Source organism: Luteimonas sp. MC1828 (genome assembly GCF_016461615.1).
GTDB lineage: Bacteria > Pseudomonadota > Gammaproteobacteria > Xanthomonadales > Xanthomonadaceae > Luteimonas.
Window position 1 is genome coordinate 388,582 of record NZ_JAEMNY010000001.1, and the last position, 230,686, is coordinate 619,267.

General features: G+C 69.6%; 193 protein-coding genes, 3 tRNA genes, 1 other RNA gene and 3 pseudogenes (2 of these 200 running past the window's edge). 126 read left to right on the top strand and 74 right to left on the bottom strand.

Going from position 1 to position 230,686, the window contains the following annotated elements:
* The 6 genes from JHB91_RS01930 to JHB91_RS01955 all read left to right on the top strand — a co-directional run.
* Positions 1–719, top strand: the 3' portion of a protein-coding gene (locus tag JHB91_RS01930) for an SAM-dependent methyltransferase (protein ID WP_199372847.1). The gene continues 100 nt to the left of window position 1, outside the view; the window shows 719 of its 819 coding nt (coding positions 101–819); the start codon falls outside the window, past its left edge; its stop codon occupies positions 717–719.
* A gap of 12 nt (positions 720–731) precedes the next feature.
* Positions 732–1,010, top strand: a complete 279-nt coding sequence (locus JHB91_RS01935) for a hypothetical protein (protein ID WP_199471078.1) — start codon at positions 732–734, stop codon at positions 1,008–1,010.
* 26 nt (positions 1,011–1,036) lie between these two features.
* Positions 1,037–2,887: a GGDEF domain-containing protein gene (locus JHB91_RS01940; protein ID WP_199471080.1), complete on the top strand. Its 1,851-nt coding sequence runs from the start codon at positions 1,037–1,039 to the stop codon at positions 2,885–2,887.
* A 28-nt stretch (positions 2,888–2,915) separates the two neighbouring features.
* Positions 2,916–3,290 (top strand): DUF6164 family protein, encoded by a 375-nt coding sequence (locus JHB91_RS01945; protein WP_199372844.1) that lies wholly within the window; start codon positions 2,916–2,918, stop codon positions 3,288–3,290.
* 71 nt (positions 3,291–3,361) lie between these two features.
* Positions 3,362–4,105 carry a hypothetical protein gene (locus tag JHB91_RS01950; RefSeq protein WP_199471082.1) on the top strand — a complete coding sequence of 248 codons (744 nt, stop codon included), beginning with the start codon at positions 3,362–3,364 and terminating at the stop codon, positions 4,103–4,105.
* 77 nt (positions 4,106–4,182) lie between these two features.
* Positions 4,183–4,794: a hypothetical protein gene (locus JHB91_RS01955; RefSeq protein ID WP_199471084.1), complete on the top strand. Its 612-nt coding sequence runs from the start codon at positions 4,183–4,185 to the stop codon at positions 4,792–4,794.
* 7 nt (positions 4,795–4,801) lie between these two features.
* Here the strand turns inward: JHB91_RS01955 and JHB91_RS01960 are convergent, their stop codons facing one another.
* Positions 4,802–5,983, bottom strand: a complete 1,182-nt coding sequence (locus tag JHB91_RS01960; RefSeq protein ID WP_199471086.1) for an NAD(P)/FAD-dependent oxidoreductase — start codon at positions 5,981–5,983, stop codon at positions 4,802–4,804.
* A 121-nt stretch (positions 5,984–6,104) separates the two neighbouring features.
* On the opposite strand from JHB91_RS01960, the gene JHB91_RS01965 reads away from it, so the two are divergent.
* Both JHB91_RS01965 and JHB91_RS01970 read left to right on the top strand, forming a co-directional pair.
* Positions 6,105–6,842: a sulfurtransferase gene (locus JHB91_RS01965; protein ID WP_199471088.1), complete on the top strand. Its 738-nt coding sequence runs from the start codon at positions 6,105–6,107 to the stop codon at positions 6,840–6,842.
* The gene (locus JHB91_RS01970; protein WP_199372839.1) at positions 6,839–7,015 is read left to right on the top strand and encodes a hypothetical protein; all 177 of its coding nucleotides are present in this window, start codon (positions 6,839–6,841) and stop codon (positions 7,013–7,015) included. Before JHB91_RS01965 ends, JHB91_RS01970 begins: the two co-directional genes overlap by 4 nt.
* Before the next feature lie 61 nt (positions 7,016–7,076).
* Here the strand turns inward: JHB91_RS01970 and JHB91_RS01975 are convergent, their stop codons facing one another.
* The 3 genes from JHB91_RS01975 to JHB91_RS01985 form a co-directional block, all read right to left on the bottom strand.
* Positions 7,077–9,005, bottom strand: coding sequence for a DEAD/DEAH box helicase (locus JHB91_RS01975; protein WP_199471090.1), 1,929 nt, complete (start codon positions 9,003–9,005; stop codon positions 7,077–7,079).
* A gap of 93 nt (positions 9,006–9,098) precedes the next feature.
* Complete coding sequence (gene asd / locus JHB91_RS01980; RefSeq protein WP_199471092.1) at positions 9,099–9,944, bottom strand: archaetidylserine decarboxylase; 846 nt, start codon at positions 9,942–9,944, stop codon at positions 9,099–9,101.
* Positions 9,941–10,591 carry an SCO family protein gene (locus tag JHB91_RS01985; RefSeq protein ID WP_199471094.1) on the bottom strand — a complete coding sequence of 217 codons (651 nt, stop codon included), beginning with the start codon at positions 10,589–10,591 and terminating at the stop codon, positions 9,941–9,943. Before JHB91_RS01985 ends, asd begins: the two co-directional genes overlap by 4 nt.
* Before the next feature lie 136 nt (positions 10,592–10,727).
* Here JHB91_RS01985 and prmB point away from each other — a divergent pair, with 136 nt between their 5' ends.
* The 38 genes from prmB to pnp all read left to right on the top strand — a co-directional run bounded on the left by prmB (position 10,728) and on the right by pnp (position 50,250).
* On the top strand, positions 10,728–11,648 hold the full coding sequence (gene prmB / locus JHB91_RS01990) for a 50S ribosomal protein L3 N(5)-glutamine methyltransferase (protein WP_199471096.1): 921 nt from the start codon (positions 10,728–10,730) through the stop codon (positions 11,646–11,648).
* Positions 11,649–11,739: 91 nt separating this feature from the next.
* A complete protein-coding gene (locus JHB91_RS01995; protein ID WP_199471097.1) occupies positions 11,740–12,585 on the top strand; it encodes a methyltransferase domain-containing protein in 846 nt (281 codons plus the stop codon).
* 30 nt (positions 12,586–12,615) lie between these two features.
* Positions 12,616–13,731 (top strand): chorismate synthase, encoded by a 1,116-nt coding sequence (gene aroC / locus JHB91_RS02000; protein ID WP_199471098.1) that lies wholly within the window; start codon positions 12,616–12,618, stop codon positions 13,729–13,731.
* A complete protein-coding gene (locus JHB91_RS02005; RefSeq protein ID WP_199471099.1) occupies positions 13,724–14,737 on the top strand; it encodes a D-glycerate dehydrogenase in 1,014 nt (337 codons plus the stop codon). The genes aroC and JHB91_RS02005 overlap by 8 nt, the downstream gene beginning before the upstream one ends.
* A 44-nt stretch (positions 14,738–14,781) precedes the next feature.
* Positions 14,782–15,798: an aspartate-semialdehyde dehydrogenase gene (locus JHB91_RS02010; protein WP_199471100.1), complete on the top strand. Its 1,017-nt coding sequence runs from the start codon at positions 14,782–14,784 to the stop codon at positions 15,796–15,798.
* A 106-nt stretch (positions 15,799–15,904) separates the two neighbouring features.
* Positions 15,905–17,746 (top strand): FimV/HubP family polar landmark protein, encoded by a 1,842-nt coding sequence (locus JHB91_RS02015; protein WP_343225039.1) that lies wholly within the window; start codon positions 15,905–15,907, stop codon positions 17,744–17,746.
* 52 nt (positions 17,747–17,798) lie between these two features.
* A complete protein-coding gene (truA, locus tag JHB91_RS02020; protein WP_199372830.1) occupies positions 17,799–18,617 on the top strand; it encodes a tRNA pseudouridine(38-40) synthase TruA in 819 nt (272 codons plus the stop codon).
* A gap of 13 nt (positions 18,618–18,630) precedes the next feature.
* Positions 18,631–19,317, top strand: coding sequence for a phosphoribosylanthranilate isomerase (locus JHB91_RS02025; RefSeq protein WP_199471101.1), 687 nt, complete (start codon positions 18,631–18,633; stop codon positions 19,315–19,317).
* Positions 19,314–20,528 carry a tryptophan synthase subunit beta gene (trpB, locus tag JHB91_RS02030; protein WP_199372828.1) on the top strand — a complete coding sequence of 405 codons (1,215 nt, stop codon included), beginning with the start codon at positions 19,314–19,316 and terminating at the stop codon, positions 20,526–20,528. The genes JHB91_RS02025 and trpB overlap by 4 nt, the downstream gene beginning before the upstream one ends.
* A complete protein-coding gene (gene trpA, locus JHB91_RS02035; protein ID WP_199471102.1) occupies positions 20,525–21,370 on the top strand; it encodes a tryptophan synthase subunit alpha in 846 nt (281 codons plus the stop codon). Before trpB ends, trpA begins: the two co-directional genes overlap by 4 nt.
* Positions 21,371–21,416: 46 nt before the next feature.
* Positions 21,417–22,307: an acetyl-CoA carboxylase, carboxyltransferase subunit beta gene (accD, locus tag JHB91_RS02040; RefSeq protein ID WP_199471103.1), complete on the top strand. Its 891-nt coding sequence runs from the start codon at positions 21,417–21,419 to the stop codon at positions 22,305–22,307.
* Positions 22,304–23,704, top strand: coding sequence for a phosphoglucosamine mutase (gene glmM / locus JHB91_RS02045; protein WP_199471105.1), 1,401 nt, complete (start codon positions 22,304–22,306; stop codon positions 23,702–23,704). The genes accD and glmM overlap by 4 nt, the downstream gene beginning before the upstream one ends.
* A 75-nt stretch (positions 23,705–23,779) precedes the next feature.
* Complete coding sequence (locus JHB91_RS02050; RefSeq protein ID WP_199471107.1) at positions 23,780–24,733, top strand: isopenicillin N synthase family oxygenase; 954 nt, start codon at positions 23,780–23,782, stop codon at positions 24,731–24,733.
* Positions 24,734–24,798: 65 nt separating this feature from the next.
* Positions 24,799–25,551, top strand: coding sequence for a triose-phosphate isomerase (tpiA, locus tag JHB91_RS02055; RefSeq protein WP_199471109.1), 753 nt, complete (start codon positions 24,799–24,801; stop codon positions 25,549–25,551).
* 24 nt (positions 25,552–25,575) lie between these two features.
* On the top strand, positions 25,576–26,022 hold the full coding sequence (secG, locus tag JHB91_RS02060) for a preprotein translocase subunit SecG (RefSeq protein WP_199372823.1): 447 nt from the start codon (positions 25,576–25,578) through the stop codon (positions 26,020–26,022).
* 63 nt (positions 26,023–26,085) lie between these two features.
* Positions 26,086–26,170, top strand: a tRNA-Leu gene (locus JHB91_RS02065).
* Between the two features lie 93 nt (positions 26,171–26,263).
* Positions 26,264–26,620: an NADH-quinone oxidoreductase subunit A gene (locus JHB91_RS02070; protein WP_199372822.1), complete on the top strand. Its 357-nt coding sequence runs from the start codon at positions 26,264–26,266 to the stop codon at positions 26,618–26,620.
* The gene (locus JHB91_RS02075) at positions 26,611–27,198 is read left to right on the top strand and encodes an NADH-quinone oxidoreductase subunit B (protein ID WP_199372821.1); all 588 of its coding nucleotides are present in this window, start codon (positions 26,611–26,613) and stop codon (positions 27,196–27,198) included. Before JHB91_RS02070 ends, JHB91_RS02075 begins: the two co-directional genes overlap by 10 nt.
* Positions 27,191–27,973, top strand: a complete 783-nt coding sequence (locus tag JHB91_RS02080; protein WP_199471111.1) for an NADH-quinone oxidoreductase subunit C — start codon at positions 27,191–27,193, stop codon at positions 27,971–27,973. The genes JHB91_RS02075 and JHB91_RS02080 overlap by 8 nt, the downstream gene beginning before the upstream one ends.
* A complete protein-coding gene (locus JHB91_RS02085) occupies positions 27,970–29,280 on the top strand; it encodes an NADH-quinone oxidoreductase subunit D (protein ID WP_199471113.1) in 1,311 nt (436 codons plus the stop codon). The genes JHB91_RS02080 and JHB91_RS02085 overlap by 4 nt, the downstream gene beginning before the upstream one ends.
* The gene (gene nuoE, locus JHB91_RS02090) at positions 29,277–29,804 is read left to right on the top strand and encodes an NADH-quinone oxidoreductase subunit NuoE (protein ID WP_199471115.1); all 528 of its coding nucleotides are present in this window, start codon (positions 29,277–29,279) and stop codon (positions 29,802–29,804) included. The genes JHB91_RS02085 and nuoE overlap by 4 nt, the downstream gene beginning before the upstream one ends.
* A 14-nt stretch (positions 29,805–29,818) precedes the next feature.
* Positions 29,819–31,186 (top strand): NADH-quinone oxidoreductase subunit NuoF, encoded by a 1,368-nt coding sequence (gene nuoF / locus JHB91_RS02095; RefSeq protein WP_199472622.1) that lies wholly within the window; start codon positions 29,819–29,821, stop codon positions 31,184–31,186.
* Entirely contained in the window at positions 31,183–33,429 is a 2,247-nt protein-coding gene (gene nuoG, locus JHB91_RS02100) for an NADH-quinone oxidoreductase subunit NuoG (protein WP_199471117.1), read from the top strand. Before nuoF ends, nuoG begins: the two co-directional genes overlap by 4 nt.
* Positions 33,426–34,526: an NADH-quinone oxidoreductase subunit NuoH gene (gene nuoH / locus JHB91_RS02105; RefSeq protein ID WP_199372816.1), complete on the top strand. Its 1,101-nt coding sequence runs from the start codon at positions 33,426–33,428 to the stop codon at positions 34,524–34,526. The genes nuoG and nuoH overlap by 4 nt, the downstream gene beginning before the upstream one ends.
* A complete protein-coding gene (gene nuoI / locus JHB91_RS02110; RefSeq protein ID WP_199372815.1) occupies positions 34,526–35,014 on the top strand; it encodes an NADH-quinone oxidoreductase subunit NuoI in 489 nt (162 codons plus the stop codon). Before nuoH ends, nuoI begins: the two co-directional genes overlap by 1 nt.
* Positions 35,015–35,017: 3 nt before the next feature.
* Positions 35,018–35,668, top strand: a complete 651-nt coding sequence (locus tag JHB91_RS02115) for an NADH-quinone oxidoreductase subunit J (RefSeq protein WP_199471119.1) — start codon at positions 35,018–35,020, stop codon at positions 35,666–35,668.
* Positions 35,669–35,676: 8 nt separating this feature from the next.
* A complete protein-coding gene (gene nuoK / locus JHB91_RS02120) occupies positions 35,677–35,991 on the top strand; it encodes an NADH-quinone oxidoreductase subunit NuoK (RefSeq protein ID WP_199373235.1) in 315 nt (104 codons plus the stop codon).
* Between the two features lie 3 nt (positions 35,992–35,994).
* Entirely contained in the window at positions 35,995–38,079 is a 2,085-nt protein-coding gene (gene nuoL / locus JHB91_RS02125; RefSeq protein ID WP_199471121.1) for an NADH-quinone oxidoreductase subunit L, read from the top strand.
* A gap of 13 nt (positions 38,080–38,092) precedes the next feature.
* Positions 38,093–39,604: an NADH-quinone oxidoreductase subunit M gene (locus JHB91_RS02130; protein ID WP_199372812.1), complete on the top strand. Its 1,512-nt coding sequence runs from the start codon at positions 38,093–38,095 to the stop codon at positions 39,602–39,604.
* A gap of 28 nt (positions 39,605–39,632) precedes the next feature.
* Positions 39,633–41,090, top strand: a complete 1,458-nt coding sequence (gene nuoN / locus JHB91_RS02135; RefSeq protein WP_199471123.1) for an NADH-quinone oxidoreductase subunit NuoN — start codon at positions 39,633–39,635, stop codon at positions 41,088–41,090.
* A 62-nt stretch (positions 41,091–41,152) separates the two neighbouring features.
* A tRNA-Met gene (locus JHB91_RS02140) sits at positions 41,153–41,229 on the top strand.
* Positions 41,230–41,411: 182 nt separating this feature from the next.
* Entirely contained in the window at positions 41,412–42,011 is a 600-nt protein-coding gene (gene rimP, locus JHB91_RS02145) for a ribosome maturation factor RimP (protein WP_199471124.1), read from the top strand.
* A 7-nt stretch (positions 42,012–42,018) separates the two neighbouring features.
* Positions 42,019–43,530: a transcription termination factor NusA gene (gene nusA, locus JHB91_RS02150; protein WP_199372809.1), complete on the top strand. Its 1,512-nt coding sequence runs from the start codon at positions 42,019–42,021 to the stop codon at positions 43,528–43,530.
* A 94-nt stretch (positions 43,531–43,624) separates the two neighbouring features.
* On the top strand, positions 43,625–46,201 hold the full coding sequence (gene infB / locus JHB91_RS02155) for a translation initiation factor IF-2 (protein ID WP_199372808.1): 2,577 nt from the start codon (positions 43,625–43,627) through the stop codon (positions 46,199–46,201).
* A complete protein-coding gene (gene rbfA, locus JHB91_RS02160) occupies positions 46,198–46,584 on the top strand; it encodes a 30S ribosome-binding factor RbfA (RefSeq protein WP_199372807.1) in 387 nt (128 codons plus the stop codon). The genes infB and rbfA overlap by 4 nt, the downstream gene beginning before the upstream one ends.
* 9 nt (positions 46,585–46,593) lie before the next feature.
* On the top strand, positions 46,594–47,577 hold the full coding sequence (gene truB / locus JHB91_RS02165; protein WP_199471125.1) for a tRNA pseudouridine(55) synthase TruB: 984 nt from the start codon (positions 46,594–46,596) through the stop codon (positions 47,575–47,577).
* Between the two features lie 178 nt (positions 47,578–47,755).
* Complete coding sequence (rpsO, locus tag JHB91_RS02170; protein WP_199372805.1) at positions 47,756–48,016, top strand: 30S ribosomal protein S15; 261 nt, start codon at positions 47,756–47,758, stop codon at positions 48,014–48,016.
* 125 nt (positions 48,017–48,141) lie between these two features.
* Entirely contained in the window at positions 48,142–50,250 is a 2,109-nt protein-coding gene (gene pnp, locus JHB91_RS02175; protein WP_199471126.1) for a polyribonucleotide nucleotidyltransferase, read from the top strand.
* A gap of 522 nt (positions 50,251–50,772) precedes the next feature.
* Here pnp and JHB91_RS02180 read toward each other — a convergent pair.
* The 3 genes from JHB91_RS02180 to JHB91_RS02190 form a co-directional block, all read right to left on the bottom strand.
* Positions 50,773–52,311, bottom strand: coding sequence for a DUF1501 domain-containing protein (locus JHB91_RS02180; protein WP_199472623.1), 1,539 nt, complete (start codon positions 52,309–52,311; stop codon positions 50,773–50,775).
* 10 nt (positions 52,312–52,321) lie between these two features.
* Positions 52,322–54,061: a DUF1800 domain-containing protein gene (locus JHB91_RS02185; RefSeq protein ID WP_199471127.1), complete on the bottom strand. Its 1,740-nt coding sequence runs from the start codon at positions 54,059–54,061 to the stop codon at positions 52,322–52,324.
* A gap of 127 nt (positions 54,062–54,188) precedes the next feature.
* Positions 54,189–55,592: a GntP family permease gene (locus tag JHB91_RS02190; RefSeq protein WP_199372801.1), complete on the bottom strand. Its 1,404-nt coding sequence runs from the start codon at positions 55,590–55,592 to the stop codon at positions 54,189–54,191.
* A gap of 173 nt (positions 55,593–55,765) precedes the next feature.
* On the opposite strand from JHB91_RS02190, the gene JHB91_RS02195 reads away from it, so the two are divergent.
* The 3 genes from JHB91_RS02195 to JHB91_RS02205 all read left to right on the top strand — a co-directional run bounded on the left by JHB91_RS02195 (position 55,766) and on the right by JHB91_RS02205 (position 62,075).
* Positions 55,766–57,982, top strand: coding sequence for a TonB-dependent receptor (locus tag JHB91_RS02195; protein WP_199471128.1), 2,217 nt, complete (start codon positions 55,766–55,768; stop codon positions 57,980–57,982).
* Positions 57,983–58,132: 150 nt separating this feature from the next.
* Complete coding sequence (locus JHB91_RS02200) at positions 58,133–61,513, top strand: PAS-domain containing protein (protein WP_199471131.1); 3,381 nt, start codon at positions 58,133–58,135, stop codon at positions 61,511–61,513.
* A gap of 73 nt (positions 61,514–61,586) precedes the next feature.
* A complete protein-coding gene (locus JHB91_RS02205; RefSeq protein ID WP_199471133.1) occupies positions 61,587–62,075 on the top strand; it encodes an 8-oxo-dGTP diphosphatase in 489 nt (162 codons plus the stop codon).
* An 18-nt stretch (positions 62,076–62,093) separates the two neighbouring features.
* On the opposite strand, the gene JHB91_RS02210 is transcribed toward JHB91_RS02205, so the two are convergent.
* Together JHB91_RS02210 and JHB91_RS02215 are read right to left on the bottom strand one after the other, a co-directional pair.
* The gene (locus tag JHB91_RS02210; protein WP_199471135.1) at positions 62,094–62,765 is read right to left on the bottom strand and encodes a response regulator transcription factor; all 672 of its coding nucleotides are present in this window, start codon (positions 62,763–62,765) and stop codon (positions 62,094–62,096) included.
* Positions 62,766–62,794: 29 nt separating this feature from the next.
* Positions 62,795–63,598 (bottom strand): 3-hydroxybutyrate dehydrogenase, encoded by an 804-nt coding sequence (locus JHB91_RS02215; RefSeq protein WP_199471137.1) that lies wholly within the window; start codon positions 63,596–63,598, stop codon positions 62,795–62,797.
* Between the two features lie 138 nt (positions 63,599–63,736).
* Between JHB91_RS02215 and JHB91_RS02220 the strand changes: the two genes are divergently transcribed.
* The 6 genes from JHB91_RS02220 (at position 63,737) to JHB91_RS02245 (ending at position 69,538) form a co-directional block, all read left to right on the top strand.
* Positions 63,737–65,608, top strand: coding sequence for a 3-hydroxybutyrate oligomer hydrolase family protein (locus JHB91_RS02220; RefSeq protein WP_343225040.1), 1,872 nt, complete (start codon positions 63,737–63,739; stop codon positions 65,606–65,608).
* 66 nt (positions 65,609–65,674) lie between these two features.
* Positions 65,675–66,307, top strand: a complete 633-nt coding sequence (locus tag JHB91_RS02225) for a phosphatidylcholine/phosphatidylserine synthase (protein ID WP_199372795.1) — start codon at positions 65,675–65,677, stop codon at positions 66,305–66,307.
* Positions 66,308–66,365: 58 nt separating this feature from the next.
* Positions 66,366–67,808, top strand: coding sequence for a class III poly(R)-hydroxyalkanoic acid synthase subunit PhaE (phaE, locus tag JHB91_RS02230; RefSeq protein WP_199471138.1), 1,443 nt, complete (start codon positions 66,366–66,368; stop codon positions 67,806–67,808).
* Position 67,809: 1 nt separating this feature from the next.
* On the top strand, positions 67,810–68,874 hold the full coding sequence (locus tag JHB91_RS02235) for a class III poly(R)-hydroxyalkanoic acid synthase subunit PhaC (RefSeq protein ID WP_199471139.1): 1,065 nt from the start codon (positions 67,810–67,812) through the stop codon (positions 68,872–68,874).
* A complete protein-coding gene (locus tag JHB91_RS02240; RefSeq protein ID WP_199372792.1) occupies positions 68,871–69,068 on the top strand; it encodes a PspC domain-containing protein in 198 nt (65 codons plus the stop codon). Before JHB91_RS02235 ends, JHB91_RS02240 begins: the two co-directional genes overlap by 4 nt.
* 2 nt (positions 69,069–69,070) lie before the next feature.
* Complete coding sequence (locus tag JHB91_RS02245) at positions 69,071–69,538, top strand: hypothetical protein (RefSeq protein ID WP_234446931.1); 468 nt, start codon at positions 69,071–69,073, stop codon at positions 69,536–69,538.
* Between the two features lie 126 nt (positions 69,539–69,664).
* On the opposite strand, the gene JHB91_RS02250 is transcribed toward JHB91_RS02245, so the two are convergent.
* Positions 69,665–70,990, bottom strand: a complete 1,326-nt coding sequence (locus tag JHB91_RS02250) for an alpha/beta hydrolase (RefSeq protein WP_199471140.1) — start codon at positions 70,988–70,990, stop codon at positions 69,665–69,667.
* Between the two features lie 166 nt (positions 70,991–71,156).
* Between JHB91_RS02250 and JHB91_RS02255 the strand changes: the two genes are divergently transcribed.
* Positions 71,157–71,564, top strand: a complete 408-nt coding sequence (locus JHB91_RS02255; RefSeq protein WP_199471141.1) for a hypothetical protein — start codon at positions 71,157–71,159, stop codon at positions 71,562–71,564.
* 18 nt (positions 71,565–71,582) lie between these two features.
* On the opposite strand, the gene JHB91_RS02260 is transcribed toward JHB91_RS02255, so the two are convergent.
* From JHB91_RS02260 to JHB91_RS02330, 15 genes and pseudogenes are all read right to left on the bottom strand, one after another.
* Complete coding sequence (locus JHB91_RS02260; RefSeq protein ID WP_199471142.1) at positions 71,583–72,383, bottom strand: NRDE family protein; 801 nt, start codon at positions 72,381–72,383, stop codon at positions 71,583–71,585.
* Positions 72,384–72,438: 55 nt separating this feature from the next.
* On the bottom strand, positions 72,439–72,654 hold the full coding sequence (locus tag JHB91_RS02265; protein ID WP_199372787.1) for a hypothetical protein: 216 nt from the start codon (positions 72,652–72,654) through the stop codon (positions 72,439–72,441).
* A 195-nt stretch (positions 72,655–72,849) separates the two neighbouring features.
* Positions 72,850–72,936: transfer RNA gene (locus JHB91_RS02270), tRNA-Leu, on the bottom strand.
* Between the two features lie 57 nt (positions 72,937–72,993).
* Positions 72,994–73,602, bottom strand: coding sequence for a cysteine dioxygenase family protein (locus JHB91_RS02275; RefSeq protein ID WP_199471143.1), 609 nt, complete (start codon positions 73,600–73,602; stop codon positions 72,994–72,996).
* A 70-nt stretch (positions 73,603–73,672) separates the two neighbouring features.
* A complete protein-coding gene (locus JHB91_RS02280; RefSeq protein WP_199471145.1) occupies positions 73,673–74,788 on the bottom strand; it encodes a homoserine O-acetyltransferase in 1,116 nt (371 codons plus the stop codon).
* Positions 74,789–74,839: 51 nt separating this feature from the next.
* A complete protein-coding gene (locus JHB91_RS02285; protein ID WP_199471147.1) occupies positions 74,840–75,925 on the bottom strand; it encodes a tetratricopeptide repeat protein in 1,086 nt (361 codons plus the stop codon).
* Complete coding sequence (locus tag JHB91_RS02290; RefSeq protein WP_199471150.1) at positions 75,925–76,383, bottom strand: cytochrome c-type biogenesis protein; 459 nt, start codon at positions 76,381–76,383, stop codon at positions 75,925–75,927. The genes JHB91_RS02285 and JHB91_RS02290 overlap by 1 nt, the downstream gene beginning before the upstream one ends.
* Positions 76,383–76,958, bottom strand: coding sequence for a DsbE family thiol:disulfide interchange protein (locus tag JHB91_RS02295; RefSeq protein ID WP_199372782.1), 576 nt, complete (start codon positions 76,956–76,958; stop codon positions 76,383–76,385). Before JHB91_RS02295 ends, JHB91_RS02290 begins: the two co-directional genes overlap by 1 nt.
* Positions 76,955–78,877, bottom strand: a complete 1,923-nt coding sequence (locus JHB91_RS02300) for a heme lyase CcmF/NrfE family subunit (protein ID WP_199471153.1) — start codon at positions 78,875–78,877, stop codon at positions 76,955–76,957. Before JHB91_RS02300 ends, JHB91_RS02295 begins: the two co-directional genes overlap by 4 nt.
* Positions 78,878–79,366 carry a cytochrome c maturation protein CcmE gene (ccmE, locus tag JHB91_RS02305; RefSeq protein WP_199372780.1) on the bottom strand — a complete coding sequence of 163 codons (489 nt, stop codon included), beginning with the start codon at positions 79,364–79,366 and terminating at the stop codon, positions 78,878–78,880.
* Between the two features lie 96 nt (positions 79,367–79,462).
* A pseudogene (locus JHB91_RS14080) lies at positions 79,463–79,519 on the bottom strand (hypothetical protein); the annotation flags it as partial.
* Between the two features lie 10 nt (positions 79,520–79,529).
* Positions 79,530–80,279, bottom strand: coding sequence for a heme ABC transporter permease (locus JHB91_RS02315; protein WP_199373233.1), 750 nt, complete (start codon positions 80,277–80,279; stop codon positions 79,530–79,532).
* A gap of 139 nt (positions 80,280–80,418) precedes the next feature.
* A complete protein-coding gene (gene ccmB, locus JHB91_RS02320; RefSeq protein ID WP_199372778.1) occupies positions 80,419–81,087 on the bottom strand; it encodes a heme exporter protein CcmB in 669 nt (222 codons plus the stop codon).
* The gene (ccmA, locus tag JHB91_RS02325) at positions 81,087–81,734 is read right to left on the bottom strand and encodes a heme ABC exporter ATP-binding protein CcmA (RefSeq protein ID WP_199471156.1); all 648 of its coding nucleotides are present in this window, start codon (positions 81,732–81,734) and stop codon (positions 81,087–81,089) included. The genes ccmB and ccmA overlap by 1 nt, the downstream gene beginning before the upstream one ends.
* A gap of 36 nt (positions 81,735–81,770) precedes the next feature.
* The gene (locus JHB91_RS02330) at positions 81,771–82,235 is read right to left on the bottom strand and encodes a DUF3293 domain-containing protein (protein ID WP_199471159.1); all 465 of its coding nucleotides are present in this window, start codon (positions 82,233–82,235) and stop codon (positions 81,771–81,773) included.
* Positions 82,236–82,331: 96 nt separating this feature from the next.
* Between JHB91_RS02330 and JHB91_RS02335 the strand changes: the two genes are divergently transcribed.
* The 3 genes from JHB91_RS02335 to JHB91_RS02345 are packed head-to-tail and all read left to right on the top strand — an operon-like array spanning position 82,332 to position 84,668.
* Positions 82,332–83,477, top strand: a complete 1,146-nt coding sequence (locus JHB91_RS02335) for a pyridoxal phosphate-dependent aminotransferase (RefSeq protein WP_199471162.1) — start codon at positions 82,332–82,334, stop codon at positions 83,475–83,477.
* A gap of 45 nt (positions 83,478–83,522) precedes the next feature.
* Entirely contained in the window at positions 83,523–84,320 is a 798-nt protein-coding gene (locus tag JHB91_RS02340) for an amidohydrolase (RefSeq protein ID WP_199471165.1), read from the top strand.
* Positions 84,321–84,380: 60 nt separating this feature from the next.
* Positions 84,381–84,668, top strand: coding sequence for a DUF3247 family protein (locus JHB91_RS02345; protein ID WP_199372773.1), 288 nt, complete (start codon positions 84,381–84,383; stop codon positions 84,666–84,668).
* A 45-nt stretch (positions 84,669–84,713) separates the two neighbouring features.
* Here JHB91_RS02345 and JHB91_RS02350 read toward each other — a convergent pair whose 3' ends face one another.
* The 3 genes and pseudogenes from JHB91_RS02350 to JHB91_RS02360 all read right to left on the bottom strand — a co-directional run bounded on the left by JHB91_RS02350 (position 84,714) and on the right by JHB91_RS02360 (position 88,094).
* The gene (locus JHB91_RS02350) at positions 84,714–86,324 is read right to left on the bottom strand and encodes a pseudouridine synthase (RefSeq protein WP_199471167.1); all 1,611 of its coding nucleotides are present in this window, start codon (positions 86,322–86,324) and stop codon (positions 84,714–84,716) included.
* 217 nt (positions 86,325–86,541) lie between these two features.
* Positions 86,542–87,123: pseudogene (gene scpB, locus JHB91_RS02355) on the bottom strand (SMC-Scp complex subunit ScpB); the annotation flags it as partial.
* A 26-nt stretch (positions 87,124–87,149) separates the two neighbouring features.
* Positions 87,150–88,094: a ScpA family protein gene (locus JHB91_RS02360; RefSeq protein WP_199471174.1), complete on the bottom strand. Its 945-nt coding sequence runs from the start codon at positions 88,092–88,094 to the stop codon at positions 87,150–87,152.
* 350 nt (positions 88,095–88,444) lie between these two features.
* On the opposite strand from JHB91_RS02360, the gene JHB91_RS02365 reads away from it, so the two are divergent.
* The 11 genes from JHB91_RS02365 (at position 88,445) to JHB91_RS02415 (ending at position 104,635) form a co-directional block, all read left to right on the top strand.
* Positions 88,445–88,744: a YciI family protein gene (locus tag JHB91_RS02365; RefSeq protein WP_199472625.1), complete on the top strand. Its 300-nt coding sequence runs from the start codon at positions 88,445–88,447 to the stop codon at positions 88,742–88,744.
* Between the two features lie 125 nt (positions 88,745–88,869).
* Positions 88,870–89,907: a LacI family DNA-binding transcriptional regulator gene (locus JHB91_RS02370; RefSeq protein ID WP_199471176.1), complete on the top strand. Its 1,038-nt coding sequence runs from the start codon at positions 88,870–88,872 to the stop codon at positions 89,905–89,907.
* A gap of 114 nt (positions 89,908–90,021) precedes the next feature.
* The gene (locus JHB91_RS02375; protein WP_199471179.1) at positions 90,022–92,967 is read left to right on the top strand and encodes a TonB-dependent receptor; all 2,946 of its coding nucleotides are present in this window, start codon (positions 90,022–90,024) and stop codon (positions 92,965–92,967) included.
* A 55-nt stretch (positions 92,968–93,022) separates the two neighbouring features.
* Positions 93,023–94,633: a glucoamylase family protein gene (locus JHB91_RS02380; RefSeq protein ID WP_199471183.1), complete on the top strand. Its 1,611-nt coding sequence runs from the start codon at positions 93,023–93,025 to the stop codon at positions 94,631–94,633.
* 6 nt (positions 94,634–94,639) lie between these two features.
* Positions 94,640–95,938 carry a sugar ABC transporter substrate-binding protein gene (locus tag JHB91_RS02385; protein ID WP_199471186.1) on the top strand — a complete coding sequence of 433 codons (1,299 nt, stop codon included), beginning with the start codon at positions 94,640–94,642 and terminating at the stop codon, positions 95,936–95,938.
* Positions 95,935–96,816, top strand: a complete 882-nt coding sequence (locus JHB91_RS02390) for a sugar ABC transporter permease (RefSeq protein ID WP_199471188.1) — start codon at positions 95,935–95,937, stop codon at positions 96,814–96,816. Before JHB91_RS02385 ends, JHB91_RS02390 begins: the two co-directional genes overlap by 4 nt.
* Positions 96,813–97,649, top strand: a complete 837-nt coding sequence (locus JHB91_RS02395) for a carbohydrate ABC transporter permease (RefSeq protein WP_199471190.1) — start codon at positions 96,813–96,815, stop codon at positions 97,647–97,649. The genes JHB91_RS02390 and JHB91_RS02395 overlap by 4 nt, the downstream gene beginning before the upstream one ends.
* Before the next feature lie 50 nt (positions 97,650–97,699).
* Positions 97,700–100,804: a discoidin domain-containing protein gene (locus tag JHB91_RS02400; RefSeq protein ID WP_199472626.1), complete on the top strand. Its 3,105-nt coding sequence runs from the start codon at positions 97,700–97,702 to the stop codon at positions 100,802–100,804.
* A gap of 163 nt (positions 100,805–100,967) precedes the next feature.
* On the top strand, positions 100,968–101,711 hold the full coding sequence (locus tag JHB91_RS02405; RefSeq protein WP_199471193.1) for an N-formylglutamate amidohydrolase: 744 nt from the start codon (positions 100,968–100,970) through the stop codon (positions 101,709–101,711).
* Positions 101,704–103,581 (top strand): flavohemoglobin expression-modulating QEGLA motif protein, encoded by a 1,878-nt coding sequence (locus JHB91_RS02410; protein WP_199471196.1) that lies wholly within the window; start codon positions 101,704–101,706, stop codon positions 103,579–103,581. The genes JHB91_RS02405 and JHB91_RS02410 overlap by 8 nt, the downstream gene beginning before the upstream one ends.
* Before the next feature lie 4 nt (positions 103,582–103,585).
* The gene (locus tag JHB91_RS02415) at positions 103,586–104,635 is read left to right on the top strand and encodes a glutathione synthetase (RefSeq protein WP_199471199.1); all 1,050 of its coding nucleotides are present in this window, start codon (positions 103,586–103,588) and stop codon (positions 104,633–104,635) included.
* Between the two features lie 27 nt (positions 104,636–104,662).
* Here the strand turns inward: JHB91_RS02415 and pgl are convergent, their stop codons facing one another.
* Both pgl and JHB91_RS02425 read right to left on the bottom strand, forming a co-directional pair.
* The gene (gene pgl / locus JHB91_RS02420; RefSeq protein ID WP_343225041.1) at positions 104,663–105,406 is read right to left on the bottom strand and encodes a 6-phosphogluconolactonase; all 744 of its coding nucleotides are present in this window, start codon (positions 105,404–105,406) and stop codon (positions 104,663–104,665) included.
* A 109-nt stretch (positions 105,407–105,515) separates the two neighbouring features.
* A complete protein-coding gene (locus JHB91_RS02425; RefSeq protein WP_199471202.1) occupies positions 105,516–106,895 on the bottom strand; it encodes a GH1 family beta-glucosidase in 1,380 nt (459 codons plus the stop codon).
* A gap of 136 nt (positions 106,896–107,031) precedes the next feature.
* Between JHB91_RS02425 and ugpC the strand changes: the two genes are divergently transcribed.
* Complete coding sequence (gene ugpC, locus JHB91_RS02430; protein WP_199471205.1) at positions 107,032–108,144, top strand: sn-glycerol-3-phosphate ABC transporter ATP-binding protein UgpC; 1,113 nt, start codon at positions 107,032–107,034, stop codon at positions 108,142–108,144.
* 116 nt (positions 108,145–108,260) lie between these two features.
* On the opposite strand, the gene JHB91_RS02435 is transcribed toward ugpC, so the two are convergent.
* Positions 108,261–109,163, bottom strand: a complete 903-nt coding sequence (locus tag JHB91_RS02435; protein ID WP_199471208.1) for a DNA ligase — start codon at positions 109,161–109,163, stop codon at positions 108,261–108,263.
* 211 nt (positions 109,164–109,374) lie between these two features.
* Here JHB91_RS02435 and smc point away from each other — a divergent pair, with 211 nt between their 5' ends.
* From smc to pbpC, 8 genes are all read left to right on the top strand, one after another.
* Positions 109,375–112,878 (top strand): chromosome segregation protein SMC, encoded by a 3,504-nt coding sequence (gene smc / locus JHB91_RS02440; protein ID WP_199471210.1) that lies wholly within the window; start codon positions 109,375–109,377, stop codon positions 112,876–112,878.
* A 19-nt stretch (positions 112,879–112,897) separates the two neighbouring features.
* Entirely contained in the window at positions 112,898–113,644 is a 747-nt protein-coding gene (gene zipA / locus JHB91_RS02445; RefSeq protein WP_199471214.1) for a cell division protein ZipA, read from the top strand.
* Positions 113,645–113,687: 43 nt separating this feature from the next.
* Positions 113,688–116,042, top strand: coding sequence for an NAD-dependent DNA ligase LigA (gene ligA, locus JHB91_RS02450; RefSeq protein ID WP_199471217.1), 2,355 nt, complete (start codon positions 113,688–113,690; stop codon positions 116,040–116,042).
* Positions 116,039–116,992 carry an EF-P lysine aminoacylase EpmA gene (epmA, locus tag JHB91_RS02455; protein ID WP_199471220.1) on the top strand — a complete coding sequence of 318 codons (954 nt, stop codon included), beginning with the start codon at positions 116,039–116,041 and terminating at the stop codon, positions 116,990–116,992. Before ligA ends, epmA begins: the two co-directional genes overlap by 4 nt.
* A gap of 29 nt (positions 116,993–117,021) precedes the next feature.
* Positions 117,022–118,080 carry an S-methyl-5-thioribose-1-phosphate isomerase gene (mtnA, locus tag JHB91_RS02460; protein ID WP_199471223.1) on the top strand — a complete coding sequence of 353 codons (1,059 nt, stop codon included), beginning with the start codon at positions 117,022–117,024 and terminating at the stop codon, positions 118,078–118,080.
* 526 nt (positions 118,081–118,606) lie between these two features.
* Positions 118,607–121,339, top strand: coding sequence for a DNA gyrase subunit A (gene gyrA / locus JHB91_RS02465; RefSeq protein WP_199471226.1), 2,733 nt, complete (start codon positions 118,607–118,609; stop codon positions 121,337–121,339).
* 117 nt (positions 121,340–121,456) lie between these two features.
* Positions 121,457–126,394: an alpha-2-macroglobulin gene (locus JHB91_RS02470; RefSeq protein ID WP_199471230.1), complete on the top strand. Its 4,938-nt coding sequence runs from the start codon at positions 121,457–121,459 to the stop codon at positions 126,392–126,394.
* A gap of 55 nt (positions 126,395–126,449) precedes the next feature.
* Positions 126,450–128,810 (top strand): penicillin-binding protein 1C, encoded by a 2,361-nt coding sequence (gene pbpC, locus JHB91_RS02475; RefSeq protein ID WP_233398501.1) that lies wholly within the window; start codon positions 126,450–126,452, stop codon positions 128,808–128,810.
* A 2-nt stretch (positions 128,811–128,812) separates the two neighbouring features.
* On the opposite strand, the gene JHB91_RS02480 is transcribed toward pbpC, so the two are convergent.
* Entirely contained in the window at positions 128,813–129,292 is a 480-nt protein-coding gene (locus JHB91_RS02480; RefSeq protein ID WP_199372750.1) for a peroxiredoxin, read from the bottom strand.
* Between the two features lie 128 nt (positions 129,293–129,420).
* Here JHB91_RS02480 and JHB91_RS02485 point away from each other — a divergent pair, with 128 nt between their 5' ends.
* The gene (locus JHB91_RS02485; RefSeq protein ID WP_199372749.1) at positions 129,421–130,308 is read left to right on the top strand and encodes a DnaJ C-terminal domain-containing protein; all 888 of its coding nucleotides are present in this window, start codon (positions 129,421–129,423) and stop codon (positions 130,306–130,308) included.
* A 31-nt stretch (positions 130,309–130,339) separates the two neighbouring features.
* Here JHB91_RS02485 and pilH read toward each other — a convergent pair whose 3' ends face one another.
* The 9 genes from pilH to purB all read right to left on the bottom strand — a co-directional run bounded on the left by pilH (position 130,340) and on the right by purB (position 141,841).
* Positions 130,340–130,729, bottom strand: coding sequence for a twitching motility response regulator PilH (gene pilH / locus JHB91_RS02490; RefSeq protein WP_199372748.1), 390 nt, complete (start codon positions 130,727–130,729; stop codon positions 130,340–130,342).
* A 71-nt stretch (positions 130,730–130,800) separates the two neighbouring features.
* Positions 130,801–131,793, bottom strand: a complete 993-nt coding sequence (locus JHB91_RS02495) for a YhdH/YhfP family quinone oxidoreductase (RefSeq protein WP_199471236.1) — start codon at positions 131,791–131,793, stop codon at positions 130,801–130,803.
* A gap of 10 nt (positions 131,794–131,803) precedes the next feature.
* Entirely contained in the window at positions 131,804–132,397 is a 594-nt protein-coding gene (locus tag JHB91_RS02500) for a TIGR00730 family Rossman fold protein (protein ID WP_199471239.1), read from the bottom strand.
* Positions 132,398–132,500: 103 nt separating this feature from the next.
* Complete coding sequence (lpdA, locus tag JHB91_RS02505; RefSeq protein ID WP_199471241.1) at positions 132,501–133,937, bottom strand: dihydrolipoyl dehydrogenase; 1,437 nt, start codon at positions 133,935–133,937, stop codon at positions 132,501–132,503.
* Positions 133,938–133,952: 15 nt separating this feature from the next.
* Positions 133,953–135,191, bottom strand: coding sequence for a dihydrolipoyllysine-residue succinyltransferase (gene sucB, locus JHB91_RS02510; protein WP_199471243.1), 1,239 nt, complete (start codon positions 135,189–135,191; stop codon positions 133,953–133,955).
* A gap of 43 nt (positions 135,192–135,234) precedes the next feature.
* Positions 135,235–138,102 (bottom strand): 2-oxoglutarate dehydrogenase E1 component, encoded by a 2,868-nt coding sequence (locus JHB91_RS02515; protein ID WP_199471245.1) that lies wholly within the window; start codon positions 138,100–138,102, stop codon positions 135,235–135,237.
* Positions 138,103–138,294: 192 nt separating this feature from the next.
* On the bottom strand, positions 138,295–139,206 hold the full coding sequence (locus tag JHB91_RS02520) for a GNAT family N-acetyltransferase (RefSeq protein WP_199471247.1): 912 nt from the start codon (positions 139,204–139,206) through the stop codon (positions 138,295–138,297).
* Positions 139,203–140,432: a cupin domain-containing protein gene (locus JHB91_RS02525; protein WP_199471249.1), complete on the bottom strand. Its 1,230-nt coding sequence runs from the start codon at positions 140,430–140,432 to the stop codon at positions 139,203–139,205. Before JHB91_RS02525 ends, JHB91_RS02520 begins: the two co-directional genes overlap by 4 nt.
* 38 nt (positions 140,433–140,470) lie before the next feature.
* Positions 140,471–141,841, bottom strand: a complete 1,371-nt coding sequence (purB, locus tag JHB91_RS02530; protein ID WP_199471251.1) for an adenylosuccinate lyase — start codon at positions 141,839–141,841, stop codon at positions 140,471–140,473.
* Positions 141,842–141,978: 137 nt separating this feature from the next.
* On the opposite strand from purB, the gene JHB91_RS02535 reads away from it, so the two are divergent.
* On the top strand, positions 141,979–143,373 hold the full coding sequence (locus tag JHB91_RS02535; protein ID WP_199472628.1) for a class II fumarate hydratase: 1,395 nt from the start codon (positions 141,979–141,981) through the stop codon (positions 143,371–143,373).
* A gap of 18 nt (positions 143,374–143,391) precedes the next feature.
* Here JHB91_RS02535 and JHB91_RS02540 read toward each other — a convergent pair whose 3' ends face one another.
* Genes JHB91_RS02540 through JHB91_RS02555 form a run of 4 tightly spaced genes read right to left on the bottom strand, consistent with a single transcriptional unit; the run spans position 143,392 to position 145,954 of the window.
* Positions 143,392–144,441 (bottom strand): hypothetical protein, encoded by a 1,050-nt coding sequence (locus JHB91_RS02540; RefSeq protein ID WP_233348004.1) that lies wholly within the window; start codon positions 144,439–144,441, stop codon positions 143,392–143,394.
* Positions 144,438–145,310, bottom strand: coding sequence for an ABC transporter ATP-binding protein (locus JHB91_RS02545; RefSeq protein ID WP_199372738.1), 873 nt, complete (start codon positions 145,308–145,310; stop codon positions 144,438–144,440). The genes JHB91_RS02540 and JHB91_RS02545 overlap by 4 nt, the downstream gene beginning before the upstream one ends.
* A complete protein-coding gene (locus tag JHB91_RS02550) occupies positions 145,307–145,669 on the bottom strand; it encodes a GntR family transcriptional regulator (protein ID WP_199372737.1) in 363 nt (120 codons plus the stop codon). The genes JHB91_RS02545 and JHB91_RS02550 overlap by 4 nt, the downstream gene beginning before the upstream one ends.
* Positions 145,670–145,672: 3 nt before the next feature.
* A complete protein-coding gene (locus JHB91_RS02555; RefSeq protein ID WP_199471252.1) occupies positions 145,673–145,954 on the bottom strand; it encodes a hypothetical protein in 282 nt (93 codons plus the stop codon).
* A 207-nt stretch (positions 145,955–146,161) separates the two neighbouring features.
* Between JHB91_RS02555 and JHB91_RS02560 the strand changes: the two genes are divergently transcribed.
* Genes JHB91_RS02560 through JHB91_RS02580 form a run of 5 tightly spaced genes read left to right on the top strand, consistent with a single transcriptional unit; the run spans position 146,162 to position 150,245 of the window.
* Positions 146,162–147,103: an FKBP-type peptidyl-prolyl cis-trans isomerase gene (locus JHB91_RS02560; protein ID WP_199471253.1), complete on the top strand. Its 942-nt coding sequence runs from the start codon at positions 146,162–146,164 to the stop codon at positions 147,101–147,103.
* A gap of 58 nt (positions 147,104–147,161) precedes the next feature.
* Positions 147,162–147,950 carry an FKBP-type peptidyl-prolyl cis-trans isomerase gene (locus JHB91_RS02565; protein ID WP_199471255.1) on the top strand — a complete coding sequence of 263 codons (789 nt, stop codon included), beginning with the start codon at positions 147,162–147,164 and terminating at the stop codon, positions 147,948–147,950.
* Between the two features lie 6 nt (positions 147,951–147,956).
* A complete protein-coding gene (locus JHB91_RS02570) occupies positions 147,957–149,300 on the top strand; it encodes a UDP-glucose/GDP-mannose dehydrogenase family protein (protein WP_199471256.1) in 1,344 nt (447 codons plus the stop codon).
* A 3-nt stretch (positions 149,301–149,303) separates the two neighbouring features.
* Positions 149,304–149,519, top strand: a complete 216-nt coding sequence (locus tag JHB91_RS02575; RefSeq protein ID WP_199372732.1) for a SlyX family protein — start codon at positions 149,304–149,306, stop codon at positions 149,517–149,519.
* Positions 149,520–149,525: 6 nt separating this feature from the next.
* Positions 149,526–150,245, top strand: a complete 720-nt coding sequence (locus JHB91_RS02580) for a DUF2058 family protein (RefSeq protein ID WP_199471257.1) — start codon at positions 149,526–149,528, stop codon at positions 150,243–150,245.
* A gap of 30 nt (positions 150,246–150,275) precedes the next feature.
* Here the strand turns inward: JHB91_RS02580 and JHB91_RS02585 are convergent, their stop codons facing one another.
* The 4 genes from JHB91_RS02585 to JHB91_RS02600 are packed head-to-tail and all read right to left on the bottom strand — an operon-like array spanning position 150,276 to position 156,130.
* A complete protein-coding gene (locus tag JHB91_RS02585; protein WP_233398502.1) occupies positions 150,276–151,433 on the bottom strand; it encodes an MFS transporter in 1,158 nt (385 codons plus the stop codon).
* A gap of 10 nt (positions 151,434–151,443) precedes the next feature.
* On the bottom strand, positions 151,444–154,131 hold the full coding sequence (metH, locus tag JHB91_RS02590) for a methionine synthase (RefSeq protein WP_199471260.1): 2,688 nt from the start codon (positions 154,129–154,131) through the stop codon (positions 151,444–151,446).
* The gene (locus JHB91_RS02595; RefSeq protein WP_199471262.1) at positions 154,128–155,204 is read right to left on the bottom strand and encodes a homocysteine S-methyltransferase family protein; all 1,077 of its coding nucleotides are present in this window, start codon (positions 155,202–155,204) and stop codon (positions 154,128–154,130) included. Before JHB91_RS02595 ends, metH begins: the two co-directional genes overlap by 4 nt.
* Positions 155,201–156,130, bottom strand: coding sequence for a metalloregulator ArsR/SmtB family transcription factor (locus tag JHB91_RS02600; protein ID WP_199372727.1), 930 nt, complete (start codon positions 156,128–156,130; stop codon positions 155,201–155,203). The genes JHB91_RS02595 and JHB91_RS02600 overlap by 4 nt, the downstream gene beginning before the upstream one ends.
* A gap of 207 nt (positions 156,131–156,337) precedes the next feature.
* On the opposite strand from JHB91_RS02600, the gene JHB91_RS02605 reads away from it, so the two are divergent.
* The 4 genes and pseudogenes from JHB91_RS02605 to JHB91_RS02620 all read left to right on the top strand — a co-directional run bounded on the left by JHB91_RS02605 (position 156,338) and on the right by JHB91_RS02620 (position 164,396).
* Positions 156,338–157,486: an acyl-CoA dehydrogenase family protein gene (locus tag JHB91_RS02605; RefSeq protein WP_199471263.1), complete on the top strand. Its 1,149-nt coding sequence runs from the start codon at positions 156,338–156,340 to the stop codon at positions 157,484–157,486.
* A 155-nt stretch (positions 157,487–157,641) separates the two neighbouring features.
* Positions 157,642–162,549, top strand: a pseudogene (locus tag JHB91_RS02610) (NAD-glutamate dehydrogenase domain-containing protein); the annotation flags it as partial.
* 84 nt (positions 162,550–162,633) lie between these two features.
* Positions 162,634–163,419, top strand: a complete 786-nt coding sequence (locus JHB91_RS02615) for an NAD kinase (protein WP_199471267.1) — start codon at positions 162,634–162,636, stop codon at positions 163,417–163,419.
* A gap of 71 nt (positions 163,420–163,490) precedes the next feature.
* Positions 163,491–164,396: a 5'-nucleotidase gene (locus tag JHB91_RS02620; protein ID WP_199372723.1), complete on the top strand. Its 906-nt coding sequence runs from the start codon at positions 163,491–163,493 to the stop codon at positions 164,394–164,396.
* A 25-nt stretch (positions 164,397–164,421) separates the two neighbouring features.
* On the opposite strand, the gene JHB91_RS02625 is transcribed toward JHB91_RS02620, so the two are convergent.
* The 15 genes from JHB91_RS02625 to asnS form a co-directional block, all read right to left on the bottom strand.
* Complete coding sequence (locus JHB91_RS02625; protein WP_199471269.1) at positions 164,422–164,967, bottom strand: DUF2939 domain-containing protein; 546 nt, start codon at positions 164,965–164,967, stop codon at positions 164,422–164,424.
* Positions 164,968–164,969: 2 nt separating this feature from the next.
* Complete coding sequence (locus JHB91_RS02630; protein ID WP_199471271.1) at positions 164,970–165,656, bottom strand: DUF2461 domain-containing protein; 687 nt, start codon at positions 165,654–165,656, stop codon at positions 164,970–164,972.
* Positions 165,657–165,665: 9 nt separating this feature from the next.
* Positions 165,666–167,114 (bottom strand): exodeoxyribonuclease I, encoded by a 1,449-nt coding sequence (gene sbcB / locus JHB91_RS02635; protein ID WP_199471273.1) that lies wholly within the window; start codon positions 167,112–167,114, stop codon positions 165,666–165,668.
* Entirely contained in the window at positions 167,114–168,481 is a 1,368-nt protein-coding gene (locus tag JHB91_RS02640; RefSeq protein ID WP_343225042.1) for an NAD(P)/FAD-dependent oxidoreductase, read from the bottom strand. Before JHB91_RS02640 ends, sbcB begins: the two co-directional genes overlap by 1 nt.
* Positions 168,478–169,770, bottom strand: coding sequence for a kynureninase (kynU, locus tag JHB91_RS02645; RefSeq protein WP_199471276.1), 1,293 nt, complete (start codon positions 169,768–169,770; stop codon positions 168,478–168,480). Before kynU ends, JHB91_RS02640 begins: the two co-directional genes overlap by 4 nt.
* A 136-nt stretch (positions 169,771–169,906) precedes the next feature.
* A complete protein-coding gene (locus tag JHB91_RS02650; protein ID WP_199372718.1) occupies positions 169,907–170,932 on the bottom strand; it encodes an amidohydrolase family protein in 1,026 nt (341 codons plus the stop codon).
* A 10-nt stretch (positions 170,933–170,942) separates the two neighbouring features.
* Positions 170,943–171,491 carry a 3-hydroxyanthranilate 3,4-dioxygenase gene (locus tag JHB91_RS02655; RefSeq protein ID WP_199372717.1) on the bottom strand — a complete coding sequence of 183 codons (549 nt, stop codon included), beginning with the start codon at positions 171,489–171,491 and terminating at the stop codon, positions 170,943–170,945.
* Positions 171,488–171,925 (bottom strand): RidA family protein, encoded by a 438-nt coding sequence (locus tag JHB91_RS02660; protein ID WP_343225043.1) that lies wholly within the window; start codon positions 171,923–171,925, stop codon positions 171,488–171,490. Before JHB91_RS02660 ends, JHB91_RS02655 begins: the two co-directional genes overlap by 4 nt.
* A 1-nt stretch (position 171,926) precedes the next feature.
* The gene (gene can, locus JHB91_RS02665) at positions 171,927–172,589 is read right to left on the bottom strand and encodes a carbonate dehydratase (protein ID WP_199471282.1); all 663 of its coding nucleotides are present in this window, start codon (positions 172,587–172,589) and stop codon (positions 171,927–171,929) included.
* A 31-nt stretch (positions 172,590–172,620) separates the two neighbouring features.
* The gene (locus tag JHB91_RS02670; protein ID WP_199471283.1) at positions 172,621–174,045 is read right to left on the bottom strand and encodes an aldehyde dehydrogenase; all 1,425 of its coding nucleotides are present in this window, start codon (positions 174,043–174,045) and stop codon (positions 172,621–172,623) included.
* A gap of 31 nt (positions 174,046–174,076) precedes the next feature.
* On the bottom strand, positions 174,077–174,889 hold the full coding sequence (nei, locus tag JHB91_RS02675) for an endonuclease VIII (protein ID WP_199471285.1): 813 nt from the start codon (positions 174,887–174,889) through the stop codon (positions 174,077–174,079).
* A gap of 4 nt (positions 174,890–174,893) precedes the next feature.
* Positions 174,894–175,679, bottom strand: a complete 786-nt coding sequence (locus JHB91_RS02680) for an SDR family oxidoreductase (RefSeq protein WP_199372712.1) — start codon at positions 175,677–175,679, stop codon at positions 174,894–174,896.
* 37 nt (positions 175,680–175,716) lie between these two features.
* Positions 175,717–176,046, bottom strand: a complete 330-nt coding sequence (locus JHB91_RS02685; protein WP_199472630.1) for a hypothetical protein — start codon at positions 176,044–176,046, stop codon at positions 175,717–175,719.
* Between the two features lie 11 nt (positions 176,047–176,057).
* Positions 176,058–176,363 (bottom strand): hypothetical protein, encoded by a 306-nt coding sequence (locus JHB91_RS02690; RefSeq protein WP_199372711.1) that lies wholly within the window; start codon positions 176,361–176,363, stop codon positions 176,058–176,060.
* A gap of 4 nt (positions 176,364–176,367) precedes the next feature.
* Positions 176,368–177,768, bottom strand: coding sequence for an asparagine--tRNA ligase (asnS, locus tag JHB91_RS02695; protein WP_199471287.1), 1,401 nt, complete (start codon positions 177,766–177,768; stop codon positions 176,368–176,370).
* 82 nt (positions 177,769–177,850) lie between these two features.
* Between asnS and JHB91_RS02700 the strand changes: the two genes are divergently transcribed.
* The 10 genes from JHB91_RS02700 (at position 177,851) to JHB91_RS02745 (ending at position 186,853) form a co-directional block, all read left to right on the top strand.
* The gene (locus JHB91_RS02700) at positions 177,851–178,192 is read left to right on the top strand and encodes an iron-sulfur cluster assembly accessory protein (protein ID WP_199471289.1); all 342 of its coding nucleotides are present in this window, start codon (positions 177,851–177,853) and stop codon (positions 178,190–178,192) included.
* Positions 178,193–178,295: 103 nt separating this feature from the next.
* Complete coding sequence (locus JHB91_RS02705; RefSeq protein ID WP_199471291.1) at positions 178,296–180,098, top strand: DUF885 domain-containing protein; 1,803 nt, start codon at positions 178,296–178,298, stop codon at positions 180,096–180,098.
* Positions 180,099–180,292: 194 nt separating this feature from the next.
* The gene (rpsF, locus tag JHB91_RS02710) at positions 180,293–180,748 is read left to right on the top strand and encodes a 30S ribosomal protein S6 (RefSeq protein WP_182821066.1); all 456 of its coding nucleotides are present in this window, start codon (positions 180,293–180,295) and stop codon (positions 180,746–180,748) included.
* Positions 180,749–180,759: 11 nt separating this feature from the next.
* Positions 180,760–180,990, top strand: a complete 231-nt coding sequence (gene rpsR / locus JHB91_RS02715; RefSeq protein WP_199372706.1) for a 30S ribosomal protein S18 — start codon at positions 180,760–180,762, stop codon at positions 180,988–180,990.
* A gap of 103 nt (positions 180,991–181,093) precedes the next feature.
* Complete coding sequence (gene rplI, locus JHB91_RS02720; protein ID WP_199372705.1) at positions 181,094–181,546, top strand: 50S ribosomal protein L9; 453 nt, start codon at positions 181,094–181,096, stop codon at positions 181,544–181,546.
* Between the two features lie 194 nt (positions 181,547–181,740).
* On the top strand, positions 181,741–183,156 hold the full coding sequence (locus JHB91_RS02725; RefSeq protein WP_199471293.1) for a replicative DNA helicase: 1,416 nt from the start codon (positions 181,741–181,743) through the stop codon (positions 183,154–183,156).
* Positions 183,157–183,160: 4 nt separating this feature from the next.
* Positions 183,161–184,297 carry an alanine racemase gene (gene alr, locus JHB91_RS02730; RefSeq protein ID WP_199471294.1) on the top strand — a complete coding sequence of 379 codons (1,137 nt, stop codon included), beginning with the start codon at positions 183,161–183,163 and terminating at the stop codon, positions 184,295–184,297.
* 105 nt (positions 184,298–184,402) lie between these two features.
* A complete protein-coding gene (locus JHB91_RS02735; RefSeq protein ID WP_199372702.1) occupies positions 184,403–185,080 on the top strand; it encodes an OmpA family protein in 678 nt (225 codons plus the stop codon).
* 99 nt (positions 185,081–185,179) lie between these two features.
* The gene (locus JHB91_RS02740) at positions 185,180–186,016 is read left to right on the top strand and encodes a universal stress protein (protein ID WP_199372701.1); all 837 of its coding nucleotides are present in this window, start codon (positions 185,180–185,182) and stop codon (positions 186,014–186,016) included.
* A 108-nt stretch (positions 186,017–186,124) separates the two neighbouring features.
* Entirely contained in the window at positions 186,125–186,853 is a 729-nt protein-coding gene (locus tag JHB91_RS02745; protein WP_199372700.1) for a helix-turn-helix domain-containing protein, read from the top strand.
* A 27-nt stretch (positions 186,854–186,880) separates the two neighbouring features.
* Here the strand turns inward: JHB91_RS02745 and JHB91_RS02750 are convergent, their stop codons facing one another.
* From JHB91_RS02750 to ssrA, 3 genes are all read right to left on the bottom strand, one after another.
* On the bottom strand, positions 186,881–188,878 hold the full coding sequence (locus tag JHB91_RS02750) for an ATP-binding protein (protein ID WP_199471296.1): 1,998 nt from the start codon (positions 188,876–188,878) through the stop codon (positions 186,881–186,883).
* Positions 188,875–189,630, bottom strand: coding sequence for a response regulator transcription factor (locus tag JHB91_RS02755; RefSeq protein WP_199471297.1), 756 nt, complete (start codon positions 189,628–189,630; stop codon positions 188,875–188,877). Before JHB91_RS02755 ends, JHB91_RS02750 begins: the two co-directional genes overlap by 4 nt.
* A gap of 143 nt (positions 189,631–189,773) precedes the next feature.
* Positions 189,774–190,127, bottom strand: a transfer-messenger RNA (tmRNA) gene (gene ssrA / locus JHB91_RS02760).
* Between the two features lie 155 nt (positions 190,128–190,282).
* On the opposite strand from ssrA, the gene JHB91_RS02765 reads away from it, so the two are divergent.
* Positions 190,283–192,460, top strand: a complete 2,178-nt coding sequence (locus JHB91_RS02765; protein ID WP_199471298.1) for a CHASE domain-containing protein — start codon at positions 190,283–190,285, stop codon at positions 192,458–192,460.
* 5 nt (positions 192,461–192,465) lie between these two features.
* On the opposite strand, the gene smpB is transcribed toward JHB91_RS02765, so the two are convergent.
* Entirely contained in the window at positions 192,466–192,966 is a 501-nt protein-coding gene (gene smpB / locus JHB91_RS02770; RefSeq protein ID WP_199372696.1) for an SsrA-binding protein SmpB, read from the bottom strand.
* A 55-nt stretch (positions 192,967–193,021) separates the two neighbouring features.
* On the opposite strand from smpB, the gene JHB91_RS02775 reads away from it, so the two are divergent.
* Together JHB91_RS02775 and JHB91_RS02780 are read left to right on the top strand one after the other, a co-directional pair.
* Positions 193,022–193,453 (top strand): type II toxin-antitoxin system RatA family toxin, encoded by a 432-nt coding sequence (locus JHB91_RS02775; RefSeq protein ID WP_199471299.1) that lies wholly within the window; start codon positions 193,022–193,024, stop codon positions 193,451–193,453.
* 1 nt (position 193,454) lies between these two features.
* Entirely contained in the window at positions 193,455–193,709 is a 255-nt protein-coding gene (locus JHB91_RS02780; protein ID WP_199471301.1) for an RnfH family protein, read from the top strand.
* Between the two features lie 4 nt (positions 193,710–193,713).
* Here JHB91_RS02780 and bamE read toward each other — a convergent pair whose 3' ends face one another.
* Positions 193,714–194,100, bottom strand: coding sequence for an outer membrane protein assembly factor BamE (bamE, locus tag JHB91_RS02785; protein ID WP_199372693.1), 387 nt, complete (start codon positions 194,098–194,100; stop codon positions 193,714–193,716).
* Between the two features lie 104 nt (positions 194,101–194,204).
* Between bamE and fur the strand changes: the two genes are divergently transcribed.
* The gene (fur, locus tag JHB91_RS02790; RefSeq protein WP_199471302.1) at positions 194,205–194,609 is read left to right on the top strand and encodes a ferric iron uptake transcriptional regulator; all 405 of its coding nucleotides are present in this window, start codon (positions 194,205–194,207) and stop codon (positions 194,607–194,609) included.
* Between the two features lie 9 nt (positions 194,610–194,618).
* Here the strand turns inward: fur and recN are convergent, their stop codons facing one another.
* Positions 194,619–196,307 carry a DNA repair protein RecN gene (gene recN, locus JHB91_RS02795; protein WP_199471303.1) on the bottom strand — a complete coding sequence of 563 codons (1,689 nt, stop codon included), beginning with the start codon at positions 196,305–196,307 and terminating at the stop codon, positions 194,619–194,621.
* Between the two features lie 89 nt (positions 196,308–196,396).
* On the opposite strand from recN, the gene hrcA reads away from it, so the two are divergent.
* The 12 genes from hrcA to JHB91_RS02855 all read left to right on the top strand — a co-directional run bounded on the left by hrcA (position 196,397) and on the right by JHB91_RS02855 (position 211,849).
* Positions 196,397–197,479, top strand: coding sequence for a heat-inducible transcriptional repressor HrcA (gene hrcA, locus JHB91_RS02800; protein ID WP_199372690.1), 1,083 nt, complete (start codon positions 196,397–196,399; stop codon positions 197,477–197,479).
* Between the two features lie 5 nt (positions 197,480–197,484).
* Complete coding sequence (gene grpE, locus JHB91_RS02805) at positions 197,485–197,988, top strand: nucleotide exchange factor GrpE (protein ID WP_199372689.1); 504 nt, start codon at positions 197,485–197,487, stop codon at positions 197,986–197,988.
* A gap of 62 nt (positions 197,989–198,050) precedes the next feature.
* Entirely contained in the window at positions 198,051–200,009 is a 1,959-nt protein-coding gene (dnaK, locus tag JHB91_RS02810; protein WP_255527515.1) for a molecular chaperone DnaK, read from the top strand.
* Positions 200,010–200,123: 114 nt separating this feature from the next.
* Positions 200,124–201,251: a molecular chaperone DnaJ gene (dnaJ, locus tag JHB91_RS02815; RefSeq protein WP_199471309.1), complete on the top strand. Its 1,128-nt coding sequence runs from the start codon at positions 200,124–200,126 to the stop codon at positions 201,249–201,251.
* A 69-nt stretch (positions 201,252–201,320) separates the two neighbouring features.
* Positions 201,321–202,034 carry a 4-hydroxy-tetrahydrodipicolinate reductase gene (gene dapB, locus JHB91_RS02820; protein WP_199471312.1) on the top strand — a complete coding sequence of 238 codons (714 nt, stop codon included), beginning with the start codon at positions 201,321–201,323 and terminating at the stop codon, positions 202,032–202,034.
* A 145-nt stretch (positions 202,035–202,179) separates the two neighbouring features.
* Positions 202,180–203,328, top strand: coding sequence for a glutamine-hydrolyzing carbamoyl-phosphate synthase small subunit (gene carA, locus JHB91_RS02825; RefSeq protein ID WP_199471320.1), 1,149 nt, complete (start codon positions 202,180–202,182; stop codon positions 203,326–203,328).
* Positions 203,325–203,975, top strand: a complete 651-nt coding sequence (locus JHB91_RS02830; RefSeq protein ID WP_199471324.1) for a hypothetical protein — start codon at positions 203,325–203,327, stop codon at positions 203,973–203,975. Before carA ends, JHB91_RS02830 begins: the two co-directional genes overlap by 4 nt.
* 3 nt (positions 203,976–203,978) lie before the next feature.
* Positions 203,979–207,224, top strand: coding sequence for a carbamoyl-phosphate synthase large subunit (carB, locus tag JHB91_RS02835; RefSeq protein ID WP_199471327.1), 3,246 nt, complete (start codon positions 203,979–203,981; stop codon positions 207,222–207,224).
* Positions 207,225–207,232: 8 nt separating this feature from the next.
* Positions 207,233–207,694, top strand: a complete 462-nt coding sequence (greA, locus tag JHB91_RS02840; RefSeq protein WP_182823687.1) for a transcription elongation factor GreA — start codon at positions 207,233–207,235, stop codon at positions 207,692–207,694.
* A 22-nt stretch (positions 207,695–207,716) separates the two neighbouring features.
* On the top strand, positions 207,717–208,652 hold the full coding sequence (locus JHB91_RS02845) for a phosphoglycerate mutase (protein WP_199471330.1): 936 nt from the start codon (positions 207,717–207,719) through the stop codon (positions 208,650–208,652).
* 68 nt (positions 208,653–208,720) lie between these two features.
* On the top strand, positions 208,721–210,391 hold the full coding sequence (recJ, locus tag JHB91_RS02850; protein WP_199471333.1) for a single-stranded-DNA-specific exonuclease RecJ: 1,671 nt from the start codon (positions 208,721–208,723) through the stop codon (positions 210,389–210,391).
* Positions 210,392–210,499: 108 nt separating this feature from the next.
* Positions 210,500–211,849, top strand: coding sequence for a hypothetical protein (locus JHB91_RS02855; protein ID WP_199471336.1), 1,350 nt, complete (start codon positions 210,500–210,502; stop codon positions 211,847–211,849).
* Positions 211,850–211,901: 52 nt separating this feature from the next.
* Here the strand turns inward: JHB91_RS02855 and JHB91_RS02860 are convergent, their stop codons facing one another.
* A complete protein-coding gene (locus JHB91_RS02860; protein ID WP_199471339.1) occupies positions 211,902–213,113 on the bottom strand; it encodes an acyltransferase family protein in 1,212 nt (403 codons plus the stop codon).
* Between the two features lie 142 nt (positions 213,114–213,255).
* Between JHB91_RS02860 and JHB91_RS02865 the strand changes: the two genes are divergently transcribed.
* The 5 genes from JHB91_RS02865 (at position 213,256) to JHB91_RS02885 (ending at position 220,315) form a co-directional block, all read left to right on the top strand.
* Positions 213,256–214,161: a LytTR family DNA-binding domain-containing protein gene (locus JHB91_RS02865; protein WP_199471341.1), complete on the top strand. Its 906-nt coding sequence runs from the start codon at positions 213,256–213,258 to the stop codon at positions 214,159–214,161.
* A 76-nt stretch (positions 214,162–214,237) separates the two neighbouring features.
* A protein-coding gene (prfB, locus tag JHB91_RS02870) for a peptide chain release factor 2 (RefSeq protein ID WP_199372677.1) occupies positions 214,238–215,366 on the top strand; the annotation gives its coding sequence in 2 pieces (ribosomal slippage) (positions 214,238–214,312 and positions 214,314–215,366; 1,128 coding nt in all).
* 49 nt (positions 215,367–215,415) lie between these two features.
* Positions 215,416–216,942 (top strand): lysine--tRNA ligase, encoded by a 1,527-nt coding sequence (gene lysS, locus JHB91_RS02875; RefSeq protein WP_199471344.1) that lies wholly within the window; start codon positions 215,416–215,418, stop codon positions 216,940–216,942.
* Positions 216,943–217,064: 122 nt separating this feature from the next.
* Positions 217,065–218,162: a two-component system response regulator gene (locus JHB91_RS02880; RefSeq protein ID WP_343225044.1), complete on the top strand. Its 1,098-nt coding sequence runs from the start codon at positions 217,065–217,067 to the stop codon at positions 218,160–218,162.
* 5 nt (positions 218,163–218,167) lie between these two features.
* Positions 218,168–220,315 (top strand): ATP-binding protein, encoded by a 2,148-nt coding sequence (locus tag JHB91_RS02885; RefSeq protein WP_199471350.1) that lies wholly within the window; start codon positions 218,168–218,170, stop codon positions 220,313–220,315.
* A 14-nt stretch (positions 220,316–220,329) separates the two neighbouring features.
* Here JHB91_RS02885 and JHB91_RS02890 read toward each other — a convergent pair whose 3' ends face one another.
* Entirely contained in the window at positions 220,330–221,247 is a 918-nt protein-coding gene (locus tag JHB91_RS02890; protein WP_199372673.1) for a crotonase/enoyl-CoA hydratase family protein, read from the bottom strand.
* Between the two features lie 184 nt (positions 221,248–221,431).
* Positions 221,432–223,105, bottom strand: coding sequence for a long-chain fatty acid--CoA ligase (locus JHB91_RS02895; RefSeq protein ID WP_199471353.1), 1,674 nt, complete (start codon positions 223,103–223,105; stop codon positions 221,432–221,434).
* Positions 223,106–223,249: 144 nt separating this feature from the next.
* Here JHB91_RS02895 and JHB91_RS02900 point away from each other — a divergent pair, with 144 nt between their 5' ends.
* The gene (locus JHB91_RS02900) at positions 223,250–223,714 is read left to right on the top strand and encodes a nuclear transport factor 2 family protein (protein WP_199471355.1); all 465 of its coding nucleotides are present in this window, start codon (positions 223,250–223,252) and stop codon (positions 223,712–223,714) included.
* 38 nt (positions 223,715–223,752) lie between these two features.
* Here the strand turns inward: JHB91_RS02900 and acnA are convergent, their stop codons facing one another.
* Positions 223,753–226,506, bottom strand: a complete 2,754-nt coding sequence (gene acnA, locus JHB91_RS02905; protein ID WP_199471358.1) for an aconitate hydratase AcnA — start codon at positions 226,504–226,506, stop codon at positions 223,753–223,755.
* A gap of 204 nt (positions 226,507–226,710) precedes the next feature.
* Between acnA and JHB91_RS02910 the strand changes: the two genes are divergently transcribed.
* The 4 genes from JHB91_RS02910 to JHB91_RS02925 form a co-directional block, all read left to right on the top strand.
* Positions 226,711–226,968, top strand: a complete 258-nt coding sequence (locus JHB91_RS02910; protein WP_199372669.1) for an AbrB/MazE/SpoVT family DNA-binding domain-containing protein — start codon at positions 226,711–226,713, stop codon at positions 226,966–226,968.
* Positions 226,965–227,369 (top strand): type II toxin-antitoxin system VapC family toxin, encoded by a 405-nt coding sequence (locus tag JHB91_RS02915; protein ID WP_199372668.1) that lies wholly within the window; start codon positions 226,965–226,967, stop codon positions 227,367–227,369. The genes JHB91_RS02910 and JHB91_RS02915 overlap by 4 nt, the downstream gene beginning before the upstream one ends.
* A gap of 50 nt (positions 227,370–227,419) precedes the next feature.
* A complete protein-coding gene (gene acnB / locus JHB91_RS02920; RefSeq protein ID WP_199471361.1) occupies positions 227,420–230,023 on the top strand; it encodes a bifunctional aconitate hydratase 2/2-methylisocitrate dehydratase in 2,604 nt (867 codons plus the stop codon).
* Positions 230,024–230,177: 154 nt separating this feature from the next.
* Positions 230,178–230,686, top strand: partial view of a metallophosphoesterase gene (locus JHB91_RS02925; RefSeq protein WP_199471364.1) — the 5' end (the start) only. Its footprint extends 703 nt past the window's final position; only the first 509 of its 1,212 coding nucleotides appear in the window; it begins with the start codon at positions 230,178–230,180; the stop codon falls past the right edge of the window.

Below are 230,686 nucleotides of genomic sequence, written 5' to 3' on the forward strand. Positions count from 1 at the left end.
TGTTCATGGCGGTGTCCGATCCGCTGGTCGAACTCTGGCTGCAGGGCATGCACCGCGACGTGCGCAGCCTGCAGCCCTGCTACGGCGGTGGCCGTTCGCGGCGCCAGGCCTATGCGGAGATGGTCGCGCTGCTGCTGTCCGAAGTACGTGCCGGGCATCGCGTATGCGCCGCGTTCTACGGGCATCCTGGCGTGTTCGCCGTGGCGCCGCACCAGGCCATCGCCCAGGCACGTGCCGAGGGTTACGAGGCGCACATGGAGCCCGGCATCTCCGCCGAGGATTGCCTGTATGCCGATCTCGGGCTGGATCCTGGCGCGACCGGTTGCCAGCATTTCGAAGCCGGGCAGTTCCTGCAGTACCGGCGCCACGTGGACCGCGGCGCATTGCTGGTGCTCTGGCAGGTGGGCATGGCCGTTTCCGGCCCCGGAGGACGTCAACTCCCCATGGGCGCGTGGCAGCGCCTGCTCTTGCAGCGCCTGCTCCAGGACTACCCGGCGGACCATACCGTGACGCTTTACGAAGCTGCTACGCTCGCCATTGCACGGCCGCGCATCGAGGGGATGCGGCTGTCCGGCCTCGAGGGAGCGGGGCTGCGTCCGCAGACGACGCTGGTGCTGCCGCCTTGCGCGGCGCTGCAGCCCGATCGCGCGATTCTGGAAGAGATCGCCGCGAGCGAACCCGCCGAGTCACGTTGCGCCACCATCAAATCCACTGTGTGAGGGGACCCACCGATGTCGAATGCGATCCGTATCCTCGAGGCGCTGGGCGAGTGCCCGGTGGCCATGGCCGCCGATGAGCTTGCACGCGTGTCCACGTCGGGCCTCGGCGCCGCCGAGCGTGCCCTGCTGCTGTCCGGCGACGGCACGGGCCTGGCCGCCTTGCTTGGCGCCCCCGAGCACGTGATGATGCAGCTCTGGTCACCCCAGGAAGACACGCCGGCGCAGCCGCAGCGCGATCGTCCGGACGACGACGACAAGCGCGACCCCCCGGACGAGTCACCCGAAAGCTAACTCCCACATACGGGGTCGGCGCAACGATGCGCACGCAGTGGCTGATGGTCTGCCTGTTGGCGAGTCTCCTGTCGGGAGGGCTGGTGGCGAACGTCGCCCATGCCGCACCGGCGGCGACCTTCGATGCCCTGCTCGAACAGGCAGACACGCTCCGCAGCGCCAATCCGGCCAGGTTCCGCGAGCTCCTCGCCGGACTCAACGCCAATACGCCCGACGACCTGACCGTGGGGCAGGGCGAGCGCCTCGACTATCTCAACGCGTACGCGCTCGCGCTCGGCGGTCGCTACGAGGAGAGCATCGCCGCGGCGACCGCGCTGTTCGAGCGCGCGCAGGGTGCGAACATGAAGGTCCGCGCCGGCGCGCTCGTGGTCAATACGCGCGCCATCACCCGCGATTTCGCTGGCGGCCTGCGCATGCTCGGCAAGGTGCTGCCGTTCACACGCGACGACATCGACGAGGCCAATCGCGAGCACGTGTTCGGCGTGGCGGCGGTGATCCACAACCAGGCCGGGCAGTACCGGATCGGGCGCGAGTACGCCGAGCGCGTGCTGGCCGTCACCGAGGCGCCGCGCGCCCGGTGCTTTGCGGGCCAGACCCGCCTGCAGGCGATGCAGGAGTTGAAACAGGTCCCTTCCGAGGACCGCGAGTTCAACCTGCTGATCGACGGGTGCGATGCAGAGCGCGAGCCGGTGGTGGCCAACCTGGTGCGCGCCATGCTGGCGCGCAAATGGGCGGGCGAGGGGAGCCGGTCGCGGGCGGTCGCGCTCCTCGAACGTCATCTCCCCGAGGTCGAGCGCACCGGCTACCCGCCGCTGCTCGGCGAGTTCCACTCGCTGCTGGCGGAGTACAAGCTGGCCGCCGGCGACCCCGCCGGGGCCGATGCCCACGCGCTGGCCACGATCGATCGCGGCGGTGGCGATTTCACCAAGCCGCTGGTCGCTGCATACCGCATCCGCTACCTCGTGGCCGAGGCCCGCAACGACCCCGTCCAGGCGCTGGCCCACCACCGCCTCTACGCCGAAGCAGACAAGGCGCAACTCGACGAAGTGAAGGCGCGCGAGCTGGCCTATCAGATCGTCAGCCACGAGACGCTGCAGCAGACCCAGCAGATCGAGTTGCTCAACCGCCAGAACGAAGTGCTGCAGCTGCAGCAGCGCGTCCAGGAGCAGTCGGCGCAGAATTCACGCCTGCTGGTGCTGATGCTGCTGTTGTTGCTGGCCTCGATCGCGTTCTGGGCCTACAAGACCAAGCGCGTGCAGGTTTCGCTGCGGCGCCTGGCCGAAACCGATGCCCTGACCGGCATCAGCAACCGCCACCACTTCAACGAGCGCGCAGCGGCCACGCTGGCGCGCAGTGCGCGCATGGGCGAGGACGTCGCGCTGGTGATGTTCGACCTCGACCGGTTCAAGTCGATCAACGACCACTACGGGCATGGCGTCGGTGACTGGGTACTCCAGCGCGTGGTCGAGGCCTGCGCCACGTCGCGCCGCGACGTCGACTGGTTCGGGCGCCTGGGTGGCGAGGAGTTCGCGCTGCTGGTGGCCGGCGCGGACGGCGCCGAGGCGGTGCGTGTCGCAGACGAGTGCCGGCGCTGCATCGCTGCCATCGACAGCCGTGAAAGCGGGCACGCCTTCACCATCACCGCGAGCTTCGGCATCAGCACCACCGCGCTTTCCGGATACGACCTGACGCGCCTGCTGACCCACGCCGACCGCATGCTCTATCGCGCCAAGCGCGGCGGTCGCAACCGCGTCTGCCTGTACGAGATCCCCGTGCCCGCCGCGCTGCAGGTGGCCGACGCCCACCTGGCGCCAGCGCACCTGGACGCCCCCGTGTCGATGCGTGCCGGCGAGAGGCGCCGCGTGACCGCGTTCTGAGACATCCGCGCCGGGTATCCTTGCGCCCATGGCCAAGCTGCTCCTCAACATGCGGATGGTGCCCGACGACGAAGCCGACGACGTGCGCGCGTTCCTCGAGGCGCACGCGATAGCGTTCCACGAAACACTGCCCAGCCGCTGGGGGATTTCGTACGGCGGCATCTGGGTCAGCGACGACGCCGACTTTCCGAAGGCGCGACGGCTCATGGATGAATACCAGGCGCGGCGCCAGGCGCAGGCGCGGGAAGCGCGCGCGCTGGAGCTTCGCGAAGGCCGTGCGGAGACGCTCCGCGACGTCGCACGCGCCGAGCCGCTGCGCGTGCTGGTGACCGCGATCGGCATCGTCCTGTTGCTCGCGCTGGTCGCCCTGCCGGTGATGTTGCTGTGGCGCGCCTGGACGTGAGCGGCAAGGCGTCCCGGCAGCCACATTGGCCGGATCGCGCCGCCCACCAGCGCCGGCGCCGTGCCCGCAAGGTGTTCTGGGTTGTCGTGGTCCTGCTGGTGGTGCTGCCGTGGCTCGGCTACCGCAGCGTGCGCGACTGGATCGGGCCGGGAGCCGCCGATCCACCGGCTGCGCCGGTGGCATCCGTGCCCTTCGCATCACCCGTTGCCGTCGCGCCGTTTCCGGCCCCGCCGCACGCGACGGCGGACGTCGCCGCTGCCGCCGAGCCGATTGCCACGATCGGTGGTGGTGCCGGACCCGGCAACGATGGCCAGGACGTGGCGAGGCGTGCCGACCTCGATGCCGATGCGCACCGTGACGCGATCCTGGCCGACCGCGGCAGCGCGATCCGCCGCGAGGCCGCGCGGCGCGAGGTTGAAGCGATCCCCGGGGTGCGCGCGGCAGGCTGGGTGGATCGGATGAGCATGGTGGTGGTGACGTCCGGCGCCGGCATGAGCGGCTACCAGACGATTTCCGAGGCCTGTCGTCGGCTTGGCGCCCATGGTGATGTCACAGGCGTGGCGATCACCGTGCAGGACGTCGCGGCCGGCGGCCGCCGCCCGGCATCGCCACTCGCTGCCGAGTGTGCGGCCAACGTGCCGGGCGACGCGTCACTGCAGGCCGCCGGCGGCAGGGTGCTGCCGGGACGCGCCCTGCACCCGGCCGCCGTCGCGGACGCGACGGACGCGGCGGAGCTGGAACAGCGCCGCATCCGCCAGGCTGAAAGCCTGCGCATCCTCAGCGAAAGCACGCCCGCGCTGCCCGAGGCGCAATAGCGGCAGGTGCGCAACTAACGCGAGTCGAACGCCACGCGTTTATGATCGGGCGTCGCTTCCCGCTCCCTGGCATCTCCTTGAATCCACGACCGACGTTTGCCCTCACGCTGATCGCGCTCGCCCTGGTCGCCTGCGGCGGCAGCGAAGCCCCCGTCACCACCGCCGGCCAGCCCCCCGCGACCAGCGCGCCGCCGCCCGTGCCGCGCGAAGCCCTCGAGCCCGACACCGCCAACGCCACCATCGAGCGCGCCGCGCCGCCCACCCTGCGGCCCTTGGCGCTGGGCAGGTTCGAGCCCGGCAACCCGGTGGCCGAGGCCATGACCGGCGTTGTCGAGATCGAGGACGGCCGCATCACCGGGGCCAATGGCGCGAGCTTCCTCACCGAACGCGTGGCGATCGTGCGCGGCGGCGACGAGTTCGCCGCCGGCCAGCGCTATGCGGACGTGATGATGATGGACGCCGGCCAGCCCGTGGAGCTGCGCCGGGTGATCGACGAATCCCGCCCGACCACGCGGCCAGACAACGCGTTCTGCGGTCGCAACGCGACCGGCTACCTGGCGCTGGCCAGCTACATCGAGGGCGACTACCGGCTGGTCAAGCTGCTGGCGCTGGAAGGCGGCGGCATCCCGGCCGCCACCGCCACCGATACGGCGCTGTGCGCCTCCACGTTCTACCTCGCCAAGCCCTGAGGCCGGGTCAGGCGACCTCGCCGGCTGCGTGTCCTGACGCCCACGCCCACTGGAAGTTGTAGCCGCCCAGCCAGCCGGTGACGTCGACCACCTCGCCGACGAAGAACAGGCCGGGCACGGTGCGCGACATCATTGTCGATGACGACAGTCCGTCGGTGTCCACGCCGCCCAGCGTGACCTCGGCGGTGCGGTAGCCCTCGGTGCCGCTGGCGACGATCGGCCAGTGCGCCAGCGTTGCCGCCAATGTGGCCAGTTCGCGATCGCTGTACTGGCGCAGTGGCCGGCTCTCCATCCAGTGTTCGCACAACCGCTGCGCGAAGCGCCGCGGCAGGTGTTCGGACAGCAGCGTGCGCAGTTCGGTCGCCGGCCGCTCTGCGCGCGCGGTGCGGAGCAGGGCGGGTGCGTCGACTCCCGGCAGCAGGTCGATGGCCAGCGCCTCGCCGGGCTCCCAGTACGACGATACCTGCAGCATCGCCGGCCCGCTGAGGCCGCGATGGGTGACCAGCATGGCGTTGCGGAAGGCCTGTCCGCGGCTCGCTGCCTCGACCGGCAGCGACAGGCCGCTCAGGCCATCGAGGCGTTCGGCGTGCACGCCACTGAGCGTCAGCGGCACCAGGCCGGCGCGCGTGGGCAACACCGCATGGCCGAACTGGCGCGCCAGCGTGTACCCGAAGCCGCTGCCGCCAAGGCTCGGGATCGACAGCGCGCCGCTGGCCACGACCAGCGACTGCGCGGTGACCCGGCCGCGATCGGTCTCGACCACGAAGCCGTCGCCCGCGCGCTGTACGGCATGCACGTCGCAGCCCACGTCCAGCGCGACGCCTGCCTGCGCGCATTCGTCCAGCAGCATCTTCACGATGAGCTTGGAGGACTCGTCGCAGAACAGCTGGCCGAGTTCCTTCTCGTGCCAGGCGATGCCATGGCGGTCGACCAGGGCGATGAAATCCGCCGGCGTGTAGCGCGCCAGCGCCGACTTGCAGAAGTGCGGGTTGGCCGAGAGAAAATTGGCCGGGGTGGTGCCGGTGTTGGTGAAATTGCAGCGCCCGCCGCCCGACATCAGGATCTTCTTGCCGACCTTGTTGGCGCGCTCGACCACGCGCACGCGGCGGCCGCGCTGGCCGGCAGTGGCCGCGCACATCAGGCCGGCGGCGCCGGCGCCGATCACCAGCACGTCGCAGGCGTCGCTCATGCCGCGCGCAGCCGGTGAGGGTGGATGTTGTGTCGGATCGCGTCGCCGTCGACGCTGGCGCGGTGGCCCGGGAAGCTGCTCATTGCGGCAAAGGATAGCTTGGCGAACGTAGAATGCCGCGATGTATACGAGCATTGCCGCCTATCACTTCGTTGCCATCGACGATCCTTGCGTGGTCGCCGACCGCGTGCGCGCGCGCGCGATTTCCGATGGCCTGCTCGGGACCGTGCTGGTCGCGCGCGAGGGCATCAACCTGTTCCTTGCCGGCGCCGGAGGCGCGGTCGATGCCTTCCTCGCTGCTCTCCGCGAGGACCCGCGCTTCGCCGCGCTGCACGCCAAGCGCAGCCACAGCGCGGACGCGCCGTTCGCGCGCCTGAAGGTCAAGGTGAAGCCGGAGATCATCAGTTTCCGCCGCGAGGATGCCTCGCCGCTGGATGGGCGCGCGCCCTCGGTCGCGCCGCACACGCTCGCGCGCTGGCTGGATGCGGGGTGCGACGACGCCGGTCGCCGCGTGGTGTTGCTCGATACGCGCAATCGCGAAGAGGTCGGCCACGGCAGCTTCAGAGGCGCGCTCGCGCTGCCGATCGACAACTTCACCGACCTGCCGCAGGCCCTGGATGCGCATCGCGATGCGCTCGCCGACGCCACCGTGGTCGGCTTCTGCACAGGCGGCATCCGCTGCGAGAAGGCGGTGCCGTGGATGCGCGCGAACGGTTTCGCGCATGCGGTGCAGCTGGAGGGCGGGATCCTGGGGTACTTCGACGAAATCGGCGGCCACGGCTACGACGGCAACTGTTTCGTGTTCGACGCACGCATCGCGCTGGATCCTGCGCTGCGGCCCATGAAGGCCACCGCATGAGCTGGCTTGGCCTGATGGCCGTGATCATCGGCCTCTACCTGCTGTTCAAGGTGGTCGGCGTGGTGATGAAGATCGTGCTGTGGATCGTGGTGGTGGTGGCGGCGTACTGGTTCCTGGCGCCGCTGTTCGGCTGGCCGGAGCTGGCCGAAGTGATCCACGTCCTGGGCCCCTGAGCCGCCCGGCGACGCGCGGCAGGCCACGCGTCGCTGGGTGCGGGCAAACCGCCCGCCGAACTCAGCCTTCGCCGCGCGGCGGACCCTTGCGGTGCGGAGTGCGCGGCGGGAACGGCGGGCGCGGGCCACGCGCGCCGGCAGGCCGCGGACGGTCACCCGGCGGACGCGGCGAGAACGGGCGCTTGCCCGGGCGGCCTGCGTTGCCACCGGCGGAATCGGCGGGCTCGGCACGGCGGATCTTCAGCGGCTGCCCGCCCACGTACACCTTTTTCAGATGTTCCATCAGCTCGTGCGGCATGCCCTGCGGCAGGTCGACCAGGCTGTAGTCGTCGCGGATGTCGATGCGGCCGATGTAACGGCTCTCGAGGTCGGCCTCGTTGGCGATCGCGCCGACGATGTTGCCCGGCTGCACGCCATGGCTGTGGCCGACTTCGATGCGGAAGGTCTCCATGCCGACGTCCGGCGCATCGCGCGGCGGACGTGGTGCGCGGTCGAAGGATGGCGCGCCGGGCTCGCCGCCGGCGGCGGAATGCGGGGCACGCTCATGACGCGGCGCCTGCTCGCGGCCACGCGGCGCGTAGCTGTCGTCGCGCGGCGGGCGCGGGCCCTGCGAACGCTCGTGCTGCGGGCGCTCGTACTGGGCACGCTCGGGCGGGGCCACCAGCAGCAGCGGGGTGTCGCCCTGCACCATCTTGGCCAGCGCCGCGGCGATCTCCACCATCGGCACGTTGTGTTCGCTTTCGTAGCGTTCCACCAGGCCGCGGTACATCGCCAGGTCGGCGTCGGACTCCAGCGCCTCGCCGATGCGGCCGAGGAAACGCGCGACGCGCTGGTCGTTGACCATGGCCACGCTGGGCAGCTGCATCGGCTCGATCTTCTGCCGCGTGGCGCGCTCGATCGCGCCCAGCATGCCGCGCTCGCGCGGCGCCACGAACAGGATCGCCTCGCCGCTGCGCCCGGCACGGCCGGTGCGGCCGATGCGGTGCACGTAACTTTCGGTGTCGTAGGGAATGTCGTAGTTCAGCACGTGGCTGATGCGGTCGACGTCGAGCCCGCGCGCGGCGACGTCGGTCGCCACCAGGATGTCGATGCGCCCGTCCTTGAGCGACTGCACCATCTTTTCGCGCTGCTTCTGCTCCACGTCGCCGTGGATCGCGGCCGCGGACAGGCCGCGCGCCGCGAGCTTCTCGGCCAGTTCCTGGGTGCCGAGCTTGGTGCGCGCGAACACCAGCATGCCGTCGAAGGGTTCGGCTTCGAGGATGCGGGTCAGGGCGTCGAGCTTGTTGGTGCCGCTGACCATCCAGTAGCGCTGGCGGATATTGGCCGCGGTGGTGGTGGTCGCCTTGATGGCGATCTCCACCGGGTCCTTCAGGTAGGTCTGCGCGATGCGCCGGATCTGCTGCGGCATGGTGGCCGAGAACAGCGCCACCTGGCGCGTCTCCGGGGTCTTCTTCAGCACGGCCTCGACGTCGTCGATGAAGCCCATGCGCAGCATCTCGTCGGCTTCGTCCAGCACCAGGCAGCGCAGCTCGGACAGGTCCAGCGATCCACGGTTGAGGTGGTCGATGACGCGGCCGGGCGTGCCGACGATCACCTGCACGCCGCGCTTCAGCGCCGACAGCTGCGGTGCATAGCCTTGGCCGCCGTAGATCGGCAGGACCTGGAAGCCGGGCAGGTGCGCGGCGTACTTCTGGAACGCCTCGGCCACCTGGATCGCCAGTTCGCGGGTCGGCGCCAGCACCAGGACCTGCGGCTTGCGCTGCGCGGGGTCGATGCGCGCCAGCGCGGGCAGCGCGAACGCGGCGGTCTTGCCGGTGCCGGTCTGCGCCTGGCCAAGCACGTCGCGGCCGGCCAGCAGCGGCGGGATGGTGGCCGCCTGGATGGGCGAGGGCGTCTCGTAGCCGACTGCGGTCAGTGCCTGCAGCAGCGAGCCGGGCAGGCCGAGGTCGGAGAATGTGGGGGTAGCGGGGGTAGCGGCGTCGGTGCTCATCAGTCGGCCTTGGGCGGGGCCGGGACGGCCTTGCAGGGGGCGCATTCTACGCGCCCTGCAGCGAGCCTGAGTAATGCCGTCGCGAAGGAGGCTTCAGTCGAGGCGCGTCGCCAGGCGCTCGCCAAGCCGCACGGGGCCTTCCGGAACCAGCCCGGGGGCGAGTTCCGCCACGCCCGGCGGCAGCAGCACGATCACCGTGGAGCCGTAGTTGAAGCGCGCCATTTCCTCGAACCGGCGCAACTCCACCGCCTTGCCGCCGTATTCCTTGCTGGTGACGGCGTGTCCATAGGCCGGGATCTCCTCGCCGCTCCAGACGGTCTCCACGCCCGACACCAGCAGCGCGCCGACCATCACCACCGCCATCGGCCCGAAGTCGGTGTCGAAGTGGCAGACCAGGCGCTCGTTGCGCGCGAACAGGCGCGGTACGTGCGCGACCGCGGCCGGGCCGACGCTGAACAACCGGCCGGGCACGTGCACGGTGCGCATCAGGCGCCCGCTCCAGGGCATGTGCACGCGGTGGTAGTCGCGCGGCGACAGGTACACGGTGGCGAACAGGCCGTCGCGGTAGGGCGCGGCCGCCACGGCATCGCCCAGCAGCTCGGCGGCGGTGAACGACTGCCCCTTGGCCTGGAAGATGCGGCCGCCCTCGATGGCGCCGCACTGGCTGATGCGGCCATCCGCCGGCATCACCAGCGCCGCCGGGTCGGGATCGGCCACGCGCACGCCCGGGCGCAGGGCCCGCGTAAAGAATGCGTTGAAGGTCGGGTAGGCGGCCGGGTCGGACTGCGCCGCTTCACCCAGGTCGACCTTGAAGCGCTCGACCACGGTGTCGATCAGCCAGCGGCTGACGCGCGGGTGGTCGGAGTACGCCAGGCGGCGCGCCAGCGACGACGCCAGGCGGTGGGGAAGCACGTAGGTGAGCCGGGTGAAGAGGCTCATCGCGCCTGCGCGCCCGTCAGCGCGGCGAGGTCGGCGGCCACGGCGGCCGGGTCGAACGGCGGCTGCACCACGCCGGCCATGCGGCCCTCGGCGTCGAGCACGGCCATCGCCGCGGAGTGGTCGACGCTGTACTGGTCGGCCGGGGCGCCGTCGGCCGCGGGCGCCTTCATGAACACCAGCGACAGCGACCGCGCGAACGCTTCGAGTGCCGGGATATCGGCGGTCGCTGCCAGCGTATCGCGGTGGAAATGATGCGCGTACTCGCCGATCCGGTCGGGCGTGTCGCGTTCCGGGTCCACCGACACGAACAGCACCCGCGGGCGCACGCTGTCCGGCAGCACTTCCCACTCGGCCTGCGCACGCGCCAGTTCCGCGAGCGTCATCGGGCAGACGTCCGGGCAGTGGGTGAAGCCGAGGAACACCAGCGTCCAGTGGCCGTTGAGCTCGCCGGGCACCAGCTGCGTGCCGTCGGACTGCTGCAGCGCGAACGCCGGCAGCACCCGCGGCTGCGGAAACAGGCGCACGGCCTGCAGCTCGGGCCCGGCGACCGGTTTCGGCGCGCCTGCAAACCACAGCTGCGATGCGGCCAGGCCGAGACCGGCGGCCAGCGCGACGGCCAGCACGAGGAGGGTGGTGCGATTGAACATGGAGGACCGATGGTGGAAACCCGGGGGCGCCATCATAGCCGGCCCGTGGCGGAGCACCCGGGGGCCTCACCCGCGGGTGCCGCGGGAGCTTCGCCTATACTGCGAAACCGCGCCGAAAGCGCCGTGACCACGCACCATGACGACCCAACAGCTCCAGACCATCATCGACCTGATCCGCTATGGCGCCAGCCGCTTCAATGCGGCCGGGCTCACCTTCGGCCACAGCTACGACAACGCCCTCGACGAAGCCACGCACCTGACCCTGCATGCGCTGCACCTGCCGCATGACCTCAGCCCGGTGTACGGCCAGGCGCGGGTGACCGAAGCCGAGAAGGAAGACGTGCTGGAACTCTTCATCCGCCGCATCGAGGAGCGCACGCCGGTCGCCTACCTCACCGGCGAGGCCTGGTTCGCGGGGCTGAGCTTCAAGTCGGATCCGCGCGCGCTCGTGCCGCGCTCGCCGATCGCCGAGCTCATCGAAGGCGGCTTCGAGCCCTGGCTGGGCGGCCGCGATGTCCACCGTGCGCTGGACCTGTGCACCGGTTCCGGCTGCATCGCGCTGGCGATGGCGCACTACAACCCGGAATGGCATGTCGACGGCGTGGACCTGAGCGACGACGCGCTGGCGCTGGCCGCCGAGAACGAGAAGCGGCTGCTGGTGCGCAACGCGCGCTTCCTGAAATCGGACCTGTTCTCGGCGCTCCAGGGCGAACACTACGACCTGATCGTCAGCAATCCGCCGTACGTGACCAACGCCGAGACCGATGCCCTGCCGCGCGAGTACGCGCACGAGCCCGAGCTGGGCCTGCGCGCCGGCGATGACGGCCTCGACCTGGTGCTGCGCATCCTGCGCGACGCGCCGCTGCACCTTACCGACGACGGTGTGCTGGTCTGCGAGGTGGGCGAAGCCGAGCACGCGCTTACCGCACTGCTGCCGGAACTGCCGCTGATGTGGGTGGAGTTCAAGGTCGGGCAAATGGGCGTGTTCGTCGTCGAGCGCCACGATTTGGTGACCCACAATGCGCGGATCCGCGTGCTGGCCGACGCGCGTGGTTAAGATGCGCCAGCAACCCGGTTGAACCCGTGTTGCCCGCCGAGTGGGGCGATCCTGCCGACGGCCCGGGCCGAAAACGGAGCGAGCGACGCCAATGAGCCGCAACCAAGTCATCCTCTCGATGGTGGACAGGCGCGGGAATGGCCTGGAGATCGGCCCGTCGCACAGCCCGGTCGCGCCGAAGCGCGACGGGTTCAATGTCCAGGTGATCGACCACGCCGACCGTGCCGGCCTGGTCGAGAAATACCGGGCGCATGGCGTCGACCTCGACAGGATCGAAGAGGTCGACTTCGTATGGAATGGCACCAGCTACCTCGAGCTGACCGGCAAGCCGAACCACTACGACTGGATCATCGCGTCGCACGTCATCGAGCACGTGCCTGACATGGTCGGGTTCATCAGGGGCTGCGACGCGGTGCTGCGCCATGGTGGCGTGCTTGCGCTGGCTGTACCGGACAAGCGTTATTGCTTCGACCGCTTCCGTTCGATCACCGGCATCCACAGCCTGGTCGATGCGCACCTGGAGGGCAGGCGAAACCATTCCCCGGGCCGGATCGCCGATTATTTCCTCAACGTGGTGACGCTGTCGGGCGTGATCGGATGGTCGCCCGAGCAGTCGCGCCACCGGTCCATGGCGGATGTCAGCTTCGTGCACGGCCTGCAGGACGCGAAATCGGGCATGCAGGCGGTCGTGGAATCGGATGCCTACCTCGATATCCATGCCTGGTGTTTCACCCCGAGTTCGTTCCGCTTGCTGGTCGAGGACCTCTACCAGCTTGGCTTGAGCCCGCTGCGCGAGGCGCGGTTCCAGGGCACCGGCGGCAGCGAATTCTTCGTCGCGCTGTCGCGCGAGGGAACGGGGCCGGGAATCGACCGTTTCGCGCTGCTGCACGCGATCGACGAAGAGCTGGCCGATGTCAGGCTGGCGCTCGCCGGTTGAAGTCCTACCAACGCTGAGGCGCGAGGTTCCATGGCTGGCAATTCGTTTGGCGCACTGTTCCGCGTAACCACCTTCGGCGAGTCGCACGGGCCGGCGATCGGCTGCGTGGTCGATGGCTGCCCGCCCGGCATCGCGCTGGCGGCGGATGATTTCAGCGCCGACCTCGCGCGCCGTGCCACCGGGCGCACGCGCCATACCTCGGCGCGGCGCGAGGACGACGCGATCGAGATCCTGTCCGGCGTGTACGAAGGCGTCACCACCGGCACGCCGATCGCGCTGCTGGTGCGCAACACCGATGCACGCAGCAAGGACTACGAGCGCATCGCGACGCAGTTCCGGCCGGGCCACGCCGATTACACCTACTGGCAGAAGTACGGCGTCCGCGATCCACGCGGCGGCGGGCGTTCGTCGGCGCGCGAAACCACCATGCGCGTGGCCGCCGCGGTGATCGCGAAGAAGTGGCTCGCGGCGCGCCACGGCGTGCGCGTGCGCGGCTTCCTCGCGCAGATCGGCGAGGTTGTGCCGCGTGGGCACGACTGGAGCGCGGTCGACGCCAACCCCTTTTCCTGGCCCGATGCCTTGCAGGTCGGCGAGCTCGAGGCGTACATGGACGCGCTGCGCAAGTCCGGCGACTCGGTCGGCGCGCGCGTCACCGTGGTCGCCGAGGGCGTGCCGCCGGGGTGGGGCGAGCCGGTGTACGGCAAGCTGGACGCCGAACTCGCCGCGGCGATGATGTCGATCAACGCCGCCAAGGGCGTCCAGGTCGGCGCGGGCTTCGCCAGCATCGTCCAACCTGGCAGCGTGCATCGCGACGTGATGACGCCGGAGGGCTTCCTGTCCAACCACGCCGGCGGCATCCTCGGCGGCATCAGCACCGGCCAGGACGTGGTGGTCTCGGTGGCGTTCAAGCCGACCTCGAGCCTGCGCCTGCCGGTGCAGGGCGTCGATGTCGACGGCAATGCGGTCGAGGTGGTGACCACCGGCCGCCATGACCCCTGCGTCGGCATCCGCGCCGCGCCGATCTGCGAGGCGATGCTGGCGCTGGTGCTGATGGACCAGGCCCTGCGCCACCGCGCGCAGTGCGGCGACGTGGGTGCGGTGTCACCGCGCATTCCTGCCAGGGTGCCCGGCGACGGCCATGGCTGAGCCGCGCCCGAAGGTCTGGGTCTCGCAGCCGCTGTTCGACGACATCGTGGCGCAGCTGGACGCGTGGTTCGACGTCACCCGGGTGTCGGAGATCAGCGACCACGCACCTTCGGCCATCGCGGCGGCGCTCGGTGCAGTGGATGGCGCGCTGGTCACGCTCAACGACCGCATCGGCGAGGCCGAGGTGGCGGGAGCGACGCACCTGCGGGCGGTTGCCAGCGTCGGCGTGGGCTACGACAACCTGGATGTCGACGCGCTGCATGCCCGCGGCATCGTCGCCACCAATACCCCGGGCGTGCTCACCGAAACGACCGCCGATTTCGGCTTCGCGCTGATGATGGCCGCGGCCCGACGCATCACCGAGGCCGAGCACTGGCTGCGCGCCGGCCAGTGGCAGGGGTGGGGATTCCACAAGCTGCTCGGCGCCGAGATCCACGGCACCACGCTGGGCATCCTCGGGATGGGCCGGATCGGGCAGGGCATCGCCCGGCGCGCGCGCGGCTTCGGCATGCGCGTGCTCTACCACAACCGCAGCCGCTTGCCGGGCGACGTCGAGCGTGACTGCGCCGCGACATATGTCGACCGCGACACGCTGCTGGCGCGCTCCGATCACCTCGTGCTGGTGTTGCCGTACTCGGCCGCCAGCCACCACGTCATCGATGCCGACGCGCTGGCCCGAATGAAGCCTGGCGCCACGCTCACCAACATCGCTCGCGGCGGACTGATCGACGAGGACGCGCTGGCGGACGCGCTCGGCGGAGGCCGGCTGGCCGCCGCGGGGCTGGATGTGTTCGAGGGCGAGCCGGCGGTCAACCCGAGACTGCTGGCCTGCCGCAACGTGGTGCTGACCCCGCACGTCGCCAGCGCCAGCCTGGCCACGCGGCGCGCGATGGTGGCCCTGGCGGTCGAGAACCTGGTTGCCGCGCTGGGCCGGGGGCCCGACGCGGGCCGGCCGCCGACGCCGATCGCACCCCCACCGGACGCAGGCCGCCACCGACTGCGATAATCCCCGGCCCCGCGGCCCGGTCGCGGGACACACGTGGAGCGACAATGGGCAGGCAGTACAAGGTGGCAGTGGTCGGCGCGACCGGCGTCGTGGGCGAAGCGATGCTGGCTCTCCTGGCGGAGCGCGGGTTCCCGGTGGGCGAACTGGTGGCACTGGCCAGCGAACGCTCAGCGGGTGGCACGATCGATTTCGGCGACGACGAAGTGGTCATCCGCGATCTCGCGGGCTTCGATCCGGCGGGCGTGGACATCGCACTGTTCGCCGCCGGCGGCGCGGTGTCGCGCGAGTTCGCCCCGCGATTCGCCGCGGCGGGCGCGGTGGTGGTCGACAACAGCTCGGCGTTCCGCCTGGACGACGACGTGCCGCTGGTGGTCGCCGAAGTCAATCCGGAAGCGGTCAAGCAGCGCCCGCGCGGCATCATCGCCAACCCCAACTGCTCGACCATGCAGATGCTGGTGGCGCTGGCGCCGATCCATCGCAGCGTCGGCATCGAGCGCATCAACGTGGCGACCTACCAGTCGGTGTCGGGTGCGGGGCGTGGCGCACTGGAAGAGCTCGGCCGGCAGACCGCGGCGCTGCTCGGCTTCCAGGAAGCCGATCCGCAGCGCTTCCCGGTGCAGATCGCGTTCAACCTGATCCCGCACATCGACGAGTTCCTGGACAACGGCTACACCCGCGAGGAGATGAAGCTGGTCTGGGAGACGCGCAAGATCCTCGGCGACGCCTCCATCCAGGTGAACGCGACCGCGGTGCGGGTGCCGGTGTTCTACGGCCATTCCGAGGCCCTGCACATCGAGACCCGCGGGCACATCAGCGCCGCAGACGCGCGGGCGCTGCTGGAAGCCGCCCCGGGCGTGGTGGTGGTGGACGAGCGCGCGGCAGGCGGCTATCCGACGCCGGTCACGCATGCCTCCGGTCGCGACGGCGTGTTCGTCGGCCGCATCCGCGAGGACATCTCGCATCCGCGCGGGCTGGACCTGTGGGTGGTGTCGGACAACATCCGCAAGGGCGCGGCGCTGAATGCCGTGCAGATCGCCGAGCTGGTCGCATCGGAAGGGTGAGGCCGCACGTGGCCATCGTCGGCGCTGCACGGCGTTTCGAGACCACGCGCATTGCCAATCGCGCCTCCGCGCGGCTAGAGTCGACGCGGATTTGCCGGGGAAACGCGTGACCACGAAGCTGCGAACAAGAAGTCCGATCGCGTGGGCGGTGGCATTGGGGCTGGTGCTGGCGATGTTCGCCAGCCAGGCGCTGGCGCTCGGGCTCGGCCGCATCGAGGTCAAGTCGCAGCGCGACCAGCCGCTGCTCGCCGAAATCCAGGTCATCTCCAGCGACCCGGCCGAGCTTGACCGCCTTCAGGCGCGACTCGCCTCGCCCGACACCTTCGCCCGTATCGGGCTCGAACCGCCGCGGGGGGTCGTGTCCGACCTGCAGTTCGCGGTCGCGCTCGACGCCCGCGGCAATCCGGTGATCCGGGTCACCAGCCGCGCGCCGGTGACGGAGTCGCTGCTGACATTCCTGGTGGAAGTGGACTGGGGGCAGGGCCGGCTGGTCCGCGAGTACTCGGCTCTGGTCGACGCGCCAAGCACGGTCTCCGCTCCGGCACAGCCGGTAATCCAGGCGCCGAGTGCCGCGCGCACGGACACCATCGTGCGACCCGCCGAGGTGCCTGTCGCCCAGGCCGCGGAGCCTGCCGACCCAGAGCCCGCCGACACTGCACAGGTTGCCGGGGAAGAGGCGGAGCCCGCGCCCGTCGCGGCGGCACCGGCCCCCGCAACCCGGGTGGCCCGCGCCTCGGCGCAGGCATCGCCCGGCGAATACGGGCCGGTCCAGGCCGGCGAGACGCTGGGCGTGATCGCCCAGGCGCTGGTGGGTGATGGTGTCAGCCGCGAACAGGCGATCGTCGCGCTGTTCCGCGCCAATCCCGCTGCGTTCATCGGCGGGAACCTCAACCTGATCCGCAAGGGCGCCGTGCTGCGCATGCCGTCGCGCGACGAGGTCGCCGGGCAGGACATGGCGGAGGCGCGCGCGGTGCTGCGCGAGCAGGTGGCGCAATGGCGCGACATGCGTCGCCCCGCGCCGCAGCCCGTTGCCGCCGCGGCGGACGCCGCGCCCGTCGCCGCGCAGGCGCCAGGCGAAGGCGCGTCCGCGACCCGCACCGCGGCCGCTCAGGCGCCGGGTGCCAGGCTTGAAATCGTGCCGCCGGCCGCCTCGGGTGGCCAGCAGGCAGGCGTACGATCCGGCATCCAGGCCGGTGGCGAGGGCGAGATGCTGCGACAGGAACTGCAACAGGAAGTGCTCCAGGGCCGAGAGACGCTGGCCGCGCGCGAGGCCGAAGTGGCCGAACTCAAGGCACGGGTCGCCGACCTCGAGCGCCTGCAGGCGCAGCAGCAGCAGCTGATCAGCCTGAAGGACAGCGAGCTCGCGGCCGCCCAGGACCGGCTTGCCGGCTCCAACGCCGAGCCCGGCACAACCACCAGTACCGCGGTTGACGGCGCTGCGCCGGCCCAGCCCCCGCAGGGTGGCGGAATGCCCTGGGCCTGGATCGGCCTTGGCCTGCTGGCGGCGGCGGTCATCGCCTGGCTGCTGGCCCGCCGCCGGCCCGCGCCGGCGAAGCGTCCGCGCTTTGTCATGGCGCCGCCAGTTGCCTCGCCGGAACCGGTTGTCTCGCCGGAAAGCGCCGGGGCGCCAGTCGGCGCCGCACCCGCGTCGATCGTGCAGGCGGGCCGTGCCGACCGCGGGATCGAGACGGCGACCGAGGCCAGGACACCGGCCGGAGCGCCGACGTGGCACGCCGGCAGTTCCCCGGGCCCGCGCAATGATGTGGATGGCTCCCGCCCCGCGGCGTCGGAACCGTCCGCGGGCGGCGTGGAACGCCTTGAGCTGGCTCGTGCCTACCTCGATCTGGGCGACGTGGATACCGCGCGCGGCCTGCTGCGCGAGGTCGCCAGCGGCGGCGAATCCGCGCACCGCGCCGAGGCGCTGCGCCTGCTGGACGGGATCGCCTGACGCCGTCTCCGCCGCCGCGGCCTGCCGCGGCGCGGGTCGGTCACCGCACGCCATGCGCTACGCCTTGGGCATCGAATACGACGGCAGCGGGTTTTCCGGCTGGCAGCGGCTGAGCCGCGCCGGCATTGAAAGCACCCCGACCCTGCAGGGGGCGCTGGAAAAGGCACTCTCGCGGGTGGCGGACGCACCGGTCTCCACTGTCTGCGCCGGACGTACCGATGCCGGCGTGCACGCGCAATGCCAGGTGGTCCATTTCGACAGCGCTGCCGAACGCGACCCGCGCAACTGGGTGCTGGGCACCAGTGCGCTGCTGCCGCCAGCGATCTGCGTGCGCTGGTGCCGGCCGGTGGCTGACGACTTCAGCGCGCGTTTCTCGGCGCGCGCGCGGCACTACCGCTACAGCATCCTCAACCGCGCGGTGCGTCCGGCGCTGGGGCGCCAGTACCTGTCCTGGGTGCGGCGCCCGCTGGACGCCGACGCCATGCACCGCGCCGCGCAGGCGCTGGTCGGCGAGTTCGACTTTTCCGCGTTCCGAACCGTGCACTGCCAGGCCCCGCATGCGCGGCGCGATCTGCAGGCGATTCGCGTCCGGCGCGAAGGCGAGCAGGTGGTGGTGGAGGTGCGCGCCAACGCGTTCCTTCATCATATGGTGCGCAACATCGTCGGCTCGCTGCTCGAAGTCGGCCATGGCGCCCGCCCGGAGGCCTGGATCGCCGAGCTGCTGGCCGGCGCCGACCGCAGCGTCGCCGGCGCCACCGCGCCGCCCGACGGCCTGCTGTTCCTCGGCCCGCTGTACCCGGCCGAGTGCGGCCTGCCGGCCGAGGTCACGCTGCAACCCGCCCCCGAGGCGCATGCTGTCCCCCTGTATTGATAAAGCGAATGACATGTCCCGCACCCTGTACCGCACCCGCATCAAGTTCTGCGGCCTGACCCGCGCCGGCGACGTCCGCCTGGCCAGCGAGCTGGGCGTCGACGCCATCGGCTTCATGTTCGCCCACGGCAGCCCGCGCCAGCTGCACCACGCCGAGGCGCGCGCGCTGCGCCAGGCGCTGGCGCCGCTGGTGGACGCGGTCGCGGTGTTCCGCGACAACCCCGCCGACGAGGTGCGCGAGATCGTCAAGCAGGTGCGGCCGAGCCTGCTGCAGTTCCATGGCGACGAGGATGACGCGTTCTGCCGCGGCTTCGGCGTGCCTTACATCAAGGCCGTGCCGATGGGCAGCGGCGCGCCGGTCGACCCGCGCGCCATCGAGGGCGGGCATCCGGCTGCGATAGCGTTCCTGTTCGACAGCCATGGCGGCGGCCACACCGGTGGCAGCGGTCGCACCTTCGACTGGGCGCAGCTCCCGCGCATCGGCAAGCCGGCGCTGGTGTCGGGCGGGCTGCATGCGGGCAACGTATTCGACGCGATCCTCGCGACCTTGCCCTGGGGCGTGGACGCCAGCACCGGCATCGAGTCGGCGCCCGGCATCAAGGACGGCGAGCGCATGCGCGCCTTCGTCGAAGAGGTGCGCCGTGCCGACTGCCACGCGGATCCGGACAAGGACGCCGTGGCCCGGGAGGCCGCCCGATGATCGACATGCCTGACGATTTCCACGCGTTCCCGGACGCAAAGGGTCACTTCGGACGCTACGGCGGCCGCTTCGTCGCCGAGACCCTGGTCGGCCCGCTGGAGGAACTGGCCGCGGCCTACGATGCGGCACGCGTGGACCCGGCGTTCATCGCCGCGTTCGAGGACGACCTGCGCAACTACGTCGGGCGCCCCAGCCCGATCTACGAGGCCACGCGCCTGGCACGCCACGTCGGCGGCGCGCGCATCCTGCTCAAGCGCGAGGACCTGAACCACACCGGCGCGCACAAGATCAACAACACCATCGGCCAGGCGCTGCTGGCCAGCCGCATGGGCAAGACGCGGATCATCGCCGAGACCGGCGCCGGCCAGCACGGCGTCGCCAGCGCCACCGTGGCCGCGCGCCTGGGCCTGGAATGCGTGGTGTACATGGGCGCCACCGATATCGAACGCCAGAAGATCAACGTCTACCGCATGAAGCTGCTCGGCGCTTCGGTGGTACCGGTGCACAGCGGCTCGGCGACGCTCAAGGACGCGCTCAACGAGGCGATGCGCGACTGGGTGACCAACGTGCGCGACACCTTCTACATCATCGGCACCGTGGCCGGCCCGGACCCGTATCCGCGCATGGTGCGCGATTTCAACGCCGTCGTCGGTCGCGAGGCGCGCGCGCAGATGCTCGCGGGCCACGGCCGCCTGCCGGACGCGATCACCGCCTGCGTCGGCGGCGGCAGCAACGCGATCGGCATCTTCCATGAATTCCTCAACGACCGCGGCGTGCGCCTGGTCGGCGCCGAAGCGGCAGGGGACGGCATCGACACCGGCCGCCATGCCGCGTCGATCGCCGCCGGCCGCCCGGGCGTGCTGCACGGCAACCGCACCTACCTGCTGTGCGACGACGACGGCCAGGTGATCGAGACGCACTCGATCTCCGCCGGGCTCGACTATCCCGGCGTCGGGCCCGAACACGCCTTCCTTGCCGACACCGGCCGCGCGGAGTACGTGGGTGTGACCGACGACGAGGCGCTGGAAGCGTTCCACCTGCTGGCGCGCACCGAGGGCATCCTGGCCGCGCTGGAATCCAGCCACGCGGTCGCCCAGGCCATGAAGCTTGCGCGCTCAATGCCCAAGGACGCGATCGTGCTGTGCAACCTGTCCGGTCGAGGCGACAAGGACGTGCACACCATCGCCGCGCGCGAAGGAGTGGAGGTTTGAACGCCGGCCTCGTCGGCACCGCGCGCATCGACGCGCGCTTCGCGGCGCTGCGCCAGGCGGGCCGCAAGGCGTTGATCCCGTTCATCACCGCCGGCGATCCCGGCCTGGCCGACACCGTGCCGGTGATGCATGCGCTGGTTGCGGCCGGCGCCGACGTGATCGAGGTCGGCGTGCCGTTCTCCGACCCGATGGCGGATGGTCCCACCATCCAGCGCAGCTCGGAGCGCGCACTCGCGCGCGGCGCGGGCATGGCGTGGGTGCTGGAGCGGGTGCGCGAGTTCCGCGAGGTCGACACCGCGACGCCCGTGGTCCTGATGGGCTACCTCAATCCGGTCGAGGTGCGTGGCCCCGAGGTGTTTGCCGCCGCGGCGGCTGCGGCGGGCGTCGACGGCATGCTGCTGGTCGACCTGCCGCCAGAAGAGGCTGCCGACGTACGCGCCGGCTTCGCCGCGCATGGCGTGGCGCTGGTGCTGCTGGCGTCACCCACCACGGCGCCGGCGCGTGTGGAGCTGCTTTGCGCACAGGCGCAGGGCTACCTGTATTACGTCAGTTTCGCCGGCGTGACCGGCGATTCGGCGCGCCTCGATGCCGATGCCGCCTCGCGCCAGCTGCGCGCCATTCGCGCCGGAAGCACGGTGCCGGTGGTGGTGGGGTTCGGCATCCACGACGCCGACAGTGCCGTGGCCATGGGCCGCGATGCCGACGGCGTCGTGGTCGGCAGCGCACTGGTCCAGGCCATGGCCTCGGCGGGCGAGGGTCGTGGTGCCGAAGCGGCCTCCGCCTTCCTCGCGCCGCTGCGCCGGGCGCTTGACGCGGCGGGCAGCAGCGGGACGCTGCGCTAAACTCCCCGGCTTGTCGCGGCATGGCCGCAAAGGATTCGAGTAGCAAATGTCCTGGCTGAAGAAACTCACGCCCGCCCGCATCCGCACCGACAGCGGCCCGGCGCGCAAGCGCAGCGTCCCGGAGGGGCTCTGGGAAAAATGCGACAGCTGCGGCGCGGTGCTGTACCGCCCCGAACTCGAGGAGAACCTCGAGGTCTGCCCGAAATGCGCGCACCACATGGCGATCCGCGCGCGCGCGCGCCTGGCCTCGCTGCTCGATGCCGGCAGCGGCCGCGAGATCGGCGCCGCGCTCGGCCCGATCGACGTGCTGCGCTTCCGCGACCAGAAGAAATACTCCGACCGCATCAAGGCCGCGCAGAAGGCTACCGGCGAGCGCGACGCGCTGATCGCGCTGGAAGGCACGCTGAAGGGCCACCCGCTCGTCGCCAGCGCCTTCGACTTCGCCTTCATGGGCGGGTCGATGGGTTCGGTGGTCGGCGAGCGCTTCGCGCTGGCGGCCGAGCGCGCGCTGGCGATCGGCTCGCCGTTCGTGAACTTCTCCGCGAGCGGCGGCGCGCGCATGCAGGAAAGCCTGTACTCGCTGCTGCAGATGGCCAAGACCTCGGCCGCGCTCGGGCGCCTGCGCGCCGCGGGCCTGCCGTACATCTCGGTGATGACGCACCCGACCACCGGTGGCGTGTCGGCGTCGTTCGCGATGCTCGGCGACATCAACCTGGCCGAGCCGAAGGCACTGATCGGCTTCGCCGGCCCGCGCGTCATCGAACAGACGGTGCGCGAAACCCTGCCCGAAGGCTTCCAGCGCTCGGAGTTCCTGCTCGAGCACGGTGCGATCGACCAGATCTGCGACCGCCGCGAGTTGCGCGACCGGATCGCGACGCTGGTCGCGTTGATGATGCGATACCCGCAGGCAGCGGACGAGGACACCGCGACGGCATGAACACGGCGAACACACCTGTGGTGGATGGCGGCACCGCCGGCGCGAAGCGCCGCTGGTTCGGCACCGACGGCATCCGCGGCCGCGTCGGCGAGGGCCCGATCTCTGCCGATTTCGTGCTTCGCCTCGGCAATGCCTATGGCCACGCGCTGGTCGCGGCGGTCAAGGCCGGCGACGAGTGGCGCAAGCCGCTGGTGCTGATCGGCAAGGACACGCGGATCTCGAACTACATGTTCGAGGCGGCGCTGGAGGCCGGCCTGGTCGCCGCCGGCGTCGACGTGCAGCTGATGGGCCCGATGCCCACGCCGGCGGTCGCGCATCTCACGCACGCCATGCGCGCCGATGGCGGCATCGTCATCTCGGCCTCGCACAATCCGCACCACGACAACGGCATCAAGTTCTTCTCCGCGCAGGGCGAGAAGCTCGACGACGCCACCGAACTCGCCATCGAAGCCTCGCTGGAGCAGCCGTTCCGCACCGTGGCCTCGGACATGCTGGGCAAGGCGCTGCGCACCCGCGACGCCGTAGGCCGCTACCTCGAGGCCTGCAAGGGCACGGTGCCGCGCAGCTTCGACCTGGACGGCATGCGCATCGTGGTCGACTGCGCGCACGGCGCGACCTACCAGGTCGGCCCGATGGTGTTGCGCGAACTCGGTGCGCGGGTCGATGTCATCGGCGCCGAGCCCAACGGCCTGAACATCAACGACGGCGTCGGCTCCACGCATCCGCAGGCCCTGGTTGAGCGCGTGCGCGCCAGTGGCGCGGAACTCGGCATCGCCTTCGACGGTGATGGCGACCGCGTGCTGTTCGTCGACGACGCCGGCACCGTCCGCGACGGCGACGACCTGGTTTACCTGCTGGCCTGCGACTGGCAGCGGACCGGCCGCCTGCGCGGCCCGGTGGTCGGCACGCTGATGACCAACTACGCGCTGGAGCAGGCGCTGGCCGCGCGCGGCATCGCCTTCATGCGCACCAAGGTCGGTGATCGCCACGTGCACCAGGCGCTGGTGGAGCATGGCGGCATCCTCGGCGGAGAGGCTTCCGGGCACCTGATGTGCCTGGACCGCGCCACCACCGGCGACGGCATCGTCAGCGCCCTGCAGGTGCTGGAAGTGCTGGCGCGCACCGGAGTGTCGCTGCGCGAGGCGCTGCGCGACCTGCGCAAGGCGCCGCAGCACACGATCAACGTGCGTTGCGGCAACGGCACCCGGCCCGCCGAGGCGGCCAGCGTGCAGCTGGCGCTCGCCGAGGCCCAGCAGGCCGTGGCCGGGCGGGGCAGGGCGTTCCTGCGGCCTTCCGGCACCGAGCCGGTAGTGCGGGTGACCGTGGAGGCCGACGACGAGGCGCTGGTGCAGGCCACCGTCGAGCGTCTTGCCGAGGCCGTGCGCGCCGCCGCCTGAGCCGGGGACTCCGCGGCGGTATCATGTACGGCCTGCGCCCGCGATCCTGCGGGCGCGTTGCCACAGAGACCCGTCATGGCCGCGCAGATACCCACCCTCGACATCCGCCGCTTCACCCAGCCGACCAGCGCCGAAGACCGCCAGGCTTTCATCGACGAGCTCGGCGCCGCGTACCGCGAGTGGGGCTTTGCCGGCATTCGCAACCACGGCATCGGCCAGCCGCTGATCGATGACGCCTACGCCGCGTTCAAGGCGTTCTTCGCGCTGCCCGACGACGTCAAGAAGCGCTACCACGTGGCCGGCGGCGGCGGTGCCCGCGGTTACACGCCGTTCGGCGTGGAGACCGCCAAGGACTCCAAGCACTTCGACCTCAAGGAGTTCTGGCACATCGGCCGCGAGATCCCGGACGACTCGCCGTATCGCGAGGTCATGGACGCCAACGTCTGGCCGGCGGAAGTGCCTGGGTTCCGCGCCGCGGGCTACGCGCTGTACCAGGCGCTGGACGAGCTCGGCTCGCAGGTGCTGCGCGCGCTGGCGCTGCACATCGACCTGCCCGAGACCTACTTCGCCGACAAGACCGATTCCGGCAACTCGATCCTGCGGCCGATCCATTACCCGCCGATCACCGCCGACGACATCCCCAACGTGCGCGCCGGCGCGCATGGCGACATCAACCTGATCACGCTGCTGGTCGGCGCAAGCGCCGCGGGGCTCGAAGTGCTGTCGCACAACGGCGAGTGGGTGCCGTTCACCTCGGACGCCGACACCATCGTGGTCAACATCGGCGACATGCTGCAGCGCCTGACCAACCACGTGTATCCGTCGACGATCCACCGCGTGGTCAATCCGCCGGGCGAACTGGCGCGCCAGCCGCGCTACTCGGTGCCGTTCTTCCTGCACCCCAATCCGGACTTCCTGATCGACGTGCTGCCGTCGTGCGTGACCGCGGCCAATCCGAGCCGCTATCCCGAGCCGATCACCGCGCAGGGATACCTCGAGGAGCGGCTGCGCGAGATCAAGCTGAAGTAGGCGGCTACCCCTTCGGCGGCCGGACGGCCTAGAATCTCCGGCCCGTCCGTCCCCCGAGGTCCGCAATGCGCCAACGCATCGTCGCAGGCAACTGGAAGCTGCATGGCAGCCGCGATTTCGCCAGCGGGCTGGTCGCCCGCATTGCCGATGGCCTCGATGGCGCGGCGGTCGAGGTCGTGGTGCTGCCGCCGCTGCCGTACCTGGGCGGGCTGGCCACGGAGTTCGCCGGGCGCGGGCTTGCGTTCGGCGCGCAGGACGTCGGCGTCCATCCCGAGGGCGCGTACACCGGCGAGGTTTCGGCGGCGATGCTGGCGGACGTCGGCGCGCGCTACGTGCTGGTCGGCCATTCCGAGCGCCGCGAGTACCATCGCGAGGACAGTGCGCTGGTTGCCGAGAAGTTCAAGACAGCGCTGGCGGCGGGCCTGAAGCCGATCCTCTGTGTCGGTGAGTCGCTGCAGCAGCGCGAATCCGGGGCGGCCGAGGAGGCCATCGCCGCGCAGCTGCGCCCGGTGCTCGACCTGGTCGGCGCCGAAGGTTTCGCCAATGCCGTGGTCGCCTACGAGCCGGTCTGGGCGATCGGAACCGGCCTGACCGCCACGCCAGGGCAGGCGCAGGCGATCCATGCATTCATCCGTAGCGAGGTCGCCTCGCGGGATGCTAGAATTGCGAATTCCCTGCCCGTCCTTTACGGCGGCAGCGTGAAGCCCGCCAATGCCGCCGAGCTGTTCTCCCAGCCCGACGTCGATGGAGGCCTGATCGGCGGTGCATCGCTGGTCGCCACGGACTTCCTGGCCATTGTTGCAGCGGCTGCCGCGTAAGCGGCGCACAAGAGAGTCGAGAACATGCTTCCCCTCATCCTCAACGTGGTCTTCGTGCTCATCGCCATCGCGATGATCGCCCTGATCCTGATGCAGCGCGGCGCTGGCGCCCAGGCCGGCTCCGGCTTCGGCGGCGGCGCTTCGGCGACGGTGTTCGGTTCGCGCGGCGCATCCAATTTCCTGTCCAAGTCCACCAAGTGGCTGGCCATCTCCTTCTTCGCAATCACGCTGTTCATGGCGTGGCAGGCAACAAATTCGGCGCGCCAGCAGGGCGCCACGCAGGTCGACCTGGGCGTGATGTCCGAGGTTCCGGCGGCACCCGCGCCTGTCGCGGCGCCGCAGGGTGCGGTCCCGGCCGCGCCGACGACCGTTCCAGAGCAGTCTCCGGTGCCTTCGGCACCCGACGCGCAGCCTCCGGCTGATGCGCCCGCGCAGCCCGTTCCGGCGCAGGAGGGTCCGCAGGGCGGCTGATAGCGATTACAATGTCGCGGTCCCGCAGCGCTGCTGCGCGGGCGAGGCGGACACAGAAGATTTGCCCAGGTGGCGGAATTGGTAGACGCACTACCTTGAGGTGGTAGCGGCTTAGGTCGTGGGGGTTCGAGTCCCCCCTTGGGCACCACACACATCGCGAAACGCGGCCAGGCTGACTGGTCGCGCATCGCGGTAGAAAGAGCAACGGCCGCCCTCGCGGCCGGTAGCCGAGAGAACACACGTGCTGGCCGAATATCTGCCGACCCTATTGTTCCTGATCGTCGCCACGGGGATCGGCATCGCCCTGATCCTGGTCGGCAACCTCCTCGGGCCCAAGCGCCCGACAGTCGAGAAGCTCTCCGCCTACGAATGCGGCTATGCGCCCTTCGAAGACGCGCGCATGCCGTTCGACGTGCGCTACTACCTGATCGCGATCCAGTTCATCGTCTTCGATCTGGAAATCATCTTCATCGTGCCGTGGGCCACCGTGTTCCGTGAGCTCGGCGTGCTCGGCCTCATCGAGATGGGCATCTTCGTGGGCATGTTGCTGCTCGGTTTCATCTATGTCTGGAAGAAGGGAGCGCTGGAATGGGAGTGACCCGGGCGATCCGCGCGCTTGCGGACTCCGCGAGCAACCCGCTGTCGGAAGGCCGCGTCGACGACATCCTGCGTCCGGCCGGTGACAACCCGCTGCTTGAGCAGGGATTCGTCACTACCAGCTCGGACATCCTGCTCAACTGGGCGCGCACCGGCTCCATGTGGCCGGTCACGTTCGGCCTGGCCTGCTGCGCAGTCGAGATGATGCATGCAGGCGCCGCGCGCCTCGACATGGACCGCTACGGCGTGATCTTCCGCCCGTCGCCGCGCCAGTCCGACGTGATGATCGTGGCCGGCACCCTGGTCAACAAGATGGCCCCGGCGCTGCGCAAGGTCTACGACCAGATGCCCGAGCCCAAGTGGGTGATCTCGATGGGCAGCTGCGCCAATGGCGGCGGTTACTACCACTACTCGTATTCCGTGGTCCGCGGCTGCGACCGCGTGGTGCCGGTGGACATCTATGTCCCGGGCTGCCCGCCGACCGCGGAAGCGCTGGTGCACGGCATCCTGCAGCTGCAGAAGAAGATCCGCCGCTCCACGAATTTCGGCGAAAACAAGGTGGGCCAGCGCAATGGCTGAGTCCGCGACCGCGTTCGCCGCGCGCCTGCGCACGCGCTTCGCCGATGCCACGGTCCACGTTGCGCTCCCGCGTGGCGAGGTCGGCATGGTCGTCGCGCCGGCTGACTGGCACGCGAGCTGCCAGGCGCTGCGCGACGAGTTCGGCTTCGAGATGCTGATCGACCTGTGCGGCATGGACTACCTCGGCCACGGCAGCGACGAGTGGGACACCGACGTCTCCTCGGAGGGCTTCAGCCGCGGCGTGGAGGGCAAGGGGGCAGGGCGCTTCGGCTTCGGCGAGCAGCACAGCCAGCAGCTCGCGCAGCCTGACGGCGAAGGAGCAATCGCGGTTCCCGCGCAGCGTTTCGCGGTGGTCGTGCAGCTGCTGTCGATCGCCAACAACCGCCGCGTGCAGGTGAAGTGCTTCGCGGCCGACGACGCGCTGCCGGTCGTGGCTTCGGTCAACGACCTGTGGCCGGGCGTGAACTGGTTCGAGCGCGAGGCGTTCGACCTGTTCGGCATCATGTTTGCCGGGCATCCCGACCTGCGCCGCATCCTCACCGACTACGGTTTCATCGGCCACCCGTTCCGCAAGGACTTCCCGCTGATCGGCAACGTCGAAGTCCGCTACGACGCGGAGAAGCAGCGCGTGGTGTACGAGCCGGTGACCTCGGTCGAGCCCCGCGTGGGCGTGCCGCGCGTCATCCGCGACGACGCACGATATGCAACCGCCGCCGGCGAGGACCGCGACCTGAAGGTCGGCGGTGCCCGCACCGGCGCAGGAGAGGCGAAATGAGCGCGCATCCGCACGCCGCCGGCAGCGGCTTCGCCAGCAATCCGGTCGAAGCACGCCAGGAAATCCGCAACTACACGATGAACTTCGGCCCGCAGCATCCGGCCGCGCACGGCGTGCTGCGCCTGATCCTGGAGATGGACGGCGAGACCGTGGTGCGCGCCGACCCGCACGTCGGGCTGCTGCACCGTGGCACCGAAAAGCTTGCCGAGTCCAAGCCGTTCAATCATTCGATCGGCTACATGGACCGCCTCGACTACGTGTCGATGATGTGCAACGAACACGCCTACGTGCGCGCCATCGAGTCCCTGATGGGCATCGAGGCTCCCGAGCGCGCGCAGTGGATCCGCACGATGTTCGACGAGATCACGCGGATCCTGAACCACCTGATGTGGATCGGCTCCAACGGTCTCGACCTCGGCGCGATGGCGGTGATGCTGTACTCGTTCCGCGAGCGCGAAGAGCTGATGGACGTCTACGAGGCAGTCAGCGGCGCGCGCATGCACGCGGCGTATTACCGTCCTGGTGGCGTGTATCGCGACCTGCCCGATCGCATGTCGAAGTACCGCGAGTCGCCGTGGCGCAAGGGCGCGAAGCTGAAGCGCTTCAACGAGTCGCGCGAAGGCTCGATGCTCGATTTCCTCGAGGCGTTCACCCGTGAATTCCCGGGCCGCGTCGACGAGTACGAGACCCTGCTCACCGACAACCGCATCTGGAAGCAGCGCACCGTCGGCATCGGCGTGGTCAGCCCCGAGAAGGCCATGGCCTGGGGCATGACCGGCGCGATGCTTCGTGGCTCGGGCGTCGAGTGGGACCTGCGCAAGAAGCAGCCCTACGCGCGCTACGACAGGGTCGATTTCGACATCCCGGTCGGCACCAACGGCGACTGCTACGACCGCTACCTGGTGCGCGTCGCCGAGATGCGCCAGTCCAACCGCATCATCGCCCAGTGCGTGGAATGGCTGAAGGCCAACCCCGGCCCGGTGATGGTCGACAACTTCAAGGTCGCGCCTCCCTCCCGCGAGGAGATGAAGGACGACATGGAAGCCCTGATCCACCACTTCAAGCTGTTTTCCGAAGGCTATTGCGTGCCGGCCGGCGAGACCTACTGTGCGGTCGAGGCGCCCAAGGGCGAGTTCGGCTGCTACCTGGTCAGCGACGGCGCCAACAAGCCTTTCCGCGTGCACCTGCGCGCGCCCGGCTTCGCGCACCTGTCGTCGATGGACGCGGTGGTGAAGGGGCACATGCTGTCCGACGTCGTGGCGATGATCGGCACCTATGACATCGTTTTCGGGGAAGTAGACCGATGAGAGCCACCGGCAACTTCGAGAACGCGCGCAACGTCGACCCGATGGTCGCGTTGAACGACGACACGCGCGCGCACATCGACCACTGGCTGACCAAGTTCCCGGCCGACCGCAAGCGTTCGGCCGTGCTGCAGGGGCTGTTCGCGGTGCAGCAGCAGAACGGCGGGTTCCTGACCGACGAGCTGATCGCGGCCGTGGCCAAGTACCTGGACCTGCCGCCGGTGTGGGCGTACGAGGTCGCCACCTTCTATTCGATGTTCGAAACGAAGCCCGTCGGCCGCAACAACGTCGCCATCTGCACCAACATCAGCTGCTGGCTCAACGGCGCCGAAGACCTTGTCGCGCACGCCGAAAAGAAGCTCGGCTGCAAGCTCGGCGAATCGACCCCCGACGGCCGCGTCTATCTGAAGCGTGAGGAAGAGTGCGTCGCGGCATGCTGCGGCGCCCCGGTGGTCGTGATCAACGGCCATTACCACGAGAAGCTCGACGCCGCGAAGGTCGACGAGCTGCTCGACGGACTGAAGTGAGGCTGGACACCGGCATGGCGCACCACCACCACCACGTCTCCGAAGGCTACGGCCCCGTCGGCCCTGCGCCGAAGGAGCACCAGGCCGTCTACACCACGCTGCATTTCGACAAGCCGTGGTCGTACGAGAACTACCTCAAGACCGGCGGCTACAGCGCGCTGCGCCGGATCCTGGAAGAAAAGATCGAGCCGACGGCCGTCATCGAGATGGTCAAGCAGTCGGGCCTGCGCGGCCGTGGCGGCGCGGGCTTCCCGACCGGCCTGAAGTGGAGCTTCATGCCCAAGGGCAGCGGCATGCAGAAGTACATCCTCTGCAACTCCGACGAGTCGGAGCCGGGCACCTGCAAGGACCGCGACATCCTGCGCTACAACCCGCACTCGGTGATCGAGGGCATGGCGATCGCCTGCTACGCCACGGGCAGCACGGTCGGTTACAACTACCTGCGCGGCGAGTTCCACCACGAGCCCTTCGAACACCTCGAGGAAGCCACCGCCGAGGCCTATGCCAATGGCTGGCTGGGCCGCGACATCCTGGGTTCGGGCACCGACATCGAGATCCACAACGTGCTCGGCGCCGGCGCCTACATCTGCGGCGAAGAGACCGCGCTGATGGAGTCGCTGGAAGGCAAGAAGGGCCAGCCGCGGTTCAAGCCGCCGTTCCCGGCCAACTTCGGCCTGTACGGCAAGCCGACCACCATCAACAACACCGAGACCTTCGCCTCGGTGCCGGCGATCCTGCGCAACGGCCCGGAGTGGTTCGCCAACCTCGGCAAGCCCAACAACGGTGGCTGCAAGATCTTCTCGGTCTCGGGCCAGGTCACGCGCCCGGGCAACTACGAGATCCGCCTCGGTACACCCTTCAGCGAACTGCTGGAAATGGCCGGCGGCATGCACCCCGGGCGTCGCCTCAAGGCGGTGATCCCCGGTGGTTCGTCGATGCCGGTGCTGCCGGGCGACACCATGATGGGCCTCACCATGGATTACGACGCGCTGCAGAAGGCCGGTTCCGGCCTCGGCTCGGGCGCCGTGATCGTGATGGACGACACCGCCTGCATGGTCCGCGCCTGCCAGCGCATCGCGCGCTTCTATTTCCAGGAATCCTGCGGCCAGTGCACGCCCTGCCGCGAAGGCACGGGCTGGATGTACCGCATGATCACGCGCATCGTCGAGCGCCAGGGCACGCTGTCCGACCTCGAGATGCTGCGCGCCGCGGCCGGCCAGATCGAAGGCCACACCATCTGCGCCTTCGGCGAAGCGGCGGCGTGGCCGGTGCAGGGCTTCCTGCGCCATTACTGGGACGAGTTCGAGTACGCGATCGTCAACAGGCGCTTCCTGGTCGACGACCAGCGCGACGGCACCGTCGTGCAGAAGGTGGCCGCATGAGCGCCCAGCCGGTGAATCCGAACCTCGCGCCCGACCAGGTCACCGTCTTCATCGACGGCGTGGAGATGGCCGCCCCCAAGGGCTCGATGATCATCCATGCCGCCGACAAGGCCGGCATCCCGATCCCGCGGTTCTGCTACCACGACAAGCTCGCCATCGCCGCCAACTGCCGCATGTGCCTGGTCGACGTGGAGAAGATGGGCAAGCCCGCGCCTGCCTGTGCCACGCCGGTGATGGACGGCATGCGCGTGCAGACGCGCAGCGAGAAGGCGCTCAAGTCGCAGCGCAACGTGATGGAGTTCCTGCTCATCAACCACCCGCTCGACTGCCCGGTCTGCGACCAGGGCGGCGAGTGCGAGCTGCAGGACCTGTCGCTCGGCTACGGCCGTTCGGTCAGCCGCTTCAGCGAACGCAAGCGCGTGGTGGCCGACGAGGACATGGGCCCGCTGGTCGCCACCGACATGACGCGCTGCATCCAGTGCACGCGCTGCATCCGCTTCACCGCGGAAATCGCCGGCACCTACGAACTCGGCGGCATGCAGCGCGGCGAAAGCCTGCAGATCGGCACCTACGACGGCAAGCCGCTGACCACCGAGCTGTCCGGCAACGTGATCGACGTGTGCCCGGTTGGCGCGCTCACCAACAAGGTGTTCCGCTTCCGCGCGCGCCCGTGGGAGCTGATCGCACGCGAGTCGCTGGGCTACCACGACGCCCTCGGCAGCAACCTGTTCCTGCATTCGCGCCGCGGCGAGGTGATGCGCGCGGTTCCACGCGACAACGAGGCCGTCAACGAGTGCTGGATCTCGGACCGTGACCGCTACTCGCACCAGGGCCTGTACGCCGACGACCGCGCAACCCGGCCGCTGCTGCGCGTGGCGAGCAATGGCGACGACGGCGACTGGCGCGAGGCGTCGTGGGACGAGGCGCTGGCGCGTGCCGCGCAGATCCTGCGCGACAACGCCGCCGACGACCTCGGCATCCTGGTGCATCCGGCAACCTCCAACGAGGAGGGCGCGCTGCTGGCGCGACTGGCCGAGGCACTTGGCACCGGCAACCTGGACCACCGCATTTCCCAGCGCGACCTGTCCGACGCCGCCGTGGCCGAACCGTTCGCCATGCCGGTCGAGGACATCGAGCAGGCCGACGCGATCGTCATCGTCGGCAGCCACCTGCGCTTCGAGTTGCCGCTGCTGCACCAGCGCGTGCGCAAGGCCTGGGTACGCGGCGCCCGCGTGCACGTGGTCAACCCGGTCGACTTCGAGTTCGCCTTCGACATCGCGTCGAAGACGATTGTTGCGCCTTCCGGCATCGCCGCCGCGCTTGGCTCCACGGAGCTTGCCGCTGCGCTGAAGGACAGCGCGAGGGTGGTCGTCATCGTCGGCGGCGTGGCCGAGAACGGCGCGCACGCCGCGGACATCCGCGCCGCCGCCGCCGCGCTCGCCACCGCCGGCAACGCCGCGCTGTGCCGCATCCCGCAGGGCGCGAATGCGCTCGGCCTGGCGCGCAACGGCGTGCTGCCCGCGTCGCGCGACGCCAGCGCCATGCTCGCGCAGCCGCGCAGCGGCTACGTGATGTACGGCATCGAGCCGGGCCTCGACTTCGCCGACCAGGCGAGCGCGATGTCCGCACTCGGCGGCGCGCAGGTCGTGGCCTTCAGCCACTTCGCCTGCGCGTCGACGCGCCGCATTGCCGACGTGATCCTGCCGATCGGCCTGCTGCCCGAAATCGACGCCACCCTCACCAACCTCGATGGTCGCGAGCAGCGCGCCGTCGCCGCCGGCAAGTTGCCGGACGAAGCGCGCCCGGGGTGGAAGGCACTGCGTGCACTCGGTGGGCTGCTGGCGCTGCCGGGCTTCGAGTTCGTCGACCTCGCCGAGGTGCGCGCCGGCATGGCGCCGCGCGGCGTCGTGGTGTCGGCATCCGCGGCCACGGTGGGCGAGGGCGAAGGCTTCGAGCTGGCCGTGTCGAAGGCGATCTATCGCACCGACGGCGTGACGCGTCGCGCGGCCGCACTTCAGGCACATCCACTCACCGCCGGCCCGCGCATCACGCTTCACCCCGACGATGCGTCGGCGGCAGGCGTGGCCGATGGCGCGATGGCCAAGGTCTCCAACCATGCCGGCACGGCCACCCTGCAGGTGGTCGCCAGCGACCGCGTCGCGCGCGGCGCGGCGTGGATCGAATCCGGCTACGGCGCCACGGCGGCGCTCGGCGCCGGCCGCGCCAGGGTGGTGGCGGCATGAGCACGACCAATACCGCAAGCCTGGTGCTCGACGCCGTCGCGCCGTTCCGCGAGTGGCTGGATGCGCTCGGACCCATCGGCACCGTGCTCTGGCTGGTGCTGCTGATCCTGTGCATCGCCATGCCGGTGATCATCGCCGTGGCGTTCTACGTGGTCTGGGAGCGCAAGCTGATCGGCTGGATGCACATCCGCCACGGGCCGATGTATGTCGGCTGGGGCGTGCTGCAGGCGTTCGCCGACGTGTTCAAGCTGCTGTTCAAGGAAGTCATCCAGCCGACACGCGCGCATCCGGTGCTGTACGTGCTGGCGCCGATGATCACCCTGGTGCCGGCGCTGGCCGCCTGGGCGGTGGTGCCGTTCGACGCGCGGATGGTGCTGTCCAACGCCAACGCCGGCCTGCTGTACCTGCTGGCCGTGGTCTCGCTGGGCGTGTACGGCATCATCATCGCCGGCTGGGCGTCCAACTCGAAGTACGCGTTCCTGGGCGCCATGCGCGCCGCGGCGCAGATGGTGAGCTACGAGATCGCCATGGGCTTCGCGCTGGTCGGCGTGATGGTCGCCTCGGGCAGCCTAAACCTGAGCGCGATCGTGATGGCGCAGGCGGGCAACGCGGGCTTCCTGGAGTGGTTCTGGCTGCCGCTGCTGCCGCTGTTCGTCATCTACTTCATCTCCGGCGTGGCCGAGACCAACCGCTCGCCGTTCGACGTGGTGGAAGGCGAGTCCGAGATCGTCGCCGGGCACATGGTGGAGTACTCCGGTTCGGTGTTCGCGCTGTTCTTCCTGGCCGAGTACGCCAACATGATCCTGGTGAGCGTGCTCACGGCGATCTTCTTCCTCGGCGGCTGGCTGTCTCCGTTCCAGGGCTGGTTCGCCGGCGTGCCGGTGCTCGAGTGGCTGGCGGTCGACGGCTGGTGGTGGCTGATCGCCAAGGCGTTCTTCTTCGCCAGCTGCTTCGTGTGGTTCCGCGCCACGTTCCCGCGCTACCGCTATGACCAGATCATGCGCCTGGGCTGGAAGGTGTTCATCCCGCTGGCGATCGCGTGGATCGCGGTTACCGCGTTGATGGCGTATTTCGGCGTGTTCGAGGCAGGTGCGTGATGGGCAAGATCCTTTCCTGGGCGAAGAGCCTGCTGCTGCTGGAGATGCTGGCCGGCATGTGGCTGACGCTCCGGTACCTGTTCCGTCCCAAGTACACGATCATGTACCCGATGGAAAAGACGCCGCAGTCGCCGCGTTTCCGCGGCCTGCATGCGCTGCGCCGCTATCCCAACGGCGAAGAGCGCTGCATCGCCTGCAAGCTGTGCGAGGCGGTGTGCCCGGCGCTGGCGATCACCATCGATTCCGAGCAGCGCGAGGACGGCACGCGCCGGACCACGCGCTACGACATCGACCTGTTCAAGTGCATCTTCTGCGGATTCTGCGAGGAGTCCTGCCCGGTTGATTCGATCGTGGAAACGCACATCCACGAGTACCACTTCGAGAACCGTGGCGAGAACATCGTCAACAAGCAGCAGTTGCTGGCCATCGGTGACCGGCTCGAGGCCGAGATCGCCGAACGCCGCACCGCCGACGCCGGATACAGGTAAACCATGGACTTCGCCCTTCTCGCTTTCCTGGCATTCGCCGCGGTCACCGTGGTGTCGGCCGTGGCCGTGATCAGCGTCCGCAACCCGGTGCACGCCGCGCTGTTCCTGGTGCTGACCTTCTTCACCGTGGCCTGCACCTGGATCATCGCCGGCGCCGAGTTCCTGGGCGTCGCGCTGGTGCTGGTGTACGTGGGCGCGGTGATGGTGCTGTTCCTGTTCGTGGTGATGATGCTCGACATCGACGAGGAACAGATGCACCAGGGCTTCGTGCGCCACCTGCCGGTCGGCCTGCTGGTCGCGGTGGTGATGCTGGTCGAGATCCTCACCCTGATCGGCGTCAAGGCGTTCGTCGCCACCCCGTTCGCCGCGGATGCCGCCGTGGACAGCGCGGAGGTGTCCAACACCGTCTGGATCGCACGCCGCCTGTTCACCGACTTCCTGCTGCCGTTCGAGGTCGCCGCGGTGATCCTGACCGTGGCCGTGATCGCCGCGGTCACCCTGACGCTGCGCCGCCGCGAGGGGACCAAGCACCAGAATCCCGCGCAGCAGGCGCGCGTGCGTGCCGGCGATCGCCTGCGCATGGTCAAGATGTCGTCCTCGGTGCACGTGGCCGACGACACCCCGGCGCCCGACGCCGGCGGGGAGGAGAAGTAATGGAGTTCATGGGACAGGGCCTGGCCCTCGGCCACTACCTGGCGCTCGGTGCGGTGCTGTTCTGCATCAGCGTTGCCGGCATCTACCTCAACCGCAAGAACGTGATCGTGCTGCTGATGTCGCTCGAGCTGATGCTGCTCGCGGTGAACATCAATTTCGTCGCGTTCTCGCGTGAGATGAACGACGCGGCGGGGCAGGTGTTCGTGTTCTTCATCCTCACCGTGGCCGCGGCCGAGGCCGCCATCGGCCTGGCCATCCTGGTCACCCTGTTCCGCAACCGGCGCACCATCAACGTCGCCGAACTCGACACGTTGAAGGGCTGACCGATGCCTGTCACGGAAATCCTGATCTCGAAGACGGTGCTGCTGGCGATCGTGCTGGCTCCGCTGCTGGGCGCCATCCTCGCCGGCCTGTTCGGCCGCCAGGTGGGTCGCGCCGGCTCGCACACCATCACCATCCTCGGCGTCGCCGTGAGCTGCGCGCTGTCGGGCCATGTGCTCTGGCAGCTCGCGGGGCAGGGCGCCTCGCCGTTCAACGAGAACATCTACACCTGGTTCCAGGTGGCGGGCTACGAAGCGCACGTCGGCTTCATGGTCGACAAGCTGACCGCGATGATGATGGTCGTGGTGACCTTCGTGTCGCTGCTGGTGCATGTCTACACCATCGGCTACATGGCCGAGGACCCGGGCTACCAGCGCTTCTTCAGCTACATCAGCCTGTTCACGTTCTCGATGCTGACGCTGGTGATGTCGAACAACTTCTTCCAGCTGTTCTTCGGCTGGGAAGCGGTGGGCCTGGTCTCGTACCTGCTGATCGGATTCTGGTTCAAGCGCCCGTCGGCGATCTTCGCCAACATGAAGGCGTTCGTGGTCAACCGCGTCGGCGACTTCGGCTTCCTGCTCGGCATCGCCGGCGTGCTGTACTGGTTCGGTACCCTCGACTACGCCACGGTGTTCGCCAACGCCAGCGACCGCATCGGCGGTGGCCAGGTGATCGAGATCTTCGACGGCCACGCCTGGTCGGCCGCCACGGTGGTGTGCATCTGCCTGTTCGTGGGTGCGATGGGCAAGTCGGCGCAGGTGCCGCTGCACGTGTGGCTCCCGGACTCGATGGAAGGCCCGACCCCGATCTCGGCGCTGATCCACGCCGCGACCATGGTCACCGCCGGCATCTTCATGGTGGCGCGCATGTCGCCGCTGTTCGAGCTGTCGGAGACCGCGCTGCAGTTCGTGCTGTTCATCGGCGCCACCACCGCGTTCTTCACCGGCCTGATCGGCATCGTGCAGAACGACATCAAGCGCGTGATCGCATACTCCACGCTGTCGCAGCTTGGCTACATGACCGTGGCGCTGGGCGTGTCGGCGTACTCGGCGGCGGTGTTCCACCTGATGACCCACGCCTTCTTCAAGGCGCTGCTGTTCCTCGGCGCGGGCTCGGTGATCATCGCGTTGCACCATGAGCAGGACATGCGCCGCATGGGCGGCCTGCGCAAGTACATGCCGGTCACCTTCTGGACGATGCTGCTCGGCACGCTGGCCCTGATCGGCACGCCGTTCTTCAGCGGCTTCTACTCCAAGGACACCATCATCGAAGCGGCCAAGCACGCTTCGGCGAGCATGGGCTGGGTGGGCACCTACGGCTACTGGGCCGTGCTGGCCGGCGCGTTCGTGACCTCGTTCTACAGCTTCCGCCTGCTGTACCTGACGTTCTTCGGCCGCGAACGCTTCCGCGACGCGCCGGCCGACGACCACGGCCATGACGCGGCCCACCACGATGACGATCACGCGCATCACGGCCCGGTCGAACCGCGCGAATCGCCGTGGGTGGTCACGCTGCCGCTGGTGCTGCTGGCGATTCCGTCGGTGCTGATCGGCTTCTTCGCCGCGGGCCCGATGCTGTTCGGCACTGATTGGAGCGGCCACCACGAGGTGCTCCCGTTCTTCCTCGGCGCGATCGACGTCGCCGCTGCGCGCGACACGGTCGCGATGGTGGGCGAAGCGATGTGGCACGGGCCGGTGGCCTTCGCCACGCACGGCTTCATGGCGCCCGCTTTCGTGCTGACCGTGGCCGGCTTCGTGCTCGCGACCGTCATGTACTGGTGGAAGCCGGAGCTCGCGACCAGGGCGCGCCGCGTGTTCGCGCTGCCGGTCAAGGTGCTGGAGAAGAAGTACTGGGCCGACGACCTGTGGATCGGTGGCCTGGCTGGCGGCAGCGTGCTGCTGGGCGAGGCTTCCAACCTTGTCGATCGCCGCGTGATCGACGGGGCCATTGTCAACGGCTCCGCGAACAGCGTCGGCCTGGCAGCGCGCGTGCTGCGCAAGCTGCAGACCGGGCGCCTGCCCGACTATGCATTCGCGATGATCCTCGGCCTGATCGTGCTCCTGGCCGTTGTCATCCACTACTGGACCTGACGGAAGACGATACGTGTCGAACTGGCCTCTCCTCAGCATCCTCATCTGGCTGCCGATCCTCGGTGGCGCGCTGGTGCTCGCGCTCGGCAACAGCCGCGCCAACGCCGCCCGCTGGCTGTCGCTGGCGATCGCGCTGGTGGCGTTTGCCATCAGCATCCCGCTGTTCACGGGCTTCGACCCCGCCGTGGTCGGCATGCAGTTCGTCGAGGCGCGGGAGTGGATCCCCGCCTACGACATCCAGTACCACCTGGGCGGCGACGGCATCTCGGTCGCGCTGATCATCCTCACCACGCTGGTCACCGCGCTGGTGCTGGTGGGCGCGTGGACTTCGATCGACAAGCGTGTCAGCCAGTACTACGCGGCGATGCTGATCCTCGAGGGCCTGATGATCGGCGTGTTCTCGGCGGTCGACGCCATGCTCTTCTACGTGTTCTTCGAAGGCATGCTGATCCCGATGTTCATCATCATCGGCGTGTGGGGCGGGCCGCGGCGCGTGTACGCGTCGGTCAAGTTCTTCCTGTACACCTTCCTCGGCTCGGTGTTCATGCTGGTCGGGCTGATCTACCTGTACCTGAAGGCCGGCAGCTGGCAGTTGCCCGACCTGTACGCGCTTCCGCTCGATGCCACCGAGCAGGCCTGGCTGTTCTTCGCGTTCCTGATCGCGTTCGCGGTCAAGGTGCCGATGTTCCCGGTGCACACATGGCTTCCGGACGCGCACGTCGAGGCGCCAACCGGCGGCTCGGTGATCCTGGCGGCGATCATGCTGAAGATCGGCGGCTACGGCTTCCTCCGCTTCAGCCTGCCGATCGTGCCCGACGCCGGCCACGAGTGGGCCTGGCTGATGATCGCGCTGTCGCTGATCGCCGTGGTCTACGTGGGCATGGTGGCGCTGGTGCAGGACGACATGAAGAAGCTCATTGCCTATTCGTCGGTCGCGCACATGGGCTTCGTGACGCTGGGTACTTTCATCGCCTTCGCGCTGGTGCGCGATGTCGGCAACACCGATGCGGCGCGGCTCGGCCTGCAGGGTGCGATGGTGCAGATGGTGTCGCACGGGTTCATCTCGGGCGCCATGTTCAGCTGCGTCGGCGTGCTCTACGACCGCATGCACACGCGCATGATCCGCGACTACGGCGGCGTGGCCAACGTGATGCCGTGGTTCGCCGTGCTGTTCGTGTTCTTCGGCATGGCCAACGCCGGCCTGCCGGGCACGTCCGGCTTCGTCGGCGAATTCATGATCGTGCTGGCGTCGTTCCAGCACCACCCGCTGATCGCCTTCACCGCCGCGCTGACGCTCATCATCAGTGCCGGTTACACGCTGTGGCTGGTCAAGCGCGTGCTGTACGGCGAGATCGGCAATGCCCATGTCGCCGAGATGAAGGACATCAACGGCCGCGAGATCCTGGTGCTGGGCGTGTTCGCCGCCGGCGTGCTGCTCATCGGCGTGTGGCCCAAGCCCCTGATCGACCTGATGGAACCGTCCATCGCGCAACTGGCGACCATGCTCGCCAACAGCAAGCTTTGAGGAAGACCCCGCGATGATGCCTGGAGCAATGACCCCGCCCATCCGGACGCTGGCCGACATCGCGCCGCTGGCGCCCGAGTTCGTGGTGGTGCTTGGCGCGTTTGCGCTGCTGATGCTCGACCTGTTCATCGGCGAGCGCCGCCGTGTGGTGACCCACGTGCTGGCCGTGCTGGTGCTGGTGGCCGCCGCGGTGCTGGCGTTCACCGGCGTCGGCGGGCAGGGCACCGTGCTCGGCGGCATGTTCGTGCGCGACCCGGTCGCCGACGTGCTGAAGACCGTGCTGGTGCTGCTGAGTGCCGCGTCGCTGGTCTATGCCTGGTCGTTCATGCGCGAACGCGACCTCTACAAGGGCGAACTGCCGGTGCTGGTGATGTTCGCCACCGCCGGCATGATGCTGCTGGTCTCGGCCGGCAACCTGACCCTGGTCTACGTCGGCCTGGAGCTGCTGGCCCTGTGCCAGTACGCGCTGGTGGCGGTCGACCGCGACAGCCCGGTCGCGTCCGAGGCGGGCATGAAGTACTTCGTGCTCGGCGCGCTGGCATCCGGCCTGCTGCTGTACGGCATGTCGCTGGTCTACGGCGCCACCGGCACCTTGGACCTGGCGACCCTGCGCGAAACGGCGATGGGTCTCGAAGGCGGCACGGCTACCCTGCTGCTCACCGGCACCGCGTTCATGGTGGTCGGCATCTGCTTCAAGTTCGGCGCCGCGCCATTCCACATGTGGCTGCCCGACGCGTACCACGGTGCGCCCACGCCGATCACCCTGTTCATCGGCTCGGCGCCCAAGCTCGCCGTGTTCGGCATGGCCTACCGCCTGCTCGAGGACGGCCTTGGCGGCGGTGCGCTGCAGGACCAGTGGCAGCTGCTGCTGGCCGGCATCGCCGCGCTGTCGCTGGTGGTCGGCAACCTGTTCGCGATCGCGCAGGCCAACCTGAAGCGGATGCTGGCGTACTCCACCGTGTCGCACGTCGGCTTCCTGCTGCTCGGCTTCGCCGGCGGCGGGGTGGAAGGCTACGCGGCGGCGATGTTCTATGCGATCAGCTACGCGCTCATGGCGGCGGCGGCGTTTGGCGCGATCATCGTGCTGTCCAACCGCGGCTTCGAGGCCGACCGGATCGACGACTTCCGCGGCCTGAATGCGCGCAGTCCGTGGATGGCCGGGCTGGTGCTCTGCATCATGGCCTCGATGGCCGGCGTGCCGCCGTTCCTCGGGTTCTGGGCCAAGCTCGCCGTGCTGCGCGCGGCACTGCAGGGCGACCTGATGTGGCTGGCGATCGTCGGCATCGTGTTCGCGGTGGTGGGTGCGTTCTATTACCTGCGCGTCATCAAGGTCATGTACTTCGACGAGCCGGTGGGTGCCCCCTTGAAGGCCCGCGACGACGCACCGCTGCGCGCCCTGTTCGCGGTCAATGCCTTGTCGCTGCTGGCGCTGGGCGTATTCTGGAACCCGGTGATGGCCTGGTGCCAGGCGGCGTTCGCCGCCTGACCGCCCGGGAACGTCCGAGGGCTTGCATTGCCCGGGACGTTCCTTCATAATTCCGCTTCTGCTGCGGGGTGGAGCAGTCTGGCAGCTCGTCGGGCTCATAACCCGAAGGTCGCAGGTTCAAATCCTGCCCCCGCTACCAGCTTTTCGCGGTCGACGAAAAGCCTCCAAGGAGGCTTTTTTGATTACGGAGAGTTTGGGCTCGTCCGGTGCGCAATGAGGCGCGCCGGCACCGGATCCAGCAGTATCGGACAAGGGCCCATTGGGCCCTTTGTTTTTTTTTGCGCCCCCAAAGCGCGACGGCATCCGGAGGAGGAGGCAAACGTGACGGACAAATCAACCGACATCGCCAACCTGCTGTCTCCGACCGTGTCCGCGTTGGGGCTGGAACTGCTGGGCGTGGAATACCTGTCGGCGCCCGGCAGTGCCGTGGTGCGCCTTTACATCGAGCGTCCCGGCGCCGAAACGTCAGCGGAAACGCAGGGCGTGGGGATCGAGGACTGCGAGGCCGTGAGCCGCGAGGTCTCGGCCCAGCTCGACGTCGAGGATCCGATCAGCGGCAACTACACGCTTGAAGTGTCGTCGCCGGGCGTGGACCGCCTGCTGTTCAAGTCGGCACACTTCGCGCGGTTCCTGGGCGAGCAGGCCAAGGTCACCCTGCAGCTGCCGCAGGAAGGCCGTCGCCGCCTGACGGGGCGCATCGCGGCGGTGGAAGGCGAGACCATCACATTTGAAGTCGACGGCCAGCCGATCGCGGTGGCCGCCGGCAATATCGACAAGGCGCGGCTGGTACCCGACTGGGTCGCCCTCGGCTACGGGCCGGCGAAGGACGCCTCCGGGCGTGACGACCGCCCCGGCAAGGGCACGCCGCACAACAGACAAACCAACAAGCCGGCGGCCTCCAAGCCGTCCCGTGCGGAGTGATACAGAGATGAGCAAGGAACTGTTGCTGGTCGTCGACGCCGTCGCCAATGAAAAGGGCGTGCCGGAGTCGGTCATCCTTGAGGCCATCGAGGCCGCACTGGCCACCGCGGCCAAGAAGCGCTACCTCGAGCAGGACGTGCTGACGCGCGTGACGATCGATTCCAAGGACGGCAACTACGAAACGTTCCGCCGCTGGGAAGTGGTGGCCGACGACGTGGTGATGGAGTCCCCGGACCGCCAGATCCGCCTGATGGACGCGATCGACGAGGCCGAGGGCGTCGAGGTCGGCGACTACATCGAGGAGCAGATCGAGAACGTCGACTTCGGCCGCATCGCCGCCCAGGCCGCCAAGCAGGTGATCGTGCAGCGCGTGCGCGAGGCCGAGCGGCAGCAGGTCGTGGATGCCTGGAAGGACCGTGTCGGCGAGCTGGTCACCGGCGTGGTCAAGCGCGTCGAGCGCGGCAACGTCTTCGTCGACCTCGGTGGCAACGCCGAAGCCTTCATCCCCAAGGACAAGGCGATCCCGCGCGACGTCGTGCGCGCCGGCGACCGCATCCGCGGCTACCTGTACGACGTGCGCAGCGAGCCGCGCGGCCCGCAGCTGTTCATCAGCCGCGCCGCGCCCGAGTTCATGATGGAACTGTTCAAGCTCGAAGTGCCGGAAGTCGGCCAGGGCCTGGTGGAAATCAAGGCCTGCGCGCGTGATCCCGGCGACCGCGCCAAGATCGCCGTCGTGGCCTATGACACCCGCACCGATCCGATCGGCGCCTGCATCGGCATGCGCGGTTCGCGCGTGCAGGCCGTGAGCAACGAGCTCAACGGCGAGCGCGTCGACATCGTGCTGTGGTCGGACAACCCGGCGCAGTTCGTGATCAACGCCATGGCGCCGGCGGAAGTGCAGTCGATCGTGGTCGACGAGGACAAGCACTCGATGGACCTCGCCGTGGCCGAAGACCGCCTCGCGCAGGCGATCGGCAAGGGCGGCCAGAACGTGCGCCTCGCCAGCCGCCTGTCGGGCTGGCAGCTCAACGTGATGACCCAGGACCAGGTGGCCGCGAAGTCCGATGCCGAGCAGGCCACGGCGCGCGCCCTGTTCCAGGAGAAGCTCGAGGTCGACGAGGAAATCGCCACGATCCTGGTCACCGAAGGCTTCAGCACGGTCGAGGAAATCGCCTACGTGCCGGTCGGCGAGTTGCTGGCGGTGGAGGGCTTCGACGAGGACATCGTCGAGGAACTGCGCGCCCGCGCCCGCGACGCGCTGCTCAACGACGCGCTGGCCGTCGCCGAAGAGCTCGACGAGAACGCGCCGGCGGACGACCTGCTGCAGCTCGAAGGCATGGACGACGAGACCGCGTTCGCGCTCGCGTCGCACGGCGTGCGCACCAGCGAGGACCTGTCCGACCTGGCCGCCGACGAAGTGCTGGAGTTCGGCATCGAGGGCCTCGGGCTCGAGCGTGCCGCCGCCCTGATCCTCGCCGCGCGCGCCGAAGAGATCGCGCGCCTGGAAAGCGAGGGCTGACAGTCAGGGGTCCAGGCCCCCGACCAGAAAGCACCCAGAATTGATCCATCTCCATAGCGCGGCACATGCCGACGCCAAAGGAACCGGAAGCCGAATGTCGCAGCAAACCACCATCCGCAAGCTGGCCGAACTGGTGAACACGCCGGTCGAGAAATTGCTTGAGCAGCTGTCCGAAGCGGGCATGTCGTTCAGCAATCCCGACCAGGTCGTGACCAGCACCGAGAAGGTGAAGCTCCTCGGCTTCCTGCGCCGGACCCATGGCCGCACCGAAGTGGTGGCCGAGGATCCGGTCGCGCCGAAGAAGATCACCCTCAACCGCAAGAGCACGCTCACCGTGGGCGGCGGCAAGAACAAGCCGACCGTCGACGTCGTCGTGCGCAAGAAGGTCACGCTGGTGAAGCCCGGTACGGGCCCGCAGGGCATGACCGAGGACGAGGAGCGCGCCGACATCCTGCGCAAGCTCGAGGAGTCGCGCCAGCGCAACCGGGACGAGCAGGAGCGCCTGGCCGCCGACGACCGCCGTCGCGCTGAAGAGATCGAGGAGCGCAAGCGCGCTGCAGCCGATGCCGAGGCCGCGCGCCTGCGCGCCGCGGCAGCGCCGGTCGCGCCCGAGGCCGGCGACGGTGATGCCGTCCGCAAGCCCGCAGCGACCCACGGCCATGGCCATCCCAAGCCGGCCGCGCCGCGCAGCGATGACCGCGGTGCCGCCAAGCCCAAGGGCGCACGCGGTTCGCACCAGGCACCCGCCGGTGGCGAGGACGACGACAGCGCCGCGCGCTTCGCCGGCAAGATGCATCTTTCCGCCGCCGATCGTGCGCGCCGCAGCACCGCGCGCCCGAAGGCGCGCCCGCAGCGTGGCAGCAACCGCGACCAGAGCCGCACCGGCACCGGCTTCACCCGGCCGATCGCGCCGGTCGTGCGCGAAGTCGCGATCGGTGAAGCGATCACCGTCGCCGACCTCGCGCAGAAGCTGGCGATGAAGGGCGGCGAGGTGGTCAAGGCGCTGTTCAAGATGGGCGTGATGGCCACCATCACCCAGTCCATCGACCATGACACCGCGATGCTGGTGGTCGAGGAGCTCGGCCACACCGCCGTTCGCGCAGACGCCGACGACGCCGAGAGCGAGCTGCTTGCGCATGGCGAAGGCATCCAGGGCGACAAGGTGGCTCGTCCGCCGGTGGTCACCATCATGGGCCACGTCGACCACGGCAAGACCTCGCTGCTCGACTACATCCGCCGCACCAAGGTTGCCACCGGTGAAGCCGGCGGCATCACCCAGCACATTGGCGCGTACCACGTCGATACGCCGAAGGGCGTCATCAGCTTCCTCGACACGCCCGGCCACGCCGCGTTCAGTTCGATGCGTTCGCGCGGCGCCAAGCTCACCGACATCGTGGTGCTGGTGGTTGCGGCCGACGATGGCGTGATGCCGCAGACCATCGAGGCGATCCAGCACGCCAGGGCCGCCAAGGTCCCGCTGATCATCGCCATCAACAAGATCGACAAGTCCGAAGCCGACCCGCAGCGGATCAAGAACGAACTGCTGACCCACGAGATCGTGGCCGAGGAGTTCGGCGGCGACACGCAGATGGTCGAGCTGTCGGCCAAGACCGGCGACGGCGTGGACGACCTGCTGGATGCGATCGGCCTGCAGGCCGAGGTGCTCGAGCTGAGCGCGGTCGCCGACGGCCGTGCCGCGGGCGTGGTGATCGAGTCCTCGCTGGACAAGGGCCGCGGCCCGGTGGCCACGGTGCTGGTGCAGCAGGGCATGCTCAACAAGGGCGACTACCTGGTGTGCGGCATCGAGTACGGCCGCGTGCGTGCGCTGTTCAACGAGAGCGGCGTGCAGGTCGACGGCGCCGGCCCGTCCATCCCGGTGCAGGTGCTGGGCCTTTCGGGCGTGCCCGATGCCGGCGACGATTTCGTGGTGGTCGAGGACGAGCGCCTCGCCAAGGACGTGGCCCAGCAGCGCGAGACCAAGCGCCGCGAGCAGCGCCTGGTGCAGGCCGCGGGCAACCGCATGGAAGACATCATGGCGCAGATGGGCGGCGGCCAGCAGCTCGAGCTGCCGCTGGTGGTCAAGGCCGACGTGCAGGGCTCGGTGGAAGCACTGCGCCAGGCGCTCACCGCGCTCTCCAACGACGAGATCCGGGTCAACATCATCCGCTCGGGCGTGGGTGCGATCACCGAGTCCGATGCCAACTCCGCGGCCGCGTCCAAGGCCACGATCATCGGCTTCAACGTCCGCGCCGATGCGTCGGCACGCAAGCTGATCGAATCCACCGGCCTCGACCTGCGCTACTTCTCGATCATCTATGACGTGATCGACCAGGTGAAGCAGGTGGCGTCGGGCATCCTCGGCGTCGAGATCCGCGAGGACATCATCGGCACCGCCGAGGTGCGCGAGGTGTTCCGCAGCTCCAAGTTCGGCGCGGTCGCCGGCAGCATGGTCATCGAGGGCGTGGTCAAGCGCCACAAGCCGATCCGCGTGCTGCGCGACGAAACTGTCATCTTCGAGGGCGAGCTGGAATCGCTGCGCCGCTTCAAGGAGAACGTCGACGAGGTCCGCGTGCATACCGAGTGCGGCATCGGCGTGAAGGCGTACAACGACGTCAAGCCGGGCGACAAGATCGAGTGCTTCGAGCGCGTCGAGGTCCAGCGCACGCTGTGAAGAAGTCCTTCCACAGAACCGACCGCGTGTCCGCCCAGCTCCGACGCGAGCTGGGCACCCTCGTGCGCGACGCCGTCGCCGAGCACGGCCTGCCGTCGCTCAGCGTTTCCGACGTCGAGATCACCCGCGACATGGCGCATGCCAAGGTCTTCGTGACCGCGCTCGACCCCGAGCGCGCCGCCGAGGCCATGAAGGGCCTGAAGGCGGTGGCGTACGAGGTCCGCTACCGGCTCGCGCATAGCGTGAAGATGCGCCACGTGCCGGAGCTGCATTTCCATTACGACGACTCCGTCGACCGCGGCGAGCGCATCGAAAACCTCCTGCGCGAAGCGGGTGAGCTTGGCGACCTCGATGACTCCGGCGAGCCCGGCAGCGGGGACTGATCCCCCGCGATGACTGCCAAGCCACGTACGCGCTTCCGCAAGCTCGACGGCATCCTGCTGCTCGACAAGCCGCGCGGGCTGAGTTCCAACCAGGCGCTGCAGCGCGTCCGCCACATGTTCCGCGCCGAGAAGGGCGGCCATACCGGCAGCCTCGACCCGCTGGCCACCGGCCTGCTGCCGGTGTGCTTCGGCGAAGCCACCAAGATCGCCGGCGGCCTGCTCGGCGCGCGCAAGGCCTACGACGTGGTCGCACGCCTGGGCCAGGTCACCGATACCGACGACGCCGACGGCCAGCTCCTGCGCGAGCGCCCGGTGCCGCTGCTCGACGTCGCCACCCTTGATGCCGCGCTGGCGGCGTTGACCGGCCACATCCAGCAGCGGCCCCCGATCTATTCGGCGCTGAAGCGCGGCGGTGAGCCGCTTTACGCCAAGGCCAGGCGCGGGGAACTGGTGGAAGTCGAGCCGCGCCCGGTCGACGTACACGCCTTCACGTTGCTGTCCGCCGCCGATCTCCTCGACGTGCCCGGCGACGGCCGTCCGCCGCACATCCTGCGCCTGCGCGTGGAATGCGGCTCCGGCACCTACGTGCGCAGCCTGGTCCGCGACCTGGGCGAAGCGCTGGGCTGCGGCGCGCACGTGGCCGAACTGCGGCGCCTGTGGGTGGACCCGTTCCGTGACCCGCGGATGTGGACGCTCGACGATCTCGCCGCGCTGGCCGCGCGCGGCGAGCATTGCCTCGAATCCTGCCTGCTGCCCATCGAGGCAGGCATGGATGCCTGGCCGCGGGTGTCCGTCGGCGCGGCCGACGCCGCGCGCCTGTCGTACGGGCAGGGCGCGGTCGGGCCATTCAGCCCGCAGGGCGAAGTGGCGATCCATGGCCCCGACGCGCGCGTGCTCGGCCTGGGCGAAGTGGATGCCGATGGCGCGTTGCGGCCGCGCCGCATGTTCGCCTGGGCCTGTGCCCAACCGACAGGCGGTGCCGCCCAGGCCTGAGTCCGCCTTGTCCGGAGGGTGCCCGCAGGCTACAATCTTCCGGCTTTTTCGAGTCAAATCCGGCGCTTCCGCGCCGATCACGTTCCATCGCTCGCGGCGGGTCACGTGGTGCCCGTTCATGCCAACCGGCATGCAACGGCGTTCCTGCGGTCCACGCATCACCAGAAGGTTCCACAGCATGTCCATCGACACCGGCAAGATCATTGAAGACAACAAGCGCGGCGACGCCGACACCGGCTCCCCGGAAGTCCAGGTCGCCCTGCTCACCGCGCGCATCGTGCACCTGACCGAACACTTCAAGGCGCACAAGCAGGACCACCACAGCCGCCGCGGCCTGCTGATGATGGTCAACCGCCGTCGCAGCCTGCTCGACTACCTGCACCGCAAGGACAGCGCGCGTTACAAGGCGCTGATCGAGAAGCTCGGCCTGCGTCGCTGATACAACCCCACCGCGGCGCAGAAATGCGCCGCGGTTTTATTTCGGCGCGCCGGCAGTGCGCGCCACCCGGTACGGGGCAAGGGTCCCGTCCGGTTCATCGCAAGAGTCATCGAGGAATCACCAACGTGGCAAAAGTCATCAAGAGCTTCGAGTACGGCAACCGCACGGTCACCATCGAGACCGGTGAGATCGCCCGCCAGGCAGGCGGCGCGGTCATGGTCTCGTGCGAGGGCACCATGCTGCTGGTCAGCGCGGTCGCCAACAAGACCGCGCGCGAAGGGCAGGACTTCTTCCCGCTCACCGTCGACTACCAGGAGAAGTTCTACGCCGGTGGCCGCATCCCGGGTGGTTTCTTCAAGCGCGAGGGCCGTCAGACCGAGAAGGAAACGCTGATCTCGCGCCTGATCGACCGCCCGATCCGCCCGCTGTTCCCGGACGGCTTCCGCAACGAAGTGCAGATCATCGCCACGGTGATGTCGATGAACCCCGAGGTCGACGGCGACATCCTCGCCCTGATCGGTGCCTCGGCCGCGCTGTCGCTGTCGGGCGCGCCGTTCGACGGCCCGATCGGCGCCGCCAAGGTCGGCTACAAGGACGGCCAGTACCTGCTCAACCCGACCATCTCCGAGCTGAAGGATTCCGAGCTCGAGCTGGTCGTCGCCGGTACCGCCAATGCGGTGCTGATGGTCGAGTCCGAAGCCAAGGAGCTGTCGGAAGACGTGATGCTCGGCGCGGTGATGTTCGGCCACCAGCAGATGCAGGTCGCCATCGACACCATCAACGCGCTGGTCGCCGAGGCTGGGCGTCCGAAGTGGAGCTGGACCGCGCCGGCTGCGGACGAAGGCATCGTGCACGCCATCCGCACCGCGATCGGCGACCAGCTCGCCTCCGCGTTCCAGGTGCGTGACAAGCTCGAGCGCAAGGACGCCATCTCGACCGTCAAGAAGGCCATCCTGAACGCGCTTGCGCCGCATGCCGAGGCCAATGCCTGGGCGGCCGGCGACCTCCACAAGGAGTTCAGCGAGCAGGAATACCAGACCATGCGCAACTCGGTCCTCAAGACCAGGGTCCGCATCGATGGCCGCGCGCTCGACACCGTCCGCCCGATCGCCAGCCGCGTCGGCATCCTGCCGCGCGTGCACGGCTCGTCGCTGTTCACCCGTGGCGAGACCCAGGCGATCGTCGCCGTCACGCTGGGCACCGCCCGCGACGGCCAGATCATCGACGCCGTGTCCGGCGAGTACAAGGAACACTTCCTGTTCCATTACAACTTCCCTCCCTACTCGGTGGGCGAAGCCGGCCGCATGATGGGCCCGAAGCGTCGCGAGATCGGCCACGGCCGCCTTGCCAAGCGCGGCGTGCTTGCCGTGATGCCGACGATGGAAGAGTTCCCGTACACCATCCGCGTCGTGTCCGAGATCACCGAATCGAACGGCTCCTCGTCGATGGCGTCGGTCTGCGGCTCGTCGCTGGCGCTGATGGACGCGGGCGTGCCGATCAAGGCGCCGGTCGCGGGCATCGCCATGGGCCTGGTGAAGGAAGGCGACGACTATGTCGTGCTGTCCGACATCCTCGGTGACGAGGACCACCTCGGCGACATGGACTTCAAGGTTGCCGGCACCACCAACGGCATCTCGGCGCTGCAGATGGACATCAAGATCCAGGGCATCACCGAGGAGATCATGAAGGTCGCGCTGGCGCAGGCGAAGCAGGGCCGCCTCCACATCCTCAAGGAAATGGAAGCCGCGCTGACCGCGCCGCGTTCGGAACTGAGCGAGTTCGCGCCGCGCCTGATCACCATCAAGATCCACCCCGACAAGATCCGCGAAGTGATCGGCAAGGGCGGTTCGGTGATCCAGGCGATCACCAAGGAAACCGGCACGCAGATCGACATCCAGGACGACGGCACGATCACGATCGCATCGGTCGACGCCGCCGCTGGCCGCGCCGCCAAGGAGCGCATCGAGCAGATCACCTCCGACGTCGAGCCGGGCCGGATCTACGAGGGCAAGGTCGTCAAGCTGATGGACTTCGGTGCGTTCGTCACCATCTCCCCCGGCAAGGACGGCCTGGTCCACGTGTCGCAGATCTCCAACGAGCGTGTCGAGAAGGTCGGCGACGTGCTCAAGGAAGGCGACATGGTCAAGGTCAAGGTGCTGGAAGTCGACAAGCAGGGCCGCATCCGCCTGTCGATGAAGGCGGTCGAGGAAGGCGAGGGCGTGGTCGGCGAGTAAGCCGCACGCGTCACTGCCCGGTTAACTCCGGACACAAGAAGAGCGGGCTCAGGCCCGCTTTTTTTTTTCGTTAACTGGTACCGGAGAAGCGTTCCTGGGGAAAGGAACGTCTGCTTGTTCGCCGCTGTTGGCCTGGAGGCCCCGGTGGTGGCCGTGAGGCCTTCGCGGCTCATGTCCCCCGGATCCGCCTGGCAGCGGATGCCTCCTCCTTGACTTCCCCGCGAAGGCCTCCCGGCCACTCCGGGGCTCCGCGTAGCCCGCGGGTACCGAAGAGCAGCCGCCAGATCGCGAGGCGTGCCTGTGCTCTTCAAAGCACCGCGGATTTCTGCATACCGGGTGCCAAAGCCCTTGAGGGCGAAGTCAAGGAGGAGGCGATGGCCCCAAGGCCATCGCCGGGGGACATGAGTCCTCAAGGGCTTTGGTACCCGGCACTGCGCGTCAAATACGCCTCCCCTGGAATATGAGGAGAACTTGCACGTCCCGCCAACGCGCCGATCGCGGCGCGGCAGCGGGCGACGCGGGTCAGGACGCCAGGCGGGCGAGCATGCGCTGCACGCGCATCCTCGCGCGCACCGCGTTGCGACGCAGGGCGCTGAGGCCGCGTGCCAGGCGGTTTCCACCCGTGTCCACGGTGGAGCGCATCCCGCTCTGGACCGACTCGCCGTATGCCGGTTGGCGGTGGCGTACCAGCGTGCGCAGGCGCGTGCGCGAGGAGGGAGGCGTACCGTACTCGGGCGGCAGGTCGCTGCCCTGGAACAGCCCCAGCGGCACGTAGCCGGTATAGGCCGGGAACACCTGCCCGAGGCGGTTGTTGCCCATCCGCCTGATGAGCAGCTCCGACAGCACCCGGCGATAGTCGGTGGCGACCGGGATGTCGCCGAAGTAGGGCGACAGCACCTCGGGATCCAGCCCCATCCACTGGCCGTAGAAGCGACGCCCGTTGACCGGGCCGCCGAGCACCAGCATCGGGTTGCCGTAGCCGTGGTCGGTGCCGCCGCTGCCGTTCTGGCGCACCCGGCGGCCGAACTCGGACTGCACCACCACCGTCACCCGCGACGCCTCGCCCCCGGCGGCCATTTCGACGTAGAACGCGGTGAGCGCCTGCGACAGCTCGGCGATCTTGTTCTGGTAGTAGTGATAGCCGCTGCCGGCGGTGCCCTGGCCTTCGTGGGTGTCCCAACCGCCCAGGTCCACCGCCGCGTAGCGCAGGCCGACGCCGAAGCGGATCGACTGCGCCACCGTCCACAGCTGGCGCGCGAAGGTGCTGGTGGGCCAGCCGACGGGCAGGGTGGCGTTGTAGGGCTGCGCACGCACCATCCGCAGCGACTGTTCGGCAAGCGCGGCCTGGCGTTCGACCGCGCTGCGCCCGGCGAGGTATTCCGCCAGCAGGTCGTTGACGCCCAGCACCCCGGCGGCACGTCCACCACCACCCTCGCGCCACTGCCAGGGCCCGGCATTCAGTGCGAAATCGGTGGGCGCGCCCATCGACAGCGCATCGGTGCCGCCCAGCATGTTCGCGGGCTGCCGGCTGTTGACTGCGAGCATCGGCAGGGCCGCGTCGCCCGCGGCGCCCGGATCGCTGCTCCAGGCGCGCGTCAGCCAGCCGCTGCCACCGCCCTGCTGCCCGGGCGTGCCGAGGTCGCAGTACAGCTGGGCATCGAAATGGCTGCGGGTGACCGTGGTCTGCATGCCGCAGCCGTGCACGATCGCAAGCTTCGACTCGCTCCAGAGTTCGTGCAGCCCGATGGCCGACGGATGCAGGCCGAAGCCGGTTGCGGCGCCGCCGGCGAGGCTGAGCGGCAGCGCCGCGTATGGTCCGGTGGCGGCGATGGCCAGCGAGGGGCGGGCCTGCTCGTAGTGGATGCGGTCCTCGCCGGCGGTCGGCACCACCAGGTTCAGGCCGTCGATGCCGCCGCGCAGGAACACATGCACGAGGGTGTCATGCGGAGTGCCCGCGAACGCCGGACGCGAATACAGCAGCGCGGGCGCGGCGCCGGCGATGGCCGCGGTGGCGCAGCAGCCCTTGAGGAAGTCGCGGCGCGAAAGCTCGATGTCGACCATGCCTGCGTCCTCAGCGGTTGGAGAATTCTGGCGACATCAACAGCATGGACACCATGCTGCGCAGCCGGTCGTGGTTGTAATGCCCCTTCAGGTCGCTGCCGCGCCACGCGTTGTCATCGAGGATGACGGTGTTGTCGATGCCGCCGTTCTGCGCCATGAACCGGTAGAGCATCTGCAGGCGCGCCGCGGCGGGGGCATGGCCGAGGACGCGCTGGCACCAGAAGTCGACCAGCGCTCGCGGCGTCCACTGCGCGACCGCGGCGCGCGACGTCTCCACGATCGGCATCAGCCGCTGCGTGCCGTCGCTGGTTTCCGTCAGCCAGCCGAGCATCTTCCAGGTCATCGCGAAACTGTTGGCGCCGGACCAGGCCATGGCCGTGTCGGGATAGCCATTGGGCGCCGGCCAGTCGTAGGGCGAGTGGCCGGTCGCACCCAGGCGCCACATGAAATCGTTGCTGCGGTCGTGGTCGGGCCGCAGGGTCCAGTCGGCGCCCGCGGCGCGCATCGCAGCTGCGACCATTTCGGCCGGCCGGCGGCGTTTGCCGTCCCAGCCTTCGCGCGCCACTTCGGAGCGAAGGATATGGCGCAGCACCAGGCGGAGCTGATCCGGGCTCTGCCACTGCGCGCGGAAGATCGCCGCGGCGCTGTTGACCAGCGACGGCGGCGGCGTGTCGGTGGCGAAGTGCCGGATCAGCTTGCGGCAGATGAACTTCGCGACGCGTGGGTGGCTGGCGATGCGGTCAAGCACGTCACGGCCATCCTTCAGCGCGGCCTGCTCGGGCAGCAGGTACATGCCGAGCACCATCTTCGGCCCGGTGTCGTGGTCGCTGGCGTTGTAGACGAACGTGCCGTCGCCGCCGGTGCCGGTACGCACGCTCCAGCCGGTGAACGCGGCCGCCGTTTCGTACACGTCGATGTCGGTGTAGCCGATCGGGTAGGTCGGGTCCTCCGGGCACGGCGGCACCGCGGATGGATTCACGAAGCCGAGGTAGTTCTCCGCGCCAAAGGTGTGCAGCTCCAGCAGTTCGCGCGCGAAATTCTCGTTGGGGCCCGAACGCCGGTTGGTGCGGTTGTCGAGGAAGAACATCATCGCCGTGCTGCGCGCCATCGCCTCCAGCATGGCGCGGAAGTTGCCCATCGCGTGGCTGCGCATCACATCGCGGTTGTAGTGCACGTACACCGGGCCGGCGTCGTAGTCGCTGAGCATCACGTTGAAGTGGTCGTGCCAGAACGTGGTCACGCGTTCATGCAGCTGGCGGCGCGAGAACACCGCGCGCACCAGCGAGGCGCGCTGCACCTCCCACGCCGGGAGCATCCGCACCTCGTAGGCCGGCCCGCTGGCGACGTGGTCGGCCCACAGCTGGGGCAGGGTCTTGGCGAGGGTGCTGTAGCCGGCGGCGGCGAGGCGTGCATCCAGCGCCGAGTCGCTGATCGACTCCCAGGCCAGCTGCTGCTCCAGCATCGCCTCGTAGCGGGCGACATCGTTGTTGCCGAGGGCGTCGAACTCCTGCTTCGCGGTCGGCGTGATGCCGTACCCGAGGCGGTGCCATGCGCGCACCCAAGCCGGTGGACGGGCGAGCGTTTCCTGCGGAGGCCGGAAACGGGGATCAGGCGCGCCGGGCGGCGGCGGAGGCGCCGGCGGGATGTCGCGGGGCGGGCGCGTGGCCGCCTCGATCGAGTATCCGCCATGGCGCCGCGCCGGCACGTTGTCCATTGCGCGGCGGCGGCTTGCCACCTTGGTGTCGGCCATCTTGTATCCCCGGTCAGGTCGGACGCAGTCCCTCGATGACTATTGCGGATTTGCTCCGCACGGGATGTGACCCACTGCCGGGATCATGCACCAGCGCGCGGGCCCGCCCGCGCGCCGGCTCGCCGGGTCAGACCCAGCCGGTGAGATAGAACGTGGCGATGATGAAGAACACCGCCAGCGTCTTGATGATGGTGATCGCGAAGATGTCCTTGTAGGCCTGCCGGTGGGTCAGGCCGGTCACCGCGAGCAGCGTGATCACCGCGCCGTTGTGGGGCAGGGTGTCCATGCCGCCCGAGGCCATCGAGGCGACGCGGTGCAGCACCTCCATCGGGATGCCGGCGGCATTGGCGTTGGCGATGAAGCTGTCGGCCATCGCCGCGAGCGCGATCGACATGCCGCCCGACGCGGAGCCGGTGATGCCGGCCAGCGCGGTCACCGTGACCGCCTCATTGACCAGCGGATCGGGGATCGAACCGAGCGCGTTGGCCACCACCAGGAAGCCGGGCAGCGCCGCGATCACCGCGCCGAAGCCGTATTCGGACGCGGTGTTCATCGACGCCAGCAACGCGCCTCCGATCGCGGACTTCGTGCCTTCCGCGAACTGCGTGAACACCGTGCGCCAGGCGAACACCAGCACCGTGGCGATGCCGATCAGCAGCGCACCCTGCACGGCCCAGATCGCCGAGATCTTGGCGACTTCCTGGACCACCGGCGCCGGGTTGCCGACCACCGCGGGGATGAAACTGTGGCTGGCGCCGTACACGCCGGGCAGCAGCCGCGTCAGCACCAGGTTGGACACGCCCACCATCACCAGTGGCAGCAGCGCGACCAGCGGATTGGCGAGCTTGCCGCCGACGAACTCGACGGGTTCGTTGAGGAGCGTCGCCGGATCGCCGTAGCCTTCGCCCGCGCGGTGCGCCACGCGCCGCCGCCATTCCAGGTACAGCATGCCGAGGATGATGATGAACACCCCGCCCAGCGTGCCCAGCACCGGCGCGGCCCAGGTATCGGTGCCGAAGAACGCGGTCGGGATGATGTTCTGGATCTGCGGCGTGCCGGGTAGCGCGTCCATGGTGAAGGTGAACGCGCCGAGCGCGATGGTGCCGGGGATCAGGCGCTTGGGGATGTCGCTCTGGCGGAAGAGCTCGGCCGCGAACGGATACACCGCGAACACCACCACGAACAGCGACACGCCGCCGTAGGTGAGCAGCGCGCAGACGATCACGATCGACAGCATCGCCCGCTGCGCGCCGACCACGCGGATGGTCGCCGCCACGATGGATTTGGAAAAGCCCGAGATCTCGATCAGCTTGCCGAACACCGCGCCCAGCAGGAACACCGGGAAGTACAGCTTGAGGAAGCCGACCATCTTGTCCATGAACAGGCCGGTGAACATCGGCGCGACCAGCGACGGGTCGATCAGCAGCACCGCGCCCATGGCGGCGATGGGGGCGAACAGGATGACGCTGTAGCCGCGGTAGGCCACCAGCATCAGGAAACACAGTGCCGCGAGCACGATCAGGAACGACATCGACGGGTCCTTGCGATCGTGCCACGCACGATTCCACGGTCGACAGTGTCGTCAGCGCCCGGCATGGAGGCCCATTGTCCGAAGGTACGATGCCCAGTCCGCAGCGTGATCCCTAGGCTTGTCATCAAGGCGGCATTCGGCCGCACGTACATGCATATTCCTAGGGGAACACGATGAAGCGAGCCAAGATCCCGCACACCGCACTGAGCCTGGCGATCGCCCTCGGGCTCTCGTCGCCGGTGGCCTTCGCACAGGACACCGCTGCCGGTACGCCGGAGCAGCAGGCGGCCAGCAGGAGCGCCACCACGCTGGGTGGCATCACGGTGACCGCGCGCAAGCGTGAGGAAACCCTGCAGGACGTGCCGGTTGCGGTCACCGCATTCACCCCCGACGTGCTGGACAAGCTCAACATCCGGGACATCGGCGACCTCGATGCGCAGGTCCCCAACCTCACCATCTACGCAGCGCGCGGCTCGAGCAGTGCCGCGACCGCCTACATCCGCGGCGTCGGTCAGTCCGATACGTTGTGGGGCGTCGATCCGGGTGTGGGCATCTACCTCGACGACGTCTATATCGCACGTCCCCAGGGCGCGCTGCTCGACGTGTTCGACGTCGGCCGCGTCGAGGTGCTGCGCGGCCCGCAGGGCACGCTGTACGGCAAGAACACCATCGGCGGTGCGATCAGGTACATCGGCCGCGAGCTGCCGAAGGAACTCGACGGATATGCGTCGGTGACCGTGGGCAACCACAACCAGCTCGACGTCAAGGGCGGAATCGGTGGCCCCATCGGCGGCACCGAGGCGCTGCGCGCGCGCCTGTCGGTTGCGAGCATGAACCGCGACGGGTACGGCACCAATCTTCTCAATGGCCAGGACGTGAGCGACAAGGAGATCAACGCGATGCGCTTCCAGCTCGGCGCGTTCGCGAGCGAATCGTTCGACGTGCAGTTCGCGCTTGATTACCTGGATGACCAGTCCGGCGTGCGCGGCGCGAAGATGCTGGCGGTGAACAACAATCCGCTGATCCCGGTGTCCGGCGTGGCGCCGCTCGACAGCCGCTACGACATCCGCAGCGGAATGCCCAACGTCAACGACACGGAGATGAAGGGCGGCTCGGTCACGGTCAACTGGCGTCCCAACGAAGACTGGGCGGTCAAGTACATCGCTGCCAAGCGCGAGTCCGATACCGAGACCAACATCGACTTCGACACGCTGCCGGAGAAGATCGCCGACGTGAAGGCGTTCTACAGCGACGAGCAGATCAGCAACGAGCTGCAGGTGAACTACGACGCCGGTGGACGCGCCCGTGGCGTCGTGGGCCTGTATGCCTTCGACGGTGATGCCGGTGGCCAGGTGCTCAACAACTTCTTCAACCTGTCGTTCGGCGACACGCAGGGCACGGTCAACACCAAGAGCATCGCGGTTTACACCGACTGGTCGTTCGACCTGACCGAGCGCCTGAACCTCGACGTCGGCGCGCGCTACACCGACGAGGACAAGCACGCGGTCGCCTACAATATCGGTTACACCGACGCGACCTTCACCGTTCCCAGCGGCGCCGTGGCCGCCAACTTCGACAAGACGGTGAACTTCAAGAACGTGTCGCCGAAGCTGGCCCTGAGCTACGAGGTCACTCCGGACGTGATGGTCTACGGAACGGCGTCGCGCGGGTTCAAGTCGGGCGGGTTCAACATCCGCGCCAACACCACCGCCGTGCCGCGCTCGGGCGAGCCCTTCGACGACGAGAAGGTCGACAGCCTCGAAGTCGGCAGCAAGATGTCGATGCTGGACGAGCGCCTGTTCCTGAACCTGGCCTACTTCCACAACAAGTACGAGGACATCCAGCTGTCGGTGTTCACCGCGCTGCCGGGCGGGGGCTTCTTCGGTGACTTCACCAACGCGGGCAAGGGCACGGTCCAGGGCGTGGAGGTCGAGTACCAGTACCTGCCGACCGAGAACTGGGTGATCAGCGGCAACGTGGCCTGGCTGGACGCCGAGTACGACGAGTTCATCACCGGTGGCGTCAACGTCGCCGACAGCCAGCGCTTCACCAATGCACCTGAGTTCTCCGGGGCCTTCAACGTCGAGTACCGCACCGACCTTGCCAATGGCGGCAACATCTCGGCGCGCGTGGGCTACTCGTACCAGTCCGAGGTCTGGCCGACCACCGACCTGAGCCCGGTGATCAGGCAGGACGGCTACGGCCTGGTCGGCGCCGGCGTGACCTGGCGCGTCAACGACTCCTGGTCGTTCTCGCTCCAGGGCAGCAACCTGGCCGACAAGGAGTACCGCACCACCGGCTACAACCTGGTCAGCTCCGGGCTTGGCGTGTTGACCGGCTTCTACGGTCCGCCGCGCCAGTACGGCCTGACGGCGCGCTACGACTTCTGAGCCGCGCCTGCAGGATGACGACTTCGGCGACCGGGGAAACCCGGTCGCCGTTTTTCATGGCGGTGCGGCTGTCTTATGCTGCGGCGGTGAACGGAAGGCCGGCGGGCATGCGCGCGAGCAAGTGGGAACGATGATGGAGGGCCGGGAGGAATGCTGAGCGTCGGCGTGGTGGTCGCGGCCGCGACGCTCTGGCTGGTCCTGCTGTTCGGCGTGGCGGTCTATGCCGAGCGTCGCCCCGGTGCGCTCGCCCGCCACTGGCACCACGTGTATGCGCTGTCGCTGGCCGTGCACTGCACGTCCTGGACCTTCTATGGCACGGTCACCCAGGCGGCGCGCTACGGTTGGCCGCTGCCGCCGACGTTCCTGGGCGCGATCCTTTTCTATGCGCTGGCCGTGGGTTTGATGCTGCGCCTGGTTCGACTGGCGCGCGAGAGCAACGCGACGTCCATTGCCGACCTGATCGCTACCCGGCTTGGGAAGGATCCCTGGCTGGCCGCCGTGGTCACCCTGGTCGCCTTGCTGGGCATGGTGCCGTACATCGCGCTGCAGCTTAAGGCGGTAACGATGAGCTTTGACACGCTGACCCGCCACGGCGGCGCGGTCGACGTCGTTGCACCGTGGCGCGACGGTGCACTGTATGTCGCGCTTGCGATGGCGGGGTTCGCGATGGCGTTCGGCACCCGGCGCGCGAGTGCCACGGAGCACAACCGTGGCCTGGTGCTGGCGATGGCCTTCGAGTCGCTGTTCAAACTGGCCGCAATGCTGGCCCTGGGGGCGCTGGTCTGGTTCGGGCTGGGTGACTTCGACGTCGCCGCGCCGCCGTCACCGCCCGCGCCGGTAGGTGGTTTCATGCCGCTGGTACTGCTCGGCGCGCTTGCCATGTTCATCCTGCCGCATCAGTTCCACGTCGGCGTGGTCGAGTGTCGCGATGAACGTCACGTGCGCACGGCGCGCTGGCAGTTCCCGCTTTATCTGGTGCTGATCGCACTGCCGACCCTGTTGCTGGCCCGTGCCGGAACCGCGCTGCTGGGCGACAGCGTGCCCTCGGACATGTACGCGCTGGCGTTGCCGGCCGCATTGGGCCATCACGGCCTGGCGCTGTTCGCGTTCCTTGGCGGGTTGAGCGCGGCGACGGGCATGGTGGTGGTAAGCACGCTGGCGCTGAGCCTGATGATCGGCAACCACTGGTTCACGCCTGGCCTTCTGCGGGGGGCCTGGGCCGTGGGCCGCGGTGGCAGCGACGACCATCGCGGCGCACTGCTGGCGCTGCGGCGTGCCGGCATCCTGGCCGTAATGCTGCTGGCGTGGGCGTACAGCCGCGTGATCGGCGGAAGCGAGGCGCTCGCCGACGTCGGGGGTGTTTCGTTCTCGGCGCTGGCCACCCTTGCGCCGGCACTGTTCTGTGCCGTGTGGCGGACGCGCACGCCGGCATCGGCAGCAACCTGGGGCGTGGTGGCGGCCTTCCTCGTGTGGGCCTGGGTGACGCTGTCACCGATGCTGGTCGATCTTTCCGGTGGCGACGGGGCCTGGCTGGCCGATGGCCCCTGGGGCATCGCGATGCTGGCGCCAGACACATTGTTTGGCCTGACCAGCTGGAGCCGGCTCGGCCGCGCGGTGGGCGCCAGCCTGTTTGTCGGCATCGCCACCACGCTGGCGTTGGCCGCCTGGCTGTCGACTCCTGATCGCGACGTGGCGCGCGGCTCCGACCGGCGCACGTTGCGCGAGGCCGGGCGGCGCTTCCTGCCGGTGCGCACGGTGGACGACCTGCTGCGCGGCGCGCCGGGCAGCGGCGCGGTGCCGGCAATGATCGAGGCGCGCCTCGAGCGCGAGCTGGCGGCGGTGCTGGGCAGCGCCTCGGCGCGCCTGTTGCTGGATGCCGCGCGCCGGGAGGCGGGCCCCGACCTCGACACCGTCGCCGCCATCGTCGGCGAGGCCTCGCAGGACCTGCGCTTCAACCAGCGCCTCCTCGAAGCCGCCATGGAGAACATGAGCCAGGGCATCAGCGTGGTCGATCGCGAGCTGCGACTGGTGGCGTGGAACAGCCGCTACGCCGAACTGTTCGGCTACCCGTCCGGCCTGCTGCGCGTCGGCGTGCCGGTCGCCGAACTTGTCGCGCACAACCTGCGCAGCGGGCTGGTCGGCCGGGTGGGCGGGAGCGTCGAGTCCGAAGCGGGCAAGCGCCTGCGCCACATGCAGGCCGGCACGCCCTACGTCAGCGAACGGGTGTTCCCGGATGGCGGCATCGTCGAGATCCGCGGCAACCCGATGCCCGGCGGCGGATTCGTCGCCACCTTCAGCGACGTGACCGCGTTCCGGCGCACCGAAGCCGAGCTCAAGCGCAGCAACGAGACCCTGGAGCAGCGCGTCGACGAGCGCACCGCGAGCCTCGACCAGGCGCGGCGCGAGGCCGAGCGCGCCAACGAGGCCAAGAGCCGCTTCCTCACCGCGGTGGGCCACGACCTGCTGCAGCCGCTGCATGCGGCGCAGCTGTTCACCGATGCGCTGGCATCGCAGCTTGATGGTGCGCCGCGCACGTCACTCGGGCAGATCCGCGGCGCGCTCGACTCCACCACCGACCTCCTCACCGGCCTGTTCGACATGGCGCGCCTGGAGGCCGGCGGGCTGGTGGCGCAACCGCGCGCATTTCCGCTGTCCGACGTGCTCGAGCCGCTGGCCTCGGAATTCCAGGCGCTGGCCGAAGAGCGCGGCCTCGCCTTCACGCTGGTGGCGACGTCCGCCTGGACCGACAGCGACCCGCAGCTTCTGCGCCGCGTGCTGCAGAACTTCCTGGCCAATGCGGTGCGCTACGCCGACCGCGGACGCATCCTGCTCGGCGTGCGCCATGTCGGCGGCGCGTTGCGCATCGAGGTGCACGACACCGGGCCGGGTATCGCGCCTTCCCAGCAGCAGCTGATCTTCGAGGAATTCCGTCGCGGCGATGGCGTGCCCGGGCAGGGCCTGGGCCTCGGTCTTGCGATTGCCGACCGTATCGCCGGGCTGCTTGGCACGGGCATCGTGTTGCGCAGCACTGTGGGCAAGGGCACGGCGTTCTCGATCACGCTGCCGCGGGTCGCGGGCACGCCGCAGTCGGCACTGGTGCCGCGCCTGCGTCCGGGACTGGCCGCCGCGCGCGTGCTGGTGGTCGACAATGATCCGCTGGCGCTCGATGCCCTGCGCACGCTGCTTGCAGGCTGGGGCGCGGAGGTGGTCGCGGTGGCCGATGGTGCCGGCGCGGAGGCGGCGCTGGCCGCGCAGCCCGCGGCCCTGTGGCTGCTCGACTATCACCTCGACGATGGCGACACCGGCATCGACCTGCAGCTGCGCCTGGCCGCGCGGTTCGGCGCCGCGCCCTCGCTGGTGCTCAGCGCCGATGCCACCGACCTGGTGCGTCGCCAGGTGGCCGAACACGGCCTCGGGCTGCTGCAGAAGCCGGTGCGGCCGCTGGCGCTGAAGTCGATGCTCGGGAGGCTGCTGGCGATGCGCACGGCGCTGGACCGCGAGCCGGCGGTGGAAGCAACCCTGGAAGAGTGATCGCGCGGCGCGTGCGTCACGGCCCGCCGTTGGCGACGCCTTACAATTGCCGAAATTTCCGCGCGATCAAGAAATGCCCTATACCCCCATCCTCGCCACCCTCGGCTACATCCTTTCGCCCGACCGTCGCCAGGTGTTGCTGGTGCACCGCAATGCGCGCGACGACGACCAGCACCTGGGCAAGTACAACGGCCTGGGCGGCAAGCTCGAAGCCGACGAGGACGTGGTGGCCGGTATGCGCCGCGAGATCATGGAAGAGGCGGGCATCGACTGCAGCGACCTGCAGCTGCGCGGCACCATCAGCTGGCCGGGATTCGGCAAGCAGGGCGAGGACTGGTTCGGTTTCGTGTTCCTGATTACCGGATTCACCGGGACGCCCCTGGCGTCCAATCCGGAGGGCACGCTGGAGTGGGTCGATGTCGAGCGCATCCTCGAACTGCCGCTCTGGGATGGCGACCGCCAGTTCCTGCCGCTGGTGTTCGACGCCGACCCGCGCGCGTTCCACGGCGTGATGCCGTACCGCGACGGCAAGATGGTGTCGTGGGCGGTGTCGCGGATCTAGGCGGGTCGCCGCCGGCCTTCAGCCGTCGTCCTGCGCCTGGCGCGACGGGTCGCTGAGTTCCAGTTCGCGCAGGATCACGCCGGCCTGGGTGCGGTTGCGTGCGCCGAGCTTGTCGAAGATCGCTGACAGGTGCGCCTTCACCGTGCGCTCCTGCACGTCCAGGCGGTCGGCGATCTGCTTGTTGAGCAGGCCTTCGGCGACCAGCACCAGCACCCGGAACTGCTGCGGCGTGAGGCTGGCGAGGCGCGCGGCGAGATCGGCATCGCGCGGCGCGGAATGTGCGCGCGCCACCGCGCCGCGCAGCGCGGGCGGCAGCCATTCCTCGCAGGCCAGCACGGTGGCGATGGCCTCGCGCATCTCGTCCAGGCCCGCGCTCTTGGGGATGTAGCCGGCGGCGCCGTGGTCGATCGCGCGGCGCACGACGTGCGGGTCTTCGTTGGCCGACACCAGCACCACGGCGACCGCCGGGAACTGCGCGCGGATCGCCGCCAGGCCGGCGAGCCCGTGGTTGCCGGGCATGTGCAGGTCGAGCAGCACCAGGTCGATGTCGGCGCGCGCCTCGAGGGCGGCGATGGTCTCGTCGAGCGTGCCGGACTCGAGCGTCTCGATGCCGTCGGCAGCCTCGCGCGCGGCGCCGCGCAGCGCGGCGCGGAACAGCGGGTGGTCGTCGGCGATCAGCAGGGTGGGCATGGTCGTGCGCGTCCGTTGCGCTCGGCGGGCTACTGCGCCGACCAGCCGCCGTCGACCGGGAATGCGGCGCCGGTGACGTTGTGCGCCTCGCGGCGGCACAGCCAGGTGGCGAGTGCGCCGATCTCGGCGGGCAGGGTCATGCGCAGGCTCGGCTGCTTCTCCGCGAGCAGCGCGCGCACGCCGTCGTCGCGGCTGCCGCCGTCGCGGCGCGCTTCGATCTGCGGTTCGATCAGCGGCGTCTCCACCCAGCCGGGGCAGATGGCATTGACGGTCACGCCGCCGCTGTCGCGGCTGCCGGCCGCGGCATATTCAAGCGCCGCCACCTTGCCCAGGCCGAGCACGCCGTGCTTGCTCGCGACGTACGGTGCCTTGTTCACCGAACCCACCAGGCCATGCACCGACGCGACGTTGATGACCCGGCCGAAGCCGCGCGCGGCCATGCCCGGCATCGCCAGGCGCATGGTGTGGAAGGTCGCGCTGAGGTTGATGGCGATGATGTCGTCCCACTTGCCGACCGGCATTTCTGCCAGCGGCACCGCGTGCTGGATGCCGGCGTTGTTGACCAGCACGTCCAGCGGCGACCATGCGTCGATCTCCGTCATCATGGTTTCGATCGCGGCAGGGTCGCGCAGGTCGGCGTTGAAATGGCGGACGTCCGCCGCGCCGGCGTGGCGCACCGCAGCGAGTGCCGTATCCACCTGCGCCTGGTCGCCGAGGCCGTTGATCGCGACGCGTGCACCCGCGGCCGCCAGGGCCTGCGCGATGCCGAGTCCGATGCCGGAGGTGCTGCCTGTCACCAGGGCGGTGCGGCCGGAGAGGAAGGTGTCGGTCATGGGGTGGCATCGCGGAGGGGCAAGGCGGCCAAGTTAGCAAATCCGCTCCTGCCGCCGCGGCGTACAAAGGTACGATGCCGCCGGCGCGCGCGGCTGCTACGGTGCGGCATGCCCCTTTTTCCTCCAAGGATCGCGCCCGTGCGCAAGCCCATTGCTGTTTCCCGGCGCGTCGCTTCGCGCATCATCGTGTACGGCGCGGGTTCGCTCGCGCTTGCGGCGATCCTCGCCGGCTGCGCGTCCGGCGCCGGCCGCATGGCTGCCACGGAGAAGACCATGTTCGAACATCCGCGCAGCACCACGCACCGCGATGGCGACGACCTGCTCAGCGGCGGCCTCGGCCTCGACAGCCTGCGCCTGATGGTGCCGCCGGCGTTTGCCGAGGCCGCGGCCCCGACCGCCGGGGAACTGCGCCGCCGCGCGATCTGGAGCAGCTGGCGCGGCATCGCCGACCTGACGCCCACAGGCGGCTACGGCAGCCTGTACGGCAGCGTGGCCAGCGTTCCCGGCCGCGAGTTCTCGGCCTATGCGCGCGTGCCGGGCGCAGTGCACCCGCACCGCGTGCTGGTGCAGGTGCCGGACGCGTTCGACGCGGCGAAGCGCTGCGTGGTGGTGACCGCATCGTCCGGCTCGCGCGGCATCTACGGCTCGATTTCCGTAGCGGGCGCCTGGGGCCTGCCGAGGGGCTGCGCGGTGGCCTACACCGACAAGGGCGCCGGCAGCGACTACTTCGACCTCGACGCGCGCGCGGGCGCCGCGGCCGACGGCCGCGTGTCGGGCGCGGGCGAGGCCGCCGACCTGGCGTTCGTGCCGGAGGCGGCGGAAGGCGCATCCGGCGTTGCGTTCAAGCATGCGCATTCGAAGGACAACCCCGAGGCCGACTGGGGCCTGCACGTGAAGCAGGCGGCCGAGTTCGCGCTGCACGCGCTCGACGAGGCGCTGCCGGCGGCGGCACCGTTCACCTTCACCAACACGCGCGTGATCGCGGTCGGCATCTCCAACGGCGGCGGCGCCGTGCTGCGCGCGGCCGAGCTGGAAGGCGACTGGCTTGACGCGGTGGTGGCCGGCGAGCCGAGCGTCTACTCCAACGGCGCGGGCAGCCGCGCGCTCTACGACTACACGACCGAAGCCGCGCTGCTGATGCCCTGTGCCTTGCTGCACATGCAGGACCTGCCGCAGCCGCCGGTGACGGCACAGGTGGCGCCGTTCTGGACCGCACGCTGCGCATCGCTGAAGGCGGCGGGATTGGTGACGGGCGACGACACGGCCGCGCAGGCGCGATCGGCATACGACACGATGCGCAGCGCCGGCTGGACCGACGCCGCCCTGCGCGCCGGCGCGCTGTCGGCCGGCTTCGACCTGTGGCGCGCGGTGGCGGCGACCTATGCGTCCGCCTATGGCCGCCATGGCGTGGGCGAGGGCCCGTGTGGCTTCAGCTTCTCCGCGCAGGGCACGGACATGGTGTCGCGCGCCGCGACCGCCGCCGAGCGTGCGGCCTGGTGGTCGGATGCCAGCGGCATCCCGCCGGGTGCGGGCGTGGGGCTGGTCGATGCCGGCATCGCGCCGCCCGACCTGACGCTCGCAGGCCTGCAGTGCCTGCGCGCGCTGTGGACGGGTGATGGCGAAGACGCGGTCCGCGTCCGCGACGGCATTGCCGCGACGCGCGCCGCGCCGCCGCGCGCGGGGCTTCCGGTGATCGTGGTGCACGGCGCCGACGACGGCCTGATCCCGATGGCGTTCAGCAGCGCGCCCTATGTCGCCAATGCGCGCGCGGCGGGTCGCGACGTGCGCTTCTGGCAGGTGCGCAACGCGCAGCACTTCGACGCCTTCCTGATGCTGCCCGATTACGGCTCGCGCTACCTGCCGCTGCTGCCGTACGTGTATGCCGCGCTGGATCGCGTCAGCGAGCATCTCGACAGCGGCGCTGCGCTGCCCGCGGACGCCGACATCGAGACCCGCGTGCGCCCGTCGGGCACCGCGCTGGAGGCGGCGCACCTCGCGATCCCGCGCTGAGGGCCGCGCCGCGACGGCGCTGGCCGGATTTGGCATGCTGGAGGTCCCGCAGTGCACGGAACGCCCATGCCACGCCAGCGCCATTTCTCGATGCTCCGCGACTTCCATCTCGCGGACTGGTTCACCCTCGCCAACGCCATCTGCGGCACCGGCGCGATCTTCGCGGCCATGCGCTACCTACAGGAGGGCGCGGCCGAAGGCGGCATCCGCGACCTGATGCTGGGCATGGCGCTGATCCCGCTGGCGTTCGTCTTCGACGCGCTGGACGGCCGCATCGCCCGCTGGCGCAAGGTGTCGTCGACGCTCGGCCGCGAACTCGACTCGCTCGCCGACGTCATTTCGTTCGGCGTCGCGCCGGCCGCGCTCGCCTATGCCTGCGGGCTGCAGGGCGGCTGGGACTGGGTGGTGCTGAGCTGGTTCGTCGCCTGTGGCGTCAGCCGCCTGGCGCGCTACAACGTCACCGCCGAAACCCTGGCCGACGGCGGCGACAAGGTGAAATATTTCGAGGGCACGCCGATCCCGAGCAGCGTGGTGATCGTGCTGCTGCTGGCGGTGGCCGCCTGGCAGGGCGCCATTGGCGATGCGCTGTGGTTCGGAAGCGTGCAGCTCGGCCCCTGGCAGCTGCATCCGCTGGTGCTGGTGTATGCGCTGTCGGGCTCGCTGATGATCAGCAAGACGCTGCGCATTCCCAAGCCCTGATCGCGCTGGCGCGGTTGCCGGCGGTTGCTATGATCGGGCGACACGACGGAAGCGGGCGATGCCGGTGAACCAGCAGGACGATCTCGAGGCGCTGTCGCGCCGCTATTGGGCCGCATGGGGCGAGGCGCTGCGCGGCGCTGCGTCGCCCGCGGGCGGCATGCCCGGCATGTCGGATGCAGCGGGGTTGGCCGGCATGCCAGGAATGTCCGGGTTTGCGGGGATGAACGGCATGCCGGGCATGGCCGGTTTTCCGGGTCTCGGCGGCATTCCCGGCATGGGCGGCGCGCCGAATGTCCCCGGCGCGCACGGTCTGCACGAAGCGATCGACTGGTGGTCGCGCGTCGCCCATGGCGGGCGCGGCCAGGTCGACGACGCGGTCGAGCGATTCAACACGCAGGCACGGCAGTGGTATGGGCAGATGCAGCAGGTCGCCAGCCGGTTTGCCGGGCAGGATGCCAGCGCAGCCGATGTCGCGCGGGCATGGAAGGAAGCGCTGGGCGCGGCCGGTGAGAATCCGTTCCCCGAGATGCTGCGCACCATGCGCGGCCATGGCATGCAGGGCCTGGACCAGTGGGTCGAAGACGCCTCGCCGTGGCTGCATTCGATGCGCAGCGAGGCTGGCGCACTGCTGCGCATGCCCACCTTCGGTTTTGCACGCGAGCAGCAGGAGCGCCAGCAGGAGCTGCTCCGCGCGCATCTCGAATACCAGCACGCGAACGCCGCCTACAACGCGCTGATGATGAAGGCGTCCCAGGAGGCCTACGAGATCTTCGAAGCGCGGCTCGAAGCCCACCAGGAGCCGGGTCGGCAGATCCAGTCGGCGCGTGCGCTGTTCGACACCTGGATCGATGCCGCCGAGGAGGCCTATGCGCGCATCGCCCTTTCGCCCGAGTTCCGGGAGGTCTACGGCGAGATGGTGAACGCACAGATGCGCCTGCGCGCCTGCGTGCAGCGTGCTGTCGAAGACGCATGCGCCCAGGTCGGGATGCCGACGCGCAGTGAGCTCGACGGCGCGCACCGCAAGCTCGCCCAGCTCGAGCGCGAGGTCCGCAAGCTGCGTGATGCCGTGGCGCAGGGGCAGGGCGATCGCGCACCCGCGACCGCGCCACGCCCGCACGCAGGCGCGCCACTGGAACCGGCTGCCCGGCCTGTGGCGAAGGCAAGCGGGACCGCGAAGGCTGTCCGTGCGTCGAAGCGTGCGGGCACGGGCGCGGCGAAGGATGCGGCGAGCCACGTTGCCAGGAAGGCAACCCGGAAGTCGACGAAAGTTGCGAAGAGCGCGGTAAAGAAGAGCGCTCCAAAGAAGACCGTGAAGAAAGCTGTGAAGAAGTCCGCGGCGAAGCCTGCGACCGCCGGAGCGCGCGTGTCGCGCGCGGCCGCCCCCAGGGCATCGCGCTCGAAGGCGGAAGGCTTCGGCAGCATGATCGCGAATGCGATCCCGCAGGCGCCGCGGCCGTTGTCTCCACGCGGCGGCAAGTCGCCGGCCAAGAGGAAGCGCTGACATGCATGGTCCGCTCGATATCACCCCGGCCGGCCTGGCTGCCGAGTTCGCGCGCCTGCACCAGAAGCTGGGCGCGGGACTGCAGACACTGCGCAACGTCGATGACGTCGACTTCGGCGCAACGCCACGGCAGGAAGTGTGGCGCGACGGCAAGGTCGTGCTGTACCGCTTCATGGGCGCACAGGCACCGACCGCGCGGGTGCCGCTGCTGATCGCCTATGCGCTGGTCAACCGCCCGTACATGGTCGACCTGCAGGACGACAAGTCGCTGGTGCGCCAGTTGCTCGCGCGCGGCGAAGACGTCTACATCATCGACTGGGGTTATCCGGACCGTTCGGACCGGTTCCTCACCCTCGAGGACTACATCGAGCGCTTCATCGGCGGCGCGGTTGACCACCTGCGCGCCACGCACGGCCTGGATGCCATCAACCTCCTCGGCATCTGCCAGGGCGGGGCGTTCTCGCTGAGCTATGCCGCACTCAATCCCGCCAAGGTGCGCAACCTGATCACCATGGTGACGCCGGTGGATTTCCACACCGACGACAACATGCTGGGCAACTGGACGCGCGGCATCGACGTGGACCTGTTCGTCGACACGCTCGGCAACGTGCCTGCCGACATGATGAACCTGTGCTACCTGACGCTGAAGCCCTGGCGGCTGTTCGTGCAGAAGTACGTGGGCCTGGCGGACATCCTCGACGACAAGGCGGCGCTGGAGGATTTCCTGCGCATGGAGAAGTGGATCTTCGACTCGCCCGACCAGGCCGGGGAGGCGTTCCGCCAGTTCATCAAGCAGTACTACCAGGGCAACGGATTCGTCAATGGCGGCATCGTCATCGGTGACCGCGAGGTGCACCTGGGCATGGTCGAAATGCCGGTGCTCAACATCTACGCCGAGCAGGACCACCTGGTGCCTCCGTCGGCATCGCGGCCGCTGGGTGGCCTGGTCGGTACCAACGACTATTCGGAACTGTCGTTCCGCGGTGGGCATATCGGCATCTACGTCTCCGGGCGAGCCCAGAAACTGGTGCCGGACGCTATCCACGGCTGGCTGAGCGAACGATGAGCTCCCGTCCCACCCTCAGCCGTTCGCGCGACGACCGCGTGCTTGCCGGTGTCATCGGCGGCATTGCGCGCCGCTTCGGATGGAACTCGACGCTGCTGCGGGTGATCTACGTGCTGGTGTCGGCGGCGTCGATCGCGTTCCCCGGCATCCTGGTCTACCTGATCCTGTGGCTGCTGCTGCCCGAGGACGATTGAACGTGGCGCGGGCGCTGCGCCCGCTGGCGCATGCGCTCGGCATCGCGTGGGCGCTGCCGTACACGCTCGCCGGCGCCATCACGGGGCTTGCGGCACTGCCATTCGGCGCGCGCCTGTCACTGCGACCGCGCGACCTCGCACTGGTATTCGATCGCGTGCCCTGGGGTCCCGGTGGCGCGTTGACGCTCGGCAACGTCATCCTGCACACCGGCGACACGCTCGACTGCGCCTGCCACACGTACGCGCACCGCGCGGGACTGTGCGAGGAACCGTCCATCGCGCTCGCCGACCACGAGCGAGCCCACGTGCTGCAGTACATGGTGCTTGGCGTCCTGTTCCTTCCTCTGTATTTCCTGTGCGGCGGGATCAGCGTGCGCAATCGCTTCGAACGGGCGGCGGACCGCTACGCGCAGACCGGTCGCGGATGGTGGCCTTGGCCGGGCGTTCGGACCAACGGTCGACGCGATTGACGTCCGCGTAACACGCGCCGCGATACCCTGCTCGCGTCGAAGAAAAAGCGGAAGGCGCAAGCCGGACGCAATCGCTTCGGCAACGGAAGGCTCAGCCCGCCGGGGAAACCCGACAGACTGGGCCTTTCATTTTTGCGGCGTCGTGACGCCGCGGCGCGGACTGATGCGGGCTGCGGTCTGCACGTCCGGCAGCCGCAGGCCGTGGATCCATCCCGCAACCAGCGCGTGGTATCCGTCCGGGTTGCGCAGATCGACGCGCTCGCCGTCGACGTCGGTGAATTCGTAGATTCCGTGGTCGGTGCCCGGGTAGAGCACGATGTCGATCGGTCGCTGTTGTGCCTGCAGTTCCTGGAGCCGCGCGAGCGTGTTCGCCGGAGGCGCTTCTCGATCTTCGCCTGCAAGTACCCACAGCTGCGGCACGTCGAGCCCGGCCAGCACCGGCAGCGGGTCGTGGTGCCATGGCGTGCCCACGTCGCGGCCCCGCGCCATGCTGCGCACCATCCATCGCGGCAGCCAGGCCGGGATCCGCAGCAGTTCGCCGCTGAACTCGCCCTCCACGTCGTCCAGCCAGGCCTCGCCTGCGTAGCGCTCGCGCACCGCCGCCAGCTGGTCGAAGCCGCGCGTGAAGCCGGACGCCATGATCTCGCCGGTGGCGTCGGTGAGTTCGCGCGCCTTGCGCAGCACGTCGTCGCCATGACCGCGCGCGCGCAGCATGGCCATCACCTCTTCGCGGTCCTCGGCGAGCGGACTTTCGGCCAGCCCGTACAGCGCCACCACGTAGTCGGACTTGCCGCGCGATGCCGCCAGCGGCGCCACCCAGCCGGCCTGGCTGCCGCCGACGAAGCCGGCATGCGAGAACTTGCTGCCGGCCATGCGCCGCGCCTCGGCGAGCGCTGCGACCGCGTCTTCGGCCAGCAGCTCGAAGTCCTGCGTGTAGCTCCCCTGCGACGCGCCCGTGCCGCGCTTGTCGTACACGAACGTCGCCACGCCCTGCGCCGGCAGCAGGTACTGCAACGCCTGCATGTCCACCGCCGACCACGACTCCGAGCCATGCACCAGCACCGCCAGCGGCAGCGGCGAACGGGTGGGCAGGGGCAGCACGAGGCGCCCGCGCAATTCGATCCCGTTGCTGCGGAACCGGACCTCGCGAACCTCCTGCGGCATGCGCGTGGCGGTGGACCGGGGTTCGTCGCCGAACGCGACCTGCATGCGGCCCCTGCGGCAGGGCTCGAACACCGCGGTGGCGGCGACGGGGCCACCTTCGCGCCAGCCCTCCGACGCCTGCAGCATGTCGCCGAGCGCCTGGCGGCCGATGTTGAACCTGCCGGTGCGCCCGTCCATCAGGCGATAACGCAGGCCGCCTTCCACCGGTGACAGCACGAACACTGCGCCGGCGTCGTTGCGCCATGCACCGGCCTGGCAGCTGAAATCCGCAGACAGGGGTGCGGACACGGGCGCTGCCGGTTGCGGTGAGCAGGCGGCCAGCAGACAGAGCGCGGTCGCGAGAATCGCCGCGCGGTTCACGCGCATGTAGGCATTGGGCATCGGTCTTCAGTGGCGGGCAGCTGCCCGTCGTCGGGAAAGGCGCTAGTCTCTCGCGAAACCGGAGCCCAAGCACATGCGTCCAACCAGCCTGCGTGACGATGCCGCCCCCTGGTCGTTCTTCCTGCCGGTCATGCTGGCCGTAGCGGTGGGCATGCTGCTGGCCGGCGCAGTGCAGTTCGCGTTGAAGACGGTGTTCGCGCCCGGACCATCGGACATCCATGCCGCGCCTGCCGCCGTCGTGGCCAGCGGCGATCCGGATGGAGATGTCGTCGCGACGGCGGACGAAGCAGAAGCCGCGCTGGTCGCGGTCGGTGCCGCGCAGGGCGGCGACGTGGTGCTGCTGCCAGGCCCGATCACGTCGATGCGCGAAGGTTCGGATCGCGCCTGCATCAACGACACGATCGCGCTGCGTCGCCCGAATGGCTGGGAGCAGGGACTCGAGAACGACGCGCCTCTGCGCTGCAGGGCGAGTTCGCCCTGACAGCGTGCTCAGGTTCTTTCAGCGTTCCGGCACGCGCGGAATCAGCGTGATGCCGTTGCCGGCCTGCACGCCGTCAGGTCCGTAGCGACGCTCGGCGAACACGACCCGTGCTTCGCCGAACAGGACCACGCTGCTGCAGCGCGTGCCATAGCGCGGGCCGCGCACGAACGGCGGCGACAGCGCCCGCTCCAGTTCCAGGCCGACACCGGTGTCCGGCAGCGCGGCGTCCGGCGCGCGGGATTCATCGGCAAGCGCGAGGAAAAGCGGATCCAGCGACTCCGGCGATGCCAAGGGGTCTGCCAGGGCCAAGGGCGAGTCCAGCCACGCGGCCAGCGCGCGGGTGGCCAACGTGCTCTTCGGCCATGGGGCGTCGAACGCGCCATTGGACATCGCATGCACGCCCGGCGACACAGGCGCGGGCGGCTGGCGCGGCCGGTTGCTGGCGTGGATGAGCGCCTCGCCGTCGCAAAACAGCCCGTTGAACGGTCCGTAGTCGGCTCCGCCCGCCTGCGCTGTGGCGAACGCATGGGCGCTGTCGTTGCCGCGCACGAAGTCGCGCACCAGCCAGCCGCGCGAGCGCGGTGCGGGCACCGAATCGGCGTGTCCGTCGCGGACGTTGGTGACGGCGGCCAGGCGCCCATGCGCGGACACCTGCAGCCACCCGCCTCCCTGCACCAGGTCGCGGCCGCCGTAGACCGATGGCGCGTCCGGATCCATCGCCGCCGCGGCCGTCGGACGCGCGTGGAATTCGTCGCGATTGGCGGCGATGGCCAGCAGGTGGCGCGGATGATGGCGCCAGGCGAGGGCGATCAGGCACATGCCGCAATGGTAGCCGCGGCGCGGACGCGTGGCCGCGGCGTCAAGCGCGAGACGGTCAGCCGTTGGCCTGGACCATCACGGATTCACCTTCACCCAACGCCAGCGCGACGCCCGTGGGCGTGCCGGTGACGACGTAGCGGCGATAGGCATGATCGGAGGCGGCGCGGACGGCATCGTCCGGCGATGTGTGGTGGTCAAGCAGCAGGCGGTGACAGCTGACGTCCCAGCCGGCATCGTCGGCTGGCTCCACGTTGAGCAGGATCCGCGTCATGGCAGTCACCCGGAAGCGGGGAGCGGTTACCGGCCCAGCACCACGACCTGATCCTGGTCGTGGCCGATCATCCATGAATGGCGGCGTCCCCGTCCGTTGGGGCGCTGTGCTGCCGGAGCGCTCAGGTTCCCAGAACGGCTGCCGCGTTGGCATCGGCCCTTGACGGCAAATGCTGTCAGATTTTTCCTACAACGCTGGTGCCGGAAGTGGGACTCGAACCCACACGCTTTTAAGGGCGGCGGATTTTGAGTCCGCTGCGTCTACCGATTCCGCCATTCCGGCGCGGTCGCGAAGTATATCGTCCGCCGCGCGCGCTGTGAGCGTCGCGATCGCCTGCGGTCAGGCGGCGTCCGTCTGCAGGGTGTTGTCCACGCGCAAATACCACTCGCCCGACTGCGGCTCGAAACGCGAACAGCACTCCAGCGGCGCTTCGTAGATGTGCAGTGACACGGCAACGACGTCGGGGCTGGCGTTGCGGATCGTGTGGTACTCGTGCGGCGGGATCAGGCTGCCGGCGCTGCCGGGTCCCGCCTGGATGCCGCCGGCGGCGCGGAAGCGGACGCGGTCACCGTCGCGTTCGAGCAGCTCGTACTGGGTGATCTCGAGCTCGCCGTTCCACACGCCCTCCACGCACCAGCAGCCGGCGTGGTCGTGGATCGGCGTGCCCTGGCCCGGGCCCCAGGTCATCGCGACCACGCTGTAGCCGTGCTCGGCGCTGCGATACAGCTCGCGGCGCGCGTAGTGCCCGGTGATAGGTGCGTGCACGCACTCCGGCAGCCTGACTTCGGGGTCGCGGATCAGCGCGCACAGCGCGGTGCGCAGCGCGGCGGTGACCGCGTGGCAGTCACCTTGGGCAATGGCCGTATCGATGGCGGCGAGCATGCGCTCGCGGCCCGGGAACGCGACGTCCGGTTCCGGTAGTGCGATGGTGTTGGCAGTTGCAGTCATGCTGCGAGTGTACGACGCCGATCGCGAGGTCGCCGGTGCGTCTGTGTTGCAGCGCACCAACGCGGAGCGGCTACAGCGCCCCCAGGAACCCGCCGACCGCCGGCGTGAAGCGCTCGAAATCGACCAGGAACGCGTCATGGCCCTGCGGCGAGGGCAGCGCCAGGAACTCGGCCTGCACGCCGCCGGCGCGCAGGCCGTCGGCGATCTGTTCCTGCTGCTGCAGCGGGAACAGGATGTCGGTGCCCACGCCGATCGCCAACGCCCGCTCCACCTGGATCGCCGCCAGGCCCGCTTCGGTGGTGCCGGCGCAGCTCTCGCCCAGGTCGAACCAGTCCATCGAACGGCTGAGGTACAGATAGCAGTTGGGATCGAAATTGCGCACGAAGCGCCGCGCATGCGCTTCGAGGTAGCTCTCGACCTCGAACTCCAGGCCAAACGGGTCTTCGCCGTCGCGACGGTCCGAGTCGAGGCGCACGCGTCCGAAGCGTCCGTCCCACTCCAGGGCGGAACGGTAGGTGATGACGCCGAGCTTGCGCGCCATGCGCATGCCGCTTTCGGGATAGTGCGCCTCGTCGTAGTCGCCGTTGTTCCAGTTCGGGTCAAGGCGGATCGCTTCGCGTTGCAGGGAGCGGATGGCGATCGAGAACGGCAATGCGCGCGCCGCGCCCGAAATGTTGACGTGGCTGCGCGCGATGCCGGGGTGGCGCGCCAGCAGCGCCAGCGCAGACATGCCGCCCATCGAGTTGCCGATTACGCAGGCGAGTTTCGCAATGCCGAGCGCGCGCACCACGTGTGCGGCGGCGTCGGCGATGTCCTCGATCGACAGCTCCGGGAATGCAAGGCGCCAGGGCGCGCCGGTCGCGGGGTCGATCGATGCCGGGCCGCTCGAACCCTTGCAGCTGCCCAGCGTGTTGACGCACACCACGTACCAGCGGTCGGTGTCGATCGCCTTGCCCGGACCCACCATCGCTTCCCACCAGCCCGGAGAAGGGTCGGCTTCACTGGCCGCGGCATGGGCGTCCGGCGACAGTCCGGTCAGGATGAGCACGGCGTTGCCGCGCGCCGGGTCCAGCTGGCCCCAGGTCTCATAGGCGACGCGGCCCGACACCAGCGCGCCGCCGCGCTTGATGGCGAAGGGCGAAGGCAGGTCGATCCAGCGCGTGCCGGGGGGGATGAATTCGGTCATGACGGCAAGTCTAGACTGCGACGCCGCCGCGGCCGTGGCGACGGCCGCACCTCATTTCTTCGCGGCACCGATCACGAGCTCGACGGTGTCGTCCGTCGGCAGCGTGACCCGCACCTGCGCCGATTCGATGTCGTCGGCGCTGCGGTCCGCGGTGCCGCTGGCGGACAGGCGCGCGGTCACCACCACCTCGCGCAGCTGCGACAGCTTGCTGGTGGGCATGGGGCTGTCGGCGTCGTCGAGCACGATGTCGAGCGGCAGGTCCTGGATGGCGTGACGCTCGGCCGCCACCGGCATCGGCGGGCCATCCGGCGCGCGCGCCATGACGAACACCGTGGCGTCGCCGCGCAGGCGGACGCGCGCGGCGAAGTCGGGATCGAGGCTGATCTTGACGCGCAGGCCAGGCGACGCCGCTCCTGCCGTCGACGGCGCACCTGCGCTCGGCGCAGCACCGCCAGCGCTGGCGGTATCGCCCGGTGCAACACCGGCGGCCTTGCGCGCGATGTCGATCTGCGCGCGCAGGCTCAACGCGGTGGCGGCGTCGACGTCGGGCAGCAGTGCCTCCCAGGTGGCGGCGGCTTCGGCGTCCAGGCCGCGCTGGCGCTGGGCGATGCCGATGAACCAGCGCGCGCGCTGGTCGCGCGGCTGGTGGGCGACCGCGCGCTCCAGCAGCGCCAACGCGGCATCGTCGAACAGCTTGCGGGGGTGCGCTTCGGCGCGCGCCTGTGCGGCCTCCACCAGCAGGGCCGGATCATCGGGGACGAGGTCCAGCGCCTTTGCGTAGGCGGCGTTGGCGCCCTCCGCATCGCCCTGCGCCTTGAGCGAGCGCGCCAGCAGCTGCCAACCTTCGGGCTGGTCGGGATCGCGCTCGAGCGCTTCGCGAAGCTCGGCAACCGCCGCCTGGAACGCAGCCGGATCGACCGCTTCCGTGGCGCCTGCAGGTGCCGCTGCCACGCTGCGCGCCGGGGCTTCGAGCGCCGCCGGGTTGCCGAGGATCTGGTACAGCGCCAGCGCGAGCACCGGCACCACGGCCACCACGCCTGCGTACGCGCGGGGCGAGGCCCTGCGCAGCGGCAGAGCCACGAAGCCCGTCGCGACCAGCGCGACCAGCAGCAGCGTGAGCATGAACGCGATGGCCATCACCACTCCTGCCTGTCGTCATCGGGTGCGAGACGGTTCGCGCCGGCGCGCTTGCGCACCACGTGGACCAGCGCCGCTGCGCCCAGCAGCAGGACAATGCCCGGGCCGAACCACAGCAGCCAGGTGCCGCCGCCAAGCTGCGGGCGATACAGCACGAACTCGCCGTAGCGTTCGACGAGGAACGTCTTGATCTCCGCATCGCTGCGGCCCTCGCGTATCAGGTCGAAGATCTCGCGGCGCAGGTCGTGGGCGATCGCCGCGTCGGAATCGGCCAGCGACTGGTTCTGGCACATCACGCAGCGCAGCTCGGACACCAGCGCGTGGAAGCGGCGCTCCTCTTCGCGGTCGCGGAACTCCAGCGGTGCCACGTCCTGAACCACCTGCGCCATGGCCGGGGCCGGCGGCAGCAGCGCGAGCAGCAGGCACGCAAGCAACGCGAGCAGTGCGGTGCGCGCCATCATCCTTCCTTCGCCATGGCGTCCACCATCGGGGCCAGCACCTCGTCGACGATCTCGTCGGTCAGCGGGCCGACGTGCTTCCAGCGGATGATGCCCTCGGCGTCGACCAGGAACGTCTCCGGCGCGCCATAGATGCCCCACTGGATTGCCGTGCGGCCTTCGTAGTCGGCGATCACCACCCAGTAGGGGTTGCCGAACTGTTCCAGCCAGCGCAGCGCATCGGCCGGCTCGTCCTTCCAGTTGTAGCCGACGACGCGGATGCGCTTGGTCTCTGCGTACTTCGCCAGCACCGGATGCTCGTCGCGGCAGGCCGGGCACCAGCTTCCCCAGATGTTGAGCAGGTAGGGCTGGCCACGCAGGTCGGCGCTGCCGACGCGGTAGCTGGCATCGTGCAGGACCGGCAGCGAGAACTCCGGTGCCGCCCGTCCGATCAGCGGTGACGGCAATGACTCGCGGTCGGCGCGGTCGGACTGGCGGACGCCGTAATAGAGCAGCGCGACCAGGACGATGAAACCGGCCGCAATGGCGAGGGCAAGGAGGCGGCGGCCGCGGCTTGCGGGTGCGGGCGTGTTCATTGCGCCTCCCTTGGTGGCAGCTTGAAGCGCCGGTCGGTGGCGGTCACGAATCCGCCCAGCGCCATCAGCAGCGCGCCAGCCCAGATCCAGCGCACGAACGGTTTGACGTGCAGGCGCACCGCCCAGGCGTCGCCGCCCAGTGGCTCGCCAAGCGCCACGAAGACGTCGGCGCGCACGCCGGCGTGGATGCCTGCATCGGTCATCACCTGGCCACCGCTCGCGTACGCACGCTTTTCCGGATGCAGCAGCGTCAGCGGCTTGTCGTCGCGGAATACCTGCACCGTGCCACGCTCGGCCATGTAGTTGGGACCCGGCACGCGCTCCACGCCGTCGAAGCGGAACGCGTAGCGCCCGATCTCGTGTGTTTGCCCGGGCATCATCGGCAGTTCGCGCAGCACGTTCTGCGCCTCCACCAGCAGCGCGCCCATCACGAATACCGCCACCCCCAGGTGCGCCAGGGTCATGCCCAGCATCTCGGCGGTGAGGCGGCCGCCCTGTGCGCGGAAGCGCGTCCACACGAAGCGCAGCGTGCCGAACGCGACCCACGCGGCACCGCCCACGCCGGCCGCGGTCTTGGCCGCGCCCTGCGGCGCGGTGAACCAGGCGATGGCAGCGAGTGCCAACGCCAGCGCGAACCACGGCGCCAGCATCGCCAGCGGCCGCGACGGCTGCTCCTGCTGCCAACGGGTGAGTGGTCCGAACGGAATCAGCAGCACCAGCGGCGCCATGAGCACCAGGAACAGCGTGCCGAAGTAGGGCGGGCCGACCGAGATCTTGCCGAGGTCGAGCGCGTCGGCGATCAGCGGGTACAGCGTGCCGAGCAGCACCATCGCGCAGGCCGAGGCCAGCAGCAGGTTGTTGACCAGGAGCAGGGTCTCGCGCGAGCTCGCGGCGAACGGCTTGCCGTCCTGCATCTTCGGCGCGCGCAGCACGTACACCAGCAGCGCGGCGCCGATCACGACGCCCAGGAAGACCAGGATGAACAACCCCCGCGACGGGTCGGCCGCAAACGAATGCACGCTGGTCAGCACGCCCGAACGCACCAGGAACGCGCCCAGCAGAGACAGCGAGAACGCGGCGATCGCCAGCAGGATCGTCCAGCTGTTGAAGCTGCCGCGCTTCTCGCTGACCGCCTGCGAATGCAGCAGCGCCGCGCCCACAAGCCACGGCATGAAGCTCGCGTTCTCCACCGGATCCCAGAACCACCAGCCGCCCCAGCCAAGCTCGTAGTAGGCCCACCAGCTGCCCAGCGCGATGCCGAGCGTCAGGAAGCCCCAGGCGACGTTGGTCCACGGCCGCGTCCAGCGCAGCCAGCGCTTGTCGAGATCGCCCTCGAGCAGCGCGGCGATGGAGAACGCGAACGGCACCACGAAGCCGATGTAGCCGATGTAGAGCATCGGTGGATGGATGATCATCCCCGGGTCCTGCAGCAGCGGGTTGAGGTCGTGGCCTTCCAGGGCCGCCGGAAGCAGGCGTTCGAACGGGTTGGATGTGAACAGCAGGAACGACAGGAAACCCACCGCGACCAGGCCGATCACCCCGAGCGCGCGTGCGCTGAAATGCAGCGGCATGCGCCCCGAGGTCAGCGCCACAGCGGCGTTCCAGGCGGCAAGCATCAGCGACCAGAGCAGCAGCGAGCCCTCGTGTGAGCCCCACACCGCGGTGTAGCGGTAGACCATCGGCAACAGCGAGTTGGAGTTGTCGGCCACGTAGCGGACCGAGAAGTCCTGGCCGACGAACGCCGCGGTGAGCGCCGCGTATGCCGCGGCCATCAGGACGAGCTGGGCGATCGCGGCGGGGCGCGCCACCGCCATCCAGGCCGCATGCCCGCGACTGGCGCCGGCCAGCGGCAACACGCCCTGCAGCAGTGCGAACAGCAGCGCGAGGACCAGCGCGGCCTGGCCGAGCTCCGGCAACACCTAGCGTTCGCCCGGTGCCGGCGCGGCGGGCAGGGCGACGTCGTGCTTCTGGTGCGCCAGGCCCATCTTGTCGGCGACCTCCTTGGGCACGTAGGTCTCGTCGTGCTTGGCCAGCACCTGCTCGGCGACGAAGGTGCCGTCATCGCGCATGCGGCCGGTCGCCACCACCGCCTGCTTCTCACGGAACAGGTCCGGGAGGATGCCGGCGAACACCACCGGCATCTCCGCGTCGCCGTCGGTGACGCGGAAGTGCGCCTCCATCGAACCCGCCTCGCGGCGGAACGAATCGCCCGCCACCATGCCCCCGAGCCGGAAACGGGTTGCGCCCGAGGCGACTTCGGTGCCGGCGCGTCCGTCGAGGATCTCCGCTGGCGTGTACAGGTAGGCCACGTTGCGCTGCAGTGCCGCGGCGACCAGCACGGCGACCAGGCTTGCGGCCACGACCAGCGCGACCACGAACCACAGGCGCCGGCGTCGGGTGGGATTCATCGCTTCAATTCTCCAGTGGTGTCGGTGCGCCGTGGCGCCTGCCGCGCGGACTGCCGCCGCACGATGCGCAGCTGCCGCGCGATGCGCAGCCGCGGTATGACGAAATCCCAGGCCAGCATGGCCACGAACACGGCGTACGCGGCGATCACGTATTCGCGGTAGCTCATGTCCGCGCCTCCAACTGCTTGCGCACCCAGTCCTTGCCGGCTTCGCGCTGCAGGTTGTCGGCGCGCGCGCGCGCCAGCAACGAGCCGGCGAACCACAGCTTGGTGCCGACCAGCATCCAGACCAGCGGCGGCAGCATGCTCGCGTCCATCGACGATTCGCCGAACAAGCGGATGGTCTGGCCCTGGTGCAGCGAGTTCCACCACACCACCGAGTAGCGGATCACCGGCAGCATCACCACGCCGACCACGGCGAGCAGGCCGGCGGCGCGCGCCGCGGCGCGGCGGTCGTCGATGGCGTGGTACAGCCCGATCACGCCGAGGTACAGGAACAGCAGCACGAGTTCCGTCGTCAGGCGCGGGTCCCAGTCCCACCAGGTGCCCCACATCGGCTTGCCCCAGATCGAGCCGGTCAGCAGGGTCACCAGCGTGAACGCGGCGCCGACCGGCGCGCAGGCCATCGCCAGGATCTCGCAAAGCTTGATGCGCCAGACCAGCGCGATCGCTGCGTACAGCGCCATCAGCCCGAACACCGCCAGGCTCATCCAGGCCGCCGGCACGTGGATGTAGAGGATGCGGAAGCTGTCGCCCTGCTGGTAGTCCGCGGGTACCTGGAACAACGCGCCATACGCGCCGACCGCCATCACCAGCAGTCCGACGCCATACCCCCACGGCGCCCAGCGCGCTGCGAAGCGGTCGAAGTAGGGGGGCGACCCGAGCTGGTGGAACCAGCGGATCACCGGGTGCATCTGCGACATCAGGTTCTCGCCAGGCGGAGGGGGCAGGGCCCCACAGGGCAGGGAGCGTGCCGTATTGTCGGACATGTCCCGCTGGCCGGCCATTTTTTCAGGTTTCACGCGTCGGGCCAAGCACGATGGCCGGGACGGTTCAGCCCAGCGCGATGCGGATCGCCGCCGCCGCAGCCAGCGGTGCCAGCACCAGCGCCGCCACCAGGCCTGCCGCCAGCAGCAACAGCCCGCCGACCGGATCGAAGCCCTGCGCGGCCGCGGTGACCGCGCCGGCACCGAACACCAGCACCGGCACGTACAGCGGCAGCGCGAGCAGCGCGACCAGGATCCCGGAGCGGCGCATGCCGACGGTAAGCGCGGCCACCACTGCGCCGAGCAGCGCCAGCAGCGGCGTGCCCAGCGCCATCGAGACCATCAATACCGGCAGGTGCGCGCGCGGCAAGCCCATCAGTTCAGCCAGCAGCGGCATCACCACCAGCAGCGGCAGCGAGGTCGTCAGCCAGTGCGTGACCACCCGCACCAGCACCAGCCAGGCCAGCGGTACGGGCGCGAGCAGCCATTGCTCCAGCGAACCATCGTCGGCATCGCCGCGGAACAGTGTGTCCAGCGCCAGCAGCCCTGACAGCAGCACCGCCACCCACAGCGCGCCCGGCGCCACCCGCGCCAGCATCACCGGCTCGTTGCCCAGGGCGAGCGCGAACAGCACCAGCACCAGCAGCGCGAACAGCGCCGGCTGCAGGGCATCGCCGCGCCGCCGCCACAGCAGGCGCAGGTCGCGCACGACCAGCGCGCGGGCCGCCGGCCACATCACGACGGCCGCTCCAGCGTCAGCAGGCGCGTGCGCACCGGCGGTGCCGCGTAGGCGCCGTGGGTGGTGACCAGCGCCGCGCCGCCCTCGCGCAGGTGCGCCTGGACCATGCGGTTGACCAGTTCGATGCCGTCCAGGTCGAGATTGGCGTAGGGCTCGTCGAGCAGCCACAGCGGCGCCGGCGACAGCCACAGGCGCGCCAGCGACAGGCGTTTGCGCTGGCCGGCCGACAGCTGGCGGGCCAGCGCGTCCTCGTAGCCGGCAAGGCCCACGGTGGCCATCGCATCTTCGAGCGACATGCCGGGGCGCTTGCCGTGCAGGCCGCACAGGAACTCCAGGTTCTCGAGCGCGCCCAGGTCCGCCTTCTGCGCCGCGAGGTGGCCGAGGTAAGCCACCAGGCGCGCGCGCAGGGCGGGGGCCGCTGGCTGTCCCTGCAGCCGGAGCTCGCCGCCGTCGGCGTGCAGCAGGCCTGCCAGTACGCGCAGCAGGGTGGTCTTGCCGGCGCCGTTGTCGCCCTGCACCAGCAGCGCCTCGCCTGCGGCCACGTCGAAATCGACCGGCCCGAACACCGGCAGCTCGTTGCGGGCGAAGCGCAGGCCGCGCGCGGACAGCAGCGGCGTTGGTGGCGGGTCAGGGGTCTCGGGCATCGTGCGGCCGCGGCCGCGACGGCGACCAGGTGGCCGTCATTCTAGCCAGTCGACCGCTTCATCGCGCTCGAAGCCCACCGGCCGGGCCGCGTACATGCGCAGGCGCACCACGCCGCCGCGCGGCCACCACAGCGTGCCGAGCTGCTCGAAACGCCGTGCGAGCGCATCGAACTCGTTGACGGCCATGTCCATCACCAGCCACCCCGGCTCACGCCAGCTGCGGTTGACCGCGGACGCGAAGGCGGGCAGGTGCGGCGTGCCGCCGGCCAGCAGCGTGTCCTGCAGGACGGCATCCTGTTCGCGGTTGACGGCTTCCTCGCGCGGCACGGAATCCGGATCCCAGGCCGACAGGAGTCCGAAGCTCGCGGCCGCCGGGTAGGCCAGCTCGAGCGCCGGCATCGGCAGGCCGATGCGCACGTCGTGCCAGTCGCCGTCCAGCCCCCAGCGGTACTCGGCATCGAGGTAGGCATGTGCCAGCCGCGCCAGTGCTTGGGCATCCATGGGCGGCGGGGCGTGCATGCCGGAGATTTAACCTGTTGCCGCCGCTTCCGTAAACTCCATCGTTTCCCGGCGCGGTGCCGGGATGGAGGAATTGCGATGCCCGGCACCAAACTGCCCAAGGTCGGCACCACCATCTTCAGCGTGATGTCGCAGCTCGCCGCCGAGCACGGCGCGGTCAACCTGGGCCAGGGGTTCCCGGATTTCGACGTGCCCATGCGACTGGTCGATGCGCTGGACCGCGCGATGCGTGCGGGCCACAACCAGTACGCGCCGATGACCGGCATCCCGGCGCTGCGCGAGGCGATCGCCGACAAGACCGCCGCGCTGTACGGCCATCGCCCGGATCCGGACACCGAGGTCACGGTCACCAGCGGTGCCACCGAAGCGATCTTCAACGCCATCCACGCCGTGGTCCGCGCCGGCGACGAGGTGGTGGTGCTGGATCCGGCCTACGACTGCTACGAGCCGGCGATCGACCTGGCCGGCGCGCGCACGGTGCACGTGCCGCTGGACCCGGCGACGTTCGCGCCCGACTGGCAGCGCGTCCGCGACGCCATCGGCCCGCGCACGCGCATGCTGATCATCAATTCGCCGCACAACCCCTCGGGCGCGATGCTGTCGGCGGCCGACATGGACGAGGTGGCCGCGATCGTCGCCGGGACCGGCATCTGGCTGCTGTCCGACGAGGTCTACGAGCACATCGTCTTCGATGGCGCGCGCCATGAATCGGCGCTGCGCCATCCGGCGCTGCGCGAGCGTACGTTCGTGGTCTCGAGCTTCGGCAAGACCTACCACTGCACCGGCTGGAAGGTCGGCTACTGCATCGCGCCGCCCGGGCTGTCCGTCGAGTTCCGCAAGGTCCACCAGTACAACGTGTTCTGTACGTTCGCGCCGGCGCAGCACGCCTTCGCGGAGATGCTGCGCGAGGAGCCGGAGCACCATCTCGGCCTTGGCGCGTTCTACGAAGCCAAGCGCGACGCCTTCCGCGCCCGGTTGCTTGAAACGCGGCTGCTGCCGCTGCCGGTGCCGGGCGGCTACTTCCAACTGGTCGACTATTCCGGCGTCAGCGACCTCGACGATGCCGCGTTCTGCCGCTGGCTGACCGTGGAGCATGGCGTCGCGGCCATTCCGCTATCGCCGTTCTACGAGACGCCGCCGGCCGGCCAGCGCCTGGCACGGCTGTGCTTCGCCAAGAACGAGGCCACGCTGGACGCCGCGATCGAGCGGCTGCGGCTGCTCTGACCGCGGGCGATGCGCAACCGTGCCGCGACCGATTAAGATCGTGGCATGGACAATCTGCGCATCTCCCTGGTGCAGGGCGACACGCTCTGGCACGACCCCGCCGGCAACCGCGACTACTACGGTGAGCTGATCGCGCCGCTGCGCGGCACCACCGACCTGGTGCTGCTGCCGGAAACCTTCACCAGCGGCTTCAGCAACGATGCCATCGACCAGGCCGAAGGCATGGACGGGCCGACTGTCGCGTGGATGCGCCAGCACGCCAGGGCGATCGGCGCGGTCGTGACCGGCAGCGTGCAGCTGCGCGAAGGCGACCAGGTGTTCAACCGCCTGCTCTGGGTCGACCCGCGTTGCGACGTGCTGCATTACGACAAGCGCCACCTGTTCCGCTATGCCGGCGAGCACAAGCGCTACGCCGCGGGCAAGGCGCGGCTGGTTGTCGAGCTCAAGGGTTGGCGGATCAATCCGCTGGTCTGCTACGACCTGCGTTTCCCGGTGTTCGCGCGCAACCGCCAGGACGCGGACGGGCGCCCGGATTTCGACCTGCAGTTCTACATCGCCAACTGGCCGGCGGCGCGCGCCCACGCGTGGAAAACGCTGCTCCGCGCGCGCGCCATCGAGAACCTGTGCTACGTGGCCGGCCTGAACCGCGTCGGCCGCGACGGCAACGGGCTGGCATACGATGGCGACAGCGCGGTGATCGACTTCATGGGCACGGCGCTGAGCGAATGCACCGACGAGGAAGTGGTGGTCACCACGACCTTGCTGGCCGACGAGCTCGCAGCCCATCGCGCGCGGTTCCCTGCGCTGCTCGACGGCGACGCCTTCAGCCTCGACGGGATCTGATCGCGCGCCGTTGACGATCGCCGGGGCACGATGGCGTCATCACCGCGCCAGGAGCCGGCCATGGGCCAGGTCGCCCCGAGGGTACTCACCCGTAACGAGGACATCCGTGCGATCGAGGCGCGCAGCACCCTGCTGCCCGACGAGGCGATCGTGGCAGTGACCATGCGCGACGGCAGCCTGGTGCAGGGCACCGTCGCCATGCGGCCGATCGTGCAGGTGTTCATGGACACGGACGGGCACGAAGGGCTGAACGCGGTGGTCCGCATCGACGACGCGCACGATCCAACGCAGAGCCACTACCTGTGGCTGGACGCCATCAGCGCGATCCGCCAGCTCGGCACCGCCTAGGCACGGCCCCCGCGCATGCGGGGAGCCGTGCAACGCATTTCGAAGTCAGGCGCCGCGACGTCCGCCGCCGCCGCCACCGGGACCGCGCGGGCCGCGGTTGCCACCCGCCGGGCGACTGCCACCGGGGCGATTTCCGCCGGGCTTGCCTGCGCCGGGGTTGCCACCGGGACGGCCGCCGGGGCGGCCGGGGCCGGCACTGGCGCCCGGGCGCCCACCACCCGGACGCGCGCCCGCCGGGCGTGCGCCGCGCGGACGTTCCTGCGCCGCATACCCGCCGGCGTGATCGGAGGGGAACGAGGGCGCATTGCCGGGATGGCCGTACGGGCGCGCCGCACGCTGGGGCTTGCCGCCACCCGGGCCGCCGCCGGCACCGCCGGGACGCCCCTGGCCGCCGCCGGGGCGGCCCTGGCCGCCACCCGGCCCGGCCTTGCGCGCGCCATACGGCTTCGGCGCGCCCGGTCCAGCGTTGCGGTGGCCGCTCGGGCCGGTCTCGACGCCGTCGGGCACGTACCAGCTGCGGAACGCGGCGGGGTTGCCTTCCGGTAGCGCGCGCTGGTCGCGGCGCTGCTTGAGCGGGTTGTGCGACTGGCGTGCCGCCGCCTCGCCGGTGACGGTCAGGCCACCGGAGGGGCGGTGCTGGCCGCGACGGCCGCGATCCTCGCGGACGTTGTCGAAGCGACGCAGTTCGCGGCCTTCGTCGGCGGTGCTGTGGCCGCCGACGTAGCCGGCGGAACGCGGGCGGTCGCCGACGTGCACGGTAGACTTGGACGCCCTGCGCTGGCCGATCACCGGCAGCAGGGTGAGCGCCGCGGGGGCGCCGTCATCGAGCTTGAGTTCGCGGCGCAGGGCCTCGACCTTGTCGGCCGCCAGCTCCTGCGACTGCCCGCGCAGCAGCGGCTGCGGCAGCTCCACCGCGCCGTAGCGGATGCGCTTGAGGCGGCTGACCTGGCAGCCCTGCGACTCCCACAGGCGGCGCACCTCGCGATTGCGGCCTTCCTTCAGCAGCACCTGGAACCATTCGTTGGAATCGGTGCCGCCGATGCGCTTGATCTCGTCGAACTTCGCCGGACCGTCCTCGAGCGCGACACCGCGACGCAGGCGGTCGATGATCTTCTCGTCCACGCTCTCCTCGCCTTCGGGTGCGCGCACGCGGCACACGTACTCGCGCGCGACCTCGAACGACGGATGCATCATCGCGTTGGCGATCTCGCCGTCGGTGGTCAGCAGCAGCAGGCCGGTGGTGTTGATGTCGAGGCGGCCGATGGCGATCCAGCGCGCGCCCTTCAGCGTCGGCAGCGAGTCGAAGATGGTCGGGCGACCTTCGGGATCCTCGCGCGTGGTGACCTCGCCTTCGGGCTTGTTGTAGATCAGCACGCGCGCGGGTTCGGTCAGCGCGCTGGCCACGAAGCTGCGGCCGTCGAGCTCGACGCGGTCGCCGCCGCGGATGCTCATGCCGGTCTGCGCGACTTCGCCGTTCACCTTCACCAGGCCGTCCGCGATGCGCTGCTCGAGCGCGCGCCGCGAACCCAGCCCGGCCTGCGCGAGCACCTTGTGCAGGCGTTCTTCCATGCGCGGGGTGGCGGCCTCGGGGACGCCGTTGGCGTCGGTGCCGCGCTTGAGCGACAGCTTGCGGCCGCCCTTCTTGTCTTCAGTCATTCTCTGCTCCGGTGCTGTCGCCTTCTACGGCGAGGGCATCTGTGTATGCCGCGTCCTGCGGCTGGGTTGTATCGAGATCCGGCGCGGCGGTGTCCGCGGCGTCCGGGGTTGTGTGGTCTGGCGCCGTGTCCGCGGTGCCATCGGTGTCGTCCATTTCGCTGTCGTCGTCGCCGATGTCATCGAGCTCGTCGAGCCTGTCGATCGCGACACCGCCGACGGGCATCGCGCCGTCGGCCGGAACGCGGTCGAACACCAGCTGCGGTTCCAGTTCGCCGAAGTCCTTGAGTTCGGACAGCGGCGGCAGTTCGTCCAGGCGCTTCAGCCCGAAATAATCGAGGAAGCCCTTGGTGGTCCCCAGCAGCTCGGGGCGGCCCGGCACGTCGCGGTGGCCGACGACGCGGATCCATTCGCGTTCCTCGAGCGCCTTGATGATGTTGCTGCTGGTGGCCACGCCGCGCACCTGCTCGATCTCGCCGCGGGTGATCGGCTGCCGGTAGGCGATCAGCGCCAGGGTCTCCAGCGTGGCGCGCGTGTACTTCGTCTGGCGCTCGGTCCACAGCCGCGCGACCCAGGCGTGCACGTCGGCCTTCACCTGGTAGCGCCAGCCGGAGGCCACTTCGACCAGTTCCACGCCGCGCTGCGCGCATTCGGCCTGCAGCGCCTCGAGCGCCTGGGCGACGGCGTCATCGGGCGCCGGCTCGTCGAGCGGGAACAGCGCGTCGAGCTGGGCGACCGTCAGCGGCTGGCTGCTTGCGAGCAGCGCGGCTTCGACGATGCGTTTGGTCAGGTCTTGATCCATGGAGGTCCCGTGGCGGACGAGGCGCGTCAGTGCGCCGCGTCGTCGGTGGCGGTATCGCCGATGTCGTCGTCGAATTCGCTGGCGAACTCCAGCGGCGCGTCCTCGTCGCGGCCGATGGCCAGCGATTTGACGTAGATCGGCGCCAGGGGCGCCTCCTGCACGATCTCGAGCAGGCGTTCCTTGGCCAGCTCGAGGATCGACAGGAACGTGACGATGATGCCCAGCCGCCCTTCGCGCGCTTCGAACAGCTGTTCGAAGCGGTGGAAGGCGCCGTCCTCGAGACGGGTCAGCAGCTCGCCCATGCGCTGGCGGACGCTGAGCGCGTCGCGGCGGATGGCGTGCCCGGTGAACAGCTCGGCGCGCTTGAGCACGTCGTGCAGCGCCACCAGCATCTCGCGCAGGTCAACGGGCGGCGGCAGGCGTACCGAGGCGCGCTCGGGCACGTGCGCGCTGGCCACGGTGGTGTCGCGGTCGATGCGGGGCAGGGTGTCGATGTCCTCGGCGGCCTGCTTGAAGCGCTCGTATTCCTGCAGGCGGCGGACCAGGTCGGCGCGCGGATCGTCCTCAAGACCTTCCTCGCTCGGCGGCCGCGGCAGCAGCATCCGCGACTTGATCTCGGCCAGGATCGCGGCCATCACCAGGTATTCGGCGGCCAGTTCGAAACGCAGGTCCTGCATCACTCCGATGTAGGTCACGTACTGGCGGGTGATCTCCGCCACGGGGATGTCGAGGATGTCGAGGTTCTGGCGGCGGATCAGGTACAGCAGCAGGTCGAGCGGACCTTCGAACGCCTCCAGGATGACCTCGAGCGCGTCCGGCGGGATGTACAGGTCCTGAGGGATCTGCAGCACCGCCTGGCCGTGCACCACTGCCAGCGGCATCTCCTGCTGCTGCGGACGCCCGTCGCCGGCCCGCGGGGCGGGAACGTCGGCGTCTGGCACGTCGGCTGCGTTGGTGGCGGCTCGGGTCATCGGTGTTGCAGCCCCTCCGGGCCACTGGAACAAGAGGGAAGCGCACGCGGTGCGCTGCCTGGTGCCTCGGGTAAAAAGTCTTTGCGGCGGAAGCCGCGGCCTTGCTTCCGGACTCATGGCAGCTGCGCGCTACAACGCTGGGGCGTCGGCGGCGGTGGCCGGGTCGTCATCGGCGGGCCGGGAGGGGACAGGACGGGCGCGCTTGACGCCTCCGCTGTGTTCCGGCCTCGGAACTGGGCTTTAGGGTACGGGTAGCCGCGGTTGCTTGTCCAGCGCACCGATGAACCGCTTGCCGGGCGGAGCGCCGCGCTAGCATGCACGCATCCCTCTACAGCCCCGGAGCCTGGACCATGTGGTACGCCATCGAAGGGCGCGACGGGCCCGATGTCCTCGCCAAGCGCAACGCCGCGCGCGCCGACCACCTGGTGCGCCTCGAGCAGCTGCGTGACGAAGGCCGGCTGCTGCTGGCAGGTCCGTGCCCGGCGATCGATGCCGAGGATCCGGGCCCGGCCGGGTTCAGCGGCAGCATCGTGGTCGCGCGTTTCGCATCGCTGGACGAGGCGCGCGCCTGGGCGGATGCCGATCCCTATGTCGCGGCCGGCGTCTACGTCAGCGTCGAGGTCAGGCCGTTCCGCAAAGTCCTGCCTTGAGTCCGCGCGGCGTCGCACGGGCGCCGTGATCGTGCCGTTGGCTGTTGCGTTGCAGCATCGAGAGTCTTTGCCGGCGTTCCTGTAAACGCTTACATTCGCCTGCAATCCCAGCAGCACTGGATCCGATGGCCGTCACCATCAAGGATGTCGCCCGCGAGGCGGGGGTCTCGGTCGCCACGGTGTCGCGGGCGCTCAACGGGCAGCCCAACGTCACCGCCCCGGTGCGCGCGCGCGTGTTGCAGGTCGCGAATGACCTCCGCTACAGCCCGCATCACGCGGCGCGCGCGCTCAGCAGCCGGCGCAGCCACACCATCGGCGTGGTGCTGCCGGACCTGCACGGCGAATTCTTCTCCGAACTGATCCGTGGCATCGGCCAGGCGGCACGAGCCCATGGCCTGCACCTGCTGCTGTCCAGCGACCATGGCGACGCGGGCGGGCAGGGTGCGGCCCTGCTGGCCATGCGCGGCCGGGTGGATGGCGTGCTGGTGATGGCGCCAACCGACGGCGGCACCCGGTTCCTCGCCGACTACCTGGCGCCGACGCTGCCCGCCGTGCTGATCAATACCCGCGATCCCGAGGGCGCACGGCCGTGGGTGGGCGTCGACAACAATGGCGGCGCGCGCGCCATGGTCAGCCACCTTGTGGACGCCGGTCGTCGGCGCATCGCGTTCATTGCAGGACCGGTGGAAAACCACGACGCGCGTGAGCGCCTGCGCGGCTACCGCGACCAGCTCGCGGCCAGCCTTCCCGATGCCATCCCGATGGTGGTGGAGGGCGACTTCGACGAAGCCTCCGGCGCGCGCGCGGCGGCCAGCCTGCTCGCGCAAGACCCGCGACCGGATGCCGTGTTCGCGGCCAACGACGCCATGGCCATCGGATGCCTGCGCGCCTTCGTCGATGCCGGCGTGGAGGTGCCGGGCGAGATCGCGCTGGCGGGATTCGACGACATCCCGCTGGCCCGCCACGTGCACCCCGCACTCACCACCATGCGGGTAGATATCGCCGAGCTTGGGGCGTGCGCACTGCGCGTACTGTTGCAGGCACGGTCGGGGGGCGATGCTGGAGATGCCGGCGTGAAGGACGATGTGCGGCCGATCGTGCCGCAGCTCGTGGTCCGCGGGAGCAGCGTGCGTGCCGATGCCGGCGCACGCCCCCGGACCTGACCGGTGACGTCTACTCCACACGAAGCATTCCTGCCACGCCCCGCGTGGCAGCCAAAACCGGAACGACCGCCCTGGGAGGGGAGACAGATGACGCGATTCCGCACCAGTTCCAGCATGTCCCAGCGTTCGCTGCTGGCGGCCGCGCTTGCCACTGCACTGCTGCTTGGCGCGCCCGCGGCGTTCGCGCAGTCCACCGCGGCGACGATCCGCGGCCAGGTCATGCTGGATTCCGCACCCGCCGCGGACGCCGAGGTCACCGCCACCAACCTTGCCACGGGGCTGCGCCGCACGGTGCGCGCCAGCGCTGGCCGCTACAGCGTGGCCGGCCTGCCGCCGGGGGCCTATCGCGTCGACGTGACCGCCAACGGCCAGACCAGCAGCCGTGATGTGACGGTGCTGGTGGGCCAGACCGTCACGCTGGACATGGGCGTGGGCGGCATGGCGGAAACCGCACCGGCGGGTGATGCGACCAACCTGGACACGATGACCGTGACCGCGCCGATGCTGGTGGAGACCAGGACCTCCGAGGTCGCCACCTATGTCACCCAGAAACAGATCCAGGCGTTGCCGCAGGGCACGCGCAACTTCCTCGCCTTCGCCGACATCGTCCCGGGCATGCAGTTCACGCAGGGAGGCGATGGTTCCACGCGCCTGCGCTCGGGCGCCCAGGACGCCAGCGCGATCAACGTGTTCATCGACGGCGTGGGACAGAAGAACTACGTGCTGCCCGGCGGCGTGAGCGGGCAGGACTCGACGCGCGGCAACCCGTTCCCGCAGTCGGCGATCGGCGAGTACAAGGTGATCTCGTCCAACTACAAGGCCGAGTACGACCAGCTGAGCAGCGCGGCGATCACCGCGGTGACGCGCTCCGGCAGCAACGAGTTCGGCGGCAGCTTCTTCTGGGACCGGACTTCGACGGACTGGCGCTCCGCCACCGAGGGCGAAGAAGTGAGCGGCGACAAGGCCGAATTCAAGGAGGAGCAGTACGGCGCGACGTTCGAGGGCCCGATCATCCGCGACCGCCTGCAGTTCTTCCTCGCCTACGAGGCAAAGGAATACATTTCGCCGCGAACGGTGGTTCCGGGACAGGGGTTCAACAGCAGGCCCGGTGACCTGCCCGCGGAGCTGCAGCCGCTCATAGGCACTTTCAGCGCACCGTTCAAGCAGGACATGTATTTCGGCAAGCTGACCTGGACCCCGGGAGACGCGCACCTGGTCGAACTGACCGGCAAGTTCCGCGAAGAGACGGAGTTCAGCAATTTCGACGGCACCCGCACGCTGATGTACGGCAGCCGCAAGGACAACGACGACACGCGCGTCGACCTGCGCTACCAGTTCAGTGGCGAAGGCTTCCTCAACGACTTCCACATCACCTACGAAGACGCGTCCTGGCGGCCGCGCGCCGCCACCATCGCGCCGGGCTACGTGCTCACGCTCGATGATCCGGGCGAGGTGATCCTGGAGGCGGGCGGCGGGCCCGACTACCAGGACAAGGGCCAGAAGGGCTATTCGCTGCAGGACGACCTGACGTTCAGCGCGTTCGAATGGGCCGGAAGCCATACCGTCAAGATGGGCGTGAAGTACAAGGACGTGGACATCACCGCCCTCGAGCAGAACCCGTACAACGCCCAGTACTACTACGACCTCGACCAGGACCTCGCGGTGCCCTACCAGGTGCGCTTCGGTGCGCCACTGGGCGGGGTGGGCACGGGCAGCCTGACCACGTCGGGCAAGCAGTTCGGGATCTACCTGCAGGACGACTGGGAGGTCAACGACCGCCTGACGCTCAACCTCGGCCTGCGCTGGGACTACGAGACCAATCCCGCCTATACCGACTACGCCACTCCCGGCGACTTCGTCGCCGCACTGCGCGCCTGGGGCAACATCAACGCGCCGGGCTCCGGCATCGACATCGACAACTACATCAGCACGGGATCCGAGCGCGACGACTTCAAGGATGCCTGGCAGCCGCGGCTGGGCTTTTCATACGACATGAGCGGCGATGAGCGCCACGTGCTGTTCGGCGGCGCAGGGCGCTCGTACGATCGCAACCTGTTCACGCAGCTGGCGCTGGAGTCCACCAAGCACAGCTTCCCGCCGTATACCTACCGCTTCGATACGCCCGGGCATGCCTGCGACCAGGCGGCGCCGACCTGCCTGCCGTGGGATGAAAGCTTCTTCGACTCCACGGTGCTGCAGGCGCTGGTCAACGCCAATCCCAACCTCGGCGCCGAGCGCTACGTCCTGAACAACGACATCAAGACGCCGTATTCGGACCAGTTCAGCCTGGGCATGCGCAACCTTTATGGCGCATGGATCACCGAAGTCACGCTGTCGCACATCAAGAGCAACGACGGACTCGTGTTCCACCTCGGCAACCGGCGGCCGGGCGGTGATTTCTTCGCGCCCGGCACGACGTGGGGGCCGCCATGGGACGACGCGGCCTTCGGCGTTCCCGGCTACGGCCGCCTCATCATCGGCACCAACGGTCTGGAAACCCGCGCCAACAGCCTGGCGCTGAAGATCGACAAGCCCTACACGGCCGCTTCCGGCTGGGGCGTCACCGTTGCCTACACGTTCACCGATGCCGAGCAGAACGCCAATACCACCTCGGGTGGCGCGTTCGACTATCCGGACCTGTCGGGCTTCGGCTGGCTGGCCACCACCGGCGTGCCGGAGCACCGCATGGTGGCCACCGGCATCTACGACGCACCGGGGGGCATCACGCTTTCAGCCAAGCTCACCCTGGCGACGCCAAGCCCGCGCCAGGGCACCAACTGCCTGGCCGGCTGGAACGATTGCATCATCGATTACTACACGCCTGATGGCACGCTGGGCTTCAAGCAGTTCGACCTGGCCGCGTCGCGTACGTGGAAGGCCGGGGACAGCTTCAGCTTCTTCGTGCGCGGCGACCTGCTGAACGCCTTCAACTGGGTCAACTACGACGGTCGCGATGACTGGTTCGGGGCGCCGGGCGAGCCCAACCCGAATCTCGGTCGCCCCACCAGCCAGCTGCTGCCGACGCGCACCTTCAAGCTGTCGATGGGGTTCAACTGGTGAGCGGCGCCAGCGGCCGTAACCCCGTCTGCGCGGTGCGAAGGAGATCCACGGATTGATGCGGACGCAATGGCCATCGTCGTTCCGGGCGCTTTGCCTGGCGGCTTGCGGACTGCTGCTCGTCGCGTGTGGCCGCGAGCAGCAGGAGGTGGAGCCGCCGCGCCCGGGCCCCATCGAAGAAGTCGTGGTCACCGCGCCGGCGGATCCGCGCGCGGTGGGACCGCCCGAGCTGACGCCGCTGTTCGGCGACATCGAGAAGCGCACCTTCCAGTTCTTCTGGGACACCACCAACGAAGCCAACGGCATGACACCGGACCGGTTCCCGTCGCGGCCGTTCGCCAGCGTCGCGGCGATCGGTTTCGCGCTGACGGCCTATCCGGTAGGCATCGAGAACGGCTGGATCAGCCGCCAGCAGGCCGTGGACCGCACACTGCTCACTCTGCGGTTCCTGCGTGACGCGCGGCAGGGGCCGGGTGCGCGCGGCACCATCGGCCACAAGGGATTCTTCTACCATTTCCTCGACATGCAGAGCGGGCACCGGTACGAGCCGTGGGTGGAGCTCTCGAGCGTCGACACCGGGCTGATGATGATGGGCGTGCTGTTCGCGCAGAGCTATTACGATGGCGACGACGCGCGCGAACGCGAGATCCGCGAGCTCGCCGAAGCGCTGTACCTGCGTGTCGAATGGCCCTGGCTGCAGCAGCGTCCGCCATTGATCTCGATGGGCTGGTACCCGGAGCGTGGTTTCATCGAACACGACTGGACCGGTTACGACGAGGCCATGCTGGTCTATATCCTGGCGCTGGCGTCGCCCACGCACCCGGTGGAGCCGGAGGCCTGGACGCAGTGGGCGTCGACCTACGACGACAGCTGGGGCGTCTACCAGGGCCAGGAATACCTGAGCTTCGCGCCGCAGTTCGGCCACCAGTACAGCCACGTCTGGGTCGATTTCCGCGGCATCCGCGACGCCTACATGCGCGGGCGTGGCATCGACTATTTCGAGAATTCGCGTCGCGCGACCTACGCGCAGCGCTCGTACGCCATCGAGAACCCGATGGGATGGGCGGGCTACGGCGCCGACATCTGGGGCCTGACCGCCAGCGACGGCCCGCAGCGCACCGAACAGGTCTATGACGGCACCCCGCGCGAGTTCCGCCACTACTCCGCGCGCGGCGCCGGCATCGCGGTGGCCTTCGATGACGGCACCATCGCGCCCACGGCGGCGATCGGCTCGCTGCCATTCGCGCCCGAGCTGGTGATCCCGGCCACCGAGGCGCTGCACGCCAGGCATGGCGAGTACCTGTACTCCAGCTACGGGTTCCTCGACTCGTTCAATCCCAGCTTCAACTACGACGTGCCGCTCAAGACCGGGCGCATCGTGCCGGGCAAGGGTTGGGTGGCGAGCGACTACATCGGCATCGACCAGGGGCCGATCCTGCTGATGATCGCCAACTACCGCAACGGCTTCGTCTGGGAAGTCATGAAGCGCAATCCGCACATCCGCCGCGGGCTGGAGCGCGCGGGCTTCACAGGCGGCTGGCTGGGCGAGGCGCAGGCCGCGGGCGCCAGGCCGACCGGCGCAGGCGTGGAAGGAGCGACGGAAGCCGAAGGCGCCGACGCGCTCGAAGACGAAGACGAAGCCGTGCTCGAGCCGGCCACGACGCCCTGATCCGCAATGAGGGCATGGCTCAGGTGTTTCCGTCTTCTGCCAGCCCCGAGGCTCGTGGTGTTGCTGGCGGCGCTGCTCGCCGCGGGCTGCGCGCGCCAGGACGACGACGTGCTGCGCTTCTGGGCCATGGGGCGCGAGGCCGAAGTGGTCACGGAGCTCATCGCCGACTTCGAGCGTGAGCACCCGGGCATCCGCGTCGAGGTGCAGCACGTCCCGTGGTCGGCGGCGCACGAGAAGCTGCTCACCGCCTTTGCCGGCGAAGGGCTTCCGGACATCTGCCAGCTCGGCAATACCTGGATGCCCGAGTTTGCCGCGCTCGGGGTGCTGGAACCGCTGCAGGACCGCGTGGACGCTTCGGCGGTGGTGCGCGAGGACGACTACTTCCCGGGCATCTGGGGCACCAACGTCATCGACGGCACCTTGCTGGGCGTGCCCTGGTACGTGGATACGCGCCTGCTTTTCTACCGCAAGGACATCCTGCGCGCGGCGGGCGTCGACACGCTGCCCGTGAGCTGGGAGGAATGGCGCGCGGCCATGGCCGCCGTGCAGCGCGAGGTCGGGCCGGGTCGGCACGCGATCCTGATGCCGCTCAACGAGTTCGAGCCGCAGGTGTCGCTGGCCCTGCAGCAGGAGGCGCCCATGCTGCGCGACGACAACGGGCGCGGCAATTTCAGCTCGCCCGGCATCGGCCGTGCGCTTGCGTTCTATGTCGACATGTTCGGGCAGGGCTGGGCGCCGGCGGTGTCGGAAACCCAGATCTCCAACGTCTGGGACGAGTTCTTCAAGGGCAGCTTCGCGTTCTACCTGTCCGGCCCCTGGAACATCCGCGAGTTCCGCCGTCGCGAGCCGCCGGAGCTCGTGGGTCAGTGGGGCACCATGGCCCTGCCGGGTCCGGACGGCCCGGGTGCCGGCATCGCAGGTGGTACGAGCCTGGTGCTGTTCCGCGATTCGCCGCGCAAGGAAGCGGCGTGGAAACTGGTCGAGTATCTTTCCCGCCCCGACGTGCAGAAGCGCTTCCACGCGATGATCGGCAACCTGCCGCCGCGGCGCAGCACCTGGGAGGATCCGGAGTTGGCCAACGACGAACTCGCACGCGCCTTCCGCGACCAGCTGGAGCGCGTCGAGCCCACGCCGCAGGTGCTGGAATGGGAGCGCATCGCGCAGGAGCTGCGGCTGGCGACGGAGCGCGTGGTGCGCGGCCGCGAATCGCAGCCCGAGGCCATGCGCCGGCTGGACGCCAAGGTCGACGACATCCTCGCCAAGCGGCGCTCGGTGCGCGCGCGCAAGGCGGAGGCGACGCCGTGAACCGCGCCGCGCTGGCCGGGTGGCTGTTCGCGGCGCCGGCGCTGCTGGTGCTCGGCGTGTTCTTCGCGCTGCCGGTGCTGTCGGCGCTGCTGCTCAGCCTCACCGACTTCGATCTCTACGCGCTGGCCGAGCCGGGCAACCTGCGCTTCGTGGCGCTGGGCAACTACATCGACCTGCTGCAGACGCCGCTGTTCTGGAAGGCACTGTGGAACACCAGTTATTTCGTGGTGGTGGGCGTGCCGCTGTCGGTGGCGGTCTCGCTGGGCGCGGCGCTGCTGCTGAACTCCGGACTGGCGCGCGCCAAGGCGTTCTTCCGCACCGCGCTGTTCGCGCCGGTGGTGACCACGCTGGTAGCGGTGGCGGTGATCTGGCGCTACCTGTTCCATTCCAGCTACGGTCTGGTGAACTGGGCGCTGGGCCATGTCGGCATCGGACCGGTCGACTGGCTGGGCGATCCGGCCTGGGCCATGCCGACCATCATCTTGTTCGCCGTGTGGAAGAACTTCGGCTACAACATGGTGATCTTCATCGCCGGCCTGCAGGCGATCCCGGTGGACCTGTACGAGGCCGCACGCATCGACGGCGCTTCGCGCTGGCGCCAGTTCCTGCACATCACGTTCCCGATGCTTGGCCCGGTGCTGCTGGTGGTCGGGGTGATCACCGTGTCCGGCTACTTCCAGCTGTTCGCCGAGCCTTACGTGATGACCCGCGGCGACCCGCTGCAGTCGACGGTCAGCGTGCTGTATTTCATGTTCGAGGAAGGCTTCAAGTGGTGGAACCTCGGGCGCGCGTCGGCGGTGGCGTTCATGCTGTTCCTGGTGATCCTGGCCGTGACGACCTTGCTGTTGCGCATCGGGCGCAGACGGGGGCTGGTATGAGCCGCGGCGTGGGCGAAGCGCGCAGCGCAGTGCTGCTGGTGAACGGCGCGCTCGCCGTGCTGGCGGTGCTCAGCCTGGCGCCGCTGGCGTGGATGGCGTCGGTGTCGTTCATGCCGGCCGGCGAGGCCAGCGGGTTCCCGCCGCCGCTCATGCCATCGCAGGCGACGCTGGCGAACTACCACGCGCTGTTCGCGCGCACCGGCATGGCGCGCAACTTCGCCAACAGCCTGCTGGTGTCGCTGGCGATCACCCTGGGTTCGCTGCTGGTCAACACGATGGCCGGTTATGCCTTCGCCAAGCTGCGCTTCCGCGGCCGCGAGCGCATGTTCCAGGTGCTCCTGGCGGCGCTGGTGGTGCCGGCGCAGGTGGCGATGCTGCCGCTGTTCCTGCTGATGAAGGAGCTGGGCCTGGTCAACAGCTTCGGTGGGGTGATCGTGCCGGCGCTGGCCTCGGTGTTCGGCATTTTCCTGGTCAGGCAGTACGCGCGGTCGATCCCGGACGAGCTGCTTGAAGCCGCGCGCATAGACGGCGCCGGCGAGATGCGGATCTTCTTCCAGGTGGTGCTGCCGATGCTCAAGCCGGTGCTGGTGACGTTGGCCATCTTCACCTTCATGGGCTCCTGGAACGACTTCATGTGGCCGCTGATCGTGCTCACCGACCAGGCCAACTACACCCTGCCGGTGGCGCTGGCGTCGCTGTCGCGCGAGCACATCATGGACGTGGAGATGATGATGGCCGGCGCGGTGCTGACGGTGCTGCCGGTGCTGCTGCTGTTCCTGGCGCTCCAGCGGTACTACATCCAGGGCCTGCTGCTGGGCAGTGTGAAGGGGTGATCGTGGGACTGAACAGGTGGCTGTCGGGTGCGGTGCTGGCCATGGCCGGCATGGCCGCGCTGCCGGCGGTGGCGCAGGAGGTGCTGTTCACGCGCGTGCTGGACGATTTCTCCGATCCCGCCGCATGGCGCGTGGTCACCTCCAACCAGGTCACCGGCGTGATCCGCCAGGTCGACGGCGCCGACGGCGCGGCGCTGTGCCTGGACTACGACTTCAACGGCGTTTCCGGCTATGCCGGCATCCAGCGCAACCTGGCCATCACCTATCCCGGCAACTACCGCTTCGATCTGCAGCTGCGCGGCAACGCGCCGGCCAACGACCTGCAGTTCAAGCTGGTGGACGCCAGCGGCGACAACGTGTGGTGGGTGAACCAGCCGAAGTACGCGCTTCCGAAGCGCTGGACCGCGGTGCGCCACAAGGCACGCCACGTGGTGCGCGCCTGGGGGCCGGATCCCGACCCGGTGCTGCGCGCCAGCAGCCGGCTCGAGTTCACCGTGTACAACAACGTCGGCGGACGCGGCTCGGTGTGCTTCGACGCGCTCACCTTCAGCGAACTGGCACCGGTCGATGCCAGCCCGCTGTCTGTCAATGCATCGGCCACCGCGGGCGATGCCGCGGCCGCGGTCGACGGGAATAGCGAGACGGCATGGCGCGCCGCCAACGTCGCGCCGGCGGGGCAGCGGCTGGTGCTGGATCTCGGCAGCGTTCGCGAGTTCGGCGGGCTGGTGCTCGACTGGCTGCCCGGTGCGCACGCCTCGCGCTACGACGTCCAGCTGTCCGACGACGGCCTGGCCTGGCGCGACGTGCACAGCGTGACGGGCGGCAACGGCGGGCGTGACTGGATCGCGTTACCTGAGGCGGAAGCCCGCTATCTGGCGCTCGATCTCCGCGCGGGGCCAGGCGACAGCTTCGCGCTGGCCGCGGCACGGCTGCAGCCCTTGGCCTTCTCGGCCCACGCCAACGACTTCGTGAAAGCGGTGGCCGCCGACGCGCCGCGCGGCTGGTTTCCACGCGGCTTCAGCGGCGAGCAGCCGTACTGGACGATCCTGGGGACCGATGGCGGCCTGCAGCAGGGCCTGATCGGCGAAGACGGCGCGATCGAAGTGGGCAAGGGTGGTTTCAGTCTCGAGCCGTTCGTGACCGTGGACGGCAAGCTGGTGAGCTGGGCGGACGCGGCGCCGCGGCAGTCGCTGCAGGACGGCTACCTGCCGGTGCCGAGCGTCGACTGGCGGCACGGCGACATGGCGCTGCGCATCACCGCGTTCGCGCAAGGGACGCCTGCCGCGTCGCAGCTGGTGGCGCGCTACCGGCTTGCCAACAGCGGCGCCCGCGCCCGCGAATTCACCCTGGCCTTGGCCGCGCGTCCGCTGCAGGTCAATCCGCCGGCGCAGTTCCTCAACACCCTCGGCGGTGTGAGCCCGATCGATTCGATCGCCGTGGACGGCGGCACCATCAGCGTCGCCGGCGTGCCCCGCGTGTTCGCCAAGCAGGTGCCGACTGCCGCGTTCGCGACCTCGTTCGACGCCGGCATGGCCGTCGCCCATCTCGCGAGCGGCAACTTGCCCGCCACGACGCGCGTGGAGCGTGATCCCACCGGGCTGGCGTCGGCGGCGCTGGTCTACCGCATGCGCCTGGGGCCGGGCGAAGTGCGCAGCATCGAGGTGATGGTGCCGATGACCGGCGGCAGCGGACCGGCGCGGCGCTGGTGGGATGCCGACGCGCTGCAGCGCGATGTCGCCGGCGACTGGCGCGGCAAGCTCGACCAGGTGCGCCTGGACCTGCCGCCGCAGGGCCAGGTGCTGGCCGACACCCTGCGCACCGCGCTGGCCCACATGCTGGTCAGCCGCGTCGGCCCGCGCCTGCAGCCCGGCACGCGCGCCTATGCGCGCAGCTGGATCCGCGACGGCGCGATGATCGCCGAAGGGCTGCTGCGGCTGGGCCGCGATGACGCGGTACGCGAATACCTCGAGTGGTACGCGCCGCACCAGTTCGACGACGGCATGGTGCCGTGCTGCGTCGACGACCGCGGCAGCGACCCGGTGCCCGAGAACGACAGCCACGGCGAGCTGGTCTTCACCATCGCCGAGTACTGGCGCTACAGCGGCGACCGCGCGTTCCTGGAGCGCATGTGGCCGCACGTGCGTGGCGCGTTCGACTACATGGAACGCCTGCGCGCGAGCGAGCGCACCGAGGCCAACCGCGCGCGCAACCCGGCCTTCTACGGAATGATGCCGGCGTCGATCAGCCACGAAGGCTATTCGGCGAAGCCGATGCACTCGTACTGGGACAACTTCTGGGCGCTGCGCGGCTACAAGGACGCGGTGGTGGTGGCGGAGGCGCTCGGACACGTTGACGACGCGGCACGCATGGCCGCCGCGCGCGACCAGTTCCGCGACGACCTGGACGCCTCGCTGCGCGCCGCAGCCCGGCTTCACGGCATCGACTACCTGCCGGGTGCCGCCGAGCTCGGTGACTTCGATGCCACCTCGACCACCATCGCGCTTGCCCCGGGCGGCGAGCAGGGGCGCCTGCCCGCCGACCTGCTGCACAACACCTTCGAGCGCTACTGGCGCGAGTTCAGCGAGCGCCGCGACGGCACGCGCGCATGGACCGCGTATACGCCGTACGAATGGCGCAACGTCGGCGCCTTCGTGCGCCTCGGCTGGCGCGAGCGCGCGCAGGACGCGGCGCAGTGGTTCCTCGCCGACCGCGCGCCCCCGGCCTGGAACCAGTGGGCCGAGGTGGTCACGCCCACGCCGCGCACGCCGTTCTTCCTCGGCGACCTGCCGCATGCGTGGGTGGCGTCGGACTTCGTCCGCTCCGCGCTGGACATGTTCGCCTACGTGCGCGAGGTCGATGACAGCATCGTGCTGGCCGCCGGTGTGCCCGAGCACTGGCTGGCGCATGGCGTCGCCATCGATGGCTTGCGCATGCCGCAGGGCACGCTGCGCTACTCGCTGCGAGGCGATGGCGACGCGCTCGTGCTGGAGGTCGGGGAGGGTCTGGTGCCGCCGTCGGGCGGACTTGTCCTGCCCTGGCCCTATCGCGGGTCCGCGCCCGGTGCGACGACCATCAACGGCGTGCCTGCTGCCTGGCAGGGCGGCGAACTGCGCCTCGCAGAGCTGCCGGCGCGCGTCGAGGTGTCGCTGCGCTGACGGCCGCGGCCACATCCCGATCACGTCGCGGCGGATAGAACAGGCGCTGCCGCGGCTGTCGCGGCGCGCGCACCTGGAGCCCGCCCTGACCACCGTCGATCCGTCCGCGCCACAACGGCCACACGCCACCGCCTGGTGGACGCTGCAGCGCGCCGATGATCCGGTGTTCGCAACCGCCATCCACGACGGACACGCACTGCGCCCGGAAGTCGCGGACGCGATGCGGCTGCCCGACGGCGAACGCCTGCGCGAGGAAGACCCGTTCACCGGGCAGGCCATCGCCGGTGTGCCGGGCCGTGTGGTCGTGCACCGCTCGCGGTTCGAGGTCGACCTCAACCGGGCCGCCGACCAGGCCGTGTATCGCGTGCCGGAGCAATGTTGGGGCCTGCACCTGTGGGACGCACCGCCGGACGAGGCCTTCGTGCAGCATTCGCTGCGCCTGCACCACGCCTTCTATCGCACCCTCGCCACCGTGTTCGACGACCTCGTGCGCCACCACGGCCGCTTCGTGGTGTTCGACGTGCACAGCTACAACCATCGGCGCGACGGCCCGACCGCTGCGGCGACGCCGGCGGAGGATGCGCCCGAGGTCAACATCGGCACCTGGTCGATGCCGCGCGGGCGTTGGGCCGGCCTGCTCGACCCACTCATGGACACCATGCGCGCGGTCGACTTCAACGGGCGCCACGCCGACGTGCGCGAGAACATCGCCTTCCAGGGGCGTGGCGAGCTCGCGCGGTTTGTGCATGCGCGCTACCCGGAGACCGGCTGCGCGATCGCGCTGGAATTCAAGAAGACCTTCATGGACGAATGGACGGGTGTCCCGGACCCCGCGGAGCTCGCGGGCATGCGCCGCCTGGTCGATGCCGCGGCGGCCCATGCCCGCGAGTGGCTCGCGCATGCCTGAACCCGTTCGCCCCGGTCCCCGCGTGCAGAAGCCGCCGGCGCCGGACTTCGGTCTTGGCGCATGGCGCCGCGAGCTCGACGCCGGCGGTCGCGTGCACATCGACCGGCCGCTGCCGTTCCTGGTGCTCAACCGCTATCCCGACGAGGCCGCGAGCATCGCGCGCCGCCTCGCGACCATCAGCGCGGCACACCTGGTGTGGCCGGCGGGCGGGGACGCGGACGCGGGGGCCATCACGCGCCTCGATTCCGTGCTGGCCCACCAGGCGCGGGACTTTCCGAGCTACCTGCTGCTGTGGCTGCACGACCTGCCACGCGACGCTTCGATCGCCGAGGACAGCCCGCGCCTGGAGCCGTTCCGGTTCACCGTGGCCGCAAGCGGCGGCGCACCCGCCCATGCGGCCGCGCGGCGCCTGCGCGACGCGCTGGCCGGGGCGTGCATCGAGCTTCGCGAAGCGGCGATCGAGGATGCCGGCGCGCCCGACCTGCCGGCGGCGCTCGCCGCGCTGGTGGAAGGCAGCGCAGGCATCGGCGTGCTGTCGTTGGGGCTGCCGCGCATCTACCTCGCCCCGGGCAGCGATGCGGTGTACCCGCAGGTGTTCCACGAACTGGAAACGCTGGCGTTCGATGCCTTGTTGCAGGCGCTGGCCGCGTTCGTCGAAGCCGCCACGCCGGACATCCGCGTCCCGCACCGAACGCTTGGGCGGAGCCGCTTCATCAAGGCCGCGGTCGCCGTCGACCGCGACCTGGCGGCAATCAGCGCCTCGTTCGATTTCCTGCTCTCGGTGTCGCCGATCAATACGGTCGAGGCAATGGAGCGCTTCCACGCGGCCGGAAGCGACAAGGCGCCGGAGTTCCGCTACCGGCCGTTGACCGTCAGTCCGGAGCTCTCCAAGCGTGCGCTGTACTCGATCGACGTCCGTGCCGTGGAAGATCCCGTCCTGGAACAGCTGTTCCTGCAGAAGCAGCGGGAGCTCGACCAGCAGTTGACCATGCTCCAGGGCCGCAACACTCCGGCGTTCAAGTACGCCTCGGTCATCCAGTACGGTGCGGTCGAAGCGTCGCTGCTGGGCGAGGCGCGCGGGATCCTCGCGCGCGAGGACGCCGCCGCCGGCAACGAAGACACGGCCTGTGTCGATTGCCACGCCGTGCGCGAGGCGGCGGAAGCGCTGATCGCCCGCTACCGCCACAGGGCGCCGCTGTTCCAGGCCGAGGTCTGCCTGCGCGACGACATCGCCCCCGGCCTGATGGTGTCCGGGCGCTCGGTGCTGGTGTCCACCGCCACGCGGATGCGCCGCTGGCGGCTGGATGCGCTGCTGCAGCACGAGGTCGGGGTACACGTGCTCACCTGCGTCAACGGCGGCGCGCAGGGGCTGTCGATCTTCGGCAGCGGCCTGGCCGGCTACGAGGGCATCCAGGAAGGGCTCGGCGTGTTCGCGGAATACCTGGTGGGCGGCCTGGGGCGGTCGCGCCTGCGGCTGCTCGCGGCCCGTGTCGTCGTGGTCGATGCGATGCTGGACGGCGCGGAATTCGTCGACTGCGATCGCATGCTGCGCCGCGACCATGGCTTCACTCCGCGCGCCGCGTTCAACATCGTCGCCCGCGTTTTCCGTTCCGGCGGCCTCGCCAAGGATGCGATCTACCTGCGCGGGCTGAAGGAAGTCTTTGCGTGGGTTGCGGGCGGCCGGCCGCTGGACGCCTTCTGGACCGGCAAGATCGCCGCGTCCCACGTGCCGGTGGTCGACGAACTGCGTGCGCGCGGAATCCTGCGCGAGCCGGCGGTGCTGCCCGAATTCCTCTCGCGGCCGGAGGCGCGCGCGCGGCTGGCGCGCGTGCGCGGCGGCGAACCCTTCCTCGAACTTGTCCAGGCCTGAAACCATGCTGATCGCCTTCTATGTCAACGACCTCGAAATCGAGTACGCCGGCTACACCACCACCGTGCTCGCGCACGAGGCTTCGCGCCGCGGCCACCACGTCTGCTACATGACGCCTGGCGATTTCGTGCTGGGCACGGACGACCGCATGCGCGCGCACGTGCACATGGTGCCGCCGCTGAAATCCGGCAAGCGCACGCAGGAAAAGTTCTTCGCCGACCTCCAGGCGGTCACCCGCAAGAAGCTGGTCGACATCACCGACATCGACGTGCTGATGCTGCGCAGCGACCCGTCGAACGATGCGGCCACGCGCCCGTGGGCCGAGTCGGTGGGTGTCCAGTTCGGTCGCCTGGCCGCGATGCGCGGCTGCCTGGTGCTCAACGACCCGGACGCGCTGGCCAAGGCCGCCAACAAGCTGTATTTCCAGTCGTTTCCGCGCGCGGTGCGGGCCGAGACCCTGATCAGCCGCCAGGCCTCCGACATCAAGGCCTTCGCCAAGCAGCATGCCGGCAACATCGTGCTCAAGCCGCTGCAGGGCTCGGGCGGGCAGGGCGTGTTCCTGGTCGACCAGAAGTCCGGCGGCAACCTCAACCAGATGATCGAGGCGATCGGCCGCGACGGTTACATCATTGCCCAGGCGTGGGTACCGGAGGCGGAGAAGGGCGACATCCGCCTGTTCCTGATGAACGGCGTGCCGCTCGAGATCGACGGCAAGTACGCGGCGATGCGCCGCGTCGGCGCCAAGGAGGACATCCGCAGCAACATCCACGCCGGCGGCAAGGCCAAGCCGGTGCGCATCACCGAACGCGAGTTGCGCGTCGCCGAGCTGATCCGGCCGAAGCTGGTGCGCGACGGCATGTTCCTGGTCGGCATCGACATCATCGGCGACACCATCCTCGAGGTGAACGTGTTCTCGCCCGGCAACCTCGGCTCGTGCAGCGCCCTGGCCGGGGTCAACTTCGCGGACAGGATCCTGGCGTCGATCGAGCGCAAGCTGGAAGTCGCTGCCGGCTTCCCGGGGCATTTCGACAATCGCGCGCTGGCGGTGCTGTAGGCCGTCGCCGGCCGCGGCCGGCAGCGATCACGGGCTCCACAGGACGCGCAGCGGCGCGCCGGGCGTCAGGAAGGCGATGCGCACCGGGAACTCCGCGGGGTCGTCGCCGGCGAGCACGCGCTCGAGCAGCGCGCGCTTGTGCAGGCCGCGGATCAGCAGGAACCGGCTGTGGGCCGGCGCGATGCCGGCCGGCGTGAGGCTGATGCGGCGCGGCCATTGCTCGGCGCCCGGGCAGCCGCGCGCATCCACCGCGACGTAGGGGCGCGTCGAGGCGAATGCGTCGTCGAGCCCGCGCATGCCCGGGAACAGCGATGCGGTATGCCCATCGTCGCCCATGCCCAGCACGACCACGCCCGCGGCCTGTCGGGCGTGCATGTTGGCTGTGGTCACCGCCTCTTCGATGCTGCGCCCGGCACGGGTGATCGCCTCGAAGCGCGCGCGCGCGGCATGGTTGCGCAGCAGGGATTCGCGCACCAGGCGGGCGTTGCTGTCGACGTCGTCGGGGAGCAGCCAGCGTTCGTCGACAAGCGCGACATCGACGCGCTCCCACTCGATCGGTGCCCGGGACAGGGCCTCGTAAGCCGCTCCCGGGGTGTTGCCCCCTGACAGCAACAGGCGTGCGCGCGGCTGCTGCTCCAGGTCGCGCTTGAGCGCCGCCGAGACCGACACCGCGGCCGCCCACGCCCACTGCGTGGCGTCCTGGAAGGCCTCGAACTGCACGCGGCCGTCGAGCAGGGTGTCACCGACGTGCGCGGCGCCGCGTCCGGTCACGCGGCGGGCCGGCGCGCTGTGGGGTGGGCACCGGCATCGTCGTGCGGGACGGTGTATGCGTTGGCGCCGGACAGCAGGTGCGTGTCGTGCATGTCGGCGCTGTCCCGGGTCAGTAAGGCAGGGGGTCGGCGAGGGCGCGCCCGTTGCTGGCGATCACCCCGGAGTACCAGTGCGCACTGTCCTTCGGCGTGCGCTGCTGGGTGCCGTAGTCGACGTGCACGATGCCGAAGCGCTTGGAATAGCCGAGTGACCATTCCAGGTTGTCGAGCAGCGACCAGGCCATGTAGCCGCGCACGTCGACGCCCGCGGTGATGGCGTCGTGCACGGCCGTGATGTGCTTGCGCAGGTAGTCGATGCGCAGCGGGTCGCGCACGCGGCCGCCCTCGGCCACGGGCGGGTCGAAGAACGCCGCGCCGTTCTCGGTGATGTACAGCGGCAGGTCGCCGTAGGTGTCCTTGAACCACAGCAGCAGTTCGGTCAGCGCCATCGGGAACACTTCCCAGCCGGTCTCGGTATAGGTCGCGCCCGGCTGGCGCACGCCGCCGGCGCGCAGTGGGTAGCTGGCGTCGGCCCGCGTCACGCTGCGCGTGTAGTAGTTGATGCCGACGAAATCCAGCGGCTGGCGGATCAGGTCGAAGTCGACGGGGTCGATCTCCGGCCAGGCGTCGCCGAATACCTCGGCCAGCTCGGGCGGATAGCGGCCGAGCAGGGCGGGGTGCAGGTATTGCTCGTTCATGTACGCGTGGGCGCGCTTCACCGCTGCCTCGTCTTCGGCCGAGTCGCTGGCCGCATGCTTGGGCTCGATGTTCACCACCAGGCCGATCTCGTGCTTGCCCTCGGCGCGATACGCCTGCACCGCGGCGCCGTGCGCGCGCATCAGGTTGTGCGACGCGATGGGTGCCTCGTAGCGGCTGCGGTGGCCGGGCGCCAGCGCGCCGTGCAGGTAGCCACCATCGGTGATCACCCACGGCTCGTTGAGCGTCACCCACTTTTTCACCCGGCCATCGAGCGCGCGGTACAGCGTGGTGCCGTATTCGGCGAACCAGTCGGCGCAGTCGCGGTTGAGCCAGCCGCCCTTGTCGTCGAGCGCTGCCGGCAGGTCCCAGTGGAACAGCGTGAGCAGCGGCTCGATGTCATTGGCCAGCAGTTCGTCCACCAGGCGTGAGTAGAAGTCCACGCCGGCCTGGTTGACACGGCCGATGCCCTCGGGATGGATCCGCGACCACGACACGCTGAAGCGGTAGGCCTTCAGGCCGAGCTCGCGCATCAGCGCGACGTCGTCCTTCCAGCGGTTGTAGTGGTCGCAGGCGATGTCGCCGGTGTCGCCGTTCAAGGTCATGCCCGGCGTATGCGCGAAGCGCGTCCAGATGCTCGGGCCGGCGCCGTCCGCCATGGGCGATCCCTCGATCTGGTGCGCGGCGGTGGCGGCGCCCCAGAGGAAGCCCTCCGGGAAGCGCAGGTCGCGAGTCGGGGAAGCGTCGGTCGGCATCGGTGAGGGGTCCGGGAGTCGTGAAGGCTGGAAGCGGTTACATGCCAGAATAGCGGAAGCCGTCCGGCGCGTTGTCAACGCCGGTCGCGGCGCGCGGCGCTGCTTCGCGCGCATGTTTCCACGCATGGGAGATGGCATGGCGCAGGTGCGGCTCGACCACGTCCGCAAGGTCTACCCCGACGGCTTCGTCGCGGTGTCCGATGCCGGTTTCGAAGTGGCCGATGGCGAACTGCTGGTGCTGGTTGGCCCATCGGGCTGCGGCAAGTCCACCCTGCTGCGGATGATCGCCGGGCTGGAGGCGGTGAGCGGCGGCACCATCACCATCGGCGACAGGATCGTCAACGATGTCGCCCCGCGCGACCGCGACATCGCCATGGTGTTCCAGAGCTACGCGCTGTATCCGCACATGAGCGTCGCCGGCAACCTGGCGTTCGGCCTGAAGCTGCGCGGGCACGACAAGGGCACGATTGCCGCGCGCGTGGGCGAAGCCGCGCGCATGCTGGGCATCGAGGACCTGCTGGAGCGCAAGCCGGCGGCGCTGTCGGGCGGTCAGCGGCAGCGCGTTGCCCTGGGGCGTGCGCTGGTGCGCCAGCCGCAGGTCTTCCTGCTCGATGAGCCGTTGTCCAACCTCGATGCGCGGCTGCGCGCGGCGATGCGGGTGGAGATCGCGCGCCTGCATCGCAGCCTCGGCGCGACCATGGTCTACGTCACCCACGACCAGGTGGAGGCCATGACTTTGGGGCAGCGCATCGTGGTGCTTGACGGAGGCCGCATCCGCCAGATCGACACGCCGATGGCCCTCTATGAGCGGCCGGCCGACGTGTTCGTGGCGACTTTCCTGGGCAGCCCGGCGATGAACATGATCGCCGGCCGGCTCGACGCGGATCGCGCCGGCTTTGTCGCCAGCGACGGCATGCGGATTCCACTGCCGGGGTTGCATGCGTCGAGCGAATGGTCCGGACGGCCGCTTCTGCTTGGCGTGCGCCCCGAGCACCTGCTGCGTGTGGAGCGGGGCGACGCCGCGGGCGGCGCGTTCGACGCGCTGGTTGAAGTGGTGGAGCCGGTGGGCAACGAAGTCTTCGTCAATCTCCGGCTCGGCGACCACACGCTGGTGGCGCGGCTGCCGCCGGGCGCGCTGCCGCGTCCTGGTGAATCCATCTCGCTGCGCGTGGCAGTCGAACACGTGCATGTCTTCGATGGTGCCGCCGGCGGTGATGGCGCCCGGCTGGAGGCGGATGGAGGAGGCTGACCCGGTCTGGTCTGCAGACTGCGGCCTGCCGGAAGCGTGTGCGCGGTGCGGGAGTTCGAGCCTGGCGCTGCGCTGCAGTGGGCGTTGCGGCACTTGGCGCCGGGGGCGCAATGGGGTCAACGCTGCCCCGGCGCGTCCACTGGCGTGCGGATGCGCAGGAAGCGTGCGAAACGCGGTAGCCCGTTGCCGGTGTAGCCGTTGTAGCGGTAGGTGACGAGACTGCCCACGGGCGGCGGGGTGGCGCGCTCCGCATCGCTCAGGCCACTGCCCAGCCGGAAGCGTGTGCCGTCGGCCCGTTCCACCAGCAGCGCTCCCAGCATGCCGGCGTACTTGCCGTTGCCGGGCAGGTGCGCCACGACCCGGGCCTCGGCATCGTCGTGCGGCTTGAGCTTGCGCAGTCCATCGCTGCGGCCCGCCGTGTACAGCGCGGTGCCGTGGTGGAGCATCAGTCCTTCGCCGCCCGCGGCCAGCACCGCCGCCAGCCGCGCCTGCACGCCCCCGGCATCGGCCACCCGGGATTGCGCCACGGCGCGCAGCCACGGCGGCGCGCCGACGCCCGACAGCGTGCGCATGGCCGCGACGCGCGCCGCGAACGGGCCGCCGTGTTCGGGCAGGTCGAACACCAGGAAGCGGACCCCGCGCCAGGCGTCGTCGTTGCCGCTGCGGCGGAGCAGGGCGGCGACCTCGTCGAAGCGCCCGCGCCCCAACCAGAGCTCACCGTCCATGGCGTGTTGCGGCCAGCCGGCGGTGAACCAGTCGGGCGGGTCGATGGCATGCCCCGCGCGCGTCCACAGGCGGCGGCCGTCCCAGCGGCCGCGGACGCCGTCGAGCTTTTCGCTGACCCAGTAGCCGGCGACATCGCCTGGAAGAGCATCCGCAGGCGCGCCTGCCGTGGCGGCGGCGTGCATCAGGCCGGGCGGGGCAGCCAGCGCCACCGGCGCGGCAAACGTGCAGGCACAGGCCCAGGCCAGCGCGGCGGCGCGGAGGGCCGTGACGTTGGCGGGAAGGCGGCATGTCATGGCGTACCTCGTGCGTGTGGCGTCGGGCCAGCCTGCGGCGCCATCGGCGAGGCGCGTATCGGCTGCCGGCGCGGTCTGCGGTCAGGGTGTCCCGCACCGCCGGGCCGGCCATCCCGGGGCCCGACGGGGGCCGGGGCGGACTCGCGCCGCGGAGGTGCCGCTATACTCGAGTCGTTGCGGCCTGCCGCCGCCGAGGCTCCCAGACCGCCGCATGCGCCTGTCCACGATCAAGCTTTCCGGCTTCAAATCCTTCGTCGATCCCACCACGCTGCACCTGCCGACCAACATGACCGGCGTGGTCGGTCCCAACGGCTGCGGCAAGTCGAACATCATCGACGCCGTGCGCTGGGTGATGGGCGAGAGCTCGGCCAGCCGCCTGCGCGGCGACTCGCTGACCGACGTGATCTTCTCCGGTTCCACCGCCCGCAAGCCGGTCTCGCAGGCCACCGTCGAGCTGGTCTTCGACAACAGCGACCACACCATCACCGGCGAGTTCGCCGCCTTCAACGAGATCTCGGTGAAGCGCCTGGTCTCGCGCGACGGCCAGAGCAGCTATTACCTGAATGGGGCCAAGTGCCGCCGGCGCGACATCACCGACCTGTTCCTCGGCACGGGTCTCGGGCCGCGCAGCTACTCGATCATCGAGCAGGGGATGATCAGCCAGATCATCGAGGCCAAGCCCGAGGACCTGCGCGTGTACCTGGAAGAGGCCGCCGGCATCTCCAAGTACAAGGAGCGCCGCAAGGAAACCGAGACCCGCATCCGCCACACCCGCGAAAACCTGGACCGCCTCGGTGACCTGCGCGAGGAAGTCGGCAAGCAGCTTGGCCACTTGGCGCGCCAGGCGCGCCAGGCCGAGCAGTACACGGCCATCCAGGCCGAGCGCCGGATCCGCGACGCCGAGTGGAAGGCGCTGGAATACCGCGCGCTGGACGCGAAGCTGTCCCGCCTGCGCGAAGGGCTGTCGCAGGAAGAGACCCGCCTGCAGCAGCTGATCGCCGAACAGCGCGAGGCCGAGCGCGAGATCGAGACCGGGCGCGTGCGGCGCGAGGAGGCCATGGAGGCGCTCAACGCCGCGCAGGCGGCCGGCTACGAAGTCGGCGGCATGCTGGCGCGCGTCGAGCAGCAGATCGCGCACCAGCGCGAGCTGTCGCAGCGCCTGCTGCGCGCCCGCGAAGAGGCCGAGGACGCGCTGGCCGAGATCGGCCAGCACATCAGCGGCGACGAGGAGCGGCTTGCGATCCTGGCCGAGTCGGTGGCCGAGGCCGAACCCGCGCTGGAGATGCTGCGCGAGGACGACAGCGCCCGCCAGGACGCGCTGCGCGACGCCGAAGCCGCGCTGGCCGGCTGGCAGGAGCGCTGGGACGCGCACAGCCGCGGCCAGTCCGAGGCCGCGCGTGCCGGCGATGTCGAGCGCACCCGCGTTGACTACCTCGACCGCCAGTCGCTCGAAGCCGACCGTCGTCGCGAACAGCTCGCCACCGAGCGCGCCGCGCTTGATCTCGACGCGCTGGCCGAGGCGTTCGCCGCGGCCGCCGCGCAACACGAAACACAGTCCATCGCGATCGAGGCGCTGGGCGAAGGCCTGGAGGCGCGCAAGCAGGCCGCGCTCGATCTCCAGGACCAGCAGCGCGCCGGGCAGCAGGCGCTGTCGGACGTGCGCAAGGAGGCGCAGGAAGCGCGCGGCCGGCTGTCCTCGCTGGAGACCCTGCAGCACGCCGCGCTCGGCCAGGAGCAGGGCGCGGCGATGGCCTGGCTGCGCCAGCACGGCCTGGATTCCGGCACGCGCGTCGGCGAGGCGCTGCAGGTCGAGGCCGGCTGGGAGAACGCGGTCGAGGGCGCGCTCGGGCAGATGATCGAGGGCGTGCTGGTCGAGAGCCCCGAGTCGCTGGTCGAGGCGCTCGCCGATCTCGGTGACGGGCGCATCGCGCTGGTGTCGTCCGCGGCCGGCGATGCCGGGTTCGCGCCCACCTCGCTTGCCGCCCGCGTGCGCGGCCCGCTGGCGATCCGCCGGCTGTTGTCGCGCCTGCACGTGGCCGAGTCCCTGGATGAGGCGCGCGCGCTGCAGGCGCGGCTGGATCCCGCCGACTCGGTGATCACCCGCGACGGCGAACGCCTCGGCGCCGGCTGGCTGCGCGTGCTGCGCTCGGGCGCCGCGCGCCAGGGTGCGCTGCTGCGCGAGCGCGAGATCCAGGGCCTGCGGGAACGCATCGAAGAACTGCAGGCGCGCGAGGCCGAACTCGAGGCGGCGCAGGGCAGCGGCCGCGAGCGCCTGCTGGCCGCCGAACAGGCGCGCGAGGACGTGCAGCGCCAGATGTACCAGGCGCATCGCGCGGTTTCCGAGCTCGCCGGGCAGATGCAGGGCCAGCAGGGCCGCCTGGACGCCGCGCGCAACCGCATCGAGAAGATCGATATCGAACTGGCGCAGCTCGCCGAGACGCTGGCGACCAGCGGCGAACAGGCGCGCGACGCCCGTGGCCGCCTGGAAGGCGCGGTCACGCGCATGGGCGACCTGGAAACCACGCGACGCGAGCTCGACGCCGAGCGCGCCCGCCTCACCGAAGCGCGCGATGCCGCGCGCAGCGCCGCCCGCGAGTCACGCGAACAGGCCCACGCGTTGGCCCTGCAGCTGGAATCGCAGCGCACCCAGGTGACCGCGCTGCGCCAGGCGCTGTCGCGCATGGGTGGCCAGCGTGGCCAGCTCGATACCCGCCTGGGCGAGATCGCCGCGCAGCTCGCCGAAGGCGATACGCCGGTGGAAACGCTCGAGCAGCAGCGCCAGCTGGCGCTCGCCGAGCGCGTCCGCGCCGAACAGACGCTGGGGCAGGCGCGCAGGGCGCTGGAAGGCGTCGATGCCGGCCTGCGCGAATACGAACAGGTCCGCCACCAGCGCGACGAACAGGCCATCGCCCAGCGCGAAGCCATCGCACAGCGCCGGCTCGACCAGCAGGCCCTGGTGATCCACGCCGAGCAGCTGGCCGCTTCGGTGGTCGAGGCCGGCTTCGTGCTCGACGACGTGGTGGCCGGCCTTGCCGAAGACGCCGAGGTCACCGCCTGGGGCAAGCAGGTGCAGGACTTCGACAACCGCCTGCGACGCCTGGAGCCGGTCAACCTGGCCGCGATCCAGGAGCATGCCGAAGCCGCGCAGCGCAAGGAGTACCTGGACAGCCAGGACGCCGATCTCACCTCGGCGCTCGACACCCTCGAGGACGCGATCCGCAAGATCGACCGCGAGACGCGTGGTCGCTTCAAGGACACCTTCGACCGCGTCAACTCCGGGGTGCAGGAAATCTATCCGCGGCTGTTCGGTGGCGGGCACGCCTACCTCGAGCTGACCGGCGAGGACCTGCTGGACACCGGCGTCGCGATCATGGCGCGGCCCCCGGGCAAGCGCGTGTCGAACATCTCGCTGCTGTCCGGCGGCGAGAAGGCGATGACCGCGGTCGCGCTGGTGTTCGCGATCTTCCAGCTCAATCCCGCGCCGTTCTGCCTGCTCGACGAAGTCGACGCGCCGCTCGACGAAGCCAACGTCGGCCGCTTCACGGCGATGGTGTCGGAGATGAGCCAGAAGGTGCAGTTCCTGTTCGTCACCCACAACAAGGCGACCATGGAGGCCGCGACGCAGCTGTCGGGCGTTACCATGCGTGAGCCTGGTGTGAGCCGGCTGGTGTCGGTCGACCTCGCCGAGGCGGCCCGCCTGGCTGGCGCCGCCTGAACCTGTAACGGAGAGCACGATGAGCGATGTATGGCTGTTGCGTCTGGGGATCCTGGTGGCAGGCGCCCTGCTGTTCGCGGCCATGTGGTACATCGGCACGCGCCCGCGCACCGGCCAGGGCCGGCGCGTCGAGAACCGCGCGCCGCGTGACACGCGCATGGAACCCACGCTGGGCGCGCAGCTCGAGCGCGAGCTTGGCGATGGCGGGCAGGCGCCCGGCGACGCCGCCGTGCAGAGCGAGATGGAGCTGCTCGACGGCGCGGTCGGCGGCACCGCCGGCGCGACCGTCAGCGAGTACGGTCGTCGCGTCAGCGACGAGTTCGACAAGATCGTGACCCTGTACATCGCCGCGCGCGCCGGCCAGGTGCTGCGCGGCCCGGACATCGTGGTCGCGGCCGAAAAGGCCGGCCTGACCTACGGCCACATGAACGTCTTCCACCGCCTGGTCGACGGCCACCCGGAGCGTGGCCCGGTCTTCAGCGTGGCCAACATCCGCAAGCCCGGCAGCTTCGAGATGGCCGAGATCCAGGCCATGGAAACCCCGGCGATCGCGTTCTTCCTGACGCTGCCCGCGCCGCTGCGCGCGCTGGACGCCTGGGACGCGATGCTGCCCACCGCCGAGCGCATGGCCGAGCTGCTGGACGGGGTGCTGCTGGACGAACAGCGCAACGCCCTGGGACGGCAGCGCATCGCGCACCTGCGCGAGGAACTGCGCGCCTACGACCGCGAGCAGGAAGTACCGATCAGCCGCAGCCCGGGCTGGTAATCCGGGCGGAGCCGCCGCGCACGGCAAGCCTTACAATCCGTCGATGCCCGACAACGCCCCGCAGCGCGCCGCCGAACTGCGCCGACTGATCGACGACGCCAACCACCGCTACCACGTGCTCGACGATCCCGCGATCGCCGACGCCGACTACGACCGCCTGCTGCGCGAGCTGGTCGCGCTTGAAGAAGCGCATCCGCAGCTGGCCACGCCCGACTCACCGACGCGGCGGGTGGGCGACGCGCCCTCCGGCAAGTTCGCCGAGGTCCGCCACGCGGTGCCGATGCTGTCGCTGGCCAATGCGTTCAGCGACGACGAGGTGGCGGAATTCGTAGCCCGCATCGTGCGCGAGACCCGTGACCAGGACCCGGTGTTCTCGGTCGAGCCCAAGTTCGATGGACTGGCGATCAGCCTGCGCTACGAAGCGGGGCTTTTCGTGCGTGGCGCCACGCGTGGCGATGGCGCGAGCGGCGAGGACGTCACCGCCAACCTGCGCACCGTCAAGGCCGTTCCGCTGCGCCTGCGCGAGCCAGGCGGGCCGGGCCCGGGCGTGCCGGAGGTGCTCGAGGTGCGCGGCGAGATATATATGCCGCGCGCCGGTTTCGATGCCTATAACCAATGGGCGCTGGCCAACGGCGCTAAGCCGCTCGCCAATCCGCGCAACGGCGCAGCGGGTTCGCTGCGCCAGCTTGATCCCGCGGTCAGCGCGCGCCGGCCGCTGGCGTTCTTCGCCTATTCGCTGGGCGTGGTGGAAGGCGTCGAGCTGCCCGATACGCATTCGCAGGCGCTGGCCTGGCTGCGTGCGCTGGGCTTCCCGGTGTCGCCGCTGGTGGAGGTGGCGCGCGGCCTCGACGGCGTGCTGGCCTACTACCGCCGCATCGGCGAGGCGCGCGACACGCTGCCCTACGACATCGACGGCGTGGTCTACAAGCTCGACCGCAGCGACCAGCAGGAGGCGATGGGTTTCGTGTCGCGCGCGCCGCGCTGGGCGATCGCGCACAAGTTCGCGGCGCAGGAGGAATCCACGGTGGTCGAGGCCATCGAGGTCAATGTCGGACGCACGGGCGCGGTGACACCGTGGGTGCTGATGCGGCCGGTGCACGTGGGCGGCGTGACCGTCACCCGTGCCACGCTGCACAACGCCGACCAGGTCGCGCGGCTGGACGTGCGCGTGGGCGACACGGTGATCGTGCGCCGTGCCGGCGACGTGATCCCCGAGGTGCTGCGCGTGGTCGCCGAACAGCGGCCACCAGGCACCACGCCGTGGCGCATGCCCACCGCGTGCCCGGCCTGCGGATCCGAGATCGTGCGCGAAGAAGGCGAGGTGGTGGCGCGCTGCAGCGGCGAGCTGGTCTGCCCGTCACAGCGCGTGCAGGGCCTGTTCCACTTCGCCTCGCGCCGGGCGATGGACATCGACGGCCTCGGCGAGCGCTTGATCCAGGCGCTGGTGGACTTCGGCTACGGCGACAGCGTGGCCGACCTGTACCGGCTCACGGTCGAGGACTTCGTGGAGATGCGGCGCCGCGCCGACGAGCGCGATGGCACCACGCCGGAAACCGTGCGCGCCGGCAAGGTCGCCACGCGCTGGGCGGAGAACCTGGTGGCGGCGATCGACCACAGCCGCGAGACCACGCTCGAGCGTTTCCTGTTCGCGCTCGGCATCGAGCACGTCGGCGAGAGCACGGCCAAGGCGGTGGCCGCCTGGTTCGGTGATCTCGAGCGCATCCGCCGCGCGCCGTGGCCGCTGTTCAAGCGCGTGCCGGACGTGGGCGACGAGGTCGCGCGCGCGCTCGGCCATTTCCTCGACCAGCCGGGCAACCAGCAGGTCATCGACGCGCTGCTGGCGCGCGGCGTGCGCATCAGCGACGCGCATCCGCCGTCGCCGAAGCTGCGCGAGGGCCTGGACCTGGCGACGCTGCTGGCCGACATCGGCATTCCGCGGCTGACGCCGCTGCGCGCGCGCCAATTGGCGGATGCCTTCCCCGACGTGCACAGGCTGCTGGCTGTGGACCGCCACAACATGGTGATCGCGGGCCTGCCTGAAGAAGCCGCGGCTGCGTTCGCAGCCTGGCGGACGGACCTGGCGAACGTCCGGCTGCTCGAGGCCGCGGTGGCGATGCAGGCCGACCTGCTGGCGGCCATGCCCGCGGCCGATGCAGCGGCCGGTCCGCTCGACGGCGTCACCGCGGTGATCACCGGCACGCTGGAGTCGATGGGCCGCGATGAAGCCAGGTCACGGCTGGAAGCGCTGGGCGCGAAGGTGGCCGGCAGCGTGTCGAAGAAGACCGGCTTCGTGGTTGCCGGTGCCGAGGCGGGCTCCAAGCTGGCGAAGGCCGAAGAGCTGGGCGTGGAGGTCTGGGACGAAGCGCGGCTGCTGGCGTTCCTGGCGTCGCACGCATGAGCCGGCTGGATGCACTGCGCCTGCGCGCGCGCCTCAACGCGTTGCTGCGCGATTTCTTCGCGGCGCGCGGCGTGCTCGAGGTGGAGACGCCGGTGATGTCGCGCGCCGGCAATACCGATCCCAACATCGCGTCGTTCGCGCTGCAGTTCGGTGGCCGCACCGACGGCGCGCCGCGCACCCGCTGGCTGCGCACGTCGGCCGAGTACCCGATGAAGCGCCTGCTCGCCGCCGGCGTCGGTGACTGCTACGAACTCGGCCGCGTGTTCCGCGATGGCGAAGCCGGCGGCCGCCACAATCCCGAGTTCACCATGCTCGAGTGGTACCGCGTCGGCTGGATGCTCGAGCCGTTGATCGACGAGACCGCGGCGCTGGTGCAGGCGGCGCTGGCGCTGGTCGGGCGCGAGGCCACGCTGCGCAAGCTGTCGTATCGCGATGTGTACCGCGAGGCGCTCGGCCTCGACCCGATGACCGCGTCGATGGCCGAACTGCAGTCGGCGTTCGCCGGCCAGGTCGATCCCGAGGGCCTGACCCGAGACGACTGGCTCGACCTGCTGATGACGCACCACATCCAGCCGTCGTTCGCGCCCGGGCAGTTGCTGGCCATGCACGACTACCCGGCGTCGCAGTGCGCGCTGGCGAAGGTCGTGCGTCGTGACGACGTGGATGTCGCCGAGCGCTTCGAGCTGTACCTGGGCCCGCTGGAACTGGCCAACGGCTACCACGAGCTCACCGATGCCGGCGAACAGCGCGCTCGCTTCGCGCGCGACCATGCCGTGCGCGACGCCCGTGGCGCCGTGCTGCCGCCGGTCGATGAGGCGCTGCTCGGCGCGCTGGCTGACGGCCTGCCGGACTGCTCGGGCGTGGCGCTCGGCGTCGACCGCCTGCTGATGGCGATGCTCGGCAGCAATGCGATTGCCGACGTGCTGGCCTTCGATTTCGCGCACGCCTAGCGTCGCGCCGCAGCCGCTAGACTGGCCGCATGGACACCACGATCGATTACGCCCGCTACGACCGCATCCGCCCGATCCGCTGGACCGGCACCGCGCTGGACCTCCTTGACCAGCGCAAGCTGCCGCTGGTGGTCGAGTACCTGACCTGTGCAGACAGCGACGCGGTCGCCGCCGCCATCCATGCGCTCGCCGTGCGCGGCGCGCCGGCGATCGGCATCGCCGCGGCCTGGGGCGTGGTGCTCGCCGCCCGGCAGGTCGAGGCAAGCGACGGTGCCGCCGCCGCCGCCGCGCTGGCGCCGGCGATGCAGCGCCTCAACGCCGCGCGGCCGACCGCGGTCAACCTGGCGTGGGCGCTGGCGCGCATGCGCGGCGCGCTCGTGCGCGCGGGATCCGACTGGCGAGAAGTACTTGAGCATGAGGCGCGCGCCATCGAGACCGAGGACCTCGCCGCCAACCGGCGCATGGGCGCGCTGGGCGCCGCGCTCATCGCGCCCGGCAGCGGCGTGCTGACCCATTGCAACACCGGCTCGCTGGCGACCGCCGGCTTCGGCACGGCGCTGGGCGTGATCCGCGCGGGCGTCGCGCAGGGGCGCATCGAACGCGTGTTCGCCGACGAGACCCGGCCGTGGATGCAGGGCTCGCGGCTGACCGCCTGGGAGCTGCAGGAAGACGGCATCGATGCCACCCTCATTGCCGACGCGGCGGCCTCGCACCTGCTGAAGGGCGGCGAGGTCGACTGGGTCGTGGTCGGCGCCGACCGCATCTGCGCCAACGGCGATGTCGCCAACAAGATCGGCACTTACCAGCTGGCGATCTCGGCGCGCTTCCATGGCCGTAGGTTCATGGTGGTGGCGCCGGCGTCCACGGTCGACATGGCCACGCCGTCGGGCGACCGCATCGAGATCGAGGAGCGCGATCCCGAGGAACTGCTTGGCGTCGCCGGCGGTCGCGTGGCCGCCGCGGGCATCAAGGCGTGGAACCCGGTGTTCGATGTCACGCCCGCCGCGCTGATCGATGCCATCGTGACCGAGAAGGGTGTTGTCGAGCGTCCGGACGAGGCGTCGATGCGCGCCCTGTTCGGGGGCTGACGGGCAGAGCGTCTCGCGGTTCTCGGGCGCCTGTGGTGGCCGGGAGGCCTTCGCGGCTCATGTCCCCCGGCATCCGCCTGCGGCGGATACCTCCTCCTTTACTTCCCCGCGAAGGCCTCCCGGCCACTTCGGGGCTTCGCGCAAGCCGCACTGCGTGACGGCGCGCGAAGATTGCGGGCTGTGGCTGTGGCTGTGGCTGTGGCGTTGCTTTGCCCTCAAGCCAAAGCGTACTGCGGCGGACCGGGTGCCAATGCCCTCGAGGGCGAAGTCAAGGAGGAGGCAATGGCCGCGAGGCCATTGCCGGGGGACATGAGTCCTCGAGGGCATTGGTACCCGGCACCGGCGGCGCGGCACCGGCGCGCCTTTCCAACGTGCGGTGTCCTGCTGCAAGTGGTTGTTTCGGCGGGAGAAACAAGGGCAGGGCGGGGCCGGTTCGTGATACAATCCCGAGGTTCCGCGAACCGCTCGCGGAAGGCGTCGCGCGCCGTGCGCGGGGCTGGTCGGACATGCAGGGAACAACCGCCTGATGGCAGAGCTCGCGAAGGAAATCATCCCCGTCAACCTCGAGGACGAGATGCGCCGCAGTTACCTCGATTACGCCATGAGCGTGATCGTGGGGCGCGCACTCCCCGATGTCCGCGACGGCCTCAAGCCGGTACACCGCCGCGTGCTGTTCGCGATGACCGAGCTCGGCGCGCACAGCAACAAGCCGTACTTCAAGTCGGCGCGCATCGTCGGTGACGTGATCGGTAAATACCATCCGCACGGCGACCAGTCGGTGTACGACACCCTGGTGCGCATGGCGCAGCCGTTCTCGCTGCGCTACATGCTGGTCGACGGCCAGGGCAACTTCGGTTCGGTCGACGGCGATCCGGCCGCGGCGATGCGCTACACCGAAGCGCGCATGTCGCGCCTGGCGCACGAACTGATGGCCGACATCGACAAGGACACCGTCGACTTCCAGCCTAACTACGACGAGAAGGAACACGAGCCGACGGTCATGCCGACCCGGTTCCCGAACCTGCTGGTCAACGGTTCCACCGGCATCGCGGTGGGCATGGCCACCAACATCCCGCCGCACAACCTCAACGAAGTGATCAACGCGTTGATCGCGCTGATCGACGATCCGGCGATCGACATCGACGGGTTGATGGAATACATCCCCGGGCCCGATTTCCCCACCGGCGGCATCATCAACGGCGTCAGCGGCATCCACCTGGGCTACCGCACCGGTCGTGGCCGCGTGCGCATGCGCGCCAAGGCCGATATCGAGGTCGCCGACAACGGCCGCGAGGCGATCGCGGTCACCGAAATCCCGTACCAGGTCAACAAGGCGCGGCTGATCGAGAAGATCGCCGAGCTGGTCAAGGAAAAGAAGCTCGAAGGCATCAGCGAGCTGCGCGACGAGTCCGACAAGGACGGCATGCGCATCTACATCGAGATCAAGCGCGGCGAGTCGGCCGAGGTCGTGCTCAACAACCTCTACCAGCAGACCCAGATGGAGTCGGTGTTCGGCATCAACATGGTGGCGCTGGTCGACGGCCGGCCGCGGGTGCTGAACCTCAAGGACTTCCTCGAAGCGTTCGTGCGCCACCGTCGCGAGGTGGTCACCCGCCGCACCATCTTCGAACTGCGCAAGGCGCGCGCCCGCGCCCACGTGCTCGAAGGCCTGACGGTCGCGCTCGCCAACATCGACGAGATGATCGAGCTCATCAAGACGTCGGACAATCCGCAGGTCGCCAAGGAGCGCATGCTCGGGCGCGTCTGGCAGCCGGGCCTGGTGGGCACGCTGCTCGCCGCGGCGGGTGCCGAAGCCTCGCGCCCGGATGACCTGCCCAAGGGCGTGGGCCTGCTCGCGGACGGCTACCAGCTGACCGATGTCCAGGCGCAGCAGATCCTCGAGATGCGCCTGCACCGCCTGACCGGGCTGGAGCAGGAAAAGCTGACCGACGAATATCGCGTGCTGCTGGAAGCCATCCGTGGCCTGATCGAGATCCTCGAGAACCCGGACGTGTTGCTCGACGTCATCCGCACCGAGCTGCGCAACATCCAGGAAGAGTACGGCGACGCGCGCCGCAGCGAGATCCGCGCCAGCGAGGAAGACCTCGACATCCTCGACCTGATCGCCCCTGAAGAAGTGGTGGTGACGCTGTCGCGCGCCGGCTACGCCAAGCGCCAGCCGGTCAGTGCCTACCGCGCGCAGAAGCGCGGCGGACGCGGCCGCAACGCGGCGGCCACCAAGGACGAGGATTCCATCGACCAGCTGTGGCTGGTCAACACGCATGACACGCTGCTGACGTTCACCAGTGCGGGCCGCGTGTTCTGGCTGTCGGTGTACCAGCTGCCGGAAGCGGGGCCCAACGCCCGCGGCCGCCCGATCATCAACTGGATCCCGCTGGAGGAAGGCGAACGCGTGCAGGCGGTACTGCCGGTGCGCGAGTACCGCGACGACCAGTACGTGTTTTTCGCGACCCGCAACGGCACCGTCAAGAAGACCCCGCTGACCGAGTTCGCCTATCGCCTGCAGCGCGGCAAGATCGCGATCAACCTCGACGACGGCGACGCGCTGATCGGCGCCGAACTCACCGACGGCCAGCGCGACATCATGCTGTTCGCATCCAACGGCAAGACGGTGCGCTTCGACGAGGCCGCCGTGCGTTCGATGGGTCGCACCGCCACCGGCGTGCGCGGCATCCGCCTGGCGGGCGGCGAGTCGGTGGTCAGCCTGATCGTGACCGAGAGCGCCAGTGACGCCATCGAGCACGAGGGCGATGACGTCGCGGTCGCCGTCGACAGCGCGGAGGTCGTCGACAACGCGATCGTGCTCGACGACGAAGCCGATGCGTACATCCTGACCGCCACCGAGAACGGCTACGGCAAGCGCACGCGCCTCGCCGAGTACCCGCGCAAGGGCCGTGGCACGCAGGGCGTGATCGGCATCCAGACCACCGACCGCAACGGCCAGCTGGTGGCTGCCGTGCTGCTGTCGCGCGGCGACGAAGTGCTGCTGATTTCCGACGGCGGCACGTTGGTGCGCACCCGTGCGGCCGAGATCTCGGTGGTCAGCCGCAACACCCAGGGCGTGACCCTGATCCGCCTGGCCGAGGACGAGCGCCTGCAGGCGATCGAGCGCGTCGACGCCACGATCGGTGAGGACGGGGACGACCTCGGCGACGTGGCCGATGGCGGGTTGCCGGCCATCGCCGCGCCGGTCGATGACAGCGCCTCCAGCGAGGCCGCGCCGGGCGACGACGCCTGACCGCAGGCCGTGCCGCGCGACACGCGGCACGGCCATGTCGACCCTCTTCCGTGCCCCCGCGCGTTGGCGTGCGGGATGCCGGCGCTGTCTATACTGCCGGCAACTCCGGGAGGTGACATGCGCAACGGTAAGGACACCCTGCGACCGCGCCGCGGCGTGCTGCACGCGCTCGCGATCGTGGCCGCATTGGCGCTGCTGGCGCTCGGCGGCTGCAAGCGTGACGAAAGCGGACAGCTGCCGGCTCCCGGCGGCGAAGCCATCCAGGCCGAACGGGCGGAGGTCGAAGGTTTCGGCCTGGTGCGCGCATGGCCGGACCAGTCCGAAGGATCGCTGTCGCTGGCGGTGGAGTTCTCCCGGCCGCTGGTCGGCACCCAGGATTTCGATCGCCTGCTGACGTTCGCCGAGCCGGTAGCCGGCGACAGCGGCTGGAGCCTGGACGACGACGGCCGCGTGCTGCGTTTTCCGTTCGCCGAAGCCGATCGCGAATACACCTTGCGCATCTCCGGTGCGTTGACGGCCGCCGACGGCAGCACGCTCGGCCAGGACATCGAACGCAAGGTGTCCACGGGTGAACTGAAGCCGGTCGTCGGCTTCGCTTCGCAGGGCAGCGTGCTGCCGGCGCGCGAGTCGCGCGGCCTGCCTGTGGTGTCGGTGAACGTCGAGGAGGTCGACGTCGAATTCCTGCGCGTGCCGGAGGCATCGCTGCCGCGCTTCTATGCCGAATACCAGCGCGGCGGCCGCCGCAGCGGCTGGGAGCTCGACAACGACTACCGCCAGGGCAAGTCCGTCGCGAGGCTCGCCGAGCCGGTGTACGTCAACCGCTTCGTGCTGGGCGGCGAGCGCAACGAGCGACTGCTGACCTACCTGCCGATCCAGTCGATCCCCGAACTGCAGCAGCCGGGACTGTACTTCGCGGTCATGAAGAAGGCCGGCAGTTTCGGCGACATGTTCGAGACCGCGTTCTTCACCGTCAGCGACATCGGCCTGCACCTGCGTGCCTACAAGGACCAGCTGTTCGTGCACACCGCATCGCTGCAGACCGGTGCCGCGCTCGGCGGAGTGGACCTGCGCGTGCTGGGCGCGAACGGCGAGGCGGTGTTCAAGTCGACGACCGACGGCAACGGCAACGCCGTGCTCGACCACAAGCTGGTCGCGGCGCAGGTGCTGGTCGCCACCCGTGGCAAGGACGTATCGCTGCTGCCGTTCAACCAGCCCGCACTGGACCTGTCGGAGTTCGCGGTCGCCGGTCGCGGCAATGCCTGGTTCGACGTGTTCGCCTGGTCCGGCCGCGACCTGTACCGCCCGGGTGAGACCGTGCGCGTCTCGGCGCTGCTGCGCGACGCCGACGGCAAGCCCGTGCCGGCCGCGAAGGACGGCAAGGCCCAGCCGCTGTTCGCACGCCTCAAGCAGCCCGATGGCAAGACGTTCATCGAGTCGCGGCTGGAGGCCGGCGCGCAGGGCTACTACCGCTTCGAACGCGAGATCCCGGTGGAAGCCGCGACCGGGCGCTGGCAGCTGGAATTCCGCACCGATCCCGCCAGCCGCGAAGCGGTGCAGGGCATCGCGCTGCGCATCGAGGAATTCCTTCCCGAGCGCATGAAGCTCGAACTCGACAGCGCCCAGGTGCTGCTGAAGCCTGGCGAGCCGCTGCGCCTGAGCGCCAGCGGGGCCTATCTGTACGGCGCGCCGGCGGCCGGCAACCGCTTCACCGCGAAGATGTCCGTGGCCGTGGAGCAGCACCCGCTCGAAGGCCTGCCGGGTTACTTCTTCGGTGATCCCACGGTGCAGCTGCCGCGCGACGCGCGCGACGTGGTCGATGCCAGCCTCGACGCCAGGGGCGTGCTGGCGCAGGACATCGCGCTTCCCGCAGAGGTGGCCGCGACGACGCCGGTCGCGGTGGTCGTGGCCGGCAGCCTGTACGAAAGCGGCGGACGCAGCGTCAACCGCAGCCTCAAGCGCGTGCTGTGGCCCGCCGATGCGCTGGTCGGCGTGCGCCCGCTGTTCGATGACAAGGAGGGCAGTGACGCGAATGCGAGTGCGCGCTTCGAGCTGGTGCGCGTGGGTAGCGATGGCAAGCCGCGTCCTGCGAAGGGGCTCGAGCTGAGCCTGGTGCGAGAGCACCGCGACTACCACTGGAACTTCAACGACGACGGCGGCTGGAACTACGACTTCACGCGGCGCTTCGAGGTGGTGGAGAAACGCGGCATCGACGCGGGCGCGACCGCCGCGCGTTTCGATGTCCCGGTGGAGTGGGGCGAGTACCGCGTCGAGGTGCGTGACCCGGCGACCGGTCTGGTGACGCGCTATCCGTTCCGCGCCGGCTGGAGTTGGGGCGACGAGAACCGCGGTCCCGACGCGCGCCCCGACAAGGTCAAGCTCTCGCTCGACAAGACCGGCTACCGCGCAGGTGACACGCTCGAGGTCACGGTCACGCCCCCGCACGCCGGCAAGGGCCTGCTGCTGGTGGAGAGCGACCGGCTGCTGTACGTGCAGGCGATCGACGCCAGGGCCGGCAGCACGTTCCGCATTCCGGTGGGCGAGGACTGGGAGCGCCACGACGTGTACGTGACCGCGCTGGTGTTCCGCGGCGGCAGCGCGACCAGCAAGGTCACCCCGGCGCGCGCGGTGGGCGTGGCGCACGTGCCGATGGCGCGCGGCGACCGTCGCGCCGCGGTCGGCATGTCGCTGCCGGCCAAGGCCGTGCCCGGTGAGGTGTTGAAGGTCACCGTGAGCGCGCCGGCGCTGGCCGGACAGCTGGCGCATGCCACGGTGTCGGCGGTGGACGTCGGCATCCTCAACATCACCCGCTATCCGGTGCCCGACGCCAACCGCCACTTCTTCGCGCGGCGCCGGCTGGGCACCGATGCCTACGACATCTACGGCCGCGTGATCGAGAGCTTCGACGGCGGCAGTGCACGACTCCGGTTCGGCGGCGACGTGGGGCTGGCGGCCCTGCCGCAGGCGCGGCGACCGACCGCGCGGGTGCAGACCGTGGACCTGTTCTCCGGCCCGGTGCGCCTGGATGCGAAAGGAAACGCGCGCGTCGAATTCACCATGCCCGACTTCAACGGCACGCTGCGGATCTCGACGCTGGTCTATGGCGACACGCAGTACGGCAATCGCGACGCCGAACTGCTGGTACGCGCGCCGCTGGTCGCTGAAGCCGGCATGCCGCGGGTGATGGCACCGGGCGATGCCGCCACGGTGACGCTCGACCTGACCAACTTCACCGGCAAGCAGGGCACCTTCCGCGTGCGCGTGGAGGGCGAAGGCCCGCTCGATGTCGGCGACGGCACGCGCGATGTCGCGCTGGCCGCGGAGGGCAAGACCACGCTGTCGTTCCCGTTGAGCGCGCGGGACGGCCATGCCGTCGCCAGGGTGCGCGTGCGCGTCGACGGCCCGGGGGTGAAGGTCGACCGCCGCCATGACCTGCCGGTGCGCGCGCCGTGGCCGCAGGTGGTGCGGACCCGCGCCATGACCCTCGATCCGCTGGCGCCGGTGGTGCTGGGCACCGACCTTGCCGAAGGGCTTCTTCCTGGCTCGGTGCAGGCGCGCTTCGGCGTCGGCGCGCTGCCGCCGATTCCGTTCGCCAGCGCCCTGCAGGGCGCGCTCGACTATCCCTACGGCTGCGCCGAGCAGACCACCAGCAAGGGCTACGCGGCCCTGGTGCTCGATGCCTCGACCGCCGCGACCTACGGCATGACCCCGCTGCCCGCCAACGACCGCACCAGGCGCATGGAAGGCGCGCTCGGCAGGCTTGCGGCGCTGCAGTCATCCTCGGGGCACTTCTCGATGTGGGGCGGTGCCGACGGCACCGATGCGATGCTCACCCCGTACGCGGCGGAGTTCATGCTCGATGCGCGCGAGGCCGGCTTCGACGTGCCCGAGGCAATGCTGCAGAAGGCGCTGTCGCGCCTGTCCGAGGATCTGTTGTCCGACGGCCAGCAGTTCTACGGACGCGACAACCGCGAGCACCTGCGCTTCGCCTACAAGGCGCACGCCGGCTACGTGCTTGCGCGCGTCAGCCGCGCGCCACTGGGCACGCTGCGCGCGATGTACGACAACGAGCGCAAGGTATTGCGTGGGCCGATGCCGCTGGCGCACCTCGGCCTGGCGCTGTCGCTGCAGGGCGACAAGGTGCGCGGACAGAAGGCGCTCGACGAAGCCTTCGTCTCATCCGGCCAGCGTCCAGGCTATCTCGGCGACTACGGCACGCCACTGCGCGATGCCGCGCTGATGCTCGGGCTGGCGCGCGCCCACGGCCTCGCGCCGAAGCGCTGGGACGCGCGGCTGGTGGCGCTGGGTCGCGAACTGGAGGCGCGGCGCAAGGCGCGCTGGTTCCACCTCAGCACGCAGGAACAGGCCGCGATTGCACGCCTGGGCAAGACGCTTGCGACCGGGCCGGGCCGCGAGGTGTCGGGCACGCTCACCGAGGGTGGCGTGGACGAGGCGATCACGCCGACGCGGTATTTCTCGCGCGGCTACGGCCACGAGGCGTTGGCCAAGGGCGTGCGCTTCGTGCCGCAGGGCACGCCGCCGCTGTACGCCAGCATCGAGGTCGCCGGCATCCCGCGCAGCGCCCCGGAGCCCGACGCGAGTGCGATCCGCGTGGAACGCGCCTGGTTCGCCACCGACGGCAAGCCGTGGACGCCGCGTCCGCTGAAGGAAGGTGAAGCCCTGGTCGCGAGGGTGTCCATCACCGCCGACCGCGACATGCCCGACGCGCTGCTCACCGACCTGCTGCCGGCGGGACTCGAGGTCGAGAACATGAACCTCGGCGACGCCGGGCAGTGGGCCGAGGTGGTGATCGACGGCATCTCGCTGTCAGAGCGCGCCAACGCCGCGGAGCTGCGCCATGAGGAGTTCCGCGACGACCGCTACGTGGCCGCACTGTCGCTCGACGCCGGCAACGCCGCGCACGTGTTCTACCTGGTGCGCGCGGTCACCCCCGGGCGCTACACCGTGCCGCCGCCGCTGGTCGAGGACATGTACCGGCCGGAGCTGCGCGGCGTGGGCCATGCGCGCCCGGCGCAGATGACGGTGGTGCAGCCGTGAGCGGGCAGCGTGGACGCACGCCTGCTGCCTGACGTCCGCGCACCGGTGCATGGACATGGCTGACGCGCGCGCGCGCGGTTGGCGACGCGTGCTGCCGTGGCTGCGCTGGGGCACGGTGGCGCTGCTGCTCACGCTGCTCCTGCTGGACCAGCTGTTCCCGACGCCGCTGCCACGCGCGCGCGACACCAGCACGCTGGTCACCGCGCGCGACGGCACGCCGTTGCGCGCCTTCGCCGATGCCGACGGCATCTGGCGGCACCCGGCCACGCCCGAGTCGGTCTCGCCGCTGTACCTGGAGGCGCTGCTCGCCTACGAGGACCGCTGGTTCTGGCGGCATCCCGGCGTGAACCCGGTGGCGCTGCTGCGCGCCGGCTGGCAGATGGCCGGCAGCCGCCGCATCGTCTCGGGCGGCTCCACCCTGACCATGCAGGTGGCGCGCATCCTCGACCCGCACCCGCGCACGCTGCCCGGCAAGCTGCGGCAACTGCTGCGTGCACTGCAACTCGAAGCGCATCTGTCCAAGCGCGAGATCCTCGCCCTGTACCTGGAACGCGCGCCGTTCGGCGGCACCATCGAGGGCGTCGAGGCCGCCAGCTGGGCCTACCTCGGCAAGCCCGCCGCGCGCCTGTCACACGCCGAAGCCGCACTGCTGGCTGTGCTGCCGCAGGCGCCCACGCGGCTGCGCCCGGATCGCGAACCGGACGCGGCGCGCCGCGCGCGCGACAAGGTGCTGGCGCGGATGGTGGCGCTGGGCCACTGGGACCAGGCGCTGGTGGACGACGCCATGGTCGAGCCCGTCGTCGCGCGCGCGCTGCGGCCGCCATTGCTGGCCGCGCTGCTCGCGCAGCGGCTGCGCAGCGCGCACCCCGGCGAGGAGCGCATCGCCTCCACCATCGACGCCGCGCTGCAGCGCACCCTCGAAGAGCGCGTGACCGCGTACTTCGCCAACCTCCCCGAGCGCACGTCCGCCGCCCTGCTGGTGGTCGACAACGCCACCATGGAAGCGCAGGCCTACGTGGGCTCGGCGGCGTTCGGAGACTCGGCGCGGCTGGGCCACGTCGACATGGTGCAGGCGTGGCGCTCGCCGGGTTCCACGCTCAAGCCGTTCCTGTACGGCATGGCGCTCGACGACGGCATCGTGCATTCGGAAAGCCTGCTGCTCGACGCACCGCAGTCGTTCGACGGCTACCGGCCGGGCAACTTCGATGCCGCGTTCAACGGCCCGGTCGGGCTGGCCACGGCGCTGCGCCTTTCGCTCAACGTGCCGGCGGTGGACCTGCTCGACCACGTCGGCGCCACGCGCTTCGCGGCGCGGCTCGACCACGCCGGGATCGCGCTGCGGTTCCCGCGTGGAGCGCAGCCCAACCTGTCGTTGATCCTCGGCGGCACGGGCGCGCGGCTCGAGGACCTGGTCGGCGCGCACGCATCGCTGGCGCGTGGCGGCATCGCGGGCCGCGTGCGTTACGTGCCCGATGCGCCGCAGGTCGAGCGCCGCCTGCTGTCACCCGGTGCGGCGTGGATCGTCCACGAGATACTTGCCGCCAATCCGCGCCCGGGCGAACGCGTGGACACGTTCGATACCGGCCAGCGGCCGCGGGTGGCATGGAAGACCGGCACGAGCTACGGGTTTCGCGACGCGTGGGCGCTGGGCTCCACGCGCCGGCACACGGTGGGCGTGTGGGTGGGGCGCCCGGACGGCACGCCGCTGCCGGGCCAGTACGGCGCGGTCACCGCGTTGCCGCTGATGTTCGAGGTGATCGACAGCCTGCCGCGGCGCCCCGGCGACGGCGCGCGTCTGTCGCCGCCGCCTGGCGTTGGCCGGGAGACGGTGTGCTGGCCGCTGGGCACGGCGGCCAGCGCGCAGCCTGAGGCCACCTGCCAGCGCAAGCTGGAGGCATGGGTGCTGGATGGCGCGGTGCCGCCGACGCTCCCGGAACGCGAAGCGCGCGCGTGGGCGGGCGGGCTGGAACGCTTCGAGATCGATGCCGCAAGCGGGCAGCGCCTGTCGGCCGATTGCACGCAGGCGCACCGGCGCGAGACGCAGGTGCTGGCACGCTGGCCGGCGCTGGCCACGCCATGGCTCACGGCGTCCGAACGCGCGCGCTCGCAGCTGCCGCCGTTGGCCGCGGATTGCCGCGACGACGGCCGCGACGCCGTGGCGTCGCTGCGCATCGAGGGCGTCAATGACGGAGCGCTGCTGGTGCGCCCGCCGGGTGCCGCGCGTCCGCCAGGCCTTGCGCTGCGCGCGGTCGGCGCCGGTGGCCGCGTGCAGTGGCTGCTCAACGGCCGCTGGATCGGCGAGACGCGCGCGGGCCAGGTGCTGCAGCGCGAGTTCGCCGTGCCGGGCCGCCAGGAACTGACCGCGCTCGCCGACAGCGGCGCGTGGGCGAGCCTGGCGTTCGACGTCGGCCGCTGAGCTCAGCCGATTGCGTCGAGCACGTGCTCGGCGGCCGAGACCTTGAACTCGCCCGGTGCCTCGACGAACAGCGCCTTGACCACGCGGTCCTCGGCGTAGAGCGCGAAGCGCTTGCTGCGCGTGCCCATGCCGAACGCGGAGGCGTCCATCTCCAGGCCGAGCGCGCGCGCGAAGTCGCCGTTGCCGTCGGAGAGCATGCGCAGCCCGTCCGGGACGTGCTGGCTTGCGCCCCAGGCCTGCATCACGAAGGGATCGTTCACCGCCATGCACGCGACTTCGATCCCGCGCTCGCGGAACCGGTCGAAGCACTGCACGAAACCGGGCAGGTGGTGGTCGGAGCAGGTCGGGGTGAACGCGCCGGGGACGGCGAACAGCACCACCTTCTTGTTCGCGAACAGGGTCGGGGTGTCGATGGTCTGCACGCCGTCGTTGATGTGCTTGAGGGTGACTTCGGGAATGGTGTCACCGGGCTGGATGGACATGTGCGTGCTCCTGTGGGGATGGCGGCGGCGCTGCCGCATGCGCACAGGATGCCACGACGGCGCACACCGATCTTGGTAACCTGCCGCCGGCCGTGTCCCCCTCGCGGCCTGGCGTTCCCGGAGCAGCGATGCAGTTCAAGGATTACTACGACACCCTCGGCGTGGAGCCCACGGCCGGCGAGGCCGAGCTCAAGACCGCGTACCGGCGGCTGGCGCGCAAGTACCACCCGGACGTGAGCAAGGAGCGCGACGCAGAGGCGCGCTTCAAGGCCGTCAACGAGGCCTACGAGGCGCTGCGCGACCCGGAGCGCCGCAAGGCCTACGACCAGCTGCGCGCGCGCGGCTACCGCCCCGGCGACGAGGTGCAGGCGCCCCCGGGTGGCTTTGGCGGCGGCGGCGGGCAGGGATTCGACTACGAAGAGGTGTTCGGCGGCGGCGGCGGTGGCGGTGGTTTCAGCGACTTCTTCGAAAGCATGTTCCGGCGCCAGGGGCAGCGCGGCGGTCCCGGTTATTCGGCGCCGCCGCGTGGCGATGTCCGCGCGCGGCTGGCGGTCCCGCTGGACGTCGTGCACCGCGGCGATGCGATGCGTATTTCCGTCGGCGGGCGCACGCTGCAGGTGAGGGTGCCGCGCGGCATCCGCCCGGGGCAGGTGATACGCCTGGCCGGGCAGGGCGAACGCGGCGGCAACCTGCTGCTGGAGGTCGAGTACGCCACCGACCCGCGCTTCGAGGTCGATGGCCGCAACATCATCTATGCCCTGCAGGTCGCGCCGTGGGAGGCCGCGCTGGGTGCCAGCGTCAGCGTGCCGACGCTCGGCGGCACGGTGGAGCTGAAGGTGCCGGCAGGCTCCGAGGCGGGTCGCCGCCTGCGCCTGCGCGGGCGCGGCCTGCCGGGCAGCGGCGGCCAGGGCGATGGCGACCAGATCGTCGAGATCGAGATCCAGGCGCCGGCGCCGCGCGGCGAAGACCAGCGCCGGGCCTACGAGGCCCTGCGTGATGCGTTCGCGGGTGAGTGAGTCGCGGCGCGAATAGCGCCGCGTGGTGCGCTTAGGCCGCGGTGGGCGGCGCGGGCTCGGGCGCGATCACGCTGGTGATCGCCTCGGCCAGCTCGGACTCGGAAAACGGCTTGGTGAGATAGGCGCGCGCGCCCTGGCGCATGCCCCAGACCTTGTCGGTTTCCTGGTCCTTGGTGGTCACGAGGATCACCGGGATGTGGCGCGTGGTCGGCTCACGGGTGATCGAACGCGTGGCCTGGAACCCGTTGAGGTTCGGCATCACGACGTCCATCAGCACGAGGTCGGGCAGTTCACGCTTGGCGGCCTCGAAGCCGGCCGCGCCGTCCTCGGCGGTCAGCGCTTCATGCCCCAGCTTCTCGACGATGCGACGGATGCCCATCAGCTGCGACGGCGAATCGTCGACGATCAGGATGCGCGCCATGTTGTCCCCCGGTGTGTGCCCGCGATTGTAGCCGTCGCGGTGTTACCTGCAAGCCATCCCGCGCCGGTTCCTCAGAACGCAACCAGCGTGCGCCCGTGCGAACCGCCGGCCAGCATGCCGTCGAACACCTCGGGCAGCTGCTCCATGCGCACCTCGCGCGTGCAGATGCGGTCGAGGTGGCGCGGCTTCCAGTCGGACGCGAGGCGGCGCCAGACTTCTTCGCGGATGTCGCGCGCGGGGCTGGTCGACGCCACGCCGAGCAGCGATACGCCGCGCAGGATGAAGGGCATCACGGTTGCCGTCAGTTCGTGGCTGGCGGCAAGCCCGGCGCTGGCGACGTTGCCGTACGACACGGTCTGCGCGAGCAGGCTGGCGAGCATGCTGCCACCGACGTTGTCGAGGCCGCCACCGAAGCGTTCGGACTCCAGCGGACGCGTGGTGGCAAGCGCGTCGCGGCCGATCACCTTGCGCGCGCCGATCGCTTCGAGATACCCGGTCTGTTCCGGCTTGCCGCTGACCGCGTGCACCTCGTAACCGGCGGAAGAAAAAATGTCGACTGCGAGCGAGCCGACGCCACCGCTTGCGCCGGTGATCGCGATCGGGCCGAGGCCCGGATGCTGGCGGTTCTCGCTCATGCGCAGCAGCGCCAGCGCCGCAGTGAAGCCGGCGGTGCCGAGCACCATCGCGTCGCGCAGCGTAAGCCCCGCGGGCAGGGTGATGGCCGTGGCCGACTGGATGCGCGCGTATTCGCTGTAGCCGCCGTCGCGGGTCTCGCCGAGGCCACCGCCGGTGACCAGCACCGCGTCGCCTTCCTTGAAAGCCGCATCGCTGGAGGCGACCACGTGGCCGGCGACGTCGATGCCGCCGACCAGCGGGAAGCGGCGCAGGATCTTGCCCTTGCCGGTGCCGGCCAGCGCATCCTTGAAGTTGACCGAGGAGTACGCCGTGCGGATGACGATTTCGCCATCGGCCAGGTCGTCGATGGCGACCTGCTCGATGCCGCTGCGGTAGCCCGCGTCGTCGTTGTGGATGCGGAAGGCGTCGAAGCGGGCGGGAATCGTCATGCTGTCGTCCTCAGCGAAGTTCGCGGCTGCGTTTTTCGTCCAGCCACTTGGTGGCGTGCGCGGGCTGGTAGGCGTGCATCCACGCGAACATCGCGTCGATGTCGGTGCCGGTCCACAGGTCCTCGCGCTGGCCGGGGTGTAGGAACCGCTCCGCCACCATGCGGTCCATCATCGCGATCAGCGGCTGGTAATAGCCATCGACGTCGAGGATCGCGCAGGGCTTTTCGCTGATCCCGAGCTGGCGCCAGGTCAGCATCTCGACGATCTCCTCCAGCGTGCCGAAGCCGCCGGGCAGGGCGACGAAGGCATCGGCCAGGTCGAACATCCGCGACTTGCGCTCGTGCATCGAGGCCACGACTTCCAGTTCGGTGAGGCCGAGGTGCGCCACTTCCATGTCGACCAGCTGCTTCGGGATCACGCCCACCACCTCGCCGCCGGCGGCGAGGACCGCGTCGGCCACCGCACCCATCAGGCCGATGTTGCCGCCGCCATACACCAGGCGGATGCCGTCGCGGGCCATGCGCGTGCCCAGCGCGACCGCCTGCGCGAGGTAGGCCGGGCTGGCGCCGGTGTTGGAACCGCAGTACACGCAAAGGCTTTTCATGGGCGCTGCTTCTGTATGGGCTGGAAAGGACGACGCCGGGCAGGGCCCGGCGCGCGTTGCAGCTGGCTGCGGCGCGGTGGCTCTCGGCCACCTGCCGCTGGTTTCAGTTCGCCTTGTGGATGGCGCGCTTGTCGACCGCCATGGCCGCGTCGTGGATCGCTTCGGAGAGACTCGGGTGCGCGTGGCAAATGCGCGCCAGGTCATCGGCGGAGCCCTTGAACTCCATCGTCAGCACGCCTTCGTGGACGAGCTCGGAGACGTTCGCGCCGACCAGGTGCATGCCGAGCACGCGGTCGGTCTCGGCATGCGCCAGCACCTTCACGAAGCCCGCCGGCTCGATCATCGCCACGGCGCGGCCGTTGGCGGCGAACGGGAAGCTGCCGGCCTTGTACGGGATGCCCTCTTCCTTGAGCTGCTGCTCGGTCTTGCCGACCCAGGCGAGTTCCGGCTCGGTGTAGATGACCCACGGAATGGTGTCGAAGTTGACATGGCCCGGCAGGCCCGCGATCAGCTCGGCCACGGCGATGCCTTCCTCGAAGCCCTTGTGCGCAAGCATCGGCCCGCGCACGCAGTCGCCCACGGCCCAGACGCCGTCGACGCCGGTGTGGCAATGCTCGTCGACCTCGATCTGGCCGCGGTCGGTGAGCTTCACGCCAGAACCTTCCGCCAGCAGGCCCTTCGACGCGGCGCGGCGGCCCACGGCCACCAGCAGCTTGTCGACGGTGATCGTCTGCTCGCCGCTCTTGTCGGCGTAGGTGACCTGGACTTCCTTTTTCTTGCCCTTGGCGGTGACCTCGGCCTTCGACACCTTGGCACCGAGCTTGACGTCCAGGCCCTGCTTCTTGAATTCGCGCGCGGCGAGCTTCGACACCTCGGCATCGGCAACTGCAAGGAAGTCGGGCAGGGCTTCGAGGATGGTGACTTCGGCGCCGAGGCGCTTCCACACGCTGCCAAGCTCCAGGCCGATCACGCCGGCGCCGATCACCGCCAGGCGCTTGGGCACCTCGGCGAAGTCCAGGCCGCCGACGTTGTCGACGATCGCGTCGCCGTCGAACTTCGCGAACGGCAGCTCGATGGAGTCCGAGCCGGCGGCGATGATCACGTTGGTGCCGGTGAGCTCGACCTCGCTGCCGTCGTGCTGCTTCACCTTGACCAGGCGATCAGCGTGCAGGGTGGCGAAGCCGTAGTACGGCGCGACCTTGTTGGCCTTGAACAGCTGCGCGATGCCGCCGGTGAACTGCTTCACGATGGCGTCCTTGCGGCCGACCATCGTGCCGACGTCGATCTTCGGATCGGTAGCGGTGATCCCGTGCTGGCTGAAGATGTGCTGCAGGTTGTGGAACTGCCGCGACGAATCCAGCAGCGCCTTCGACGGGATGCAACCCACGCGCAGGCAGGTGCCGCCGAGCGCGGGCTTGCCGTCCTTGCCCAGCCCGGCGTCGATGCAGGCGACCTTCATGCCGAGCTGCGCGGCGCGGATCGCGGCGTGGTAGCCGGCGGGGCCCGCACCGATGACGACAACATCAAACTGTTCAGCCATGTCCGTTCCTTTTCCTTACATGCCCAGCAGCATGCGATGCGGGTTTTCCAGCTGGTCCTTGATGTCGACCAGGAACAGCACCGCTTCCTTGCCGTCGATGATGCGGTGGTCGTAGCTGAGCGCGATGTACATCATCGGCGCGGCAACCACGGCGCCGTTCTCGACGATCGCGCGCTCCTTGATGGCGTGCATGCCGAGGATCGCCGACTGCGGCGGGTTGACGATCGGCGTCGACATCAGCGAACCGAAGGTGCCGCCGTTGGTGATCGTGAAGGTGCCGCCCTGCAGGTCGTCCAGCGACAGCTTGCCGTCGCGCGCCTTCCTGGCGAAATCGCCGATCTGCAGCTCGATGTCGGCGAAGCCCATGCGCTCGACGTTGCGCAGCACGGGGGTCACCAGGCCCTTCTCGGTCGACACCGCGATCGAGATGTCGGAGTAGCCGTGGTAGATGATGTCGTCGCCGTCGACCGAGGCGTTGACCACCGGGTACTTCTGCAGCGCGTTGGCGGCGGCCTTGGCGAAGAAGCTCATGAAGCCGAGCTTCACGCCGTACTGCTTCTGGAAGGCCTCGCCCAGCTCCTTGCGCATGGCCATCACCTTGCCCAGGTTGACCTCGTTGAACGAGGTGAGCATGGCGGTGGAGTTCTTGGACTGCATCAGGCGCTCGGCGATGCGCTTGCGGATGCGCGTCATCGGCACGCGCTCCTCGGGGCGCGCGCCGCCGGAGACACCGGCACCCTTGCCCGATGCGTAGTTGACCAGGTCTTCCTTGGTCACCGCGCCACGCCGGCCGGTGCCTTCGACCTGCGACGGATCGATGCCGTCCTTGACCGCGGTGAAGCGCGCGCCCGGGGGCAGGGCATCGGTGCCACCGGCCGGCGCGGGACGCGTGGAGGCGGGCGCCTTGGCCTCGAGCTTCGCGGCCGCGGCCTTGGGCATGACTTCCTGCGCGCCGGCGGCGGGCTCGGCCTTGGCGGCGCCGGCAGCGGGCGCGGCGTCGGGCTTCGCGGCGGCAGCGCCTTCCTCGATGATCGCGATCACCTGCTGGCTGTTGACCGTGGCGCCCTCTTCGAACTTGAGCTCCTTGATCACGCCGTCAACGGTGGAGGGCACTTCGAGGACGACCTTGTCGGTCTCCAGGTCGACGATGTTCTCGTCGCGCGCGACGGCGTCGCCCACCTTCTTGTGCCAGGTGGCGATGGTCGCGTCGGAAACGGATTCGGGGAGTACCGGTACCTTGATTTCGGTGGCCATGGTCTGGGTGCGTCCTGGTCTTGGCGTGTGGCGTGTAGGGGGGTCAGTCGGCTGCGAAAACGCTGCCGGCGGGTTCGATGAGGGCGTCGGCGACCAGCTTCTGCTGCTCGACCACATGGTCGGCGAAGTGTCCGGCGGCCGGCGACGGCGAACGCGGGCGTCCGGCGTAGTGCAGCTCCTGGCCGGATGCCAGGCACGCCTGCAGGTGGTGGCGGATCTGGTACCACGCGCCCTGGTTCTGCGGCTCTTCCTGGCACCAGACCACGGTGGTGGCCTTGCCGTACTTTTCCAGTTCCGCGCCCAGCGCGACGCGCGGGAACGGATACAGCTGCTCGACGCGGACGATGGCGACATCGTCCTGGCCGCGCTTGGCCTGGTCCTCGATCAGGTCGTAGTAGACCTTGCCCGAGCACAGCACCACGCGCTTCGTCTTGGCCGGCTTGGCGGCGGCATCGCCGATGAGGTGCTGGAACTCGCCGCCCGCCATCTCGTCGAGCGTCGATACCGCGAGCTTGTGGCGCAGCAGCGACTTCGGCGACATCACCACCAGCGGCTTGCGCGTGGTCATGAGCATCTGGCGGCGCAGCATGTGGAACGCCTGCGCCGGCGTGGACGGCACGCAGACCAGCATGTTGTCGAGCGCGCACAGCTGCAGGAAGCGCTCGAGGCGCGCCGAGCTGTGCTCGGGGCCCTGGCCTTCGTAGCCGTGCGGCAGCAGCAGGGTCAGGCCGGTGATGCGGCCCCACTTGGCTTCGCCGGAGGCGATGAACTGGTCGATCACCACCTGCGCGCCGTTGGCGAAGTCGCCGAACTGCCCTTCCCAGATGCACAGGGTGTTGGGGTCGGTGGTGGAGAAACCGTACTCGTAGGCCATGACCGCTTCTTCGCTGAGCAGCGAGTCGATGATCCTGGCGCGCTCCGGCGACGTGGCCAGCTTGGCCAGCGGCAGGTAGTACGCGTCGGTCTTCTGGTCGTGGAGGATCGCGTGGCGGTGTGTGAACGTGCCGCGGCCGACGTCCTGGCCCACCAGGCGCAGCCCGTAGCCTTCGTCGAGGATGGTGGCGTAGGCGAGGTTCTCGGCGAAGCCCCAGTCCGCGGGCACTTCGCCAGCGGCCATCTTGCGGCGCTCTTCGTACACCTTGGCGACGCGCGAATGCAGCTCCACCTCGTCCGGGATCGTGGTGATGGACGCGGCCAGCGTGCGCAGGCGCTCGCCGTCGATCGCGGTGCTGATCTCGTCCGACAGCGCGCCGGCCAGGTACTTGCCCCAGTCGACGAACATCGCGCTGCCCGGCGGGGTCTTCTCGACCGGTGCGAGTTCGGTCGTGACTTCGCCGGCATCGAGCCGGTCGCGGAAACCGTCCACCAGCGCCTTGCCGCCGTCGGCCGGCAGCACGCCCTCGGCCTCGAGGCGCGCGGCATACAGCTCGCGGGTGGTCTTGTGCTTGCGGATCACCTGGTACATCACCGGCTGGGTGATGGCGGGCTCGTCGGCCTCGTTGTGGCCCCAGCGGCGGTAGCAGACGAGGTCGATCACCACGTCCTTGCTGAACTGCTGGCGGAAGTCGTAGGCCAGGCGCGCGGCGAACGCGACCGCTTCCGGGTCGTCGGCGTTCACGTGCAGCACCGGCGCGCCGATCATCTTGGCGACGTCGGTGCAGTACAGCGTGGAGCGCGCGTCCTCGCGGTGGCTGGTGGTGAAGCCGACCTGGTTGTTGATGACGATGTGCAGGGTGCCGCCGACGGCGAAACCGCGCGCCTGCGACATCTGGAACAGCTCCATCACCACGCCCTGGCCGGCAAACGCCGCGTCGCCGTGGATCAGGATGGGCATCACCTGCTTGCGCGCGGTGTCGCCACGGCGCTCCTGGCGCGAGCGCACCGAGCCGGCAACCACCGGGTCGACGATCTCGAGGTGCGAAGGATTGAACGCCAGCGCGAGGTGCACCGGGCCACCGGGCGTGACCACGTCGGCGGAGAAGCCCATGTGGTACTTCACGTCGCCGGCGTGGGCGCGGTCGTGGTGCTCGAACTTGCCTTCGAACTCGTCGAACAGCTTGCGCGGGCTCTTGCCGAGCGTATTGACCAGCACGTTGAGGCGGCCGCGGTGGGCCATGCCGATCACCACGTCCTTGACGCCGTCGGACCCGGCGTTCTGGATCACGGTGTCGAGCAGCGGGATGAGCGAGTCGCCGCCTTCCAGCGAGAAGCGCTTCTGGCCGACGTACTTGGTGTGCAGGTAGCGTTCAAGGCCCTCGGCCGCGGTCAGGCGCTCGAGGATCCGGCGCTGCTCGTCGGCGGCATGGTTGAAGCGGCCACTGGCGGTTTCCATGCGCTCGTACATCCAGCGCCGCTGGTCGGCTTCCGGGATGTGCATGAACTCGGCGCCGATCGGGCCGGTATAGGTCGCGCGCAGCATGCCCAGCAGGTCGCGCAGGCGCATCCGCGCCGCGCCGCCGAAGGTGCTGGTGGCGTTGCCGCCCGGGCCGGTGGCGAACTCGGTGTCGAGGTCGGCGTCGGACAGGCCGTGGAACGGCAGCTCGAGATCAGGTGCTTCCGGCTTGGTGGCCATCGCCAGCGGATCGGTCTCGGCGCGCAGGTGGCCGCGCGAGCGGTACGCGGTGATCAGCTTGAGCACCGAACCCTGCTTGCGCTGCGCCTCCATGTCGACCGGGCTGGCGACGCTGTGCGTGCCGGCGGCGGCCTCGCGGCCGGCGCGGGCGACCGCGTCGATCACCACCGAGTGGGGGATGTCCCCCGCCTCACGCCCCTTGAAGGCGTCGAACCAGGCCTTCCATTTGTCGCCGACGACGTCGGGGTCCACGAGATACTGCTCGTACAGGTCCTCGATATAGGCGGCATTGGCGCCAAGCTGGGAGGACTGCGCAAACTGCTTCAGTAGACTGTCCACGTCTGGTCTTGTCAGGCTCTTTTCGGGGGATTGGCCGCGCCTGGCACGCACCATGTGGTGCGGTAATGGCGCAGGGCATGTGAAGGACGGCAATTATAGCCGCAGCGGCTGCCGCGGCGCATCACGCGTTGGGTCCGACCGTTCCATTGCCAACGCTGGCAACGCGTTCGACCATGCTGGCGGCATCTGTCTTCAGAGCCCCAGCGCGCGCAACTCGCCGCAGGGTCGCGAGCGTTCCCACACCGGGTCGAAGGCTTCGGCCAGCTGGCGGGCACGGCCCGCGCCTTCGCGTTGCGCCTCGCCGTCGAAGCGGTGGCCCAGTCCGCGGTGGTAGTAGCCGCCGGCGTCGTTGACGATGAACGCATCGGCACGGGCGCGGTCCACCGGATCCTCGAGCTCGCGGAACGCGAACACGCTCGGCAGGCGCTGGGCCAAGGCGAGCAGCGGGGAATGGGCGCGCTGCGCGGCCCCGGCATCGAACAGCAGCACCTGCACCTCGACGCCGCTGGTGCCGGTGGCCAGGCTGCGCAGCGCGGCCAGCACGCGCGGGTCGTCGTACAGCCCGGGGTCGAGCGCGCGGGTGAGGATGCGCAGGCGCCGGCGCGCCGAAGCCACCAGCACCGAGGTGATCGCCACGGCTCCCTCACGATCGCTGATCGACTGCGCGTGGTCGAACGCCAGGCGCATGGTCTGATGCGTGATGCCGGCCTCGGTGAAGCGCGGGCCCTCGGCCGTGAAGCCGTTGCGCTGGTAGAACGGCGCCGCATCGACCTGGGCGTGCAGGAACACGTCGCCGCGCCCGGCGCTGCGCGCCTGGCGGAGCAGCGCCTGCAGCATGGCGTTGCCCACGCCGCGGTCGCGCCACGCGGGGAGGACGGCCATGCGCCCGATCCGGCCATCCGGGTCCAGCCGCCCCGCACCGATGGTGCAGCCGTGCTGGTCGCGCGCCTGCACATGCCAGCAGCGCGCGTCCTGGCCATCGTTCTCGAGCTCCGCGGCAATGCCCAGTTCGTCGACGAATACGGTGCTGCGGACGCCCGAGAGCGCGGCGCCGGCGTCATCCCAGCCGACGATGTCGACGCGGAATATCGATGTCCCGCTCAAGGCGTGTCCCCGTCATCGTCCATGTCCAGGCGGTAATGCCCTTCGGTGACCAGCGCCATGACGCAGTCGCGCGCGGCCTCGGACAATGCAGCGTAGGTGGTGGCGTCGAGCACCGCGGCCGCGGACAGGCGCTGCGCGTCGCGCACCGGCAGCGCGTGGCAGTGTCCGGCGACATAGAGGCTGGCGCCGCGCCTGGCGCGCCGCCATGCGACGCGCGTCCACGGATGGCGCACCAGCACCGCACCCTGCTGCAGGTCCCATTCCACCTCGATCCGCGAGCGCGCAGGCGACTCGGGCAGGCCCGGGCCTGCCGCGCTGCGGTAGGTGGTGATGAAGCGCCCGAACCAGTCGCCGAGCGCATCGGCGTCGGCCATGCGGATCGCGTTCAGCGCCTCGACCACGCGTCCCATCGCCGTGGCGTCGATCTCGTTGGCGTCACGCGGCGGGGCAAGGTCGGGATCGGTGTAGCGCAGCGACTCGTCGGCCTCGGCGGCGAGGGTATCGATGTAATCCCCCATCAGCTCGGCGGTGGCCGGCGCGCGCATGCCGAGCGAGAAGGTCAGGCAGGGATCTTCGGCCACGCCGTTGTGCGGCACGTTCGGCGGCAGGTAGAGCATGTCGCCGGGTGCCAGCACCCAGTCATGGGTGGGCACGAACTCGCGCAGCAGCTTCAACTCGACGTCGTCGCGGAATGCCATCGCCGGCACGCCGTGGCCCATCGCGTCGCCGGCGTCGATCTGCCAGCGGCGATGGCCCTGGGCCTGCAGCAGGAATACGTCGTACTGGTCGACGTGCGCGCCGACCGAGCCGCCGGTGGCGGCGAAGCTGACCATCACGTCGTCGATCCGCCAGCGCGGCAGGAAATCGAAGGCATCGACCAGCGCGGCGATGTCCGGATCCCACTTGTCCATGTCCTGCACCAGCAGGGTCCAGTCGCGATCGCCGAGGCCGGGGAACAGTTCTTCGGGGAAAGGTCCGCTGCGCACGGTCCAGCCGTCATTGGCGCGGTCGTGCTGGATCAGGCGCGCGAGCACGCCGTCCTCGCAGGCCAGCCCGGCGAGGTCGTCGGGCTCGACCGGCGAGGTGTAGCCGGGGAACGCGCCGCGAATCAGCAGCGGGCGTTTCTGCCAGTAGTCGCGCAGGAACGCGCGCGGGGTCATGCCCAGCAGGCGTCCGGGCTTGCCCTGGACTTCGAAAGGGAGGGGTTTGGCGCGGGATGCGGCCATGTGTGCGGGCTCCGTGGAGGCGGGGCGTGCGGTCGGGTTCAGACCGCGCGCGCCTGGTCGGCGGCAAGGCCGGTGTAGCTGCCCGGGGTCATGTCGAGCAGGCGGCGGCGGTCGTCTTCGGGCAGGTCGAGGCTGGCGATGAACGCGCGCATCGACGCGGCATTGATCCCCTGGCCGCGGGTCAGCTCCTTGAGTTGTTCGTAGGGGCTGGGAAGGCCATGGCGGCGCATGACCGTCTGCACGGCTTCGGCCAGCACTTCCCAGGCGCCATCGAGGTCGGCGGCGAGGCGCTCGGGATTGGCGCTGAGCTTGCCAAGGCCGCGGCCGAGGGCGTCGAATCCGACCAGTGCATGGCCGAACGCGGTGCCCAGCGCGCGCAGCACCGTGGAATCGGTGAGGTCGCGCTGCCAGCGGCTGACCGGCAGCTTGGCGGCGAAGTGCTCCAGCAGCGCCACGCTGATGCCGAAGTTGCCCTCGGCGTTCTCGAAATCGATCGGGTTGACCTTGTGCGGCATGGTCGAGCTGCCGACTTCCCCGGCCTTCACCGCCTGCTTGAAGTAGCCGAGCGAGATGTAGCCCCATACGTCCCGGCACAGGTCGATGCAGATGGTGGCGATGCGCTTCTGCGCGTCGGCGATCTCGGCGATGCAGTCGTGCGGCTCGATCTGCGTGGTGTACGGGTTGAAGTCCAGCCCCAGCGATTCCACGAAGCGGCGCGAGAACGCGGGCCAGTCGACGTCGGGGTAGGCCGCCACGTGCGCGTTGTAGTTGCCGACCGCGCCGTTGGCCTTGCCGCTCAGGGACACCGCCGCCAGCTGCGCCGCCTGGCGGTCGAGGCGCGCCACGACGTTCGCCAGTTCCTTGCCCACCGTGGTCGGTGACGCGGTCTGGCCGTGGGTGCGCGACAGCATCGGCAGGTCGGCGTGGGCGTGGGCCATGTCGCGCAGGGTGGCGGTGACCGCGGCCAGCGCCGGCAGCAGCACGTCGCTGCGGGCCTGGCGCAGCATCAGCGCGTAGGACAGGTTGTTGATGTCCTCGCTGGTGCAGGCGAAATGCACGAACTCGAGCGCCGGGCCCAGCGTGGCGTCGTCGCCGAGACGCTCCTTGATGAAGTATTCGACCGCCTTGACGTCGTGGTTGGTGGTGCGTTCGATGTCCTTGACCCGCGCGGCGTCGGTGACCGAGAACCCGTCGGCCAGCGCGCGCAGGCGCGCGGCCGCGGCGGCATCGAACGCAGGCAGCTCGGTGATGCCCGGCTCGGCGGCCAGCGCCAGCAGCCACTCCACTTCGACCCGCACGCGGGCGTGGATCAGACCGAACTCGGAGAAGATCGGACGCAGCGCGTCGACCTTGCCGGCATAGCGGCCGTCGAGCGGGGACAGGGCAAGCAGGGGGTCGAGGGCGGGCATGGCGGCTGCAAGCGGGCGAGGGCGCACATTCTACCCGCCGCGCCGCTCCGCGGCCCTGCAGCACGGCGTGTGCTGGACGCGGGCATCGCGAGGCGCGGCGTATGCTCGCGCGACCACACCGGCAGCGGGTCACCACCATGGCGCGACACGAGACCAGGACCGAGCACGACAGCATGGGCGAGCTGCAGGTGCCCGCCGACGCCCTGTGGGGCGCGCAGACGCAGCGCGCGGTCGACAATTTCCCGATCAGCGGACGGCCGATGCCGCGCGGCTTCATCCGCGCGCTCGGCCTGGTCAAGGGCGCCGCGGCGGAGGTGAATGCCGGCTTCGGCCTGCTGCCGAAGGGCATCGCCCGCGGTATCGCGCGCGCCGCGAAAGAGGTCGCCGCAGGCGCCCACGACGCGCATTTTCCGGTCGACATCTACCAGACCGGCTCCGGCACCTCGTCGAACATGAATGCCAACGAGGTGATCGCCACCCTGGCCGGGCGCGCGCTCGGACGCGCCGTGCACGCCAACGACCAGGTGAACCTCGGTCAGAGTTCCAATGACGTGATCCCGACCGCGCTGCGTGTGGCCGCGCAGCTGGCGGTGGTGGAGGACCTGCTGCCGGCGGTGGTGCACCTGCGGCGCACGATAGACCGGCGCGGCCGGGCGCTCGGCAAGGTCGTCAAGACCGGGCGCACGCACCTCATGGACGCCATGCCGCTGACCTTCGCGCAGGAATTCGGCGCCTGGTCGGCGCAGCTCGCGTCCGCGGAGGCGCGGCTGAAGGATTGCCTCGCACGCCTGCGCCGGCTGCCCATTGGCGGCACCGCGATCGGCACCGGCATCAACGCCGATCCGCGCTTCGGGCGCGAGATGGCCAAGGCCCTGTCGCAGGCGACGAAGACCAGGTTCGAGTCCGCCGCCGACAAGTTCGAGGGCATCGCGTCCCAGGACGACGCGGTGGAGCTGTCCGGCCAGCTCAACGCGCTGGCGGTGGCGCTGATGAAGATCGCCAACGACCTGCGCTGGATGAATGCCGGGCCGCTGGCCGGGCTTGGCGAGATCGAGCTGCCGGCGCTGCAGCCGGGCAGCTCGATCATGCCCGGCAAGGTCAACCCGGTGCTCGCCGAAGCGACGGTGATGGTCTGCGCGCAGGTGATGGGCCATCACGTCGCGATCTCGATTGCCGGGCAGACCGGCAACTTCCAGCTGAACGTCACCCTGCCGCTGGTGGCGAGCAACCTGCTGGAGTCGATCGGGCTGCTGGCCAACGTGTCGCGGCTGCTGGCGGATCGCAGCATCGCCGGGCTCAAGGTGCGTCGCGAAGTGGTCGATGCCGCCCTTGGCCGCAATCCCATCCTGGTGACCGCCCTCAACCCGGTGATCGGGTATGAAAAGGCCGCGGCCATCGCAAAACAGGCCTACCGCGAGGGCAGGCCCGTGCTTGAGGTGGCTGTGGAGGCCACCGGCTTGCCGGAAGCGCGCCTGCGCGCGCTGCTCGATCCGCTGGCCCTCACCCGTGGCGGCATCCACGGCAACGAATGAGGGCGTAGCGGCCGTCGATCAGCCGTCGTCGCGCCAGCGGCGCAGGCGGGTGGCGGCGTACAGCATCGCGATGCCGGCCGCGGCGCCGATCCACATCGAGGGTGACAGCAGGTTGGAATACACCTGGGGCACGCCGAGCAGCAGCGACATGCCGCCGGGGCCGTCGAGATCCGCGCCGTCCAGCCGGGCGATATCCATCGGCGTGAGCGGCACCACGCCCAGCAGCATGCGTGCCACCACGTGGCCCCAGAACCAGCTGGCGTCGGCGTTGAACAGGCGCATCACGCCGAACATGGAGACAAAGGTGCCGGACAGGACCGGGACCATCAGCGCCCACAGGAACGGCTTGCTGCGCGACCACACGGAGCACAGCATCAGCCAGCCGATGGTCGGCAGCGCCCACACCGCGTAGACCGGGATTGCCGCCAGCAGCTGGACCGCGATCAGGGCGGGACTGCCCGGGCCCCAGATCAGCTCCCAGGCGTTGCCGCCGTGGAACATCACCACCACGCTCAGCATGGCGAGGAAGGCGAGCATCGTGGCGATCGCGGCCAGCGTGGCCAGCAGCGGCGCCACCAGCGCCACGCTGACGACCTTCGACAGCACCGTCTCGCCATCCGACACCGGCAGCGACTTCCAGAACAGCACGCTGCGGTCCTTGCGCTCGTCGTACAGCGCGCCCAGGCAGTAGAAGAACATCACGAACGCCAGCACGATGAACGGCCAGCTGGACGACAGCAGCATGGTCACGTCGATGCCGTTGGCGAGCTGCAGCTTGTCCTGCGCGCTCAATTGCGATGTCAGGACGCCAAGGTCCAGGCCGTTGATCGACATCGAGGACCCGTCGTCGAGCATGATCCTTGCGTCGGACGAGGTCCGGTTCGCGGCGACGTGGGCGATGACGATGAACACCATCGTCAGCAGCAGCGAGATCGCGCCGGCGATGAACGGCGCCCAGAGGAACCCGCCCTTGTGCTCCCAGAACTCGCGGCGCAGCAGCAGGGCGAAACGATGGGTGCGATGGGCCGGGGTGCGCGCCACCGGCAGGGTGTCGGCGTGGGCGTTCATGCGTAGGTTCCTTTCATGGTGGCCACGAACAGGTCGGCCAGGCCGGGGGTGCGGGTCTCGCCAAAGGCGGTGAGCGAAGCGCGCGGGACGCCGTCGAAGAGCATCACCGTCTTGCCGAAGGGCAGGGCGCGCTCCTCGATGGGGGCGACGGCGCGCGCGGCGTCAAGCTGCCCGGCATCCACCAGCACCTCGGTGAAGCGCTCGGCGAGCGCGTCCATCGGCGCGTCCACGACGATCCGGCCGTCGCGGATGAACAGCACGTCGGTGAGGATGTGCTCGATCTCCTCCACCTGGTGGGTGGTGACGATGATGGTCTTCTCCTCGTCGAAGTAGTCCTCCAGCAGGCGCTGGTAGAACTCCTTGCGGTAGAGGATGTCGAGGCCGAGCGTGGGCTCGTCGAGCACCAGCAGGCGCGCGTCGATCGCCATCACCAGGGCCAAGTGCAGCTGCACGATCATGCCCTTGGACATCTCGCGCACCCGCATCTTCGGGTCGAGCTTGGTGTTGGCCAGGAAGCGCTCGCAGCGGGCGCGGTCGAAGCGCGGGTGCACGCCCTCGACGAAGGCGATGGCCTCGCGCACGCGCATCCAGCGCGGCAGCACGGCGACGTCGGCGATGAAGCAGACGTCGTTCATGAGCGCGTCGCGGTCGTGGCGCGGGTCACGCCCGAGGACCTTGAGGTCGCCCTCGAACCCGACCAGGCCGAGCATCGCCTTGAGGGCGGTGGTCTTGCCGGCGCCGTTGGGACCGATCAGGCCGACGATGCGGCCGGGGGCGACGCTGAAGCTGGTGCCGTCCAGCGCCGGCTTGCCGCGGTAGGACTTGCGCAGGCCGCGGGCTTCGATGACAGGTGTGTCGACGGCATTCATGCGTTGTCTCCCTGGGGCAGCAGGTCGCTGGCGGCGAGGCCGAGGCGCTGGATCCGCTCCAGGACCAGCGGCCACTCTTCCGTGAGGAAGCGTTCGCGTTCGTTTTTCAGCAGCTTCTTTGACGCTTCTTCGGTGACGTACATGCCAAGTCCCCTGCGTTTTTCGACAAGCGCTTCGTCGGCGAGCTCCTGGTAGGCGCGCGAGACCGTGATCGGGTTGAGCTGGTATTCGGCGGCGACCTGGCGCACCGAAGGCAGCGCGTCGCCGGGCTTGAGCAGGCCGTCGAGCATCATGGCGATGACCTTTTCCTTCAGCTGGCGGTAGATGGGAGCGCCGTCGCTCCATTGGATGGCGGTCATGGTTCAGCTCCTGCCGCGGCGCGTGTTCTGCGCGAACGAAAAGTAGGGCAGCGCGAACTTGCGATGACCGGAGGCGCGCCGGCGCGGCGCTTCGTGTCGCAGGCCCGGCAGCAGGGCGTCGGCGCCGGTATCGGCACCTTCCGTCCAGTGGGCGGCATCGGCGAGCTTTGCGGACGCGGAGCGATGGGGGTCGACGGGTTGCGGATTGCCCGCCAGCAGGCCGACGACCAGCAACAGGCCGGAGGTGGACAGGGCGATCAGGGTGTCGCGGAGCTTGCGGTTCATGGCGAACGTCCTGCTCTGGGTAGTCGGTGTTGTATGTAACTATAACACCAGGTCACGTGCCGTCAAGCACCGCCGAAGCCCCGGCCCCCCAACTGACGACAGGGGTCCGTCCGCGGCATCCGGGAGATTGCCCGGGCGGCCCCGGGCCGTGACAATGGGGGCTTCGTGTCGCGCGTTGCGCGCCAAAGTCCCCAGGAGTTTCCCCGGATGAATTCCATGCTGCGCGGCCTGGCTGCGCTGTCCATTGCCGCGGTGCTGTCACAGGCACCCGCACACGCCCAGGAGAAGACCGTGCCGTCGAACGAGCGCGAGAAGAACAGCTATCTGATCGGCATGGACGTCGGTCGCTCGATCGAACAGGTCGGCCCCGATCTCGACCGCGCCGCGTTCCGCCGCGCCATCGACAACGCGTTCGCCGGCGGCAAGCCGCTGGTGACCGAAGCCGAGGCCGCCGAAATCGGCCCGGCGCTGATGCAGCGCGTCGCCGTGCGCAGCGGCCAGCCGATGCAGGGCGTCGCCCCGGGCACGGAGCCGCCCAAGGTGGCCAAGGACAAGGTGGGCCTGCTGGTCGGCGCCGACGTCGGCCGCTCGCTGGCGCCGATCAAGGACGAGGTCGACCTCGCCATGTTCGAACAGGGCCTGGCGGTCATGCTCGACGGCGGCACGCCGGTGATTCCCGAGGCCGAACAGGCATCGCTGCGCGAAGCCTTCGGCAAGCGCATGCAGGAACGCATGCGCCTGGAATCCGAGGCCGCGGCGCAGAAGGGCGCCGCCGAGGGCGCGGCGTTCCTCGCCACCAACAAGGCCGTCAAGGGCGTGGTGAGCACCGCATCGGGGCTGCAGTACATGGTGCTGCGCCAGGGCTCGGGCCAGCGGCCGATGGCCGACTCGCGGGTGCGCGTGCATTACCAGGGCACGCTGCTCGACGGCACCGTGTTCGACAGCTCCTACAAGCGCAACGATCCGGCCACCTTCGGCCTCAACCAGGTCATCGCCGGCTGGACCGAGGGTCTGCAGCTGATGCCGGTGGGTGCCAAGTACCGCTTCTGGATTCCGGCCGAGCTCGCCTACGGCCGCAACGGCTCGCCTGGCGCGATTCCGCCGAATTCCGCGCTGGTGTTCGACGTCGAGCTGCTGCAGGTACTCTGAGCGACCGCGTCGCCAGACCCATTTCCCGCATCCCCCGAATTCTCCGAGGAAACATCGAATGAACCACGCCGTACGCGTCGCCGCGACCAGCCTGCTGGCCGCTTCGCTCCTGGTCGCACTGGGTGCCTGCAAGAAGATCGACAAGGACGCGGCCGCCACTGCCGGCGCCACCGCCGCCGCCGATGCCGCGCCGGCCGCGCTCGACATCAAGGGGCTGAAGACCGAGAAGCAGCAGGCCGGCTATGCGATCGGCCTGCAGGTTGGCGCGTCGCTCGAGGAGATCAAGGACGAGATCGATTTCGATTCCATGGTCAAGGCCATGCGCAGCAAGGTCGACGGCACGGATCCGCTGATGACGGAAGAGCAGGCGCGTACCGTGTTCGAGGCCTTCGGCCAGCGCATGCAGGCGAAGATGGTGGCCGAGGCGGCCAAGAAGGCCACCACCAACCTGGCCGAGGGCGAGGCGTTCCTGGCCGGCAATGCCAAGGTCGAGGGCGTGCAGGTCACGGCGTCGGGCCTGCAGTACCAGGTGCTGCAGCCGGGCACGGGCGCGAAGCCGGGTCCCGAAGACCGCGTGAGCGTGCATTACAAGGGCGCGCTGCTCGATGGCACCACTTTCGACAGCTCCTACGATCGCGGCGAGCCGGCGACGTTCCAGCTGTCGCAGGTCGTCCCCGGCTGGCAGGAAGGCCTGCAGCTGATGCAGGTGGGCAGCAAGTACAAGCTGTGGATCCCGGCATCGCTGGGCTACGGCGAAGCCGGCACCCCCGGCGGCCCGATCGCCCCGAACAGCACCCTGGTGTTCGAGGTCGAGCTGCTCGAGATCCTCGGCGCCCCGGCGGAGTAAGCCGGCGTGCGCGTCAGCATCTTCGGTACCGGCTATGTCGGCCTGGTCACGGGTACCTGTCTTGCCGAGGTGGGCCACGACGTGGTGTGCGTGGATGTCGACGCCGGCAAGGTCGAGCGCCTGGAGCGGGGTGTCATCCCGATCTACGAGCCCGGCCTGGAGCCGCTGGTGCGGTCCAACCACGCGTCGGGCCGGCTGCGCTTCACCACCGATGCCGAACTCGCGGTCGCGCATGGCGAGGTGGTGTTGATCGCGGTCGGCACGCCGCCGGACGAGGACGGCAGCGCCGACCTGCAGTACGTGCTGGCCGTGGCGCGGACCATCGGCCAGTACCTGGAACGCCCGGCCGTGGTGGTCGGCAAGTCGACGGTGCCGGTGGGCACCGCCGACCGCGTCCGTGAAACGATCGCCGCGGCGCTCGCCGCGCGCGGCGCCGACATCGCGTTCGACGTGGTCTCCAATCCCGAGTTCCTGAAGGAGGGCGCCGCGGTCGAGGACTGCATGCGTCCCGACCGCATCGTCCTGGGCGTCGACAACCCGGCCGCGGCAAAGACGCTCAAGCGCCTCTATGCGCCGTTCAACCGCAACCGCGACCGCTTCGTGGTCATGGACGTGCGCTCGGCCGAGCTGACCAAGTACGCCGCGAACGCGATGCTGGCGACCAAGATCAGCTTCATGAACGAGATCGCCAACATCGCCGAGAAGGTCGGTGCCGACGTCGAAATGGTGCGCAAGGGCATCGGCTCGGATCCGCGCATCGGCTGGCACTTCATCTATCCCGGCGCCGGTTACGGCGGCTCCTGCTTCCCCAAGGACGTGCAGGCACTGGCGCGCACCGCGCAGCAGCACGGCCATGCGCCGCTGCTGCTGGACGCCGTGGAAGCGGTCAACGAGCGCCAGAAGGGCCACCTGCACGAACTCGTCCAGCGCCACTACGGCGCAGGCGGCATCGCCGGCAAGACGTTTGCGGTGTGGGGGCTGGCGTTCAAGCCCGACACCGACGACATGCGCGAGGCCTCGAGCCGGCGCCTGCTGGCGCAGCTCTGGGCGTCGGGAGCGCGCGTGCGCGCCTACGACCCGGAGGCCAGCGACGAGGCGCGGCGGATCTTCGGCGAGCGCGAGGACCTGGTGCTGTGCGCATCGGCCGGTGAGGCGCTCGAAGGTGCCGATGCGCTGGTCGTGGTCACCGAGTGGAAGCAGTTCCGCGGTGCCGATTTCGACACCCTGCACGCGCAGCTCGCCGACCGCGTGCTGTTCGACGGCCGCAACCTCTACCAGCCCGATGCCGTCGAAGATGCCGGCATCGCCTACTACGGCATCGGTCGCGGCCGTTCGCTGCGCGTGGGCTGAGACGTGTCGCACGATCTTGAAGCGCGTGTGGTGGAGCTGGAGACGCGCGTGGCGTTCCAGGAGCACGCGTTGAACGAACTCAACGACGCGCTCTCCGCGGCGCGCATCGAACTGTCACGTACCAGCGAGACGCTGCGCGGGGCGCTGGAAGAGCTGCGGGCCTCGCGCCCCGGTTCCGGCGGCGATCCCGGCATCGAGCCGCCTCCACCGCATTACTGAGCCAGCATGACCGATTCCCTGCGAGACCAGCTGCTGGGCCTGGGCTTCAAGCCCGCGCCCGAACCCGTCCGTCCGAAGCACACCGGCCCGCGCAGCGAACGCCCGGGCGCGGGAGCGCAGCCGCGTGGCGGCAAGCCCGCTGCGGGAGGCCGTCCAGGCGATGCGGGCCGGGGCGAGCGTCGCGGCCAGCCGGGCGCGCGGAACGAGGCCCGGCCCGGCCAGCAGCCGCGTTCGGGGCGACCGCCGGGTGCCAGGCCAGGCCAGAACGACGCCGCGAAACGGCGTGGCAACCGCGCCCAGGGCGACATCGACCTGGCCAAGGCCTATGCCATCCGCGCGCAGCGCGAGAAGGACGAACGCATCGAGGCCGAGCGCCAGAAGCAGGAAGCCGCACGCCTGCGCCGCGAGGCGCTGGCGAAGCTTGCAGCCATGCTCGAGGGCAAGGCGCTGAATGCCGCCGACGCCGACCACGTCCGCCATTTCGACTACGGCGGCAAGATCAAGCGCGTCCACGTTACCGCGGAACAGCTGCGGGCGCTCAATGCCGGCGAGCTCGGCGTGCTGCAGCTCAACGGCCGCTACGTGCTGGTCGACATCGCGGTAATGGCCGAAGCGGAAGCGATCTACCCGGCCGCGGTCGCGCTCAAGGTCGACCCGGCTGCGCCGGCGGGCGACGATCCCTATGCCGACCCGCGCTACCAGGTGCCCGACGACCTGGTCTGGTAACCGGCGCGCCGCGCAGCGGCGCCTTCGCGGTCAGCGCCTTGCATCGCGGCGCGGCACCAGCCACCACCAGGCGATGACCGTGCCCGCCAGCGCGAACCCGCCGGCGGCGAGGAACGCCACGCGGCCGTCGCCGAAGCGCCACAGCTGGCCGGCGATGAGCGCGCCGAGCACGCCGCCGAGTCCCGACGAGAAGCCGTAGAACAGCCCCTGGGCATGGCCGTTGAGCTTGCCCGGGAAGAAACGCGCCAGCAGCTGCATCGCCGCGGCGAAGAACGCCGCGAAGCTCAACGCGTGCGTGGCCTGTGCGACCAGCATCACCGCCATGTCGCCGGGCCAGAGTGCGGTGGCCCACCAGCGCAGCACCGCGCTGGCCATCGACAGCAGCAGCAGCCAGCTCGCGTCCCAGCGCCGGAAAAACCCGGCAATGGAGAAGAACACCGCGACCTCGAACACCACGCCGACCGTCCACAGCAGCCCCAGCGTCGAGGTCGCGTAGCCGTTGGCGTCCATGTAGACCGAGAAGAACGTGTAGTAGGGGCCGAACGACAGCTGTTCGAGGAATGCAGCGGCGAAGAACGCCAGCACCTGCGGCTGGCGCACGATGCGCCAGAATCCGCTGCCGGCCTCGCTGTGCACGTGGACGAGGTGCGGCTGGCGGTTGGCAAAGGCGCTGGCGGCCATCAGCGCGAACAGCGGCAGCATCAACCAGGGCAGATTCCCGGCGCCGTGGCGTTCGATCAGCCAGCCGAAGCTGGCGGTCACCAGGATGAAGCCGATCGAGCCCCAGACCCGGATCGTGCCGTAGCGATGGCTGTCATCACCCAGGTGGCCGAGGGTGATCGCCTCGAACTGCGGCATCACTGCGTTATAGAAGAAGCAGAACGCCACCATCACCACGAACATCGCCCAGGCGGGCTGCCCAGGCAGGAAGCAGGCAAACGCCAGCACCGTCAGCACGCAGCCGGCGCGCAGCCAGCGGATCGGGCGCGGCGACGCGGCGGCGAGCGTGGCCCAGGTGCTGGGCGCGACCACGCGGGTGGCGTACCACAGGCTCATCATCACGCTGATCGCGGTGATGCCCATGCCGCGCGACTGCAGGTACAGGCTCCAGTACGGGGTGAACGCGCCGAGGGCTGCGTAATAGAAAAAATAGAAGCTCGACAGCCTCGCGATCGGCAATCCGTTCAAGCGTGCGGCTTCACTCGGGGTCGTAGTCGAGGTTCGACGCCAGCCAACGTTCGGCCTGCGCCAGCGGCACGCCCTTGCGCCGGGCATAGTCCGCCACCTGCTCCTTGGTCAACCGGCCGACCACGAAATACTGGCTGTCGGGATGGCTGAAGTAGTAGCCGGACACCGCCGCGGTCGGCAGCATCGCGAAGCCGTCGGTCAGCTCCATGCCTGCGTTGGCGTTGGCATCCAGCAGGCGGAACAGCGCCACTTTCTCGCTGTGGTCGGGGCAGGCCGGATAGCCCGGCGCAGGGCGCACGCCGCGGTAGCGCTCGGCGATCAACGCGTCGTTGTCCAGCGCCTCGTCGGCGGCGTAGCCCCAGTGTTCCGTGCGCACGCGGCGATGCAGGTGCTCGGCCAACGCTTCGGCCAGGCGGTCGGCGAGCGACTTCAGCAGGATGCTGCGGTAGTCGTCATGTCCGGCGGCGAAGCGTTCCAGGTGCGGTTCGATGCCGATGCCGGCGGTGACGGCGAACATGCCCATCCAGTCCTGCACGCCGCTGTGCTTGGGCGCGATGAAGTCGGCGAGGCAGAAGTCCGGGCGTTCGACCGGCTTGTCGACCTGCTGGCGGAGGAAATGCAGCATGGTGGTCTCGCCGGGCGCCACCTGCAGCTCGACGTCGTCGCCGATGCTGCTTGCCGGCCACAGGCCGAACACCGCCTTCGCGGTCAACCACTTCTCGCGGATGATCGTGTCGAGCATCTCGCGGGCATCGCGGTACAGCTCACTCGCGGCTTCGCCCACGACCTCGTCGGTGAGGATGGCCGGGTAGCGTCCGGCCAGCTCCCAGGCCTGGAAGAACGGCGTCCAGTCGATGATGTCGACCAGTTCCGCGAGCGGGTAGTCGTCGAGTACGGTCAGGCCGGGCCTGGCCGGCGCCGGCGGCACGTAGCTGTCCCAGCCGCCGTCGAAGCGCTGCGCGCGCGCCTTGTCCAGCGACACCAGGCGCTTGGCGTCGCCGCGGTTGCGGTGGCGCTCGCGGATCTCGGCGTAGTCGGCCTCGTTGGCGGCGACGAACGCCTGCCGCAGCTCGCCGGAGATCAGCGACTGCGCCACGCCCACCGCGCGCGAGGCGTCCTTCACCCAGATCGTCGGCGACTTGTAGAACGGGTCGATCTTCAGCGCGGTATGCGCGCGCGAGGTGGTGGCGCCGCCGATCATCAGCGGGATGGTCATGCCCTGGCGCTGCATTTCGCGCGCCACGTGGCCCATCTCCTCGAGCGACGGCGTGATCAGGCCGGAAACGCCGATCAGGTCGGCGTTCTCCGCGATCGCGGTGTCGAGGATCTTCTGCGCCGGCACCATCACGCCAAGGTCGATGACCTCGAAGTTGTTGCAGGCCAGCACCACGCCGACGATGTTCTTGCCGATGTCGTGCACGTCGCCCTTGACCGTGGCCATCACGATCTTGCCGTTGTTCTTGCCGGTATCGCCGGTGCGCAGCTTCTCGGCTTCGATGAACGGCAGCAGGTAGGCGACGGCCTTCTTCATTACCCGCGCCGACTTGACCACCTGCGGCAGGAACATCTTGCCGGCGCCGAACAGGTCGCCGACCACGTTCATGCCGTCCATGAGCGGGCCTTCGATCACGTCCAGCGGACGCGTGGACAGCAGGCGCGCTTCCTCGGTGTCGATCTCGACGTACTGGTCGATGCCGTGCACCAGCGCGTGGCTGAGGCGCGCGCGCACGTCCTTGCCGCGCCAGGCGAGGTCCTGCGCCTTGCTCTGGCCCTTGCTGCCCTTGTAGCGCTCGGCCAGCGCCAGCAGGCGTTCGGTGGAATCGGGGCGGCGGTTGAGGATCACGTCCTCGACGTGCTCGCGCAGCTCGGGGTCGAGGTCGTCGTAGATCGGCAGCGCGCCGGCGTTGACGATGCCCATGTCCATGCCGGCAGCGATCGCGTGGTACAGGAACGCGCTGTGGATGGCCTGGCGCACGGTTTCGTTGCCGCGGAACGAGAACGAGACGTTGGACACGCCGCCCGACACGTGGCAGTGGGGCAGCGTCGCCTTGATGATCCGCGTCGCCTCGATGAAGTCGACCGCGTAGTTGTCGTGCTCCTCGAGACCCGTGGCGATGGCGAAGATGTTGGGGTCGAAGATGATGTCCTCGGGCGGAAACCCGACCTCGTCCACCAGGATCCGGTAGGCGCGCGTGCAGATCGCGACCTTGCGCGCGCAGGTATCGGCCTGTCCATCCTCGTCGAAGGCCATGACCACGGCGGCGGCGCCATAGCGCAGCACTTTGCGGGCGTGGTCAATGAACGCCTGCTCACCCTCTTTGAGCGAGATCGAGTTCACCACGCCCTTGCCCTGCAGGCACTTGAGCCCGGCCTCGATCACCTCCCACTTCGAGGAGTCGACCATCACCGGGATGCGCGCGATGTCGGGCTCGGACGCGATCAGGGTGAGGAAGCGCGTCATGGCCTTGGCCGAGTCGATCAGGCCCTCGTCCATGTTGACGTCGAGGATCTGCGCGCCGCTGGCGACCTGCTGGCGGGCGACCTCCACGGCCTCCTCGTAGCGGTCGTCCTTGATGAGCTTCTTGAACTGCGCGCTGCCGGTGACGTTGGTGCGCTCGCCGACGTTGACGAACAACAGTTCGGGCGTGATCACCAGCGGCTCGAGGCCGGACAGTCGCGTGTAGCGGGGCGTGTTCATGCCGCCTGCTCCTGCAACGCGGGGATGCGGCGCGGTGGCAATCCGGCCACGGCGTCGGCGATCGCGCGGATGTGCGCCGGCGTGGTGCCGCAGCAGCCGCCGACCAGATTGAGCAGCCCGGCGCCGGCGAATTCCGCCAGCATCGCCGCGGTCTCTTCGGGTGTCTCGTCGTATTCGGCGAATGCATTCGGCAGGCCGGCGTTGGGGTGCGCGCTGACCAGGCAGTCGGCGACGGTGGCCAGCGTCTCGATGTGCGGACGCAGTTCCTTCGCACCGAGCGCGCAGTTCAGGCCGATCGACAGCGGCCGCGCGTGCGCGACCGAGATGTGGAAGGCCTCGGCGGTCTGCCCGGACAGCGTGCGTCCGGATGCGTCGGTGATGGTCCCGGAGATCATCACCGGCAGGCGTGCGCCGCGGGCGTCGAACGCTTCCTCGATCGCGTACAGCGCGGCCTTGGCGTTGAGCGTGTCGAAGATGGTCTCGACCATCAGCGCGTCCGCGCCGCCATCGATCAGGCCGTCGATCGCGTCGCGGTAGGTCTCGCGCAGGCCGTCGAAGCTGGTGTTGCGGAACCCGGGGTCGTTGACGTCGGGGCTGATCGACGCGGTGCGGCTGGTCGGCCCGAGCACGCCGATGACGAAACGCGGCTTGTCGGGCGTTGCCGCCTCGGCCGCGTCGCAGCATGCGCGGGCCAGGCGCGCGCCCTCTCGGTTCAACTCGTGCACGAGGTGCTGCAGGTGGTAGTCGGCCTGGCTGACCGCGGTGGCGTTGAAGGTGTTGGTCTCGACCATGTCGGCGCCAGCATCTAGGTACGCCTGGTGCACGCCGGCGACGATGTCGGGGCGGGTCAGCGTGAGCAGGTCGTTGTTGCCTTTCAGGTCGTGGCTGGCGCCGTCGCCGGGATGCAGGCTGTCGAACCCGCCGGCGAAGCGCTCGCCGCGGTAGTCGGCCTCCTCCAGGCGATGGCGCTGGATCATGGTGCCCATCGCGCCGTCGATGACCAGGATGCGCTTGGCGAGCGCGGACTCGAGCAGCGCGACGCGTTCGGGGTGGAGCCAGGGGAGGGTGTTCATGGCTTGCCTGCGATGAGCGAGATGACTTCGAAATGCGGCGGGCGCTTTTCGCGGGTGACCGTTTCGCAGGACTGCAGCGACAGGCCGGCCTTGTCGACGAAGCGCTTCAGCTCCTTGTCGGTGAAGCCGAGGTTGACGTGGCCGAAGGCGTCGACCGCGCCGCGGTGCTCATGGCGCGCGAGACTGGTCAGCAGCAGCCGCCCGCCCTTGCGCAGCACGCGCGCGGATTCCGCGACCGCCGCCGCCGGCTTGCCGGCATAGGTGAGGGCATGCATCAGCACCACCAGGTCGAAGCTGCCGTCATCGAACGGCAGCGCGTGCATGTCGGCCTCGCTCACCTCCACGTTGCGGTAGCGGCGCAGGCGCTCGCGCGCCGCGGCGACCACCCGCGGGCTGGCGTCGATGCACACGTAGCGCTTGGCGTGCGGCGCCAGCAACTCGGCAAGCACGCCGTCACCGGAGGCGATGTCGAGCACGTCGCCGGTCTCGAGCAGGGGCAGTGCCGCGCGGGCCATCGCTTCCCAGGTGCGGCCCGGCGAGTAGTGGCGCTCCATGTCGCCGGCCACCGAATCCGCCCAGTTCTGGTCGGCGGCACGCATCGCCAGTACGCCAGCCACGCGCTCTGCGTCCTGGCGCAGCAGCGGGTCGTCGCTGCCGTCGCGCAGCGTGCCCCAGAGCGCGCGCTGCGCGGGATCCAGGCGCTCCTCGTCGAAGCGGTAATAGGCGGACACGCCGGCGCGCCGGTCGCGCACCAGTCCGGCTTCCTTGAGGCGGGCGAGGTGGGTGGACACGCGCGGCTGCGCCAGCTGGGTGATCGCGGACAATTCGGCCACGGTCATCTCGTCGCCATCGAGCAGGGCCAGCAGCCGCACCCGGGTGGGGTCGGCGAGCACTTTCAGGTGGCTCGACCAGGCTTCCAGATCCACGGTATCTCCCCATCGCGATATAGCGATGCATTGTCTGCGGCGCCGCGCACAGGGTCAAGTTGAGGGCGCGTGGATACGGGGCGTGGCAGCGGGATGTCAACGTGAGCTGCTCGCGCGCGCGAGTTCGATGGCCGCGGCTGGACGGGCTGGCTAGAATGCGCTCCGGAGCGACCGCTGCATTCGCGCGGCGCATAGCAGGAGCGAAGCGTGGATTTCAGCCTTACCGAAGAGCAGTTGATGATCCAGGACGTGGCCCGGCGCATCGCGAAGGAAAAGATCGCGCCGAGTGCAGAGGGCTTCGACCACAGCGGCGAGTTCCCGCTCGACAACATGCGCCTGCTCGGCGAGAACGGCCTGATGGGCATCGAGGTGCCGGGCGAGTACGGCGGCGCGGGCATGGACCCGGTGGCCTACGTGCTGGCGATGGTCGAGATCGCCGCGGCCGATGCCGCGCACTCCACCATCATGTCGGTCAACAACTCACTGTTCTGCAACGGCATCCTGACCCACGGTACCGAAGCGCAGAAGCAGCTGTACGTGCGGGCGATCGCCGAGGGCCGCGAGATCGGCGCGTTCGCGCTCACCGAGCCGCAGTCGGGCTCCGACGCCACGGCGATGCGCTGCCGCGCCGTGAAGCAGGCCGACGGCAGCTACGTGATCAACGGCAAGAAGAGCTGGATCACGTCCGGCCCGGTGGCCAAGTACTTCGTGCTGTTCGCCATGACCGACCCTGACAAGGGCGCGCGCGGCATCACCGCGTTCATGGTCGACGGCGACCGCGCCGGTTTCCATCGCGGCAAGACCGAGCCCAAGCTCGGCATCCGCGCCTCGGCCACCTGCGAGATCGAGTTCCAGGACTACGTGGCGGGCGCCGACGACGTGCTCGGCGAGGAAGGCCACGGATTCAAGATCGCCATGGGGGTGCTCGACGCCGGCCGCATCGGCATCGCCTCGCAGGCGATCGGCATCGGGCGTGCCGCCTACGAGGCGACGCTGGAATACGTGAAGGAGCGCAAGGCGTTCGGCCAGCCCATCGGCGCGTTCCAGATGACCCAGGCCAAGATCGCCGACATGAAGTGCAAGCTCGACGCGTCGCTGCTGCTCACGCTGCGCGCGGCTTGGCTGAAGGGCCAGGGCAAGCGCTTCACCACCGAGGCCGCGGTGGCCAAGCTCACCGCCTCCGAGGCTGCGATGTGGATCGCCCATCAGGCCGTGCAGATCCACGGTGGCATGGGGTATTCCAAGGAGATGCCGCTCGAGCGCTATTTCCGCGATGCAAAGATCACTGAAATCTACGAGGGCACCAGCGAGATCCAGCGGCTGGTGATCGCAAGGCAAGAAACCGGGCTGCGCTGACACCACGTCGCGCCGCCGAACCCGCCACCCTGGCCCGCGCGAGAGCGCGGGCTTCATTGCATCCAGATACCCACATGACCACTTCGAAGACCGCCATGACCCGCAAATCCGCCGCCCCCGGCAAGCGCACCGCTGGCCGCGACGAGCGCTCGCTGCTTGATCCGATCTTCGCCGCGATCCGCACGCGCGCCGGCAAGGCCAACGCCGATGACGCCAGCGCCTTCGCAAGCGCGTTCTACCTGCGCCTGACCGAGGACGAGCTGCCACTGCACGATGCCGACGGCTGGGCCGCGCTGGCCAACGACTTCCTGGACTTCGCGCGCAAGCGCAAGCCGGGCACGGCCAGCGTGCGGATGTTCAACCCGACCCTGGCGCAGCATGGCTGGGAGTCCGCGCACACCGTCCTGCAGGTCGTGAACGACGACATGCCGTTCCTGGTGGATTCGGTGACCATGGCGCTGGCCGACCTCGGTGTGGGCGTGCACGTGCTCGGCCACCCGGTCCTGCAGGTGCGTCGCGACAAGACGGGCAAGCTGCTGTCGCTGGGCGAGGGCGCCGCGGAGTCGGTGATGCACCTGGAAATCGACCGCCAGGGCGCGGGCGACACCGCGCGCATCGAAGCGGCGGTGCGCGCCGTGCTCGAGGATGTGCGCGCGATCGTGGCCGACTGGGTGCCGATGCGCGAGCGCATGCGCGAGGTCGCCGACGACCTGTGCAAGCGCGCGTTGCCGATCACGCCGGAGGAGTGCGCCGAAGCGCAGGATTTCCTGCGCTGGGCCGCCGATGACCATTTCACGTTCTTCGGCTGCCGCGAATACAAGGTGGTGAAGAAGGGTGGGGAAGAGGTGCTGCAGGCGGTCGAAGGCAGCGGCCTGGGGCTGCTGCGCAGCCGTGACGTGGGCAAGCCGCGCCTGTTGAAGTCGCTTGCCGCGGCCCGACTGCCGCAGTCCGGCGCGGTGGACGCGCTGATCCTGACCAAGACCAACGCGCGCTCGACGCTGCACCGTCCCGGCTACATGGACTACGTCGGCGTTCTGGGTTTCGACAAGGCCGGCAAGCCGGTGTCGGAGCAGCGCTTCCTCGGCCTGTACACGTCCAGCGCCTACAGCTCGCGGCCCTGGGACATCCCGCTGGTCCGCGAGCGCCACGACCATGTCATGCGCGCCTCGGGCCTGGAGCCCGACGGCCACAGCGGCAAGGCGCTCAAGCACATCCTGGAAACGCTGCCCCGCGACGAGCTGTTCCAGTCTTCCGCCGACGAGCTGTACCGGCTGGCGACCGGCATCCTCGGCCTGCAGGAGCGCGTGCGCAGCCGCATGTTCATGCGTCGCGACCGCTATGGCCGCTATTACTCGGCGCTGGTGTACATCCCGCGCGACCGCTTCAACACCGAGGTCCGCCTGCGCATCGAAGCGATGCTCAAGGACGCGCTGCACACCGACCACATCGACACCAGCGTCTCGGTGGGGCAGTCGCCGCTGGCGCAGCTGCACATGCTGGTACGGCCGCGCTCGGGCGAGGCCATCGATGTCGACCTGGCCGCCCTCGAGGGCCGCTTGGCGATGATCGTGCGCAACTGGCAGGACGACCTGCGCGAGACCCTGGTCGGCCGACTTGGCGAGGCCGAGGGCCTGGCCCTGGCCTCCGCCTTCGGCCGCGCGTTGCCGGCGGCGTACATCGAGCGCGCGACGCCCGAGGTGGCCGCCGATGACGCCGAGCACCTGGCCGCGCTGACCGCGCCGGACGACCTTCGCCTGAGCCTGGCGCACGCCCTGCACAGCCAGCCTGGCGAGGGCCAGCTGCGGCTCAAGCTGTATCGCCAGGATGCCGACATCCCGCTGTCCGACGTGCTTCCGGTGATGGAGAACATGGGGCTGCGCGTGATCGCCGAGCATCCCCACCGCTTCGAGATCGCGGCGACCGAAGGCCGCGGTGCGCGTGCCTTCTACGTGCAGGACTTCGAGGTCGATGCCGGGGCCCAGCAGGGCGGCGCTGCGCTGCGTTCCGCCGATTTCGAGGACGCGTTCGCGCGGATCTGGCGCGGAAGCGCCGAGAACGACGGTTTCAATCGCCTGGTGCTCGGTGCCGGCCTGGCCTGGCGCCAGGTCGCCATGCTGCGCGCGTACTGCAAGTACCTGCTGCAGGTCGGCGTACCGTTCTCGCAGACCTATGTCGAAGAGACCCTGGGCCGCTATCCGCTGCTCGCGCGCCTGCTGGTCGAACTGTTCGAAGCACGCTTCCATCCTGCCACCGGCAGCGAGGGCAAGGCCGAGGTGGCTGCCGGCATCGAGCGCCTGGGCGGCGACTTCGACGTGCTGTGCGGTACGGATGGCGAAGCCCGCAAGCTCGTGCAGCCGGTGCTCGACGCGCGCAGGAAGGATCGCGACAGCCAGTACGCGGCGACCCTGTCGGCGCTGAAGGTCCTGCTCGACCGCGTCGCGAGCCTGGACGAGGACCGAATCCTGCGCAGCTTCATGGGCGTGATCGACGCCACCCTGCGCACCAGCTACTACCAGGTCGATGCCGCCGGCGAGGCCAAGGACTACGTCGCGTTCAAGTTCGACTGCGCGCGCGTCCCGGACCTGCCCAAGCCGCGCCCGTACCGCGAGATCTTCGTCTACGGCCCGCGCGTGGAGGGCATCCATCTGCGCTATGGCCCGGTGGCCCGCGGCGGCCTGCGCTGGTCCGACCGCCGCGAGGACTTCCGCACCGAGGTGCTGGGCCTGGTGAAGGCGCAGATGGTCAAGAACACGGTCATCGTGCCGGTCGGTTCGAAGGGCGGCTTCATCGCCAAGCGTCCTCCGGTGGGCGGTGATCGCGACGCGATCCAGGCCGAGGGCGTCGCCTGCTACAAGCAGTTCATCAACGGCCTGCTCGACGTCACCGACAACCTGGTCGAAGGCAAGGTGGTGCCGCCGGTGGACGTGGTGCGCCATGACGGCGACGACGCCTATCTCGTGGTCGCGGCCGACAAGGGCACGGCCACGTTCTCCGACATCGCCAACGGCATCGCGCGCGAGCACGGCTTCTGGCTCGACGACGCGTTCGCCTCCGGCGGCTCCGTCGGCTACGACCACAAGGGCATGGGCATCACCGCGCGCGGCGCGTGGGAGTCGGTCAAGCGCCACTTCCGCGCGCTCGGGCATGACACCCAGTCGCAGGGCTTCACGGTAGCCGGCATCGGCGACATGTCGGGCGACGTGTTCGGCAACGGCATGCTGCTGTCCAAGCACATCCGCCTGGTGGCGGCGATGGACCATCGCCACATCTTCGTGGACCCGGATCCGGACGCCGCGGGTTCGTACAAGGAGCGCCAGCGCCTGTTCAAGGTGCCGCGCTCGAGCTGGGACGATTACGACAAGTCGCTGATCAGCAAGGGTGGCGGCGTGTTCGCGCGCAGCCTGAAGTCGATCCCGGTATCGCCGGAGATGCGCACCGCGCTGGGCCTTGCCGAAGGCGTCACCGCGATGAGCCCGAACGAGCTGATGTCGGCGGTGCTGAAGGCCCCGGTCGACCTGCTCTGGAACGGCGGCATCGGCACCTACGTCAAGGGCGCCACCGAGACCCACGCCGACGTCGGCGACCGCGCCAACAACGCCATCCGCGTCAACGGCGGCGAGCTGCGCTGCCGCGTGGTGGGCGAGGGCGGCAACCTCGGCATGACCCAGCGCGGTCGCATCGAGGCGGCCCAGGCGGGCGTCATCCTCAACACCGACTTCATCGACAACTCGGCGGGCGTGGACACCTCGGACCACGAGGTGAACATCAAGATCCTGCTCAACGCGCAGGTGCAGGCCGGCAAGCTCAAAATCGCCGACCGCAACACGCTGCTCAAGGCGATGACCGATGAGGTCGCCGGCCTGGTGCTGCACGACAACTACCGCCAGAACCAGGCGCTGAGCCTGATGGAACGGATGAGCGTGCCGCGCCTGGGATCCAAGCAGCACTTCATCCGCACCCTCGAGTCGCAGGGCCTCCTCGACCGCCAGATCGAGTTCCTGCCCAGCGATGCCGAGATCGCCGAGCGCAAGGCGCGCAACCAGGGCTTGACCCGCCCGGAGCTGGCCATCCTGCTGTCGTACTCCAAGCTGGTGGCCTTCGAGCAGTTGCTGGATTCCGACATTCCCGAGGATCCCTACCTGTCGCGCGAACTGCAGCGCTACTTCCCGCAGCCGCTGCAGGCCAAGTACGCCAAGGCCATGGAGCAGCACCGCCTGAAGCGCGAGATCATCGCCACCGCGGTCACCAACTCGACCATCAACCGCATGGGCGCCACGTTCCTGCTGCGCATGCAGGAAGACAGCGGGCGCACGCCGGCCGAGGTCGCGAAGGCGTTCACCGTGACCCGCGAGACCATCGAGGCGCGCTCGCTGTGGGCGCAGATCGACGCGCTCGACGGCAAGGTGGCCGAGTCGGTGCAGATCGACGCCCTGCAGGTGATCTGGGCGCTGCAGCGTTCCTTCACCCGCTGGCTGCTGGCGCGACCGGGTGCGCTGCCGACCATCACCAGCGCAGTCGAGCGTTACCACGACGGCTTCCAGGCGATCTACGCCGGCGAGGACATCCTCACCGCCGCGCAGCGCCCGGCCTATGAGCAGTCGCTGGCCGACTGGCGCGCCAAGGGCGTGCCGGCCGAGCTCGGCGGCAAGCTCGCGGCCCTGCCGTACCTGGAGGCCAGCCCCGACATCATCGAGCTGGCGCGCGAGCGCAAGCGCAAGCCGGTGGAGGTCGCCCGCGTGCACTTCCGCCTCGCCGATGCACTCGACCTGCCGTGGCTGGTCAAGCAGATCGACGCCCTGGTCGTGGATGGCCGCTGGCACGCGGTCGCCCACGGCGCGCTGCGCGACGAGCTGGCGACCCAGCACCGCGCGCTGGTGGGCCAGGTGTTGTCGATGCCCGCTCGCGACGCCGACGCCAAGGTCGCGCAGTGGCTGGCCCGCGACGATGCGGCGTTGAAGTTCACGCTGGGCATGCTGTCCGAACTGGCGGCGCAGAAGACGCTGGATTATCCGACCGCCTCGGTCGCAGTCCGGAGGCTTGCCCAGCTGGCGAGCGCCGGCTGAGGCCAGTGCGGATCTCCCTCCCCCGCAACGTGGGGGAGGGAGGGCATTCGCGTTTCCATGCGAGGCGGGCGGTATGCTTGAGGCATGACCGGAACGCCCCGCATCGCCTTTCTCGCCAGCCAGACGGCCGACGCACAGCAGGCCCTGGCGCAGCTGACCTCACGGCACGGGCAACATGCGCCCGACGAAGCCGACATCATCTGCGCGCTCGGCGGCGACGGCTTCATGCTGCAGACGCTGCATCGCCATGGTGCGCTGGGCAAGCCGGTGTACGGCTTGAAGCTCGGCAGCGTCGGCTTCCTGATGAACCACCATCACGGCAACGATGGCGTCGTGCCCGACCTGATGGTCCGCCTGCAGGCTGCCGAACCGGCCGTCCTGAGGCCGCTGGAAATGGTGGCGGCCACCGAGTCCGGCGCAAGCGTCGGCTCATTGGCCTACAACGAGGTGTCGTTGCTGCGCCAGACGCGCCAGGCGGCGCACGTCGCCATCGAGCTCAACGGCCAGGTGCGGCTGGACGAGCTGGTCTGCGACGGCGTGATGGTCGCGACGCCCGCCGGCAGCACCGCCTACAACTATTCCGCGCACGGGCCCATCCTCCCGCTTGGCTCGAGCGTGGTGGCGCTCACGCCGATCGCGCCGTTCCGGCCCCGGCGCTGGCGCGGTGCATTGCTGAAAGCCGACACCCTGGTGCGCTTCCGCGTGCTTGACCCCTACAAGCGCCCGGTCAGCGCCACCGCGGATTCGCACGAGGTGCGCGACGTGGTCGAGGTCACCATCCAGGAATCGCGCGAGCGCACGGTGACCCTGCTGTTCGATCCCGAGCACAACCTGGAAGAACGCATCCTCAGCGAGCAGTTCGAGGCCTGAGCGCGGCCCTCGCGCGCGGCCCGCGGTTCCCGGTCTCGCGTCCTGCGACCGCGCTCGCGCATACTGCCGGCATGCCATCCAACGTGCTTCCGCCGCTCACCGTCGCCATTTCCTCGCGCGCCCTGTTCGACCTGGAGGACAGCCACGCGCTGTTCGAGCGCGACGGCATCGAGGCCTACGCCGAACACCAGCGCGCCAACGAGGACGAGATCCTCGAGCCCGGCATCGCCTTCCCGCTGGTGCGCAAGCTGCTGGGGCTCAACGAGGGCGTGGCGCCGGACGCGCCGCGGGTCGAGGTGATCCTGCTCTCGCGCAACTCCGCCGATACCGGCCTGCGCATCTTCAACGCCATCCAGCACCACGGCCTGGCGATCTCGCGCGCCACGTTCACCTCGGGGGAGCCCACCTGGCCCTACATCCGCCCGTTCGGCGCGCAGCTGTTCCTGTCGGCCAATCCCGATTCGGTGCGCGCGGCGCTGGAAAACGGCGTGGCCGCGGCGACCATCCTCCCGGCCAAGGCGCCGGCACACCGCCACGACCAGCTGCGCATCGCCTTCGATGGCGACGCGGTGATCTTCGGCGACGAGGGCGAGCGTGTGTCGCGCGAAGGGGGCATCGAGGCCTTCCACCGGCACGAGCAGGAGCGCGCACGCGAGGCGCTGTCGGGCGGGCCGTTCCGCGGCTTCCTCGATGCGCTGCACCACCTGCAGGCGGCGTATCCGCCTGGAGAAGCCTCGCCGATCCGCACCGCGCTGGTCACCGCGCGCTCTGCGCCCGCGCATGAGCGCGTGATCCGCACGCTGCGCGAGTGGGGCGTGCGCCTGGACGAGGCGCTGTTCCTGGGCGGTCGCGCCAAGGGTCCGTTCCTGGACGTGTTCGGCGCGGACATCTTCTTCGACGACTCGCAGCACAACATCGAGTCGGCGCGCCAGCACGTCACTACCGGGCACGTGCCGCACGGGGTTTCCAACGCCTGACGTGTTCAGGCCTGTCGCGGGAGGCTCACTCCGGCAGGCGGATATCCGACAGCTTCCACTGCAGCCCCTGCCGTGTCAGCACGAACACCACATCGTTTCCGTCCGCGCCGGCCACGGTAGCGGTGAAGCGCGATGGCGACTCGAAGCGGTGGCGCGGGTCGGGCAGCGGCTCCGATTGTCCCGTGGTATCGCGGCGCGACGGCGGCGCGATGCCGCTGGCGCGGTTCCAGGTCTTGCGGCCTTCCATCAACGCGCCCAGCCCGGCCGGCGTGACCATGGCATCGACCAGGCCACCGGCGAGGCCGGTGGCGATGCGCAGCCCGAATGCTCCGAACGGATCGGCCTGCATGCCCGCGCCCGCCTCGCGGACGATGCGGTCCTGCAGCTGCAGCTTCAGGCTTGCACGCAGCGCAGGAAAATCGACCTGGCGCGCCAATGCGCCGGCGTCCTCGGTCTTCACCGCGTCGCGGATCGCGGCGATCGTGCGGTAGGGCCCGCTGGCCACCCACGCCAGCAGCGCGGCCAGCACCACGCACACGAGGATGATCCAGCGGCTGTTGGTCTTCGCCATGTTCAGAACTCCAGGTCCAGGGACGCGCACAGGTAGTCGACGAACGGGGCCAGCGCCTGCAGGTCCTTCGCCAGCACCGAGCGCAGGCGCGGACCGGTCATGGTGGCGTCGTCGATCGCGCGCGAGGCCACGAAGTTCTTGTGGCGCAGGTCGTCGAGGAACGGGAAATCCTCGGGGAAGCCACGCGGCGGGCGCACCAGCATCTCTTCTTCCTCCAGCGCGAAGCGGCGCTTGAACGCCGGTGCGTGCGCGGCGGCTTGCCAGCTGCCCGGGTTGTCGACGATGAACTGGCGGATGCGGCGCAGGGTTGCGGTTTCCGGGTGCCACAGGCCGGCGCCGATGAAGCTGTTGCCGGGCTGCAGGTGCAGGTAGAACGAGGGCGCGGCGGTCTCGCGGCTGCGCGCGTGGAACAGGCGCGCGCCCTGCCAGCCCTTGTACGGCGACTTGTCGTTGGCAAAGCGCGTGTCGCGCTGGATGCGGAACAGCGAGCCTCCGACCGCGCGCGGCTCGGCGCGGTAGTGCGCGCTGACCGTCAGCAGGTCGGGCTGCAGGTCCACCAGGAGGCGGCGGAACGGGTCGCGCACCTCGGCCTCGTACACGTGCTTGTTGGCCTGGAACCAGGTGCGCTCGTTGTGGCGCGCCAGGTTGCGCAGGAAGCGCAGGCTCTTGTCGCTGAAATAGCTGGCCATCGTCGGTCCTCAGGCGGCGGGCAGGGTGGCGGCGATGTCACGGCCCCAGGCGTCGAGCTGGTCGAGCAGGCCCAGATCGCGGGCGTTGCCGGCGCGCTCGACGCGCAGGCGCGCGATCTCGGTCTCGAACTGCGCCAGGTTGACCTCGCCCAGCCCGGCGTCGTCGAACAGGCGCCGGCGCCGGTAGTCGTCCCAGCGCGCGCGCTCACCGGCGTCAAGCGTCTCCGGCCAATTGCGGGCGCGGTAGCGGAACAGCAGCTCCGCCAGGCGCGGGTCCTGGAAGCCGAAGTCGCGCGCACCCAGCGCCGCGGGCCGCGTGGCGCGCACATCGCCGCAGCGGCGCTTGTCGCCATCGCCCATGAAGCCGTCGTAGATCGCGGCGTCGACGTCGGTCGGCGCGTACGCGCGTTCGCGGGCATAGACCTGGCGGACTTTCTCGGCGATCGCCGGGCCGTGGGCGCGGATGCGCGCGGCACGCGCTTCCACCGTCGCCGGGTCGATCGCCAGGCGCGTGAAGTCGGCAGTGCGCAGGTGGTCCCACTGCACCAGCGCCGGGCAGCGGTTGAGGTGGACTTCCTTCAGCGGAACGCGCGCGATGCCTTCGGGCAGATCGGCGGCACGCACGTACAGACGCTCGGCGATGGTGTCCGGGTCGAGGTCGAGCAGGGCGTCGGGTTCGGCGTCCAGGTCGAACACGATCACCCGGCTGTCGATCTGCGGATGGCGCGCGAGTGGCAGCACCGCGGCGGCGCACAGGCGGGTTGCCGGATAGCGCTGCGAGACGTGCAGCACCGGCGTCATCGCGAAGGTATCGAGCAGGGTCGCGACATGGCGCTTGTCGCGCAGGCGCAGCGCGTAGTCCCACAGGCGCGGCTGCGCGCCGCGGAACAGGCGTGCGATGCCGATCAATGCGCGCACGTCGGACAGCGCTTCGTGGGCGTCGCCGACGCGCACGTCGTTGGCCGCGGCCAGGTGTTCGAGGCGGAAGGACGTGGCGCCGTCCTCGCGTGCCGGCCACTGCAGTCCGTCCGGGCGCAGGGCATGCCACAGGCGCATCACGTCCAGCAGGTCCCAGCGCGAATTGCCGCCGCGCCATTCGCGCTCATAGGGATCGTGGAAGTTGCGATACAGGCCGCAGCGGATGAACTCGTCGTCGAAGCGCAGCGAGTTGTAACCCAGCGTGCAGGTCCCCGGCCGCGCCATCTCGTCCATGATCCGCGAGAAGGCTTCGGCCTCCGGCAATCCGGCCTGCAGCGCGTGCTGCGGCGTGATGCCGGTGACGAGCGTGGCGCCGGGCGACGGCAGCAGGTCGTCGGCGGGCCGCACCATGATGTCGATCGGGTCCTCGATCTGCTCCAGCGCTTCGTTGGTGCGGATCGCCGCGAACTGCGCGATGCGCGTGCGCCGCGGGTCGGTGCCGAAGGTTTCCAGGTCGTAGAACAGGAAGCTGGCCGCCATCAGGCCGCGTCCTCCAGCGGCTCGAGCAGCGCCAGCACGGCCGCGTCCGCCGCGCCCCAGTCGATGCCGTCGAGGGAGGCGTGGCCATGCGTGGCCGCCTCCAGGATGCCGCGCTGGACTTCGCTGCGCGCCAGCGCCAGCGAGTAGGGGATGCGCATGAACGTCACCATGGCGTAGTGCGGGATGAAGCGCTGCGGATGGCGCGCCTGCAGCGCCAGTTCGAGCTGGCGCTGCAACAGGAAGTCCGGATCGTCGACCAGGTCGCGCATCTCGATGTAGTTGTCCAGCGCCATGCGCTGGATCGCGGTCGCGTCCGGCTTGCGGCCGGCTTCGAACGTCGCGTACGCGGTGGACAGGTTCGCATCGGCGTCGAGCGCCTGCGCGAGCGCCACGCAGTCCTCGAACGCGCAGTTCATGCCCTGGCCGTGGAACGGCACCATGGCGTGCGCGGCATCGCCGATCAGCACCGCGTCGCCCCCCTGGTGCCAACGGTCAAGGTACAGCGTGCCCAGCGTGCCGACCGGGTTGGCCTCGAAATCGTGTTCCAGCGCGGGGATCAGCGGCAGCGTGTCGGCGAAGTCGCGCGCGAACAGCGCACGCGCATCGGCCGCGGTGGCCACGCTGTCGAAATCGGGGTCGCCGCTGTCGTCGGCGTGCAACGCCATGAACAGGGTCACCGTGAAGGTGCGCTCGTCATTGGGCAGGGCGATGCACATGTAGCGGCCGCGCGGCCAGATGTGCAGCGCATTGGGCTCGATGCGGAAGCCACCGTCGGCGGCCGGCGGAATTTCCAGCTCCTTGTAGCCGTGGCCGAGCCATTCGGTGCGTTCGCCAAGCGCGCGTCGCGCGTCCATCAGGCCACGCAGCGTCGAGCCGGCGCCGTCGCAGCCGATGAGCGTGTGGAAGGGGTGGCGGTGCTCGGCGAGGTCGCCGCGATAGGTCGCCACGCGCGCGTCGAAATCCACGCTGTCCAGGCGGCGGTCGAAGTGCAGCACGGCACCGGCGGCTTCGGCGGCATCGATCAACGTGATGTTGAGCTCGCCGCGGCTCACCGACCAGATCACCTCACTGTCGTCGCGGCCGTAGCGCTGCAGCTGCGGCTCGCCCTCGAGCGGATGGACCATGCGCCCGCGCATCATCACCGCCTGGCGCAGCACCGCGCCGTCGGCGTCGGCGGCGCGCAGCGCGTGCAGGCCGCGTTCGGCCAGCGCCAGGTTGATCGAGCGCCCGCCGGCGAATCCGTGCACGCGCGGATCGCCGCGACGCTCGAACACGTCGACGCGCCAGCCGCGCTGGGCGAGCAGCGTGGCCATCAGCGCGCCGGCAAGGCCCGCGCCGATGATCGTGGCGTGCCTGGCGGCGTTCACGCCTTGGCCTCCCGCCACTCCACCACCTCGCGGACGAAGCGCAGCACGTCGGCGTGGGTGTTGTACATCGGCGCCGGCGAAATGCGGATCACGTCCGGCTCGCGCCAGTCGCCGACCACGCCGTTGGCGGACAGGTGCTCGAACAGCGAGCGCCCGGCGTCGCGGCCCTGCATGCCGCGGCCCTGAAGCACGCGCAGCGACAGCTGCGCACCGCGGCGTTGCGGTTCGCGCGGCGTGGCGATGCACAGCGTATCGGCGAGCTGCGCGTCGATCAGCGCCTCCAGGTAACCGGTGAGCGCTTCGGACTTCGCGCGCAGCGCCTCCATGCCGGCGCGATCGAACAGCTCCAGCGAGCCGCGCAGCGGCGCCAGGCCGAGGATCGGCGGATTGCTGAGCTGCCAGCCGTCGGCGCCGGGCGTGGGCTTGAACCCGGGCGCCATGCGGAAGCGCGAGGCTTCCTCGTGGCCCCACCAGCCGGCAAAGCGCGGGCGGTCGGTCTCTGCGTGGCGTGCATGCACGAAGCAGCCGGCAACCGCGCCTGGCCCGGCGTTGAGGTACTTGTAATGGCACCAGACCGCGAAGTCGGCGCCGCTGTCGTGCAGCTGCAGCGGCAGGTTGCCGGCGGCATGCGCGAGGTCGAAGCCCACCACCGCGCCGGCGGCGTGGCCGAGCCGCGTGATCTCGGCGAGGTCGAAGGCCTGGCCGCTGCGGTACTGCACGCCCGGCCACAGCACCAGCGCGAGCCGCGGGCCATGTTCGGTGATGGCGCGTTCGATGGCCGCCATCGAGAAGCGGCCCTCCGGCTCGTCCGGCGCCAGCTCGATCAGGTCGCGCGCCGGGTCGAAGCCGTGGAAACGCAGCTGTGACTCAAGCGCGTAGCGATCCGACGGGAACGCGCCGGCCTCCATCAGGATCGCGGGACGCTCGCGCGTCGGCCGGTAGAAGCTCACCAGCATCAGGTGCAGGTTGGCGGTGAGCGAGTTCATCGCCACCACCTCGGACGGCTCGGCGCCGACCACCCGCGCCAGGCCGTCTCGCACCAGCGCGTGGTAGGGCATCCACTGCGTGGTGCCGGTGAAATGCGCCTCCACCGCCTCGGCGGCCCACTTGTCGAGCACGTCCAGCACATGGCCCCGCGCCGCCCTCGGCTGCAGGCCCAGTGAATTGCCACAGAAGTACGCCTGCTCGCGCCCGTCGTGGCGCGGGATCATGAACTCGTCGCGCAGCGCCCGCAGCGGGTCGGCCTCATCGAGCGCAAGCGCATGGTTGTCGGTGTACAGGTCTGTCATGAATTGGAAGCCTTTTTTTGCCACGGATCACGCGGATAAGAGCAGATAGGTCAGTCGCTGCGGGCGGAGCGCGGCCACGTCAGATCCTTCGATTCTGATCCGCGTAATCCGCGAAAATCCGTGGCCAAAGTGCTCTTCATGCAAACCTCGACGCGGGCAGGCCGAGCCATTCGAGCGCGGTGCCGCTGAACAGGCGCGCCTTGCCCGCGGCGTCGAGGTCGAGGGCGTCGATGCCGGCGCCGGGCACCTGTTCGCCGAGCGGGAAGGGGTAGTCGGTGCCCAGCATCACGCGGTCGACGCCGCAGGTGTCGAGCAGGTACTGCAGCGCGCGGCTGTCGGCGACCCAGGAATCGAAATAGAGCCGCGACAGGTACTCGCGCGGATTGCGCGGATTGTCGGTGGCGACGAGATCGGGGCGCATGTTGAAGCCGTGCTCGATGCGGCCGATGGTGTACGGGAAGCTGCCGCCGCCGTGCGCCATGCAGATCTTCAGCTTCGGCAGCCGCTCCAGCACGCCGCCGAACACCAGCGAGCAGGCCGCACGCGACTGTTCCGCCGGCATGCCCACCAGCCACGGCAGCCAGTACTTGGGCATGGTGTCGGTGCCCATCATGTCCCAGGGATGCACCAGGATCGCCGCACCCAGGTCGGCGGCGGCCTCGAAGAACGGGAACAGCTCCGGCGCGTCCAGGTTCCAGTGCGTACCGTCGGCCAGCTGGATGTGCGAGCCGATCTGCACGCCCTGCAGGCCGAGCTCGTCCATGCAGCGCTCGAGTTCCTGCACCGCCAGCCGCGGCGACTGCAGCGGCACCGTGCCGATGCCGGCGTAGTGGCGCGGGTGCGCGCGGCAGGTCGCGGCCATGTGGTCGTTGAGCGCCATGTGCAGTTCCAGCGCCTGGTTGGGCTTCGCCCAGTAGCTGAACATCATCGGCACGGTGCTGATCACCTGCACCTGCACGCCGAAGCGCGCGTAGTCGTCGATGCGCTCCTGCGCATCCCAGGTCTTCGACCAGATCTCGCGGAAGAAGCGTCCATCCTTGTAGATGCGGTGGCGGCCGTCATCGGTGTGGTGGAGCACCGGGAAGCGCTCGTCGCCGTACTTGCGCGCGAGGTCCGGCCAGTCGCGCGGCAGGTAGTGGGCGTGGATGTCGATCTTCAGCATCGCGCGCGCCTCACGTGATGTCGGCCTGCGAATCGGCCTGCATCTCGTAGCGCGTCGGCCGCGGGTTGAGATGCCCGCAGGCCTTGCAGGTGCGCAGCGCCTCGCTGCGGTAGAAGGTCTCGAACACGCGGAAGAAGTCCTGTTCGATGTCCTCGAGATGGAAGAACTCCTCGTAGACCTTCTCGTTGCACTGTTCGCAGAACCACATGAGGCCGTCGTCCTCGTGTGGCAGGCGCTTGCGCTCGATCACCAGGCCGATCGAGCCCTCCGCCCGCTGCGGGGAGTGCGGCACGCGCGGCGGCAGCAGGAAGGTCTCGCCGGCGCGGATCGGGATGTCGCGCACGCGGCCGTCCTCCTGGATGCGCAGCACCATCTCGCCTTCCAGCTGGTGGAACCACTCCGGGCCATCCTCGAAGTGGTAATCGGTGCGTGCGTTCGGTCCGCCCACCACCATCACGATGAAGTCGCCGTCGTAGATGCACTTGTTGCCGACGGGCGGCTTCAGCAGGTGGCGGTTGTCCTCGATCCACTGCCTGAAATTGAGCGGTGCGGGAATCATGGCCGGGCTCCCTGGATGGCGGCGACGCATTTCAGTTCGATCGCGATCGGCGTCGGCAGCGCGGTGATGCCGAGCGTGGTGCGGCACGGGGCGGTGGCCGGGTCCGGGAAGTGCTCGGCCCAGACCGCGTTGTAGGCCTTGAAGTCGCGCGCCATGTCGGTGAGGTAGACGGTGACGTCGACCAGGTCCTCCCAGCGCGCACCGCTGGCCTCGAGCACGGCGCGCACGTTGGCGAACACGGCGCGTGCCTGCGCCGCGATGTCGTAGCTGCGCACGCGTCCATCGGCGAAATAGTCGTTGCCGGGGATGGCGTCGCTCGCAGGGTCGCGCGGGCCGATGCCGGACAGGAACAGCAACCCACCGACACGGCGCGCATGCGGATACGCGCCGACCGGCTTCGGCGCGGCGTCGGTGTGGACTGTGGTGCCGCCCACCTCAGCGGTCCTCGCGGTCGTCGCGGATGCGCTCGACCGCCGGGTCGTACTGCTCGGGCAGCGCCGTGGGCGAGTCGATCGACAGGCCCAGATCATGCACGCGGCCATTGCGCAGCGAGTACACCCAGGCGTGCAGCGCGAGCTTCTGGCCGCGCGCCCAGGCTTCGCGCACCACGGTCGATTCGGCGACGTTGATCATCTGCTCCAGCGCGTTGAGTTCGCACAGGCGGTCGTGGCGGATGGCGTGGTCATCAAGGTCCTCGATGATCGCGCGGTGCTTGTGCTTGACGTCCTTGACGTGGCGGATCCAGTTGTCGGCCAGGCCCACCCGCTGGCCGTCGAGCGCGGCGCCCACGCCGGCGCAGCCGTAGTGGCCGACCACCAGGATGTGTTCCACCTCGAGCACGTCGATGGCGTACTGGATCACCGACAGGCAGTTGAGGTCGGTGTGCACCACCACGTTGGCCACGTTGCGGTGCACGAACACCTCGCCCGGCGCCATGTCGATGATCTGGTTGGCCGGCACGCGCGAGTCGGAGCAGCCGATCCACAGGTACTTCGGCTTCTGGATTCTGGACAGGCGGGTGAAGAATCCGGGGTCCTCGGCCTCGACGCGTTCGGCCCAGACGCGGTTGCGTTCGAGGAGGTCGTGCATTCTGTGCATGGCGGTTCCGTGGTGCTGTGTCGTATGTCGGTCAGCGCGCGATGCAGACGTTGCGCGCCTCGGTGAAGAAACGCATGGCGTCGTCGCCGCCTTCGCGGCCCAGGCCGGACTGGCCCATGCCGCCGAACGGCGTGCGCAGGTCGCGCATCAGCCAGGTGTTGATCCAGACGATGCCGCAGCGCAGCTCGGCGCCGAAGCGGTGCGCGCGCGCGAGGTCGCGCGTCCAGACCGACGCGGCCAGGCCATAGTCGCCGGCATTGGCCAGCGCCAGCGCCTGGTCGTCGCTGTCGAACGGTTGCAGCGTGGCGACGGGTCCGAAGATCTCCTCGCGGTTGCTGGCGCAGTCGGGGCCGAGGCCTTCGACCAGAGTCGGCGCCACGAACCAGCCGGGCCGGTCGAGCGCGCCGCCACCGCAAAGCACGCGGCCGCCTTCTTCGCGCGCGCGTTCGAGCGCCGCGACCACCTTGTCGAAGTGCGCCTGCGACACCAGCGGGCCGATGCGCGCATCGCTGTCCATCGGGTCGCCGACGCGCAGCGCGAGCACGCGCTCCAGCAGCGCGTCGCGGAACGCCGCGTAGATCGGTCGCTCCACCAGGATGCGCGAGCCGCACAGGCAGATCTGCCCGCTGTTCTGGAACGCCGAACGCACGATGGTGTCGAGCTGGTCCTGCCAGTCGCTGTCGGCGAACACCAGCGTCGGGTTCTTGCCGCCGAGCTCCAGCGAGAGCTTCTTCAGCAGTGGCGCGGCGATGCCGGCGATGCGCCGCCCGACCGCGGTGCTGCCGGTGAACGACACCGCCTTGACAGACGGGTGGCCGACGATGGCTTCGCCGACCGCCGGTCCCAGGCCATGCACCACGTTGAGCACGCCGGCCGGAAAACCGATCTCCGCCGCCAGTTCGCCAAGCATGGTCGCCGTGGCAGGCGTCACCTCCGAGGGTTTGGCGACCACGGTGTTGCCGGCCGCCAGCGCCGGCGCGATCTTCCAGGTGAACAGGTACAGCGGCAGGTTCCAGGGCGAGATGGTGCCGACCACGCCCAGCGGCTGGCGCAGCGTGTAGTTCAGCCCGGCTTCGCCGTGGTGCGACTCGCTGCCGAACTGCGTGGCCGCGTGCGCGAAGAAGCGCAGGTTGGACACGGCACGCGGGATCTCGGCATCGCGCGCCAGCGCGAACGGCTTGCCTCCGTCACGCGCTTCGGCGTGGGCGAAGTCGTCGAGCCGCGCTTCGAGCGCGTCGGCCAGGCGCTCCAGCCAGAGCGAGCGCTCGCTGTTGCGCAGCGCCGCCCAGGCGGGGAATGCCGCGCTGGCCGCGGCCACGGCGGCGTCCACGTCGGCGGTGTCGCCATCGGCGACCTCGGCGTAGGCCTGGGCTGTCGCAGGCTCGAAGACCTGGCGCCAGGCACCGCTGGCGGCCGCGCGCGTGGCGCCGTTGATGACGTGTCCGAAGCGTCGCATCCGCCAAGCTTAACCGCCGGCCGGTCGATCGTCAGTGTTGGCAGCGTGGACAGAGGTACAGCCGCCGCGCGCCCGCCTCGATGCGCGTGATCGCGCCGCCGCAGGTGGGGCAGGGCTGGTCCTGGCGGTCGAAGACACGGAAGCGGAAGCCTTCGGGCGAGTCGGTGAGGTAATCGTCGCGCATGCCGCGCGCCGGCTCGATGCCGCGGGTGGCGTAGCTCAGGCGCGGGATCGCCAGCAGCGCATCGGCAAGGCGCATGAGCGCGGCGGCGTCGAGATCGCGCGGCCGCCGCGACGGATGGAGGCCCGCGGCGAACAGCACCTCGGAGCGCAGGTAGTTGCCCATGCCGGCCAGGAAGCCCTGGTCGAGCAGCAGGCCGCCGAGCGCACGGCCCTGGAACGGCTGCGAGCCGAGGCGCGCGGCGACGGTGGCGGCATCGAGCGTCGGGTCGAGGACATCCGGCCCGAGGCTGCGCAGGAACGGATGCGATTCGATGGCGTCGCTGCGCCACATCGACACGTCGGACGCCGAGTACAGGAGGATCGCCCGGTCGGCGGTCTCCAGCGCCACGCGCAGCGAGCGACGGGTGTCCGGGCGCTCGCCGGCGGCGACCACCTTCCATACGCCGTACAGCTGGTTGTGGCTGTACAGCGTCCAGCCGTGGTCGAAGCGCGTGAGCAGGGCCTTTCCGCGGGGCTCGATGGATGCGATGCACTGCCCGGGCAGCGCGGCTTCGAAGTGCTTCAGCGCCGGGAACGCAAACCAGACATGCAGCAGTGGTGCGCCGGCGACCGCCGCGGCCAGTCGATCGGCGGCGCGGCGGATCTCCGGGCCTTCCGGCATGGCCTCAGATGGACGCCATGCGGCCGCCGTCCACGGCAAGGCTGACGCCGTTGACGTAGGCGGCCGCCGGCGAGCACAGGAAGGCGATCACGCCGCCGGTCTCGTCGGCGGTGGCGAAGCGGCGCGCCGGGATGGCGCCCTCCATCTCGCGGCGGATGGCGTCCTCGTCGCGGCCTTCATTGGCGGCGCGGTCGCGCACGATCTGGCGGATGCGCCCGGTCTCGGTGAAACCCGGCAGCACGTTGTTCACGGTGATGCCCTCGGGCGCGAGCTCGCGCGACAGGGTCTTGGCCCACGACGCCACGGCGCCGCGAGTGGTGTTGGACACGCCCAGCCCGGCGATCGGCTCGCGCACCGAGGTCGAGACCACGTTGACGATGCGGCCCCAGCGCGCCGCGCGCATGCCGGGAAGGACCGCTTGCAACAGCACCTGGTTGGCGAGCACGTGGCGGCGGAAGGCGTCCTCGAGCGCGTCCAGCGCGGCGGCCTGCAGCGGTCCGCCCGGCGGGCCGCCGGTGTTGTTGACCAGGATGTGCACCGGGCGCGTCGCGACCACGGACGCCACGGCAGTGCGCAGGCCTTCGGTATCGGCGCTATCGGCCACGACCAGCCCATGGCTGCGGCCGTCGCCACCGGCCAGCGCGCCGACGACCTCGCGCAGTGCGTCTTCGCGACGGGCGAGCACGGTCACGCTGGCCCCCAGCGCGGCCAGCTCGATCGCCGTCGCGCGGCCGATGCCTTCGGAGGCGCCGCAGACCAGTGCGTGGCGGCCGTTGAGGTTCAGGTCCATGGCGGTGGCTCCTTGTGGCTGGGGTGGTGTGGTGCGCTCAGGCGCGGCCGCCGCCGAGCTGCTGCACCATGCGCGGGCGCAGGACCTCGTCGCTGTCGCCCTGCGGAGGCTCGATCGCATCGAGCATGAAGCCGCGCTCGGCGGCATCGTCGTCATCCAGGCCGTCGAACGCGACGAATTCGGCGTCCATCAGCATCGCGCGCGCGGTGTCCTCGCTGTCGTACACCAGCGTGTTGCCGTCGCTGTCGAACACTTCCGCGGTACCGGCGGCGCGCACGCGCAGGCGCGCCCAGACCACGGTGTGGCCCAGCGTCGCCAGCCACCATTCCTGGTGGGTGAATCCGTGGCCACCGGAGTCGTGTTCCATGCTGTCCCCGCTCATGACAGCGCCACCGACCACAGCCACAACAGGGCCGCGGCGACGAGGCTGCCGATCAGTGTCATCAGCGACACCCGCGCCGGCGTGGCCAGGCCGCTGAAGCGGTGGTCGCCCGCTTCGCGGTAGCCACCGTTGAGCAGCCACCACAGCACCTTCGGCTTCAGGAACGCGCCTTCGCCGAGGCGCTCGCGCAGCGCAGGGTGGCGGTCGCGCAGGTGCACCAGCGACAGCGGCCAGAAGATGATGAACGCGGACACGGCGGCGATCGCCACGCCCACGCTGCACAGGGCCAGGAACAGGAGCACGGCCTCAGTACTCCGCGTGGCCGGGCGCGCGCGGGTAGGGGATCGCGTCGCGGATGTTGGACAGGCCGCAGACGTAGACGATCAGGCGCTCGAAGCCGAGCCCGAAGCCCGCATGCGGCACCGTGCCGTAGCGGCGGAAGTCGCGGTACCAGCCGTAGTGCTCGCGGTCGAGGCCGAACTGGTCCATGCGCGCGTCGAGCACGTCCAGGCGCTCCTCGCGCTGCGAGCCGCCGATGATCTCGCCGATGCCCGGCGCCAGCACGTCCATCGCGGCGACGGTCCTGCCGTCGTCGTTGAGGCGCATGTAGAACGCCTTGATGTGCTCGGGGTAATTGGTCACCACCACCGGGCGGCCGACGTGCTGTTCGGTCAGCCAGCGTTCGTGCTCGGTCTGCAGGTCCAGGCCCCATTCGACCGGGAAGTCGAACTTGTGGCCCGACGCCTGCAGCAGCTTGATCGCATCGCCGTATTCGATGCGCTCGAACGGCGCGTTGATGAAGCCCTCAAGCCGCGTGATGGCATCCTTCTGCACGCGCTCGGCGATGAACGCCATGTCGTCACCGCGTTCGTCCAGCACCGCGCGGAACAGGTACTTGAGGAACTCCTCGGCGATGCGCGCGGTTTCGGAGAGGTCGGCGAACGCGATCTCCGGCTCGATCATCCAGAACTCGGCCAGGTGGCGCGTGGTGTTGGAGTTCTCGGCGCGGAAGGTGGGGCCGAAGGTGTACACCTTGCTCAGCGCCAGGCAGAACGCCTCGACGTTGAGCTGGCCGGACACCGTGAGGAAGGTCTCCTTGCCGAAGAAGTCGCGGCCGAAATCCACGGCGCCCTGGGCATCGCGCGGCAGGTTGGCCATGTCGAGCGTGGACACGCGGAACATCTGGCCCGCGCCTTCGGCATCGGACGTGGTCACGATCGGCGTGTTGACCCAGAAATAGCCCTGCTCGTGGAAATAGCGGTGCACCGCCTGCGCCAGGCAGTGGCGGATGCGGGTGACCGCGCCGAACAGGTTGGTGCGCGGGCGCAGGTGGGCGACCTCGCGCAGGAATTCCAGCGAGTGCGCCTTGGGCTGGATCGGATAGGTCTCGGGGTCTTCCACCCAGCCGACCACTTCGATCTCCTTGGCCTGGATCTCGAAGCTCTGGCCCTGGCCCTGCGACGCGACCAGCGTGCCGCGCGCGACGATGGAGCAGCCCGCCGACAGGCGCTTCACCTCGTCCTCGTAGTTCGCGAGCGTGCTGGGCGCGACCACCTGGATCGGCGCGAAGCACGAGCCGTCGCTGACGTTGACGAAAGAGAGGCCGGCCTTGGAATCGCGGCGCGTGCGCACCCAGCCGCGAACCGTGACTTCACCACCGGCGGGAATCCCGCCTGCGAGCGCATGCTCGACGCTGACCACCGTCATGCCTTGAATCCTTGGGGGATGGACCGAGATAGGACGGGCAGTTTACCGGACCCGCGCGACGCAACGGAGTAGAATCAACACCATGGCCATAATCCTCGCTCCCGCCGCCCTTGAAAGGGTGAAGGAATTCCTCGCCGGCGCCCCCGACGCGCTCGGCGTGCGTTTTGGCGTGCACCGCACCGGATGCTCCGGTTGGGGCTATGCCGTGGACCTCGCCCGCGACGCGCGCGATGGCGACACCGTGTTCGAACAGGACGGCGTGCGCATCTACGTCACCGCCGACAGCCTCGAGCTCGTGGACGGCACCGAGATGGACTTCACGAAGAACGGCTTGAACGAGCAGTTCGTGTTCCGCAATCCGAACGTCGCCGCCGAGTGCGGCTGCGGCGAAAGCTTCACCACCGACGCCGACAAGGCCGCCTGACGCGGGGCTGCCTGCGTCGTGGCGCAGGGCAGGGGCCCGGTGTGCGACCGCCGCGCGCCCGCGGTTAGACTCGATGGCCTTGCCCCGTATTTCCGGACCCGCCATGTCGCGCGTGCTGATGCTGTTGCTGCTGTCTCTCGCTTTCACCACGGTGGCGACTGCCGCCGACGCCCCGGCGTCTCCCTCGGCCCAGCCCGGTACCGCATCCGCCGACCTGCATCGCTTCTTCGACGAGGAGTGGGAGCGCAGCCTGCGCGAGTCCCCGGAAACGGCCAGCTACCGTGGCGATACCCGCTACAACGACCGCTGGACGGACCTGTCACCTGCGGCGATCGCGGCCCGCCAGGCGGCCGATCGTGATGCGCTGGCGCGCCTGCGCGGTATCGACCGCGCCGCGCTCACGGCGCAGGACCAGCTCAGCCATGACGTCATGGCCTGGCAGCTGGAGAAGGCTGTCGAGCGCCAGCAGTACCGCGAGTACCAGCGCGCGGTCAGCCAGCGCGGTGGCGTGCAGACCGCGGAAGGCATCGCCGAGGTCCTGCCGTTCGCGACCGTCAAGGACTACCGCGACTGGCTGGCGCGCATGCGCGGCATTCCGGCGCAGGTGGACGCCACCATTGTGTTGCTGCGCGAGGGGATGGCGGCAGGCAATGTCCCGCCGCGCGTGCTGATGGAGCGCATCCCCGGGCAGATTGCCGCGCAGGTCGTGGCCGATCCGGCGCAGAGCCCGTTCTACCGCCCGTTCTCGCGCTTCCGCGACGGCGTGCCGGCGGCGGCGCGCGCGGAGCTCGAGGCCGAGGCCCGCGCAGTCGTGGCCGGCGATATCGTGCCGGCCTACCGGCGTTTCGCCGAATTCTTCGAAGCCGAGTACCTGCCCGCGACGCGCGAGACCATCGCCGCGGCCGACCTGCCCGGCGGCAGCGCCTACTACGACTTCCTCGCCCGCCAGTTCACCACCACCGAGCTCGGTGCCGAGGAGATCCATTCCATCGGCCTGCGCGAAGTGGCGCGCATCCGCGGCGAGATGGAGCGGGTCAAGGGCGAGGTTGGGTTCAAGGGTGACCTCGCGGCATTCTTCGAGCACCTGCGCACCGATCCGGCGTACTTCCACGACACACCCGAGGCGCTGTTCGCCGCCTACCAGGCGATCTCCAAGCGGATCGATCCGGAGCTGGTGAAGATCGCGCGCACCATCCCGCGGCTGCCCTACGGCGTGCGCGCGATTCCCGACAACATCGCGCCGGACACCACCACCGCCTACTACCAGCCCGGCGCCACCGACGGCAGCCGCGCCGGCTACTACTACGTCAACCTGTACCGGCCCGAGGTGCGCCCGACCTGGGAAATGATGGCCCTCTCGCTGCACGAAGCCGTGCCCGGCCACCACTTCCAGTTCGCGCGCGGCCTGGAGCTGCCCGGCGTGCCCACCTTCCGCCGCGTCGGCTACTTCACCGCCTACGGCGAAGGCTGGGGCCTGTACGCCGAGCGCCTCGGCTACGACATGGGCCTCTACGACGACCCGCTCGACCGCATGGGCCAGCTGGCCTACGACATGTGGCGCGCGGTGCGGCTGGTGGTCGACACCGGCATGCACGCCAAGGGCTGGACCCGCCAGCAGGCGATCGACTATTTCATGGACAACTCGCCCAAGACGCTCCAGGACGTTACCAACGAGATCGACCGCTACATCGGCTGGCCCGGCCAGGCGCTGGCCTACAAGATCGGCCAGCTGAAGATCTCCGAGCTGCGCGCCCGCGCGGAGGTCGCCCTCGGGCCCGCGTTCGACCTGCGCGACTTCAACGACGCCGTGCTGGTCACCGGCTCCGTGCCGCTGGAGACGCTCGAGCAGCACATCGACGCCTGGATTGCCGGGCAGCAGGCCGGCAAGGCCGCGATCGGGGGCTGAGGAGGCCCCGCGACGGTCCCGTTGGCCGGGGCTGAAGGCCGGCCAGACCGCGATTTGCGCCAGCGGCTACCCGGCTGCCATACTTGCCGGCTCCCGTTCACCGGGAGACCTTGCCCCACGGCCGTCTGTTCCATTGCCGGGGGCTATCCGGGCCTGCGACACGCGTCGCGGCCGATATCCACAAGGAAATACGCATGCGTCACTATGAGATCGTGTTCCTGGTCCATCCGGACCAGAGCGAGCAGGTGCCTGCCATGGTCGAGCGTTACAAGACGCTCATCGAAGGCAGCGAAGGCAAGATCCACCGCCTGGAAGACTGGGGCCGCCGCCAGCTGGCGTACCCCATCGACAACCTGGTCAAGGCCCACTACGTGCTGCTCAACATCGAAGTCGGCCAGGCCGTCCTCGACGAGCTGGCCGAAGGCTTCCGCTTCAACGACGCCATCCTGCGCCACCTGGTGATCCGTCGCGAAGAGGCCGACACCGAACAGTCCCTGATCATGAAGAACAAGGACGAGAAGCCGGAGAAGACCGACCGTCCCGACCGCGGCGACCGTCCCGAGCGCGGCGAACGCCGCCCGCGTGACGACCAGGGTGAAGGCGAGGGCGACAAGCCCGAGTCGGACACCGACACCACCGAAGCCGCCTGAGGAGCACGCACATGTCCAAGTTCTTCCGCCGCCGCAAGTTTTGCAAGTTCACCGCCGAGGGTGTCAAGGAGATCGACTACAAGGATCTCAACACCCTGCGCCAGAACGTGACCGAGAACGGCAAGATCGTCCCGAGCCGCATCACCGGCACCAAGTCGAAGTACCAGCGCCAGCTGGCCACGGCCGTCAAGCGCGCGCGTTTCCTCGCGCTGATCCCGTACACCGACAACCACAACCTGTGATCGCGCGCGCCTCCCTTCCCGGGAGGCGTGTCCGCCCCACACCGTCCGTTCGGACAGCCATAGTTGCGGCGCGATGCGCCGCTAACGAATACGGAGCTCCACCATGCAACTGATCCTCCTGCAGAAGGTCGTGAACCTCGGCAACCTCGGCGACAAGGTCGACGTGAAGCCGGGCTACGGCCGCAATTTCCTGGTGCCGCAGGGCAAGGCGGTTCCCGCCACCGCGTCCAACCTGGCCGACTTCGAGGCGCGCCGCGCCGAGTACGAAGCCAAGGCCGTGGCCACGCACGACGAGGCCAACAAGCGCCTGGCGTCGCTCGAGGGCGTCAGCGTCACGATCTACGCCAACGCCTCGACCGAAGGCAAGTTGTACGGCTCGGTCGGCCCGCGCGATATCGCCGAGGCACTGACCAAGGCCGGCCATCCGGTCGAGAAGTCCGAAGTGGTGCTGGGCGAGGGCGCGTTCCGCGCGACCGGCCAGTACGAGGTCGTGCTGCACCTGCACGCCGATATCGACACCACGGTCACCGTGGTGGTGGCGCCCGAAGCCGCCTGATCCGGCTTCACGCGTTTCCGTCGACGGGCGCCGAAAGGCGCCCGTCTTCGTTTCCCGCCGTCTCACGCCGTGCGATGCCCACCGGTTATCCACAGTGTTATCTGCAGCGCTTTCCGGCGACGGGGGCTACGATGGCAATCCGACAAAGAAGAAAGGGCCGCGGCGACGGCCCCACCAGGGGAGTCCTGATACCGATGAGCGCACGACCGGGCTTCCAGCACGAAGGCCCCGCCTTCCAGGGGCGTGGCGATGCCCGGATCGAACAGCTGCGCATCCCGCCGCAGTCGGTCGAGGCCGAGCAGGCGGTGCTGGGCGGCCTGATGCTCTCGCCTGAAGCCTACGACCGCGTTGGCGACCAGCTCGACCAGACGGATTTCTACCGCCGCGACCACCAGCTGATCTTCCGCGCCATCAAGGAGCTCGCCGAGCGCAACCGTCCCTACGACGCGGTAACCCTGGGCGAGTGGTTCGAGTCGCAGGGGCAGTCGGAGATGGTGGCGGGTGGCGCGTATCTCGTCGAACTGGCCAGCACCACGCCATCGGCCGCCAACATCGTCGCCTACGCCGAGATCGTGCGCGACAAGGCGGTCCTGCGGCAGCTGATCGAAGTCGGCACCGGCATCGTCAACGACGGCTTCCAGCCGGGTGGCCGCGAGAGCTCCGAGCTGCTGGCCAAGGCCGAGCAGGAGGTGTTCGCAATTGCCGAGGCCGGCAACCGCGGCCGCACCGACTTCACGCCGGTCAACAAGGCCATGGCCGAAGCCTTCGACGTGCTGCAGACCCGCTACGCCAACGGCGGCGGGATCACCGGCCTGCCGACCGGCTACGTCGATTTCGACGAGATGACCGCCGGCCTGCAGCCCACCGACCTGCTGATCCTGGCCGCGCGCCCGGCGATGGGCAAGACCACGCTAGCGCTCAACATGGCCGAGTACGCCGCCATGAAGACCAAGAAGGCGGTCGCGGTGTTCTCCATGGAAATGTCGGCCAGCCAGCTGGCGTTGCGCCTGATCTCGTCCGTAGGCCGCGTCAACGCCACCCGCCTGCGCACGGGCCTGCTCGAGGACGAGGACTGGAGCCGCGTGTCCAGCGCGATCCGCCTGCTCAAGGAAACCAAGATCTTCATCGACGACACCCCGGCGCTGTCGCCGGACTCGTTGCGCGCCAAGGCGCGGCGCCTCAAGCGCGAGCACGACCTCGGGCTGATCGTCATCGACTACCTGCAGCTCATGGCGGTGCCGGGCAACAGCGAGAACCGCGCCACCGAGATTTCCGAGATCTCGCGCTCGCTGAAGAGCCTGGCCAAGGAGCTCAACGTGCCGGTGGTGGCGCTGTCGCAGCTCAACCGCTCGCTGGAAACGCGTGCCGACAAGCGCCCGGTGATGGCCGACCTGCGCGAGTCCGGCGCCATCGAGCAGGACGCCGACGTGATCATCTTCATTTACCGCGACGACTACTACAACAAGGAAAATTCGCCGGACAAGGGCCTCGCCGAAGTGATCATCGGCAAGCAGCGAAACGGCCCGACGGGCTCGGTGAAGCTGAAGTTCTTCGGCGAGTACACGCGCTTCGACAACCTCGCCCACGATTCGGTGGGCAGCTTCGAGTAGTGCCGTGAGCCTGCATGCCGTCGAGCGTCCGACGCGGATCCTGGTCGACCTCGACCGCATCGCCGGCAACCTGCGCGCCATCCGCACACACGCCGGCGTGCCGGTGATGGCGATCGTCAAGGCCAACGCCTATGGCCACGGCCTGGTGGAGGTGGCGCGCTACCTGCAGGCGCAGGGCGTGGAGCACCTGGGCGTGGCATTCCCCGAAGAGGGCATCGCGCTGCGGCGCGCCGGCATCACCGTGCCGATCCTGGTGCTCGGTGGCATCTACGGGCCGCAGGTGGCGCAATACCTGGTCCACGACCTCGAGATCACCGTGTCGTCGCTGGAGAAGCTGCGCCAGGTCGAAGCCGCGGCCGAATCACTGGGCCAGCGCGCAACGGTGCACCTGAAGATCGATACCGGCATGGAGCGCATCGGCGTGCACGCCTGGAGCGCCGGGCCGTTCATCGAGGCCGCCGTGGCGTCGCGCTGGATCGAGTTGGCCGGGATCTACTCGCACCTGGCCTGTTCGGACGAACCCGACTCGCCGATGACGGCGCTGCAGCTGGCGCGGTTCGATGAGGCCTGCGCGCATTTCGGGCGGATCGGCGCGCCGGTGCCGCCGCGCCACATCGCGAACTCCGGCGGCGTGCTGCATTTCCCCGAGACGCGGCTGGACATGGTGCGCCCCGGGATCCTGCTGTACGGCGTGCTGCCGGGCGCGGATGCGCGGCCCACGGTGGCGGTGCAGCCGGCGCTTTCGCTGGTCTCGCGCGTGGTCTATTTCAAGGTGGTGCGGGCCGGCCACACGGTCAGCTATGGCGGCACCTGGGCGCCCGCCGTGGACACGCGCGTGGTCACCGTGCCGATCGGCTACGGCGACGGCTATCCGCGTGCGTTGTCGTCGCGTGGCACCGTGCTGCTGCGCGGACGCGAGTATCCGATCGTCGGCCGGGTGTGCATGGACCAGTTCATGGTCGACATCGATGGCGACAGCGCGTGGAACGAGGACGAGGTGGTGCTGGTCGGCCGGCAGGGCGACGCGGAGCTGCGCGTCGAGCAGGTGGCGGCGGCGGCCGGCATGATTCCGTACGAAGTGCTGGTGGGATTGAACGACCGCATTCCGCGCGTGTACCGCAGTGGGCTATCTGAGAGCTGAATAGCCTCCGCCCCATCACCCTGCGCGGACGCGATCGCAGGTAGCGTGAGCCCCGTTCATTCTTCCCCCACCCCGGACGCTCGCCGTCCGACCCAGGAGTCCGCCATGCGTAAAGCCCCCCGAATCCTCTTCGCCACCGCGGCAGCGGGTGCCGTCCTCCTCTCGAGCTGCGCCACGTATACCGGGCAGACCAGCGATCCCAACGACCCGAACCGCACCCGCAACAACGCGTTGATCGGCGCCGGGATCGGCGCGGTCGCCGGCCTGCTGAGCGGTTCCGACGCCACCGAACGACGCCAGCGCGCGCTGGTTGGTGCCGGCGTGGGTGGCCTTGCCGGCGGCGCCGTAGGCGTCTACCAGGATCGCCAGGAAGCCGAGCTGCGCCGCCAGACCGCGGGTACCGGCATCGTCGTCGACCGCGACGGCGACGTCATCAAGCTCAACCTGCCGGACGGCGTGACCTTCGACTTCAACAAGACCAACCTGAAGCCGCAGTTCTATCCGGCGCTCAACAACGTCGCCCGCACCTTGGCGGAATACAACCAGACGATCGTTGAAGTGGCCGGCCACACCGACAACATCGGCGGCGATGCGGTCAACCAGCGCATCTCCGAGCAGCGCGCCTCGGCGGTGGGCAACTACCTCATCGGCCAGGGCCTGCAGCGCGAACGCTTCGAGATCGTCGGGTTCGGCAAGAGCATGCCGATCGCCGACAACGCCACCGAACAGGGCCGCGCGCTCAATCGCCGCGTCGAGATCCGCGTGGTGCCGCTGCGGACCTGACGATCCGTGGCGTGAGTGGCAAGGAGAAGGGCCGCCAACGCGGCCCTTCTCCGTTTGACGGGTTGTGGATGCACCTGGTGCGATCCCCGGAGCGCGCGCATGCCCAAGGACCTGTATGTACCCATCACCGCCACGCCGGGCGACGAGGCCGCAATCTCCGCAGCGCTGGCCCTGGCCCGGCGATTCGGTGCGCGGTTGACGGTCCTGGAGATCGTCAATCTCCCGGTGCCGGCATCCAATCCATGGGGATTGATGCCCGATGTCGCGATCGGCGACGTGCATGACCGTTTGCGCGCCCAGGGCCAGGCCAACGTCGAGCGCCGGCGCGCCGCACTTGCGGACAGCGGGGTGCCGTTCTCGGTCCACCTGGTCGAGGCGCTGTTCGCGGAGCCGCCGCGCCTGTCCGTCGACATGGCGCATCACGCAGATCTCTCGGTGGTCACGGGGCCGGTGAATGACGGCGTGGAAGGCAGCGTTGCGCATGACTTCGTCGCCTCGCTGCTGCTCGGTTCGGGACGCCCGGTGCTGGTCATTCCGCCAGGCGCCACCGCGCCGGAGGAGGGCGGTGCGATCCTGGTTGCGTGGCGGCCGGGGGCCGAGGCCGCGCGCGCCCTGCACGATGCCCTGCCGCTCCTGCGCGGCGCGTCGCGCGTCGACGTGCTCGCGATCGATCCGTCCCCCGGCGCCGAAGGCGGACTGGCGCTTGACGACGTCGGCGCCCACCTGGCGCGGCACGGAGTGCAGGCAAACGTGGTCGTGCAAAGCGCCCGCGGCCGCGCGGTGAGCGCGATCCTGCTCGAGCATGCGCGTGAAATGCCGGCGCAGCTGATCGTGGCAGGAGGCTATGGCCATTCGCGCTTGCGCGAGTGGGTGATGGGAGGCGTGACCCGCGAACTGCTGCTGGGCTCGCCCGTGCCGCTGCTGCTCTCGCATTGACCGCACGCGGCGGCGGTTACAAACCGTTACCAACGGTTACCTGCGGCTGCCTGTCAGGCGCACACGGCCCATTAGATTGCATCGCATCGCAATCCAGTGGAAAACATGATGCTCCAGCCCGCCCTGTCCAGTCCCTTGGAACGTCCCAGCCGCGGCGTCAGCGGCGCGTGGTCGGCCGATCGCCAGGCGCACGTCGTGCCGACGCTGGAGGCCTTGCTGCTGCGCTGGCCGCCGCGCGTGCACCGCCTGTCCGCGCGTCAGGCACTGTTCCACGCGGGCCAGCCGCGGCAGTCGCTGTACTACGTGCGGTCGGGATGTTTCCGCACCAGCGTGCTGAGCGAGGACGGGCGCGAAAAGATCACCGGTTTCCGCATGCGCGGCGACCTGCTCGGGCTTGATGCAGTGGACATGCCGGCGCACGCGTGCGATGCGGTGGCGCTCGACGCGGCGGAAGTGTGGGAACTGCCGTGCGCGCGCCCGGACGACCTGATGCCCGAAATCCAGCAGCGGCTGACCTCGATGCTCGCCGCGGAGATCCGCAGGGACTGGCGCTGGATGCTGGCCGTCGGCACGCTTGGAGCGGACCAGCGCGTGGTGGCGTTCCTGCTCGACCTCTCCGCGCGCTTCGCGGCCATGGGGCTCGACCCGCAGCTGCTGCAACTGCGCATGACGCGCGCCGAGCTCGGCAACTTCCTCGCCATCACCCTGGAAACCGTGACCCGCGCGCTGTCGCGCCTGCAGGCGCGCGGCATGATCGCAGTGGACGGCCGGCGGATCGGCATCGTCGACGAAGCCGGATTGCGTGCGGTGCTGGCGGGCGAGGATCGCTGTCACTAGGCGCGTGTCTGGCGCCGGGCTTGGTGCTCAGCGTGCCTGCAGTTCCCGGCGCACCGCTTCGGCGAGATGCTCGCGCCGCCACGGCTTGCGCAGCAGGCGCAGGCCTTGCGCACCGTCGGCGTCGGCCGCGTGCTCCTCGTCGCCTGACGTCAGCAGCACGGCAAGGCCCGGGCGCAGCGCCAGCGCCTCGCGCGCCAGCGCCTTGCCGTCGATCCCCGGGCCAAGCATGACGTCGCTGAAGAGCAGGGCGATCGCGGGGTCGTCGCGCAATGCCTGCAGCGCGGCTTCGCCGTTGGCCACGGCCTGCACCTGGTAGCCGGCGCCGCGCAGGAAGGCCATCGCGATATCGCGCACCGCGGGATCGTCTTCCACGACCAGCACGACCTCGCCCTGGCCGCTGTCGCCGGCACCGGTGTCCGCGGCGACATCGTGGGTCGCGTCCTGCGCCACCGGCACATAGAGCCGCACCTGGGTACCGCGCCCCGGCACGCTGTCGATGGCCAGGTCGCCGCCGCTCTGGCGCGCGAAGCCGTACACCATGCTCAGCCCCAGGCCGCTGCCGCGTTCGCGGCCCTTGGTGGTGAAGAACGGTTCCATCGCATGCGCCAGGGTGTCGGGCGCCATGCCGCAGCCGGTGTCGTGCACGCCGAGGCGCAGATAGTGGCCCGCCGGCATTTCAACGCCGGCCGCTCCACCAACCTGCTCGTCGGCGACATGCTCCTCGGCCGCGGAGAACAGGATCTCGCCGCCGCGGCCCAGCGCGTCACGCGCGTTGAGCGCGAGGTTGAGCAAGGCCGCTTCAAGCTGGCCGGCATCCACGTAGGCGCGCGGCAGGCGGGGTTCGACCTGCACGCGCAGGCGCACGGCATCGCCCAGCGTGCGCCGCAGCACCTGTTCCAGGTCGTGCAGCAGCCGCGGTACGTCGACCGCGCTCGGCTGCAGGCGCTGCCGGCGTGCGAATGCCAGCAGCTTGGCGGTGAGCTCGGCGCCGCGGCCCACCGAGCGCAGCGCGCTGGCCAGCAGCGCCTGGCCGTCGGCGCTCACGACTTCCGGCTCAAGCAGCTGCAGGCTGCCGGACATCACCGTGAGCAGGTTGTTGAAATCATGTGCCACGCCGCCGGTGAGCTGGCCGATCGCGTCCAGGCGCTGCGCATGCGCGAGGTGCTCCTCCGCGCGGCGCTGCTGGACATAGGTGGACAGCGTGGTGGCGGCCGTCTGCAGCAGGTGGCAGGCGTCGTGGTCGAAGCGGCGCGGCTCGCGCGATGCCGCCAGCAGGGCGCCCGAGACGCGGCGGTGCTCGAATACCGGCACCAGCACCGCGCTGCCGTAGGGCGGCAGCGGCAGCGGGAACAATCCGGCCGCGGACGGATCGGCGGCGATGTCACCGATGATCCAGACCTCCTGGTGCTGCCCGGCGAACGGCCTCGGCACGGTGCTGCCCGCTTGCCAGCCGGGGCCCGATGCGCCGCGCACGGCGGCCGCCTGCTGACCGGATGCGGCCGAGACGATTGCCACCGACTCCACGCCGAGCGCTTCCGCCAGCAGCGGCGGCAACTCTTCGATCAGGTTGGACTCCGCCGGTGCCTGCAGCGCGAGCTGGCCGATGCGCGCCGCGATTGCGTCGTAGCGGGCACGGGCCAGTGCCTGCTGCACGCGCTGGCTCCCGGAGATGTCGCGCACCGACGCGAGGAAGCGCTTGCCTTCCGCGCTGTCGAGCGGGCTGAGCGCGATCTCGATCTGGAACCGGCTGCCGTCGCTGCGCAGGCCGACCAGCGTCTGCCCGGTGGCGCCCATCGGCCGCACGTGCGGGGCCGCCATGTAGCGGTCGCGATAGACACGGTGGCGCGCGCGCGCGCTTTCCGGCACGAGGTCTTCGATCTCGAGGCCCGCCATCGCGCCGCGCGCGTGTCCGAACAGGACTTCGGCGTGTGCGTTTGCGCGCACCACGCGGCCTTCGCCGTCGACCACGAGCAGCGCGTCCGGGACGGCCTCGAACAGGCCCGGGATGGGAGCCCCGGCGCTCATGCCGGGCTGACGTCGGCGGCGAACAGGTAGCCGGCGCCGCGCACCGAGCGGATCAGTTCGGGCGCGGCCGGGTCGCGCTCGATCTTGCGCCGCAGCCGTGCGATGCCGACGTCGATGGCGCGGTCGAACGGGCCGGCCTCGCGGCCGTGCAGGGTGCTCATCAGCTGGTCGCGGCTGCGGACTTCGTTGGGGTTCCGCAGCAGGGCGCGCAACAGGTCGAACTCGCCGGTGGTCAGCGGGATGTCGCGGCCTTCGGCATCGGCGAGCCGGCGCGCGCCGAGGTCGAGCACCATGCCTTCGAATGCGAGGCGTCGGGCCGGGGCGGCCACCTGGGCCTGTGCGCGCAGGTCGGCCGCAGCGGGCGCGCGCCGCAGCACCGAGCGCACGCGTGCCAGCAGCTCGCGGAAATCGAATGGCTTGGCGACGTAGTCATCGGCGCCGAGCTCCAGCCCGACCACGCGTTCCACCGCTTCGCCGCGGCCGCTGACCACGATCACCGGCACTCGCCACTGCTGGCGCAGGTGCTGCAGCAGCGCCAGGCCGTCCTCGTCGGGCAGGCCCAGGTCGAGGAGCACCAGGTCCGGCAGCGTGCCGGTCATGGCCTGGCGCAGGTCGGCGCCGCTGGCGGCGCTGGCGACCGCGAATCCGTTGCCGCCGAGGTAGCGCGACAGCAGGTCGACGATGTCGGCGTCGTCGTCGACGACAAGCACGCGCGGGCGGGCGTCGCCGGTCGCGAGGGAGTCGGTGGTCATGCGGCCAGGCAACGCTGGAAAGGAGGCGCGTCCATGGTGCATAGGATCGCACAGGCCTTGGTTGCAGCGCCCGGAGCACGCGTGCATGCGCCGGGCTCCAGAACGAAAAAACCCGACCGTGTGGGGTCGGGTTCGTTCGTGGATGGTGGAGGTGGGGGGAATCGAACCCCCGTCCGAAGGCACTCCATCCCCGGCACTACATGCTTAGCTCACCGTTGGGTCTCGTCCTGCGGCAGCACAGTGGGCGAAGCGCACCCCAGGACCAGCCTGTTTTTGTTAAGCCGCGGTTGACAGGCAACCACCGCAGCCGGTTCCGTGATAATGACCCTACATCCACGAGCACGGGCACAAGTGGGTTCGGGGCTTACGCCTTAAGCGGCGAGAGCGTAGTTGTCGTCGTTGGCAACTAGAGTTTTGCAGCTGGATTTACGAGGAAAGCTACCCCCTCGGCATGCGCCAGGCGATTTCGCGACCCCCGTCGAAGCCAGTGCACCCCCATTGATCGGGAAAGCTGGCATCTGCCGGAAGGCAGTGAAACTGCGAGACAGGTCAAGTATAGGGTCGCGCGGGCCCGGTGCAAGGTCGGCTCCGGAACGGGCGCGCAGCGTCGTTCAGCCGGATGCTGCTGCGCGCAGCCGGTATGCTCGTGCCGATGGCAGCCAATGACGCCCTGTTGTCACCCGACGCCCTGCCATCGCGCCACGGCTACCTGCTCGCCGCGGTGGTGCTGGTGGCGTCTCTCGCGCTGGTGGCCATCTATGCCACCGGCGCAGGCACGCGCGAGCGCGAGCTGGCGCAGGCGCGCCTGGCGGGCGAAGCCGAGCAGGTGGTGGCGCGGCTTCGCCAGCAGCTCCTGACCTACGAGCTGATCACCCGGGGCGGCGTGTCGCTGTTCGCCACCGTGCAGGCGCCAAGCCCGCAGCAGTGGCGCCATTACACCGATGGCCTCGAGCTGGACCGCAGGTTTCCGGCCATGCTCGGGCTCTGCTACGCCGAGTCGCTGTCGCCGGCGGCCCTGCAGGAGCTGCAGCTGAAGCGTCGCGCAGCTGGACTGGGGCTGTTCCGGGTCGATCCGCCGGGCGCGCGCGCGCAGTACGGCCCGGTGGTGATGCTGGAGCCGCGCACCATCGGCAACATCAACACAATCGGTTTCGACATGCTCCACGAGCCCGCGCGCGCGGCGGCGATGCTGGCCGCGCGCGACAGCGGCGCCGCACGCATCACCGCGCCGCTGCAGTTGGTGCAGGCGGGCGCGGGCCGCGGCCTGGTGATCTATGCGCCGGTGTACCGCGCGGGCATCGTGCCGTCCAATCCGTCCGCGCGCGCCGCCGCGCTGGCCGGCTGGGTGTGTGCGCCGTTTCGTCTCGACAGCTTCGTCCTGCAGGCGGTGGCGGACGCGCCCGGCACGCCACGCCTGCGCATCGTCGACATCGGGGAGGGCGGCGAGACGCTGGTGTATCCCGCAGACGCCGGCCTGTTCCCCGATGGAGACATCGCAGGCGTGAGCCACAGCGTGGAAGAGCAGGTGTACGGGCGGCGCTGGCGGCTGGACTTCCAGCAGACGCGGAGCAACGGCGGGTCGGCGTTGCTCGGCACGCAGGGCACGATCGTGCTCGGCATGCTGGCGTCGTTCCTGCTGTTCGCAGTGGCGCTGTCGCTGGCGCGCACGCAGTCGCGCGCGCAGCAGATCGCGGCGCGGATGAGCGAATCGTACCGGCGCAGCGAGCTGCGCTTCCGCAGCGCGATGCGGTTTTCGGCGATCGGCAAGGCCTTGCTGGACCGGGATGGCCGCGTGGTGGACGCCAACCTGGCACTGGCCGACATCCTGCGCGCCTCGCCCGAGGAGCTCATGGGGCGCGTCTTCCAATCGTTGTTCAGCGGCACCGGCGACGCCGCCGAAGAGCGTTCGCGCGCGGCGACCGGCAGCGTCTACCGCGTGACGCGCGAGCTCAGGCGCGACGACGGCGAGTTGCGCCACGTGCTGCTGACCTACGCGCAGGTGCCGGGTGAAGTGGGCCAGGACGTGGCCAGCCTGGCGCAGGTGGAGGACATCACGGACCGCGTACGCGCCGAGGCGCAGGTCAACGCGCTCAACCGCACGCTCGAGGCGCGCGTGGCGCTGCGCACGCGCGAGCTCACCCGCGCCAACGAGGAGCTGGAGTCGTTCGCGTACACCATCTCCCACGACCTGCGCGCGCCCTTGCGGGCGATCGACGGGTTCACCCGTGTGCTCGGCGAACGGTATGCCGGGGCCTTCGACGAAGCCGGCCGTGGCTATCTCGCGCGGGTGCGCGCGGCGACCGCGCGCATGGGCGAGTTGATCGACGCACTGCTGAAGATGTCGCGGGTGTCGCGCGGCGAGCTGCGGCGCGAGCCGCTGGACCTTTCGGCGATGGCCAGCGACATCATCGCCGACCTGCGCCAGGACGAGCCGCGGCGGCAGGTGGATGTCGAGATCGAACCCGGGCTGCAGGCCTCGGGCGACAGTGCCCTGGTCAGGAACCTGCTCAACAACCTGCTTGGCAATGCCTGGAAATTCACCCGTGACCGCGAGCGTGGCCAGGTCGCGTTGCGCCGGATCGACATCGCAGGCGAGACGTGGTTCGAAGTGGCCGACAACGGCGTCGGCTTCGACGAGGCTTATGCCGGCAAGCTGTTTCGCCCATTCCAGCGCCTGCACGCGCAGGACGAGTTCGTGGGCGAAGGCATCGGGCTGGCCTCGGTCAAGCGCATCATCGAACGCCATGGCGGCAGCATCGCCGCGGAGGGCAGGGTGGGCGAGGGCGCGCGTTTCCGCTTCACCCTGCCGGACGAGACGGCAGTCGGCTGAGCCGGTCAGGCGTCGCGGTTGTGGCGACGCATGACGCGCTGCTTGTCGCGCGCCCAGTCACGGTCCTTGGCGGCATCGCGCTTGTCGTGGGTCTGCTTGCCCTTTGCCAGCGAGATCTCGATCTTGACCTTGTTGCCCTTCCAGTACATCGCGCTGGGCACGATGGTGTAACCGTCGCGTTCGACCTTGCCGACCAGCATGTCGATCTCGCGGCGGTGCAGCAGCAGCTTGCGCGTGCGGCGGTCATCGGCCACCACGTGGGTGGACGCCTGCAATAGTGGCGTGATCTGCGCGCCGAACAGGAAGATCTCGCCGCTGCGCACCACCGCGTAGCTCTCGGTGATGTTGGCGCGGCCGGCGCGGATCGCCTTCAGCTCCCAGCCCTGCAGCGCCATGCCGGCTTCGAAACGGTCCTCGAGGTGGTACTCGTGGCGCGCGCGCTTGTTGAGCGCGATCGTGCCCCCGGTGCCGCTCTTTCCCTTATCCTTGCCAGCAGTCTTGCCCATCGCGTCATTCTCACACGGCACGGGGCGGGAAAGAAACGCGAGACAGCCTGCCTCCATGCCCATCATCAAGCGCTCAGCCCTGGTCGGACACGCCGCGTCGCGGATGTTCGCGCTGGTCAACGACATCGCGGCGTATCCGGCGCGGTTCGCGTGGTGCGATGGCGCCGAAGTGCTCGAGTCCTCACCGGAACGCGTGCTCGGACGCCTCGAACTCGGCATCGCCGGCATGCACACCTGGTTCACCACCGAGAACCTGCTCACGCCGCCGCACCGCATCGACATGCACCTGCGCGATGGTCCGTTCAAGCGCCTCGAAGGCCGCTGGGAATTCCATGCGCTGGACGAGTCGGCGTGCAAGGTCACGCTGAGCCTGGATTTCGAGCCGCGCAGCCGCCTGCTGGCACCGGCGCTGAAGCTCGGCTTCCAGGGGCTGGCCGACCGCATGGTCGATGATTTCGTGCGCATCGCCGACGATCCGGACGCCTGACATGCGCGTCGAGGTGGTGCTCGCGTTTCCTCGCACGCACCGCAGCGTGGAGCTGGAGCTGCCCGCGGGTGCGCGCGTGGCGGACGCCATCGATGCCTGCGGCCTGCCGCTGGATGCGGTCGATGGCTATGCGGTATTCGGTGAGCGTGTCACCGCCAACACCGCGCTGCGCGATGGTGACCGCGTCGAGCTGCTGCGGCCGCTGCAGGTGGACCCCAAGGACGCGAGGCGGCTACGCGCCGCGCGCGCGCGCTGAGCGATCAGCGCTTCTTCTTGTCCTTGGCGAGGTTCGGCCCGAACGCGCGGCGAACGTCCTTGATCAGTTCATCGTCGCGATCGGGGAACTGGTCGCCTTCCCACTTCGCCAGTCTGTCGCCTTCGAACCACAGCGTGAGGTTGTGCACCTCGGTGCCGCCGATGCGACCGGTGCGCTCCGTGGCCGTGTAGTCCCAGCGCTCCTGGTGGAACGGGTCCTGGATGGAGGGCGTGCCGAGCAATGCCGACACCTGCTGGCGGCTCATGCCGGCTTGCAGCTGCGCGACATCGCCGCTCTTCAGCAGGTTGCCCTGGTAGATCGGCTGTTTGTAGACGAGGCCGCAGCCGGTTGCGAGGCAGGCGACGATGACGGGGACGAAGAGCTTGCGCATTGGAACCCAGGGACGGCGGATATCCCCGCGATGATACACTCGACGAGCCGCCGCGACCGGCTCCACGGCAGCTGGCACCCCAATCGCCAATGAACGGAACAGGCATGGAAACCCATGAGCTTCGCAAGGCCGGGTTGAAGGTCACGCATCCCCGCATGCGCATCCTTCAGCTGCTCGAGCAGAAGACCTCGCACCACCACATGACCGCCGAAGACATCTATCGCCACCTGCTTGAAGGCGGCGATGAGATCGGCCTGGCCACCGTCTACCGGGTGCTCACCCAGTTCGAGGCGGCAGGGCTGGTCCTGAAGCACAATTTCGAAGGCGGCACGGCGGTCTACGAGATCGACCGCGGCGGCCACCACGACCATATGGTCGACGTCGACACCGGCCGCATCATCGAGTTCGAAAGCCCCGAGATCGAGGAGCTGCAGAGCAGGATCGCCGCGCAGCACGGCTACATCCTCGAAGAGCACTCGCTGGTGCTGTACGTGCGCAAGAAGCGCTGACCGCGGGCTTCAGCCGGCGACGTCCACGCCGCCTGTCGCCGCGTCGCGCAGCAGCCGCCTGGCGGCCGCACGCGCCTCGCGGCTGACCTCCACCCCGCCCAGCATCCGCGCGAGTTCCTCCTGGCGTTCGCCGTCGTCGAGCAGGCGCACCGCGCTCTGAGTGACGCCACCGCGTTCGGCCTTGCTGACGCTGTAGTGCGCGTGGCCCTGGGCCGCGACCTGCGGCAGGTGGGTCACGCACAGGACCTGCCGCCGGCTGCCGAGGTCGCGCAGCTTCTGGCCGACGATCTCGGCCACGCCGCCGCCGATGCCGGAGTCGACCTCGTCGAAGACCATGGTCTGCACCGCGTCGAGGCCCAGCGCGGCGACCTCGATGGCCAGCGAAATGCGCGACAGCTCGCCGCCGGACGCGACCTTGCGCAGCGGCCGCGGCGGCTGCCCGGCATTGGCCGACACCAGGAACTCGACGCGCTCGGCGCCCTGCGCATCCGGCGCGTCGCCGGCGGTGGGCTCCAGTGCCACTTCGAACCGCCCGCCACCCATGCCCAGCTCGCCGATCAGCCCGGTGGTGGAGGCGGCGAGCGCCTTGCCGGCGCGCGCGCGCGCCTTGCCGAGCGCCACGGCGGCCTTGCGCCAGCCGTCCGCGGCAGCCTCGATCTCGGTGCCGAGGCTGCCCAGGCGCCGCGCCGAGGCGTGCAGCGCCTCATGTTCGGCGGCCAGCGCGTCGCGCTGCGCGGCGAGCCCTTCGGGCGTCACGCGATGCTTGCGCGCCAGGTCGTGCAGGCGCGCGAGGCGGCGCTCGTGGTCCTCGAGCTGCGCCGGGTCGATATCGAGGTCGGCGCGGATGCGGTCGAGCAGGACGGCTGCCTCGTCGAGCTGGATGGCGGCGCCTTCCAGCATGGACTGCACCTCGCCCAGGCGTGGTTCGTGGTCCTGCAACCGCGCCAGGCCGCCGCGCAGCTGGTGCAGTTCGGCGGGCAGCGCGCCGTGGCCGTCGCTGAGGCGGGCGAGGGCGACGTCGCAGGCGTCGACCAGTGTGGTGGCATGCGCCTGGCGGCGATGCGCGGCGACGAGCGCGCTGATGGCGTCCGCATCCAGGTCTTCGCGCTCGAGTTCATCCAGCTGGTGGCCCAGCCAGTCGATGCGGTCGGAGACATCGCCGGCGGCGGTCAGCTGTTCGCGCTCGCGCAGCAGCGCGGACCAGCCGCGCGCCGCCGTGGCCACCGCGGCAAGAAGTGCTTCGTGGCGGCCGAACGCGTCGAGCAGGGCGAGTTGGCTGCCGCGCGACAGCAGCGCCTGGTGCTCGTGCTGGCCATGGATCTCGACCAGATGACCCGCCAGCGCGGCCAGCTGCGACAGCGTGGCCGGGCGGCCGTTGATCCACGCCCGCGACCCACCATCGGCGCGCAGGGTGCGGCGCAGCTGGCAGGCGTCTCCGTCATCGAACTCCTGCTCGCGCAGCCAGGCCTGGGCGGCCGGTGAGCCGGCGAGGTCGAAGTCGGCGTCGAGCTCGGCGCGCTGCGCGGCGTGGCGCACCATGCCACTGTCGGCGCGCTGGCCCGACAGGAAGCCGAGCGCGTCGACCAGCAGCGACTTGCCGGCGCCGGTTTCGCCCGAGACCACGGTCAGCCCGGCCCCGAACTCGAGCTCGGTGGCGGCGACGACGGCGAAATCCTTGATGGAGAGGCGTTTGAGCATGGGACGCGATTGTGCCGCGAGGGGCCGCAGGCTGCCATCGCCGCGTCGCAGCGCTTGCGACTCGGAGCCCGGCGACATATACCCCCGGGATGTCCCGACGCCGCGATGACCCCCTCGACGCCCGCGCACGCCAGCTGCTGCGCACCCTGATCGCGCGCCACATCCGCGATGGCGAGCCCGTGGGTTCGCAGACCCTGGCCCGCCACGCCGGGCTGGATGTCAGCCCGGCGACCATCCGCAACATCCTCGCCGACCTCGAGGAGGTCGGCCTGCTGGCGGCGCCGCACGCTTCGGCGGGGCGCGTACCCACCCCGCAGGGCTATCGCGTGTTCGTCGACTCGCTGCTGCAGCTGAGCCCGCTGCAGGAGCCGGAGCTCGCGCGCCTGCGCGGCGAGCTCGCGACCGGAGGCGGCACGCAGTCGCTGCTCGGCAGCGCCTCGGAGCTGGTGTCGGCGATGACCCGGTTCGTGGGCGTGGTCAGCGTGCCGGGGCGCGGCCAGTTCGCCTTCCGGCAGATCGACTTCGTGCCGCTGGACGGCCAGCGGGTGATGGCGATCGTGGTCTTCGCCGATCACGAGGTGCAGAACCGCATCGTGCTGACCCGGCGCCCATACGGCCCGGCCGAACTCGAGCAGGTGGCCAACTACCTCAATGCCAATTTCGCCGGCCGCCCGCTGCACGAGATCCGCGCCACGCTGGTGAGCGACCTGCGCGCCGCGCGCAGCGAAATGGAGGGCCTGCTGCGCGCCACCACCGAAATCGCCGAGCAGGTGCTGGTGCCGGGCGACGAGGACGTGGTGGTCTCCGGGCAGGCGCGCCTGCTCGGGGTGCAGGACCTCGCCGACGTCGAACGGCTGCGCGAGCTGTTCGATGCCTTCGCCCAGAAGCGCGAAATCCTGCAGTTGCTCGAACGCACGGTGAAGGCGCCGGGCGTGCGCGTGTTCATCGGCGAGGAGACGGGGCTGGCGCCGCTGGCGGGCATGTCGCTGGTGACCGCCCCGTATGGGGCCGGGGGACGCGTACTGGGCGTGCTCGGGGTCATCGGCCCGACGCGGATGGCCTACGACCGGGTGATCCCGGTGGTGCAGGCGACCGCGGAAATGCTCGGCAATGCCTTGAATCCGGAGCCGCCATCCCCACAGAGTGCGGACCGCGACACACCCGGACCCTGAGAGCGATGACCAACGAACACACGCCCGACGCCACCATCGAGGCCGCCGACACCATTCCGCACGACGAGATCGAGGCCCTCCGCGGCGAGCTCGAACAGCTGCGCGCGCAGTCCCTGGTGGAGCGCGCCGAGCTTGAAAACCAGCGCAAGCGCCTGCAGCGCGATGTGCAGAATGCCTGCCGGTTCGCCAACAAGCAGCTGCTCGGCGACCTGCTGCCGGTGTTCGACAGCCTCGACGCGGCGCTGCTCGCGGGCGCGGCGGACGATCCGATGCGGACAGGCATGGAGCTGACCCTGCGTGAACTCCTGCGCGTCACCGCCAGCCAGGGCCTGGTCCAGCTCGCGCCGGCGCCAGGTGATGCGTTCAACCCCGACCAGCACCAGGCGATGAGCGTGGTGGACGCCGCGGGCGTCCCCGCCGGCGCCGTCGCCCAGCTGTTCCAGAAGGGCTACCAGCTCAACGAGCAGCTCCTTCGCCCGGCGCTCGTCGCCGTGGCCCGCGACGACTGAATCCGCGCCGCCCGGCGCTTGAAGGCGCCGGCCGCGTCCCCAGATAGCAGTCATCGGCGGCTTTGCCGCCCCCCAGACAAACCTCCAAGAGGCAACATCCCATGGCAAAGATCATCGGCATCGACCTCGGCACGACCAACTCGTGCGTGGCGATCATGGACGGCGGCAAGGCCCGCGTCATCGAAAACAGCGAAGGCGACCGCACCACGCCATCCGTCGTCGCCTACACCAAGGACGGCGAAGTGCTCGTGGGCGCCTCGGCCAAGCGCCAGGCGGTCACCAACCCCAAGAACACGTTCTATGCGGTGAAGCGCCTGATCGGCCGCAAGTTCACCGACGCCGAGGTGCAGAAGGACATCGGCCTGGTGCCATATGCCATCGCCCAGCATGACAACGGCGACGCGTGGGTGGCGACCAGCGAGGGCAAGAAGCTGTCGGCGCAGGAAGTCTCCGCGCGCATCCTGGAAAAGATGAAGAAGACCGCCGAGGACTACCTGGGCGAGAAGGTCACGGAAGCCGTGATCACCGTGCCGGCGTACTTCAACGACTCGCAGCGCCAGGCGACCAAGGACGCCGGCCGCATCGCCGGCCTCGACGTCAAGCGCATCATCAACGAGCCGACCGCGGCCGCGCTGGCCTATGGCCTGGACAAGGACGGCGGCGACCGCAAGATCGCCGTGTACGACCTTGGCGGCGGCACCTTCGACATGTCGATCATCGAGATCGCGGAAGTGGACGGCGAGAAGCAGTTCGAGGTGCTGGCCACCAGCGGCGACACCTTCCTCGGTGGCGAGGACTTCGACAAGCGCGTCATCGATTACCTGGTCGAGGAGTTCAACAAGGACCAGGGCATGGACCTGCGCAAGGATCCGCTCGCCCTGCAGCGCCTGCGCGATGCCGCCGAGCGCGCCAAGATCGAGCTGTCCACCGCGCAGCACACCGAGGTCAACCTGCCGTACGTGACGGCCGACGCCTCGGGCCCGAAGCACCTCAACATCAAGCTGACCCGGGCCAAGCTCGAAGCGCTGGTGGAGGACCTGATCAAGAAGACCATCGAGCCCTGCCGCACCGCGCTCAACGACGCCGGCCTGCGCGCCAGCGACGTCAACGAGGTGATCCTGGTCGGTGGCCAGACGCGCATGCCGAAGGTGCAGGCGGCGGTCGCCGAGTTCTTCGGCAAGGAGCCGCGCAAGGACGTCAACCCGGACGAGGCGGTCGCCATCGGCGCCGCGGTGCAGGGCGGCGTGCTGGCGGGCGACGTCAAGGACGTGCTGCTGCTCGACGTGACCCCGCTGAGCCTCGGCATCGAGACCCTGGGCGGCGTGTTCACCAAGATCATCGAGAAGAACACCACGGTGCCCACCAAGGCCTCGCAGACCTTCTCCACCGCCGAGGACAACCAGTCCGCGGTCACCGTGCACGTGCTGCAGGGCGAGCGCGAGCAGGCCCGCTACAACAAGTCGCTGGCCAAGTTCGACCTCACCGGCATCGATGCCGCGCCGCGCGGCATGCCGCAGGTCGAGGTGTCGTTCGACATCGACGCCAACGGCATCGTGCACGTCACCGCCAAGGACAAGAAGACCAACAAGGAGCAGAAGGTCGAGATCAAGGCCGGCTCGGGTCTCTCGGACGAGGAAATCCAGCGGATGGTGGCCGATGCCGAAGCGCATCGCGAGGACGACAAGAAGTTCCACGAGCTGGTCGGCGCCCGCAACCAGGCCGACGCCCTGGTGCACGGCACGCGCACGGCGATCAAGGACAACGGCGACAAGGTGCCGGGCGACGTGATCGGGCGCGTGGAGGCCGCGATCGCCGACGTCGAGACCGCGATGAAGGGCGACGACAAGGTGCAGATCGAGTCCAGGACCAAGGTGCTCGAGGAAGCCGCGCAGGCGCTGTTCGCCGCGGCCGCCCAGCAGGGTGGTGGCGATGCGGGTGGCGATGCCGGTGGTCCCGCGCCCGGCGACGACGTGGTCGATGCCGAGTTCACCGAGGTCAAGGACGACGACACCAAGGCCTGACCGCCATCGGTACGTGACGTCGGGAGCCGTGGCGGCGAGTCCGCGGTTCCCGATGTCGTTTCCGCCCCCGGTTTCGCGGGGGCGTCGCCCGACGACACAGATGGCCCCTGATCCATGAGCAAGCGTGATTATTACGAAGTCCTCGGCGTTGCCCGCAACGCCGGCGACGATGAGCTGAAAAAGGCCTATCGCCGCTGCGCGATGAAGCACCACCCTGACCGCAACCCCGGCAACCACGAGTCCGAGGCTGCGTTCAAGGAGTGCAAGGAGGCCTACGAGGTACTGTCCGACGGTGGCAAGCGCCGCATGTACGACCAGCACGGCCATGCCGCGTTCGAACACGGCATGGGCGGCGGCAACGCCGGTCCCGGCCAGCCGGACATGGGCGACATCTTCGGCGACATCTTCGGCAATATTTTTGGCGGCGGTGGAGGCTCGCGCGGCCCGCGCCGTGGGGCCGACGTGGGCTATGTGATGGAGCTCGACCTCGAAGAGGCGGTGGCGGGCGTGGAGCGCCGCATCGAGCTGCCCACGCTGGCCGCCTGCGATCCCTGCAACGGCACCGGCTCGGAAGACGGCAAGCTCGAGACCTGCGATACCTGCCAGGGGCGCGGCCAGGTGCGGTTCCAGCGCGGCATCTTCTCGATGCAGCAGCCATGCCCGCATTGCCACGGCCGCGGCCAGACCTTCAAGTCGCCGTGTCCTTCGTGCCGCGGCAACGGCCGCGTCGAGGAAGAGAAGGTGCTGTCGGTCAAGATCCCGGCCGGCGTGGACAACGGCGACCGCATCCGACTCTCGGGCGAGGGCGAGGCCGGTCCACCCGGTACGCAGCCCGGTGACCTGTACGTCGAAGTGCGCGTGCGCCCGCATCCGATCTTCGAACGCGACGGCGACGACCTGCATTGCGAAGTGCCGATCCGCATCGGCCAGGCCGCGCTGGGCGACACCGCGCGCGTGCCCACGCTTGGCGGCGAAGCCGAGATCCGCATCCCCGCCGAGACCCAGACCGGCAAGGTCTTCCGCCTGCGCGACAAGGGTGTGAAGTCGGTGCGCAGCCGCGCGCCGGGCGATCTGTACTGCAAGGTGGTGATCGAAACCCCGGTCAACCTGACCACCCAGCAGCGCGAGCTGCTGGAGCAGCTCGAAGCGACGTTCGTCGGCGACGGCGCGCGTCGCCACTCGCCCAAGGCCAGCACTTTCGTCGACGGCGTCAAGGGGTTCTGGGAACGCATGACGTCGTAAGTGCGATGCGGCCGGCACGCGCCCGGCCGTGAGCTTGCCGGCGGCGTGCACCGCGGCTAGCCTTGCGCGATGCCAGCTCCCATCCGATTGATGCTCCATGGCGCCAGCGGGCGCATGGGCCACGCGCTCATGCGCCTGTGCGGGGAGGGTGCCGAACCGGGCTGCGTCGTCGTGGCCGCGGTGTCACGCAAGCCGGCACAGCGGGTGGTGGACGGCGTGCCGCATTTCGCCGCCGCCGAGCTGCGCGGCGTACCCGCGTTCGACGTGGCCATCGACTTCAGCCTGGCCGAGGCCTTCGACCAGGTGCTCGCACTGTGCGTGGAGCGGGGAGCGGGGCTGGTGTCCGGCACCACGGGCCTGTCCGCCGCGCAGCGCGAGGCGCTGGTGGCGGCATCCGCGCGCATCCCGCTGGTCTGGGCCGCGAATTTCAGCCTCGGCGTGGCACTGCTGGAGGAACTGGTGGAGCGCGCGGCCGCCACGCTGCCGGGCTGGGACTGCGACATCGTCGAGGCCCACCACGTGCACAAGAAGGATGCGCCTTCGGGTACCGCGCTCGCGCTTGGCGCCGCGGTCGGGCGCGGTGGTTCGGACCCGCGCTACGCAAGCCTGCGCGCCGGCGACATCGTCGGCGAGCACACCGTGCAGTTCACCGGCACCGGCGAGCGCATCGAGCTGGTGCACCGCGCGACCAGCCGCGACGTGTTCGCCCGCGGTGCGCTGCACGCCGCGTCGCGCCTGCACGGCCGCGCGGCCGGCAACTGGCGGCTGCGCGACCTGCTGTAGCCGGCCGCGCGTTCAGCTCCGCGCACGCTGCCGCTGGCGCGTGGCGCCCCGGTTCCGTATCATTCCCGCTCGCCTGATTCACATGTCCCGGCGCCGGTTTCCGCCGGTGCTGGCGGCTTCCTGCAACCCCACGTAGGCGACCTTCGTGACCCCACCTGCAATCCTCGCGCTTGAAGACGGCACCGTCTTCGAAGGCGTCTCCATCGGCGCGCCCGGGCTTTCCGTCGGCGAAGTGGTGTTCAACACCGCGATGACCGGCTACCAGGAGGTCGTCACCGACCCCTCGTACGCGCGCCAGATCGTCACCCTGACGTATCCGCACATCGGCAATACCGGCTGCACCGCCGAGGACGACGAGGGCGCGCGCGTCTGGTCGGCCGGGCTGGTGGTGCGCGACGTGCCGCGCCGTCCCAGCAGCTGGCGCAGCCAGGTCGCGCTGCCCGAGTGGCTCGCCGATCGCGGCGTGGTGGCCATCGCCGGCATCGACACCCGTCGCCTGACGCGGCTGCTGCGCGAACGCGGCGCGCAGAACGGCGCGGTGATGGCCGGCGAGATCGACGCCGCCCGCGCCATCGAAGCCGCGCGCAAGTTCCCGGGCCTGAAGGGCATGGACCTGGCCGAGGTGGTCAGCACGCCCGCGCGCTACCAGTGGCGCGAGGGCCAGCTGGACCTCGACAGCGGCGCGTGGACGCAGGTTGAACCGCGCTTCAAGGTGGTTGCCTGGGACTACGGCGTGAAGCGCAACATCCTGCGCATGCTCGCCGAACGCGGCTGCGACGTGACCGTGCTCCCGGCGCGCACGACCGCCGAGGAAGCGCTCGCGCTGCGCCCCGACGGCGTGTTCCTGTCCAACGGCCCCGGCGATCCGGCGCCCTGCGACTACGCGATCGAGGCGATCCGCGGCTGCCTCGCCGCCAGGGTGCCGACGTTCGGCATCTGCCTTGGCCACCAGCTGCTCGCACTGGCCGTCGGCGGACGCACGGTGAAGATGCCCAATGGCCACCATGGCGCCAACCACCCCGTGCAGGACCTCGACTCCGGCCGGGTGATGATCACCTCGCAGAACCACGGGTTCGCCGTCGACGAGGCCTCGCTGCCCGCCAACGTGCGTGTCACCCATCGCTCGCTGTTCGACGGCACCAACCAGGGCTTCGAACTCACCGACGCGCCTGCCTTCAGTTTCCAGGGACATCCGGAGGCCGCGCCCGGCCCGCACGATGTCGCGCCGCTGTTCGACCGCTTCATCGCGGCGATGGCCGCGCGCAGCGAAACCCACAAGGAGTCCCGTGCATGAGCCTGCGCAACCCGCGTTCCCCGGTACTGTTTGCGCTGTGCCTGGGCTTCGCCAGCCTTGCGCCCGCCGCGCACGCCCAGAACGTCGCGCCCGGTGACATCGATCGCCTGGCCGGACTGCTGGTGGAGATGATGCCGATCGGCGACGTGTTCGACGCGATTGCCAAGCAGGACCCGACGTGGCCGTTGCAGGAGCGACCGGACGCGGTGACGGCCGAGCAGCTGGCCTGCATGCGCGGGGAGCTTTCCTCGGCCGGCTACCGCCGCGCCAAGCGCGCTGACGCCTCGGCGTATGCCTCGGCCCATCCATCGCGCGTGCGCGGCGACATCGCGTTGCTCGAAGGCGGAGCCAGCGTGCTGTTCGGGCGCCTGGTGATGGAAGGCGCCGCGACCGAGGGCGGCGGCGACAGCAATGCGGTTCTTGCCGGTTCGACGCCCGCGCAGCTGCTTTCGTTCATGACCGTCATGACCGATCCCAAGCATGCCGCGCTGCGCGAGGCCGCGGGCATGGGCGACGCGATCGACGCGACGCGCTCGGCCGAAGAAAACGAAAAGAGCGGCTACCAGCTGGGGGCGTCCATCGTCACCCAGCTGATGATCAAGTCACTGGACACCTGCCAGGTGCCCACTTCAGCAATCCTGGGATAAGCAATGCCAAGGCGCAGCGACCTCAAGACCATCCTCATCATCGGCGCGGGCCCGATCGTCATCGGACAGGCGTGCGAGTTCGACTACTCCGGCGCGCAGGCCTGCAAGGCGCTGCGGGAGGAGGGCTACAGGGTGGTCCTGGTGAACTCCAATCCGGCGACGATCATGACCGACCCGGATACCGCGGACGCGGTGTACATCGAACCGATCACCTGGCAGATGGTCGAGAAGATCATCGAGAAGGAGCGCCCCGACGCGCTGCTGCCCACCATGGGCGGGCAGACCGCGCTGAACTGCGCGCTGGACCTCGCCGACCACGGCGTGCTCGAAAAGTATGGCGTGGAGCTGATCGGCGCCAGGCGCGAAGCCATCATGATGGCCGAGGACCGCGAGCTGTTCCGCGTGGCGATGGCCGAGATCGGGCTGGAGTGCCCGAAGGCCGAAGTGGCGCGCACGTTCGAACAGGCCGTGGCCACCCAGGCCAAGGTCGGCTATCCGACGATCATCCGCCCGAGCTTCACGCTCGGCGGCAGCGGCGGCGGCATCGCCTACAACAAGGAAGAGTTCGAGGAGATCGCCAAGCGCGGCCTCGAGCTGTCGCCGGTCGGCGAGATCCTGGTCGAGGAATCGGTGCTCGGCTGGAAGGAATTCGAGATGGAGGTGGTCCGCGACACCGCGGACAACTGCATCATCGTCTGCTCGATCGAGAACCTCGACCCGATGGGCGTGCACACCGGTGACTCGATCACCGTCGCGCCCGCGCAGACGCTCACCGACAAGGAATACCAGCGCCTGCGCCAGGCCTCGATCGCGGTACTGCGCAAGATCGGCGTCGACACCGGCGGCTCCAACGTGCAGTTCGGCATCAACACCGAAACCGGCCGCGTGGTGGTGATCGAGATGAACCCGCGCGTGTCGCGCTCGTCGGCGCTGGCGTCCAAGGCCACCGGCTTCCCGATCGCCAAGATCGCGGCCAAGCTCGCGGTGGGCTACACGCTCGACGAGCTCAAGAACGACATCACCGGTGGCCGCACGCCGGCGTCGTTCGAGCCGAGCATCGACTACGTGGTGACCAAGATCCCGCGTTTCGCGTTCGAGAAGTTCCCGCAGGCCGACGCCCGCCTGACCACGCAGATGAAGTCGGTGGGTGAGGTGATGGCGATCGGCCGCACCTTCCAGGAATCGCTGCAGAAGGCGCTGCGCAGCCTGGAAACCGGCAAGGTCGGGCTTGACCCCACCGGCCTCGATCTTGCGAGCGAGGACGACCTGGTCGTGCTGAAGCGCGAGCTGCGCGAGCCGGGACCGGAGCGCCTGTTCCACATCGCCGATGCGTTCCGCGCCGGCATGTCGGTCGAGGACGTCCATGCGCTGTCGTGGGTCGATCCCTGGTTCCTCGACCAGATGGAAGACATCGTGGCTGCCGAGCGCGAGGTCGCCGCGCGCGGCGTCGATGCGCTCGACGGCGCCCGCTTGCGCGCGCTCAAGCGCATGGGCTTCGCCGACGCGCGCCTGGCGCAGCTGGTGCAGGTGGAGGAAAAGGCGATCCGCGCGTTGCGCCGCGCCTTCGGCATCCGCCCGGTGTACAAGCGCGTGGATTCCTGTGCCGCCGAGTTCGCCACCACCACCGCCTACATGTATTCGACCTACGAGGACGAGTGCGAAGCCGAGCCAACCGGCCGCGACAAGATCATCGTGCTCGGTGGCGGACCGAACCGCATCGGGCAGGGCATCGAGTTCGACTACTGCTGCGTGCACGCTGCAATGGCGCTGCGCGAGGATGGTTACGAAACCATCATGGTCAACTGCAACCCGGAAACTGTCTCGACCGACTACGACACCTCCGACCGCCTGTATTTCGAACCGGTGACGCTGGAGGACGTGCTCGAGATCGTCGAGCTCGAGAAGCCGAAGGGCGTGATCGTGCATTACGGCGGGCAGACGCCACTGAAGCTCGCGCGCGCGCTGGAAGCCAATGGCGTGCCGATCATCGGCACCTCCCCGGATTCGATCGACCTGGCAGAAGACCGCGAGCGTTTCCAGAAGCTGGTCGACACGCTCGGACTGAAGCAGCCGCCCAACCGCACCGCGCGCAGCGCCGAACAGGCGCTGCTGCTGGCGCGCGAGATCGGCTACCCGCTGGTCGTACGCCCGAGCTACGTGCTCGGTGGTCGCGCCATGGAAGTCGTGCATGCCGACGCAGACCTCGCGCGCTACATGCGCGACGCGGTCAAGGTGTCCAACGATTCGCCGGTGCTGCTGGATCGCTTCCTCGACAACGCCGTGGAAGTCGACATCGACGTGATCGCCGACAAGGACGGCGCGGTGTTGATCGGCGGCGTGATGGAGCACATCGAAGAGGCCGGCGTGCATTCGGGCGATTCGTCGTGCTCGCTGCCGCCGTACTCGCTGTCCGCGGAGACCCAGGCGCGCCTGCGCGAGCAGGTCGCGCAGCTGGCGCGTGCGCTGGGCGTGGTCGGCCTGATGAACACCCAGTTCGCGGTGCAGGCGGGCGAGGACGGCGAGGACGTGATCTTCCTGCTGGAAGTGAATCCGCGTGCCTCGCGCACGGTGCCGTTCGTGTCCAAGGCCACCGGCATCCCGCTGGCCAAGATCGCGGCGCGCTGCATGGCCGGAAAGACGCTGGCCGAGCTGGGCGCGACCACCGAGGTGATTCCGCATTACTACTCGGTGAAGGAGGCGATCTTCCCGTTCGCCAAGTTCCAGGGCGTGGACCCGATCCTCGGCCCGGAAATGCGTTCGACCGGCGAGGTCATGGGCGTGGGCCGGAGCTTCGGCGCGGCGTTCGCGCGTGCGCAGGAAGCGGCCAGCATCCGCGCGCCGGAGGCGGGCAAGGCGTTCCTCTCGGTGCGCGACCCCGACAAGCAGCGCGTGCTGCCGGTGGCGCAGGCGCTGCTCGAGCGCGGCTTCAGCCTGGTCGCGACGCGCGGCACGGCGCAGTGGCTGCAGCAGAACGGGCTGGCGTGCGACGTCGTCAACAAGGTGATCGAGGGCCGCCCGCACGTGGTGGACCTGATCAAGAACGGCGAGATCGCCTACATCGTGAACACCACCGAAGGACGGCAGGCGATCTCCGATTCGTTCTCCATCCGGCGCGAGGCGCTGCAGCAGCGCGTGACGTACTCGACCACCATTGCCGGTGCGCGCGCGTTGCTGCACTCTCTGGAATATCGCGGCACGGGTCCGGTGTGGGCCCTGCACGAACTGCATGAGGAACTGAAACAGGCATGAGACCCCCCATTACCGCGCAGGGCGCGCAGCGGCTTCGCGCCGAGCTCGAGGAACTCAAGTCGGTGCAGCGGCCCGCGGTGATCAATGCGATCTCCGAGGCGCGCGCGCATGGCGATCTCAAGGAGAACGCCGAGTACCACGCCGCACGCGAGCAGCAGGGCTTCATCGAGGGTCGCATCAAGCAGCTCGAGGGCGAGCTGTCGCACGCCCAGGTGATCGACATCGCCACGCTCGACGTGGGCAGCAAGGTCGTGTTCGGCGCCACCGTGGTGCTGGCGGATGTCGAGACCGACCAGGAAAAGCGCTACCAGATCGTTGGCGACCTGGAGGCCGACATCAAGCTCGGGCTGATCGCGATCTCCTCGCCGGTGGCGCGTGCGCTGATCGGCAAGCACGAGGGCGACGAAGTCAGCATCGACGCGCCCGGCGGCACAGTCGAGTACGAGATCGTTTCCGTCAGCTACGGCTGATCCGGCGATGGCGCCGGCCTCCGTGACACTGCTGCTCCCCGCCGCCGCGCGGCTGGGGCGGCAGCGCCTGTCCAAGGGGACTGCGGTAATGCTGGGCCGCGGCGACCAGCTCGCCGCTGGCGAACCCGGCCGCCGCGCGCAGCTGCTGCGCCACTTTCCGCTTGTCGGGCAGGGCTGGCCAATCGCGGCGCTGTCGCGAAAGGCGGACGTCGGCGATGCCGAAGGCGCGGCCTGGCTGCGTGCGGATCCGGCCTGGCTGCGTCCCGACATCAACGGCGTGCGGCTGATGGCCCATGGCGAGGCGCTGGCGCTTACGCCCGCCGATTGCGACGCGCTGCTGCCCGCGCTGCGGCCGCTGTTCGGCGATGCCGGGTTCACGCTCGACGCGCCGCACCCGTCGCGCTGGTACCTGCGCCTGCCGCGCGAGGCGAAGATCCCGGCGTTCTCCGATCCCGGTGACGCGCTCGGCGAAGACGTCTTCGAGCACCTCGATACCAGCCCCGAAGGCCGGCGCTGGCGCACGCTGGCCAACGAAGTGCAGGTGACCCTGCACAACCATCCCTGGAACGCCGGGCGCGCGGCGCGCGGGCACTCCCCTGTGAACGCGCTCTGGTTCTGGGGCGGCGGCACGCTGCCGCCGGTGGTGGAAGGAGGCGGCGTGGTGGGCGGAACGCACGGCTTCAGCGATGACGACACCGCGCGTGCGCTGGCAGCCGCCAGCGGGCGCGGCACGGCGCTGCCGCCACGGTTCACGCCGGACGCCGGCGTGTATGACATCGAAGGCACGCGTGACCTGCAGTGGATCGAGCGCGACTGGCTGCAACCCGCGCTCGACGCGCTGCGGGCCGGCGCGATCGACGCCCTGGAACTCGACGATGGCGACGGCTGGCGCCTGCGCCTGCGGCGCAGGCATGCGCTGCGCGTGTGGCGCCGCGGCGCCGCGTGGCCCGCCGCTTGAGCGCGGTGCGCAGTATCCGGCGCCGACCCGATCCAGCCAGGAACGAGGCGATCGAGTGGCCGGCGGACATGCCGCCACTGTTGCAGCGGATCTACGCTGCGCGCGGCGCGCACGACGTCGACAGCGCGCGGCCACGCCTGGCCGGCCTGCTGCCGCCCGAGGGCATGCTCGATCTTGATGCCGCTACCGCGCTGCTGGCCGACGCCATCGCTGCCGGGAACCGCATCCTGGTGGTCGGCGATTTCGACTGCGACGGCGCCACGGCGTGTGCGGTCGCGGTGCGCGGGCTGCGCATGCTCGGCGCGCGCGAGGTGCTGCACGCGGTGCCCAACCGGGTGGCGCACGGCTACGGCCTCTCGACCTCGCTGGTGGCCGAGCTCGCACCGTTGCAGCCCGACCTGCTGGTCACCGTCGATCACGGCATTGCCTGCCACGCCGGTATCGATGCCGCGCGCGCCCTGGGTTGGCAGGTGCTGGTCACCGACCACCACCTCCCGGGCGAACGCCTGCCCGCCGCACACGCCATCGTCAATCCGAACCGCGCCGGGGACGGCTTTGCCAGCAAATCGCTGGCCGGCGTCGGGGTGATGTTCTACGTGCTGCTGGCGCTGCGCGCGCGCCTGCGCGCGGAAGGCCGACTGGATGGAAACGGCCCCGACCTGTCCACGCTGCTCGACCTCGTGGCGGTCGGCACGGTCGCCGACCTGGTGCCGCTCGACGCCAACAACCGCGCCCTCGTGTCGGCGGGGTTGCGCCGGCTGCGTGCCGGCCGCGGCTGCGCCGGCCTCAATGCACTGATCGAAGTCGCCGGGCGCCAGGCCGCCACGCTGGGGGCGGGCGATATCGGCTATGCCGTTGCGCCGCGCCTGAACGCCGCCGGGCGCCTGGAAGACATGGCGCTCGGCATCGAATGCCTGCTGTGCGACGAGCCGGAGCGCGCACGCGAACTCGCGCAGCGCCTGGACGCGATCAACCGCGAACGCAGGGTGGTGCAGCAGACCATGCTGGACGAAGCCGAGCTGGCCCTGTCGACCGACGCGCTCGATGCGTATGGCCACGACGGCGGCGTCGGCGCGTCGGTGTGTGCGTTCGACGCCGGCTGGCACCCCGGCGTCGTCGGACTGGTGGCGTCAAAGCTCAAGGAGCGCCTGCACCGGCCGGTGGTCGCCTTCGCGCCGGCAGAGGCGGGCAGCACCAGCCTGCGCGGATCGGCGCGCTCGATTCCAGGGTTCCATGTGCGCGATGCGCTGGCGGCGGTCGACGCCCGCCATCCCGGCCTGATCGCGAAGTTTGGCGGCCACGCGATGGCGGCGGGGCTGAGCCTCGACCTCGCCGACCTGCCTGCCTTCGAAGCGGCCTTCCACGCCCACGCCGAAGCCATGCTCGACGCCAGCGCACTGCTGGCCGTCATCGACAGCGACGGCGCGCTGGCGCCCGGCGAGTTCGACCGCGCCCACGCCGAAGCCCTGCGCGACGGCGGGCCGTGGGGGCAGGGGTTCCCCGAGCCGCTGTTCGATGGCGAGTTCGAGGTGCGCGACTGGCGCGTTGTCGGCGAACGCCACCTCAAGCTGACGCTTGGCGTGGCGGGCCTGCGAACGACGATTGCCGCGATCCACTTCGGGGCCTGGCGCGGCGAAGCGCCGCCGGCGCGTGCGCGCCTGGCCTACCGCCTGGCACCGGACGACTACCGCGGCGGCGATGCCATCCAGCTGGTGGTCGAACACCTCGAAGCCTGCTGATCCTGCAGCCCGTTGCGGGCTATCGCTGAATACGCCCCGCTCGCATAATCCGATGGCGCGACCGGGCCAGACGCGGCGTCTGCCACGGAACATCCAAGGATTCCCTGCATGCGAAACGAGACGAAGACGCTGGCGCTGGCCGTCGCCATGGGCCTGTCGCTGGCAAGCACCGCGGCCATGGCGGCGGACCCCGCCACCACGTCGATCACACCCGGGCAACAGTTGCGCGGTGAGATCACCAGCGCGGACATGCTCAACTGGCGCGACGGCACGCGCAGCGAACTCTTCAGCGTCGCGCTGAAGGCCGACCAGGGCGTGCGCTTCGTGGTCGAAGGCCCGCTGCGGGCGCAGCTGTCGCTGTACCTCGATGGACAGTTGCTGCGCACCTCGTCCGGCGAGTCGGAGACGGCCACGCTTGCCGTGCGCGCATCGCGCGCAGGCCGCTACGTGCTCGCGGTGAGCGGCAGCGACGCCTCCGCGTACGGGCCGTTCACGCTGGCGTCGTCGGAGCTGCAGGTCTACGGCGGCGGCGAACTGGCCAGCGGCGCATCCATCACCGACTGGCTGGACGGCAGCAAGCGCATTCCGCTGCGCATCGAGCGCGAAGGCATGTACTCGGTGCGCATGGCGTCGGACGAGTTCGATACCGTGCTGGGCCTCGAGGGCAACGGCCTGTCGCTGGGCAGCGACGATGCGGATGGCAGCAACTCGCAGCTGACCGCGCGCCTGGCGCCCGGGACTTACACCCTGGTCGCGTCCGGCTACAACGGCCAGGCGGGCGGGCAGTACGAGCTCTCCGTCGCCGAGCGCGAGCTGCCGGCCGGCATCGAGGTGGCCACCGACGGCGACCTGGTCCCGGGCACGGACCTCACCGCGCTCTACCAGGGGCAGCCGGTGACATATCGCCTGCGCGTGGCGGAGCGGCAACTGCTCGCGCTCGACATGCGCAGCCCGGAGCTGGACTCGCGCCTGCAGCTGACGGGTGAAGGGGTCCTGATCGAGGACGACGATGGTGGCGACCGCCTCGACGCCCGCATCGCAACGGTGCTGCAACCCGGCGACTACGCGGTGCGCGCCTCCGCGTTCAACGTGCAGGGCGGGGCAGGCCTGTTCACGCTGGCGGCACGGCTGTCGCCGGTGCCCGCCGATGCCGGCGGCGGAAGCCTGGAAGTTGGACGGGCGCGCGACGCCACGCTGCTGCCGGGAATGACCGACCGCTACACCCTCCGCATCGCGCGCCCCGGCAGCTACATCATCGAAATGGCATCGGGCGACGGCGTCGACTCCCACCTCAGGCTGCTGCAGGGCGGCGAGCCGCTGGCGGAGGACGACGATGGCGGCGGCGGTTTCGATGCGCGGATCGCGCACGCGCTCGAGGCGGGCGACTACGTGCTGGAAGCATCATCGGCGATGGGTGGCCAGGGTGGCCGCTACCGGGTGCACGTCCAGCGTCGCTGAGCGCTGCATCGGCTGCCTTTCCGGTGAACCCCCGTCGGAAAGGCAGCCACTATCAGCGAATCGTTGCGGCGACGGGAGTGGCGGTCCGCCCGCCGCTGAGCTCGGGTTTGAGCCCGAAGAGGGGGCGCAGCAGAGACACGCGGCGGATCACGAATTCGTGCAGCAGCAGGCATCCGCCGATGGTGGCGAGCGTCACAAGCGCAGGTTCGAGCCACGCACCCAGCCGCAATGGAATCAACCAGTACGCCACCAGCACGATCAGGCTCTGGTGCAGGATGTACCAGGGATACACGGCTTCCGAGGCATAGGGCAGCCAGCGCATGGGCCGGTTGAGCAGCGTATGGCCCCAGGCGAAGATCGCCAGCAGCGCCGACCACATGTAGAGCGCCCGCGCGCCGCGTTCGATGCGGCCCCAGGGAAGGTGCGCGAGCGCCGGCGGTATGTCGCCGGCCGGCAGGTATTGCCCGGCCGCCTTCAGCAGCAGTTCGACGCAGATGGCGGCGAACGCGACCGCCAGCATCGGCCAGCGCAGGTCCTGCAGCCGCGTCCAGAACGCGTCCTGCCGCGCCATGGCGTAGCCGAACAGGAACACCGAGAAGTACTCGGCATGCAGGTACCAGTCGCCGACCAGTGCATGGGTCGGGGGAAACCGGGGGGCCAGGACCACGAGGTAGCCGAAGAACAGGCCGGCCGGCAGCAGCATCAAGGCCCCGTGGCGCGGACGCGCCAGCCAGGTCGCCAGCCGCGTGCCGGGCCGCGAATCGAGCAGGGGCATCAACGCCAGCAGCGCCATGCTGTAGACCCACAGATACGCCAGGTACCAGAGGTGGTTCCATGTGATGCCGTACTCCGCCCCGCTGAAACCGGCTTCCGGCCACGGGCGCACCTGGAGGTAGCGTCCGAGGAACCGCAGGAAGCCGGGTTCCAGCGTGCCCTTGGCGACGCCTTCGCAATAGGCCTGCACCGACACGATGAAGAGCATTCCGAACGCCAACGGCAGCAACAGCCTCAGGCTTCGCCGCAGCGCGAATTGCGCCAGCCCTCGCCCCGGCAGTGACAGTCCGATGGCGATCCCCGAGATGGCGAACAGCAATGGCATGCGCCAGCGGTTGAACACGATCCGGACGTAGTCCAGCCATTCGTGGCGATAGCTGCTCGCGATATGGAAATCGGAATCCACCTGGTACACGCCACTGACGTGGTACAGGATGAGGATCGCGAACGCGGCGACGCGCAGGGCGTCGATGTCATGTCGGCGTGGCATCGGTCAGGCCTTTCTCGGGGGTCCCCGCACCGTAGCCAGCCCACGCCTGACACGCCCGTCCCGGGTGATGGCCCGCCGGATTTTGTGACCAATGGTGGAGGGCAGGGACGAACAACGGGTGCCCTCCCGTTACCATGCCGGCATGCACGTCATCACTCCGCAAGTGGCCGTGGATCCGGCCAATGCCTACCTGCAACACCGTCGGCCCTTCGAAATAGGCTACTGGCTGGTGAGCTGCTGCCTGGGCGCGATTGGCGGCAGCTATGAGGAGTGGGCCGACCACCAGCGCCTCGGCGTGCCGCTGGACTGGTGGCAGCCAGCCACCTGGTCGTGGAGCAGTGCGCTGGCGAGCCTGGTCCTGGTGCCCGCAGTGCTGTGGTTCACGCGCCGCTGGCCGCTGCACATGGACACGTGGCGGCGCAGGCTTCCCGGGTACCTGGGAGCAAGCGTCGCCTGGTCGCTCACCCACGTGGCGCTCATGGTCGGTATTCGCAAGCTGGTGTATGCCGCCAGGGGCGCTAGCTACGACTTCGGCGACTGGCCCTCTGAATTGCTGTACGAGTATTCCAAGGACGTCCGCACGTTCATCGGCATGGTGCTGCTGCTCCACGGATACCGCTTGTTGCTGCGACGGTTGCAGGGAGAGGCGAGCGTCCTCGGTACCCCCGACGATGTCGCCCAGCCGGGTTCGGTCGCGCGGCCGGAGCGCTTCCTCGTGCGCAAGCTCGGCCGCGAGTTCCTGATCGCGGCCGACGATGTCGAATGGCTGCAGGCGTCGGGCAACTACGTCAACCTGCGCGTCCGCGGCCATGATTACCCGTTGCGCAGCACCATCGGCGGTATCGAGGCGCAGCTGGATCCGGCCCGGTTCGTGCGCATCCACCGCAGCTACATCGTCAATATCGACCGTATCGCGTCGATCGAGCCGTTGGACAGCGGCGATGCCCGGGCCCACCTGCAGGACGCCACCCTGCTGCCCATCAGTCGCCGGTATCGCGACGCCGTGTGGCAGGGCGCGAGTGAAGGTCGCGGCATCGGTTCAGCCTGAGCTGCCGGCGGCCGGGTCGGCCGCAGCGGTCGTTCCAGCTAGAATGTGCGGCCACCTGAACCTTCATCCTGCCGCCATGATCGAGCTCAATCCCGTCCGCCAGCGCATCGCCGACCTCAAGGGCCGGCTGGATTCGCTCAGGGGGTTTCTTTGACTACGATGCCAAGCGCGAACGCCTCGAAGAGGTAGAGCGCGAACTCGAGAATCCCGACGTCTGGAACGACGCCGCCCGCGCGCAGGCGCTGGGGCGCGAGCGCTCGCTGCTGGACAAGACCGTCAATGGCATCCGCGACATGACCGACGGACTGGTCGGTGCCGCCGAGCTGCTCGACCTGGCCGAAGACGAGAACGACGACGACACCGCGGACGCGGTGGTGGTCGACGTCGAGCGTCTGGCCGGGCAGGTCGAGAAGCTCGAGTTCCAGCGCATGTTCTCCGGACAGATGGACTCGGCCAACGCGTTCGTCGACATCCAGGCCGGTGCCGGTGGCACCGAAGCCCAGGACTGGGCCGAGATCCTGTTGCGCATGTACCTGCGCTGGTGCGAGCAGCGCGGCTGGAAGACCGAGCTCATGGAAGTCAGCGGCGGCGACGTCGCTGGCGTGAAGTCGGCCACGTTCCGCGTGGAGGGCGAATACGCCTACGGCTGGCTGAAGACGGAGATCGGCGTGCACCGCCTGGTGCGCAAGTCGCCGTTCGACTCCGACAACCGGCGCCACACCAGCTTCACATCGGTGTTCGTGTCGCCGGAAGTCGACGACGACATCGACATCCAGATCAACCCGGCCGACCTGCGCACCGACGTGTACCGCTCGTCAGGCGCTGGCGGCCAGCACGTCAACAAGACCGAGTCGGCGGTGCGCATCACGCACATCCCGACCAACACCGTGGTCGCCTGCCAGACCGGGCGCAGCCAGCACCAGAACCGCGACACCGCGATGAAGATGCTCGCCGCGAAGCTGTATGAACTCGAGGTGCAGAAGCGCAACGTCGAGAAGGATGCGCTGGAAGCCACCAAGTCCGACATCGGCTGGGGCAGCCAGATCCGCAACTACGTGCTCGACCAGAGCCGCATCAAGGACCTGCGCACCGGCATCGAGCGCTCCGACACCCAGAACGTGCTGGACGGCGACCTCGACGAGTTCATCGAGGCCAGCCTGAAGACCGGCCTCGAAGCCGGCTCCAAGCGCACCGACGCCGCCTGATCGCGCCATCCAACCGGGGCACACAATGCCCCCTCCAGCAAAGAACGCCATGACCCACGCCGCCAGTCCCGCCCCCGCCGACGAAAACGCATTGATCGCGGAGCGTCGCGGCAAACTCGCCGCCCTGCGCGGGCAGGGCGTGGCGTTTCCCAACGACTTCAGGCGCACCGAGCATGCCGGCGACCTGCAGGCCGAGTACGCCGACGGCGACGCCTGGGATGCCGCGGCGCTGGAAGCCACCGGCCGGCGCGTCGCGCTGGCCGGGCGCATGGTCGCCAAGCGGGTGATGGGCAAGGCGGCGTTTGCCGAGGTGCAGGACGTCAGCGGGCGCATCCAGCTGTTCCTGCAGGCTTCCACGCTGGGCGAGCGCTACGACGCGTTCAAGGGCTGGGACGTGGGCGACATCGTGGCCGTCGAAGGCGGCCTGACCCGCACCCGCACCGGCGAACTGTCGGTGCGCGCCGACACCCTGCGGTTGCTGACCAAGTCGCTGCGTCCGCTGCCCGACAAGTGGCATGGGCTGGCCGATGTCGAACAGCGCTATCGCCAGCGCTACGTGGACCTGATCGTGTCGCCCGACGCGCGCGAGGTGTTCGTCACGCGCTCGCGCATCATCTCGTCGCTCCGACGCTGGCTGGACGCGCGCCGCTTCCTCGAGGTCGAGACGCCGATGATGCATTACATCGCCGGCGGCGCCACCGCGCGGCCGTTCACCACCCACCACAACGCCCTCGGCCTGGACCTGTACCTCCGCGTGGCGCCCGAGCTGTACCTCAAGCGCCTGGTGGTCGGCGGCTTCGAGCGCGTCTACGAGATCAACCGCAACTTCCGCAACGAAGGCGTCAGCACGCGCCACAACCCGGAGTTCACGATGCTCGAGCTGTACGAGGCCTACGCCACGTACATCGAAGTCATGGACCTGACCGAGACGATGATCCGCGACGTGGCGTCCGATGCCGCCGGCGGCACGCGCTTCGCGTGGGACGGCCACGACATCGACCTCGCGCCCGCGTTCCGCCGCTGGAAGCTCGAGGACGCCGTGCGCGAACTCAATCCGGAGATCAGCGCCGCCGACTGCCGCGACCGCGACGCGCTGGCGCGCCACTGCGAGCGCCTGCGCGTCGCGGTGAAGCCCGGCTACGGTTGGGGCAAGCTGCTGCTGGAGATCTTCGAGAAGACCGTCGAAGCCGGCCTCTTGCAGCCGACGTTCATCACCCATTACCCGGTCGAGGTCTCGCCGCTGGCGCGCGAGTCCGACAGCGAGCCAGGCATCACCGACCGCTTCGAGCTGTTCATCGGCGGCAAGGAAATCGCCAACGGCTTCTCCGAGCTCAACGACCCCGAAGACCAGATGGCGCGCTTCCAGGCGCAGGTCGAAGCCAAGGCCGGCGGTGATGACGAGGCGATGCATTACGACGCCGACTACATCCGCGCGCTCGAGGTGGGCCTGCCGCCCACCGGCGGCCTGGGCATCGGCATCGACCGTCTCGTGATGCTGATCACAGGCTCGGCGTCGATCCGCGACGTACTGTTGTTCCCGTACATGCGGCCCGAAGCGGGTGTGGGCCACGAGTGACGCCCAGCGTCACCGTTTGACCGCTGCCAGCGTCAACTGACGTATGCTCGGGTAGACGGTCCTGTTGCCGGGGGTGCAGCAAAGGCACAGGAATTGCTTGTCTCCGGGAGACCGCGAGGCCAGTGTACGGACCATCGGGGAGCGTCAGGGAGCCAGCGCATTTGAATATCGTCATCGTCGACGACCAGACATCCGCACGCACCATGCTGCGGCACATCCTCGAGGACATCAGCCCGGAGCTCGAGGTGCTGGACTTCGGCGATCCGCAAGTGGCGCTGCGCTGGTGCGAGGACAATCGCCCGGACCTGCTGCTGCTCGATTACCGCATGCCGGTGATGGATGGACTGGAGTTCGCGCGCCGCTTCCGCCGCCCGCTGCTGCATCGCGACGTGCCGATCGTGCTGGTCACCGTGGTGGGCGACGAGCCGATCCGGCAGGCCGCGCTCGACTCCGGCGTGATCGACTTCCTGGTCAAGCCGGTGCGCCCCCGCGAGCTGCGCGCGCGTTGCCGCAACCTGCTGCAGCTCCGCCAGCAGGCCGAATCGGTCAAGCAGCGCGCGCTGTCGCTCGAGCAGCGGCTGTTGTCGAGCATGCACGAAGTCGAAGAACGCGAGCGCGAGACGCTGACCCGGCTGGCGCGTGCCATCGCGTATCGCGATGCCGGCACCAGCGCCAACCTCGAGCGCCTCGCGGCCGTGGCCGCGATCGTCGCCGACGGCATGGGCATGATGGAGGAGGAGGTGCGGGTGATCGAACTCGCCGCGCCGCTCCATGACATCGGCAAGATCGCGATTCCCGATGCGATCCTGATGAAGCCGGGCCCGCTGACCGCGGAAGAGACCACGCTGATGCGCAGGCACCCGGAGATCGGGCACGAACTGCTGAAGGACAGCCAGAACCGCTTCATCCAGGCCGGTGCGACCATCGCGCTGCGGCACCAGGAGCGCTATGACGGCAGTGGCTATCCGGGTGGCCTGGTCGGCGAGCAGATCCCGGTGGAGGCGCGCGTCGTGGCGGTGGCGGACGTGTTCGATGCGCTGGTGTCGAAGCGGCCGTACAAGCGTGCGTGGACGATCGACGAGGCCTTCGAGTTCATCAGCGGGCACAGTGGGACGCTGTTCGATCCGCGCTGCGTCGACGCGCTGGTGCGCAACCGTGGCCGCATCGAGGAAGCATGCGCGCGCTACGCGCCTGCGCCAGCGCTGATCGCCGCGGACTGACGCACATGACACGCGCCCTGCACTGGGCCAGGCAGCGCCTGGCAAACCGCCCCGACAGCGAACACGCGCAGGCGATCGTCCGGCTGCTGATGCTGGTGGTGGTGGAGGCCTACCTGCAGCTGGTGGTCAGCGGTCGCCCTGATGTCGCACAGGCACTGCTGCTCTCGCAGCAGCTGCTGGCCGTGGAGTTCGTGGTCGCGCTCGCCGTCCTGGGCTGGCTGTTGGCGCGGCCCGGCATTTCCGCGCCGCGCCGCGTGCTCGGCATGGTTGCCGACTACAGCCTGATGGGCATCGGCATGTACCTGCTGGGCGACCTGCTCGCGTGGCTGTACGTGGTGATCATGTGGGTCACCGTCGGCAACGGACTGCGCTATGGCTCGCGTTGGCTGTATGCGGCGATCGGGTTCGCCGTCGTGTCGTTCGGCGCGGCGCTGCTGGCGACACCGTACTGGCAAGACAATGCTCCCCTGGGCTGGGGCCTGCTCGCCGGCCTGGTCGCGGTGCCGCTCTACCTGAGTTCGCTGCTGAACGCCCTGGTGAAGGCCACCGAGGCCGCCAAGGCCGCCAACGAAGCGAAGAGCCGCTTCCTGGCCAACATGAGCCACGAGTTCCGCACGCCCCTCAACGGCATCGTCGGCATGTCCGAGCTGCTGTCGGCGACGCCGCTCACCGCTGAACAGCGCGACACCGCCGAGGTGATCCGCACGTCGGCGCGTGCGTTGCAGGCGCTGGTCGACGAGGTGCTCGACATCTCGCGCATCGAGGCCGGCAAATTCGACCATACCGATGTCGATTTCGCACTGCGCGAGCTGGTCAAGGGCGTGCAGGTCATGCTGGAGCCGAGTGCGCAGGCCAAGGGCCTGGCGTTCGACATGGATATCGCCGCGGAGATCCCCAAGATCCTGCACGGCGATTCCAACCACCTCCGCCAGATCCTGGTGAACCTGCTTTCCAACGCGATCAAGTTCACGGACTCGGGCCGTGTCGCGCTGCAGGTGGCGATGACGTCGGCAGGCGCGGACAGCGTCCAACTGCGGTTCTCCGTCCGCGACACGGGCATCGGCATCCCGGCGGGATCCATCGCGAAGATCTTCGACGCGTTCGAACAGGTCGACACCGGCCTGGCGCGGCGCCATGGCGGTACCGGCCTGGGCACCACGATCGCCAAGGCGCTGACCGAACAGATGGGCGGCACCATCGGCGTCGAGAGCGAGGCGGGCGTCGGCTCGCATTTCTGGGCGGAGCTGCCGTTCGCGACGGTGGTCCACGACGACTCGACGGCGAACCTCGACAACGTCATCGCCTTCGACGACCCGTTCGTGCGCCACCGTGCGCGCGTGCGCCCGATGCGCATCCTGGTGGCCGACGACCAGGGGGCGAACCTGATGGTGATGCGTCGCCTGCTCGAGAAGGCCGGGCATCGCCCGCAGATGGTCGATGACGGTGACGACGTGCTCGTCGCGCTGGAGTCGCAGGCATTCGACGTGGTCATCATCGACCTGCACATGCCCGGCGCGAGCGGCCTGGAGGTCCTCAAGCAGGCCCGCTTCATGGAGGCAGGTCGCAAGCGGACACCCTTCATCGTGCTGACTGCCGACGCGACCGCGGAGGCGCGCGAAGCGTGCGAGCGCGCCGGCGCGTATGCGTTCATGACCAAGCCGGTGATGGTGGAGCGTCTGCTCGAGCGGCTGGCCGCGATTGCCGATGGCGCCGCCCCGGGCGATGCACCCGTGGCGCAACCAACCAATGCGTCCGCGCAAACCGCGATGGACAAGAGCGTGATCTCGCAGCACATCCTCGACGAGCTGCGCGAGATGGGCCTGGGCGAGGTGTTCGTGCAGCGCTTCCTCGTCGAGTGCACGCGAGACGCGCGAAAGTGCGTCGCCGATCTCGACGTGGCCGGTGCGGCAGGCAACTGGGACGAATTCCGCGATGCCTGCCACGCGCTCAAGGGCGCGGCCGGCAACATGGGCGCGGTGCGACTGGCCGACACGGCTTCAGAGGGAATGCGCATGTCCGCCGACCGGCTGTTGCGCGAATGGACCGGCATCGTGCGGATGGTGCGTCAGCAGCTGGAGCAGGCGGTGACGGCGCTGCGTGATCGCGGGGACCTCTCGCGGGCCGACGCAGGCGCCGGCCCCGAGAGTGCCTGATCCCGGTCCTTGACTCAGCGGGCGGCGGCTTCCACGTCTGCTTCGGGTTCGGGGCGACGCAGTTGCGCACGCACCAGCCGCTCCATGATGCGCAGCTGCTTGTCACCGAGCTGCAGCGCGGTGTCCACCCAGATCCGGGTGATGTCCATCAGCTCCTGGTGGCTGACGGGATTCACGACTTCGCGCACGCGATGCAGCGCCAGGCGCGCGGCGGCGATGCGGCGGTTCTGGCGGATGACTTCATGCACAGCACGCACGCCTTCACCCTTCGGCACGAGGACGTCCACCACGCCCATGCGGTGCAGGTCGTCGCTCGAGTACATGACGCCGTTGAGCATCATTTCTTCGGCAAGCTTCGGCGAAACACGGCGCGCGAGCAGGGAATAGGCGCCCATGCCGGGGAACAGCCCGAACAGTACCTCCGGGAAGCCCATCTGCACGCCGCTCTCGGCCACGATGGTCTGGCAGGCCAGCGCGAGTTCGAACCCGCCGCCCAACGCGTCGCCTTCGACCAGCGCGATGGTGTGCGCGCTGGGGTGCAGACGCGAATGCAGGAGGTGGATGTTGTCCACGCATTCGCTGGCGTAGCGCATCAGCCCGTCACGGTCGCGGGCGCGGATCAGCTGCGCGAACAGCGCGAGGTCGCCGCCGAGGTTGAAGACATGGGTGTCGGAGCCCAGCACGATGTGCGACAGGGCGACACCCGTTCCGGCAGCTTCTGCGGTGGCCGAGATCCCGTCAATCGCCTCGCGGGCGAACAGGCGCAGCTCGCGCAGCAGGCGCGGCGAGAAGCAGGCGCGGTAGGTTGGATCCGAGAACGCCTGCTGGGCGTGCATGAAGCACCAGTGCGAGTCGTTCGAGCGGTCGTGCTGGATGCGAAGGGTGGTGAGGTCGGTGGCGGCGTTGCCGTGCAACAGTTCTACGTTGGTCATGTGGAGGTCCCCCTGTACGCCAGAGCGCCCCCGGCCGGGCCTACCGGCGGAGCCCTGGGATGTTTTCAAATGCCCGCCGGCACTCTATGCGCCGTTTATGGCCCGCCGGCAAGCGGCAGGCATGACTGGCAGGGGCAGGGGACGCCCCGGGGCGTCACTGCGTGACGCCCGTCACATTATTGGTCTAGGCCTCGTCGCGTAGTTCGCGCCGCAGGATCTTGCCGACATTGGTCTTGGGCAGTTCGTCACGGAACTCCACGTAACGCGGCTGCTTGTAGCCCGTGAGCTCGGCGCGGGCATGGGCCTTGACCTGTTCGACCGTGAGCGACGGATCCTTCTTGACGATGACCACCTTGACCGCCTCGCCGGACTTCTCGTCCGCCACCCCGACCGCGGCGACCTCGAGCACACCCGGCATCATCGCGATCACGTCCTCGATCTCGTTGGGGTACACGTTGAAGCCGGACACCAGGATCATGTCCTTCTTGCGGTCGACGATGTAGAAGAACCCGGACGCTTCCATGCGCGCCATGTCGCCGGTGTGCAGCCAGCCATCGGCGTCGATCGCTTCGGCGGTGTCCTCCGGGCGGTGCCAGTAGCCGGCCATGACCTGCGGCCCCTTGATGCAGAGTTCGCCCACTTCGCCCGGAGGAAGCATGCGGCCTTCCTCGTCCTTGATGCAGGCATCGGTGGACGGCACCGGCAGGCCGATCGAACCGTTGTAGTCGGCCAGGTCCATCGGGTTGATGCAGGCCGCGGGAGAAGTCTCGGTGAGCCCGTAGGCTTCGACCAGGGTGACGCCAGTGACCTTCTTCCAGCGTTCGGCGACCGAGCGCTGCACCGCCATGCCACCGCCCAGCGTCAGGCGCAGCTGGGAGAAGTCGACATCCTCGAACCCGGGTGTGTTGAGCAGGCCGTTGAACAGCGTGTTGACGCCGGTGATCGCAGTGAACGGCTCGCGCTTGAGCTCCTTGACGAAGCCGGGCATGTCGCGCGGATTGGTGATCAGGATGTTCTTGGCGCCGAACTTCATGAAGACCAGTCCGTTCGCGGTGAGCGCGAAGATGTGGTACAGCGGCAGCGCGGTGATCATCACTTCCTTGCCGGGCTGCGCCTGCTGACCCACCCACGCCGACGCCTGCTGCATGTTGGCGACCAGGTTGCGATGGGTGAGCATGGCGCCCTTGGCAACGCCCGTGGTGCCGCCCGTGTACTGCAGGAAGGCGATGTCCGCGGGCGCGATGTCCACCGTCGGCATTGCGTGGCGCGCGCCCGCCTTGAGTACGTCGCGGAAGCGCGTTGCGCCACCGATGTTGTAGTCCGGCACCATCTTCTTCACGTACTTGACGACGAAGTTGACGATCGCGCCCTTGGGGAAGCCCAGCATGTCGCCGAGGCCGGTTGTGATCACATGCTCCACGGCGGTGTCGGGAAGGACCTTCTCCACCACCTGGCCGAAGTTGTCCATCACCAGGATGGCCCTCGCACCCGAATCGACCAGCTGGTGGCGCAGTTCGCGCGCGGTGTACAGCGGGTTGGTGTTGACCACGGTCAGCCCGGCGCGCAGCGCGCCGAACGTCGCGATCGGGTACTGCAGGCAGTTCGGCATCATGATCGCGATGCGGTCGCCTTTCTTGAGCTTCAGCTCGCAGAGCAGATAGGCCGCGAACCGGGTGCTGAGCTCATCGAGCTCGCCGTAGGTGATCGAAACGCCCATGCAGGAGAACGCGGCCTGGTCGCGGTACTTGGCGATGGCGCCTTCGAGCACCGCGTGGATCGACGGGAACTCCTCGGGATCGATCTCGGCGGGGATGCCCGCGGGGTAGTTCGCCAGCCACGGACGCTCGGTGCTACTCATGCATTCCCCTCCTGATTGCAGTGTCGGCACGCGCGATGCCGCAGCATGCCTGCTCCGATTGGAGCATAGCGTTTGCGTGCCGGGCAAGGCGCAGTGCAGCTATGATGCGCGCGATCGCGGCGACGCGCTGGACAGGAGCTTGCGATGCACGTTGGACGACAGCGGCGCCCGTGCGCGCCGTGGCTTGCGACGATGCTGGTGGTGCTGGCGATGGCCGTTTCCGCATGCGCCAAGACACCACCCGAGCAGGCGCTGCGCGAGGCCTTCAATGGCCTGCTCCAGACGGTCGAAGCGCGTGACGCGGCCGGGCTGCGCGGGTTCCTCGCCGAAGATTTCATCGGCCCGGACGGCCTTGACCGCGACGGTGCGCGGCGGATGGCGGCGTTGTACCTGATGCGCCACGACGGCGTGGGCGCGACCACGGGCCCGCTGGACGTTGCAGTGCAGGACGACCACGCGCAGATCCGCTTCAGCGTGGTGCTGACCGGGCGCGCGAGCGCCAGGATGCTGCCGGACAGCGCACGTGCGTGGCAGGTGGACACCGGCTGGCGCCTGGTCGATGGCGAGTGGCGGATGACCAGCGCCGACTGGTCGCCGGTCGCAGGGTAGGTTTCCGGGGCCGGGCACGCATGCCCGGCCCGGCAGCGTCAGTTCGCTGGGTGTGCGGCGAGCTGGCGCAACACGTAGTGCAGCAGGCCGCCGTGGCGGAAGTACTCGACTTCCTTCGGCGTCAACAGCAGCACGTGCGCCTGGAACGCCTTGGTGGTGCCATCGGCTTTGCGCGCGGTGACGGTGGCGTACCGCGAGCGGCCATCCTCGAGTCCGGTGATGTCGAACACCTCGGTGCCGTCGAGTCCGAGCGAGTCCGCGTTCTCGCCATCACGGAACTGCAGCGGCAGCACGCCCATGCCCACCAGGTTGGAGCGGTGGATGCGTTCGAAGCTCTGCGCGATGACCGCCTTCACCCCGAGCAGGTTGGTGCCCTTGGCCGCCCAGTCGCGCGACGAGCCGGTGCCGTACTCCGCACCCGCCAGCACCACCAGCGGCGTGCCGTCGGCCTTGTACTTCATCGCCGCGTCGTAGATCGACATCTTGGCCGGCGGCGTGCTGCCGAAGTACAGGGTGTTGCCGCCTTCCTCGCCGCCGAAGAAGCGGTTCCTGATGCGGATGTTGGCGAAGGTGCCACGCACCATGACGTCGTCGTTGCCGCGCCGCGAGCCATAGCTGTTGAAGTCGGCCGGCTGCACACCGCGCGACTGCAGGAACGCGCCCGCGGGCGAATCCTTCTTGATGTTGCCGGCCGGCGAGATGTGGTCGGTGGTGATGGAGTCGCCGAACAGGCCCAGCACGCGTGCGCCCCGGATGTCGTCGATGCTGCCGACGTCCATCGTCATGCCGTCGAAGTAGGGCGGGTTCTTGATGTAGGTGGAGGCCTCGTCCCAGGCATACAGTTCGCTGTCGGGTGATTCCATCGCGTTCCAGCGCACGTCGCCCTTGAACACATCGGCGTAGTTCTGCGCGAACAGTTCCGGACCCACGGTCGCGGCGATGGTGTCGCCGATCTCCCTGTTGCTCGGCCAGATGTCGCGCAGGTAGACGTCGTTGCCGTCGCGGTCCTGGCCCAGCGGTTCGCTGGTGAGGTCGATGTCGACCGTGCCGGCGATCGCGTAGGCGACCACCAGCGGCGGCGACGCCAGGTAGTTCATCTTCACTTCGGCGTGGATGCGGCCTTCGAAGTTGCGGTTGCCCGAGAGCACCGCGGCGACCGCCAGGTCGTTCTCGGCGATGCCCTTCGACACCGCCTCCGGCAGCGGGCCGGAGTTGCCGATGCAGGTGGTGCAGCCGTAGCCGACCACGAAGAAGCCGAGCTTCTCCAGGTCCGCCATCACGCCGGCCTTCTTCAGGTAGTCGGTGACCACCAGCGAGCCCGGCCCGAGCGAGGTCTTCACCCACGGCGCGGCGGTGAGGCCCTTGGCCACCGCGTTGCGCGCCAGCAGGCCCGCACCGAGCATCACCGCCGGGTTTGAGGTGTTGGTGCACGACGTGATCGCCGCGATCACCACCGAGCCGTCGCAGAGCTGGTGTTCGCCATCCGCGATCCGGATCTTCGATACCGGCTTCGCCGCCAGGCGCTCGGCCTGGGGCTGGGCGCCGCCCTCGGTGGCCAGCTCCTGCACCGCGCAACCGACCGCGCGGTGCGACACGAAGCCGGTGACGTTGGTGTTGAAGTTCGCCTTCATGTCCTCCAGCAGCACCCGGTCCTGCGGGCGCCTCGGCCCGGCCAGCGACGGCTTCACCGTGCCCATGTCCAGTTCGGCCACGGCCGAGTAGGTCGCTTCCTGCTGCCCGGCCTCGTGCCAGAGGCCCTGGGCCTTCGCATAGGCTTCCACCAGCGCGATCTGTTCCTCGCTGCGGCCCGACAGGCGGAGGTAGCGGACGGCTTCTGCGTCGACCGGGAAGATGCCGCAGGTGGCGCCGTACTCGGGCGCCATGTTGCCGATCGTGGCGCGGTCCGCCAGCGGCAGGTGCTGCAGGCCTTCGCCGAAGAACTCGACGAACTTGCCCACCACGCCATGCTTGCGCAGCATCTGGGTGACGGTGAGCACGAGGTCGGTGGCGGTCGCGCCTTCGGGCATCCTGCCGGTCAGCTTGAATCCGACGACCTGCGGGATGAGCATCGACGACGGCTGTCCGAGCATCGCGGCCTCGGCCTCGATGCCGCCCACGCCCCAGCCCAGTACGCCGATGCCGTTGATCATGGTGGTGTGGCTGTCGGTGCCGAACACGGTGTCGGGGAACGCCCAGAGCGCGCCGTCGACTTCACGCTCCATCACCACGCGCGCAAGGTGCTCCAGGTTCACCTGGTGGACGATGCCGGTGTTCGGCGGCACCACCTTGAAGTCCTGGAACGCGTTCTGGCCCCAGCGCAGGAAGCCGTAGCGCTCCTTGTTGCGTTCGAATTCGATCTTGCCGTTGAGGTCCAGCGCATCCGCGCGGCCGAACACATCCACCTGCACCGAATGGTCGATCACGAGCTCCGACGGGATCAGCGGGTTGATCTGCGAGGGACTGCCGCCCAGGCGTGTCACCGCGTCGCGCATCGCCGCCAGGTCGACCACGCAGGGCACGCCGGTGAAGTCCTGCAGCACCACCCGCGCCGGCATGAACGCGATCTCGGTGTCCGGCTCCGCCTTGGGGTCCCAGGTGGCCACCGCCTCGATGTGGTGGGTGCCGACGGTCATGCCACCGTCCTCGTGCCGCAGCAGGTTCTCCAGCAGGATCTTCATGGAGTAGGGCAGGCGGGCGAGGTCGAAGCGCTGACCCAGCCTGGCGAGGCTTGCGAAGGTGTAGGACCGGCCGTTGACGTCGAGGACGTCGCGGGTTGCGAATGAATCGGCCATGGCGGGGCTCCATGTGGGGGATTGGCTGGGCGGTGGTCTGCGGGCCAGTCTACGGCGGCCCGCGTAAGGCACGGGTGTGACCGGCGCCTGGTGCGGCGCGGGCCGGGCCCGCCGCCAGTATGGCGCTTTGAGTATGCAGGCATAAGTACGTACAATATGCGCATACCCCCTGCGCCTGGATTCCGCCAGGCTGGAATGACCGCCATGGAAGCCACCGTCGCCGAACGCGGGCAGATCACCCTGCCCAAGGCCGTGCGCGATGCCCTCGGCCTGACCAAGGGCACCATCCTCAAGGTCGAGCTGGACGGCGGGCGCATCATCCTGCGCAAGAGCGTGGACGATGCGATCTCGCGCGCACGGGGCCGCTTCAGACTTGACGGCTTCGCGTCCACCGATGACGCCATGCGCGCCCTGCGTGGCCGCGCCCCTGGCGATCCGCTCGATCCCGACGCCGGCACATGATCGCGATCGATTCCTCCGTCCTTGTCGACCTGCTGGCCGACGGGCCCATGGCCGACGCCACCGAGGCCTGCCTGCGCCAATGCCTGGGCGTCGGCACGGTGGTGGTCTGCGATGTCGCCCTGGCCGAAGTCTGCAGCGCGCTCAAGGACGGTTCCGAAGCCGTGGCCGTGCTCGAGGAAGTGGGCATCCGCTTCAGCGCGCTCGAGGCGAAGTCGGCACTGCGTGCCGGCGAAATGCAGCGGCGCCACCGCCAGCGCGGCGTTGGCCCCGCCCGCGCGGTGCCCGACTTCCTGATCGGCGCGCACGCACTGCTGCAGTGCGACGGCCTGATCACACGTGACGACCGCTTCTATCGCGACTACTTCAAGGGCCTGAAGCTGATCGTGCCCACGCCCGAATAGCACCTCGCCCGTATCACGCACACCCGAACATCCACGGAGACCACTGCACCATGTTGGAAGCCTACCGCCACCACGTGGCCGAGCGCGCAGCGCTCGGCATCCCGCCGCTGCCGCTCACCGCTCGGCAGACGGCCGATGTGATCGAACTGCTGAAGGCGCCGCCGCCCGGCGAGGACGCGTTCCTGCTCGACCTCATCACCCATCGCGTGCCCGCCGGGGTGGACGACGCCGCCAAGGTGAAGGCGTCGTACCTTGCGGCGGTTGCCTTCGGCAGCGAGTCCAGCGCGCTGATTTCGCGCGGCCGTGCCACCGAACTGCTGGGCACGATGCTCGGCGGCTACAACGTCGCGCCGCTGGTCGAGCTGCTCGATGACGCGACGGTCGGCGCGATTGCCGCTGACGCGCTCAAGCACACGCTGCTGGTGTTCGACGCCTTCCACGACGTCGAAGAGAAGGCCAAGGCCGGAAACGCCAACGCCCGGTCCGTGATGCAGAGCTGGGCCGATGCCGAGTGGTTCACCGGCAAGCCCGAAGTGCCGCAGAGCCTCACGATCACCGTCTTCAAGGTGCCCGGCGAGACCAACACCGACGACCTGTCGCCGGCGCCCGACGCCACCACGCGCCCGGACATCCCGATGCACGCGCTGGCGATGCTGAAGAACAAGCGCCCCGACGCGCCGTTCGTGCCCGAAGAAGACGGCAAGCGCGGCCCGATCCAGGCCCTGGCCGACCTCAAGGAGAAGGGCCACCTGGTCGCCTACGTCGGTGACGTGGTCGGCACCGGCTCCAGCCGCAAGTCGGCCACCAACTCGGTGCTGTGGTGGACCGGCGACGACATCCCGTTCATCCCCAACAAGCGCTTCGGCGGCGTGTGCCTGGGTTCGAAGATCGCGCCGATCTTCTACAACACCATGGAAGACGCCGGTGCGCTGCCGATCGAGCTCGATGTATCGAAGATGGCGCACGGCGACGTCATCGAGCTGCGCCCCTACGACGGCAAGGCGCTGAAGGACGGCGCGGTCATCGCCGAGTTCGAGGTCAAGTCCGACGTGCTGTTCGACGAGGTGCGCGCCGGCGGCCGCATCCCGCTGATCATCGGCCGCGGCCTGACGGCGCGCGCACGCGAGGCGCTCGGCCTGCCGGCAACGGACCTGTTCCGCCTGCCGGTGACGCCCGCCGACACCGGTCGCGGCTTCACGCTCGCGCAGAAGATGGTCGGCCGCGCCTGCGGCCTGGCCGTCGTGAACGGCGTGCAGCAAGGCATGCGCCCGGGCACCTACTGCGAGCCGAAGATGACCACCGTGGGCTCGCAGGACACCACCGGCCCGATGACCCGCGACGAGCTGAAGGACCTGGCCTGCCTGGGCTTCTCCTCCGACCTGGTGATGCAGTCCTTCTGCCACACCGCGGCGTACCCGAAGCCGGTGGACGTGAAAACGCACCACACGCTGCCGGAGTTCATCTCCACCCGCGGCGGCGTATCGCTGCGCCCCGGCGACGGCATCATCCACAGCTGGCTCAACCGCATGCTGCTGCCGGACACGGTGGGCACCGGCGGTGACTCGCACACGCGCTTCCCGATCGGCATCTCGTTCCCCGCGGGTTCGGGCCTGGTGGCGTTCGCCGCGGCCACCGGCGTCATGCCGCTGGACATGCCGGAATCCGTGCTGGTGCGCTTCAAGGGCAAGATGCAGCCGGGCGTGACGCTGCGTGACCTGGTGCACGCGATCCCGCTGTACGCGATCAAGGCAGGACTGCTGACGGTCGCTAAGCAGGGCAAGAAGAACATCTTCTCGGGCCGCATCCTCGAGATCGAGGGCCTGCCGGAGCTGAAGATCGAGCAGGCCTTCGAGCTGGCCGACGCGTCCGCCGAGCGCTCCGCCGCCGGCTGCACCGTGCGCCTGGACCGTGCGCCGATCGTCGAGTACCTCACCAGCAACATCACCCTGCTGAAGTGGATGATCACCGAGGGCTACGCCGACGCCCGCACCCTGCAGCGCCGCATCGACAAGATGCAGCAGTGGCTGGCCGACCCGCAGCTGCTCGAGCCGGACGCCGACGCCGAGTACGCGGCGGTGATCGAGATCGACCTGGCCGAGATCGTCGAGCCGATCGTGTGCTGCCCGAACGATCCGGACGATGCCAAGACCCTGTCCGACGTCGCCGGCGCGAAGATCGACGAGGTGTTCATCGGGTCCTGCATGACCAACATCGGCCACTTCCGTGCCGCCGCCAAGCTGCTGGAAGGCAAGCGCGACATCCCCACGCGGCTGTGGGTCGCGCCGCCCACCCGCATGGATGCCGCCGAGCTGACCAAGGAAGGCCACTACGGCACGTTCGGCGCGGCAGGCGCACGCATGGAGATGCCGGGCTGCTCGCTGTGCATGGGCAACCAGGCGCAGATCCGCGAGGGCGCCACCGCGATGTCGACCTCGACCCGCAACTTCCCGAACCGCCTGGGCCGCAACACCGACGTCTACCTGGGCTCGGCGGAGCTGGCGGCGATCTGCTCGCGCCTGGGCCGCATCCCGACCCGCGAGGAGTACCTGGCCGATATCGGGGTCGTGAACACCAGCGGCGACACGATCTACCGGTACATGAACTTCGACCAGATCGAGGAGTACCGCGAGGTGACGGACGCCGCAACGGCCTGATCAGGGGCCCTGCGGAGATCTTCGGAACGCCCGGCCTGGCCGGGCGTTTTCCGTTGCAGGCACACACGCCGGCCACCCCGGAGCGGATGTATCCTTCCGCCATGGGCGCACGGCAAGCGTCCACCCACCTCGTGGTGACCACAGAGGCGACCCGGTGGCTCGTTCGCGCTATCTGCTGTTCGGCATGCTGCTCTTCGCGCACGCCCTGTGGGCGGTGCCGCGGCAGCTCGACGCATATCGCTGGCAGGACGTCGCCCGGATCGTGGCGATCGGCGACCTGCACGGCGACTACGACAGCTACCTGACGGTGCTCCAGTCATCCGGCGTGGTCGACCGCCGCGGCCGCTGGATCGCCGGCGACACCCACCTGGTCCAGACCGGCGACATCCCGGATCGCGGGCCCGACACACGCCGGATCATCACCCACATGGCGCGCCTGGCGCAGCAGGCCGAGAAGCGCGGCGGACGGGTGCACAACCTCATCGGCAACCACGAGGCGATGAACGTCTACGGCGACCTGCGCTACGTCACCGAAGGCGAATACAAGGCGTTCGCAGGCAAGCGCTCCGCCGCGCTCAGGGACCGCTATTACAAGGCCACCTTGGAGGCGCTCGCAGGCAGCGATCCGGAACGCGCCGCAGCGCTGCCGGCCGACCATCGCGC

Excerpts from the sequence above, each read along its gene's own strand:
- JHB91_RS02345 (WP_199372773.1), top strand. The coding sequence starts at position 84,381 with ATGGGCCAGGTCGCCCCGAGGGTACTCACCCGTAACGAGGACATCCGT.
- JHB91_RS02735 (WP_199372702.1), top strand. The coding sequence starts at position 184,403 with ATGCGTAAAGCCCCCCGAATCCTCTTCGCCACCGCGGCAGCGGGTGCC.
- JHB91_RS02900 (WP_199471355.1), top strand. The coding sequence starts at position 223,250 with ATGCACGTTGGACGACAGCGGCGCCCGTGCGCGCCGTGGCTTGCGACG.
- JHB91_RS02830 (WP_199471324.1), top strand. The coding sequence starts at position 203,325 with ATGAGCCTGCGCAACCCGCGTTCCCCGGTACTGTTTGCGCTGTGCCTG.
- JHB91_RS02655 (WP_199372717.1), bottom strand. The coding sequence starts at position 171,491 with ATGATTCCCGCACCGCTCAATTTCAGGCAGTGGATCGAGGACAACCGC.
- JHB91_RS02285 (WP_199471147.1), bottom strand. The coding sequence starts at position 75,925 with ATGGCCATCGCGTTCATGCTCACGCTGCTGCTGGTCGCGCTGGTCGCG.
- JHB91_RS02615 (WP_199471267.1), top strand. The coding sequence starts at position 162,634 with ATGACCGGAACGCCCCGCATCGCCTTTCTCGCCAGCCAGACGGCCGAC.
- accD (WP_199471103.1), top strand. The coding sequence starts at position 21,417 with ATGTCCTGGCTGAAGAAACTCACGCCCGCCCGCATCCGCACCGACAGC.
- purB (WP_199471251.1), bottom strand. The coding sequence starts at position 141,841 with ATGCCCGCCCTCGACCCCCTGCTTGCCCTGTCCCCGCTCGACGGCCGC.
- JHB91_RS02890 (WP_199372673.1), bottom strand. The coding sequence starts at position 221,247 with ATGACCAACGTAGAACTGTTGCACGGCAACGCCGCCACCGACCTCACC.
- JHB91_RS02075 (WP_199372821.1), top strand. The coding sequence starts at position 26,611 with ATGGGAGTGACCCGGGCGATCCGCGCGCTTGCGGACTCCGCGAGCAAC.
- JHB91_RS02685 (WP_199472630.1), bottom strand. The coding sequence starts at position 176,046 with ATGGAACACGACTCCGGTGGCCACGGATTCACCCACCAGGAATGGTGG.
- bamE (WP_199372693.1), bottom strand. The coding sequence starts at position 194,100 with ATGCGCAAGCTCTTCGTCCCCGTCATCGTCGCCTGCCTCGCAACCGGC.
- JHB91_RS02340 (WP_199471165.1), top strand. The coding sequence starts at position 83,523 with ATGGACAATCTGCGCATCTCCCTGGTGCAGGGCGACACGCTCTGGCAC.
- JHB91_RS02385 (WP_199471186.1), top strand. The coding sequence starts at position 94,640 with ATGAGGGCATGGCTCAGGTGTTTCCGTCTTCTGCCAGCCCCGAGGCTC.
- JHB91_RS02595 (WP_199471262.1), bottom strand. The coding sequence starts at position 155,204 with ATGAACACCCTCCCCTGGCTCCACCCCGAACGCGTCGCGCTGCTCGAG.
- prmB (WP_199471096.1), top strand. The coding sequence starts at position 10,728 with ATGACGACCCAACAGCTCCAGACCATCATCGACCTGATCCGCTATGGC.
- JHB91_RS02380 (WP_199471183.1), top strand. The coding sequence starts at position 93,023 with ATGCGGACGCAATGGCCATCGTCGTTCCGGGCGCTTTGCCTGGCGGCT.
- JHB91_RS02180 (WP_199472623.1), bottom strand. The coding sequence starts at position 52,311 with ATGGTCGACATCGAGCTTTCGCGCCGCGACTTCCTCAAGGGCTGCTGC.
- rpsR (WP_199372706.1), top strand. The coding sequence starts at position 180,760 with ATGTCCAAGTTCTTCCGCCGCCGCAAGTTTTGCAAGTTCACCGCCGAG.
- JHB91_RS02240 (WP_199372792.1), top strand. The coding sequence starts at position 68,871 with ATGAGCTCCCGTCCCACCCTCAGCCGTTCGCGCGACGACCGCGTGCTT.
- infB (WP_199372808.1), top strand. The coding sequence starts at position 43,625 with ATGTCGCAGCAAACCACCATCCGCAAGCTGGCCGAACTGGTGAACACG.
- glmM (WP_199471105.1), top strand. The coding sequence starts at position 22,304 with ATGAACACGGCGAACACACCTGTGGTGGATGGCGGCACCGCCGGCGCG.
- trpB (WP_199372828.1), top strand. The coding sequence starts at position 19,314 with ATGATCGACATGCCTGACGATTTCCACGCGTTCCCGGACGCAAAGGGT.
- ccmE (WP_199372780.1), bottom strand. The coding sequence starts at position 79,366 with ATGAATCCCACCCGACGCCGGCGCCTGTGGTTCGTGGTCGCGCTGGTC.
- JHB91_RS02410 (WP_199471196.1), top strand. The coding sequence starts at position 101,704 with ATGCCTGAACCCGTTCGCCCCGGTCCCCGCGTGCAGAAGCCGCCGGCG.
- JHB91_RS02525 (WP_199471249.1), bottom strand. The coding sequence starts at position 140,432 with ATGGCCGCATCCCGCGCCAAACCCCTCCCTTTCGAAGTCCAGGGCAAG.
- zipA (WP_199471214.1), top strand. The coding sequence starts at position 112,898 with ATGAGCGATGTATGGCTGTTGCGTCTGGGGATCCTGGTGGCAGGCGCC.
- acnB (WP_199471361.1), top strand. The coding sequence starts at position 227,420 with ATGTTGGAAGCCTACCGCCACCACGTGGCCGAGCGCGCAGCGCTCGGC.
- JHB91_RS02650 (WP_199372718.1), bottom strand. The coding sequence starts at position 170,932 with ATGCTGAAGATCGACATCCACGCCCACTACCTGCCGCGCGACTGGCCG.
- JHB91_RS02085 (WP_199471113.1), top strand. The coding sequence starts at position 27,970 with ATGAGCGCGCATCCGCACGCCGCCGGCAGCGGCTTCGCCAGCAATCCG.
- JHB91_RS02625 (WP_199471269.1), bottom strand. The coding sequence starts at position 164,967 with ATGGCGAAGACCAACAGCCGCTGGATCATCCTCGTGTGCGTGGTGCTG.
- JHB91_RS02775 (WP_199471299.1), top strand. The coding sequence starts at position 193,022 with ATGCCCATCATCAAGCGCTCAGCCCTGGTCGGACACGCCGCGTCGCGG.
- JHB91_RS02765 (WP_199471298.1), top strand. The coding sequence starts at position 190,283 with ATGGCAGCCAATGACGCCCTGTTGTCACCCGACGCCCTGCCATCGCGC.
- nuoH (WP_199372816.1), top strand. The coding sequence starts at position 33,426 with ATGAGCACGACCAATACCGCAAGCCTGGTGCTCGACGCCGTCGCGCCG.
- JHB91_RS02265 (WP_199372787.1), bottom strand. The coding sequence starts at position 72,654 with ATGACGCGGATCCTGCTCAACGTGGAGCCAGCCGACGATGCCGGCTGG.
- sbcB (WP_199471273.1), bottom strand. The coding sequence starts at position 167,114 with ATGGCGGCCAGCTTCCTGTTCTACGACCTGGAAACCTTCGGCACCGAC.
- mtnA (WP_199471223.1), top strand. The coding sequence starts at position 117,022 with ATGGACACCACGATCGATTACGCCCGCTACGACCGCATCCGCCCGATC.
- JHB91_RS02885 (WP_199471350.1), top strand. The coding sequence starts at position 218,168 with ATGACACGCGCCCTGCACTGGGCCAGGCAGCGCCTGGCAAACCGCCCC.
- lysS (WP_199471344.1), top strand. The coding sequence starts at position 215,416 with ATGACCCACGCCGCCAGTCCCGCCCCCGCCGACGAAAACGCATTGATC.
- asnS (WP_199471287.1), bottom strand. The coding sequence starts at position 177,768 with ATGACGGTGGTCAGCGTCGAGCATGCGCTCGCAGGCGGGATTCCCGCC.
- JHB91_RS02485 (WP_199372749.1), top strand. The coding sequence starts at position 129,421 with ATGCAGTTCAAGGATTACTACGACACCCTCGGCGTGGAGCCCACGGCC.
- JHB91_RS02425 (WP_199471202.1), bottom strand. The coding sequence starts at position 106,895 with ATGCCGACCGACGCTTCCCCGACTCGCGACCTGCGCTTCCCGGAGGGC.
- dapB (WP_199471312.1), top strand. The coding sequence starts at position 201,321 with ATGCCAGCTCCCATCCGATTGATGCTCCATGGCGCCAGCGGGCGCATG.
- JHB91_RS02080 (WP_199471111.1), top strand. The coding sequence starts at position 27,191 with ATGGCTGAGTCCGCGACCGCGTTCGCCGCGCGCCTGCGCACGCGCTTC.
- JHB91_RS02330 (WP_199471159.1), bottom strand. The coding sequence starts at position 82,235 with ATGGATGCCCAAGCACTGGCGCGGCTGGCACATGCCTACCTCGATGCC.
- JHB91_RS02195 (WP_199471128.1), top strand. The coding sequence starts at position 55,766 with ATGAAGCGAGCCAAGATCCCGCACACCGCACTGAGCCTGGCGATCGCC.
- JHB91_RS02895 (WP_199471353.1), bottom strand. The coding sequence starts at position 223,105 with ATGAGTAGCACCGAGCGTCCGTGGCTGGCGAACTACCCCGCGGGCATC.
- JHB91_RS01970 (WP_199372839.1), top strand. The coding sequence starts at position 6,839 with ATGAGCTGGCTTGGCCTGATGGCCGTGATCATCGGCCTCTACCTGCTG.
- JHB91_RS01960 (WP_199471086.1), bottom strand. The coding sequence starts at position 5,983 with ATGAGCGACGCCTGCGACGTGCTGGTGATCGGCGCCGGCGCCGCCGGC.
- ccmA (WP_199471156.1), bottom strand. The coding sequence starts at position 81,734 with ATGCCCGAGACCCCTGACCCGCCACCAACGCCGCTGCTGTCCGCGCGC.
- smpB (WP_199372696.1), bottom strand. The coding sequence starts at position 192,966 with ATGGGCAAGACTGCTGGCAAGGATAAGGGAAAGAGCGGCACCGGGGGC.
- JHB91_RS02200 (WP_199471131.1), top strand. The coding sequence starts at position 58,133 with ATGCTGAGCGTCGGCGTGGTGGTCGCGGCCGCGACGCTCTGGCTGGTC.
- JHB91_RS01975 (WP_199471090.1), bottom strand. The coding sequence starts at position 9,005 with ATGAGCACCGACGCCGCTACCCCCGCTACCCCCACATTCTCCGACCTC.
- JHB91_RS02740 (WP_199372701.1), top strand. The coding sequence starts at position 185,180 with ATGCCCAAGGACCTGTATGTACCCATCACCGCCACGCCGGGCGACGAG.
- JHB91_RS02275 (WP_199471143.1), bottom strand. The coding sequence starts at position 73,602 with ATGACTGCAACTGCCAACACCATCGCACTACCGGAACCGGACGTCGCG.
- truB (WP_199471125.1), top strand. The coding sequence starts at position 46,594 with ATGACTGCCAAGCCACGTACGCGCTTCCGCAAGCTCGACGGCATCCTG.
- gyrA (WP_199471226.1), top strand. The coding sequence starts at position 118,607 with ATGGCAGAGCTCGCGAAGGAAATCATCCCCGTCAACCTCGAGGACGAG.
- ccmB (WP_199372778.1), bottom strand. The coding sequence starts at position 81,087 with ATGTGGCCGGCGGCCCGCGCGCTGGTCGTGCGCGACCTGCGCCTGCTG.
- JHB91_RS02415 (WP_199471199.1), top strand. The coding sequence starts at position 103,586 with ATGCTGATCGCCTTCTATGTCAACGACCTCGAAATCGAGTACGCCGGC.
- nuoE (WP_199471115.1), top strand. The coding sequence starts at position 29,277 with ATGAGAGCCACCGGCAACTTCGAGAACGCGCGCAACGTCGACCCGATG.
- JHB91_RS02545 (WP_199372738.1), bottom strand. The coding sequence starts at position 145,310 with ATGAATGCCGTCGACACACCTGTCATCGAAGCCCGCGGCCTGCGCAAG.
- carB (WP_199471327.1), top strand. The coding sequence starts at position 203,979 with ATGCCAAGGCGCAGCGACCTCAAGACCATCCTCATCATCGGCGCGGGC.
- JHB91_RS02560 (WP_199471253.1), top strand. The coding sequence starts at position 146,162 with ATGAATTCCATGCTGCGCGGCCTGGCTGCGCTGTCCATTGCCGCGGTG.
- recN (WP_199471303.1), bottom strand. The coding sequence starts at position 196,307 with ATGCTCAAACGCCTCTCCATCAAGGATTTCGCCGTCGTCGCCGCCACC.
- JHB91_RS02540 (WP_233348004.1), bottom strand. The coding sequence starts at position 144,441 with ATGAACGCCCACGCCGACACCCTGCCGGTGGCGCGCACCCCGGCCCAT.
- JHB91_RS02550 (WP_199372737.1), bottom strand. The coding sequence starts at position 145,669 with ATGACCGCCATCCAATGGAGCGACGGCGCTCCCATCTACCGCCAGCTG.
- JHB91_RS02580 (WP_199471257.1), top strand. The coding sequence starts at position 149,526 with ATGACCGATTCCCTGCGAGACCAGCTGCTGGGCCTGGGCTTCAAGCCC.
- JHB91_RS02370 (WP_199471176.1), top strand. The coding sequence starts at position 88,870 with ATGGCCGTCACCATCAAGGATGTCGCCCGCGAGGCGGGGGTCTCGGTC.
- nuoK (WP_199373235.1), top strand. The coding sequence starts at position 35,677 with ATGGGACAGGGCCTGGCCCTCGGCCACTACCTGGCGCTCGGTGCGGTG.
- JHB91_RS02115 (WP_199471119.1), top strand. The coding sequence starts at position 35,018 with ATGGACTTCGCCCTTCTCGCTTTCCTGGCATTCGCCGCGGTCACCGTG.
- JHB91_RS02365 (WP_199472625.1), top strand. The coding sequence starts at position 88,445 with ATGTGGTACGCCATCGAAGGGCGCGACGGGCCCGATGTCCTCGCCAAG.
- JHB91_RS02375 (WP_199471179.1), top strand. The coding sequence starts at position 90,022 with ATGTCCCAGCGTTCGCTGCTGGCGGCCGCGCTTGCCACTGCACTGCTG.
- pbpC (WP_233398501.1), top strand. The coding sequence starts at position 126,450 with ATGGCTGACGCGCGCGCGCGCGGTTGGCGACGCGTGCTGCCGTGGCTG.
- JHB91_RS02225 (WP_199372795.1), top strand. The coding sequence starts at position 65,675 with ATGCCACGCCAGCGCCATTTCTCGATGCTCCGCGACTTCCATCTCGCG.
- JHB91_RS02290 (WP_199471150.1), bottom strand. The coding sequence starts at position 76,383 with ATGGCGCGCACCGCACTGCTCGCGTTGCTTGCGTGCCTGCTGCTCGCG.
- sucB (WP_199471243.1), bottom strand. The coding sequence starts at position 135,191 with ATGGCCACCGAAATCAAGGTACCGGTACTCCCCGAATCCGTTTCCGAC.
- JHB91_RS02395 (WP_199471190.1), top strand. The coding sequence starts at position 96,813 with ATGAGCCGCGGCGTGGGCGAAGCGCGCAGCGCAGTGCTGCTGGTGAAC.
- JHB91_RS02535 (WP_199472628.1), top strand. The coding sequence starts at position 141,979 with ATGGCGCGACACGAGACCAGGACCGAGCACGACAGCATGGGCGAGCTG.
- JHB91_RS02470 (WP_199471230.1), top strand. The coding sequence starts at position 121,457 with ATGCGCAACGGTAAGGACACCCTGCGACCGCGCCGCGGCGTGCTGCAC.
- JHB91_RS02725 (WP_199471293.1), top strand. The coding sequence starts at position 181,741 with ATGAGCGCACGACCGGGCTTCCAGCACGAAGGCCCCGCCTTCCAGGGG.
- kynU (WP_199471276.1), bottom strand. The coding sequence starts at position 169,770 with ATGACAGACCTGTACACCGACAACCATGCGCTTGCGCTCGATGAGGCC.
- nuoF (WP_199472622.1), top strand. The coding sequence starts at position 29,819 with ATGGCGCACCACCACCACCACGTCTCCGAAGGCTACGGCCCCGTCGGC.
- JHB91_RS02235 (WP_199471139.1), top strand. The coding sequence starts at position 67,810 with ATGCATGGTCCGCTCGATATCACCCCGGCCGGCCTGGCTGCCGAGTTC.
- nuoG (WP_199471117.1), top strand. The coding sequence starts at position 31,183 with ATGAGCGCCCAGCCGGTGAATCCGAACCTCGCGCCCGACCAGGTCACC.
- JHB91_RS02280 (WP_199471145.1), bottom strand. The coding sequence starts at position 74,788 with ATGACCGAATTCATCCCCCCCGGCACGCGCTGGATCGACCTGCCTTCG.
- JHB91_RS02335 (WP_199471162.1), top strand. The coding sequence starts at position 82,332 with ATGCCCGGCACCAAACTGCCCAAGGTCGGCACCACCATCTTCAGCGTG.
- JHB91_RS02700 (WP_199471289.1), top strand. The coding sequence starts at position 177,851 with ATGGCCATAATCCTCGCTCCCGCCGCCCTTGAAAGGGTGAAGGAATTC.
- nuoI (WP_199372815.1), top strand. The coding sequence starts at position 34,526 with ATGGGCAAGATCCTTTCCTGGGCGAAGAGCCTGCTGCTGCTGGAGATG.
- phaE (WP_199471138.1), top strand. The coding sequence starts at position 66,366 with ATGCCGGTGAACCAGCAGGACGATCTCGAGGCGCTGTCGCGCCGCTAT.
- JHB91_RS02005 (WP_199471099.1), top strand. The coding sequence starts at position 13,724 with ATGGCTGAGCCGCGCCCGAAGGTCTGGGTCTCGCAGCCGCTGTTCGAC.
- JHB91_RS02025 (WP_199471101.1), top strand. The coding sequence starts at position 18,631 with ATGTCCCGCACCCTGTACCGCACCCGCATCAAGTTCTGCGGCCTGACC.
- rpsF (WP_182821066.1), top strand. The coding sequence starts at position 180,293 with ATGCGTCACTATGAGATCGTGTTCCTGGTCCATCCGGACCAGAGCGAG.
- tpiA (WP_199471109.1), top strand. The coding sequence starts at position 24,799 with ATGCGCCAACGCATCGTCGCAGGCAACTGGAAGCTGCATGGCAGCCGC.
- JHB91_RS01985 (WP_199471094.1), bottom strand. The coding sequence starts at position 10,591 with ATGTTCAATCGCACCACCCTCCTCGTGCTGGCCGTCGCGCTGGCCGCC.
- JHB91_RS02565 (WP_199471255.1), top strand. The coding sequence starts at position 147,162 with ATGAACCACGCCGTACGCGTCGCCGCGACCAGCCTGCTGGCCGCTTCG.
- nei (WP_199471285.1), bottom strand. The coding sequence starts at position 174,889 with ATGCCGGAAGGCCCGGAGATCCGCCGCGCCGCCGATCGACTGGCCGCG.
- JHB91_RS02860 (WP_199471339.1), bottom strand. The coding sequence starts at position 213,113 with ATGCCACGCCGACATGACATCGACGCCCTGCGCGTCGCCGCGTTCGCG.
- nuoL (WP_199471121.1), top strand. The coding sequence starts at position 35,995 with ATGCCTGTCACGGAAATCCTGATCTCGAAGACGGTGCTGCTGGCGATC.
- JHB91_RS02680 (WP_199372712.1), bottom strand. The coding sequence starts at position 175,679 with ATGGACCTGAACCTCAACGGCCGCCACGCACTGGTCTGCGGCGCCTCC.
- ligA (WP_199471217.1), top strand. The coding sequence starts at position 113,688 with ATGCCCGACAACGCCCCGCAGCGCGCCGCCGAACTGCGCCGACTGATC.
- JHB91_RS02205 (WP_199471133.1), top strand. The coding sequence starts at position 61,587 with ATGCCCTATACCCCCATCCTCGCCACCCTCGGCTACATCCTTTCGCCC.
- JHB91_RS02865 (WP_199471341.1), top strand. The coding sequence starts at position 213,256 with ATGCACGTCATCACTCCGCAAGTGGCCGTGGATCCGGCCAATGCCTAC.
- JHB91_RS02480 (WP_199372750.1), bottom strand. The coding sequence starts at position 129,292 with ATGTCCATCCAGCCCGGTGACACCATTCCCGAAGTCACCCTCAAGCAC.
- JHB91_RS02755 (WP_199471297.1), bottom strand. The coding sequence starts at position 189,630 with ATGACCACCGACTCCCTCGCGACCGGCGACGCCCGCCCGCGCGTGCTT.
- can (WP_199471282.1), bottom strand. The coding sequence starts at position 172,589 with ATGCACAGAATGCACGACCTCCTCGAACGCAACCGCGTCTGGGCCGAA.
- truA (WP_199372830.1), top strand. The coding sequence starts at position 17,799 with ATGCGCTACGCCTTGGGCATCGAATACGACGGCAGCGGGTTTTCCGGC.
- epmA (WP_199471220.1), top strand. The coding sequence starts at position 116,039 with ATGAGCCGGCTGGATGCACTGCGCCTGCGCGCGCGCCTCAACGCGTTG.
- ugpC (WP_199471205.1), top strand. The coding sequence starts at position 107,032 with ATGGCGCAGGTGCGGCTCGACCACGTCCGCAAGGTCTACCCCGACGGC.
- dnaJ (WP_199471309.1), top strand. The coding sequence starts at position 200,124 with ATGAGCAAGCGTGATTATTACGAAGTCCTCGGCGTTGCCCGCAACGCC.
- JHB91_RS01940 (WP_199471080.1), top strand. The coding sequence starts at position 1,037 with ATGCGCACGCAGTGGCTGATGGTCTGCCTGTTGGCGAGTCTCCTGTCG.
- secG (WP_199372823.1), top strand. The coding sequence starts at position 25,576 with ATGCTTCCCCTCATCCTCAACGTGGTCTTCGTGCTCATCGCCATCGCG.
- JHB91_RS01935 (WP_199471078.1), top strand. The coding sequence starts at position 732 with ATGTCGAATGCGATCCGTATCCTCGAGGCGCTGGGCGAGTGCCCGGTG.
- JHB91_RS02215 (WP_199471137.1), bottom strand. The coding sequence starts at position 63,598 with ATGACCGACACCTTCCTCTCCGGCCGCACCGCCCTGGTGACAGGCAGC.
- JHB91_RS02500 (WP_199471239.1), bottom strand. The coding sequence starts at position 132,397 with ATGAAAAGCCTTTGCGTGTACTGCGGTTCCAACACCGGCGCCAGCCCG.
- JHB91_RS02555 (WP_199471252.1), bottom strand. The coding sequence starts at position 145,954 with ATGAACCGCAAGCTCCGCGACACCCTGATCGCCCTGTCCACCTCCGGC.
- JHB91_RS02210 (WP_199471135.1), bottom strand. The coding sequence starts at position 62,765 with ATGCCCACCCTGCTGATCGCCGACGACCACCCGCTGTTCCGCGCCGCG.
- acnA (WP_199471358.1), bottom strand. The coding sequence starts at position 226,506 with ATGGCCGATTCATTCGCAACCCGCGACGTCCTCGACGTCAACGGCCGG.
- JHB91_RS02495 (WP_199471236.1), bottom strand. The coding sequence starts at position 131,793 with ATGACGATTCCCGCCCGCTTCGACGCCTTCCGCATCCACAACGACGAC.
- JHB91_RS01965 (WP_199471088.1), top strand. The coding sequence starts at position 6,105 with ATGTATACGAGCATTGCCGCCTATCACTTCGTTGCCATCGACGATCCT.
- recJ (WP_199471333.1), top strand. The coding sequence starts at position 208,721 with ATGCCGCCACTGTTGCAGCGGATCTACGCTGCGCGCGGCGCGCACGAC.
- lpdA (WP_199471241.1), bottom strand. The coding sequence starts at position 133,937 with ATGGCTGAACAGTTTGATGTTGTCGTCATCGGTGCGGGCCCCGCCGGC.
- JHB91_RS02255 (WP_199471141.1), top strand. The coding sequence starts at position 71,157 with ATGCGTCCAACCAGCCTGCGTGACGATGCCGCCCCCTGGTCGTTCTTC.
- JHB91_RS02350 (WP_199471167.1), bottom strand. The coding sequence starts at position 86,324 with ATGACTGAAGACAAGAAGGGCGGCCGCAAGCTGTCGCTCAAGCGCGGC.
- JHB91_RS02050 (WP_199471107.1), top strand. The coding sequence starts at position 23,780 with ATGGCCGCGCAGATACCCACCCTCGACATCCGCCGCTTCACCCAGCCG.
- JHB91_RS02185 (WP_199471127.1), bottom strand. The coding sequence starts at position 54,061 with ATGGCCGACACCAAGGTGGCAAGCCGCCGCCGCGCAATGGACAACGTG.
- asd (WP_199471092.1), bottom strand. The coding sequence starts at position 9,944 with ATGAGCCTCTTCACCCGGCTCACCTACGTGCTTCCCCACCGCCTGGCG.
- pilH (WP_199372748.1), bottom strand. The coding sequence starts at position 130,729 with ATGGCGCGCATCCTGATCGTCGACGATTCGCCGTCGCAGCTGATGGGC.
- JHB91_RS02190 (WP_199372801.1), bottom strand. The coding sequence starts at position 55,592 with ATGTCGTTCCTGATCGTGCTCGCGGCACTGTGTTTCCTGATGCTGGTG.
- nusA (WP_199372809.1), top strand. The coding sequence starts at position 42,019 with ATGAGCAAGGAACTGTTGCTGGTCGTCGACGCCGTCGCCAATGAAAAG.
- grpE (WP_199372689.1), top strand. The coding sequence starts at position 197,485 with ATGACCAACGAACACACGCCCGACGCCACCATCGAGGCCGCCGACACC.
- JHB91_RS01945 (WP_199372844.1), top strand. The coding sequence starts at position 2,916 with ATGGCCAAGCTGCTCCTCAACATGCGGATGGTGCCCGACGACGAAGCC.
- JHB91_RS02400 (WP_199472626.1), top strand. The coding sequence starts at position 97,700 with ATGGCCGCGCTGCCGGCGGTGGCGCAGGAGGTGCTGTTCACGCGCGTG.
- JHB91_RS02260 (WP_199471142.1), bottom strand. The coding sequence starts at position 72,383 with ATGTGCCTGATCGCCCTCGCCTGGCGCCATCATCCGCGCCACCTGCTG.
- aroC (WP_199471098.1), top strand. The coding sequence starts at position 12,616 with ATGGCTGGCAATTCGTTTGGCGCACTGTTCCGCGTAACCACCTTCGGC.
- JHB91_RS02910 (WP_199372669.1), top strand. The coding sequence starts at position 226,711 with ATGGAAGCCACCGTCGCCGAACGCGGGCAGATCACCCTGCCCAAGGCC.
- JHB91_RS02010 (WP_199471100.1), top strand. The coding sequence starts at position 14,782 with ATGGGCAGGCAGTACAAGGTGGCAGTGGTCGGCGCGACCGGCGTCGTG.
- JHB91_RS02670 (WP_199471283.1), bottom strand. The coding sequence starts at position 174,045 with ATGCGACGCTTCGGACACGTCATCAACGGCGCCACGCGCGCGGCCGCC.
- JHB91_RS01995 (WP_199471097.1), top strand. The coding sequence starts at position 11,740 with ATGAGCCGCAACCAAGTCATCCTCTCGATGGTGGACAGGCGCGGGAAT.
- JHB91_RS02360 (WP_199471174.1), bottom strand. The coding sequence starts at position 88,094 with ATGACCCGAGCCGCCACCAACGCAGCCGACGTGCCAGACGCCGACGTT.
- JHB91_RS02620 (WP_199372723.1), top strand. The coding sequence starts at position 163,491 with ATGCCATCCAACGTGCTTCCGCCGCTCACCGTCGCCATTTCCTCGCGC.
- hrcA (WP_199372690.1), top strand. The coding sequence starts at position 196,397 with ATGTCCCGACGCCGCGATGACCCCCTCGACGCCCGCGCACGCCAGCTG.
- JHB91_RS02745 (WP_199372700.1), top strand. The coding sequence starts at position 186,125 with ATGCTCCAGCCCGCCCTGTCCAGTCCCTTGGAACGTCCCAGCCGCGGC.
- fur (WP_199471302.1), top strand. The coding sequence starts at position 194,205 with ATGGAAACCCATGAGCTTCGCAAGGCCGGGTTGAAGGTCACGCATCCC.
- metH (WP_199471260.1), bottom strand. The coding sequence starts at position 154,131 with ATGAACACGCCCCGCTACACGCGACTGTCCGGCCTCGAGCCGCTGGTG.
- smc (WP_199471210.1), top strand. The coding sequence starts at position 109,375 with ATGCGCCTGTCCACGATCAAGCTTTCCGGCTTCAAATCCTTCGTCGAT.
- rpsO (WP_199372805.1), top strand. The coding sequence starts at position 47,756 with ATGTCCATCGACACCGGCAAGATCATTGAAGACAACAAGCGCGGCGAC.
- JHB91_RS02705 (WP_199471291.1), top strand. The coding sequence starts at position 178,296 with ATGTCGCGCGTGCTGATGCTGTTGCTGCTGTCTCTCGCTTTCACCACG.
- JHB91_RS02750 (WP_199471296.1), bottom strand. The coding sequence starts at position 188,878 with ATGAGCGCCGGGGCTCCCATCCCGGGCCTGTTCGAGGCCGTCCCGGAC.
- JHB91_RS02295 (WP_199372782.1), bottom strand. The coding sequence starts at position 76,958 with ATGAACACGCCCGCACCCGCAAGCCGCGGCCGCCGCCTCCTTGCCCTC.
- JHB91_RS02315 (WP_199373233.1), bottom strand. The coding sequence starts at position 80,279 with ATGCACCCGGTGATCCGCTGGTTCCACCAGCTCGGGTCGCCCCCCTAC.
- JHB91_RS02780 (WP_199471301.1), top strand. The coding sequence starts at position 193,455 with ATGCGCGTCGAGGTGGTGCTCGCGTTTCCTCGCACGCACCGCAGCGTG.
- JHB91_RS02915 (WP_199372668.1), top strand. The coding sequence starts at position 226,965 with ATGATCGCGATCGATTCCTCCGTCCTTGTCGACCTGCTGGCCGACGGG.
- nuoN (WP_199471123.1), top strand. The coding sequence starts at position 39,633 with ATGACCCCGCCCATCCGGACGCTGGCCGACATCGCGCCGCTGGCGCCC.
- JHB91_RS02630 (WP_199471271.1), bottom strand. The coding sequence starts at position 165,656 with ATGGCCAGCTATTTCAGCGACAAGAGCCTGCGCTTCCTGCGCAACCTG.
- JHB91_RS02435 (WP_199471208.1), bottom strand. The coding sequence starts at position 109,163 with ATGACATGCCGCCTTCCCGCCAACGTCACGGCCCTCCGCGCCGCCGCG.
- JHB91_RS02855 (WP_199471336.1), top strand. The coding sequence starts at position 210,500 with ATGCGAAACGAGACGAAGACGCTGGCGCTGGCCGTCGCCATGGGCCTG.
- rplI (WP_199372705.1), top strand. The coding sequence starts at position 181,094 with ATGCAACTGATCCTCCTGCAGAAGGTCGTGAACCTCGGCAACCTCGGC.